This is a genomic window from Bilophila sp. T19-St14 (assembly GCF_059728385.1).
This window is the reverse complement of sequence record NZ_BAAGFT010000001.1, coordinates 1-230,686: the sequence shown is the minus strand read 5'-3', so window position 1 is coordinate 230,686 and position 230,686 is coordinate 1. Positions and strand designations below refer to the sequence as shown.

Here is a 230,686-nt window from a genome sequence, read left to right as displayed (position 1 = left end):
GTGATGGACATTCCCAACCCCGTCCCGGCCACCTTTTTTGAGCCAAAACGATTTTCCCGCGCGTAGGGCTCGAACAGATGGGGGAGGAAATCCGGGGACATCCCTATACCGGTATCCGAAACCACGAATTTGTATTTGTCGGTATTCCTTATCTGGGTGACGGCGATGGAAATGGCATCATCCGCCGAGGTAAACTTGAAGGCGTTGGAAAGCAGATTATTCAGAAGCTGCCCTATGCGCACAGGGTCGGCCATGACCCATGCGTTTTCCAATTCCATGCTCGCCTGTAGGCTCTTGTGCTCCACCTCAGCCTGCACACGATAGGCATCAAGGCAGTCCTGAACGCATTGCCGCAGGTCTATCTTTTGATTGTTCAGGTCGAACCGCCCTTCCTCCATGCGCGACAGGTTCAGAATGTCGTCGATCAGGTTCTTGAGCTGGAAGCTGGAGTAATGGATTTTATCAAGGTATCCGGCGACTTTCTCCTTATCGTCCAGAGCCTGCCTTGCCAGATCGGACATGCCGATGATGGCGTTGAGCGGCGTGCGCATGTCATGCGACATATTGGCGAAAAAGGCTTGCCTAGCCTTTTCGCTCCGCCGGGCGGCTTCCAGCGTATCTTCCAGCAGTTTCCGCTCCTGAAGCTGCCACAGCTTTTCCTGTTCTATTTCACGGAAACAGAGCACCACTTCCTCAGGCGTCAGGGATTCGTCGAACAGGACGCGCACACTGACCCAGCGGTATTCTTCACCAAAAAGGCGGCGAAAATCCCCCCCGAAGTCCCGGACTTTGCGGGAAACAAGCGTGCGGATGCTTTCACAGGAAAAATTCTGCCTGTATTCCTCACGGGCGTCCGGCTCAATGACCTCCAGCATGACCTGCATCAACAGGCTGTATTTCCCGGTCTGCGAGACCCTTTCCCGTACGTAGCCAGACCCCTTGATCATTTCATAGGCATCATTCTCAAAATTTACGCGGTACAGCGCATAATAGGAGTTGCCCAAGACCCGCACGGCCTCGTTGGTGCGCTTCATAAGCGTATTCACCCTGCCGGAACGCCATGAAAGGATCGCAAGTATTGCAAGGAAAATGCAAACGGACAGTATTAAAAATATTAATAACGTATTGGATTCTTTCAAAATACTGTAGTGAGGGATGGTAACGATGGAATACCATCCATTATACATCCTGTCATAGTATATAGCCCTCTTGTTGCCATCCAGATCAATAATATAAGAGTCATATTCTTCAAATTCATTATTCTGTATTTTTCTAACCAGATCGAATACATAATCTTGTAATACGTCATCCGGGACATTCAATCCTGTCTGTGTGTAAAGAAGCGTTCCATTATTGTCACAAAGGAAAAAAGATTCGTAACTTTTCAACTTTTGCGGCAGAAAATTAAAACGGAAATAGTGAGGAAAAATATCAAAAGCCAGTACGGCATTCGCTGTCCGGGATTTCTGTGCTATGGTGACTACAGGCTTGCCCGTGGCGGCGTCTTCATAAACGCCGCTGAATACAGGAACACCGGGGTTCTTCTGGGCCATTTTGAACCAGTCGCGTTCCCTAGGGGTAAAATCGGGCATCTTTTCCTGCAACTGGCGGGCTATATCGACGATCTTTCCATTCAAAACGATGTAGGGCACAACTACATTGTCCCCCAGTACAGTCTGAAGCCGCTCAAAATAGATTCGCATCCACTGGACCGTATCCTCCAGCCCCCCCTCCTGCAGACGTTTGTCCATAGATGCGGTGCCGAAGGCCAGAAGCGTCTCGTACACGGCGAGATTGCTTCTTTCCTCGGCCGCGTAGTTCCGGGCCAGAGCCATGCCCGTGACTTTGGCATTCCGAAGAAGCGTATCGCGAAAAAGGCATACCCCGCCCGCAGCCAGCGCGAGTACGACCAGAAACACGAAGATGTTGAGGGACGCTCCGCGCAAAACAGACCTGAACCCCATCGTTCCCCCTCTCAGCCTCTGAAACTCTTTTGGATAGCCTGAACGGCTGCGTCATATCTGCGTGTCACTTCCGGCACCATGCTTGCGGCTTCTGCCATATCTCCACGGCGCAAAACCTGAACTTGGCGGGCAAGCAGCTCAAACAGCCCCGTGATGGACATATTCCCGCACACCCCCTTGAGCGTGTGCGCGGCATCCAAGGCCGCGGCGCCGTCTCCGGCCTCAAACGCCCCAACAAGTCTGGCATAGGATGTGTCTGCCAAAAACTTTTTCAGCAGCCGTTCCAGCAGGGCCTCGTTCCCCATGCAGCGTTCCAGCATGCTGCCCACGTCTATCCCGCCTTCCGTCAACATGTTCTTAATGGCTGCATCCATAGCTTCTTCCCTCCTCCGAATTGCGGACATACAAACTGGCAACCTCTTCTTCCACTGCAAGGAAACGATTCAGCAGGAACGGATTGAACACCCCGCATTCCCCGCGGCAAATCATCTGCAAGGCATCCGCCCGGCTGAATGCGGCCTTGTAACAGCGCCTGCTCACCAGCGCGTCGTAAACGTCCGCCAGCGACACAATCTGTGCCCCCAGAGATATTTCATCTCCTTTCAAACCATCAGGATAGCCCCTGCCGTCCCACCGTTCATGATGATGGCGGGCTATATCGCAGGCATACTGATAGGATTCATGACAGCGCAACTGCGGGATCCTTTCCAGAAGTTCCGCGCCCTGTGTGGTATGCGTCTTCATGATCTCAAATTCTTCGGGGGTAAGTCTGGCGGGCTTGTTCAGAATGGAATCGGGAATGGCAATTTTGCCTACGTCATGCATGATGGAGGCCAAGGCGATATTTTCTATGGCTTCCTCATTCATCCCCGCTCCCAAATCCGTATGGAGCAGCAGAAGGCGAGTGATGTCATGGATACGGCGAACATGTTCGCCCGATTCTCCATTGCGGAATTCGATGGCCGTGGACAGAGCTTCAATCATTCCCTGATTCAGCTCAATGACTTTCTGCGCCTGAGCAAGCAGTTCCGACTGCTGCTCTTCCACCTTGTTTCCAAGCCTCTTCCGAGCCTGAAACAACTCCACCACAGAGTTTACACGGCGCTGCACTATATAGGGAATTACGGGCTTGCTGATGACATCCATCACGCCCAATTCATAGGCTTCTTTCGTAACGGTATCGCTGGCCTCAGCGGTAATCAGAAAAATGGGGATTTTATCAACCAAGCCCTTGGCTTTCAAATGCCGTAACAATTGTATGCCGTTCATTTCCGGCATCACTACGTCAAGGAGAACCGCGCAGTATTTATCAGGACACGCTAATATTTTTTCGAGGCCTATACTTCCGTTCTCCGCATGCTCCGAAGCATAATAGGGAGCAAACACGTTCTCAAGAATTTCACGATTGATTTCATTGTCATCAACAAGCAGTAGCGTTCCGTTATAAGCCCCTTCGCGCATAGCCGACCTCAACAAGCAAAAATTCCTTCTGTTTTAATATATTATGAGATATGCTATAAAATGAAAAACTGTTTTTTATCAATTAGTTGCTTGTACATATTCATTCTATATATTTATTTAAAATAAAAATCCTTATACATACTCCTTGGTGTCAACGCTATCAGAATTTCCTATATAATTAGCAAATTATCAAATATATTTTTCAGAATATATTGTTTTACCTTTAAAAGGCTTTTTAATAAACACACATGTATTTTATATAATTTACATATACAAACATTACTCAATGCCGGTATCACTCTTTACAATAAATAGTTCCGCCAAAGGAAAATCCCTATGCCCCCTATCAGAAACTGAGTGTGGATAAATAACTTTTGGCAGTATACACGCAGACATATCACAATGTCCAGACTGCTTCACAGGACTCTCCCACCTCTTCAAAAAGCCTTGCAGCACAAAAAGTTACATATTTTTATATTTTTTTGCTTAATTGGATAGGATTGTGCAGTTTTTCTCTTAACCAATATTTTTTTAAGGCTCTGTCATATCATGTGGTTATTTCATATCCACAACTTAAACGGATGGAGGAGAACTGCAATGCCGACTGACGGCATTCGGCATGAAACTAGACATGTAAGGGCGATGTCGGCAGTAGCTTTTTCCTCCGCCATTGTTGCCTATCTTCGCAACAAAAATACGAATATTCTACTTGTGGATACCGATACCGACACATCGGACGTACTCAAGATGCATAAATGCTTTCCCCGTCGAATCTCCCCTGCCGTCTAAACACTCTAGGCCGTGTCGTCATGTTACATATAACTATATGAAATCATTAAAAATAATTTTTTATAACCTAAAAAATAGTTAAATAATTTCAATAAATTATATCTAATTGACGACACACTCTAGACAGCACTGACAAGTGGACTAGCCTGCAGGACACTCGCAGAACTACCAAGGCTATGCCGTAGTCATCAATGCCGCCGCCCGTACCAAGACCAGCATGGCCAGTTACGGCAGCATCATGAAGGAAGCCCTGCGAGAAATACCGCGCGAGCTGACTGTTTTCTAGGTAATCAGACGGCACCGCGATTCCATAGAACTTTTACATTCCTTTCAGGAAAGTGCCTACCGACGTACCTATCCACGTCTGTCGAAATCTGTACTTCGATAAAACGCAGCGTTTTGAGATGTACCATACTTCCAACGCACGGGAACCGGTTGAGAAGAATAGTATAACGCTGGACTTTCCGGCTATCGGCACCTGTGTGGCCGACTCGTTCTATTTCAAACGGATACCCCACCACGGCGCTCGCCCTAAAAATCTACGAAATACGTGTGGAATTGCAGCATTGGCGGATAGTCCGCGCGAAAATGTATGAAGCCGTCACATGAAAAGCATCATGAACATGGCTGATATGTGATCGATCTCGGCAAAGCATACGGGAGGAAGCCGTCTGAAACGGAAGCGGCCCGTCCGCGTAATGTTAGCAACAGATTGAGAATCTTCGGAAAGACAACGCTTCTGATCGCCAATGGCCGCGATGGAACATCAGCACATCTACTGCGAGACATTGCCGGATAAAATCGCCGGAGCGTCCAGGGCCATTATGGACGGTATGGCCCCTGTCGCTGAAAAACTGCCGCAATCCAAACCAAACTCACAGGCAGTGTGGTGAGGTGAAGGAAGCGAAGTCCCCTGCCTCAAAGATTCAATTAACAGGCTGGTACCGATGGGGTTGATTGCCCTGGTTTACCTGCTGGCCTACGGGAGCCTGCTATTCTGGATAGTCTTCCGCACCGACACCGGCAAGGATATTCCTCTGGCGTTGGTGCTGCACCCGCCCTCCGGCTAGTTTATCAGCGGGTAGTATTGAGTACCAGCCTATTTTTCTCCTCGGCAGCAAAGATATTCAACCCCAAAGGAATGGTGGAAAACGGAGTATTGACACTATTTTTATTATGTCAGCCATAATATTTTTATTTCTTTTATTGTGAAACTATGATGCAAGGCATTGGATGCTCTATCGACAACACGATAGAATATTCAATGTCTTCTCATTTTAACAAATTATATAAAATAAGTAAAAGCCAATTACAATCTACTGACAGCCTAGTTTGATATTAATTTATATCCTAAAATAATATATAGTTACATACTAAAACAATATAATATTCAAAAGTAAACCAAAAATAAAAATCAAGTTTTTAATACAGATATAATGTTTTCTAAATTATTACCGGATTTATCTGATATAAGCCAGTCTCTAAAAAAAGCCAGTTAAAAAAATGTGCTAAACTACACGAGGCCGGCCTTCGCCAAATAAGCAAGACTCGTTGTGAAAAACATCATTATTTTTTCATCACTATAGGAGAACACATATATGACTAGCCCTCATCAGTTAAGCCCCTCCATAAGCTCACCTCTTAAACAAGATGACACTCTGTCAGAATACAGCATCGCTAATCTTGATGCGTTTGTCTCAACTGTCTACCTGCCTCATATCCGACTGCGCAAACGAAGCTGGCGCGTGGATGAGCGGATTGCGCGCCAACACCTGTCTTCGACTTTTGGAGACAAACAACTTGCTGAAATAAGACGCCACGAAGTGGAGGACTGGCTGCACGGGCTGGCGTCCAGCGGGCTGGCCCCGGCCACCTGCAACCGTATTCTGGCTGTCTTCAAGACAATCTGCTCGCTGGCCGAGATACGCGGCGTTTTGTCCGCAGGCCAGTCTCCCTGCATGGGCGTATCCCCTTTCAAAATACGCACGCAGCGGGAGCGCTACCTCACGCGGGACGAAGCGCGGCGGCTCATGCGGGCGCTGGAAAAAAGCGGCCACCCAGAGGCCTTTGCCCTCCGGCTGCTTTTGCTGACCGGCGCGCGCAAGAGCGAAATCCTCAAGGCCCGCTGGGAAAATGTCCGCCTTGACCTGCGTCTGCTCGTCGTGCCCTTGTCCAAGTCCGGCAAGCCGCGCCATATCCCCCTCTCAGACGAAGCCATCGCAGTCATTCGCTCCATCCCGCGCCAGCAAGGGCTCCCGTGGCTGTTCCCCGGCCATGCTCCGGGAAAGCCGCTTTCCGATCTCTATCTGTTCTGGAACAGGCTCCGGCGGGAATTGGGGCTTGCCGACGTGCGCATCCACGATTTGCGGCATACCTTCGCCTCATTTCTAGTCAATGCCGGGCACTCGCTCTATGAGGTGCAAAAGCTGCTGGGGCACGGCGATCCCAGAACCACCATGCGATACGCCCATCTGGGGCAGGCGTCGCTTGTGGCGGCAGCCCAGACTGTGAGTGCCTGTCTTGCCAGGCATGACAATGAAAACGCACGCAGGAAAACCACCCCTCCGATACCGCGTAGGGCATAGGCAAAAGGCTGCCTGAACACAGCTGCATTTTGAGGCAGAGAACAAGAGAATAAAAAGAATCAAAAATGACAAAAAGGAGGGGAGAACTGAGCTGTTGGCCGGCCTTGGATAAAAACGGCTTTGTCTTGCCTGTCTTTGGCTCCAAATGAGAGGCTCATCGACAGACACACTGTCAGTGTCTCGTTGAAATTTAAGGAAAAATTGACAGACACACTGTCGATGAAGCCTTGGAAATCAATACATTCTAATGGCTGTTTTGGCAATATCATCCCTCGAAGAAAAAAGTTTTCACTCTGCGCATATCAAAATTCCCTATAAAATTACTCTGTTATTTCCATACCTCCTCATTTTTTCATAGCCAAAATCGACAGTGTGTCTGTCGATTTTGGCAGGGGCATCGATCCTTTATGAATACAGCGGGATTGAAGGCGTGCCTCTTTTTATCCCGCAACAGTTTTCCGGAGAAAGCACAGCGCATGAGTACGGCACAGAAGAAAGATTTTCAGGAAGTGGGATTTGCCGCAGCCGTACTACGACAGGAAGCGCATGCCCTTACCATGATGGCTCGCGGGCTGGACGCAGCGTTTTGCAGCGCTGTGGATTGCCTGTACGGGATAAACGGCAGAATTGCCGTCACCGGCATGGGCAAAAGCGGGCATGTGGCCCGCAAGGTGGCGGCAACGCTGGCTTCCACGGGTTCCCCCGCCTATTTCATCCATCCGGGCGAAGCCAGCCACGGAGACTTGGGGATGCTGGCCTCCGACGATGCCGTTCTGGCCTTTTCCAATTCCGGCAATACGGCGGAGCTTTCGGACATCATCCTGTATGCGGCCCGGCGCGACATCCCCCTGATAGGGGTAACGCGCAACGCGGACAGCCTGCTCGGCAAAAACGCCGCGCACCTCCTTTTGCTGCCGCTTGTGCCGGAAGCCGACCCGCTGGACTGCGCCCCCACCACGTCCACCACCCTGCAAATGGCCCTGGGCGACGCGCTGGCCCTGACGCTGATGCGTCGGCGCGGCTGTTCTCCCGAAGAATTCCACCGCTGGCATCCGGGGGGATCGCTCGGCCGTAAACTGATGACGGTCAAGGAAATCATGCACACGGGCGAGGAACTCCCCCTGCTTCCGGCGTCCTCGCCCATGCCGGAAGTGCTCATGCTGATGACCGGCAAGGGGTTCGGCGTGGCGGGCATCCTCGAAAAAAAACGGCTTGCGGGCATCATTACCGACGGCGACCTGCGCCGCCATATGGGGCCTTCGCTCATGGACAAGAAAGCAAAGCAGGTCATGCATCCCGATCCTATCGTAGTCAATGAAGATACGCTTGCCGTGACCGCGTTGCGGATCATGCAGGAAAACAAAATCACGTCGTTGTTCGTCACCGGCGAAGGGAAGCCGGTCGGCATTCTCAATGTCCATGACTGCCTGCGCGCGGGGGTGGAATGATGCTGCGCCACTGCCTGATTCTCTCCTTCGCCCTCTGTGCCGTGCTTTCCGGCTGCGCCGCGCGCGAATCCGCCGTCCCGGCGGCCTCTGTTCCGGAGGCGGCTCCCGCCGCGTTGCCGTTCGGCGAACAGGTGGCCGCCCTGCCCGAAGGTTCCACGCAATACTTTGCCGAAAGCCCCTTTGGGCAGGCCACGCTTGATGCTGGCCCACTCTACCTTTCCGGCCTGGGCAACGAATGCCGTTTGATCCGCGTCACGCGCGGAACCGCGAGCCACAAGCTCACACTTTGCAAGGAAAACGGCACATGGCGCTTCATCCCCAGCATCTTTGAGGGCATGCCGCAATGAATGCCGGCACCTTTCCCGCGCCGCCAGTTTCCTCCGCCCTGACCGTACAGGGCCGGGTCATTACCGCCCTTATCCTGCGTGAGGTGCATACCCTGTATGGCAATACACGGCTTGGATACCTTTGGGCAATTATACAAACGGCGTTCAACATCGCGGTATTCTGGCTGTTTCGTGAGTTCCTCGGCGCACACGCCCCCCACGGCATGGGGATGGCGGTCTTCCTCCTCTGCGGCTTTATCCCCTGGTATATGTTCAGCGATACCGTTTCCCGCTGCATGAAGGCCGTAAGCGCCAATCAGGCGCTGCTGACCTTCCCGCAGGTGACGGAACTGGATCTGATGATTGCACGGTGCATCGTGGTCTGGGGAACGCAGCTCGTCTGCGCTGTCATTATTCTGTCCATTGCCGCCGCTCTGGGCCAGTCCGTGGAACTGCGCCACGTCGACAGTCTTGCCGCTACCCTGCTTTTTGCCCCCCTGCTGGGATTGGGCATGGGGCTTGTTTTCGCGTCCTTGGCCCGCCTCTGGCCCACGCTGGAACGGCTTGTCCCCATCCTGATGCGCTTCCTGTTCTTTGCGTCCGGAGTATTCTTTCAGGTTTCCGAACTGCCTGCCCGTTTTTCCGATCCCCTGCTGCTGAATCCCGTGGCCCAGCTCATTGAGTGGCAACGCCACGGCTTTTCCGCGTCCTCCTCGGCCCCCTTGTACAGCATAGGCTATGTGGCCGCATGGTGTCTGGGCTCGCTTTGCCTCGGCCTGCTGCTGGAACGCTATGCCCGCGGGAGGGAGATCCGATGATTGAGCTTTCCCGCATCTGCAAGTCCTACAGCCTGCCGCACGGCAAGCGAAAGGACGTCCTGCGCGACGTCAGCATCACCTTCCGGCCCGGCGTGAACATGGGGATCCTCGGCCTGAACGGCCAGGGCAAGTCTACGCTCATCCGCATCATCAGCGGATCGGAACGTCCCGACAGCGGAACGATAACCCGCAAGGGCCGCGTTTCCTGGCCCATCGGTTTTGCCGGAGGCTTCAACGGCAGCCTGACCGGGCGGGAAAACCTGCGCTTCACCAGCCGCATCTACGGTGCCGATATTCAGGAAGTGACGGAATTTGTGGAGGGTTTTACCGAGCTCGGCCCATACATGGACATGCCGGTGAAAACCTATTCATCGGGCATGCGCTCCAAGCTGGCGTTCGGTCTGAGCATGTCCATCGGCTTCGATTTCTATCTCATTGATGAGGCATGGTCCGTGGGGGACGCCTCCTTCCGGGCCAAGGCGGAAAAGCTCTTTGAGGCGCGCAAGGCGCACGCGACGCTGGTTGTGGTGTCGCACAACGTAGCCACCATCCGCAAGAATTGCGACAGCGCGGCCGTACTGCACGATGGCCTGCTGACCGTATACGACAAGCTCAATGACGCCCTGCGCGTCTACACGGGGATTTGCCATGCCGGACGTTGAAAAGCCCACCGCACAAGCCGCATCGGGCACAAAGGCGGCTCCAGCAAAGCAAGAAGCGGACGTAAGGCCCGCTTCTCCCGCCGCATCTCCGAAAGCCAGGGAGCAAGCCGCGGCCCCTTCCAGTACGCAGGGAAAGCCTGCGCCGTCCGCACCTGCCGCCTCAGGCAAGCCGGATCCGGTACCTCCAAAGCCCGCTGCCGCCCCAAAGCCGAATGCCGTGTCTGCACCAAAGCCCCCCGTGCCGGCCGCCCCCGTTGAACGTCCAGCGCCCCAGGCCGTCCCCCATTTGGCCCTGGCCTCGCGCCCCGCTTCTACGGCGCCCGGCAGGATACGTTCCCGGCTTTCCCCGGCCATAAAAGCGGTACTGGCTGCCGTGCTGCTGCCCACCTTATTGTCTTTGCTGTACTTCGGCCTGTGGGCTTCGCCCATGTACATCGCCGAAGCCCGCTTTGCCGTGCGCGGGGCGGAAACCAGCGGCGCGGCCGGCGGCCTTGCCGCCCTGCTGCTGCCTTCCGGCGCTTCCGTGGGCGCGGACGCGCATATCGTTGCCGAGTACATCCAGTCCCCGGACATCATGGAGGCCATTGACGGAGAACTGCACATTTTCCGCCACTTCTCCAGCCGCGAGTACGACCTCATCAGCCGCCTTGCCGCTGACGCCACACGGGATGAACGCCTTTCCTATTGGAATTGGGCGGTGAAACCCTCCTTTGACCCGGAAACCGGCGTCATCGCCCTGAGCGTCAGGGCTTATGCCCCGGTTACGGCCCAAAAACTGGCGGAAGCCGTGCTGACCAAAAGCGAGGCCCTGGTCAACGCCATGAGCCGCCGCGCGCAGGACGACGCCATCGCCCTGGCCATGAGCGAGGTAAAAACGGCGGAACAACGGGTAAGTGCCGCGCAGGACGCCATGCGCGCCTTCCGGGATCGCAGCGGGATGCTGGACCCAGCCAGTACGGCGGGCGGGCTGCAAGGCATCGTCAGCCAACTGGAAGGCGAAGCCGTAAAAGTCCGTGCCGAAATCGCGGAAGCCTCCACCTATATGAGTAAGGACGCCCCGGCATTGGTGGGATTGCGTGCCCGGCTGGCGGCTGTGGAAAAACAGCTTGCCTCGGAAAAGCTGCGCCTGGCCGGGGAAGCCCGGCCCGACAGCCTGACTTCCGTGGCAGGGGAGTATGAGGACTTGCAGACCGAAAGCGAGTTCGCCCGGCAGCAGCTCGTTTCGGCCATGACCTCGCTGGAAACCGCCCGCGTGAAGGCGGAGGCCAAGTCCCGTTATGTGGTGGCCTTCCAGATTCCGGTTCTGCCGGACGAATCCCTGTATCCCCGCCCCTTCTTGTTTACGGCCTACGTTTTTGTCGGCGCCCTGGCGCTGGTAGGGCTCTGCTCCCTGATTATAGCCGCCGTGCGCGAGCACGCCGGGTTTTAGGATAGATGATGAACGCAAGACTGTTGGAAAAGCGGGGCTCCGCCCCGTACCCCGCCGGGGGGAATGATTCCCCCCGAACCCCCTCGATAACGTGGTTCCTTATTGTTCTGTCCCTCGTGTTGTCGGTTCCGGCTTACGCTGCGGAAGAGCCGCGCCAGAACGGTTCTTCCTACGGCGGCAGCCTGGGCAAATCCGGCAACCCCAGCCCCGGCGGAAGCGGAGGCATTCAGGGCACGCCTTCAACCCGCCCCCCGTCCTATCTGCCGGGCGGCTATCAGCGGGAAGCCCATCAGTACGGTCAAAGCTCCGGCTATCAGCAGGAGGAACGCCAGCGCCAGGCCATGCCGGGCCTGCCCGCATGGGCCCAGGATACCTATCGCCCGGATATGGCGATGGGCCTGCAGCCTTTCGGGGCGAACCTGTTCCGGGGCAACTTCGCCTCCACCTACGGCAACGGCATGAACGACGACTACGTGATTCTTCCGGGCGACAGGATCACCGTGCGCGTCTGGGGTGCAAGAAGCTACGACGACGTGCTGTTCGTAGACCAGCAGGGAAACATCTTTCTGCCGGAGGTCGGCCCGGTGCGGGTGGCAGGCCTGACCCAGTCCGCGCTTTCCGGCTCGGTACGGGCGAAGCTGGCCTCGGTCTTTCCTGAAAACGTCAATATTTATGTCAACCTGCAAAGCGCCCAGCCCGTGGCCGTTTATGTGGCCGGGAACGTGCCCAATCCGGGCCGCTATGCCGGCGGCCCGCAGGATTCCGTCATGTCCTACCTTGACCGGGCCGGGGGCATCCTCCCGGAACAGGGCAGCTACCGGAACATCAAAATCCTGCGCGGCCAACAGGTCATCGGACGGGTGGATCTCTACAACTACATGATGCGCGGGGAACTGCCGCATATCCGCCTCAAAGACGGAGACACCATCCTAGTGGAGCCCTTCGGCATGTCCGTGGCCGCCTACGGCCTGCTGCGCCAGCCCGCCCGCTATGAGTTCAGAGGCGCGGCCAGCGGGAAAGACCTGCTGAACTACGCCCTGCCCATGAACGGCGTTTCCCACGTCAGCGTGGGCGGCATGCGCAACGGCGAACCGTTCAACGTCTATGTGACCCTGCATGACTTTCGCAGCCTTCAGCTTGCGGACGGCGACCGCGTGGAGTTTGTGGCCGACACGCGGGGCAGGACCATCATGGTGGCCGCGTCCGGGGCCATCCACGGCGCTTCGCGTTTCCCGGTGCTCAAACAAACCAGGCTGAAGACGCTGCTGGAATATATCGCGGTGGAACCGGAGCTTGCGGACATCAAGTCCATCTACATCCGCCGCAGGAGCGTGGCCGCCGAGCAGAAAGTCATCCTCACGGATGCCCTGCGCCGCCTGGAACAGAGCGCGTTGACCGCCACCTCCGCTTCCGTGGACGAGGCCGGCATCCGGGTGAAGGAAGCCGAGCTGATCCAGAACTTCGTGCAGCGGGCCTCAAAGCTGGAGCCGGACGGCGTGCTGGTCGTGTCCCGCGGCGGCAGGATTTCCGACGTGCTGCTGGAGGAAGGCGACGAGATCATCATCCCCCGGAAAACGGACGTGGTCCACGTCTCCGGCGAAGTGCTCATCCCCACCGCCGTGACCTGGGAAAAGGGCCTCTCCCTGAAAGGCTACCTCAGCGGCGCGGGCGGCCTGTCCGATCGCGCGGATACGGACAATATCCTGATTGTCGGCCTGAACGGGGAAGTCGCCCACGCCAAGGGACAGCCCATCGAACCCGGCGACCGCATCCTGGTCATGCCCAAGTTTGATTCCAAAAACCTGCAGCTGGTCAAGGACGTGACCCAGGTGCTCTACCAGATGGCTGTGGCCGTCAAGGTCGCCGTGGGGCTGTGAGGAAACAGAATATGAAAATTTCCGTCATCGTCCCCATCTACAATATGGAAAACTTTATTGCACGGACAATTTCCTGTCTGAAGGCTCAAGATGAACCGAATTTAGAATTTCTTCTTGTCAATGACGGTTCCACGGATTCCACGCTTTCATTGATGCAGGAAATGTGCGCGGGAGATGCCCGCTTTCATATATTCACCACAGAAAATAGAGGATATGGCCATGCCTGCAACTTCGGAATCAGGCAAGCTGCTGGAGATTTTTTTGCTATTTTTGAGCCGGATGACCATATCACCCATGATTTCTATTCTAACCTTCGCCAAATTGCCGAGCACTACATACAGGCTGATATTATTAGATACAATGGAATATATCGCCATGAAAATGGCACATCCCGCATTCTGTATCACTGGGAACAAGATTTTACAGGAAGGATTCTTGACAAATTCGCCCTGAAAAGATTCTGGCGCTCTCACCCTTCTGTTTTTAATGGCATATACCGAAAAAGTTTTATCTTACAAAAATCTGTATTTTTTTGTGAAACACCAAGCGCATCGTTTCAAGACGCCATGTTCATGGTTTCTCTGTTCTATTCTAACCCTTCAATATATATAATAAATGCTATCAAATACACATATACGATGCATAATATGCAGTCAACAAAATTTGTAAATGATAAAATAGATTTTGTTATTAATGCATGGAATATAGAAGCAGACTGGATATCAAGCAATGGTTTTATAGATTACGATTTCTTTCTATATAAAGTGTTCATTCAAATGAATAGCCTTATAAAAAAAGTATCTTCTGAAAACAAAGATAAACTTATACGGAACTTTAAACGCTTGAACAAAGGAAAAATATATCTCAGCACTAATATCCCGACAATAAAACAAAAAATACAATATGCCTTGGTATGATCTTTCACTTGCACGGATGGAGTAACTTTATGGACATTTTTCAGTTTGTGGACAGATTGTCTCCTGAACCCTGCCTGATAGGTGATGAACTCTACATTGGGGAGGGAAAATGGTTTCGGTGGGATCGAATCCAGTTCTCCCCCTTGGATGTCGCTTTTCTGAAAAAAATTTACGGCGACTGCTTTTCCCTGTCTTTGCATTTTGTCGGCAAACTTTTGATCAAAGCCGGTGTCAGCGCTGAGGGAAAATCCTTTGTCTGGTGCGGAGAAAAAACGGTCGAGGCCCGCAGGCCAAGCAAGAATATATTCGAAATAGACCTGAGCAGAGTTCAGTCCGGCACACTTGAGATCAGCCTGTATGCGCTGGAAGAAAGTGCTGTCTTTGACGGCACTCCTGTTGCCGCCGAAAAAGAAATCCGCCCTGAATATGTACTCTATGATTTTCTGTCCCCCACATATGAATTATGTTGTGAAGAGCCACTATACTACCGGTTTGCCGGAGAACGCGCCTACTATTCCTTCGAGGACAAATGCGTTCATCTGAAGAAAAATTCTTCCGTAGACTTACTGACCTACTTCAATGCCTTCAGCGCCGTAAAGTGGCAAAGCTATACCAATGTAGATCATCTGTCGATGTATCTCGATTTTGCAGGCGAAGCGCGGGCCGAGGTTATCCATATCTGCGAAGCGGGGAAAAGGGTTCTCACTTCATGGAAAGTGAAAGCCGACCGACGGGCCACACTGGAATTGCCGTTCGGCACTTATCCCGATACCGGCATCATCGGCCTGTGCATTCATGCCGAACGGGAGTGCGTCCTGTACGGCGGAGGATACCTGACGGATGCCCCTGAAACCCAGCCCGTGCGCCTTGGCATCGGCATCACCACCTTCCGCCGCGAGGAAGCTGTCAAGGCGTCCGTGGCCCGGCTGGGCAAGGCCATTGCCGCGCATCCCCTCTATCACGACCTCATCGACATAACCGTGGTCGACAACGGGCAAACCCTTGCTCCTGAAGATGTCCCCGCCGCACACTTGATTCCAAACAAAAATCTCGGCGGGACGGGCGGCTTTATGCGCAGCCTTATCCATTATCAGGAGGGAGAGACATACACCCACTGCCTGTTCATGGACGATGACGCCAGCTGCGAAGCGGGCTCGCTCTTTCGCAGCATGTCTTTCATGCGGCATGCCCGAGACCCCAAGACCTCATTAAGCGGCGCGATGTTGTATGAAAATATACAGTTCCTGCAATGGGAAAACGGCGCATGGTTTGATGGGGGATGCCATTCGCTGAACCGCAACCTGGATTTACGTGATCCGCAAAACCTGCTTCTGAATGAAAAGGAGAGTGTAAAACAAATTTACGGCGCATGGTGGTTCTTCTTCTTTCCCATCCATGCGGTGAAACAATACGCATTCCCGTTTTTTGTGCGCGGCGATGATATCGATTTTTCCTATTCAAATGACTTCAGGGTCGTTTCGCTGAATGGCATTTCCTGCTGGCAGCAGGATTTCAAAACCAAGGAAAACGCCATGACGGCGTATCTCTTTTTGCGCAGCCATGTAGTACATCATTTGACCATTCCCTCTCTAAAATGTCCTTTCCGCAAGGTATGGAACATTCTCTGGGGGCATTTCACGGCCTATAACAACTCCTATTTCTACGGCACCGCCGCCTGCGTGAACCTGGCCATTACGCATGTATTGGAGGGACCGTCATTCTGGGAAAAAAACATGGTTCCAGTGGATATCCTCAAAAAAATAAAGGAACTTTCCGCTTGTGAACAGCCTGTCCCCTACACGGAAGAAGAAAAACGGGAACTGGTATTTGCGGACAGGAATATAAAAACGCGAGTATTTCCGGCTTTCCTCCGCAGTATCAGCCTGAACGGCCACCTTCTGCCGGGCGGCATGATACGCCATACACCCAAGGATATGATTTACAAGTGGATGACGCCCAACCGCAACCGCGTATACATGCGTGACCAGATCATCATGCTTGATGAAGTTACCAGAAAAAAAACGGTACTCAAGCGTGACCCGCTCCATTACTTCAGGAATCTTTTTACCTTCCTGCGCCTGAACATCACATTCGCCCTGCGTTACACTACGTTGCGTGAACAGTATGCGCAGGGGGCAAAGCCTCAGTCCACCAGAGAGTTCTGGAAAAAGCATTTTGGAGAATAGACATGGCAAAAAAAACTCTTTTTTTAGGAAACGATGTTGCCGTTAGATATACAGGTAACGGTACAAGATACAATGTTATTGTATTTAGATGTGCAGGAAATCTTCCCCTGATAATGAAGAATGGGCGCGTTATCCCTGCTACATGGCCACACTTTCTTAACTTGGAAGGTTTTTTTGCATCCGATGAGGTTAATGAAATCTATGTGGATGCATTCCATCAACATTTGTATCAGACACCGGAAATGGCAGAGGCCATGAGGGCCATCAAAAGTGTGCTGACCAACTCCTCCGTGAATGTAACGTTTGGCCTATCTATGGGAGCCTTTGGAGCCATTGAATTCTCTAAAGAATTGAATGCGACTTTTATTGCATTGTCGCCTTCAGCGACATATTCTGGGCTACTTCCAATCTCCAGCAGATCTCAGGCATTATTGGATGAATATCATTATGCACCTTCAAATATTGAAAAAGGATTATGTAAAGAATGTAATGGGTATGTGTTCGTTGATTGTAAACATGCTGTAGATAAAATCCATGCTTATTATATAAAAAATCATACAAAATGTCAGATTTTAAACGAGCCCTTTTGGGGGCACTCTAATGCCAATAAGCTTAACGAGATAATTAAACTCAATGATCTTGTATATCAAATTCTTCATAAAACATTTGATATTACTAGTATAAAACAAAAAATGCATAATGCTTACTATAGCAATGCACATCCAAGATATGTTTATTTTCTCATACAAACTTTTTTTGAAAAAAAAATAGATAAAGATTTATATACATTTCTTTCAGAGCATATTGATATAAACAAATTATCACATATACATGCTGCTATAGAAAAATTAAGAGAAATAAATAAATTAGAATATTTAAAACAGTTTACACAAATTGCTTATGAGAAAAATCCAAAAAATACTAAGACAAAACTTTTTATCGATGAACTAAATGCATATGAAAAATTTGTTATTAATATGGATAAAGACTCACAATATTTTTTTGAAAAACTTTATTTAGAAAATAAATGTAGTGAAAATATTTATTTACTCTATTCCATCAATTTAGAATTATTAGGAAATATTTCAAAAGCAATAGATGTATTACATAAAGGAATTTCACGATTCCCAAATAGTTCATCTTTACATTTACAATTAAATTACATGAAAAAACGATCAATGTTTATGGAATATGTTTCAAATTCAAAATCATTATATGGATACTATACAGTAATTGATAAGCAAATATATAAAATTGTAAATCCAAACATGGATAAAATTCAAGATGCTGTGTCCTTCAAAAATATTATAACAGGAAATTATATTAGACATCAATTTGGAAAAATAAAATCTCATCCATTTGAAAATAAAAATCTTTATAAACTTGATTCGACTTTTTTAATATATAAAACAAAAAATAGTAATTTCTGTTTTAAATGTTGTAATATAACATTATCAAATCATTTTATTTTAAGAGATAAATCATTTTACAAAATATCTCCTTTTAATATGGATAGTAAAATTAATTCTATAGAATTTTCCATCTTCAAATATATTTAATGATATAATATACCATTATATAGGAAAAAATAATGACAAATATTCTCGAATATCTTGATAGCTCTGCAAGACTCTTTCCCAATAAGATTTTTCTGAAAACACCTCAAGAAGAAATAACATTTAAGCAGTTTCGTGAAGTCTGTCAAAAAGAAGCCTCGTATATTACCAAATACTATCAGTATGAAAAGAAACCTATTCTGATAAGTAGTACAAGGAGTATACAGACTGTTATCGACATGATAGCCGTCGTGATGAGCGGAAATTACTATATTCCTATCGATTTGACACAACCTAATGATAGAATTCATTCATATATCAATATTTCAGGATCATCATTGGCCATTGCTAATGAATTTGACTTAAAAAAATTTCAATCTATATCTAGTAACATCCAATTTATTTGTAATTCAAAAATAAAAGATACACACATAAATTATTCTATACTTGATAATATAAGACAAAAATCATGCCCTGCCGATCCTCTTTATGGAATATTTACATCAGGATCCACAGGTATTCCAAAATGTGTTTTAGCTTCTCATAATGCTGTTATGACATTTATAAATAACTTTACAGAAATTTTTAATTTTACAAATGATACTATACTAGGAAATCATTCAACATTTGATTTCGATGCTAGTGTTAAAGATATATACTCAGCAATGAAAACTGCATGTACAGTACATATTTTTCCAAAAAATTTTCTTCTATTCCCTATAAAGATGATAGAATATATTAATAAACATAATATTAACACCGCAATATTCTCTGTTCCTGTGCTCAAATTTATAAAAAAATATGATCTTCTTGGTCAAGGTTACATTCCTCACTCCATTAAAAAAATTCTATTTAGTGGAGAAGTTATGCCAAGTTCTCTGCTTAACTATTGGATAAAATATCTTCCAACAGCCGAGTATGTAAATCTATATGGTCCGACGGAGTCTACCTGTAATTGTACGTACTGGATATGCGACAGAGAAATCCCTAACGATCAACCGGTACCCATTGGAAAAAAATTTCCACATCACGATATTATATTGCTTAATGAAGAGAATGAACTAGTTGAAGGTGATGAAATTGGTGAAATTTGTGTCCGGGGACCCGCTCTAGCTCTCGGTTATTTAAATAATAAAGAAAAGACAAATGAAGTCTTCATTCAAAATCCACTTAATAAAGAGTATAATGACATTATTTATCGAACCGGAGATCTTGGAAAATATCACACTGACGGCAATTTGCTCTTTTTAGGCAGAAAAGATACACAAATTAAATATAATGGACATCGTATAGAATTATGTGAAATTGAATTATGTGCTAGACAAATTTTAGAAGTAAAAGATGTTTTTTGTTTTTTTGATCAAGTTAAAGATGAAATAATTCTTGTATACTCGAGCGATATTGAGTGTTCTGAAGATATTATTGCTTACATGCGTAGTAAACTTCCTTCTTGGATGATTCCACGAAAAATACACCATATGAAAGACTTACCAATCAATAGTCGCCTAAAAATAGATAGAATTGCAATAAAAAAAATGTTTTTAAAGGATATATAACATGTTTCATATGAAAAACATTAGCACAATAGATGATTTTATTACCAACAAACAATATAAATCAATTTGTACTGTACCATCTTTAAGCACTTTATATAAAGAAATTAATTTGGGTAATGTATATTATACATATACTCCTAATAATTTTTATATACTTATTGATCGTGGTGATTGGTCAGATTTTTATTTTTACATAAATTCATCTAACGAGACAATTCCTTCAGAAGCACTATTAAAACCACTAATTTCAACGTTTATAAGAAATAATACTTCAAAAAACAGTATTTCCCCAATATGTATAGATTTTTTTAAAAAAAATAATTTTAACAAACGTATTATTTATCAGTATTTTGTCAATACAACACTTGCAGAGGTAGTATGCTCAAATTTCCCTAAAAATATATATTATATTGATAATGCAAATCTTGTAGATTTCACATCAATCAAAGATATTATTTTCCGTTATTTAAAGAGATTAGGGAGATTGATTCCTACAGACGAAGAAATTATTGAACAAATTCAAAATAAAGAAATTTTTGTTGTTCGTACAAAAGGAGATAATGATGTTATCGCCATAAAAATGATTAAATACACTGGAAAAACTGCAGCAGATCATGGTATTGCAGTTGATGAACACCACCGGGGAAATCAGATTGCCAAAGCGCTGACAATTCAATCTTTCCAAAAAATAAAAAAACGGAATTGTATCCGTACTGACGCATGGATTGAGCAAACAAATACTATTTCAATAAAATTGCATTTACAGTGTGGATATATCGCAAATGAGCGATACATGATTAAGTATATACAAAACAACTAAATAGATAAGGTAAATATTATGGAAAAATTATATAGTCTTCTTTCCAACATTAGATCAGATATCGATTTTAAAAATGAAGAAGCCCTAATTGATGATGGTCTACTTGATTCTGTAGATATTTTAACTATTGTTACTGCAATATCTGAAGAATTTAAAATTAATATACCTATTACATATATTATACCAGAAAATTTTAACTCTGCTGATGCGATGTTCAAGATGATTTCATTATTGAAAAAGTAAACTTTTATATTTCTAGATAAATGTGAATAATAATCATTAGAAAAGTATAATGAGGTGAAATATTAAAATATATATTATCGGCGCAGGCATTTGGGGCATTACCCTTGCCGAGCGCATCGCCACGGTGATGAAGCAGCCTGTCACCATCATCGACAAACGCGACCATATCGGCGGCAACTGCCACTCCTCGTTGGATGAAGAGACGGGCATAGAGTGCCATCGCTACGGCTCGCACATCTTCCATACCTCACTTCCGCAGGTGTGGGAGTATATCAACAAGTTCGGGGAGTTCACCAGCTATCAGCACAAGGTGTTCATCACCTATCAGGGCAAGGCCTATACCATGCCCATCAACCTGAGCACCATTAATGCCTTTTATGACAAAAACTTTCGGCCTGCGGAGGCTGCGGCGTTTCTGGAAGCGGAAATAGCCCGCGACCACATTGCAGAGCCAAAGAATCTGGAAGAAAAGGCTATTTCCTTGATCGGCCGCCCTTTATATGAGGCGTTCATCAAGGGCTATACCCACAAACAGTGGGAACATGACCCACGGGAGCTGCCCGCGTCCATCATCAGCCGCCTTCCGTTCCGCACAACCTATAACGCCAACTATTTCAATGATACATGGCAGGGAGTGCCGAAAGACGGCTACTTCAGCATCTTCAAACGCATGTTGGACAATCCGCTCATCACGGTGAAGCTGAACTGCGAGTACGAGAGCATCAAGTCGCAGATTCCCGCCGACTGCACGGTGATTTACACCGGTATGCCGGATCAGCTCTTCCAGTACAAATATGGAGAACTTGAATGGCGCTCCCTGCGCTTTGAATGGGAAACACTGCCTGTGCAGGACTATCAGGGAACTACAGTGATGAACTATGCGGACGTGGAAGTGCCTTTCACTCGTCTGCATGAATTCAAACACTATCACCCGGAGCGCAAGGAGCCTTTTGCGCTGAACAAGACAGTCATCTGCCGCGAATACTCCAAAACCTACAAAAAAGGCGATGAAGCCTATTATCCCGTGAACAACACGCGCAACACGGAGATGTATGCGAAATACGCGGAAGAGGCGGCAAAAACGCCGAATCTCATCCTTGGCGGCCGCCTTGGTGCGTACCGCTACTGGGATATGGACAAGGCTATTGCCGACGCGCTTCATGTATTTGAAACCCGTATCAATCCGATAAAAACGGCCCTATAATTTATTGAGATACCATCTTAAATACAACTGGGAACTCTGCGCAGGCGGAAAGGAAAAGGGAGGAGGCAAGAGTGAGGGTTCGCAAGGTGGTTATTCCCGTGGCGGGATGGGGAACGCGTTCACTTCCAGCAAGCAAAAATATCCCCAAGGAAATGTTGCCTATTTATGACAAGCCCGTCATTCAGCATGTTGTGGAAGAAGCCGTGAGGGCGGGAATACGCGACGTCGTGTTTGTGACCAGCAGAAGCAAGGCCGTCATTGGGGATCATTTCGATTATAATCTTCAGTTGGAAGAAGTACTGGCAAAGGCTGGAAAAACGGCGCTACTCCACAAAGTAAGAGATACGGCGGAGATGATTGATGTCATAGAAGTCCGCCAGAAAAAACAGCTTGGCCTCGGCCATGCCGTTTCGTGTGCCCGTGCGGTCGTGGGGAATGAGCCTTTTGCCGTTATGGTGGGAGACGACTTCATCACGGGGGATGGCGCGGGGCTCGAACAGCTGGTTCAGACGGCTGAAAAATACAACATGCCGGTAGTGGGAGTGATGGAAGTCCCTGCCGATCGGATTAACAGATATGGCATGGTGAAAGGCGATGAGATCGCGGATGGGGTATTTCGGATTTCCGAGATGGTGGAAAAGCCAGCCGTCGGAACGACGGACGCCAGACTTGCCATTGTAGGACGTTACGTATTGCCGCCAGATCTATTCAACTATTTGAGCAACAGCGAACCGGGATATGGAGGGGAACTTCAGCTTACCGATTCTTTGGCGGCGCTGGCTAAAGATCGCGGCATGCTGGCCGTGCGCATGAAAGGAACTCGTTTCGACGCGGGTGACTGGGTGGACTACCTTTGCGCCAATATCTTTTTTGGCCTTCGGGACGAGTCGCTGCGTGCAGCGCTGCGGGAAAAACTTCAGCAACTCTCTCTGATGTAAGGGGAGTACGGACATAACGTAATGCTGAAATTCTTCTCCCGCTCCCTTAAACACAACCAAGCGGTCAGGCCTTTCCTAAAGCAAGAAGCTTCAAGGGGAGAAATGCTGACTGCTGGCTGGGGCCACAAGCCCACAGCGGACAAGGCCCGTCGCTATGCCGCTCAACATAACCTCCCCTACATCGCGCTTGAGGACGGCTTTCTGCGCTCCCTTGACCTTGGCTGCAAGGGGGCACAGCCGCTCTCTCTGGTGGTGGACCATACGGGCATCTATTATGACGCCGGAGAGCCGTCCGATCTGGAAAATCTGCTCAATGCTTCCGGCTGGGAAACGCCGGAGCTGTTGGATTCCGCCCGGCGCGCCATGCGGGACATCATTCGGCATAATCTGAGCAAGTACAACCACGCTCCCGATGCGCCGCAAGGTCTGTGGGAGACAACACCGGCTCCTCGTGTACTGGTTCTCGACCAGACTGTGGGCGATGCCAGCGTCACGTTGGGCGGTGCGGATGAGGCCACGTTTCGGGGCATGCTGGAAGAAGTCCTGACGGCATATCCGCTTTCCCATGTCCGGGTAAAAACGCATCCTGATGTCATTGCCGGGAAAAAGCGCGGCTATCTTTCAGACCATGCCGCCAAGCTCGGCGTGCGGGTCATTGCGGAAGATTATGCGCCGCTCTCCCTGCTGGCCGGGGCGGATGTAGTCTACACGGTCACCTCCCAGATGGGTTTTGAGGCGCTCATGCTCGGCAGGGAAGTCCATTGCTTCGGCATGCCCTTCTATGCCGGATGGGGACTGACCAGGGACAGGCAGACCTGCCCACGCCGCCAGCGGAAACGGAGCCTTGAGGAAATCTTTGCCGCCGCCTACCTGCTGTATGCCCGGTATGTGAATCCTATATGCGGCGAACGCTGCGACATCCATGACGTCATCGGCCTGCTGGCCGAACAGCGAAAGCAGAATGAGCGCAACCGCCGTTTCCATGCCTGCGTGGGGTTTCCGTGGTGGAAACGGCCCTATGCGCGGGCCTACCTGCACTCCACCGGCGGTGAAACGACATTTTTCCGGGACGAAAAACGGGCCGTCCTTTCGGCATGGGCCAACGGCGGGGAAATCGTCGCATGGTCATCCGGTGTGGATGCATCGCTGCAAAAGGAATGTGACGATGCGGGAGTCACGCTGGCACGCATGGAGGACGGATTCATCCGCTCCGTGGGGCTGGGTTCGGATTTCAACTGGCCCTATTCCCTGGTGGTGGACAGAAAGGGCATTTATTACGATCCTTCCCGGCCCAGCGAACTGGAAGACATCCTCAACGCCATGCCGGAACACCCCGACCGTGCCGCGCTGCTGGAACGCGCCGCCGCCCTGCGCGCCCTGATTCTGGAAAAGGGGCTGACCAAATACAATACCGGCTTCCGCGCCGCTCTGCCGCCAAAGTTTCCGGAAGGAAAAAAGATCGTCCTCGTGCCGGGGCAGGTGGAAGACGACGCCTCCGTGCGCTGCGGCGGCTTCGGCATGGCCAATCTGGATTTGCTGCGGGCCGTGCGGGAAGCCAGGCCGGACGCCTTCATCGTCTATAAGCCCCACCCGGATGTGGAGCGGGGCAACCGCCAGGGTGCGATCCCCGAAACGGAAACCCGGCGTTATGCGGACGCCACACTGCGCGGCTATCCTATGGGCCGCCTGCTTTCCTTGATCCATGAGGTGCATACCCTGACTTCACAGACCGGCTTTGAGGCCCTGTTGCGTGGGGTCAAAGTATGCACCTACGGCGGGCCGTTCTACGCGGGATGGGGGCTGACGGAAGACAAACAATCCTTCCCCCGCCGCAAGGCTCGCCTGAATCTGGATGAACTGGTGGCCGGAGCCTTGCTGCTCTACCCTTCTTATTACGACTGGCAGACGGAAAATTTCTGTCGGGCGGAGGATGCCTGCCGCCGTCTGCTCCAGCCGGACGGCCAGATGCGGGGCCGTGTCTGGGCGCGGCTTGCCTCTGCCGCACGCGGCTTCCTGCGGAGGATGGGACGATGAAAACCCATCTCTTTCTCCAGGGGCCGCACGGCCCCTTTTTTCGGCGTCTTGGGCGGGCGCTGGCCCGTCAGGGGGATACGGTCATCCGCGTCAACTGCTGCGGCGGCGACGTGGTGGACTGGCCCCGGCCCCACACCCGGCTGTTCAGGAAAAAGCCCACGGTCTGGAGCGAATGGATTGCCCGGCTCATGGATAAGGAACAGGTGACGGATCTTCATGTATTCGGGGACTGGCGGCCATTGCACCGGGAAGCCGTCCTGCTGGCCAAAGTCCGGGGTATCCGTATTTGGGCCTATGAGGAAGGCTATCTGCGCCCGGACTATATCACAATGGAACAGGGCGGCGTGAACGGCCTTTCCTCCCTGCCGCACACAAGGGAAGACATGGCGGAACTTGCCGCCCGATGCCCGGACGTTCCTGAAGCCCGGAAAGTCGGTAACCCCCAGGCCGTCAAGACATGGCGGGCCATCGCCCATTATGCGGGAACCATCTTTCTCTGGCCGTTTTTCCGGCATTTTCAGACACACCGCCCCCAAAGCGCCAGCCGGGAAGTCTGGGGCTGGTTTCTTCGTGTGTTGAGCCGCCCCGCACGGCGAAAGCACTCTGCGCAGGCCCTTCGGGCCGCGTACCGCTCGCATGCGCCCTACTTCCTCTTTCCCCTCCAGCTCGACGCCGACTCGCAGGTCCGCCGCTATTCGCCCTACAGCGGCATGAAGGAGGCCATCGCCTGCGTGCTGACTTCCTTTGCCCGAAGCGCCCCGGCGGATACCCATATCCTCATCCGCAATCACCCTCTGGACAACGGCCTTATCGACTATGCGGGCTTCATCGCCGCATTCGCCGCGGCCTGCGGCATCAGCGACCGGGTACACTTCATCGAGGGCGGCAAGGCGCACCAGATGATGGACAAAAGCCTTGGTGTGGTGGTTCTGAACTCCACCATAGGGATTTCCGCCCTGCGTCAGGGCAAGCCGGTCTACTGCGTGGGCACATCCATCTACGCCATGCCCGGCCTGGCGGCGAACAGCGCGGAAATGCCGCTGGATGCCTTCTGGAACAATCCTCGTGGCCCGGAAGACGTCGCACTGGCGGACTTTGAACGGGTACTCAAGACGCATGCCCTGGTCAACGGAAGTTTTTATACCCAGGAGGGCATCCGCGTGGCCATCAGCGGTATTCTGCAAAGGCTGGACAGCAATTAAGGGAGTACTTGTTGGGAGGGCTTCTATAAAAGGGCCCTGGATTCCTGCGTCGACAAAAACTGACGCTGGCACGGCGTGTTACAGCGCCCTGCACGGTTGCCACATAGAGATTTTACCCATGCCCCGGCCCACCGCCAGAGGATCGGAACCAACCGTTAATGCTGTTAAACACTAGGTCGTGTCGTCAATTAGATATAATTAACTGTAAAAATATTTTAAATAATTTAAAGTTACTATATGTAAAATGGCGACATAACCTAGAACAGCCTCATAGCCAAGGTGATGGACAGAGCCACAATTAAATGTTTCACAGCAGTACTCTTTTTCTGAGGGAGCTGTCAGAGCATAAGGTTGTCTCATCCCCAAGCATGGTGAAACTACAGCATTTTTATCCATTTTCCCATCGGTGGAATCTATGGCTAAGGTATTTTATTGGTTATTCCTCTGGAACTTCAAGAAAAAAGCACGGTTCTGTCATAGCATATGGTTATTTCTTATCATTAATATACTGAAAATATATACTTTTTTAAATTTCTCCGCTGATAAGCTCCATGGTTGGGGGATTTTATTGCTTATTTCTTTAGGTCGTGTCGTTAATCATATATAACATATTGATATTATTTAACTATTTTAAATTCACAAAAAATATTTCAAATAATTATATGCAAGATGACGACACAACCTAAAATTTCAAGAAATAAAGCATCAACCGTTTTCTATGACACAACCCAAAGCACCAGCCTTCTTCTGTGGCACCGCCTTTCCGAATTTCGCCGCGTCGGTAAAGATAGGCGGGAAATGAAGGTGAGGATGATGAGGAATTTTTTCTAGGGGGGTTCCGCCGTGGGACGTTCGCATAGCTGGTTCTTGCCGATTTTCGGCAGTTATGACCTAGCTTGTGGTACAGAGTGGCACACTTTGCTCTCATGCAGGGCTTTTCAGTCCTTCACGCAACGACTTCAAACAAAAAAGCCGTCACAGCATGTACTGTAACGGCTTAAAATATGGTGCGAAGGGGAGAACAGATTATGAATGTATTTATTTGTTTTTATTGAAGTAAAAAATATAAAAATTTTTCATACCAACGTCCATACCAACAAACTGGAATTATTATCGGAGTTCTGGTCTGAGCCCCCTTGTTCAGAGTCTTGCGCTACAGGGCTTTGTCTCTCTCTTGTCGCCTCAAATTCCGCCTGTTATGATGGGGAACAAGCGCCAGGAAGCTGTAAAAATGTCTTATACTCCCATATTCATAGACCGTGAAGCCCTGACTATTATGGGCGTCCCCTTTCCCTCACTGGAAGCTTGGGAAAGTGCGGCGGCGGCCATCGGTTCAAATATGTTCGAGGGCTATGAGCCAACCAGGCGGGGTATTGAGATCATCAGCGTCTATATGACCGATAAAATCAGCTTTGATACGTTTATTCGAGCGGCAGTGGATAAAGCGTATGCGGAAGAGCATTGAACGAAGCAGCCAGAAACAGGGGTTACCACAGCCTCTCCTTGCTTCGGATGAAATTGGATGAATGATCGGCTTGACGAAATGGATGTTTTTGGGTGAATTTGTGGATATGCTTACGGTGGATACCCTGAACATCACCCCGGAGATGCTCCGGCTTATCGCCCAGATTGACGAATTCAAGGGCGCATGGAAGGCGTTGGGCACTCTGGCTCCGGAACGGCTTACCGCGTTGCGCCGGGTGGCCACCATCGAAAGCGTAGGATCCTCCACGCGTATTGAAGGCAGCAAACTTTCTGACCGCCAGGTGGAAAGCCTGCTGGCGAGGCTCTCCATCCATACCTTTGCCTCGCGCGATGAGCAGGAAGTGGCTGGGTACGCGGAAACCATGGAGCAGATTTTTCAGTCGTGGGAGCATATTCCCTTGACAGAAAATCATATCCACCAACTTCACCGGGACTTGCTCCGCCACAGCGACAAAGACGAGCGCCACCGGGGTCAGTATAAACATGCTCCCAACAGTGTGGCCGCTTTCGATGCTCACGGGCGACAAATAGGCATTGTCTTTGAAACCGCCTCGCCCTTTGACACGCCCCGGCTCATGCAGGAGCTTGTGGAGTGGACAAATGCCGCGTTTGACGCACGGGAGCTTCACCCCTTGCTCATTATCGGCATGTTTGCCGTATGCTTCTTGGCCATTCATCCCTTTCAGGACGGCAACGGCAGACTCTCCCGCATTCTGACCACACTTTTGCTGCTTCGGTGCGGGTATGTCTATACGCCCTACAGTTCATTGGAAAGCGTCATAGAGAACAGCAAAGAGGGCTATTATCTCGCCTTGCGACAAACACAGACGAGCCTCCGAACGGATTCGCCAGACTGGCAGCCTTGGCTGCTTTTCTTCCTCCGGGCCTTGCACCAGCAGATGAAGCGTCTTGAAAGGAAGATGGAGCAGGAGCATATTGTTATGGCCGCCCTGCCGGAACTTTCTTTGAAAATTCTGGACTATGCCCGTGAGCATGGACGTGTGACGGTGAAGGACATGGTCACTCTTACTGGAGTGAGTCGGAATACACTGAAAGAGCATTTTCGCAAGCTGCTGGCCAGTGGACAACTTGCCATGCAAGGGAAGGGTCGTGGAGCGTGGTATGCATATACGCGAATCTAATGCTGGTAGGCAGGTCAAATCCCGCTTTGAGGGAATAACTTCTCATTCTTGCTGTCATGAATGGCGGAAGATTGCCTTTCCTTACTGATGTCATTAAGAGGGGAACATCATGCTGCGCTTCGAAGATATTGCAACCGGACAGATTCTGACGGGAGTGGAACAGGGAAAATGCAGTGAAGTCATAATGCTGCAAATTATCAGCGTAAATTCCGCAACTCTTTTCTATAAAAACGATGACGGGAGCTTACGGGAACGTTTGTTGACGCGGGAAGACGAAGCAAACATCTCCATTGCAGAGTCGGAACGCCCTTGGAACTTTGATGTTTCCGCACAGGATTTCAAACGTGCGGCAGAGGCTTACCGTATCAGCCTTGCATACCTCTTCGATCCGATGATGGCTGTCCATACCTCCAATGTGCAACCTCTCCCCCATCAGATTACTGCGGTCTATGAGTCCATGCTTTCCCGGCAGCCTCTGCGTTTTGTTCTTGCCGATGACCCGGGTTCCGGTAAAACCATCATGGCAGGCCTGCTCATCCGTGAGCTTATCATGCGAGCCGATGCCAGACGCATACTCATTGTTTCCCCCGGCAGCCTGAGCGAGCAGTGGTATGATGAAATGTCGTCGAAGTTCGGCCTTCAGTTCGATCTCTTTGACCGCAGTATGCTGAACCTTTCCCACAGCGGCAATCCTTTTGACGATCACGATCTGCTTATCGCCCGGCTTGACCAGCTTGCCAGAGCCAGGGATCTACAGGAAAAACTTGAGCTGTCCTCCTGGGATATGGTCATTGTGGATGAAGCCCACAAAATGTCGGCTTCTTTTTTCGGCAACAGGATCAATGAGACACAGCGCTTCAAGCTGGGCAAGATGCTGGGCAAACGCACACGGCATCTTCTGCTCATGACGGCCACACCTCACAATGGCAAGGAGGAGGACTTTCAGCTCTTCCTTTCTCTTCTGGATACGGAACGCTTTTATGGAAAGTTTCGTGAAGGAAAAACCGCGAAAGTGGATGTCAGCGACATCATGCGGCGCATGGTCAAGGAAGACCTTGTTAAATTTGACGGCACGCCGCTCTTTCCTGAACGCAAGGCTTACGCTTTGAATTATCATCTGTCGGAGCTGGAGCATAACCTTTATGAGGCGGTCACCCGTTATGTGAAAGAAGAAATGGGAAAAGCCGATCACCTGCAGGGCAGTCACCGCGGACGGGTAGGTTTTGCCCTGACCGGTCTGCAGCGGCGTCTCGCTTCCAGTCCTGAAGCTATCTGCCAGACGTTGTGCCGCCGTAAGAAAAGACTGGAAAACAGACTGGAAGAACTGGCTCACAAGCACGAAACAACGCTGTCATGGAATTTTTCCGAACTCCCGGAAGATGCTTGGGAACTGGAAGAAGCGCTTGACGCCGCAGAGTTCGAACAGGCGGAAGAAAAGCTTGTGGATCAGGCAACGGCGTCACAAACACGCCTGGAGTTGCAGGCGGAAATTGAAGTTCTGAAGGCGCTGGAGGCACAGGCAAAAGAAGTGGTGCTTTCCGGCAAGGACAAAAAATGGGATGAACTCTCTCAACTGCTTCAGCAAAACGAGCTCATGCGCGACAGCGAAGGGTTCCAGCGCAAGCTCATTATTTTTACGGAATACAAGGATACGCTGATCTATCTTGCCGAGCGCATCCGCAATCTTCTGGGGGGGGCGGACGCCGTAGTCACCATTCACGGCGCAGTGAACAGGGAGGAACGCCGTCATGTGCAGGACTTGTTCCGTAACGACAAAGCCGTGAAGGTTCTGGTGGCGACGGATGCCGCTGGTGAAGGCGTCAACCTTCAGAATGCCAATCTTATGGTGAACTATGACCTGCCCTGGAATCCCAATCGTCTGGAACAGCGATTCGGGCGTATCCATCGCATCGGCCAGCAGCAGACATGCCATCTGTGGAACCTCATCGCCTGCGGCACACGGGAAGGTGAAGTCTTCCAGAAGCTCTTTGAAAAACTCGAAGTGGAAAAACAGGCTCTTGGCGGACGTGTCTTTGACATCCTCGGAGAAGTGTTTGAAGAAAAAAGCCTGAAAGACCTGCTCATTGAAGCCATCCGCTATGGGGAACAACCCGAAACGATGGACTATCTCCGCAAACGTGTGGAAGGGGCTCTGGATACGGAGCGACTGCGCTCCATTCTGAGCAGAAATGCCCTTTGCAAGGAAATGATGACGCCCGAACGGCTCTTTGCCGTCAAGGAGGAAATGGACAGAGCCGAAGCGCGAAAGTTGCAGCCCCACTATATGCGCGCGTTTTTCCTTGAAGCCTTCCAGCATTTAAAAGGGACGATACACCACAGGGAAGAGCGGCGCTATGAAATCACCTATGTGCCGGAACTACTCCGTTCCAGAGGCGATGCCCTGCGCCAGAAAAACAGCCGCATTCTCCCGCGGTATCAACGTATCTGCTTTGAAAAGGAGCAGATACAGCTTCCCTTCAGAATATCGGCCCCCATGGCGGAACTCATGCATCCCGGCCATCCTCTCATGAAAGCCGTACTGGATATTGTGCTGGAAAAAGGACGCGCTCAGCTCAAACAGGGAACCATACTTCTTGACCCGGCAGACAACGGACTGACGCCCCGCATCCTTCTTTTTCTCAGCCATGCCATACGGGAAGAAAAAAATCAGAACGCCATCGTTTCCCAGCGTGTTCAGTTCGTGGAACTGTTACAGACAGGAGAAGAAAAAAATCCCGGCTGGGCGCCGTATCTTTCCTATGAACCATTTCCAGAAGCCGACCTTCCGCTCATAAACGATATTCTGACTTCCCCATGGCTCAGTCACGATCTGGAAAAACGCGCCGTCAGCCATGCTTCCGAATACATGGCTCCGCAGCATTTTAAAGAGGTAAGCCGACGCAGAGCCGTTCAGGCAGACAAAATCCGCGACGCTGTGCGTGTTCGTCTGGCCAAGGAAGCCAGCTACCAGCAGGATCTGCTGCTGAAGTATCAGAAAATGGCAAAACAGGGGCGGGATATGCGGCTGAAAATTGACCAGACCCGTAAAATCCTTGAAGACCTGCGGGGAAGGCGTACGCTGAGAGAAGCGGAACTTGATGCCATGAAACATGTCGTCTCCACTTCCCCTGTCGTTGTGGGCGGAGCGCTTGTCATTCCCGCCGGTCTGCTGGAAGCACGCAAGGCAGGCACAGGCGCAGAAGCATTTTCTGCTGATGCTGCCGCGCGAAAGCACATAGAAACACTTGCCATGAGGGCGGTCATTCAGGCAGAACAGGCACAGGGTTGCACATGTGTCGATGTTTCTGCCCAGAACTGCGGCTGGGACATCACGAGCACTCCCCCCGGAAAGGGCGAGGATGCCATGCCGGAAGACAGGCACATAGAGGTGAAAGGTCGAGCCGCCGGGCAGACTACCATCACGGCAAGCCACAACGAAATCTGTGCCGCCCTGAACCAGAAGGACAAGTTCTGGCTGGCGGTCGTGTTTGTGGACGGCGACAGTGTGGACGGGCCGTATTATGCGCATCAGCCCTTTGCCCAGGAACCGGAAATGAGCGTGGCCAGCGTGAATTACAATATCAAAGACCTCCTTGGGATGTGAGCGATGAATATTCAATCCTTGGAAATAAAGAATTTCCGCTGCTTCAAACAAATAAGTTCGACGTTCGAAGAGGATCTCACCGTGTTCGTCGCCAAAAACGGTCAGGGGAAAAGCTCCATTCTGGACGCCACCAAAATCGCTCTGTGGCCTTATGTTTCCGGTTTTGACCTGGGCAAGCAGACCAATCTGCCCACGGGCATTGAAGTAAGCGATGTGTTCCGACTGAAAGCAGAAACGGAAAACATGGAACCCGTCCTCCCTTCTTCTATTAATGCCAGCATCTGCCTGAATGGAGAAACTGTTTTTGATTTGCCGGAACTGATTCAAGGATAACCCATGCCTGCCATCAAAACCCCGAAGAAACTCATTGAAGTAGCCTTGCCGCTGGACGCCATCAATGCCGCGGCAGCGCGTGAAAAGTCCATACGGCATGGTCATCCCAGCACGCTGCATCTGTGGTGGGCGCGTCGTCCGCTTGCCGCGGCGAGGGCTGTCATTTTTGCTCAGATGGTCAATGATCCGGGGTATGAACGTCAGTATCAGCGGGGCATGAACAAGGAAGCCGCATCCAGAGAAAGGGAACGCCTGTTCAAGATTATTGAAGATCTGGTGAAGTGGGAAAACACCACCAACGAAGATGTTCTGGAGCGGGCGCGCGAGGAGATTCGCAAATCCTGGCGGGAAACGTGCAAGCTCAACAAGGATCATCCGCAGGCTGCCGAGCTGTTCAATCCCGACAAGCTCCCAGCCTTTCACGATCCCTTCGCCGGAGGCGGAGCCTTGCCTTTGGAAGCGCAGCGCCTTGGGCTGGAGGCATGGGCTTCTGATCTCAATCCCGTGGCCGTCACCATCAACAAGGCCATGATCGAAATTCCGCCCAAATTTGCGGGACGTGCTCCGGTTGGCCCCATTCCCCCGTCCACAAAGGATGCGCTGCCCCTGAGCGAGTGGAAAGGAGCACAGGGGCTGGCCGAAGATGTGCGTCGTTATGGCCACTGGATGCGGGAGGAAGCGCAGAAACGCATCGGTCATTTGTATCCGCAGATAAAAATCACGGAAGAGATGGCTTCCGAACGCCCCGATTTGCAGGACTATGTCGGCCAGAAACTGACCGTCATTGCCTGGATATGGGCGCGCACCGTCAAAAGTCCCAACCCTGCTTTTTCGCATGTGGATGTGCCGCTGGCCTCTACCTTCGTGCTTTCCAGCAAGGCAGGAAAGGAAGCCTGGGTTCAGCCTGTGGTGGAAGGCGACAGCTACCGCTTTACCGTTCGCATGGGCAAGCCGCCTAAGGAAGCCGCATCAGGAACAACCGCAGGCAAAAGAAAAGCGTTTGTCTGTCTGTTTTCACATACGCCTATTTCCTATCACCATATCCGAAAAGAAGGACAAAACGGTCATATGGGGCAACGGCTCATGGCTATCGTAGCCGAAGGAACAAGGGGACGAGTTTATTTGTCTCCCAGTGAAGAACAGGTGGCTATAGCACAGCTGGCAAAGCCGACATGGAACCCCTCTATACAACTACCAGACAATCCACGAGATTTTAAAACTCCTAATTATGGCTTAACCACCTATGGCGATCTCTTCACGCCTCGTCAGCTTGTGGCGCTGACCACGTTTTCCGATCTGGTGCAGGAAGCCATAACCAAATGCCGCAACGATGCTCTGGCATCCGGCATGTCGGACGACGGACTGGGCCTTGAAGCCGGAGGCACAGGCGCACAGGCCTATGCGGAGGCTGTGGGGGTGTATTTGGCCTTTGCTGTGGATAGACTGGCAGATAGAAGTTCTTCTATTTGTGGATGGGATACAGGGTATACAAAAATTAGAAATACCTTTGGACGACAGGCTATTCCAATGGTATGGGACTATACAGAAGGAAATCCATTTAGTTTTTCAACTGGTAATTTCACTTCTATGGTAGCATGGATATTTGAATCTATTTTATATTTTTCAACTTATAAAAATGGAAATGTTTATCAAATTGAAGCACAAGGTGAAAATATAAGTTTTAATAAAATAATATCAACAGATCCTCCGTATTATGATAATATAGGGTATGCTGATCTGTCAGATTTTTTCTATATATGGCTTCGTCGTTCATTGCGCAAAGTTTTTCCTTCTTTGTATGCTACCATGTCTGTGCCCAAAGCAGAAGAACTGGTAGCTACTCCCTACCGACATGGAGGCAAAGAAGCTGCGGAAATTTTCTTTCTGCACGGCATGACGGAGGCTATCCGTAACTTGGCTGCTCAATCCCATCCTGCCTTCCCTGTGACCATCTATTATGCCTTCAAGCAATCGGAAACAAAAGCTGAAAAAGGCACTTCCAATACCGGTTGGGAAACCTTTCTGGAGGCGGTGCTGAGCGCCGGATTTGCCATTTGTGGTACATGGCCCATGCGCACAGAACTTGGCAATCGTATGATCAGTTCGGGCACCAACGCCCTTGCCTCTTCCATCGTTCTTGTCTGCCGGAAGCGCCCGGAGGATGCTCCCAGCATCAGCCGCAGGGAATTTCTGCGGGAACTGAACGACGTGCTGCCCACGGCCTTTGATGAAATGACGCGAGGCGGCGTGAACTCGCCCGTGGCTCCTGTGGACCTTTCTCAGGCCATCATCGGCCCCGGCATGGCGGTATTCAGCAAATACAAGGCCGTGCTGGAAGCCGACGGCTCCCCCATGAGCGTGAAAAATGCCCTGCGCATCATCAACCGCTTTTTCGGTGGAGAAGACGATTTTGACAACGACACCATGTTCTGCCTGAGCTGGTTTGAAAGCAACGGCTGGGCGGCAGGAAAGTTCGGCGATGCCGACGTGCTGGCCAGAGCCAAGGGCACCAGTGCATCAGGCCTTGCCGAAGCCGGTGTGGTAGCTTCCGGCGGAGGGGAAGTGCGCCTCTTGCGCTGGCAGGATATGCCGGAAGGCTGGGATCCTTTGCAGGATACCAGAAAACCGGTATGGGAATCGTTGCATCAGCTTATCCGCAGCCTGAACCTGCATGGAGAAGGCCCGACAGGAACTCTGCTTGCTCAGTGTGGAACGCAGAGCGGAGCCATCCGCTCCCTTGCCTATCGGCTGTACACGCTCTGTGAACGCAAGGGCTGGGCCGAAGATGCCCGCGCCTATAACGAACTGGTCGTCGCCTGGCCCAACATTGAACAGGCCTCATTGCAGGTTCCTGTCAGGCAGCAGGAACAGACCTCGCTGCTGTAGGAGGGAATATGCTCAGAACATTACATATCGAAAATTTTACGGTTTTCAGAAAGGCCGAGCTTCAGTTCTCTCCCGGTCTCAATGTCGTCATAGGGGAAAACGGTACCGGCAAAAGTCACTTGCTGAAACTGGGCTATACTGTCCTGAAGACGCTGGAATCGTTTGGCGACAAAGCCCCTGCCAAAGATGTGGCAGAGCGCGAGTTCGCCCAGAATCTTGTGGATATCTTCCGCCCTGAAAGCCTGGGCAGGCTCGCTTCCCGTGTTCAGGGCAGCGCAGCCTCCTCTGTTTCCGCAACATGGGACCGCAAAGGCAGTCTTGGTTTTTCCTTTTCCACAAGAAAAACGGAAAAGGTGGATATATGGCCATCTCCACAGTATGAGTCTCTAGGTTCTTCTACGCTGTTTCTTCCTCCCAAAGAAATACTTTCCGTGTTCGAGGGCTTTCAGGGCGCTCTGGAAAAGAGAGAACTTGCCTTCGACGGAACGTACCTCGCTCTGGCCAAAGCCCTGAATCCTGCGCCTCTGAAAGGAAAGCGGCCTGCCGACACAGCAAAGCTTGTTGAGTCGCTGGAAGAAGTGCTGAACGCATCAGTGGTAAAAAAAGACAACAGGTTTTATTTTCTTTCCAAAAGTACCGGCGGGCAGTTTGAAGCCCCTCTTGCGGCGGAAGGGCATCGCAAGCTCGGTATGCTGGCCTATCTGATATTGAACGGGGAACTGCGCAACAAGTCTTCGTTGTTCTGGGATGAGCCGGAAGCCAATCTGAACCCCAAGCTTCTGGTGAAGCTCGCACAAATTCTGGTGAAGCTCAGCAAGGTCATGCAGGTCACTATCGCCACGCACAGTCTTTTCCTTTTGCGAGAGCTGGAAATTCTTCAGGAGGAAAAAAAGCGCTCCAATGCCCGTTACTTCGGTCTGCACTTTACCGGCAACGGCGTTGAAGTCAGGCAGGGCAAGTCTTCCAATGACATTGGAGACATCGCCGCTCTGGATGCCAGTATTGAGCAGGCTACGCGCTATTTGCAAGCTGATGGAGAAATGTAGCATGCATGAAGAAACAGAGCGTGATATCAAATTTTCATTTCCTGAACAATGGCATATCATGCGATATGAACACTCCGAATTTCATGAAAAAAAGATGATGCCTTTGCAACATACCCATGCCTCTGATTTTTTGTGTTGTAATGGTGTAAAAACAATGATTCTTGAAGTAAAACGATATACAGAAAAACCATTTAATGACACAGGAGAAAATTTATCAAATTTTATTGATAAAGTTGGATGGCAATTTCGTGATACTATTTGTGGAATTTCCATTGCAAAAATAAGCAATAACCTAGAATTGGAGCCCTATTATAGCGCAGTATTTTCAGAAGAGTCTGATGCGTCTGTAAAATTGATTCTCTTTCTTGAGCTTGAAAATATAACATCAGGCATGGATAAGCGCGAAGTCATGGCTCATATCCTGAACAGGTTGAAACAACGTTTTACCCCTATGGGCTTTGCCGTTCGTGTTGTTGATTCTCAAACTCTCTCCTCCCATTGCTCGTGGAAAGCTGAGGTGTTGTCATGCAATTAAAGCCCTGGCGCGAACTTGTCACGCCCCATGCCGATGTCCTGCGGGGCGCCTTCCAGCAGTCGGAATTTGCGGCCGATATATCCCGCGTCCATGCCGGAACGGCTACGGAAGAATATCAGAATCCCGCGCTGTTCTTTCAACGTACCTTCATCACCGAAGGCATGAAACACCTGCTTCACTCTGTTCTGGAGCGCCTTTCCGGCAGAGGCGGCGATCCCGTCATTCAGCTCCAGACGGCGTTCGGCGGCGGCAAGACCCATACGCTTCTGGCCGTGTATCACCTGGCTGCCGCCACATGCCCTCCCAGTGATATGCCGGGGGTTCCTGCTCTTCTGGACGATGCCGGTCTTACGGAACTGCCGCGTGCCCGTATCGCCGTTATTGACGGCATAGGCATGTCTCCCAACCAGCCGCTTGTTCACGGAGAGCTGTCCGTCCGTACCATATGGGGAGAACTTGCCTGGCAGCTCGGCGGAGCGGAAGGCTACGCCATGGTGGCCGATTCGGACAGGGCCGGAACTTCGCCGGGAAAGGCTGTTCTGGAAAAGCTACTGAAGAACGCCGCACCGTGCATTATTCTTATGGATGAGCTGGTGGCCTATATCCGTCAGTTCTCCGAAACGCCTTTGACCGGAGGCACCTTTTCTTCCAATCTGAGCTTCATGCAGGCCCTTACGGAAGCCATAAAAGGCGTTTCCAATGCCGTGCTGCTGGCCTCTCTTCCGGAATCCAAGGCTGAAGCCGGTGACAGGAACGGTCAACGCGCCCTGGAAACGCTTTCGCATACCTTTGGACGCATTCAGGCACTCTGGAAACCTGTCGGTGCGGAAGAAGCCTTTGAGGTCGTGAGACGCAGGCTTTTTGCTCCGGTAACAGACAGAAAAAGCGCCGATGACGTATGCAGGGCCTTTGCCGGCTTCTATATTGAAAATGCCTCCGGTTTCCCTCAGGAAACGCAGGAAAGTCACTATCTTGCCCGCTTGAAGGCCGCCTATCCCATACATCCGGAAGTGTTTGATCGCTTGTATGAAGACTGGTCCTCCCTGAATAATTTCCAGCGGACGCGAGGCGTGTTGAAATTTATGGCCAAGGTCATTCATCGTCTGTGGAAAGACAACAGCACCGACCCGCTCATCATGCCCGGCAGCCTGCCGTTCTACGATGGGGGAACACGAGCCGACATTATCTATTATCTTCCTCAGGGATGGGATCCTGTCGTCGATAAGGATATTGACGGAGAAAACGCGCAGCCAACGCAACTGGATATGAGCATGCCGCGTTTCGGCAATATTCAATCCTGCCGTCGTGTGGCGCGTACCATCTTTCTGGGGTCTGCACCGGCAGGCAACTTGGGTGGAAGCAATGTGTACCGGGGCATTGATGAGAAGCGCATCCTCCTAGGAGCGGCTCTCCCGTCTTGCGCTCTGGCCGTTTTCCGGGATTCCCTCCAGCGCCTGCAGGACAAGCTTTATTACCTGAACATGGAAAATGATAAATTCTGGTTCAATGTGCGCCCCAATCTGCGCAGAGAGATGGAAGACCGCAAGGCCAGATACGGCATGGAACAGGCGCTTCCTTTCATGAAGGACCGCCTGCGTCATACTCTGAAACAGGGGATGTTTTCTGCCGTGCATATTTTTGCTCCCGGCAGCGACATTCCCGATGACGAGCAGCTTCGCCTTGTTGTTCTCCCTCCTCGGGAAGCCTACAGCAAAACCTTGGACAACGGCGCGCTATCTGCCGCGCAAGGCATACTGGAAAACAGGGGAGATGTGCCTCGCCAGAACAGGAACCGTCTGGTGTTTCTTGCGCCGGAGCACGATAATATCTCCCGGCTTGTTGATCAGATCAAATCCTTCCTTGCTTGGCAGTCCATTCTTTCCGACAGCGCGGAAGACAAGCTGGTTTTGGATACTCTCCAGATAAAAAATGCCCGTACAGCAGCAGAGAAGACGAGACAGATTGCAGCCCGTTCAGTCGAGGAAGCCTTCAAATGGCTTCTTGTCCCTTACTGCGGGGAAAGAAACCTTACCGAAACAGTATGGGAGAGACTCCCCATTCCCGGCGGAACGACAAACCTCATTTCCGAGATTGAGCGGCAGCTTCGTGAAAATGAAATGGTCATCGAACGCTGGGCTCCCGTTCATCTCAAACATGCGCTGGATCAGTGGTTTTGGAATAACAACGCGCCCTACAGGAAGGCCATGGACGTATGGCAGGCAACATGCCGCTACTTGTATCTGCCCCGCCTAGGCAGCAAGAGCGTATTTACGCAAACCATAAGCGATGGACTGCCCTCTCGTGACTTTTTCGCCATTGCCCAGGGGCTGGAGGAAGAAAAATTTCTCGGCTTTTCCTTCGGCAAGGCAGGGCTGGCTATTCTGGATTCATCTGCCTTGCTGGTTTCCCCTGAAAAGGCAAAGCAATATGAAGAGGCTCTTCTTGCAGCTGAATCCCGTAAGCCTTCTTCAGCAGGACAAACTGGCCAATCGGGAGGCGATACTCTCTCTGGAGGCGGAACGTTGGAACCCCCCGATTCTTCGGGAACAGATGGTTCTGAAAACGTGGTTCACCGCTTTATGGGAAATGTGAAGATTGATCCCATGATGGGCAAGATGGACAGTCAGGCCATTTTTGATGAAGTTATACAGCACCTATATGAATATACAGGAACCAGTATTAAAATTACTCTTGAAATAGAGGCTGTTACCGAAAATCCATCAGGGTTTGATTCCAGCATTCAACGAATAGTTAAGGAAAACAGTAAACAATTAAATTTCACTATCGTAGAATTTGAACAAAACTAATGTGTTATCGAATAATAATACCAAATATGCTGCTGTCAAAGAAGATAGGGTATTAAACTGGCTTTTGGCATGCTCTGAGAGTAAGCCCTTGAAAGGGAAAGGAGCTACTACCAGATCAAGCCAAAACCAGTTCAAACGATGTCTATGAATCACACAGCTCAAGAGCAATGCTCTGGCGGCTCTCGTTTTGATCGGTGCTGGATACGCGGATGTATCCGTACGTTTTTGCCATGACGGTTTCTCCCCTGAGTGTTTTTTCTCACAGTTCATCACCCGGGATGTCAGCAACAATGAAGCTGCCGCGTTGTTCGTGTCTCGGAGGCGGCGGGGGTGTGTCTCTCTTCTTGGTTTTTCGGCTTTCCCGCTGCCGTCTGGCTTCGGTCAGATATTTGGTCAGGGTTTGGGGCTTCACCTCAACCCCTTTCTCATGCAACTTTTCGACAATCTCCAATGTATCGAAGCCGCGCTTCTTCATCCTCTCTAGCGTCGGGGCAAGGGTAAAAATGGCCTGCTTCACGGTCATGGCGCGGTTTCCGTCCAGCGTGACGGTGGCGGGCTTGAGTCTGGCGAACTCCTGTCGGATTTCCTTCAGTTGGCTGACTGTGATGGTCATGGTGTTTTCTCCTGTGGGTGGCGGGGCATGTCCCCGGTTTTGCCTTTTGTCTTTGGCGGTCAAGCGGCACGCTTGCCCACTGGTTTACGCAGTAAACCCTAGTGGGCTATGACTCGCCTTCGAGTCGAGATTCCCGGCGGATGGTCAGCGCATCCTTGAGCGATGGCGCTGCGGCATGGCCTCCGGCTCCTGTCGGATTTGTCGTTCACGCTCGGACTGCTGGCGAGCTTCCTCTTCCTGACGCTCTCGCTCTTGCTGTGCCTCTTCCTCCCGCTGCCGCTGTTTCTCCTTTTCCTGAAGGAATGCGGCATGGAGAGGCTTGATTTCCGGCTGGAGGGTGAACTCCTGATATTCCTCCAGCTCATCCCGAAGCTCCCGCTCCCGTTGCATCAGGCTGCGCATGTTGTGGGCGTTGGCGTCCCGTTCCTGCGCATACTGCGCTTTGAGCAGAGAATGCTGTTTTGAAAGCTCTTGCAGCCGCTTTTGCAGCGTCTCATTTTCGCCCTGTAATTTGTCTCTGGCGGCCGCGATCATGCTTTTTTCGGCAAGGGCTTTTTGCTGCTGCGTCATGATCGTCTGCGCCTGTTTCAGCACGGATTTGTAATTGAGCAAGGACGCCTGTGGGAGTTCCGGCATGTTCGATAAAATGTTTTCCGCCTCACGGGCCTGCTGTTCCATGGATTGCAGACGTTCCTGCAAGACTTCCTCCTGCTTCCGTCTTTCAGCCATTTCTCCGATGAGGAGCAAGGCTTCATGCGCTACGGCATAGGCCTCGCTCCGCAGACCGGCGAGAGCCTCCTTTTGCTGCTTGAACTCCCGCGTATCCAGATGCTTTTTGGCTGCTCCCGGCTTCTGTTCAACGCCACGCTGAATGTCGAAGCCACGGCTTTGCAGATAGATGGGCAAGTCGGTTTGCAGCTTTTTCAGACTGGCACGGGTATAGATGCTGTTGGCGTTGAGCCGCCCGTCCGGCGTCACAGGCACATGAAGGAAGTGCATGTGCGGCGTCTTTTCATCCATATGAACCATGGCCGAGATGACGTTTTCCTTGCCGACAAAATCGGTGAGGTACGTTGCGGCTTCCTCAAAAAAGCGCCTGGTTTCGTCTTTGCCGATGCGGGTAAAGAACGATTTATCCGAACTGACAATCAGACCGCACAGATGCACGGCGTCCTTGCGCACGGCCTTGACCATGAGCAGGTCGTCAATGCGGTTTTGGATGGCCTGCGCGTAGTTGTCTGAGGCGGATTCATGCAGATCGTAGTTTCCCGCGCTTCGGCTGTAATCAATGTCGGGGTTGGAATGGCTCTCGCGTTCGCGCCGGTTGTGCGATTGAATGCCACGAATGGCGTCTTTCTTGAATTTATCCATATGCAAGACAAGGAGTGACATTGTTTTCTCCTTCATTGTTTTTTGGGGGGCAACGTGGGCACAGGGGCGAAGCAAGGGATAACGGGAAGAAAACGCGCCCACTTTTTTCCCCGTGCCCACTTTTGATTTTTTCATGGGTGGGCGTAACAAACAGGCGTCGCATGGGCATTTGCCCACCTGCCCACCATGCCCACGCGTTTTGGATACCGTTATGATGATTCATCATTGCCGCTTTCATCGGGCAAAACGAGGACGTAGGCCCTGACTCTGCCCATGCCGGGCAGTTCACGTTTTGTCGTGTTCTTGTCGTCGCTCAGGTGCAGCCACCCCGCGTTGCGGAGAACCGCCGCCGCGCGTCGAGGCGAGAAACCTTTGATGATCTCGGCCCTGAACGATTCCGGCAATACGATATATTCAGTGACGCCCCGGACGTTGCGTCTAAAGCCCACACGGTTGACGCAGGTGGCCATTTGAGTATCCAAGTCCTGAAAGCGGCTTGCTCCGTGCTGTTCGATGAACAGGCGCACGGCCGCGAGGATGGCGGTATCCTCGGAAGCGCCGATTCCTCCGCGAGCTGTCAGCCAGTCATGGAAACAGCGTTCGGCGCAGCCTGGAGCTTCAAAATCAGGGGGCAGAATTCCCATCTGCACGGCCAGACCTCCGGCCAGTCCGCAGAGCGCGAAGCGTTGGGCCACGCGCCGCACCTGTCCGTCCGCTCCGACAGGCACAAGACGACTGACCGTATTGGCAAGAGCCGGTTGCAGCTCGGACAGAACCGTGGTCATGGTGTCAGGTTCGGTCAATTTGTGCAGGAAGGCGCGGCCCGCGTGGCCGTAATGTAGAGCGGTCAATTCTTTGAGGCGATTCACCACTGCCCCTGCATGAGGGAAACCGTGCAGTTCGATGAGCATGGACGTATCCACAGGCAAGCCCACAAAACGCACCTCTTGGCCGCCTCTGGATTTCAACCCGTTTTCAGCCAGTTTGTCGGCAAGACCAAGTTCGCCGCTGGAGAGAAAGAGCAGACGCCAGGAAAGGGATTTGCGCAGATTGCCCTCGCGGCTGGAGCGTCCCTTGCCCTGACCGTTGGCCAGCATGTAGGCGCATTCGGCCAGAACCTTGCCGTTGACCTGTCCGACTTCATCCAAAATCAGCACATTGTCGTTGTGCAGGACAGCAATGTTCTCAAGGCCGTTGTCCGTGGCGCGCCAGCTTCGGACGTGTTCCGGACCGCCCCAGACGGACGCGGCAATCTGGAGGGCCGTTGTCTTGCCCGATGACGAACCTCCCTCAAAGCTGAATCCGCCACCCTCCAGACCAGCCAGACGCAGCAACGGCCCGGCGAAGGACACGCACAGGGCAAAGCTCAGACGGGAATTGCCGATGGAGAGTGCGGCTATTTCCTTCCAGCCGTCCAGAGTTCCGGCGGTTCGGTACAGATCACCGTGATGTGCGGATTGCAGAACCACGCTTTCGCCGGAGGTATCGCCATACACGGCATCCGGCAGAATGTAGGCGGCCCTGTCCCAGCCGGTGCGGGGCACACAGCGGATACGCCGGGCGGGCCGGACGGTGGCCAGAAAATCCACCAGCTTTTTTCTGGCAACAGGATTGCCGAACCAGCCGCCGGAAGCCAGGGCGCTGTACCAGTCCGTGCCCTGCCGGAAGAGCAGCTCAATGGGCATGGGCCAGGTGTGCTTTTTGCCGTCCGGGTCAGCCCATTCGAGCATGAGACCCCATTCGTTGCCCTCGCTGTCGCGGGTCATACCTTTCACGGCGAGCGGAGGCCCGATGCGGACTTCCTTCAGCTCGCCGTCCGGTTTGGTTTCCAGTTTGTACAGTCCGGCGCGTTTGCCTTCCGGTACCAGAAAGAAGCTCTCCGGCATGGGGCAATCAACATCCTGTTTTCGTGCCGCTTCCACAACAGAACGGACAGCCTCAAGGGAACGCTGCCGATGCAGATCGTTGAAGTCCGTTGCCTTGCCGCCATGGGCCGGACAGACAGCCAACTTGCCGTTTATAGGCCGCGCCGCTCTGGAAGCTGCTTCTTTGCCGGGATTCCACGGCGTTCCATCGGGTTTGACGGTTTCACAGTCGTTGTCCGCACAAAGTACCAGCTCTCTGTCTGGATAGGATTGCCGTGCCATGCGGGCCACGGCTTCCAGATTTCCGGCATTGAAGGCGATCAGCACGGCGTATCCTGTAGCCAGATGCAGACTTGCTCCTGTGGCGTAGCCTTCGGCAATGAGCAACGGGCCGTCCCTGGATTCGTTTTTTGCAGGAATGGAGCAGAATCCGCCGGACGTTTTGCCACCCTTGAGAAAGAATTTGTCCGTCCCCTCGGTGGGCTTGTCCGGCAGGATGAATTGCAGGCTCTGTATCCGACCGAACGGGTTCAGCACGGGAACAATGAGTCGCCCGTCCTCCGTCTGTCGCAGGCCGATGGCCGGAACTTCCTTTCTTTGCAGATAGGGATGGTCGTCCCCGGCGGTTCGGGAACGGTTCCAGATGCTCGCGGCCAGCTTTGCGGCTGCCTTCCAGCGGCGCTCCTGTTCGGCCTTTGTGTCGGCTTTGGCAGCGGCAAGGCGCTCTTGCAGAGCCTTGCGCTGGGCGGCGCTGAATTCCCTTTCCGGCCTGGCCGTCCATGTTCCCTCATCGCCGGTGCGCCAGTTCTTCCACCAGATGGAGGCCGGAGCGTCCAGAAACGCCTTGTACGCGCCGTCCTTGCGATGGGGCCTGTCCGTTGTGCCGCAGCGATGCAGGAGGCCATCGGTCAGAACGGCCTCGACCTCCAGCCCGGCTGCACGCAGACACTCGGCAAAGTTGTGCAGAATGTCGGCGCTCATTTCGGCCTCCAAGTATAGAGATGAAGGCTTGCGCTACCTGACATTGTCTTCACCGTTGCTCAGGCGTTCAATAAGCTCCCTGATGTCCTCAACACGCCAGGCTGTGGTGCGGGGGCCAAGTTTTACAGGCTTGGGATAACGACCGGTTCGGCAGCCTTCCCACCATGCGCTTTCACAAATGGGGATGCAGGCCAGAATCTGGGGTAGACGTACAAAGCCGAATTCGGGGAATGATGTTTTTTGCTGTGCCATAAAAAAATCTCCTGAAGGGTATTGGTCTTCAGGAGAGTCTGGCACGTTTGGAAAAAATCCCGTGAGGGAATTTGGCGGGAAAAAGACGGGAAAACGCGGGAATACGGGAAAATGGAGCTAAAAAATCACCCCTGAATGATGGTGTATGCGTCAGCTTCTTCAAGAAGGCGGTTCATCAGGTTTCGGTACGACTTGGGATCGCCATATTCTTTTTCCGTGAACAGGCGGCCAAGCTGCGTTTTTCTGCCCATCTGGGTTTTGTGTCCTGTTTCGGGCTTGTCGGCACTGCACCAGTAAAACAGTAGGTATCGTGAACATCGATTCTTCAAACAGGGGAGAGTCTGGCGAGTATTGGTCAAAGAAATCTTCTGTTTTAAGATTTTTCAGAGTATGGAACAAAAACTCTCGTTCCTCAGGAAATACGTTGTCAATTTCATCATAGGTTTCTTCCAGAATGTACTTGAGACCCAGTTCCAAGGCATTGGCATGAATATTCCATGAAAGTTTTTTAAAAAAATCCATGATGTCACACCCAAACAAATGGGTGTGGATCCGTTTGTCTGACAGACAGGGTTGCGGTAAAGCAGGACTTTCTATGTTATAGACGGTCTGATTGCTGTCAGCGAAGTCTTTCCAGTACGCTTCATGCGCTCTGCGCCATAATTCCGCAGGAAAAACGGCATGAGGCCACATTGCCTGAATGACGGTTTCGACTTCGTTCGAGGTCAGCCAGTATGCCTGCCGTACCCTGCCGAGGGATATTTTTTGCTGGTCCAACATGGAGGAAAGCGTAGCTCAAACGCCGAATTCGGACAATATGAAAACAGGCGGCGCGGATTTTGTGAGGCATTGCGCAAAAATGCCGACTGCAAAAAAGACCTCCCCCCGGAGGCCTTGCGTAATCAGGTTGTTTTGCGGTCAGCGTTTGCTGATGCAGCAACGCAGATCCTGTACCATAGTTTCAAATCGTCCTTCTTTTTCTCCAAGCCAATGCAAAATTCTGTCGTACAGCCATTGCGGATCCGCATCCAGACGGTATCCGTTGATATCCAGAAAGACATGACAGCTCGCAAAGGCTACCCGTTTGTTGCCGTCAACAAACGGATGGTTGATGAGCAGGCTTTCCATGAGCGCGGCGGCTTCTTCGATGATGTCTGCATAATAGCCGCTTTGCGGCCGAAACAATGCCGCTTCAATGGCTCCGAGGTCGCGCACACCATTGGAGCCGCCATATACTTTGATGGCTTCGGCATGGATGGCCAGAACTTCATGCAGAGTCGGGTAATCCATCATTTCGCCAGTTCCCGGTACAGGCTGTCGTATTGCTCCATGCTGTTCCTGAATGCATCCATCACATGCCTGCGGGGAGTATTGCCGGTTTTGCGCTCAATGTAGTCGCGCAGGGCTTCATCCACCAAGGCTTGAATCTGACGGCCTTCGCTCGCCGCGATGCTTTTCAGGGTTTGCAGCACTGCCGGATCAGCCTGCGTGGCGAATTTGACCTTTGCCGTTTTTTCTATCTGAGCCTGTTGCATGGCGATCTCCTGTATCCAGATGATGGCAAGTCTTCATGAAATGTCAAGATGTATCTTGACGATTATTATATGAAAAGCTGGGAAAAAGAGTAAGCCGCCGAGTTCGGACAACATGAAAACAGGCGGCGCGGATTTTGTGAGGGCATCGCATGGGAATGTCGATGCAAATATTCGTGCCGCCTGCTTGAGCAAAGGGGTATTTTTTCAGCTATACCACGCCCGGATCATGTCCATATCGTCATACCCAGCCAGCCTCATGCGTTCTCTGGTTTCTTCACTCCAGCCGGTATCGGCAACGGTAATCTGGTCATCTTCAGGTATGTTGCCGATGGTGACGAACGTATCCTGTTCCGGGGATTGAGGCGATTTCACGGAATGAATGGTATCGGTCATGGTTGCCTCCATGCTTATCGTTTAGTGGCGCGTAATTCGTCCAGATAATTGGCCCATTTCTGCATAAGCTGCCGACGTTCTTCCATGTATTCCGCGCGGTTGTAGGCAAGGCGCACGGTATCCGGCTCCTTGTGGGCAAGCTGTGCTTCAATGACATCCGCCCGGAAGCCAAGCTCGTTGAGGCGGGTGCTGGCCATTGCCCGGAAGCCGTGCAGGGTCATGGTTTCCTTGCCGTAGCCCATGCGCCGCAACGCGGCCAGGGGAGCGGCATCGCTGATGGGAGTGGTAAGCGCGCGGGCGCTGGGGAACAGCAGTTCACCGTTGCCGGTATAGGTGTGAAGCTCTTTCAGCAAGGCCAGAACCTGTTTTGACAGCGGCACCACATGCTCGCGCCGCATCTTCATGCGCGAAGCCGGGATGAGCCAGATGGCGTTTTTGCAGTCAAACTCGCTCCAGTGCGCCAGTCGCAATTCCGAGGGGCGAGTGAAAACGTAGGGCAGGATTTTCAGGCAATAGACCACAGAGGTATAGCCGACATAGGCATCAATATCCCGCAAGAGCTGGCCGATGTCGTCCGGCAGGGTGACGGCGGCAAAATGCGTTGTCTGCACCGGCGTCAACGCTTCGGTCAATCCCGCAGCCACATCGTATTTCACGCGGCCGGTGATGCGGGCATAGCGCGTCACCTGTCCGCACAGGCGCATGAGCTTGTGGGCTGTTTCGTGATGGCCGAGACGCTCCGATGGCTGAACGAGCTGCAAAAAGTCGGCAGGCTCAAGCTGGGTGACAGGCTTTCCGCCAATGACCGGGAAAATCGTGTTTTCCAGATAGCGGCGCAATTTCTTGGCGTGCTTTTCGGAGAGCGTCGGCTCGTACTTGGCGAACCACTCCCGCGCCACAAATTCAAAGGTGTCCCGTTCTTCCCGCTCTTTGGCGAGTTTTTCTTCTCTGGCCTGCTTTTTTTCCTCACCGGGATCAATCCCTTTGGCAAGCGACTCTCTGGCGTCATCACGCCGATGGCGGGCATCTTTCAGGGAAACCGCCGGATACGCGCCAAAACTCAACAGTTTCTGCTTGCCCTCAAATCTGTAGGCAAGCCGCCACAATTTGCTGCCTGTCGCCGTCACATGAAGGTACAGGCCGCCGCCGTCAGAAAGTTTTTGCACCTTGCCGTTGGCCCTGGCGTTCCGCACAGCGGCATCGGAAAGTTTCATGTTGGTATCCTCCAAAACAGTCCGGAAGTGTGCGGCGAAAACCAGAAAAATCCACCTCCATCCATTTGAATTCAAAGAAGATTTGTAGCTTGCTGGTATTTCGCCGTGCCGAAATGGCGTCGTGGTATTGGTACCTGCGAATCTACCAACGATTTTTGTGGGTGTCCACGTGGGTACTTGGTTTTTACTGGACAAAAAGAGAAGGCCGAAACCACGTTTTTTCTTAGTGATTTCGGCCTTCTATGGACCATTTTGGACTTTTTGATGGTGCCGAAGGGGAGATTTGAACTCCCACGGGGGAACCCCCACTAGACCCTGAACCTAGCGTGTCTACCAATTCCACCACTTCGGCGCGAAGAGAGTTCTAGCGAAAAGCCTCCACTTTGGCAAGCTCTTTTTTTGATTTCTGAGAAAAATTTTTCTCCGAGAAGGAAAAACAACGCTAACAGGGTATTATACCAAGCTTTTCTGGAAAAGAACAGTGTAAACGAGAGCTGCCGTTCCCAGCCTCTTCTTGCAATGCTCATTCCCTACGCCACGTTTCCCTATAGCCCCAGACAGGTTTCAACGTGTTTCCGCTCTTGTGGAACAGATCCGGCAGGAACCTCTTTGTAAAAATATTTTTACCAAAAAAACGGTAGGTTGTTCCGCTTGAATAGGGTATGAGGCATATTTCGTGCCGTGCCGGGGAATGTCTCCCCCCGCCGCTTTCCATCCTTTGGGAACGGCTTCGTGCGGCGACCGGCGAACCCCAACACGTTTGCAATGATTCAGGTGTCTGCCCATGCGACGGATTTTATGGAGCATCATCTCCCTATGCCTTATCCTTCTCAGCCTCGCGCTGCTTCTCCGGTTCCGTGATGATGCCGAACCGCTTCCAGCTCCCCTCGAAAACGTGATTTCCCATGTGGAAGGCATGTTGTCCCTGTCTCCCGAACATGCCATAGATGGATTCGAGCAAGACGAGGGCACGGAAGCGCGCAACGAGGAAACCGGGGAGGAAAACACCGAACAACCTGAAGTCTATGAGGATAATCCGCGCTACACCATCGAACAGAACCCTGAACAGGGGGAAATCCTCCGCAGCGAGATCCAGAAAGGCGACACGGCGGGAAAAATCCTTGGTGACTGGATGGATGCAAACGAGCTTGCCGATCTGCTCGCGGCGGCCAAGCCGGTATATGCCCTGACCAAGGTTCGTTTCGGCCAGCCCTTCACTATTGTCCGTGATCCGCAAACCAAGGCGTTCCGGTGTTTCAAGTACGAAATCAATCAGGAAAGATACCTCGTCGTTGAGAAGAAGGACGACCGTTTTGCCGCCCGGCTTGAAGAGATCGATTACCAGACTTCACTGGCGGTCATCAAAGGTGGGATCAAAAGCACGCTCTCCGAAGCCGTGACCGAACAGGGCGAAAGTGTAGCCTTGGCTATTGCCCTTGCGAAGGTCTTCGCTTCCGAAATCAATTTCATCAGCGATCTGCGGGAAGGCGATACCTTCGAGGTTCTGGTGGAAAAGCGTTTCCGCCATGATGCGTTTGAGGGGTATGGGCGCGTGCTCGGTGCGAAATTCACCAATCAAAACAAACTGTATACGGCCTATCTGTTCCACAACGAGCGCGGCCGGGAAACATACTACAATGCGGAAGGCGACAACCTCCACCGGGAACTGCTCAAAGCCCCGCTCTCGTTCCTGCGCGTGACATCGCGTTACAGCATGGCGCGCCGGCATCCGGTCTTCGGCAACACCCGGCCCCATCAGGGCATTGACTACGGCGCCCCCACCGGAACCCCCATTATGGCCGTAGGCGACGGGGTCATTACCAAGATCGGGCGGGCCGGAGGCTACGGCAAACAGATCATTATCCGCCACGACAACGGGCTGGAGTCGCTCTACGGGCATATGTCCCGTTTTGCCAAAAACATGAAAAACGGCAAACGGGTACGGCAGGGGCAAACCATCGGCTATGTGGGGGCGACGGGAACGGCGACCGGCCCCCATCTCGATTTCCGTATCCGAAAGCAGGGGCAGTTCGTCAATCCTGACAAGCTGATCATCCCCCGCGATCAGGCGCTGGAAAAGCGGCGTATGGCGGACTATAAGCTGATCGTCCATGCCGTGGACGACTACCTGGCGGGTAAGGATACGGCCAGCTACGATCCCGATACATGGTTTAAGGATGAAGACTAGTCGGCCTCTCGCATAGTGGTGCCGTCTGACGGCGAAAGGGCTCCCCTTTGCAGGCTATTCGCGGTTTCCCCCGTGGGCGCTGAACGTATTCCCGTTTCCCCACTCAACCGCTCCAGTCCACAGAGGGCATCACCTTCCCGCTAGGGCCTGTTTACACAAACAAAAAAGTATTTTTTACACATGGTTATATCCACTTTCGCGCGATATTGAATGTTCCTTCCAACCCGTTTCAGTCATTGGAAAAACTCGGCATAGCGTGAACACTCCCTAGGCCGTGTCGTCGTTTAAGATATAATTATATGAAATTATTGAAATAATATATTTGCAACCTGAAAATAGTTAAATAATTTCAATATATTATATAATTAGCGACACGCCCTAACCGCCCGCAAAAAACGCCTTGCCGAAGGACCATCGGCAAGGCGTTTTTTGCGGATACTCCGCACAGGCTGCTATGAAAGCACCATCTTCTTTTCCCCAGCCTGATATACGGCGGAAAGTTCCGCATACAGGCTCTTGATACGCTCAAAACGGGCCGCCGCTTCCGGCGTATCGCACAGGCTCATGATGGGGCGGCTTGTGTAGTAGCTGGAATCCTCCGCCGGGCTGGTGCAGTGAAACAGTTCCCGGATCATCTTCTGATCATGGGGGATATTAAAGTCCTTGCTCGTGTTCTCGTAGCCGAACAGGTAAAACAGTTCGGGGAAGCCGCTCCACGCGATGGCCGACGCACACATGCAGCAAGGCTGATGCGTGGCGATGAAGATGCAGTCCTTGGGGTCGGGATGGCCCTGCAATTCCCAGAACTGTTTGATGGCGTACACTTCGCCGTGCCAGAGCGGGGAAAACGCCTCCATATTGGTTTCGGCAAGGACGAGGGACAGATCATCCTTGCGCAGCACCGCCGCGCCAAAGACCTTGCAGCCGATGGAGACGCGCTTGCGGGTCAACGGGGCTACGTCGTATTCAATGACGTCCATCAGACGGTCAAACAGCTTTTCCTGCATCGTGTTGCTCCTGTATCCCTGCGGATGGCGCGGGATCATGGTGTTGTCGTATTCCCGTCCTCCTAGCAGATCCGCGCCGCCGGGAAAAGGCCATTCGCCCATGCGCGCCCTGAACCGGGGCGCTCGTATCCGGGCTGTGAGGGCTGCCATTCATCTACGGCACCCTGAGCCGGGCCGTTTCAGCAGCTTCCCATGAAACCCTGCCCTATCCTCAGGCGGAACGCCACCCGCTCCGCGCCAAATGCCTCATCTTCAGCCCTGCCCTATCCGTATGCGGCTTATATGAGGAAGATACGAAAGGAGGCCACGATGGGGCCCTACCCTATCATATGCGAACCATATACGGGAAGAAAAGCTCGTCCTGCGGCGGGAAGCCCCCTGCCCTTATCCATATGCGGGCATGCTGCACACGTTTGGGCCACCCCTTTTTGCTTCCCCTTCGGCCTTTTTGATGCGGCGGCATCCCCCAAGCGGGAGACGTTCGCCTTTTCGAGGCTTTTCTAAAAACTTATTTTGAATTTCATATAGTTAAAACATATTGTCCATTGCAAAAGCGAATGCTCCGAAACGGGGCGCACTGGATATTTTCCGCAATCCGGTGTAAGAATCGGTTCCGGCGAATCTGCACAACCATCTTTTTTCCATGGCTGTGTCATATAGTATGTGGTTGTTTCATCTCCACAGCACGGTAAAATACAGCCTTTTTTCCAGTTTTCCCCTTGGTGGAATCTATGGTTAAGGTACTTTGTTGGTTATTCCTTTGGAACTTCAAGGAAAAAAGCACCAACCATTTTCTATGACACAGCCTTTTCCATTGAGAATACGCCGGAACTTCACTCTTAACCCAACGGAACTTCACATGATGCGCCGCCTGATAGTCATCCTTTCCCTGCTCGTCCTTGCCGCCTTCCAGCCCGCACACAGCGCCCCGCTCAAGCTCGGCGTCCTCCCCGCCGCCGACACCATCGTCCTGCACGCCGCTGCGGACGAGGGCCTCTTTGCCAAGCAAGGGCTGGAAGTGGAGCTTATCCCCTTCCAGAGCGCGCTGGAACTCGGCGCAGCCATGCGGGCGGGGGCGCTGGACGGGCATTTCGGGGACATCATCAACGTCCTTATGCAGAATGAAAGCGGCTCGCCGCAGGCCATCATAGCGACGACCTCACACTCCTCGCCGGACAACCGCTGTTTCGGGCTCGTCGTCTCCCCCAAATCCAAGGCGCAAACGCTGGCCGACCTCAAAGGGAAGGACATCGCGGTTTCCAGCGCCACCATCATTGATTTCCTGCTCGTGCAGCTCCTCAAGCAGGAGGGGGCCGCCCCCGACTTCCTGAACCGGCAGGATATCCGCCAGATCCCGGTACGCCTCCAGATGCTCCTGAGCGGCCAGATCGAATCCGCCCTGCTCCCTGAGCCGCTGGTGTCCCTTGTGGAAGCGAAAGGCGCGCGCACCATCCTGAACGACTGCAAGCTGAACACGCCTCTTGCGGTCATTGCCTTGAAACGCAACGTGCTCGACGCCCCCGGCGGCGCTCAGGCCGTGGCGAAATTCCGCGAGGCCCTCAGGGAGGCGGCGAAGCGCATCAACGAAAACCCCGATGCCTACCGCCCGATCATGGAGGCCAAGGGCCTGCTGCCCAAGGGCGCTTCCGCCAATTACACGATGGTGCGTTTCGACATGGCGCACACGCCGACCGGCCTGCCTTCGGAAGCGGACATCAAGGCGTTCTCGGATTGGATGAAGGCTAACCGCATCCTCAAAAAAGACCCCGCCTATGGGGATGTGGTCTTTCAGTGAGCCGCGCGTCCGATGCGGGCATCACCGTCCGTGATCTGAGCAAGGGCTACGGAGAAGGCCCTGTTCTGGACGGCCTTTCCTTTGATCTGCCCTCCGGGGAAACCCTTTCCGTCATCGGCCCATCGGGATGCGGCAAAAGCACCCTGCTCTATCTCCTCGCGGGGCTGGACAAGCCGGACCGGGGCACGGTAAGTACCGGGGAAGCCGGCAGGCGCGACAAAGGAAGGATTTCGTTCATCCTGCAGGATTATGGGCTCTTTCCGTGGAAGACGGCGCAGGAGAACCTTTCCCTGCCGCTGGAGCTTCAGGGAGCCGCACCGTCCACGCGCCGGAAAGCCGTCGCGGACATGCTGGACGAACTGGGGCTGGGCGGCTTGGGGATGCGCTATCCCGCTCAGCTCTCAGGGGGCCAGCGGCAGCGCGTCGCCATAGGCAGGGCCCTGATCACGAACCCGGACATCCTGCTTATGGATGAGCCTTTTTCTTCCCTCGACGCCCTGACCCGCGAACACCTCCAGACGACCGTGCTGTCGCTGTGGCAGCGCCGCCGTCCCACCTGCGTCCTCGTGACGCATAATGTTCCTGAAGCCGTGTTTCTTGGCAAGCACGTCATGGTGATGAACGGCCATCCCGCCCGCAGCGTCATGTGGCTGGAAAACCCCTGTTTCGGCGACGCGGATCCCCGCGGCGGGGAACGGTATTTCTCACTGACGAAAAAGGTGTACGCCGCCTTGTCGGAAACGAAGGATTTTTCATGTCCACGCTGATCATCCTCTTGCTGTGCGGCGCTGCGGGCGGCCTCATTTTTGAATGGTTCGGCCTTCCCGGTGGGGCCATGACCGGCGCCATCGTCGCCGTCATCCTTCTCAAGAGCTTTTCCTCGCTTCCTCAGGCGGCCTTTCCCCGGCCCTTCCAATTCTGCATCTATGCGGGCCTTGGCGTGCTGGTCGGCAACATGTACCGACCGGAAATGCTGCTGGCCGTCCGGGACACATGGCCCGTACTGGTGATCAGCACCCTGCTGGTGCTCATCGCGGGGATGCTCATCGCCATTTTCGTCGTCAAATTCGGCAACCTCGACGTCACCAGCGCCTATCTCGCCACCAGTCCCGGCGGCCTGAACGTGGTGGTCGGCCTCGCCGCCGATATGGGGCCCAACGCCCCCATCGTGCTCGCCTACCAGATGGTCCGGCTTTACGCCATCATCCTCACGGTTCCCCTTGCCGCCCGGATTCTGCACAAATTCCTGAGCTGAGGCGGAAAACGGAAGGGGCGTTTCTCAAAACGCCCCATTTGAAATGCCCGGAACGATTACCCCGCAAGGGCTCCGATGCAGGACGAGCACAGGGAATCGTTTCAGGCACATAGCCTAGGCCGTCGTTATTTTATGGCTCTGTTATATTTATGGTTGTTTCATCTCCACAGTGCGATGAAAATACAGCCTTTTTCTCCGGTTTTCCCCTTGGCGGGATCCACGGATAAGGCATTTTGCCGGTTATCCCTTTGGAACTTCAAGAAAAAGCATCAACCATTTTCTACAACACAGCCTATTTTATATAATCATTTGAAATTATTGAAAACAATCTTTTTGTGGCTTGAAAAATAATTAACTGATTTCAATAGATTATATCTAATCGACGACACGGACTAATATGTCCGGGGGCGTCCGCCTTCCAAGCGTTTGGGGAAGGGCCGCGGGGATAAGGATACGGGAACGTGCCCCCTCCCAGCGGAAGGCTCCGAAGCCTCTTGCAACAGTTATCTCTGGAGAGAGTAGGAAAAATCATGCGTGCCTTCTTCCGTTACCTGCTGGCGCTGGCGGCCTTGTTGGCGATCTGGCAGCTCGGATCGCTGGCGCTCGGCGAATTTCTGTTGCCGCGTCCGCTGGATGTGCTGGCCTATTTCGGGGAAGCGCTCACCACGGGCGCATTCTGGCAGCATGCCGGGGCCAGCGCATGGCGGGTGCTCTCCGCCATGAGCCTCGCATGGCTGGCGGCTTTCCCGCTGGGGCTCATTCTGGGCCATGTCCGGTCTGTGGACAATATGTTGTCCCCAATGGTCTTTTTGACCTACCCTCTGCCCAAGATCGTGCTGCTCCCCCTGTTCCTGACCCTGTTCGGGCTTGGGGATCTGCCCCGCGTCCTGCTCATTGCCCTGACCACGGGCTACCAGATCCTCGTCGTCACGCGGGCCAGCGCGCAGGGGCTCGACAAAAAATATCTCGATTCCTTCCGTTCCCTCGGCGGGACGCCGCTGCAGATGCTGCGGCATGTGCTCATCCCCGCCGCCTTGCCCGACGCCATGACCGCGCTCAAGGTCGCCAGCGGCACGGCGGTGGCGGTGCTGTTCATGGCGGAGTCCTTCGCCACGCGGCGCGGGCTTGGCTTTCTGATCATGGATGCGTGGGGGCGTGGGGATCAGCTTGAGATGTTTACGGGCATCCTCGCCATGAGCCTGCTGGGGGTGGCCCTCTACGAAGTGTGCAATCTGCTCGAAGCGCGCAGTTGCCGCTGGCGGAACTTCCATATGGCGGGGAAGCGTTGATGATGCCTGCGGAAATGCTCTGTGTGGCGGCTGGCGGGGCGCTTGGCGCGCTGTGCCGCCACCGCGTTTCGCTCTGGTGCGCCGATCGCTTCGGCAGGGCCTTCCCCTACGGGACATTGCTCGTCAACGTCTCCGGTTCGCTGCTGATGGGCCTGCTGGCCGGATGCTGGCAGCGCTGGGGGACGTCTTCCGCTGCCGCGCTGTTTGCGGGCGCGGGTTTTCTCGGCGCACTGACCACCTTCTCCACCTTCTCAATGGATACCTTCGCCGCCTTCCATGACGGGCATCCCGCCAAGGCGCTGCTCAACATGGCGCTGCATACGGCCTTGTGCCTCACCGCCACGGCTGCGGCCTATTTTCTCATTGTCGTGTAACAGGAATCACGCCATGATCCTTTCCAGAAATGCCATTGCCGTCATGTTCGGGGGCGGTGCGGGCGCGGTCTGCCGCACCATGCTGGGCTTCGCCATGATGGAAAAGCTGCCGTCAGGCTTTCCGCTGGGCGTATTGTGCGTCAATGTGCTCGGCGGGTTCCTGATGGGCCTGCTTCAGGGCTGGATGCGGCGCACGGGCAACACGTTCGCCTTGGGCTACTGCCTGCTCGGAACGGGCTTTTTGGGGGGCTTTACCACGTTTTCGACCTTCTCGCTTGATACCTTTCTGCTCTGGCGCTCCGGTGACGCGCTCGCGGCGGCGCTGAATATAGCCCTTAACATGATGCTGTGCCCCTGCGCGGTCTGGGGCGGGTTTGCCCTGTCCGCTCCCCGCCCGGAACGCCCCGCCGCGTCCTCTTGAGAAGGTTTCCTATACTCTTCCGGCCTTTTCTGTTAGAAATTCCCCGTGAATCCCGGAATCCTTCCCGGAAAGGAAACGATATGCGTACTCTGCTGATGTTGCCCCTGCTCCTTCTGCCCTTTACGGCGCAGGCCGCCTCCCTGCTTCCGGGCGGCGACTATCCCGCCCCCGACTGCCGTTCCCCACTGCGGCCCCTGCCCGGCGACGGCCCCATGGACTGGAGAATGTACCGCGCCGACATGGAAGCCTATCGCCAGTGCGTAGAGGCGTATCTCGCCACGGCCCGGCAGGACGCGGAACGTATCCGCAAGCGGATGGAAAAAGCCGTGCGCGAATACAATGAGGAGTCAGGGAACCTGTAGCACGGCAGCCCCGCCTCATGCGCATCTGACGTATGGCGGCCCCTCCTGCCTGTGGCGGGCAGCGCCGAAAGGCTTTTCTCCTTTTCTGGAGCGCCAGGCCCACCTTCCAATCTGTCCGTCACCTACTCCGAAGCCTTACGGGCGGTGCTGCGCCATCCCGCCGAGGCCGGAGAGCCGTTCCCGCGCGATGCTTTTCCGAACGGCCCCTTTATGCAGCAAACCGACCCGCCGTTGACGGCGAGGAGTTTTCCATGACACGAGTGCTTGCCTGTTTGGCCATCGGAGCTTGGGTTTTCCTGCTCTGGCCTTTTCCGATCACGACGTTTATGGCCATGTGCATGGCCTGCGTCACCTATCCGGCGTACCGCAAGCTGCACCGGAAAATGTCTCCCTCGTGGGCCATGACGACGTATACCGTGGGCCTCGCGGCCATCACGATCTTGCCGATCGCCACCGTGGTGTCGCTGGTGACGCCGCAAGCCGTCGCAGGGCTCAAAATTCTTGACGGCCTGCGCGATTCCGGCTGGATACACAGCCCGGAAGCGCAGGCATGGTTCGCCTCCGTGGATGCATGGCTCAAAAACCTGCCGGGGCTTGAGGGCGGGCTGGATCAGCTTGCCAGTACCGCGGCGGGGCTTGCCGGGACTGCGGCCCGAACCGTGCTCGCGGGCGGCGTGGGCATTGCGGGCGGCGCCTTCCAAGCCGTGCTGGTGCTGTTCCTCTTCGTCATGATCACGATGATGTGCGTGACCCGCGCGGATCTTATCCACGAGTTCGCCTGCCGCCTGACCCAGTGGCCTGCCGAAGTCATCAACCGCTTCGTTTCAACCATCCGTAAGGCCATCTTCGGCGTCTTGGTGGGGGTTGTGTTCGTCGCGCTCATCCAAGGGTTCCTCTGCGGTGTGGGCTTCGCCATTGCGGAAGTCCCCCAGCCTGCGTTCTGGGGCCTCATTGCCGCGTTCGTGGCTCCCATCCCCTTTGTCGGTACGGCTCTCGTCTGGCTTCCGGTGTGCATTTGGCTGTGGCTCACGGGCTCCACGGTAGCCTGTATCGGCCTTGCCCTCTGGTGTGCGCTGGTCGTAGCCGGGGTGGATAACCTGCTTCGTCCTTTCTTCCTCAAGACCGGGATCGACGCGTCGGTCGTTACGCTGATCCTGTCCATCCTCTGCGGCCTCGCCGCATTTGGGCCGGTAGGCGTCTTTGCGGGGCCTGTGCTCGTCGCCGTCGCCATTCAAGCGGGCAATGAAAGCACCCTCTCCCGCAGGCACTGATCATAATGGTTCCATAAACCCGAAAGGCGGGTATCCCCCGCCTTTTCTTTGGCCGAACGTACAGGTTTATCCAAAACATAAGGCTGTGTCATAGAAAATGGTTGGTGCTTTTTTCCTTGAAGTTCCAAAGGAATAACCAACAAAGTACCTTAACCATAGATTCCACCAAGGGGAAAACTGGAAAAAAGGCTGTATTTTACCGTGCTGTGGAGATGAAACAACCACATACTATGACACAGCCAAACATAAAAAATAAGGCTCTGTCATGGCATGCGGTTGCTTCATCTCCACAGTATGGTGAAAAGAGAGGCTTTTTCCCTCGCTTTCCCGCTGACGGATTCTATGGTTGGGGGATTTTATTGGTTATTCCCTTGGAATTTTTTTGGAAAATAAGGCATCAACCATTTCCTATGACACAGCCCAAATAAATTCTTACATTCTTGGCAATACGAAACCTTCCCTCTAGGCCGTGTCGTCATTTTACATATAATTATTTGAAGTTATTAAAATAATCTTTTTATAACTTTAGAACAATCAAATAACTTCAATATATTATATAATTGGCGACACAACCTAGATACCATCCTCCAGCATCAAAAAGCCCGCTCATTCTTTCATCCCCCGGCAACAAACGGGCTCCGCATGGACGGCTCAAACCGCAGCAAGGCATTCGCACACGTACATTTCGTGGAAACGATCCCCACACTGAGGGCCCAAGCGGTTCAGGGCGTTATCTGTTTTCCACAACTATATACAATGGTTTTACCATCAAGGCATACGTCCACCGCAGCGTCTCCCCATACATCCGGCCCTTCGGAAAAAACGATCTGGAAACAAGCCTCTTTTCAAGGCCGCTTTTCCCCGTATTTCAGCAAACGCAGCTTCCCCATCCAAAGGCGGTACAAATTTTTCATCTTCAATAAGTTCTTCATTTTGCACGGTTCGGCAACGAGTGAGGCCCAAACCGCTCCAATAAGCCCAAAAGTAAAGAACTTTGTACCAAATCAAGGTATTTACAACCTTTTGCCTGTGGCTATTATGGAAGAAGCAGTTTGACCGAGACTGTTCCCACATATGTTATAAAGGAGTTTTTACATGTCGCACAAATACAAGATGCTGCCACTCGCTGCCGTCATGCTCGTCATGTCACTGGTCTTTTCGGCACAGGCCGCACCCGTGGTTCCTGACTTCGTCCCGCTGGTCCAGTCCGCCGGTAAGGCCGTCGTCAATATCAGCACCGAAAAAAAAGTCATGCAGCGGGGGGGCATGCCTTCCGAAATGTTCCGCGGGCTTCCCCCGGAGTTCGAGCGCTTTTTTGAACAGTTTGAAGGCAGAGGCCGCAGCGCCAAGCCCCGTACGCAGCGCTCTCTCGGCACCGGCTTCCTCATTTCCTCCGACGGCTACATCGTGACCAACAACCATGTGGTCGCCGGCGCGGACACCGTCCTCGTCAACCTTCAGGGGAGCACCGGCAAGGAGCATTCCCTCAAGGCCCAGGTCATCGGAACCGATGAAGAAACCGACATCGCCCTCCTCAAGGTAAAGGCCGACGCGCCCCTGCCGTTCCTGAACTTCGGCAACTCCGACAAGATGGAAGTGGGCGAATGGGTTCTCGCCATCGGCAACCCCTTCGGCCTTGGCCATACCGTTACTGCGGGCATCCTGAGCGCCAAGGGCCGCAATATCCAGTCCGGGCCGTTTGACAACTTCCTCCAGACGGACGCCTCCATCAACCCCGGCAACAGCGGCGGCCCCCTGATCAACATGGAAGGCAAAGTCATCGGCATCAACACGGCTATCATCGCCAGCGGTCAGGGCATCGGCTTCGCCATCCCGAGCAGCATGGCCGAGCGCATCGTCAGCCAGCTCAAGCAGGACAAAAAGGTCAGCCGCGGCTGGATCGGCGTCACCATTCAGGACGTGGATGAAAACACCGCCAAGGCCCTCGGCCTGCCCGAAGCCACCGGCGCTCTCATCGGCTCCGTGATGCCCGACGAACCCGCCGCCAAGGGCGGCATGAAGGACGGCGACGTAGTCCTCGAAGTCAACGGCCAGAAGATCGACGATTCCAGCGCCCTGCTCCGCGCCATCGCTACGGAAACGCCCGGCTCCAAGGTCAAAATGGTTGTGTGGCGTGACGGCGAACGCAAGACCATCACCGTCCAGCTCGGCGAACGGAACCTCAAGGCATCTTCCGGCAAGTCCGGCACCATTGAGCGGGATGCCCCGTCCATCGGCCTGTCCGTCCGGCCCCTGACCAAGGAAGAAGCCCGTGCCGCCAACGTCAAGCCCGGCACCGGCCTCCTTATCGTGGACGTCGAACCCGGCAAGCTGGCCGCCGAAGCGGAACTCCGGGAAGGCGACATCATCCTGAGCGCCAACCTGAAGCCCATCAAGTCCGTGGAAGAATTCAGCAAGATCCTCCGTGAGGACGCCAAGAAACGCGGGGTCATCATGCTCCAGCTCCAGCGTCAGGGACAGACCTTCTTCCGCTCCTTGGCTTTGAGCGACACAGCCGACAGCGACAAGAAGTAAACAAACAGCACGCAACCGGATAACCAAGAGGGGGGTGAATCCCCCCTCTTTTGTTTCCAGTCTGAAAGCGAAGATAATGTATTCCACAGAAAAAAATCCGGCATCGCCAAAGAATAGGGCCATACGGTTCAGGAAGGCGCATCGGCCTTGCCTTTTCCTCAGGAATGACTATACTTCATCCTACGCGAATGGGGACTTCGTTGTACGGGGTTCCACGTCTGCCTATCCCTTTGGGGGCGCATTGGTTTCGACGGGGATGTTGAAGCCGAAGTGGCAGGCCGAGGCGCCGCTGGCCTCGTAAAAAGCGGCACAATAGTAATTGGCAACGATTACGAATACGCTTACGCTGCTTAATTAAGCGGCACACCGAACCGGCTCACGCCCGATAAGCCGGCAAGGTGTAAAACTATCGGGCTGGCGTGGCGTTGTGTTTGCCGGGCGACGCGCGAGACTTTACGGTAAACTGGCCGACGGACGCCCTGATTGGGGGCCAAGCCTGAAGCGAGATACGATACCCAACCTAAGCCTGTAGATGCTTCGCGTGAATCTTTCTCGGACGGGGGTTCGACTCCCCCCGCCTCCACCATCAGCTCATCCGGCAAAAGCCATTTGAATCCCGAAAGTCATGCTATTCAGCGGACTTTCGGGATTTCTCTTTCCTGCTTCATCCAGCCAGGGACGAAGCCCAAAAAAATTTTCAGTACCTTTTTTCAGAAAGGCTCTGTCATAGCATGTGGTTGTTTCATCTCCACAGCACGGTAAAAATACAGCCTTTTTATCCGAATCTAGGGCTAAGGTATTTTGCTGATCATTCCTTTGGAACGTTAAGAAAAAAGGCATCAACCATTTTCTAGGACACAGCCTTCAGAAAAAGGTGCTATATATTGGATGAAAGTATCCTCTTACGAGAGTTTGAAAATACAACAAAAACACACTCGTGGAGCTTATCATCAGAAACGCCAAGGGCGTGAAGGGAGAAGTGCAGGGTACTCACTATAGAACCGAGCTGAAAATGTGGATTTCCGTCAATCAGGCAGGCAACACGATGAAAAATAGGGTTTAGGCGATCGCGGTGGACGATATACACACCTATGGTAAACCGAAGACAACCATGCTCGCAGTAGAGAGGGCTGGTATGGGTTGGTAACGAAAGCCTCCTACGGATACCCTTCGACCCCATCAACAGCCGCTTGGGGACGGGACGGCCAGCGCGAAAGCCCCGGCAGCTTGGACTGACCGAGGCTTTCATCGTCTAAGGCAGAGGAGATTATGTATTGGGATTCAGCGAATACTCGGTGACCCAAAAGAAAAACTCTTCTTTTTCTGCCATGAAATATGGCGCGGAAATTTTAAAGGCTGTGTCATAGAAAATGGTTGATGCTTTTTTCCTTGAAGTTCCAAAGGAGTAACCAACAAAGTGCCTTAACCATATTCCGCCAATGGGAAAAACTGGATAAAAATCCGTATGTCCACCGCGTTATGAATATGAAACGAACAAGTACAGTAATAGAACCATTTTAAAAAGTATAAATCATAGACAACGTACATTTGAAATTATTCTTGTTCGCTTCGTAGCCCACACTGTTTTTCCAGAGGGCTTCATCCATATCCAGCCGAATATATCCCAGCTCCCAGTATAAGGAAAGGTTTTCGTAAATCTTGTATGACGAGTCCACATTGACCTCGACCGCATTATCCCCTGTAGTCAGATAAAGCATACTGTATACAGTATCCTGTGGATTGGTGACGGCCTTTTCCCGAACCATTTGCGTATTATTGGTACCTTGATAGTACACTACCCGAACGGTATGCTTGAGATCTTCCAAAAAGGAAATATCGGAAAGCTGCGCCATGACCGCCCATGTGCCGGACAACCCGTACCCCATAGTCTGGGCCGCGCCGCCATAGTAGGTTCCGTCAAAGCCGTAGGAAGTCACATACACATCAGGATCAAGAGACGGCATGCGTTCCGATCCGTTCCACGGGTTGGCGTCGTCCCCGGAAGCATACCAAAACAACAGCCCCGGCGTGACGTTCTCCATCTTGTATTCAGCGAGAAAAGCCGCGTACCAGCCGGAGCGCTTCAGATTGAGCTTCCTTCCGTTTGCGGGTGCGGAGCCGATATCCACACTGCCATAAGCCGCGTCAAAAGCGAATCGGAAGGGATCCAGCACGGTCAGTTCGGAAGCGACGCCGCCAAACCACGCGTCCCCGTGGGCATCGTCAGACAGGGATACGACGGAGGGCGCAGCAAACTGGGGCAGCAGGCCCGCTACCGCCACTTCCAAATCGCCCGCGCTGCCATACAGGGCATCACGGCCGATGATACCGTACATCCCCCAAGGGATGACTTTCATTCCTTCAAACGATAGGGGGAGCGTGATGCCGATGAAATCCATCGCATCATGAGGAGCCCTTTTCCCGGTTTCCTCGGACGCGTTGTCGTTTCCCGGACGGATCCAAAACAATGTGCCTTCCACATTTTCAGAAAAGCGGTTGGAAATGGAGATGCCCGCCCCATCGCCATCAAGGATGGGCGATCCCGTGCCTGTAAACGTCGGGATCGTATACGGCTGAAGCCCCATGCGCACCCTCGCCTCGGTTTTTGGGACGCTCCAATCAACATAGCTCCAGCTTACCTTGACCTGCTTCCCGTCCGTGCCAAGGGATGTGCCATCTTTGGCGACACCCCAGTTCTGGTGTCCGACTTCAAGAAAAACCACGCCCTTGAGGGATTCTGAGACAACCGCTTCAATAGTGGTGCGCAGGCGGCTGGCGGCTTTGAAGTTGTCATCGCCGTTTCCTTTGGCGAAATTGCGGTCAGCCCATGAAAGCCGGTGTTGGGATAGACCCTTGACTTTGAAATCCACGGCTTGCGCTGCCGTCCCGGTGCTCAGGATAAGCCCGGCGGCGAGAAAGAGTGCTAGTCGCTTCATGTTGCTTTCCTTACTGAGCGTTTCTCATGGCCTTGCCACGCCGATAAATGAGCAGGCTTACCATCGCGCCGATGAGGCTAATCGTTGCGAGGAAATAAAAGATGACCGTATAGCCTTCATTGCCGTAGACATCGAGCCAATGCCCGAACAAGGGTGAGAAAATGCCGTCGGGCAGGTAGCCGAGCAGACTGATCACGCTGACCGAGATGCCGGTGTACTGCGGCGGAATGCGGACTTCTTCCATACATGAGAACATGATAGTATATACCACCAGCCCAAAGAAGCTGAAGAGCATAGTGAGCAGGATAATCACCGTGCTGGAGGTGCCTGCGGGCAGACGGAGCAACACGAACAGCATCCCTATGAGGATAAGGAAGCACAGCATAAGGATCTTGGCGGTGGAGCCTATCTTGTCTGAAATATAGCCGCTGAAGGGCCCGGTCAGAATGCGGAGGCCGAAAGCCCGGATAGTGCCGAGTATGGCCCCGAAGGTGATGGATACGCCGAGTACGTTCGTCGTATAAGGCGTCATATAGGCGATGCCGATATACATGCCGTAGCCGCAGAAGATCAAAATGACCATCAGCCATACGGCGGGAAGCTTCATGACCGTAAGCGCGCTCTTGAAGGGATTCTCCTCCGGGACACTGACGTTTTGGTTGTATTCAGTCTTGTCGTCGACAAACATGGCCACGGCGATCAGCGCGAGCACCGCGATGACGGCCTGTCCGTACAGCATATAATGGAAGCCCTGAATCCGATCGTCGACACTGGAATAAAGTGCCGCCCCCGCAAAGCCTATAAGGGAAGAGAAGATGCCGGTAGCCCCATAAAAGGTACCGAACATGCGTCCCTGCTCCTCCTTGCTGCCCGTGTCACGGACGGCCTTGATGAGCGTCGGCCACTGGATCATGTTGGCGGAAACGGCGAGCAGCGCCCAGATGAGCAGTGCCATCGCATACGATGTATGTACGGCGAAAATCGTATTGAGGGCAGCCATCATCGCCAGCGAGGTGATCAGAAGCTTCTTCGGCGATCCGCGGTCGGCCAACACTCCGCCGGGTATGTACAACAGCATCCCCACGCCGGTGAAGATGGTCATAAGCAGGCCGAGCTCATTGTTGGTGGCCTGTGTAGCTTCACGGATGACATCGTAAAATTTAATATGCACATAAGGGAGCGCCATTGATGCGGAAAAGGTGATTCCCAGAGCCAACAGACGCATATATTTGCTAATGTTCGTCATGACAGTCCTTTCGGCCGAGGCCGCCGTTAGAGGGTACCGTAGGCGAGCACATCCCCCACGATAGTGGCCGCTATTTCAATGTCCTTAAGGTGCATGGGATCGACAGCAAGCGGGTTTTCGTCGAGAACGACAAAATCCGCGAATTTACCCGGTTCGATGCTGCCTTTGACTCCCTCTTCAAAACCCTGCCGAGCGGCATTGATGGTGATGCCCTTGAGCGCTTCCAGAACGGGGACGCCCTGCTCGGCCTTGCCGAGATCCCGCCCCCCATAGCTGAGGCGGTTGACGGCTGACCAGACCAGAAGGAGGGGATCGATGGGAGTGACGAAGGTATCGTTATGGAGGGTAAAGGGAAGGCCGCATCGCAGGGCGTCACCCGCCGGGCTCATGCGTACGGCGCGCTCCGGCCCCATAAAGATGGCGTAATGCCGATCCCCCCAGAAGTAGGTATGGGTAATGAAGAATGACGGTATCGCCCCAAGGCGGGACATGCGTTCAATCTGATCGGGCCGTGCCATCTGGCTATGGATGACGATGAACCGGGCATCGTCGCGAGGGAACTGGTGCTGCGCTTCTTCATAGGCGTCAAGGGCCGCATCAATGGCGGCGTCACCGTTGCAGTGAACCGCAATCTGGCGCCCATTGCCGTGCAAGTCGATGATACGCTGCCGAAGCCACTTCAAGTCGTTGGACGGATATCCCACATATCCGGGTTTGCCCTCCGGCGTCTTATAGTAAGGTTGGCTCAAAAAGCCTGTATATGCCTGAATGGAGCCGTCCGCCGACAGCTTTGTGGCACCCATGACGAGCTTGCCGTCCTCGTCCAACGGTGCGCCGGAAGGAACATTCGGAAATACGCGATCATACTCTTCAAGGCTGATGTCCTGCCCGAGCGGGTAGAGGACAAGGCGCAGTTTGAGGGTGCCCCTTTTCAAGGCTTCGCCCATGAGTGGAAACCAGTCTGGATCAGCCACCCACCCCTCTTGTGCCGTAGTGCATCCCTTGGCAAGGTACATATCGGAGCCCGCCGACAAGGCATCGAGAAACTGATCCTGATCCAGCGGAGGCACTGACGCCAGCACGGGGCAGTGGCTGGCCTCGATTACGCCGGTGGGCTCTCCTGAGGCGGAACGCCGGATTACCACATTCTCCGGATCAGGCGTGTCGCGCGTAATCCCTGCCAAGCGCAGCGCCGCTGAATTCGCGGCCGTGACCCAGCCAGAAATATGCTGGATGACGATGGGATGCTTGGTGCTGACGGCATCCAGATCGAACCTTGTCGGATGGCGCATTTCCTTGATCTGGGTGTCGTCATACCCCCAACCGACAATCCATTCCCCTTCGGGGGTTCTCCCCGCACGCTCGCCGAGCAGCCGGAGCATATCTTCAAGGGATTCCACAGAGCCGAGAGGCTTGCTGTTGATATTGACCCATGGAGTCCGGGCCGCGTTGTCGATGAAATGGCTGTGCGCATCAATGAAGCCGGGCAACATAGTCCTGCCGCGCAGATCGACGAAGCGGGATTCCGCACCACACAGCGCCTTCATGTCGGACAGGGTGCCCACACCGATGATGACGCCCCCAGCCACGGCCACGGCTTCAGCCTCAGGCTGTGCGGGATTCATCGTCAGGATGGTTCCATTGCCGTAAACCGTATCCGCAACCTGCGGAACCGCGCCTGTGCCTTCTCGTATTGCCATAACGATCCTCCTTGTGGGAAAGGGTACAGGGGAGTTCTGTCATGGAACCACTCTACGGACGGCAGTTCTCCCGGACAATCCGGCCTGCACCTTAGAAAAGAAGAATAAACACCGTATTGTTTCAGAAAAGATTTCGGCTTATTGAAAAAGGAACCGACGGAGGTGCCCCATGTCCGTATCCATTGTCATCGCGGAGGATCACGCCCTGTTCCGCAGCGGCCTGAAACAGCTTCTTCTGTTGGGGGAGGGGCTGGAAGTCATCGGTGAAGCCGGAGACGGTTTTGAGGCCGTGGACGTGACTGCGGCCTGCCGCCCGGATCTGTTGCTGCTCGATCTGTCCATGCCGGGCAGGGACGGCCTGGAAGTCATCGGGCATGTCCGCAAAGAGTGCCCCGACACCCGCATCCTCATCATTTCCATGCACGCCACTTCCATGCACATCCGTGCGGCTTTCAAGGCTGGCGCGCACGGCTATCTCCTCAAGACGGCAGACCGCCAAGAATTCCTCTTTGCCATCCAGTCCGTACTCCGGGGCAACCGGTATGTCAGCACGGAACTGACCGGCACCATGATCGACTGGTGCGTAGGAGAACAAACGGAAGAGACAGCCTCCCCGTTGGAGCAGCTCACCCAGCGGGAACGCGAGATCCTCAAGCTCGTGGCCGAAGGCTGCTCCAATAAGGAAATCGCCGCCCGTCTGAGCGTCGCCGAGAAAACGGTGGTCACCCACAGGACGAATTTCATGCGCAAGCTGGGGCTGCGCAATGTCCGTGAAATCACGATGTTCGCTTTGGAATGCGGCCTTATCGATATGAAAAGGCGGTGAACGATGCGCAGGATGCTCTGGACGCTGTGCTGCGCCGCATTCCTCTGGGCGTTTTCCTGCCCCGCCTCCGCCGCCGGCATAAAGGAAATCGTCGTCGCCCTCGAATCCACGCCCCCCCATTTCAATCCCGCGCTGTTGTCGGGAAGTACGGTAGCGACCGTGGGAGTCCAGCTCTACGCCGGCCTGACAAGGGTGGACGCGGCGGGAAACGCCGTGCCATACCTCGCGAAATCATGGGAAACCAGCCCGGATGGACTCAGCGTCCGTTTCGAGCTGAGGGAAAACGCATTCTTTCATGATGGCCACCCCATCACGTCGGACGACGTAGCCTATTCCATCCTTATGAGCCGCGAGTACCACCCTTTCCGGCCAATGCTCGAATCCGTGACGCGTGTGGATACGCCGTCCCCGCACACCGTCATAGTCCGGCTCTCCCGCCCGTTTCCCCTGCTGCCGAAAGTGCTCGTGCCGGCGCTGGTGCCCATCCTCCCTCGGCACGTATTCGATGACAGGCACCCTTTCCCCACACATCCCGCCAACAGGGAAGCCGTCGGATCGGGCCCCTTCATGCTGGAATCCTTCACCCCGGATCGCTCCATCCGCCTCGTTCGCAACCCTCTCTTCTTTCTTCCGGACAGGCCGGTTGCGGACAGGCTGACGTTCCGCATTTTCTGGGATCAAGGGGAAATCCCTCTCGCCCTTGCCTCAGGAGAGGTGGACATATACCTCTTCGCCTCGTGCATCCAGCTGCGGCGCTTCCTCGACGACTACAAATTCGTGCCGGTCACCGTCCTGCCGTTAGGCAACCTCCATCCGTACACTGTACTTTCCTACAACCTTCGTCAAAAGCCTTTCTCCGATCACAAGGTACGGCGGGCCTTCGCCCTCGCCATCGACAGAAATTTCCTTGCGGATCGCCTCCTGCACGGCATGGTGAAGCCTTTGTCAGGCCCCTTCCCTCCGGGGGCGCCTTTCCACACGCCGCTCCCCGCGCCGCACGATATTGCGGAAGCCAACCGCCTGCTCGACGAAGCAGGCTACCCACGCGGCAAAGATGGTAAGCGTTTCTCCATTATTGTGGATTATTCGCCGGACTCCCCCCTGCCCCGTGAGCTTCTGCGCCTGCTGCGGTACGAACTCGCCACACGGCTGGGCATCGAAGTCCGCACACGGGACTCGGAAAGCGTTTCCGACTGGATGCGCCATGTCGTGACCGGAGATTATCAGGTGGTGCTGGATGAATTATTCGCTTGGTATGATCCGGTGATTGGGATTCACCGCCTCTACAGCAAGAACAACAGTGGGCGGGGGATCGTATGGACGAATTCCGGGGGATACGCCAACGACACGGTTGAAGTCCTGATGCAACAGGCCAGTGAAGAGGCCACCCCATACAGGCGGCAAGCCTTATACGATCGGCTGCAACGCGAACTGGTGGAAGACAATGCCCTGCTGTGGCTGACGACCAGCCCATACGCGCTGGTTGCGCAGCCGTCCCTGCGCCATCTGGAACAGCTTGGGCTCGGGCTCATGTCCCCTCTCGATGGGATCGAAAAAGTGCCTTCCCTTTTTCAGGGAGGAAATCCATGAACCTGTTCCGCCACCCGCTGGGCCTTGCCAGCATGGCCAGCCTTCCCCTGCTCCTGTTTGCGACGGCGTTCGTACTGCTGGCTGGCGTGCTGCTGTTCGCCTTCCGCGACATCAACGCCATGTTGGAGCAGGCCGCTGAACAAAAAATCCCCGTCCTGACCCAAACGACCGCGCTTGTCCGTGAATGCGAATGGCTCCGCGGCATGATGTTCCGCCTGATGCAGACGGACAGCGAGCTGGTGCGCGAGGCCATCATCATTACCCTGAAGGAACGTATTGATGACGCGGAGGGAATGGCGTCCCGGCTGGAAGCCATCGGGCTGTATGAGGATAAGGTGGAAAGCTTGAAGGAACAGCTTTCGTCGCTTGGCGGGATTGCCGACGACGTGAACACGCTGATTACCAGATGGATCACATTGCGGGAACAGCGCCAGAATCAGGTCAAGAGCCTGCGCTCGCTTTCGGAGGAGCTCATCGCACTGGACGTTTCCGGGGTAGAGCCGCTGGAAGCGTGGAAGCAGGGAGCCTACAGAATCCTCTCGCTGCTTCTCGTGTTGAGCACGGATCTAGACGTCCCCTATGGCCTGCGCGTAACCTCCGAGATGTACGAATGGGTACGCAGCATCCGGGCCGATCTGTCACGTGTCCCGCCTTCCCCACATACCTCTGGGATGGTGGAAACAGCCAACCGCCTGTATGACAAACTCATCCTGTGCGCACAAGGGGAAAACGGCATTATCCCATCATTCAAGCGCCAGCATGTCGTCTCGCAGCAATTCGCCGCCTTGACCATCCGTATGGATGCGCTGTCCGAATCCATCATGATCGTAGCGGGGCAGCTTATGGCACAGGCCAAAACCGACGCCGAGCACGCACGGGACGGCTTTTCCAAACGGGTGTCCGGGCTTTCAGGGCTCCTGTACGGTTTCGTCGTGCTGGTGCTGGCGGTAATCGCGGCGACGTACCTTTACCTCGCACGGAACGTCATCCGGCCCGTCATTCGCCTCAACAACTGTATGCGGCTGCGGACACAAGGGTTTTCCGCCCACATCCCATATGGAGGGGCATGGGAAATCCGCGAGATGGCCCGCTCCGTATTCTATTTCGTGCATGAAATAGAACGCAGAGAACACGAACTGCGAGAATCCCACGCGGGGCTGGAAGAACAGGTCGCGGCCAGGACGGCAGAGCTGAAACGCCTGTCCAACCGTTTGCTTCAGGCGCAAGAGGAGGAACGTTTCAAGCTGGCGGCGGAACTGCACGACGACATTGGGGCGACAATGGGCGTAATCAAATTCGGTATCGAGCGGGCACTGTTGATGCTGGACAGGCCGGACGCCATCAGGGTGCAGGAACCGCTTACCGAGGCCGTCGATCTGGTCAAGGGGCTGGCCCGCCAGCTCCGGCGCATCCAAAATGAACTGCGCCCGGCCCATATCGATGTAGGCCTGCTTACTTCTCTGGAATGGTTCTGCAAAGACTATCAGGGAGCGTATTCACACTTGCGGCTGGAACTCGCCGCCGATGTGGACGAAAACGACATTCCCACGGCGCTGCGTATCGTACTTTTCCGGGTCATTCAGGAAAGCCTGAACAATATTGCCAAACACAGCAGGGCAACATCCGCCAAGATCCGTCTGCAAAAACAAGGGAACACACTGAAAGTCAGCGTTACGGACAACGGCGTAGGCTTCGACATGACGACGGCTATGGGAATACAGGAAACGGGGCGCGGCCTAAAAAGTATGCGGGAACGGGTGGAGTTAAGCGGAGGGACATTTATACTACGGAGCAAGCCCAATAAGGGTACCCAACTTACTGCCTATTGGGAAAGTTAACGAGAGGATCCGGCCAGCGGAATCGGTTCAGTTCGGCCCCACCCCTACGGGGAGGCCCGCAAGCTGACAGCGCATCTCAGGCACCATGCGGACGGCAACGTCCTTGGAAAGCCCGCGCATGGAAGCGGCTCAGGGATCTCCCCCCTGCCCGCTTCCATGTCCGTCAAAATATCCGGGACAAAGCCGGGCAATTCCACGCAAGGCCGCCCCTTGTTCCCTCTCCAGCCATGACAAGCAGGGAAAACCGACGCACAGCCCCACGCCCCCTGTTCCCGTCCCGCTCAAACCCTGTCTGGATCGCCCCCTGTACAAAAACATCTTTTAGTTAAATAAAAATTCATTTATATAAATATATTATAGGAATAATCCAAGACATTCCTATCATACCATCCAAGGCATAACGTCAGTTCCGGGCCTTCCCAAGGCCACAGGGTAACCTACCTTTAACGGACACCGACACGACCTTACACAGGTTGGCAAGCCCCCATGCGAAACCGTACACCTCAGTCTCGTATCCCTTACAGCACGCCGCAACAAAGCCTTCCCGCGTCATGGGACGGCATCCCGTCACACCAACAATGCCAAAAACCACGCCCACAGGCAGGCGTCTCCGCTGTCCAATCCGATGGTCACGCTTCTTGAGGGACAGATGACCAGCGACTCTGCTTAAGATACACCAGACTTCTAGGCCGCCTACACGGCGGATAACAATCTGCTCGGCGGAGAGGTGGAAGTCAGCAACTTCTAAGCCGCCTACACGGCGGATAACTACTACGATTTAATCTTCGGTGAATATCGTAACTTCTAAGCCGCCTACACGGCGGATAACCAGATCGGGACAGACGGATTTTTTGTCCCTGTCTTCTAAGCCGCCTACACGGCGGATAACGAAATGTGGGGACGGGACTTGTCGGGCGGACCTTCTAAGCCGCCTACACGGCGGATAACGCCACGCTGCACCGCAGGGTGCTCCGGGATCACTTCTAAGCCGCCTACACGGCGGATAACTCCGTCCCCTGGATGCTGTACTGCCATTTAACCTTCTAAGCCGCCTACACGGCGGATAACTGGACGAGATCGCCCTTGTCCATACGGCTATCCTTCTAAGCCGCCTACACGGCGGATAACCGCCCAGACGCGCACGGTGATTGCCACCTGGCCTTCTAAGCCGCCTACACGGCGGATAACCCCAAGCTCTAAAAACGTTTAGGTAATCTATACTTCTAAGCCGCCTACACGGCGGATAACACTAAGCTGGGTAGCACGCCCCCATTCTTTGACTTCTAAGCCGCCTACACGGCGGATAACAAGATGCCCGAAATTCAATCGTTCTCTCTATCCTTCTAAGCCGCCTACACGGCGGATAACTGAATATTGCAGTCCCCGTTATACTCTATTTACTTCTAAGCCGCCTACACGGCGGATAACCCACCCTGCCGTCGCTCAGACGGTGGCACAGACTTCTAAGCCGCCTACACGGCGGATAACCGTGTGCTCGTCTGAGCTTACAACATGCATATCTTCTAAGCCGCCTACACGGCGGATAACGTACGCTTCATATTTGCAAGAGGAATTTCAATACTTCTAAGCCGCCTACACGGCGGATAACGGGCTGGTGTCACTCAGCACAGTACATAACAACTTCTAAGCCGCCTACACGGCGGATAACCCAGAGTTCTGAAAGACAACATCCTTATCTTTCAAAGGATTGCATCTTGAGGTTCTCCAATAACTTCGTTTTCTCCGCCTCTTTTTAACTACTTTATTCCAAAAGATTTTTCCGAACAATATTTTTATGAAGCCAAAAGGAAGCATCAAAAAAGACAACACGCTGTTATCCGTACCATATTACCATATTGCGTCCATCTATATAAACGGGTATCTTTTTTCTATGCACGTCATCTTTATCTCCGCATGCCAGAAACGGGCCATCCGCCGCAGCCGCGCCATACTGGACAGTTACGCCTTGCGCGCCGGGGAGCACTGCTGGATATCGCCCATGACGACCGAAGGTTTGCAGGAAGTGCGCGCAGCTTTGGCCCGGAGCGCCACACGGCAGACTTCCGTGGCCTGTTACCAGAACGACGGACGCCGCCGCATGAAATTGCTCTGGATAGTAGGGGCGCGGGGACGTTTTGGGACTGAAGGCCATTTTCCGGTGGGGCATCGCCGGGTTGCCGCCCCCATAAGCGTATCCGAATGGGTTCGCCATGCCGGATTAGCGGCACGTTTAGCGGGCTTGCTGCATGACTTGGGCAAATACTCCCTGAAGTTCCAGAAAAAACTGCGGGGGAAAGCCGACTTGGCTGATGCCGTCCGGCATGAATGGATTTCACTCAAGTTATGGCAGGCGGTGCGATCCGGCATGGGGTGGAAGGCGGCATGGGCGGACGTGTATGAAAAACGTCTCGACATGCTCATAGGAGAACGGAGAATTTGCAACGCTTCGCGCTATGGGCTTGCTTCGGCACAGGAATGCGTGGATGCGCTTGTTTCCACGCATCATGGCCTGTTCTCCTCGCGTCTGCCTTGCCCGGAAGGCAGGCTTGTACGGAAAAGCCCGCCCTGCCCGCCCGATGACGCGCTTTTCACCCCGTGGTCTGAGCCTGAAGACTCCTTTTGGGAGATCGCGCGACGGCTGGACGAACGCCTTTCCTCTGCGACCGCCGACATGGCAGGTGAAGCGTGGCTTCCATACTGGAGAGCCGTTTTCCTGTATGCCCGCGCAGCTCTTGTCTTTGCGGATCACACGGTATCGGCGTTGGAGTGCCCGCCAAGCAAAGAGACTTCCTCCGCCTTTGCCAACACGCATGTCTCACCCGATGGACGCCGTTTGAACCAGCGCCTTGCCGACCATTTGTCCCACGTTTCGGAAAAAGCGGCGGATCTGGTCTGGCGCATGGCGAACCTTGCGGAGCTCCCCGAAGCCTCCCTAACGGGCCTACAGCCCTGCTCACTGGAGGCCGTCTTGCGCCCGGCGGCACCGGAAAGCCGTTTCGCATGGCAAAATACGGCGGCTGATGCGCTGGCCGAGGCACGGGAAAGATACCCCGCAAGCGGCGTCCTTGTGTTCAACATGGCGGGAACCGGCAGCGGCAAGACACGCATGAACGTGCGCGCGGCCTGCGTGCTCTCCCGCAGCGCCGCTCCCCGGCTTTCCATCGCCTTAAACCTGCGCAGCCTTACACTGCAAACGGGGCAGGCCCTGCAGTCCCAACTTGGCCTTTCCGACAGCGATCTCGCTACGGTCATCGGCGATGACGTGACGCGGGCGCTTTTCAATGCCTCCAACCTCAAAGGAAAAGAAACCATTGCCGCCCCGTGGGCAGACGATGACGGCAACCCTGCGGAGCCGGAAGCGCTGACTTCCGGCGGAAACTGGCCGTTGCCCGCATGGCTGGAATCCTTCTTCCCCAAGCCGCAGGAACGGCGCATCGTCGGCGCCCCTCTACTGGTTTCCACCATCGACTACCTGATCGCCGCCGGAGAACCGCACCGTCAGGGACACCACGTCAAAGCCCTGCTGCGCCTCATGAGTGCCGATCTTGTCCTCGACGAAATCGATTCCTATGAACCTGAATCCCTTGTCGCCGTATTGCGCCTTGTCCAATGGAGTGCGTTTTTCGGGCGCAGCGTCATCTGTTCTTCAGCCACATTGTCCCGCCCCGTAGCGCAGGCCGTGGAAGCGGCTTATGCTTCCGGCGCGGAAATGGCGCGCGCATTGCGGCGTGGCAAAAATGGCTGCGTTGACGGGGAAAATCCCCCTTCCGAGACAAGCCAGTTGTATGTACTGGCGTTCATTGATGATGCACTGCCGCCGTCCATAAAAGCCGTACCCCATGCGCCGGGGAAAAACCGGGAGGAAAAGGCCGCGGACTTGCTTGCACTGTACGACAGCCGGGTATCCGCACAATTGGAGGCCATAGCCGCCCTACCCGCATACCGTTGCGCCGAACTGCTCCCAATGGCTGAGGAAAGCGTCAGCGCATGGATGCATGCCGTAACGGCGGGAGTCCAAAAGCTGCATGCCCGCCACGCCCTGACGGATGCCCGCTCCGGTGTGGCATACTCCTTCGGCTTGGTACGCGTGGCGAACATTGCAACAGCCGTGGACGTGGCGCGGCATCTGGCGAAGGAGCTGCCGCAGGCGCGCGTTGCCTGCTATCATGCGAACGACTGGCGCATCGCCCGTTTTTACAAGGAAAAAAGGCTGGACTTTTTGCTTTCCCGTGCCCAAGGCGACGAGCATATTGCAGCCGACCGCGAGATCCGTGCCTTTCTGGATGAAGCCGCGCGCGAAGGGCGCCCGGATGTGCCTTTCATCGTGGTCGCCACGCCGGTGGAAGAAGTGGGGCGGGATCACGACTTCGATTGGGCTGTGCTGGACGTATCCAGCGCCCAGTCGCTGGTACAGGCCGCAGGCAGGGTCAACCGTCACCGCCTGCGCCTTTATGGGGATATGCCCAACATTGCCGTGCCGCAGTTCAACTGGCGGCATTGCCGCAACAGCGACAGAGGCGAACCCAACGCCCCCGCGTTCTGTTGGCCCGGCTATGAAGGGGAAGGCCGGGAACGGTATACGATTCATGATCTGGCCCAAATCCTGCCGTGGCGCGAGGGACGCTTGACCATAACGGCGGACACGCGCCTTGGCGGGGATTGCCGTCTTGCCAAACGCGACGACAAGGCTATCGCCAAGCGGCTGTTTCCGTATTTCGGGCCAGAGAGCGGCGACTACTCTTTTGTTGTGGAGCGTTCGCCGGCCGCCCTGCTTTCCGAATGGATTTACGACGCGACGCCGCTGCGTAATCGTACGGGAAGGACGGAAATGTGGCGCTTGGGGAGCGATGCCGACCGCCTTGGGGATGTCTACGAAACTTTTGTGTATCAAGGGGAACGGCGCGGCACGGGCGGCCAGTGGGTGGAGCGCGACGAACGCTCCTTCCGGGAAATCGATGCCCTGCCCAATGCGTGGCTGTGGCTGGATGCCGAAACCATGCGCGCCCAATGTGGGGCCGTCGGAGTGGACGAAGCGCGGGCGCTCTCCGCTGAACTGACTTCATACAGCGATACGGACAGATGGGAATATGACAAGGGATTCGGCATCGTCCGCCGCCCGGCAGCGGAATGACAAGGAGAGAAGGAATGGATGAACCGAACATGGAGGCGGACGGCGTACAACAGCAACGCCAAGCCAAGAAAGAAAAACCGTGGAAAGCCTATCCACCGGAAACCTATCGCGACACAATCGCGGAACTTGTTCATTTCAGCTCAAAAACGGTCAACTCCAATGCGGCCCTCGTAGGGGTTCGCCTCGCTGCGGATGATGTACTGGACGCCCCTTATGTCTCGGCGCGCACGCTGATGGCAAGGAATGTATCCCTTTCGCTGGATTACGGCAAAGGCGGTGCGGCGGTGGCGGGCATCTGCAAACAGGTAAACGCCGTAGTACGCAACAATTCGTTTGCGGAAGCCGCATCCCCCGAAGAACGTGCGGCTATTGAACATGCCATGACCGAGGCCTGTTCCTCGGCTTTCAGCGTCGGCGTTGGGCATGTGGATCACCGTTTACGGCAAATACTGATCCCAAAAGAAGGGGCTGAAGGCGGGTATGTGTCCATGACGCCCATAACCGCGGGCGGTGTATGCGAACTGTTGTTTGAAAAGGACCATGGGCTTGTGTCCTGCCATAATGCCGCATACGAAAAGGAAAAAAAGTCTGTCGGAAACCCCGAAAACAAGGAAGAAAAGCCTGCCGCCCCCCCAGAAAACGATGAGGGGGCGGGAAACGGCCCCAGCATGAAGATGCGCAAGCTGCGGCAGGCGCAGTTCGGCATCGGCGGCTCCAACCCTCAGAATGTCGGTGGGCTTGTGCGGGCCATGCAGCGTCCGCTCTTTGTGGATGCGCCACGCAGCGCGGATGATTTGAGAACCGCCTTCTCCCTCTATTACAAGGGGATTTCCCTCGATTTTTCCTCGCCCGGCCCCTTGCGGCAAGCCCTGTTCGCCTACGTGGATTTTCGGCGGCGGCATGAGCTGGACAACGAGGAACCGTCCTCCATGACCAAACGAACTGACTTGAAAAGGCGAGATAAAGAAGAGAACCTCATAAAGGACATCGCCGACATTGTCCTACAGCGGGCTGATGAGGCTCGGGAGATGCTGCGGGACTATGCCGGTATGCTCCCCCAAGAACAGAATCCCGAAACAGGAACCGAGGCATTGGTCTCGCCGGAGTTGAAGCCGGCCGCGATGCGCGGCTTGCTTGATCCCGCCTTACGCGACGGTACATGGCCCCGCAACATGGCATGGCTGGTGATCGACGGCATGGGACGGGCCTCCCGCGCCAACGGAAACCGGATGCTGGTTCTGGACGTGACGGCGACCGCGGCGGCTGCGGGGCTTTTGGAGGAGGCGTTTCGATGAACTACCTTGTCTTTCCCCGCGTGCGGGTTCAGGCCGCCAACATGCTTTCCGCATCCTTCCTCATGGGCGGGCCGCCGGTCTTCGCCGCCTACGGCCTCGGAGAGGCGCTCTGCTTCCATCTGGGCGGAGGGGCTAAAGTGACGGGGATGGCCCTGATCCACCATAACCGTGAGGCGTTGGGGCAATCTTTTTATGGCGTCTTTTCGCCGCAACAGCGACGGGCCGCCGCGTTTACATTCGGCAAGTCAGCCAACGGCAGCGACTATTCCTCAAAGAACCCGCACGCCCTTTCCTTGCAGCCCGTGGCCTGCGCCCATCTGCGCGTGAGCATCATCTGGGAGCTGGAACAGGTGGCGGGCGTAATGGAAGCCCGTGAATTCCTGCACCGGGCGCGCCTGTCCGGCGGGCTCGTGACGGGGCATGGCGAAATCGTGCTTGAAGACTCTTTGACGTCCGCCTTTGCTCGCGTCGGGAACGGGTATGCCGTTATGGACAGGCGGGATCTACTCGAAAATAAAAATAATAAAAATCAGGCAAATCTTTTGGTTGAAGCGCTGGGAATGCAGCCTGCGGCTGAAGGAAACGACACATGGCTGTCCGCAGCCTGCCTCGGCTACGCGGCGATCACGCCGTTCGAGCACCGCGGCGGGGTGCGCTGCGGCTATACGCATGCCTTTGCAGAGCCTCTGGTGGGCATGGTGCAATACCGTTCCCTGCGCCAGCGGCGGAAGGAAGCGGATGCGAAAAAAAACCTCCAGTCCCCCGCATGGGAGGAAGAAACCCTCTGGCGCCCCGTATGGCTGGATGATCGGCGGGGCGCATTCGTGCTGCGGCAAGAACAAACGGAACTTGAGGATATGTAAGGAGATACTGGCATGGCAAAAAAAATGAACAAGCTTCCGGGCGTACTGTCGTTTCAGCGCTGCCTTCTGGTGACGGACGGCCTCTTTTACAACGAATTGGGCAACGGGAACCTGAGCCCGCTGTGGGTGGTGAGGCACGGCATCCGCGGGACGCAGAACATCAATAAGTCAAGCAAAGAAGGGCAGGCGGCTTCCGCCAGCGCCAAGCGGGAGGAAGTATCCAACATCCAGACCACAGACAGCGCCAAGCTCGACGCCAATGCGTCGGCCCTGCAAGTGCGTTTCAACCTGCGTGGCATGGACGTGGGAAAAGCGCTGTTCGCCTGCGCCCCCGGACAGAAAGACTCCATGGATGAGTTGAACGCCTTCAAGAAGGATCTGGCGGAGTTCGTCGGCCGGGCCAAGGACAGTGGCGCGCTGGTTCATCTGGCCTGCCGCTATGTGCGCAACATCGCCAACGGACGTTTTTTGTGGCGCAACCGCACTGTGGCAAGTTCCGCCGCCGTTGACGTGCTCTTGCCAGACGGCACGAAGAAAACGTTCGATGCGCTGGCTACCCCCTTCAACCACTTTGAAGAGATAAGCGGTGACGAGCGTGCTGTGGCCGAAGTGCTGGCACGCGGCTGGAAAGGCGACCCGGCAACGGAATTGCGGGTGACAGCTCATGTCGATCCGGGAGTCGGTGGGGCCGTTGAAGTCTTCCCTTCGCAAAACTACCTCGAAAATAAAGCACGCGGTTTTGCCCGCCCCCTGTATTGCGTGGGAGGCGCACCGGACGGACAGGATCAGCACAGCGTACGCATCATGGGACAGGCGGCCTTGCGTGACCAGAAGATCGGCAATGCCCTGCGAACCATCGATACATGGTATCCGGCCTATAAAGAGCGCGGTGTGCCGCTGCCCGTGGAGCCCAACGGCGCAAGCCTCGATGCGCAGGAATTTTTCCGCAACAAGGGCGAAGCTTCCGGCTTCAAGCTGATGCTCCGCGTGGGCGAGCTGGATCCCATGACGCCCGATGGGTTGTTCCTGCTGGCCTGCATCATCCGCGGCGGCGTCTTTTCGGGGAGTGAATGATCATGAGGCCCCAATGGTATTGCGATGCCATGCCGCTGACTCTAGGAGGCGATACGGGCATAAGCGGGCCGATGCTGCGGAGCCGTATGCTGGGCCTGCTGCACGGCGTATTTGCCAAACGCCCCGGGACGTTTGCCGTAGCATTCCCCGGAAGGGAGCAATTGCCCACATTGCCTCTCCCCTTGACGGGGACTCTGCGCGTGTTCGCTTCCTCCCGCGAAGATCTGGACGGGCTGGCGAAAAACGTGATTTCGCAGCCGTGGTTCCGGGATTATGCGCGATTGTCTTATCCGCAGGCCGTCCCCGATGATTTTTGCGGGGATTGGGTGCGTTTCGTCAGGTACAGAGTGCCCTCGCTAGCCTCGGATCGTCATGAGGGAGAGGAGCATGGACTGCTGAGGAAACGACGCATGGAAACCGCCCGTAAGGCCCAAATGACGTACTTCATATTGCGCAGCGCAAGAACGGGACAGCGTTTTTCACTGGTGGTAAATCGCGAACAGGGAGAACCACAAAGCGGGGAATGCGCACCCAACGGTTATGGCTTTTGCGTGACCAGCAGCCCCTTTAGCCTGCCGGAGTTGCCGTGGGCATAAAAAGGCAAACCAACCCCAGACCGCTTCAGCTCTCCAAACGGGCCAACGTCTTTTATCTCGAACATGCCCGCGTGGTGCAGCAGGATGACCGCATCGTCTACCTGACGCAGGACGGGGGTGAGTTCGAGCAGATGTTCAACATTCCCGAACGGAACACGGCGTTCCTGTTGCTGGGCAAAGGCACTTCCATTACGGACGCCGCCATGCGCCGTATGGCGGCATCCAACGTAATGGTGGGCTTTTGCGGAACGGGAGGTTCACCGTTGTTCAGTGTATGCGACATCGCTTTTATGACGCCGCAAAGCGAATACCGCCCAACTGAATATATGCAGGCATGGGCGGAAATGTGGTTTGACCCGGCGCTCCGACTGGAGAAAGCCCGCAACTTCCTCAGGCGGCGCGCGCAGATGACGGCGGAGTGTTGGCGGGAAAACAGCTACCTGCAAAAACTGGGAATAGCCCTGTCCGATGCCGTACTGGAACGTTTCCATTCGGATCTGGAACAGGCCAAGGATGTTCAGGAGCTTTTGCTGGCGGAGGCACGCTGGGCGAAACGTTTATATGCGGATCTGGCACGAGGACATGGATTTTCTTTCGTTCGCGAAGAAGGGGCGCGGCGTTCAACCTCAAAAGCTGATGTCTGCAACGGCTTTCTGGATCATGGCAATTATATCGCATATGGGTATGCCGCTGTGGTGCTTTGCGGTCTTGGGATCAGCTTCGCCATGCCCATCCTGCACGGGAAGACGCGAAGGGGCGCGCTGGTATTTGACCTCGCAGACGTGGTCAAGGATGGTTATGTCATGCCGCTGGCTTTTGAGTGCGCCAAGGAAGGAGAAACGCAAAAAGACTTTCGGCAACGCCTTATCGAGCACTGCCAAGAAAAAGAAGTTTTAGACTTTCTTTTTGACTTCATGAAAGGCTTGTGTGTAAAAAATCTATGATATAAATATGTTGTATTCAGCTTACCAAAACGAAACCTTCTAACGGATTTGAAATCCAAGATACTGAAAAATAAATATATTGGTTTTACAATCTCTGGTTATCCGCCGTGTAGGCGGTTTAGAAGATCAGGGCCACCAGTAATGAAATCTTCAAAACGTTATCCGCCGTGTAGGCGGTTTAGAAGAACCATCCACAATTCCATCCTCAAGGCTATCCGTTATCCGCCGTGTAGGCGGTTTAGAAGATATGGAAGTACGTGGCAATACAATAGCCACGGTTATCCGCCGTGTAGGCGGTTTAGAAGCACATTCCGGCGGCCCATTGCGTCCAGCGGGTGTTATCCGCCGTGTAGGCGGTTTAGAAGAGACTGCGGGGCTGCGCTTCGGGAGCAGAAACGTTATCCGCCGCGTAGGCGGTTTAGAAGAACACCCCCGCCACGCCGGCAGGGGCCTTAATGTTATCCGCCGTGTAGGCGGGTAAGAAAACGACCAAAGCATGGAGTACTGTTTATATTACTCATAGATTTTCCCCATACGGCATGTTCCGGGATATGATTTCGTCGTGCCGCTCATTATCCTTCCCCGATATATACACCTTACGCACGGTCGAAGCCCGGCATCTGGTGGATCGCGGTGGGGGAACGCATCACGGACTCCAATCGTACGCCAAGCCCTGCCCAAGGACGACGGCAGTATGGTGAGTCCTAAACGAGGGCATTTCTTCCTCGCGCACTGGAGTAAGTCGGATGTGTACGCCTACATCCGGCATCATCGACTGAAGGGTTTTCCACACACATGGGGTAGCTCTCAACCACACTCTCACCCAGCCCAACACTATGAATCTTCCCCCACAAACGTGGGAGGGGACTGGACTCGTAAACTCCTGTAAGTCGGGCTGGCTGTTTCCCCCTAACACATATGGGTTAGTTCTCGAAGCGGCATTAACGTCACTGTGGCAGATGTGACAGAAACGGGCATTTCACCATGCGCACCCATCCGAGACATGTTTCGCCGAAACACGACAATACGGCGATATTTCCATACTTGTAGATACTGCCGGGCGTTTTGCCGAGTTGGGCTTCCGACGAGACAATATGGAGATAAGGTATGCATGGGAAGACTGTTCTGATGGAAGAAGTCGGCAAGATCATCAGAAAAGTAGCATAGATTCCACCAGTTCAGCTCAGTCGGGCCACAGAATGCCTGTACTCGGTGCGGAACTGGATGAACTGCCAAGCCTGTACGCCCATCGATGAGCTGCTGAATCTGGACGCCCTGCAACTTGAACGTATCAAGGATACGCCTCACGCCTACCAAATGAAAAACGCTGCAACGTGAAAAGAGGATAATGGAAGCCTTCAAAGGGGAGGGGCAACGGGGCAAGCATCAATTCCATTTCCCCAGCATCGCCGTGACGCCTTCCATTGATGCATTCAACGCGCCATGCGAAAACTTCTATAGAATGTTTGCCAAAGGCTCCGTTATAGTATGCGGTTGTTTCATCACCACAGCGTGGTGAAAATACAGCTTTTTTCTCCAGTTTTCCCTTGTTGGAACCTATGGCTAAAGCCTTTTGCTGGTTATTCCTTTGAAATTTCAAGAAAAAACATCAACCATTCTCTATGACACAGCCTTGCCAAACACTCGGCAGGGTGTCCCGGAATGGCGGATGAAATCGTCAATGCAGCGGAGTTGCTTATGAGCTGGACGCGTTCATCTCATTACCGGAGCGGGCTTTCTGCTCGACAGCGACGCTAGGTCGTGTCGTCAATCAGATAGGCTCTGTTATAGTTTATGGTTGTTTTATCTCAGCAATATAGTGAAAATACTTCCTTTTTCTTATATTTTCCCCTTGGCGGGAGCCACGAATAAGGCATTTTGCCGGTTATCCCTTTGGAGCTTCAGGGAAAAAAGCATCAACCATTTTCTATAACACAACCATCAGATATAATATGTTAAAATTAATTTAACTATTTTTTCAAATCATGAAAAAGATTATTTTAGACAATTTCAAATAGTTATATTAAAAAAAACAACGACACGGCCTAGGGTGCCCATTCCTATGCTCCGCTGAGGCTCGAAGCGTAATCAGGACGACATATCTTCCCACCCCAAACAGCGAATAGGGATTCTATAAGGTCAAAAGCCTTTGAAAGAGGAGGGATGGGGGTTCGGGGGAAGGGAGGGGAAAACTTTCTGTAGAAAGTTTTCCCCTCCCTTCCCCCGCTTGCCTTATCCCCTACCCTTTCAATTACAACGCCAAACCGCGATCCATGCGGGCGAGCGTCTCATCTTTGCCGATGGCAAGCATGAATTCCGGCAAGCTGGGGCCGCCGATCACGCCGGTGATTGCCACACGCACAGGCTGCGCGACCATCTTGAACTTCACGCCGAGGCTTTCCACATACGAATGGATCACATGCTCGATGCTTTCCTTGTCAAAGGAAGGAAGCGCGGCAAGCTGATCACGGATAACCTTCACGTGCTCCTTGCCTTCGTCCGTCATCCACTTGGCAACGCCCGCCTCGTCGTAAGGCAGATCGGCGGACTTGCAGAGCAATTGGGCGAGGCCGTCGGCAAGCTCGATAAGGTTCTTTGCCCGTTCGCGGTACAAGGGAAGCAGCGGCTCAACGGATGCTTCCGTCGCGTCCGTGAAGCCTTTCTGATGGATAAAAGGCAGAACCAGACGGGCCAGCTCGCCAAGCGGCGTCTCACGCAGGTAATGGGCATTAAACCACAGGAGCTTATCGGGATCGAAAGCGGAAGCGGAGCTGTTCAGATTCTTCCCGTCAAAAAGCTCAATGAGTTCCTGCATGGAGAACAGCTCCTGATCGCCGTGCGACCAGCCAAGGCGGACAAGGCAGTTGACCAGCGCGTGCGGCAGGAGGCCGTCATTCTGGTATTCCACCACGGAACGGGCGCCGTGACGCTTGGAAAGCTTCTGGCGATCCTTGCCGAGGATCATGGGCACATGGCCAAACACGGGCAGTTCCCAACCAAGCGCCTGATAGATGAGGATCTGCTTCGGCGTGTTGGAAACATGGTCGTCGCCGCGGATAACGTGGGTGATCCCCATATCGTGGTCATCCACCACCACCGCCATGTTGTAGGTAGGCATCCCATCACTGCGGCGCAGAATCATGTCGTCGAGCTCGGAAACATCCGTGGCGATATGCCCTTTCACCATATCGTCGAACACAACGCGGCCTTCGGTAGGGATCTTCAGGCGGACGACACGTCCGGGCGCGGCGTCAAGATGGCGGTCGCGGCACCGGCCATCATAGCGCGGCTTTTCACCCTTGGCACGGGCGGCCTCACGCATGGCCTCCACTTCTTCGGGCGTGCAGGAGCACCAGTAGGCATGGCCGCTTTCAAGCATCTTGTCGATGACCTCATTGTAGCGGGCCGTGCGCTGCGTCTGATAGGTCAGCTCGCCGTCCCAATCCAGCCCCAGCCAACGCATGGAAGCCAGAATCGCGTCCGTATATTCCTGCTTCGAGCGCTCGGTGTCCGTATCCTCAATACGCAGGCGGAATTCGCCGCCGTAGTGACGGGCAAGAAGCCAGCAGAACAACGCGGTGCGGGCGCCGCCGATATGCAGATGCCCGGTCGGGCTCGGCGCGAACCGGGTAATGATTTTAGACATGAAAAACTCCTGAAAAATCAGCGTTGAGGTTTCTGTTCCGGCTGCCAATGCAGTTCAACGGCCCCCGTCTTGGCATCCTTGCGCGGGGATGCGGGACGGCGGCAGGCGACAAGCGCCCCGGAGGGGATGTCCCCGGCTGCGGGGATGATGGCGAACCCTTCTTCCGTACAGGCATAGCGGGCGTGCCCCATGCCGGGGACGGGGAAGGCATCGGACAGGATGCGGGCGACGACACCGTTGGGGGTCATCGCCGGGAAAAGGGGCGTCCTTACGGAGGGCCCGGCCTCCGATTCAGGCCGAAGCTGCATGAAGGACAAACTCAGCGAATCCTTGGGCAGTTTGGCGTAACGGGCCAGCTCCGCCAGCCATGCCGGGGCCACAGCCAGCTGCGACGCATGGCACCAGCGGCGCTCGCGCGTCTCCAACAGGGGGCACGGGCCAAGATGCGGACAGGGGGCCACGGGCGTCAGCCCCTCTTCCAGCGCCGTTTCCCGGAGCTTCGCCGTAAGCGTACCGCCAAGCCGCGTACCGGGCTCCACAAACAGCGCCGTGCCTTCAGGATGCAGCGCCCGCCCCACGGCGACGGCGAGATCCGCCATGCGTTCATCGACGCTGACGCCCGGCTTGTCCTTCAATTCATTGAGCACATTGCCCGCCATGATCAGATGGGGGGAGCGCAACTCCCGGAACGACTGCATCAGCGGCGAACGCACGAGCCGGATCGTCCAGTTCAGCGGTTCACCGGAGAGCTTCGCCATGTGCTCCAGTATGGAACGCCCCATTTCCATAGGACGGGGAACCGTATCCACACAAACCAGCGTCAGCGGCACGGCCCGCCAATCGGGACGGGACAGCCACAAGGCGATAGGCAGAGTCAGCGGCCCGCTTCCGAGGTCAGCAATGACCACCGGCGTTTCAGCGCCGCAAACGGGGGCGGGCAAATCCAAGCCCGGCAAGAGAGCGGTCAGCCGCACAAGATTCCACGGCAAAAAATAACGCAGATATGCCGACACATACCGGGGCGCGCTCCAATAGGAACGCCCGAGGCCGCTGCGCTCATAGGTGAGCATGGCGGACAGGTCACGGATGGCCTCCGGCAGATCGGCGCGGTGGCTGCGGGACAGCGGCATTACCGCATCCAGCGCCTTGGGGAGCTGCGCCAACGCGCTGCGGCAAAAGGCGTCCAACGGCGAAAACAACGGACGGCACATCGGATGCCCCGCCGCATGCTTGGCCGGATCGGGCATAGGCCTTGCCGGGCCGTCGGCACGCGGCGCATCAGGCTTGCGGAAGCCCGAACGCGCACCGGGGCGGCGCTCTCCAGAACCGTCCTTCGGATTGTTTCCGGAACGCCCCTGCCCTGCATGGCTGTTCGGGGCGGGACGTTCCTGATCGGCGCGGCCGCCCTTCCGGGATGCGGGGCGCTTTTCCGACGGGCCACGGGACGGGGAACGCGGGGCCCCCTTTTCGGAAGTCCCCGCGTTGTTTCTACGTTTAGGGGAGGATGACTGGCTCACGATGCCGCACGCGCCTCAAGAGCGGCCACAGCCGGCAGGGTTTTGCCTTCCAGCACTTCGAGGAACGCGCCGCCAGCCGTGGAAATATAATCCACCTGACTGGCATAGCCGTACTTTTCGAGGGCCGCGATGCTGTCGCCGCCGCCGGTGACCGTATAGGCGGACGTTTCCGCGACGGCCTTGGCGATGGCTTCCGTCCCCTTGCCGAACTGGTCGATTTCAAACGCGCCCACAGGCCCGTTCCAAACCACGGTGCCCGCCTCGGCGATGAGCTGGGCGTACATTGCGGCGGTGGCGGGGCCGATATCAAGGATCATGTCGTCAGGACGCACATCCTCGACCTTGAGCACGGTCGCCGGGGCATGTCCTTCCAGCGCCGGGCCGACAACGACGTCCACGGGCAGCGGGATGGCCGCGCCGCGCCCTTTGGCCTCTTCCATGATCTTGGCGGCGGACTCCACCAGATCCGGCTCATACAGGGACTTGCCCACTTCGTACCCGGCGGCCTTCAGGAAGGTGTTGGCGATGCCGCCGCCCACGATGAGCTTGTCCACGCGCTTGGAAAGGTTGTTCAGGACTTCAAGCTTGGTCGAAACCTTGGAGCCGCCGATGATGGCGAGCAGGGGATGCTTGGGCGCATGGAGGATGCGGGTCACGGCTTCGAGTTCGGCGGCCATGAGCAGGCCCACGCAGGCAACCTTGGCGAAACGGATGGCCCCTTCGGTGGAAGCCTGCGCGCGGTGCGCCGTGGCGAACGCATCCATGACGTACACGTCGCCGAGCGCGGCCAGCTTGCGGGCCACTTCCTCGTTGTTCTTCTTTTCGCCCTTGTTGAAGCGCACGTTCTCGCACAGGACGCATTCGCCGGGCTTTACGCCGACGCCGTCCAGATAGTCCTTCTCAAGCCTGACCGAGACGCCGAGCAGTTCCTCAAGGCGTTTGGCCACAGGAGCCAGCGAAGCTTCTTCGGAATAAACGCCTTCTTCGGGGCGCCCAAGGTGCGAAAGCACGATGATGCCGGCGCCTTTATCCAGCGCGAACTTCAAGGACGGAACAGCCGCCCGGATGCGCTTGTCGCTGGTGATTTTCCCTTCCTTGACCGGGACATTGAGGTCTTCACGAAAGACAACGGTCTTCCCTTGCAGATCAAGGTCGGACATGAGACGTACGTTCATTGTTCTCCTCCTAAAAAAGAGGTTGCGCTACAGGGTATCGAATACGGAGGCAATGCCACAAAACGCGGTTTCTTGCAAACGGACGGCGCTTATCCGAAAACCATATGCCGCATGTACAGGGCCGTAAAATCGGGACGGGCCGCCAGATCCACAAGCATACACCCGGCACTCCAGCGGGCCAGCCTTTCCCGCAGCTCCGGGTGCGCCAACAGAAGCGCCGCCCCGCACAGGGAGGTGTTACCCTTCGCCGCCGTGCGCGCCTGCAAGCCCTGCGGCACAAAGCCCAGCCGTTCCAGTGCGGTTTCGGGCATATGTTCCCCAAGCGCACCGCCGAGGCATACCCGCGCGAGCGCCCTGCTCTCCAGCCCGGACGCCGCCAGCAGGCTTTCCAAGGCCAACGAAAACGCGGCCTTGACCTTGAGGATTTCCTCCACGTCGGCCCCGGCAAGCGCCATGCCGCCGGGCAGCGGCAGGCTCCAACCGGAAGCCCCCCGCTCGACCGTTCCGAGCAGGCGGGCGGCCAGAGGCGAAACCGGGGACGCCGCAAGGCGGCCTGTAGCGTCGAGGAAACCTGTCCGCAGCAAAATATCCAGCAACGACAGGTAGCCCGTGCCGCAAATCCGTTTCGGTTCCGTGTTGCCGATAACCACGGGAGACAGCCCGGACGGGCCGAGCCGGAACCCGGAGACGCTGCCCGCATCCGCCACGCCGCCGTAGCTGAGCCCGATGCCTTCAAGGGACGGCCCAAGCGGTACGCTGGCGATAAAGGCACGCCCCGCATCCACGGCAAGCACGAATTCTCCGTTCGTCCCCAAGTCCGCAAGCAAAAAGGGAAACTCCGGCGTTTCGCCGTACAGGAGCGCCGCCATGCCCGCGCTGATGTCCCCGCCCACAAACGGCGCCGGCTGCGGAGGAATCCATGCCGCAGGCAAACCGGGCAAATCCGCCGTGCGGCCTCCACGTTCCGTCAGCCGGTACGGGGCGGCGCACAATCCCGCCACATCTTTATTCAGGAGGATGGAGGTCATGGCGGTATTGCCCGCGATGCACAGTTCCGCCACCGGGACGCCCGCATCCGAAATGACGCGCCGCAGAAAACGGATCACGAGATGCCGCAGCCGTTCCCGCCCCTCTTGATCACGGGCGGCGGCAAGGCGCGACACCACATCGCTCCCCGCCCCCATCTGCGGGTTAAGGGCCTGACCGGACGCGGCCTCATGCCCCGTACCGTCGAGGAGCCGCCAATGGATGGATGTCGTCCCCAGATCCACGGCCAGCCGGAACGGGCCCGCATCCGGCCTTATGTCCATCCGTTTCCGTTTCTCGGACGGCGGAGGCGGCAACTCCACAGCCATACCCGCAGCGGGCGCATGGCGGCAGGCCAGCCGCCAGCCGCCGCGAACGGCCTCCGCACCGAGGACGGCGCTGTCCGCAGCGCACGGCTCAGGCGTCCTTTCAAGAAACCGCACCCGGCACGCCCCACAGCGTCCGAGCCCCGAACACAGCGCGGGAGGGGGCAGTTCGCCGGACAGCCAAATCGTCTGGGCAAGCGTCCGTCCCGCCTCCACGGGCAGGATGTGGGATACGCCGGACGAATCCATAACGCGCACGCCTTGAGCCGTTGACGAGATCGAGGCCAAGACACGCGCGGGGGAATCCACAGCACGCAAACCTTGAGCCGCGTGGAGGGAGTCCACGGCTACGGCGGCGTCTGAACCCGCGGCATGTATGCCGCCGCCAGCCGCCTCAGGCTTCCGCCCGTCCACATCCAAAGGCACGCCCGCCGTATCCGCGCCATCAGCCATCGGCATTCTCCCGTTTGCGCTTCGCCATATGTATGGCGAGGGCCTGACAACGCATCGCCCGGAGCCGTTTTCCCGACTCCTTGCCCCTGTCCCGCCATTCCGGGGGCAGAGAAATGCCGAGCAGCACCGCAAGGTCGTCGTTGACGGCAGGGCGCAGCGAACGCCCGCTGTCGGCTTCGGCCAGCTTCCAAAACGGCTCGTCCAGACCGGCATTGTGGATCTGCATCAACAGATCGCAGCGGGTTCCGGCCCGCAGCATATCATAAATCCCCGCCTTCATGTGCAGCTGCGACGACAACACGCCGGCAGCGGCGTAACGTGCGGGCAAGGCGAGGCGCTTGGCGACATGCTCGGCGGGTTCGGCCCCGCGCAGCTCGTGCCCGTAATGGTGCGGCAGCAAAGCCGGATCCGTGCCGATCTTGCCGAGATCATGGCACAAGGCCATCCATACGCACAGGGGATCGCCCGCCACCGCATCCATCACATCCATCAGATGCGCCATCACAGAACCCGAATGGTACGCCACGGGGCCCGCCGGAATATCCATCGAAGTTTCCAGCTCCCGGAACCACGGGGAAAGGCAGCCCCCTTCCGCCAGCACGGACAGCCAGCGCGACGGCTTCGGCGAGGCCAGCGCCTTCATGAACTCGCGCCCCACACGTTCGGCGGGAATACGCCCAAGCAGCCCCTCCCCCGCCACGGCGCGCATCTGCGCCACAGCCTCAGGGTGAACCGTGAACGACGGCAATTCGCAAGCCATGCGTGCCAGCCGGAACACCCGCACGGGCTCATCCCGGAAACTCGTCGGCGAAGCGGGCCGCAGGATGCCTTCCCGCAGATCCGAAAGCGCATCGGGATGCCCGAAAAGGTTGCCGTCCCGATCCTCGGCCAGCGCGTTGATGGTCAGATCGCGGCGGCGCATGTCGTCTTCCAGCGTCCCCTCAATCGGCATAAATTCCTGACCGTGCAGCAAAAAAACCGAAACGCTCTTCCCGACCTTGCGGGCATCGGGATTCCGCTGTAGAAACGTGGCTTCATCCGCGTCAAACGCGAAATCATATTCCCGCGGCGTCCGCCCCAACAGGCGGTCCCGAACGGCCCCACCCACCAGATAGACCGGTATCCGGCCCGTTTCCGGCCAATTTTCGATTGCCATGACACACGACTCCACTTTTCGTCTCAACGGCACGGTGCGGCTTCTGCACGAAGGCGCCCTCTCCGAACGCCCTCCGCACGACCGCATCGCCGATCCGTTTCCGGCTGATCACGCGGCAAGCTCCGCCCTCTGGAGCGGGCTTCCCGAAGCGGCATTCACCGCGCCGGGCACAAGCACGGCCTGCCCGTATCTCGAACAATTCTTCACTGCGCCGGTTTCGCGGACGGAAAACGAGCCCGAAACGGCCAGCGTACCGGCGCCAGTGTATCTGTGCGGCCCCGCCACTTCAAGTATGGATGTCGCCCGGGCCCTCGCCGCATACGGGCAGCTTCCCGTCTGGGGGAGCGTGCTCGCCCTGAGCCAGCGCAGCGGCCGGGGGCAGCTCGGACGGAACTGGGTCTCGCCCGAAGGCAACGTCTACGCGGCGCTCCGCCTGCCGCAGCGCCACCCGTTCACGGGCACGGCCGCGGCCCCCGCCGTGGGCGGGCTCATCGCGGAAGCGCTGACCCACATGGGTTTCGACGTCCATATGAAATGGCCCAACGACTTGCTGCGGCGCGAGGAACAAGAGGAAGGCCCCGGCTGGTGCAAGGTCGGCGGCATCCTTCTGGAGGAACGCCCCCTGCCCCGGCATGGGGAAACGCCCGCCGAAAATATGCTGGTCGCCGGGATCGGCCTGAACCTCGTATCCTCCCCCCCTGCCTCCCTCATGCGGGCGCAGCGCGCCGTTCCGGCCGGGCTTCTCTCTTCCGCAACAAAATCCGGCGTCTCCCCCCTTTCCGTTACAGGACTGTGGATGCGACTTGTGAGCCGTATCTTTTTCTGTTATGTCGAAGAGATTGACGCCAAGGGGAAAAACGCGTGGCGTTCACTTGCTGAACGTCACCTCGCCTTCCTTGGGCAAACGGTCCTTCTGACGGACGGCCCAGACGATCAAGAACGCCACACGGGCATTCTTGAAGGGCTGGACGATTTCGGCGGGCTGCGCCTGCGAAATCGCAAGGGAACAACCAGTTTTCTTTCCGGGAGCCTTCGGTTGGATCGCCCTCCCATGCAGCCGTGACGCGAAGCGCCATGCGCGGCGCCGGGAACGGCCTCCCGCAGCGATGCGGAGGCGGATCACAGGTGTCCCCGATGCCGTTTCGGGGTGCTTCCTGAACAGGACCGGCTCTTGCCGGGTCTAAACATTTCTTTATTGAAAAGGTTGAAAGCATGGCCGCCAAGACGTTTGAACAGGTACTGGACGAAGTTCGGGGCAAGCCCATACTCGTAGCCAACCGGGGCATTCCGGCACGTCGAATCTGCCGGGCCATCCGTGAACGCTTCGCCGCAGTTCCCGTAATGACCGCCACCGACATCGACAAGGCCGCGCCGGCCGCTTCGTCCGCGCAGGAACTGCTCCTGCTCGGTTCCGATCCCCGCGCGTACCTTGACCTCGATCTCATCATCGCCAAGGCGAAGCAGCGCGGTATCATCGCCATCCATCCCGGCTGGGGCTTTGCGTCGGAAGACGAGCGTTTCCCCCAGAAATGCGAAGAGGCGGGCATCACCTTCATCGGCTCCAAAGCCGACTCCATGAACCTGCTCGGCAACAAGGTGCAGGTCCGCAAGATCGCCAAGCGGCTCGGCATCCCCGTGGTGCCCGGCTCGGAAGGCGCGGTCGACGTGCCCGCCGCACGCAAGGTCGTCGACGAAATCACCCTCCCCATCATGCTGAAGGCGGAGGGCGGCGGAGGCGGGCGCGGCATTTTCCTTGTTCGTGAGAAAAGCGAACTGGAAGATGCCTTTTTTAAGGCCTCCGCCATGGCGCAGGCCTCTTTCGGCAACCCTCACCTGTATGTGGAAAAGTACCTCGAACAGGTCCGCCACATCGAAATCCAGGTCATCGCCGACCAGCACGGCAATGTGTTCGCCTTTGACGAACGCGACTGCTCCGTGCAGCGCAACCACCAGAAGCTCGTGGAAATCACCCCGTCCCCGTGGGCGGGCATTACCCCCGAACTGCGCGAACGCCTCAAGGAATACTCCCGCATGCTGGTTCGCGAGGTGGGCTATTTCTCCCTCGCCACGGTGGAATTCCTCGTCACCCCGCAGGGCGAGCCCTACCTCATTGAGGTGAACACCCGCCTTCAGGTGGAGCACGGCATTACCGAAAGCCGTTACGGCGTCGACCTTGTCGAAGAGCAGATCGCCGTGGCCTTCGGCGCGAAGCTGCGCCTGACCGAAGAAAACACCAAACCGTCCCACTTTGCCATGCAGGTCCGCATCAACTGCGAAGACCCGCAGAACAACTTTGCCCCGAACTCCGGCCTGATCACCCGCTACGTGTCGCCCGGCGGCCCCGGCGTGCGCATCGACTCCAACCTTTCCGCCGGGTACGAGTTCCCCCCGAACTACGACTCCGCCGGTTCGCTCCTCATCGCCTACGGGAGCGACTGGCAGAAGGTGCTCGGCATCATGGACCGCGCCCTGACCGAATACATGGTCGGCGGCGTAAAGACCACGATCCCCTTCTACCGTCAGGTCCTCAAGCACCCGGCTTTCCGCGCGGGCATGTTCGATACGGGCTTCATCCCGTCCGCGCCCGAACTCATGATATACGCCGACCTCGCGCCGGAAAGCGAACGCCTCGCCAAGCTCATCGCGGAAATCTCCGCCAAGGGCTACAACCCCTTCGTCCAGCTCGGCGAATACCGTTCCCACACCACGCCTCGCCTGCCGCGCCAGGATGTGGTGCTCCCGTCCATCCCCTCCAAGGTACGCAAAGAGCCCTCCCCCTATCCGCACGGCGACCGCGTTGCCCTGCTCGACTACGTCCGCGACAGCGGCTGCATCCACTTTACGGACACGACCACCCGCGACAGCACGCAGTCCAACAGCGGCAACCGATTCCGCCTTGCCGAAGACCGCCTCGTGGGGCCGTATCTGGACAACTGCGGCTTTTTCTCCATTGAGAACGGCGGCGGCGCGCACTTCCACGTCGCCATGATGGCGAACATGACCTACCCCTTCACCGAAGCGAAGGAATGGAACAAGTTCGCCCCCAAAACCCTCAAGCAGATTCTGATCCGCTCGACCAACGTGCTCGGCTACAGCCCGCAGCCCAAGAACCTCATGCGGCTGACCGGAGAAATGATCTGCGACAATTACCAGATCATCCGCTGCTTCGACTTCCTGAACCACATCGACAATATGCGCCCCTTCGCCGAAGTCGCGCTGAGCCGCAGGGATGTGGTCTTTGAGCCCGCCATCTCGATGTCGTGGGCCGAGGGCTTCACTGTGGATCACTACCTCGGCGTAGCTGAGAACGTCCTCGGCGTGTGCGGCGACGTGGCCGGCATGGGCGAAAAGGAAGTCTCCCGCCATATCATCCTTGGCCTCAAGGACATGGCCGGCGTGTGCCCGCCCCGCTTCATGACCGAAGTGGTCACGGCCCTGCGCAAACGGTGGCCCGATCTGGTGCTGCACTACCACCGCCACATGACGGACGGCCTTTTCGTGCCCTCCGTGGGCGCGGCGGCCAAGGCCGGCGTCCAGATCGTGGATACGAACCTCGGCGCGTGCGTTCGCAGCTACGGGCAGGGCGACACCCTCGCCACCGCCGCCTACATGGAAGGCGAACTGGGCCTCAAGACCGCCATGAACAAGGATATGGTCCGCGACGCCAATTTCGTGCTCAAGCAGGTCATCCCTTACTACGACCGTTATTGCGCCCCGTACTTCCAGGGCATCGACAACGACGTGACCGAGCACGCCATGCCCGGCGGCGCGACCTCCTCGTCGCAGGAAGGCGCGCTCAAGCAGGGCTACATCCACCTGCTGCCCTACATGCTCAAGTTCCTTGCCGGAACCCGCAAGATCGTCCGTTACCATGACGTGACGCCCGGCTCCCAGATTACATGGAACACCGCCTTCCTCGCCGTGACCGGCGCATACAAGCGCGGCGGCGAAGAAGAGGTCAAATACCTGCTCGGCGTGCTTGAGCGCGTCAACGGCGTGTCCGATGAAGCCGAACTCAGCGAAGGCACCCGTGCGGCCCGCCTCGCCCTCTATCAGGATTGCAACGATGCGTTCCGCAACCTCCTTTTGGGCAAATTCGGCAAGCTGCCTCTGGGCTTCCCGCCGGATTGGGTGTATGAGAGCGCATTCGGCAATGCGTGGAAGCAGGCCATTGCCGACCGGACTACGCATTCGCCGCTGGAAAAGCTCACCGACATGGACATTGAGGCCGAGCGCAAGGCGTTCCGCGACATCATCAAGCGCGAGCCCACGGAAGAGGAAATGGTCATGTACCTGAACCATCCCGGCGACGCCGTGAAGACGGTTCAGTTCCGTGCCAAGTACGGCGATCCCAACCGGCTGCCGCTGCCCGTCTGGTTTGAGGGCTGCTCCGTGGGCGAGGAAATCAACTTTGTGGATACGTCCGGCAAACCGCACCAGTTCCTGCTGGTGAGCATGTCCCCGGTCAACGATGCCGGCGAATCCATGGTTCGTTTCGTGCTTGACTCGGAAATCTTCAGCCAGCTCGTCAAGGTCGCCCCGCCCAAGAACGGCGGAGCCGGGGGCGTGGTGATGGCCGATCCTGCGGACAAGTATCAGGTCGGCGCGCCGAGCAACGGCGACCTCTGGGTGATGTACGTCCATCCCGGCGACATCGTCGAAGAGGGCGAAGAACTGTTCAACGTGTCCATCATGAAGCAGGAAAAAGCCGTTCTGGCCCCTGTGGCCGGCATCGTCAAGCGTGTGCTCAAGACCGCCGACTACAAGGAAACCAGAAAGATGGAAACCGTTCGCGAAGGCGAGCTCATTGTGGAGCTCGGGCCGGTTCCGCGCATCTGCACCAACGAGGCGTGCAGCCGCCCGCTGCCCATGAATGACATCGAGTTCTGTCCCTACTGCGGGGAACGGCTCAGCCGGATCTAAGGGACATTAACCGATACGAAGAGAGAGCCTGGAGGCAATTCTCATGACGAAAACCCCTTCCGCAACCAAAAACCGACAAGACGAGGTTCCGGTGGAAGATCTCCTCAAGCGCCTGGTTCTGACCGGCGCGGATATCGTGCGCATCGGCGAGGACGCCGAGCTGCTGGTGGGTGGCAAAAACTACAACACGGCGCTGATCAGCCGCGTTGAAGGCGTTCGCATTCCTCAGTTCCGCGCCATTTCGTCCGTGGCGTTCCACATCGTGCTCGACGAATGCAAGGTGTGCGCGGCGCTGATCCGTTCCATGGTCGACGAAGCCTACAGCCGCATCGACTGGACTTCTCCCGAAGTCACCAAGGATCACGAGTTCCTGCCCAAATTCGTGCGTTCCGTCGCCGCCGAGATCCGCAAGGCTTCCGAAGCCGACCCGGAACTGCCGCGTATCCGCCTGCGCACGTTCGTCAACAACGTGGTTGACGGCTTCGCCTCCTCGCAGGAAGGCATCGACCAGCTCCGCAAACGCTCCGTCATGGTGCAGGCCGCCATCCTGTCCTGCCCCCTGCCCGAACGCGTGGACAAGGCCGTCCGTTCCGCCTACCGCGACATCTGCGCCGAAGCGCAGGAGGGCGACGTGCCCGTGGCCGTGCGTTCCTCCGCCGCCGGCGAGGACTCCCGCAAGAAAGCCTTCGCGGGCCTTCAGGATACCTTCCTGAACATGGTCGGCGACGACGCCGTGGCCACCGCCTACCTGTGGGACTGCGCCTCGGCCTACAACCTGCGCTCCATGATTTACCGCCGTGAAGCCATCCTCGATGCGCTGACCCAGTCCGAAACCACGGGTCAGGAAGAGCTCGCGGCGCAGGCGAAAAAGGAATGGTCCATTGAGAACACGTCCCTTTCCGTGTGCATCATGCGCATGATCAACCCGGTGGTGTCCGGTACGGCGTTCAGCGCCGACACCGCCACGGGCTGCCGCGGGACCGTCCGCAAGGATCTCGTGAGCATCGACACCAGCTATGGCCTCGGTGAGGCCGTGGTGGGCGGACGTGTGACGCCCGACAAGCTGTATGTCTACCAGAAGGACGACGGCAGCGAAGTCGTGATCCGCTTCATGGGCAGCAAAACCATGAAGATCGTCTATGACGAAAACGGCGGCACCAAGGAAGTGCCCGTCCCGGAACGTGAGTGCATGCTCTGGGCCCTGACCCCCACGCAGGCCGAACAGGTCGCCAAGGGCGTGCGCGCCGTGAGCAAGGCCTACGACGGCATGATCATGGACACCGAGTTCTGCATCGACTCCAAGGGCATGCTGTGGTTCGTGCAGGCGCGTCCCGAAACCCGCTGGAACGAAGAGCTGGCCCTGCATCCCCACACCATCTTCATGCGCCGCCGCGAAGTGGAGCCCAAGGCCGCCGCTGCCGCCGAAGTCTTGCTGACCGGCAACGGGGCCTCCCGCGGCGCCGGGCAGGGCAAGGTCCGCTTCCTCCGCTCCGCGCTGGAACTGAACCGCGTGGGCAAGGGCGAAATCCTCGCCGCCGAACGCACCGACCCCGACATGGTTCCCGGCATGCGCGTGGCCTCCGCCATCCTTGCCGACGTGGGCGGCGACACCAGCCACGCGGCCATCACCTCCCGCGAACTCGGCATCGCTGCGGTCATCGGCATCCAGAACCCCACGGCCCTTCAGGCTCTGGACGGCCTGGACGTCACCGTGGACGGCACCCGTGGGCGCGTGTACCGCGGCCTGCTCCCGCTGCATGAAGTCGGCGGCGAAATGGACGTGGAAGCCCTGCCCAAGACGAAAACCCACGTCGGGCTCGTGCTCGCGGACATCGGGCAGGCCCTGTTCCTGTCCCGCCTCCGCAACGTGCCGGACTTTGAAGTGGGCCTGCTGCGCGCCGAATTCATGCTCGGCAACGTGGGCGTGCACCCCGCCGCGCTGGAAGCCTTCGACAACGGCGATCTGGAACGCCTCGTCCAGAAGAAGATCGGCGAACTGGACTCCAAGCTGCGCAAGACCATCCGCGAACAGCTCGATGCGGGCCTCGTGTCGCTGGATCTCCGCCTCCGCGAACACGTCGGCAACATCACCGGCTTCGCGGAAGAGCTGGAAAAGCTCGGCAAAAAGGATGACCTCCGCAACCCCGACGAGATCATGGCCGTATATCGGCGTATGCGTGAAGTCGAAAAGCTGCTGGACGAATACACCGAACGCGCCGCGCGCTTCTACACGACGCTGGAAACGTCCGCGGATCTGGCCGAACACGTCCGCATCATCATGGGCTACGAAACCGAACTGCTGGCCCTCTCCGGCGATTCCCCCGAAGTGAAGGCGCGCCGCGCCGCCATCGAAAAGGAAATCAGCAATCAGGTCAGCTACGCCGCGCTCAACCCGGCGGTACAGGAAACCATGCGCCAGATCGCCGCGCTGCGTGAAGATGTGGGTGCCCGCTGCGGCCTCGCCAAGGAAATCGCCGCGCTGCGTTCCATCCCCGGCGAAATCGGCACGCTCATCCGCGCCCGCGGCCACAAGAACGGCCACGACCACTACGTACAGACCCTGTCCCAAGGCTTGGCCCTGTTTGCGATGGCCTTCTACGGCAAGCCCATCGTGTACCGCACCACCGACTTTAAGACCAACGAGTACCGCAACCTGCTCGGCGGCAACCTCTTTGAGGATCACGAAGACAACCCGATGCTCGGCTATCGCGGCGTATCCCGCGACATCCACGACTGGGAAATCGAGTCCTTCAAGCTGGCCCGCTCGGCTTACGGCGCGCAAAACCTCCAGCTCATGCTGCCCTTCGTGCGCACGCTGGAACAGGCCCGCGCCATGCGCGGCTACCTCGACACCGTGCACAATCTGCGCAGCGGCGAGGACGGCCTCAAAATCATCCTCATGTCCGAACTGCCTTCCAACGCCATTCTGGCGCGGCAGTTCATCCAGGAGTTCGACGGCTTCTCCATCGGCTCCAACGACATGACCCAGATGGTGCTGGCCACCGACCGCGACAACAGCTCGCTCTCGCACATCTACGACGAGGAAGACCCCGCCGTGGTCTGGGCGATTCTGGTAACCATCTTCTCCGGGCAGAAGTTCGGCAAGAAGGTCGGCTTCTGCGGCCAAGGCGTGGCAAACAGCGAAGTGCTGCGCGGCCTCGTGGCCATCAGCGGCATCACCTCCGCCTCCGTCGTGCCCGATACCTACTACCGCACGAAGCGGGACTTCGCCGCCGTCGAAGCCCTGAACATCCCGGCTTCCGGCCTCGGCAAGTGGCTTGGCGAACAGCATCAGGCCAAGCTGGTCAAGCTGCTTGAAGCCGCCGGAAAGGCCGATGTCGCCAAGCTCGCCTCCGATCCGGCCAAGATCCGTGCGTGGTACGATGCGGAAACCGCCCGTCTGCACGGCGAACTCCGCGACAGCCTCGGCGGAAGCCGCGAAAATGCCGCCCGCAAGGCGCTCAAGGCCTTCCGCGCCACGTTCCACAAGCCGGTCATCTATGCCGCATGGAACTGGGACGAGACCGTCGAGGACGCCCTGCATCAGGCCGGTTTCGCCACCTTTGAAGAACAGGCCGCGGCTCTGGTGGAACAGCGCAAGAAGCTGGCATAACATGAATACGCGCAGGGCGCAGCCCTGCACCTGCTGAGGCGCTGCCTCAGGCTCCGCCGGGCTGCCGCCCGGACCTGCCCGGGGGGAGAGCCTCCCCCCGGACCCCGGCAGTTTCGGAAAAACGACCGTCGGGGGATGTTCCTCAGACGGATCATCCCCCGACGTTTTCTGTTTGGATGGCATTGCTATGGCTGTGCCATAGGAAACGGTTGATGTTTTATTCCTTGAAGCTCCAAAGAAATAACCAATAAAGGGCCTTAGCCTTGGATCCCGCCAAGGGGAAAGCTGAAAAAAAGGCCGTATTTTCACCGCACTGCAAAAAAGAAACAACCACATACTATGACAGAGCCGCTGCTGGCAACAACACCAAACTAGTTTATCATTATCCAATAGCCCACTCTCTTGATATTCCCCTCCGGCTGGAACGAACTCCTTTCGCGCAGCCTCCCCACCAGTCAACATTTTTGCGGGTGGGGGTCTGGGGGAGGGAGCTTTTTATAAAAAGCTCCCTCCCCCAGATTCCTCCCCAAAGGACAGCATATGGAACTCCCCCGCAAACAGACACGGCAACTGAAGCTCGGCCCCGTCCGCATCGGCGGCGGTGCACCCATCGTCGTCCAGAGCATGACAAATACCGACACGCGGGACGTGGAGGTCACCCTCAGCCAAATCAAACGCCTGCACAACGCGGGCTGCGAAATCGTGCGCGTCGCGGTACCCGATGAAACAGCGGCCAAGGCCCTGCGCGCCATCCATGACGCCAGCCCCATCCCGGTCATTGCGGACATCCACTTTGATTACCGGCTGGCCCTCACCGCACTGGAGGCGGGGCTGGAAGGCTTGCGCATCAACCCCGGCAACATCGGCGAACGCAAAAACGTCGAAATGGTGGTCGATGCCGCCAAAGCGCGGGGCGCGGTGATCCGCGTGGGCGTCAACAGCGGCTCTGTGGAAAAGCGGCTGCTGGATCAGTACGGGGGCCCTACCCCACAGGCAATGGTCGAAAGCGCACTTGGGCATGTGCACATCCTTGAGGAGCACGGCTTTTACGATACGAAAATTTCCATCAAATCGTCTTCGGTTCTCAATACCATTGAATGTTACCGCCTATTATCAGAACGCTGCGATTACCCGCTGCACCTTGGCGTCACCGAGGCGGGCGGCGTGCTGCGCGGAGCCATCAAATCCTCGGTCGGCATGGGCATCCTCCTCAGCGAAGGCATAGGCGACACCCTGCGCGTCTCTTTGACGGCCGCCCCGGAAGAAGAAATGACCGTTGCGTGGGAACTGCTCCGTGCCCTCGGCTTGCGCCGGCGTGGGCCGGAAATCATCTCCTGCCCTACCTGCGGGCGCACGGAAATCGATCTCATCGGCCTCGCTCAGGAAGTGGAGCGCCGCCTGAGCACGGAAACCGCGCCCATCAAGGTCGCGGTCATGGGCTGTGTGGTGAACGGCCCCGGTGAGGCGCGGGAGGCCGATCTCGGCATGGCGGGAGGCCGCGACAAAGGCATCATCTTCCGTAAAGGCGAAGTCATCCGCTCCGTGCGCGGGCAGGAAGCCCTGCTTGCCGCATTCATGGAAGAACTGGATAAACTGCTCGCCGAGCGGCAAGGCTTATAGCCGCCCGGTGACGACAAAAGGGAGGTTTGACGCCTCCCTTTTGTTGCTCTTTCCAGCATCTGGGCTGTGGCAGGAAGCGCTTTTTCCTGTGTTGTCCGATCAGGAAACGCCGCCCGCTGCCTGCCGTTTTCCCGTTCAGCGGCTTAAAGAGGAGGCTCTGCCTGTTTCTCCACCGTACCGGGCGCAAAAGGCGCTCGTCGGCACTCCCTAGGTCGTGTCGTTATTTTATATAACTATTTTGAATTATTGAAATAATCTTTTTTATGAAGCTGTGTCATAGAAAACGGTTGATGCTTTATTTCCTTGAAGTTCCAAAGAAATAACCAATAAAATCCCCCAATCACAGAGCCCACCAGCGGAAAATTTTAAGAAAAAGCATATATTTTCAGTGTATTGCCGAAACAAAACAACCATGTACTATGACAGAGCCTTTTATGACTTGAAAAAGAGTTAAAGAGTTTCAATAGACTATATCTAATCGACGACACGCCCTAAAGGATCGCGTGACTCGATACCGCGGCAACAATGACCATGCCATGCACGGCGCGAGTCAATGCCCCCGACAGGCCGGAACTGACGATGCCCGCCTCGATTATCCCGACGATGGCGATGCCGATCTGCGTGCCGTACAGTCTCCCGGCGCCTCCGAATACGCTGGTTCCGCCAATGAATACGGCGGCGAACACCAGCAGCATGTACCCGTCTCCCTGTATGGGCCACCACGCCCCCATTTCCATACAAACGGATCCATGATTTTCCAGCAGCAGCGCAACCAGTAAAACGAGAGGCCGGATCAATCCCACAGCTATAGGAGGCCCTTTTTCCTCGGTGAGCACGGTACAAATCCCTTTTTCTCATGCGGCATTCCGCAAAAACCCGGCCCCGCCGGATCCCTTTTTCAAAGGCTATTGGAACCGGGCACGTTGCGGGTGAATGGCCTTCCTCCGTAAATCCCAAGGTTCCGCCACAGCAACCGCTTGATATTGCATCTCTTGATGTTCCAAGCAGATAACCGACAAAATGCTTCAGCTATGGAGCCAGCAGACGGAAAAACTGAAGAAAAAGACTGTATTTCCACCACGCTGTGGCGATACACCAATTACATTCGATAGCAGAGGCCCCCAAAACACGCCATCAGGTCTGCCGTTGCCCCGCCTGCCCGCTTGGAGCCCGCCCTGTGCAGGACGAGAGGGGCCAAACATTGGCGGGACTATGGCAACCGCCCGTTGAACTTTCAACCGGCCCTACCCCGCCCCTTCCCCACGAGTTTACCCAAAGGGGAACGCCCTTCCTTGCCGGACATCAAAACCATCCGTTTCCGACCAAGCCATTTCTTAGAAATCGTTCTTAATAAAAAGGATTCAGTATCCGCCGCAAAAGACTGCTCTCTTTTTATGGAACAAGAATACGTTTTCCGGACAAAAACTTTTTTTGATTTTTCCTCACGCTAGGAGGTTCCTTGAGGCAACTTTGTGTTTTCAAAAACATTTTCCTTCATTTCTTTTGGATACAATTTTTTTGACCCTTTTTTCGTGTTGCTGTTCCGTAACCTCAATCCTGTCTTTTCACAAAATATCCGCCGTTTCGGGGCTTGATTACCCTAAAAAAAACAAGTGTCCTTTCAAGCTATTATCCTTGCTTTTGGTATGGGAAACAAGAAGAGGCGATAGCCTGTACGCCCCTAATACGGCATCATTCCCCTCTTTCACGGTTTTTCCTTAAGGCCGGAAAAACCGGGCTGTTCCTTTTAGGACAATGCCCGGCATGGGAATGGGGTAATGCCCGTTCCAGACGGAACGGCTTTACAGAACGTGATTTCGCGGTATGCTTCTTCCCAAAAGTAGCTTCACACCCAGTGGGGGACTGTATGGAAGATCAGAAACGGTATGATTGGGAACCTTCTGTCAGAAAGATCGGGGAAACGGCGATGCTGCCCGAAACGGCATGGCAGGAGGAATGGCAGGTTTCTCCGGACTGCGAATCGTTCGCGGCGGTTTCTGCCCTCGAAGACGGCACTTTTACCGTACGCTTGAACGATGCGTTGTGGGAAACGCGCACCGACAAGATGTATAACTGCCAGTTCGCCCCCGACGGGCGGCTGACGGCCCTGTCCCAGAGCGACGGCGAGTGGGCCATTGTGGTCGACGACGCGGAAAGCGAAGAACACGCCGACTATCTGTGGGGAACCCGGTTCAACCACTCCGGGGCCATCGCCGTGCCCATGCAGACCGGTATGGAATACGGCATGCTGGTCAACGGCACGCCGTGGGAACGGCTCTACACCGCCGCCACCGATTTCGTCCTTTCGGAAACCGGAAAAACCGCCGCAATCGTCCAGACCGCCGGGCTCGGACAGGCCGATCTGGAAGGCTTCAGCAAGGGCATCTATACGGTTGCCGTCGACGGCGAGGTATGGGAAGAGTGCTACCTGAACGCGTGGTCGCCCTGTTTTGACCGGGAAGGCCACCGCGTCGCCAGCACCGTGCGCGTCACGCCGTACGAATATACCATTTCCATCAACGGCCAGCGCTGGAGCGAAACCTACCCCTGCGCGTGGGAACCCGTTTTTGAGCCCAAGTCCGGCGACGTCATCGCGCCCATCCGCAAGGAAGGCAAGTGGGGGCTCGCCCGCAACGGCTCCCTCTTCTGGAAGCCCGTGTTCGCACAGTGCTGGTCGCCTCAGGCCGCCGCCGTCGACGGCGAGCACATCTGGGCCATCGCCGCGCCCTCCTACGGCGCCTTCACCGTAGCCTGCAACGCCGCCCCGTGGAGCTGCCGCTTCCCGTCCGTCACGGATCTCGTCCTGTCCTCGGACGGCAAGCACGCCGCCGCCCTCGGCAGCCAGAACAACAGCCGCTTCCAGATCGCCGTGGACGGCAAGGTGTGGGACGGGGCCTTCGATATGGCGTGGCCCGTCGTGTTCTCGCCCGCCGGGGATCGCGCCGCAGCCAAAGTCCGCCGCAATGGGAAGTTTGCCCTGTACGTCGACGGCAGTGCCGTGATCGAAAACCTCGACGGCGTGTGGAACCCCACGTTCAGCCCGGACGGTACCGTCCTGCTGTTCTGTTCCCTCAAGGACGGCGTGTTCTCCCGCCACACCGTGCGGCTCTAGGCATCCAACTGCAACAAGGAACCCATCATGAATGCCCTGTACAATTTTGCGGTAGGCCCGCTGGCATGGATCGCCTTCACGGTGTGCATCGGCGGGATGATCTGGCGGCTGTGGTCGCTCGGACGCCTCGCCCGCCAGCGCGACGCCTCGGCCCTCGCCTACATGAACTGGAAAGACTCGCTGACGTCGATCATCCGCTGGACGCTGCCCTTCTCCACCTGCGGCTGGCGCGAGAACCCGCTGCTGACCGTGGCGAACTTCGTGCTGCACATCGGCATCCTGCTCGCCGTGCTGTTCTACTCGGCCCACAACGTCATGTGGGACTACAATTTCGGTTTTTCCCTTCCTTCCCTGCCCGACGGCTTCATGGACGCCGTCACCCTAGCTACCATTCTGGCCTGCCTGATCCTCGGCTGGCGTCGGCTGGCAGTCCCGGCGTCGAGCTATGTGACCCGGCAGGCCGATTGGTTCTCCCTGCTGCTCGTCACCGGCGTCATGGTGACCGGCTTTGCCTCCGCGCATGGGTTCGGAAGCGAAAGCTTCATGGCTCTGCTCCACGTACTGTTCGGCGAGGCGATCCTTGTCTGCCTGCCCTTTACGCGCCTGAGCCACGCCATTCTGATTCCCTTCACCCGCGCCTACATGGGTTCCGAATCCATCGGCGTCCGTCGTACCTGCGACTGGTAATTTTGGAGGCACACGATGGGTATTGAAAAACGCTTGATCGAAGACGCCAACCTGACGCGCGGCATGCAGCTCGCCACGCCGGAGCGCATCACCAAAGTGATCCGCGATGTCCTGAAGGGCGAGGTGGGCGCGCGAGTCAAGGTATACGAACAGACCTGCATGCGCTGCGGCGCCTGCGCCAAGGCCTGCCACTTCAGCCTTTCCCACCCGGACGACGCGTCCTATACGCCCGTCGCCAAGCTCGACAAGACCATCTTCAAGATGGTCCGCGAGAGCGGGAAGCTCAACGCCGAACAGATGCGGGGCATCGCGCAGATCGCGTTCACCGAATGCAACATGTGCCGCCGCTGCATCCATTACTGTCCCGTGGGCGTGGACATCGCCTACCTGATGAGCCTCGTGCGGCGCATCTGCAACAAGCTCGGCATCACCCCGACCTTCATTCAGGACACCGCCAACAGCCATTCCGCCACGTTCAACCAGATGTGGGTGCGCGAGGACGAATGGATCGACAGCCTCATCTGGCAGGAAGAGGAAGCCCGCGAGGAATTCCCCGGCATCCGCATCCCGCTCGATAAGGAAGGCGCCGACTTCATGTACTCGGTCATCGCGCCCGAACCGAAGTTCCGCACGCAGCTCATCTATCAGGCCGCCGCGATCTTCCATCAGGCGGGCTGCGACTGGACGATGCCCTCCCGCCCCGGCTGGGACAACAGCGACATGTGCATGTTCACGGGCGACTACGAAATGATGGGCCGCATCAAGCGCGCCCACTTCGAGCTGGCCCAAAAGCTGCGCGTCAAGCGCATCGTCATGGGCGAATGCGGGCATGCCTTCCGCTCCGTGTACGATCAGGGCAACCGCTGGATCGGCTGGAAGGATTCCCCGGTCCCGGTGGTCCATGCCATCGAGTTCTATTGGGAACTCATCAACGAAGGCAAGATCAGGATCACGCATCAGTTCGAGGATCCGGTCACCATCCATGACCCCTGCAACACCGTCCGCGGCCGCGGCCTTGCCGACAAGCTGCGCGACGTGGTGCACTTCCTCTGCGCCAATGTGGTCGAAATGACGCCCAACCGCGAGCACAACTTCTGCTGCAGCGCGGGCGGCGGGATCATCAACTGCGGCCCGCCCTTCAAGAGCGTGCGCATGGAAGGCAACCGGGTGAAGGCCGATCAGCTCCGCAATACAGGAGTCCATACCGTGGTCGCCCCCTGCCACAACTGCCACGGCGGGCTGGAAGACATCATCAAGCATTACAAGCTCGGCATGCACACCAAGTTCATCGGCGACCTCATCTATGAACTGATGGAAAAGCCCGAAGTATAGTCAGCCCGCGGGGACAGCCTTCCCGGAAACGGGAGGGCTCCCCGCAGCGCCCCGCACACCGCTTTTGGAGGCGCCGCCTCCGTGAATCACTGGAGTGAACTATGCCCCTGCACGCCCTTGCCCGTGCCGGCCTCGCCGTCACGCTGCTGCTTGGCCTCGTCGGGACGGCCCATGCGCTGACCCTGAAATCCGAAGAGTTCAAGACCCACCGCCGCCCCGCCGTCACCTTCGATCACGACAACCATAACGAGCGCGCCAAAATCGAAGACTGTATCGTCTGCCACCACGGCGGCGAGAACGGCGTCATCGACCCAGAACTGGGCTCGGAAGATCAGCCCTGTTCCGAATGCCACAAGGCCAGCATGCCCAGCGGGCGCACGCCGCTCATGCGTGCCTACCACAAGAACTGCATCGAATGCCACAAGGCCCAGAACAAGGGGCCGACCACTTGCGGCGCCTGCCACAAGTAGGGCCGGCTCATGGACGCCATCCGGCTGCATGCTGACGGGACGCTTTCGTCCGAAGCCCCATTCGCGGGGCTTCTCCGGATGAGGCTCGAACTCGACGGGGACGTTACGCTGCGCTCGTTTTTCCGGCTGCTCAAACGGAATCCGCTGGCGCGGGAACTGGTTCCCGGCCTCGGCGATGCCCTCGTCGAAGCCGAAGCCTGCCCCGCCTCCGGCTGCCGCTATCCCGGCCTTGAAGCCCTGCGCCTCGGCAAGCGCGTGGAGTTGACGGGATTTCCCGGCACGCCCCGCGTGGAAGTCTACCTTGCCGTCGAGGGGGTCGGCGACGGATTGCCGGAACTGCGTTTTTTCCGCCTGCGGGACATGCTGGACGCCCCATTGAAAATGGGGACGGCCCGGCATGTCCTGCTCGGCGAAACCGCGGCCGTGTTGGATGCGGCAACCAGCTTTACAGTCTTTGATCTGTTGGAAGGCATAGGCTGGGAACTGGGGTTCCAAGGCGGCTCACTCACCTGTAATCTCAAGGAGTAGCGAGATGTTGTTCAAAAACATCCTGTTTGCGAGTTCGGGAACGGCCGGCAGCGACAACGCCGCGAAACTGGCTTTTGGGTTGGCGGAAAAACAGCAGGCGGAACTGACGCTCTACCATTGCTGCGGCGTCCCCTCACGGGGGTTCGCCACCAACGTCACCGATACCCGCAGCGGCAGCCTCGAACAGCCGGATGAGGCGTATCAGGAAATGGTGCGCGAAGAGCTCAATACGGCCTATGCCTATCAGATCGAAGCCTGTACCCGCCCCTTCCGCATGGAGTTGAGCGTGGGTATGCCCTCCACCGAAATTTTGCGCTACGCCCGCCAGATCAAGCCCGATCTCATCGTCATGGGCGCAAGCAGCGCCGCCAGCGATCCCAATGCCGCCCGCATGCGCTCCATCGTGGGGAACACGGTGCGCGCCGTGGCGAAAAAAGCCCCCTGCCCGGTGCTCATCGTCAACCGCCCCTGCACCACCTGCTGGCACCTGTTCTCGAACATCGTCTTCTGTACCGACTTCAGCGAAGCCGCCAGCCATGCGTTCCGCTTCGCCCTGAATACGGCCCGCCAACTGAACGCCAAACTGTACATCACGCACGCCGTCGACATCACGTCCATACAGGGCATGACGATGGATCAATCCGAAATCGAGCGCCATGCCGCGAAGATGCGTGGGAAGATCGACAAGCTGTACCTGTCCAGGCTCGACGGCTTCGCCAACGTCGAGGTCATTGTGCGCGAAGGCATCCCCTATGTCGAAATCCTCAAGGCCGCCCGTGAGAATGAGGCCGATCTCATCGTCATGGCCCACCATTCCTCGGATCTGCCCGATGACGACGCGGACATCGGCTCCACGGTGGAACAGGTTGTCCTGCGTTCCGCCTGTCCCGTCGCCAGCGTGACCCGGCCAGAGGCCCGGTGACATGGGCGGAAGGCGTGCCCTCGTCATTGATGACGAAGTCCATTTCCGGTATTTTCTTAGAGTGCTCCTCGAAAAGGCCGGGTTCACCGTAAAGATGGCCCGCAACGGGATTGAGGCGCTGGACGTGCTCCGCTTATGGAGGCCGGACGTCATCACGCTGGACGTCATGATGCCCGAACAGAGCGGCCTGGCCTTTTACGGGGCCGTCTCCAGCGACGAGGACTGGAAGCGGATTCCCGTGGTCATGCTGTCCGCCGTGCCGATCCCCGTCCGGGAACATGCCTTCGCCACGCTCGGCCTAGCGCAGGGCCCGCTTCCCGCTCCCGCGGCCTGCCTTGAAAAACCGTGTACGCCGGAAGCCCTGCTTGAGGTCGTCAACCGGCTCGTTCCCGAACCAACCACAGCCTGATCCGAACGCAAGGAGAAGCCCCATGCCCAAGAAAATCCTGACCATCGACGACGACCCGTACATCGTCAAGTACATCACCGAAGTCCTCTCCGACAACGGCTACGCGACCTGTTCCGCGTCCAGCGTCGAGGAAGCGCTTTCCGTCCTCGAAGCGGAAAAGCCCGATCTCGTCACGCTGGACATGGAAATGCCCGACGAGTGGGGCCCCCGCTTCTACCGCAAGATGACCATGAATCCCGCATTCCGGGATATGCCCGTCATCGTGATCAGCGGCCTTCAGGGTATCCACCTCGCCATCCGCAACGCCGTGGCCACACTCCAGAAGCCCTTTGATCCCGAAGAGCTGATCTCCATCGTCAACCGGGTGCTCGAATCCAAAGATGCCGCCCGCAAGGCCATGGATGGGGAATAACCGTTTCCGTTCCGGCGGTTCCCCGCGAACCGCCGGAAACCGGGGTTGACGATGCATAGCCGATTCGGAGCCTACCGCCTCATGGCCAAGACCATCACCATGACGGCGCTGTTGTTCCTCGCCGGGGTGGGGGCCGTCCTGTGGCTGATGCCCCATGAATGGCTCCGGGTTGCCCTGCCCGCCGTTACCCTGCTCCTCTGCGCCGTCTCGGTGGCCCTTTATTGGTATGAAGTGCGCCTGCCCATCGGCCGCATGATCGCCAGCATGCAGGCCATGCGCGAAGGGCAGGCCGTCACCCTCGACGACGCCCGCCGCGACGACGAATTCGGCCAGCTCGCGCGGGCCATCGTTGAATTCAGCATCCGCAATCAGCACCACCTCGAAGAAATGCGCCGCCGGAAGGACGACTTCCAGCGGCTCTTCGACATGGTCCCCTGCGGCATTTCCGTGCAGGATCGCGAATACCGCCTCCTGCGCTGGAACCGCAGCTTCGCCGTCCGGTACGATCCGCAGCCGGGCAGCACCTGCTACGAGGTCTATAAAGGCCGCACTGCGCCCTGCCCCGAATGTTCGGTACAGCGCACATGGGAAGAGGGGGCCGTCCTGTGCAATCAGGAAAGCCGCGTCAACCCCGATGGGACGCGGGACTACTGGTTCGTGCAGACCGTGCCCCTGTTCGACAAGGACGGCAACGTGTCCTCGGTTATGGAAATGAGCATCGACATGACGCTCATCCATACCCTCCAGCACCAACTGCAGGCGTCCGAGCGCACCCACAAGGCCATTTTCGACAGCATCCCCAATGCCGTCTTCCTGCTGGACGCCGCCGGGCTCACCATCCTCGACTGCAATCCCGCTTCCGTCAAAATGTACGGGCGCCAGCGCGAGAACGAGCTGACCGGGCGCAGCATCCTCGATCTGTTCCTGCCCGAAGAGCGCGAGCAGTACGCTTCCCAACTGCGGGCCTTCACCGTCTTTTCCGGCGTGACGAACATCAAGGCCGACGGTACCCCCCTGCGCGTGGACATCCGTTCCGCCTCGGCCATGATCGAAAACCGCCGCGTCCGCATCCTCTGCGCCACCGACGTCACCGAACGCATCGAGATGGAACAGAAATTCATTCAGGCCGGAAAGATGGCGACGCTCGGAGAAATGGCGACCGGGGTGGCCCATGAACTGAACCAGCCGCTCACCGTCATCAAGGGCGCGGCAAGCTATTTTCTGCGCAAGACCCGCCGCAGCGAACCCATCGCGCCGGAAACGCTCTCCGAGCTGTCCGTGGAAATCAGCGGGCAGGTCGACCGCGCCAGCGACATCATCAACCACATGCGCGCCTTCGGCCGCAAATCCGATCTTACGCTGCTGGATACGGACATCAACGGCGTCGTGGGGCAGGCCTGCGAGCTGTTCGGCCGCCAGCTCGTGGTGCACGGCATCACGCTGGAAACCTCGCTCGCCCCGGCCCTGCCGCCCATCCTCGCCATCCCCAACCGCCTGGAGCAGGTGATCGTCAACCTCATCCTCAACGCCCGGGACGCCGTGGAGGAACGGGTCAAAAACACGCCCGAACCGCCCGCCGTCATCGGCGTTTCCACGGCTATGGACGGCAACACGGTGCTGCTGTCCGTCTGGGATACCGGGACAGGCATTCCCGCACATCTGTTGAACAAAATTTTCGAGCCGTTCTTCACCACCAAGCCAGTCGGCAAGGGGACCGGCCTCGGCCTTTCCATCATTTACGGGCTGGTCAAGGATTTCGGCGGTTCCATCTCCGCCCGGAACCGCGGCGAAGGCGGGGCGCTCTTTGAAATCCGTTTCCCCATTACCCGGCGCGGGGAGCCCGCCTCAAGCGCGCCCACCGATGGGGACAGGGCCGGGGGCGTTTCCGCCCCACAACCGGAACAGCTTTCTTGACGCAAGGATATGTATGGACGCTCCCATTCACGTTTTGCTCGTCGATGACGAACCCGGCATCCGCCATGTCCTTGGGGCCCTGATCAAGGATTTCGGCTATGACGCCCACACCGCCGAGAGCGCCCGCGAAGCGCTGGAAGCGTTCGCCGCCCACCCTTTCCCCATCGTGGTCACCGACATCCGCATGCCGGGCATGGACGGGCTGGCCCTGCTCGAACGGGTACGGAAGCAGGCTCCCGACACGCAGGTGATCATGATCACCGGGCACGGCGACATGGATAACGCCGTCGAATGCCTGCGCCTCGGCGCGGCGGACTTCATCGCCAAACCCGTCAACGAAGATCTGCTGGAACATGCGCTGAAACGCGCCGCCGAACAATACTCCCTGCGCGAACAGATCCGCCGCCACACCGAACATCTGGAGGAGCTCGCCGCCTCGCGCACGCGGGAACTGCTGGAAGCCCACCGGGTCGCCGTCGTGGGCGAAACCGTGGCCTGCATGGCCCACACCATCAAAAACCTCGCGGCGGCGCTCGAAGGGAGCCTCTTCGTCCTCAAACAGGGGATGGAATCCGGGAACCGGGAATACCTCGACGACGGCTGGGCCATGTTGGAGGAGGACATTTCGCGGGTGCGCGACAAGCTCCTGCACCTGCTGCGTATCGGGCAGCAGACGGAACTGCGTGAATGCCCGGTGGACCCGGTGCAGCCCGTGCGCCATGTGGCCAAGCGCTTGGAAGGCAGGGCCGCCAGTCTGGGCATAGCGATCCAGCTTCAGGATGCCGCCGGTTCAGGCCCCATCGCTCTGGACGCCGAACGCCTTGAAGGCTGCCTGTTCAATCTGGTGGGCAACGCGCTGGAGGCATTCCCCGCGCCGGGGCTGCGCGCCCGCCCCGCCGAAGTCCGGGTCGGGATCGCCCGCACGCCCGACGCCCTCATCTACGATGTCCGGGATAACGGCACGGGGCTGAGCGCGGAAGCCGCCGAACGTCTCCGGGACGGTTTGTTTACGACCAAAAAAGATGGTACAGGGTTTGGACTGCTCGGAACGCGCAAGGCGCTTTTGGAAATGGGCGGGCGGCTCCTGTGGGAGAACCTGCCCGACGGCGGGGCGCTGTTCCGCATCGTGCTGCCGCTGCGCAGGGGACGCCCCACTGACGCCGAGGCGCATCACTTCAGGGAGGGCTCATGAAAGAAACCATTCTCCTCGTCGACGACGAACAGGGCATCCGTACCGTCATGGGTCTTTCGCTCCGCGACGCCGGGTATAACGTCATCACTGTGGCCTCAGGGGAGGAGGCGCTGCAACTTTTTGCGGAACGGCCCATCCCCATCGTAATCACCGACATCAGGATGCCCGGCATGAACGGGCTGGAGCTCCTGAAGCACATCAAAATCCTCGCGCCGGAAACCGAAGTCATCCTCATATCAGGACATGCGGATCTGGAAATGGCGATTCAAGGGCTCAAGCTGGAAGCGTCCGACTTCATCACCAAGCCCATCGACGACGATCTGCTGCATATTTCCCTGAAGCGCGCCCTTGAGCGCATCGGCATGCGCAACAAGCTCAAGGAATATACGTCGAACCTCGAAAAGATGATCAACGAGAAGTCCGCGCAGCTCGTGGAGGCGGAGCGCCAGCTCGCCGCCCGGCAGGTCGTGGACGGCTTCGCCTTCGGGCTGCACACCCTCGGCTCGTCCATGAGCGGGGAACAGCAGGCCTTCAACGAGCTGCCCTGCTTCATCGCCATGCACGACCGATTTATGGAAATCCTCGCCGTCAACGATCTCTACCGCGAACGCCTCGGCAACCTCGTGGGGCATCCGAGCTGGGAACCCTATGTCCTGCACAGCAACGAGGCCATGTTCCCCGTGGAGCGGGCCATTGTGGAGGGCCGCGGCGCGCGCAGCGAGCAGATCCTGCGCGACAAGAACGGCAAGGAAATCCCCGTGCTGGTGCATACGGCGCCGATCCTCAATAATGAAGGCGAAGTGGAACTCGTGCTCGAACTGAGCGTGGACGAGCAGGAAAGCCGCCGCCTGCGCGAGGAGCTGCGCGTCACCCGCGAACGCTTCCGCCAGTTGTTTGAGGAAAGCCCCTGCTACGTCTCCGTGGTGAGCCGCGATTTGCAGGTGCTTGAAGCCAACCGCGCCTTCCGCCACACCTTCGGCATGCAGAGCGGCAAGCGCTGTTACGAGCTGTTCGCCGGTTCGTCCGTTCCCTGCGACGAGTGCCCGGTGCAGCGCTCCTTTCAGGACGGCAAGCCCTGCCATACGGAAAAGGTGGTCATCGACCACGAAGGCCGCCCGGTCAACGTGCTCGTCTGGACCGCGCCTTTGCGCGACACATCGGGCAACATCACCGAATGCATCGAAATGGCCACGGACATCACGGAACTGCGCCAACTGCAGGATCGGCTGGCCTCCCTCGGCCTGCTCATGGGCTCCACCGCCCACGGCATCAAGGGCATGCTCACCGCGCTGGACGGCAGCGTCTACCGCCTCGGCTCCGGCATCGACAAGGGCGACGAGGCCCGAACCCGCGATTCCCTCAAGGACATGCGCCAGCTTGTGGCCCGCCTGCGCAAAATGGTGCTCGACATCCTCTATTTCGCCAAGGAACGCAAGCTCGACTGGAACATTCTGGTCGCGGAGGAGTTCATGCGTTCCGTTGTTTCCACAGTTTCGGACAAGGCCGCCGAAGCGGGCGTCGCCATGACGCTGGAGGCCGACGGCGATCCCGGCACCTTCGAGGCCGACGCCTCCGCCCTCAGCGCCGCGCTGGTCAACCTGCTTGAAAACGCCGTGGACGCCTGCCGCACCGACGGTTCCAAAAAGGAACACTCCGTGCGTGTCAGCGTCAAGGGGCTTCCCGACGCCGTGGAAATACACATCGAAGACAACGGCATCGGCATGACCGAGGAAACCCGTGCCAAGCTGTTCACCCTGTTCTTCTCCTCAAAGGGCAAGGGCGGTACGGGCATCGGCCTGTATGTCGCCCGCCAAGTGGTCATGCAGCACGGCGGCAGGATTGAAGTGGCCTCCGCCAAGGGCGAAGGCAGCACCTTCACCGTCACCATGCCGCGCATTCTGGCGAAGTAACCCGTGTTCCCAAACGGACGCGCCGGATAAAAGCCGGATCGTCTGAAACCCCATTGGAGGATACCGTGAAAAGACTCATTCTCTGTGCGCTGGCCGCCGCCGGCCTCTGCATCCCGGCCTTGGCTGCCGATCCCACGCCCGAACAGAAGGCGCAGATCGAAAAGCCCATAACCATGAACAATTCGGGCAACGAGAAGAAACAGGTTGTCTTCACCCACAGCGCCCACGCCAAGACGGACTGCGCATTCTGTCACCATAAGGCCGCGGACGGCAACATCTATGTCGGCTGTGCCGTCAAGGGCTGCCACGACAGCATGGACAAAAAGGACAAGAGCGAGCACGGCTATTACTTCATGATCCACAACAAGAAGTCCGAAAAGTCCTGTATGGGCTGCCATCAGAAGGCCGTGGCGGAAAACCCCGCGCTGAAGGAAAAGTTCAAGGGCTGTAACCCGTGCCATGCGAAAAAGTAGCGGCATAAGAGGGGAAGGATAGGAGAAATCCATAGTGGCGGAGGAAGGGCACCCTTCCGATGGAGGGGTGCCCTTCCTCCCCAGCCAATACCCCCTTTCCTGACGCCGGCAATCGGTTGCCGGTGATTCTTGAAGGCCCCGTCAAGGAATAACCAGTAACATGTCCCAAGTATGGAGCCCATCGACGGGAAAACTGGAGAAAACGTCTGTATTTTCGCCATACTGTGGAGATGAAACAACCATATGCCATGACAGCGCCAAAACAAAACGCCGGGAAGTTTCCCGACGTTTTTTCCATGGAGCGGCCCATCCCCGAATCAAACGGTTCAAAGCCCCTTTCAAAGCCATCGGCTTCAGCCTCCCGGCTGAACGGCTCGGCGTGCTTTCAGCATGTTCCCAAAGCGTTCCTGATCGGCTGCCATCCAGATATAAAAAGGCTCTGTTAGAGTATGTGGTTGTTTCATCTCCACAGTGCGTTGAAAAATAGAGCTTTTTTCCAGTTTTCCCCTTGGCGGGATCCACGGTTAAGGCATTTTTCCGGTTATCCCTTTGGAGTTTCAAGGAAAAAAGCATCAACCATTTTCCATAACACAGCCATATAAAAAGGCTTCTTAGCCGCCAAGACGAAAGGGGGCACCCCAGCTCAAAGGGCTTCCTGATTCTTAGGACAAAAGGGTACGCCCCAGCTCACGGGCCTCATCAAGAAGTTTTTTGTTGGCGAGGATCGCGCCGGGCTCAAGGGCGGTTCCGTATACCTGCCCTTTCAGTTCCATGCCCGTATAGCGGCAGATATCCTGAAAGCAGCGAATGGCGTTGATACAGCCGGAATCAAAGGGATCTTCGCCTTCATAGGCCATCGTCACCGCCAGCTTCTTGCCGCGCAAGCCGCGTTTGCCGCCCCCGACGTCCACGGCGGCGCAGCGGTCGATAAACGTCTTAAGCTGCCCGGACATATTGAAATAATAGATAGGGGTAGCCATCACCAGCACATCGGCGGAAGCGATCAGAGGGTACAGATCCGTCATGCCGTCGTGCTGCACGCATCCCCTATCGGAACGGGTACAGGCGAAACAGCCGTGGCAGGGATTGATGTTCCGCTCCACAAGCCGGATGACTTCGGCCCTGCCGCCGTGTTCGGCGGCACCTTCGAGCACGGCCTCGGCCAGCAGCCCCGAATTGCTGTTTTGCCGCGGGCTGCTCAGGATACACAGGATATTCTTTTCCATAAATACGCTCCTTGCTGTCCGTTTCACCAAACAGGCATTACGCCCTCTTGTTCCCAGAAGGAGACGCCTTTCGGCTATCCCCAGCGTGAGGAGAAAAGCGCCTCTTCCATGCCGTCAAACATGGCCTCCGCAGCCACATCGAATGGCAGGCGGCCCGTTCCCGTACCCATGCCCGGAAAAGCCACGGACGCAAATGATTGTCCCAGCCCCGCCCGCATTGCAGCACGTGCCGAACGCATCACGGAATCGCCGTCATGAAGCACGGAAGGCCTGCGCATGGTCGGCGCGGAGATCAGCCACGGGATGCCCGCATGTCCGGTGGGCACGATGAGGGCTTCCCCGACCGGCAATTCCTTCGCGGGAAGCGTACGGATGATTGCCCGCAGCCGGCTTTCCACGCCTTCCCCGAACACGCGGGTATAGACGCCGTCCACCCCGCCGCGCATAAACCCGAACGAGTTCGCCGGGGACACGACCGCGTCCGCCTGCAAGCCCGTAATGCTTCCCGCCGCAACCGAACACAGCGCCGCCAGCCGGGGCCGCCGCTCCAGTTCCTTTTCCCACGCATCACGCATAGCCGGGTTGATGTCGCATAACAGACATTTCATACCTTTCTCCTTGTCTGAAGGAAACCGGCTCGAACCCGGCGGCGATGGCGGGGCGCTTCCAGCCGTTCTCCTTATCCGAAGGGAACCGGCCTCCTTCCTCCTTCACGCACACAGCCCCTTGCGCATTCGGAAACGGCCGCCTGTCGCCCCCCTTAAAAAAACCTTCCTTTGTCCGGGATGCCGTTGAAGCCGCCTTCAACAGAGTGCCATAAAACAGGAAACGGCTGCAACCAAGGCGCCGCCTTCGCTGCAAGCGTATACCAACCTTGCGCAGTCAACAATAAAACGTGCCCGTCCGTCCCCTACTTGGCAAACCTCTTAGGCCGTGTCGTCATTTAACATATAATTATTTGAAATTATTGAAATAATATTTTTGCAACCTAAAAATATCCTAATAATTTCAATATATTATATAATTAAAGACATAGCCTAGAAAAAGGGGGGCTTTTCCGCCCCCCCTCCACAAGTGCCTCTTTGCAAGCCCAAAACGTATCCGCCCTAGGGCCTGTTCACGCAAACAGAGAATAAACATCATTTTTACACATGGTTACCCTCATTTCAGCGGTGCTGCATTTTTCTTCACCCCTCTTCAATCATGGGGAAAATCCAGCATGGCGTGAACACGCCCTAGAGCACCTTTAACCCGTTCAACAGGATAATGACGATAAGAACCGGAGTGACATAGCGGCACAGGAACAGGATGGCCTTGGCGCAGGCGAGGTTGTGCAGCGTCCCGCCGTTGGTCAGGGCATCCAGCGCGTCGCTGCGGTTCCAGACATACCCGACGAACAAGCTCAGGAGCAGGCCGTCCAGCGGCAGCATCAGGTTTGAAGACAGGAAATCGTACAGATCGAACAGGGACATCCCGAATACGGTAAAGCCCGACAGCACGCTGGTGGACAGGGTCGCGGGCGCGCCGAGCAGGATCAGCGCAAGGGTCATGAGCACGGTCGCCCGAGGCCGGGAAATGCGGAACGTCTCGGACAGCCATGCTACCGACACTTCAAGCAGGGACAGCATCGCGCCCATCGAGGCCACGGCGGAGAGGATAAAAAACAATGCGGTGAAAAGCTGCCCGCCGGGCATGGATGCGAATACGGCGGGGATGGTCAGGAACAGCAGGCTTGTCCCGGCCGTGGGTTCAAAGCCAAAGCTGAACACGGCGGGGAATACGGCGATGCCTGCCAGAATGGACACCAGCAGATCACAGATCATCACGCGGACGGCAAGGAACGGCACATGCGTATCCGAACGGAAGTAGCTCCCGTATGTGATCATGCAGCCGAACCCGATGGACATTTTGAAGAAAGCCAGCCCCATCGCCATGAGCACCACAGAGCCGTCGATACGCGAGAAATCCGGCATGAACAGGAACTTCAGGCCCTCCATCGCATTGGGCAAGGTCAGGCTGCGTATGCAGACCACCACAAGCAGGATGAACAAAAGCGGGATCAGGATACGGGTGGCTTTTTCAATGCCGCCGGACGCCCCCCGCAGGATGACCGAAGCCGTCAGGCCAAGCACCAGCCACTGCCAGAACAGCGACTTCCACGGGCAGGCAAGCAGGGAAGAAAAAGCTTCCTTGGCCACGGCGGGATCCTGCGTGTGCACGCTCCCGGTAATGCCCTTGGGGATATAGGCGAACACCCAGCCCGCCACATCCGAATAAAAACTCAGGATCGTCACCGCACCGGCAATGCCCAGCCCGCCGATGATCCACCAAAACCGGTTTGAGGACAGCGCCTTGAAAGCCTGATACGCATTGGAGCGCGTCGAACGGCCGATGAGCAGTTCCGCAATCATGAGCGGAAGCCCCACAACCAGTGTGGACAGGATATACACGAGGAGAAACGAAGCGCCGCCGTGCTCGCCCGTCAAAGCGGGGAATTTCCAGATATTGCCCAGCCCGACCGACGATCCGAGCGTGGCCGCCAGCATGCCAAGGCGTGAAGCAAACAGATCGCGAGAGGTTTCCGCCATAATCAGCTCCGATAAAATAAAGGCGTGCCCCGGAAAGGCAGCCGTGAAAAGAAGGCCCGTGAATATCACGCCGATGGGATTGAGGCAAGAAACAGGGCCATTTCATCCTTTTTTCAGCCCGGTAGGGCCTGTTTCCCCCATTGCGCGGGGCCGGGGGGACGGTTCGCCGTGCTCCGCCCTCTCTAGTGCCGTACGCTTTTATGGCGTAGTATGCTATGGAAAAACACAAAACCAGCCGTCTTATACAAATGCGGCAAAGGAGTCCCCATGCTTCCAGCCATATCCCCACAAGAAGCCTTCGAGCGTTTTTCCAAAGGCGAAGTCAGGCTTGTCGACATCCGCGAAACCAACGAGTATGCTCAAGAGTTCGTGCCGGGTTCCCGGCTGATCCCGCTCTCGATCATCGCCAGGCATCCCCTGAAGGACGCCGACGCCCCGGACAAGCCCATCGTCTTCTTCTGCCATTCGGGCAACCGTACCGCCAACGCTTCCGATCTGCTGGAACGCCTCGCCGGGGGCGTGCAAGCCTACCTCCTTGATGGCGGCATCTCCGGCTGGGGGAAGGCGGGGCTTCCCGTGGAGCATATCTCCTCAACCATCCCGCTATTCCGCCAGATTCAGATCGCGGCCGGTTCCTTGGTGCTCATCGGCGTCATCGGCAGCGCCTTCTGGCATCCGTTTTTCTGGCTGTCCGCCTTTGTCGGTGCGGGGCTCATCTTCGCCGGAGTTTCCGGGTTCTGCGGCCTCGGCGTGCTGCTTTCGCGCATGCCGTGGAACCGGCGTTGAGCCGGGCCGTCTGAAAGCAACGGCCCTGATACAACAGTAAGCAGTTGTTTTTTTCTTTCTTGAGGTTCCAAGTAAACGGCCAGCAAAATGCTTCCGGCATGGAACCCGTCAATGAAAAGCTGGAAAGGCTCTGTCATGGCATGTGGTTGCTTCATCTCCACAGCACCTTGAAAAGACAGCCTTTTTCTCCAATTTTCCCCTTGGCGGGATCTATGGCTGACGCATTTGGTTGGTTATTCCTTTGGAACTTCAAGGAAAAAAGCATCAACCAATTTCTAGGCCGTGTCGTCATTTTATGTATAATCATTTGAAATAATTTAAATAATAGTTTTTGCGACTTTAAAAAATAGTTCATAATTTCAATAGATTATATCTAACTGACGACACGACCTAGGACACAGCCAAAGGAAATGGTGCATGTCTTCGCCATCGGGGGCTTTTCCGACGAGCTGCGCCTCAAGGATGGCTTGCGTGGAATGGGCCATTTTTTCTCGACTTCGCGGATCCGGCCCAACAAGTTGGCCCGCCGCCTAACCGTGGCACAGGTCTTCCGGCGGTGTTCGGCGTCAAGGATGGCCACATTGTCCTCGACCCGCCTCTGCTCCTCGCCGACCGCCTTAACCGACGGGCGATATGCACTTCGTAGCCATCGTTCCCGAATACCGTATTTTCCCGGCCATCTTCCCAACAAATGCCCCTTGCCCAGCCACCCACTCGATCTTGCGGATAGCCGGATCGGACATGCCGGGCTCCAGCTCGAAAACCATGCCGTTGCTCACAACGACATGCCATGTCCGTGCACGGCGATAATGTCCACACTGATGTTTTCCCTTTCCATAGCAGAACCTTACCCGGATCTCCGCCGGGCATTGTTCCTTGCAGCAGTAACGGCCGCGCATTGCCAAGCGTTACGGCATGGAAGACCTTGATCCTTCCTGAAAAGCCGCTTTTCGGGGCCTGCCGTCAGGGTTCCGCTTTCATCAAAAAAATGGGGCAGGCTCTTTTTTTAGGATTTCCCCACGGCTTTTTCTTGACACGGCCTTTTTCTGAGTTATGCTCATTTGAACATTATTCGGAGATGCACATGGCAAGGCCCAAAAATTGTCGCTACGTCGAACGCAAGCCCCACGTGACGTATTTTAAGCCGCGCGGGATACCCATGACCGAACTCACGGAAACGCTGTTGACCGTGGAAGGCCTGGAAGCCTTGCGCCTTGCCGATCTGGAAGGGCTCACCACAGGGGAAGGCGCCGAACGGATGCGTATTTCACGCCACACCTTCGGCCGTACGCTGGCCGAAGCCCGCCGAGCCGTAGCCGATGCGCTCGTCAACGGACGGGCCCTGTGCATTGAAGGCGGGACTTACGCCGTCCTGCCGACACAAGCCGAGGCGGATACGCCTCACAAGGAGTTTCACATGCAGAAAGTTGCCGTTTCCAGCGAAGGCCCTTCGCTCGACGATATGGTGGACCCGCGTTTCGGACGCGCGGGCGGCTTCGTCATCGTGGTTCCCGAAACGATGGAAACCTCTTACCTCGACAACGGGGCCTCCCAGACTATGGCGCAGGGCGCGGGCATTGAAACCGCCGAACGCATGTCCGCCGCGGGCGTGGATGTGGTCCTCAGCGGCTACGTCGGCCCCAAGGCTTTTGAGGCGCTCAAGGCCGCCGGAATCAAGGTCTGTCAGGATCTGGACGGCATGACCGTCCGTGAGGCCGTGGAAAAATTCAAGAGCGGGGACGCGCCCTTTGCCGACGCGCCCAACAAGTAGGTCCGCCATGCGTATCGCCATCGCCAGCGGCAAGGGCGGCGCGGGCAAAACCACGGTTACGGCCTCGCTCGCGTCGGTATGGGCCCGCCCCTTCGTCGCCGTGGACACGGACGTGGAGGCCCCGAACCTGCACCTGTTCCTGCCCCCCGCCGTGGAAAAATCGGAGACCGTGGGGCTGGAAGTCCCCGACCTCGATCCCGAACGCTGTACCCTGTGCGGGGCCTGCCGCACCATCTGCCGCTACAAGGCCATCGCCCAGTTCGCCTCGCGCCTCACGATCTTTACGGATATGTGCCACGGCTGCGGCGGCTGTTTCGCCGTTTGCCCCTCCCAAGCCCTTACGCCGGGCAGCCGTGAACTCGGCGCGCTGGAACAGGGGACTGTGCTGGAAGGCCGGGGACGCTTCCTCATGGGCCGCTCCCGCATCGGGGAAGCCATGACCCCGCCGCTCCTGCGCGCCCTACGTAAAAAACTGGATCTGATGCTTACGGCGATCCCCGCCGACGCCCTCATCGATTCGCCCCCCGGCGTAAGCTGTCCCGCCATGACCGTGGGCCTCGACGCCGATGCCGTCCTGCTGGTGGCCGAGCCGACGCCGTTCGGGTTCCACGATTTCCGGCTGGCGCATCAGGCTTTCCGGCAAATCGGCAAGCCCGTGGCCGTGATCATGAACCGGGCCGCCATGCCGGGCAATGCCGAGGGGGACGGCGCGCTGCGCGCGTATTGCGCGGAACGGGGCCTGCCTTTGCTCGGCGAGCTGCCCTTTGATCGCGCCGCCGCCGAAACGTATGCGAAGGGACGCCTCATTGCGGCAGCCTCGCCGGAATGGCGGGCGCGGTTTGAATCCCTGCGCGATGCCGTGCTGACGTTCGCCGAAGGAGCCTGCCATGCGTGAGATCGTCGTCATCAGCGGCAAGGGCGGCACGGGCAAAACGTCCGTCTGCGCAAGCCTTGCCCATCTGTCCCAAAACAAGGTCGTCTGCGATCTCGACGTGGACGCCCCCGACATGCACATCCTGCTTGATCCGCAGATCCACACCCGTGAGGCGTTCGTCTCCGGCAACGAAGCCGTCATCGACAGGAATGCCTGCCGCCGCTGCGGGATCTGCTTCAAACACTGCCGCTTTGATGCGGTGAAAAAGGACAGCGACGCCTACGGCATCGATCCCCTGCGCTGTGAGGGGTGCGGCGTGTGCGTGGCGCTGTGCCCGGCCAAGGCCATCGCCTTCCCCGAAAAGGAGTGCGGCGAGTGGTATGTCAGCGACACGCGCTTCGGCCCGTTCGTCCACGCGCAGCTCTACCCTGGACAGGAAAATTCCGGGCGGCTCGTGACCCTTCTCAAGCAGCAGGCCCGTGAGCTCGCCAAACGGCAAGGGCTTGATCTCGTCATCTGCGACGGCTCGCCGGGCGTGGGATGCCCGGTCATCAGCTCGCTCTCCGGGGCGAACCTTGCCGTGGCTGTGGTGGAGCCCACGCCTTCGGGCCGTCACGACTTCGAGCGCGTCGCGGCCCTGTGCGACCACTTCCGCATCCCGGTCGCGGTCCTCATCAACAAAGCGGATCTCAACCATGAGGAAATGCAGGCCATCACCCGGCTTGCCGACGACAGGGGCTACACCGTCGTGGGGGCCCTGCCCTTTGATCCGGCGGTAACGGGAGCCATGATCCGGCGCAAGGCGCTGACCGAGACGGATTCGCCGCTCGCGTCCACGCTCTCCGCCATCTGGGGCCGTATCCGCGAACTGGCTTACGCACCTCGAAAGCGCGGCTGATCCGCCCTGCGGCAGCGGCGTTTGCCAATACTTTAACCAACAGGAGTCAATCCAATGAGCACGTCTACCCTCGCCATCCCTTCCGCACTTCCCGGCGGCCTTGAAGCCGGCATGGGCATGCATTTCGGCCACTGCGACATCTACACCATCGTGCAGATCGAGGACGGCGCGATCAAATCCGTGGGCACCCTGCCCAACGTGCCCCACCAGCAGGGCGGCTGCCTCGCCCCCGTGCAGCACCTCGCCTCCCACGGCGTAACCGCGCTCCTCGCCGGCGGCATGGGCATGCGTCCGCTCATGGGCTTCCAGCAGGCTGGCGTTTCCGTCTACTATGCGGGCAACTATCCCACCGTCGGTTTGGCGGTGCAGGCCTTCCTCGAAGGCAAGCTCCCCGCCTTCTCCACTGAATTCACCTGCGGCGGTGGGAATCACTAGGCTGTGTCATTGCTTTATATATAACCATTTGAAATTATTTAAAATAATCTTTTCGTAATTTGAAAGATAGTTAAATAATTTCAATAAATTATATCTAAGTAACGATACAACCTAGGGAATGTTCACACTATGCTGCATTTTTCCCGTGATTGAAGAGTGCTGAAGAAAAATGCAGCATCGCTCAAATACGAGGATAACGATTTGTAAAAATGATGTTTATCCCCTGTTCGCGTGAACAGTCCCTAAGGCATTGGGAATTGGAGGGGACGGGAAAACCTTTCTGGAAAAAGCTTCTCCCGCCCTCTCCAAACTGCCGGAGCGTCTCGCTCCTCACCCACCTTCTCCAAAGGCTTTCGCGCCTACCGAATCCCTGTCCGCAGTTTTCTTGAAAATTGAAGAAAAGACGCCCTCTTACCATTTTATTGCATGAGGAAACATTATGGAACTGCTGCTCGTCACGCCTCGCCCCGAAGCCTGGAACGAATGCCTGCCGGTATTTCAGCGCGGGGGCAATACGCTTCAACAGGCCGCATCGCTGGAAGACGCCGCGCCGATCATCCGCGACACGCCGCCCGTCCTCGCCATCCTCGATCTTGGGCTTGAAGGGAAGGCCCTCCGTCAGGCCGTCATCGACATCATGATGATCAACGCCAGCGTCCATACCGCCGTCGTCAGCGACATGGACCCCGACGAATTCCACGAAGCCACGGAAGGGCTCGGCATCCTCATGCCCCTGCCCACTTCCCCCAAGGCCGGCGATGCCGAACGCCTCCTCAAGGCCCTTGCCGGGGTCATGTAGGGTTGCCGCACCGCACAGCCTGCGGCGAAACGCCTTGTAAAGGACATGTGCCTTCGGCCCGTTGGGGCGGAGGGCGCTTCTCCGTTTGGGGAACGTACGGACGCCAGCGCATTGCCGTTCCCGTTCCGATCAGACGGGACATCTTTGACCCCGAATTCATATCCGCCTTGAATACCAAAGGGATGGACAGCACGCCCGCGTGCTGGTAACCAAAGGGGAAACTCCGTATCCGGGCGGGAGGGCACATGCGTTCCATCGTATTCAGCACGGTTTCCCATCTAGATATGTACACCGGCGAAGATCGGAAAGACCGCTGGCGCCCCCTGCTGGAGCTGCTGCGTATCCACGGCTTCAAGGTGGACAAGCTGTATTTTTTCATCAGCCACCTGTACCGGCACATCGTCCCCACGCTGGTCAAGGACATGAACAACGTCTGCCCGGAGACCGAGATTGTCCCTGTGATCACCGACCTCAACGGCGTGCTCACCTATGAGGACATCGCCCCGGCCACGCTGTTCGCGCCGGGCGTGTTGCAAAGCAGGATGCCGCGCCGGAGCACGGCGGGGATGTCGATCATGTCCAGCCCGGTGCTGAGCTTGACGATCAGCTTGAGGTTGGACAGCTTTTCCAGCAGCCCGTCGGTGATGGCCAGGCTGTTGCCGGTGACGGCGATGTCGGCGGCAAGCGCTTCAACGAAGCCGGGCGCGTCCACGCGCTTTCCGCGCCAGTCCAGCACTTCCAGACGTTCGTCATCAAGCAGGCGGCGCATCTCGGCGTCGGAAAAGTTGGCGAACGGCGGGGCTTCCACAAATCACAGTATGCTTGCTCATGTCCACTCCGCCTAAACAAAGGTGTATAAGGGAAATTCAAAGGAAACGGCCTGCTGCGGCAACTGATGCGGCCAAAACAGCGTACCCTGCCTCAAAGCAAGGAACTAAGCCCCAAAAACAAGCTGCCTCCTCAAGAAATGCCGTAAGGAAGATCTGCCGTGCGAGGCTCCCCTCTTCGGGCGGCTTTCTCCACTACGTCCCCCAATCCTCACTCATACCGCAGGACGCTCATCCCCTGAAGCCGCGAAAGAATCAGGTTTTCGCGGCGGACGTTGGGAAGCTCGGCTCCGGGCTGGAGGGAAGTGACCACGGCCCGCCCGATGATGTGGCGGCCTTCGCCGCTCCCGTCATTGGTACGGAGGCCCCAGATGTTGTGGAACATGACGGGTTCGCCCTTGTACGTCCCTATATATAAGGTAATGTGCCCGCGCAGCCAGAGCAGCGTAGCAAACGGCACCCCTTCATCCTTGATGATGCCTTCCTTACCCGCGGGAGACGCCTTCACAAAGCTGATGTACTGCCAAGCCTTGGCCTGCGCCGATGAGTTGCGTGGCAGCCATACCCCAAAAGGGACGAAAAGATCCCTCATCGCCAGCGAACAGTCCCGATTGAACAGATATCCGCCCCAGCCGTAGGGCTGCCCCATCATGCGGTTGCCGATCTCGGCCGCCGCCTTTGCCGTCAGGGGGATGGGCTTGCGCACCGCGTCGGAGGGGGACACCCGCACGGGCACGGCTACGGCACGGCCCTGCGGATCACGGACAGGAACCAGCAGCCTCAGCGAGGAGCCCGATCCGCCGGACAGGGGCAGCATGGTTCCGAGGCTCCCCGTGGTGACATAACGGCCCAGCTCATCCACCAGCGGGACGCCGTCACGGACGATGACCGCATACGTCCCGTTCTCGTAGCGCGAGCGGAACGGCGCATCCGTCACAGCCGTATCCTCCGTGGGAACCCAGCCGGATACCAGCCCCGTCTCCACGAATACCCACGCGCCATCGGCGGAGGCATGCACAACAAGAAGCGGCATCCCCACCGGAAGCGTGGAGTACATGAACATATCGAAGGGATACCCCTCCCCGGCCTCGGCAGGGTTCCCGAACCGGGGCTTATGGGTGGGCGCTTCACGCAGTACCGTGGGCCGCACGGTAATCGCCTTGTCGAACCGGGACGGGTACGCATCCCGTGCGGCGTTCGCCGTCAGCTTGTCCCAGTTCTCTTGCGTCCACGGCAACAGGTTTTCCGCCCATCCCCGCGCCTTGCCCCGCTTCTTTTGCCCGCCGAAAATGGCGAACGCCTCAGACGCGGAAACGGAGGGGCGCACGGCATCCCACGGGCCAAAGAACAGGCGGTTGAACCGGGCATCCTGCCGGGCCTGCTCCGCAGCCGACATGAGGGGCTTGTCCGGGCTGCCCTGCCGGGCATAGACCAGCAGATCCTGCGGCAACCGGCGCAGATCCGCAATGCTCCCCTTCGGGCCTTCAAAGCTGCCGGACTCTGCCGCAGGCAGGCTCCCGCCCTTACGCCCGCCGCCGCAGCCGCCAAGCGCAAGGGCGCAGCACAGCAATAGGCCGAGCGCAATCAGGCGGAGGCTTCTCCCCTTCACCGCTTCGGGGGCAGGGACAACGCCCCGCCCCCCGATCCTTTCATACGGCGGCACACCCCAACATCCCTTGCGGGTACCAGAAATCATCATGCACGTCCCCCCTCCGTCTGCGAGCCGACGGCTTCCGGGGCCGCCCCCAGACGTCGGGCCAGCCACGTATACCGCTTCTGCATCCGGTTGTTTTTAACGGCCATCGCCAAAGCGCGGGGCTCTCCCACCAACACGACGAGGCGCTTGCCCCGCGTCACCCCCGTATAGATGAGGTTCCGCTGCAGCAGCATATAGTGCTGCGCCATCAGCGGAATGACGACGGCAGGATATTCCGAACCCTGTGATTTGTGAATGGAAATCGCGTAGGCCGCCACTATTTCGTCGAGCTCTTCCCAGTCGTACCCGACATAACGGTCGTCATACCGGACAACAAGGCATTTTTCCTGCACGTCCACGCTGGAAATCCGCCCGATGTCGCCGTTGTAGACATCTTTTTCGTAGTTGTTGCGGATCTGCATGACCTTGTCCCCAAGCCGATAGAGCCGCTCTCCACGCTGGAGGGCCTCCCCTTCGGGGTTGAGCGCCTGCTGAAGCCGCAAGTTGAGGTTCGCCGCGCCCACGGTGCCCTTGTGCATGGGCGAAAGCACCTGGATTTCGTCGAAAGGATCAAGCTGGAAACGACGGGGGATGTGGTTCTTGACCAAATCCACGATGATGTCCGCCGCGCGATCGGGATCGTCCTGCCGCATGAAATAGAAATCGGAGAGGCGATCCTTTGAGGATTCAAGGCGCGGAAGCTCGCCCCGGTTGATCAGGTGGGCGTTGCACACGATTTCGCTTTCCGCCGCCTGCCGGAAGACCTCCACCAGCTCGACCACGGGCATGGCCCCGGAAGCGATGAGATCCCCAAGCACGTTGCCCGGCCCCACGGACGGGAGCTGATGCACGTCGCCCACGAATACGATGGTTGCGCCGAGCGGGGCCGCCTTGAGCAGATGGTACGCCAGCATGGTGTCCATCATGGACGCCTCGTCCACCACAAGCAGCCCGCAGGCCAGCGGGTTATCCTCGTTGCGGGCGAACCCGTCGTCCTTGGGCGTGTATTCGAGCAGGCGGTGGATGGTGCGGGCTTCCCGGCCGATGGCCTCGGACATGCGCTTCGCCGCCCGGCCCGTGGGCGCGGCCAACAAAATCTTGGCCTTGTTTTCCGCGAAAACCTGAATGATCGCGTTCAGGATGGTGGTCTTGCCCGTACCGGGGCCGCCGGTCAGCACCATGACCTTGGACGTCGCCGCCGTGCGCACGGCCTCAAGCTGTTCCTCGGCCAACGTAATGCCGAGCCGGGACACGACTTTCTCCACCACCTCGTCGGCCTTGGGGAACCGCACCGACTTCGGCGAGGCGAGGATGCGCCGCAGGTAATAGGCAATCTTCGATTCGTAATGATGGAACCGGGTCAGGTACACGCCGATCTCGTCGTCGAGTTCCTCCAACACCACCCGTTCCTCACGGGCGAGGCAGTCCACGGCCTCCTCGACGAACTCTTCCGCAATGCCGAGCTGGGAGCAGGTCTGTTCCACCAAGGCCCGGCGGGGGTAATAGACGTGCCCGTCGTCGATCTGCTTCATCAGCGTATACAGCGTGCCCGCCTGAATCCGCAAAGGGTGCTCGCTTCCGAAGCCCAGCTTGGCCGCCAGCGCATCCGCCGTCAGGAAACCGATGCCCCGGATGTCCATCGCCAGCCGGTAGGGGTTTTCCTGCACGATGGACAGCGCCTGCGGGCCGTAATGCTTGTAGATGCGCACGGCGAAGGATGCGCCGATGTCGTGCGGCTGGAGGAACTGCACCAGGTTGCGCACGCCCTGATGCTCGGTCCAGCACTCGACGATGGTTGCCAGCTTCTTCTGGGTAATGCCGGAAATTTCCAGCAGGCGCTGCGGTTCCTCGTCGAAAATCCTGAGCGTGTCCTCACCGAACGCCTTGACGATGCGCGCCGCGATGCTCTTGCCGATGCCCTTGATCAGCCCGGAGGCCAGATACAGCTTGATGCCCTCGGCGGTGGCGGGGAGCAGGCTTTCAAAGGAGTCCATCTGCACCTGCCTGCCGAAGCGGGCGTTGTTCACCCACCGACCCTTGATGCGCAGGGATGCGCCCGCCTGCGGGCTGCCCATATGCCCGACCACGGTGACGAGATCCACCTCATCCTTGCCTTCCGGCCTGACCCGGAACACCGTGTAGCCGTTTTCCTCATTATGGAAGACCACGCGCTCCAGCGTACCCTGCAACTCCACCGTCTCGCTGAGGGATGAAAGAGAAAGCTGCGTCATGCCCTACCCCATCCGCCGTTGCAGCAGCAGGGCGTCGGCCACGGTCAGGGCGGCCATCGCCTCAAGCACGGGGTTGACGCGCGGGATGGCGCAGATGTCGTGCCGCCCGCCCACACGCAAGGATACGGGGCTGCCTTCGGCGTTCACGCTCTGCTGTTCCTTGGCGATGGAGGGGATGGGCTTGATCGCCACGGTCATCACCAGCGGCTGGCCGGTCGAAATGCCGCCGAGGATGCCGCCGCAATGGTTGGTGGCGGGATTGCCCGGCGTCGATCCGGCCTCGGCCGGGCGGTAGGCGTCGTTGTTGAAGCTCCCCCGGCTGCGGGCCGCGGCGAAACCGTCGCCGATCTCCACGCCCTTGACCGCACCTACGCTCATAAGCGCCTGCGCCAGCACGGCATCCAGCTTATCGAACACGGGTTCGCCCAGACCGGCGGGCACGCCGAGCACCTCCACCCGGACGATGCCGCCGAGCGTGTCGCCCTCGCCGCGCACGGTGCGAACCAACGCTTCCCAAGGCTCCACGGCGGCCTCACACGGGGCACAGTACGGACGGGAAGCCGCGCCCGCCATGTCTTCCGGCGTAAACGCCGGGGCGGGCATGCCGCCGATTTCCAGCGTGCAGGAGCGCACCGAAATCCCCTGCGCCGCGAGCAGCGCGCGGGCAATGGCCCCGCCGGCCACGCGGGCGGCGGTTTCGCGGGCCGAAGAACGCCCCCCGCCCCGGAAGTCGCGCACGCCGTACTTGGCGTCATAGGTCATATCCGCGTGCCCCGGACGCCAGACCGCCGCCAGCGGCCCGTAATCGCCGGAACGCTGGTTGGTGTTCCCGATTTGGAATCCGATGGGCGTCCCCGTGGTCACGCCTTCAAAAACGCCGGACAGCAGCCGGACGGCGTCCGGCTCCTTGCGCGTAGTCCCGGCCGTGCCGCCGCCGGGACGCCGCCGGTCGAGTTCCTTCTGGAGAAGTTCCTCCGAGAGGGCGATGCCCGCCGGGCAACCGTCCACCACGCCGCCAAGCGCCGGGCCGTGGGATTCGCCGTAGGTGGTCAGACGAAAAAGGCGTCCGAAAGTATTTCCGCTCAATGTTCTTTCCTCCGTGTGACTCCCGCCATCAAAACACGATTCGTTTTCGGCGTCCAGAGACGAACCCCCAAGCGGAGCATGACTTTTTTATCTTCATCCCACAGCCGAGACATTCGCTTCTGCAATGAAAGACGCATTTCAGTTAGTTGAAATTCAAAATGAATTTTTAAAAAATCATCGAAAAGGCGGATGCCTCCCACAGCCCCTCCCTTTACAGACGGCGGCGTTCCCTACTATAGATACGGCCTTACGCTACGGACAGATACTTCCGTCCCTTCCGCGAGTACTTCAGCCCAAAGGACATCTGTTGATGAATACGACCCTGAATATAGGACTGGCCGGACTCGGAACCGTCGGCGGCGGCCTTGTGCGCCTGCTGTCCGAAAATGCCGAAGAAATCCGGGCCCGATCCGGCTGCGGCTTCAACCTGAAAGCCGTCGCCGTCCGCAATCCGAACCGTAAACGCGATCTCCCGGAAGGCGTACGCCTGACCACCGATCCTATGGCCCTTGCCGACGATCCCGACATTGACGTGGTCATCGAGCTGATGGGCGGCATCGACACGGCCAAGGAACTCATCACGCGCAGCCTTGCAAACGGCAAACAGGTCGTCACCGCCAACAAGGCCCTGCTCGCGGAAGAAGGCGAGAGCCTGTTCCGGCTGGCCGACGAAAAGGGCGCCACCCTGCTCTATGAAGCCAGCGTTGCAGGCGGCATCCCCATCGTCCAGACGCTGAAGGAAAGCCTCACCGGGAACCGTATCACTTCGCTCGAAGGCATCCTGAACGGCACCGGCAACTATATCCTTTCGGAAATGACCAGCAAGGGCGTCAGCTTCGCCCCGGCCCTCGCCGAAGCGCAGGAAAAGGGCTACGCCGAGGCCGATCCCACGCTGGACATCGACGGGTTCGATACCGCGCATAAGCTCGTGCTGCTTATCCGCCTTGCATGGGGCGTGGACTACCCCTATACGAAAATGCCCATCGAAGGCATCCGCAACCTCGACAAGATGGACATCGATTTTGCCCGCGAGTTCGGCTACCGCATCAAGCTGCTCGGTCGCGCCCGGATGCGTGACGGCAAGCTCGAAGCGGGCGTCTTCCCGACGCTGGTGAACCACACCTATCTCCTTGCCCGCGTGGGCGGCGCGTACAACGCCGTGCGCGTGGAAGGCAACGCGGTGGGTTCCCTCTTCCTGCACGGGCTCGGCGCGGGCAGCCTGCCCACGGCCAGCGCGGTGCTTGGGGATCTCATTTCCATCGCCCGCCGGAACAACAGGCTGAACTCCGGCTTCGTCAAACAGGTGCTCCCGCAAGCCGACATCCTGCCCCCGGAAGAAGCCTCCAGCACCTATTACATGCGTTTCATGGTCAAGGACGATCCCGGCGTCCTGCGCGACCTTTCCGGCGCGCTCTCCGATCAGGGCGTCAGCATCGCGCAGGCGATCCAGAAGGGGCAGAGCGAAGCGGGCGTGCCCCTCGTCTTCATGACCCACGAAGCCCCGGTTTCCGCCATCCGCAAGGCTATCGAAACCATGCGCAAGAGCGATTTCCTCCTTGCCCCGGCTATCTGCTATCGGGTCATGGGGTAAAAAGCTGTTGGGGAGGGAGAGGGGAACCTTTCTGGAGAAAGGTTCCCCTCTCCCTCCCCAAGCCCCACCCTCTCCCCTCCCAAGACTTTCGCCTTTATCGAATCCCTCATGACGATTTTATCCGGTGTGGACAGTATTGCCATTGGAAAAGGCTTTGTCAGAGTACATGGTTGTTTTGTTTCATCAATATACTGAAAATATATGCTTTTTCTCCAATTTTTCCGTTGGCGGGCTCCATGATTGGGGGATTTTATTGGTTATTTCTTTGGAATTTCAAGAAATAAAGCATCAACCGTTTTCTATGACACAGCCTTGGAATCATGACCGCCCCTTCAAGGGGCGGTTTGATTTGGCCCTATAAGGGCCCGGTACTTGTCTGCCCGCTTAAGCAGGCATGTCCTGACTTCTGCCATTGTTCCTGGCTACCCATAAATGGGTTTTCATGCTCTATCAGGCTATGTTGATCGGCTATTTTGTCGCGCGTTTCCTGTTCACGGATATACTTGATTATTGTAGTCTCATTCACACCTGCCGTACTGACAAAATAGCCTTTGCACCAGAAATGACAATTCCCAAACCTATGCTTAAGATTAGAGAACTGCTCGAATATCACCAAACTGCTTTTTCCTTTCAAGTAGCCCATGATTTGGGAAACACTATATTGGGGAGGAATTTTGATATACATATGTATATGATCAACACACGTATTCGCTTTCAATATCCCAATCCGTTTATATTCGCACAATTTTCGTAAAATCGAACCAATCTCTTTCGGTACTTCCTATAAACAATATCACTCCTGAACTTTGGAGCACCTACGGTATAATATTTGCAATTCCAAAGAGTATGCTCTAAACTCTGCTCTTCCATTGTTGCTCTCCTTTGCTTATTCATGAGAAGTCAAAATTACTTCTTTCTAAGCAAAGGAGAGCTTTTTTGAGGATAGGTGTAAGCATCGCCTTTTTGGAACTCCCCACTTAGCGGGGAGTTTTCGTTCACGAAAAAAGAAGAGCATCCGCGCGCGGATGCTCTTCTTTGAAGAATAGGCATGTCAGGGATGTGGTTGTTTCATCTTCACAGATAGGGAGAACCCCTGTTTTTCTCTGCCGTTTCCGGTGGTGAACCCTATAAAATATTTTAGTTAGCTATTTGAAATTTTAAGAAATAAACAATCATTTGCCGTGGCATAGCCTTTTCCTCACATCCCTACCCTTTCCGAAAGGCCGTCGCAAAGAAAATGCCGCCAAGGATGGCTGCGGAACTGAGGGCCACGCGCAGCGTAATAGGCTCGTTGACGAACAATACGCCGCCGATGGCGGTAATCACGGGGACGCTCAACTGGACGACAGCCGCAACGGTAACCGTAAACCGAACCACGACCATATACCAAATCACATAGCCGCCCGCGGAAGCCAGCGCACCGGCCGCCAGAGCGTACCACATACCGGGATTATCGAAACTCACCTGCGAAGGCAGGCAAAGCATCATGAGCAAAGTGAAGGGGACGGCCTTCATGAAATTGCCCGCGGTTGACGCGGCGGGATCGCTCACGCCTTTGCCGCACAAGCAATAAACGCCCCATGACGCACCGGATATGAAAATAATCAGGGAACTGAAAAGCGGCGGTGCGGTCAATCCCGGCAACAGCAAAAAGACAAGGCCGACCAGCGCGATGCCGATGCCGATGCCCTGCTGGGTACTAGGGCGTTCTCCAGAGAAAAATCCGAAACCGATCATCGTGGTCTGCACCGCCACAGCGATGATCAGCGTCCCCACGGCGGTGGGCAGCTCAACATAAGCCCACGAAAAGCACGCCATATAGGTAAACAAGGACAGCGCGCCGGGCCACGTCCCGGATTTGAAAATATTCTTGTGGCGCACGGCCATGATCAGCCACAGCATCAACGCGCCGGAAATGAGACGAACCGCCGTATAGGTCACGGGCTCCATTTTGTACTCAAGCAGCGCCAAACGGCACAGCACAGAGTTGCCGGCGAAAAGCGTCATGGAAAGCAACGTCAACAACGCCGTACACATAGTACTATTCATGAACCCCCACCTTATAAAAAAACGTGGCCGGAAGGAGGCCGGAAAGGAACACGCCGTAAAAAATCCGCGCGTAAGCGCGGCCCGGTCCCTATAACATCAGCCCCGCAAGATGACAATATACCATCCCCCCCGCTTCGCAGGGAAACCGGTTGACCGGAACTCCGTTCTTGGTACATCTTCTTGAAGGCGAAACGAACTTCTACAGGCAGGTCAGCAATGGATACCACGGAGATACTTTCAGGGCAGAAACCGCCCTTTGTCCTCGTGCCCGGCTCATGGTGCGGGGCATGGTGCTGGAAGCCGGTAGCGGACAGGCTCCGCCATGCCGGACATACGGTTTTCCCCATGAGCCTCACCGGGCTTGCCGAGCGCTCCCATCTCCTTTCCGACCGGATCTCGCTGGAAACGCACGTCATGGATGTGGTCAATTTGATCAAATACAATGACCTGCGCGACGTTGTGCTTGTGGGGCATAGCTACGCGGGCATTGTCCTGACGGTGGTAGCCGAACGCATCCCGCAATGCCTGCGCCACATCGTCTATCTTGATGCAATGGTTCCCAAGCCCGGCGAATGCGCGATGGATCTGATCCCGAATGAGGAAGCCGAACAGCGCATCCTCCGGGCGCGGCATGACGGTGGGATCAGCATCCCCGCCCCGGCTCCGGGGCACTTCGCCACCGATGCCATGCGCGAATGGTTCAAGGATCACATGACCCCGCAACCCATCAAGCCCTATTTTGATCGCATCGACGTCCGTGTCCCCCAGGGCAACGGCGTTCCCGTAACCTATGTTTCCTGTACGCCCGTCAAACTTCATCCCATCGCCCTCTCTGTGGAACGTGCCCGCAGGCTCCCCCTCTGGCGCGTCGTTGAAATCGCCTCAGGGCACAACGTCCATCTGCACCGCCCCGATGATACCGCAAAAATCTTGCTGGAATGTGCCGGGAGAGCATGATGCCCTATTGGGACGGCTACCCCTTTCACGAAACCACACCGGGAAACCGTATTCGCTTGAAAAAGGCATTGGAAGAAGGGAAGTCCTTTTCAGGAAAGCTGTGCCATATAATCATGTGCCATAGTAATCAGCTGGTGCTGTATTTCTTGGCATTCACAAAGGCTGTGTCATAGAAAATGGTTGATGTTTTTTTCTTGAAGTTCCAAAGGGATAACCGGAAAAACGCATTATCCGTGGCTCCCGCCAAGGGGAAAACCGGATAAAAAGGCCGTATTTTCACCGCACTGTGAAGATAAAACAACCACAAACTATAACAAAGCCTTCACAAAACAACAGCCGCCAGCCGGCGGGTGGTTTACTGTTTCAGCCGCTTTGCGCCCTCAACAGGCTAGAATACATAATAATTAACTGTTATAGTTTAGTTTTTATCTTTACAGCACGGTAAAAATACGGCCTTTTTCTCCAGCTTTCCCATTGACGGAATCCATGACTACGGCATTTTGTTGGTTATTCCTTTGGAACTTCAAGGAAAAAACATCAACCATTTTCTATGCCACAGCCATCATAACAATACCTTTCCATTGGCTGTGTTTAAGTTTACGGTTGCTGATTTTTTCAATGAAAATCATGAATAGATAAAAGCTCGTTTCACGTCTAGTGATGTGGACCTCTCTCATTTTTTGTTCATTACATGAAATCCAGTCTTGAAGAATTGTTGCGAGACCTCCAGATAATCTCCAAAGAGCTCTTCCTTTCCAGTTGGAATCTTGTATCAACCACAAACTTAAACACAGCCTTTCCATTTATGGTACGATGGGCTTGAACAACTTCATCGTACCGAAAAGGTGTTTTTTGTGTAACTGTTGTCTCCACCCGCATAGCGGCTGCTTTCTTGTTTCGGACACTTCGCGTCCTCAACGGGCTGAATCCATACAAAAAGGCCGCCCTTCCGGACGGCCTTTTCATCCATTCACTTTTCTGACGCCACTTCGCCTTTTCTGAAAGGCCCCTTCCCAGAGAATCCCCTGACAGCAAAAGCGGGAACGTGCGGAACCGCCTGAAAGGCACATCACATATAGAGTTCGAGCAATCCTTCGGGCGGGGTAATGCGGATAACCTCAGTATCGAGATCGATGTCCGCGACAAATTCGGGTACGGCGGGAAGCAGAATTTCCTTGCCTTCCGGCGTGAGGATGGCCCAAATTTCCTGTTCGCCGTGGAAAAGGACGTGATCCAGCACGCCAAGCTTTTGCCCCGTTGCGTCAAGCACCACGGAAAGGCCGAGCATATCGTGCAGATAGACCTCATCCTCATCAAGCTCCGGCAAGGCGGATTCCGGGATAAGGAGCGTCTGGCCGCGCAGAAATTCGGCGGCCGTACGATCGGGGGCCTCGACGAACCGGATCAGCGGCATCCCCTGATGCATGCGGACGGTATCGATCTCCATCTTTCTGGGAGGCTTGTTCCCGGCCTGAAGATACACCACGTCCCCGCGCAGAAGCTCCAGCGAATCGGCATAGTAATTGACGCGGATTTCCCCACGGATGCCGTGGGGACGGGCGAGCGTGCCTATTTCGACCAGATCGGCCGGGATGTTGCGCTGTTCCGCCACGGACTACTCCACGATTTCCAGCATGACGCGGCGGTGGGCCTTGGAAGAGGCCGCGCCGAGCAGGGTACGGAGCGCACGGGCGGTTCTGCCCTGCTTGCCGATCACTTTGCCGAGATCTTCTTTGGCAACGCGCAGTTCAAGGACGGCCCCCTGCTCCCCTTCCACCTCGACGACCTGCACGTCTTCGGGCTTGTCCACAAGCCCTTTGGCGACAAATTCCACAAAATCTTTCATAGCGTACCTGCCCTGTTCGGTGAGGGAAAACATCTCTCAGCGGCAGAGTTTTTTGGGAAAACGGTATTCACCAAACATGCCGCCGGAATTGTGACGCGGAGCCTCTCCGCCCGGCAGCACATGCGGGCAAAGAGAAGATGGGGCTTCCCGCCCTTTTCACATCAACGGAGAAAAACAAACGACCCGATCCGACCCGCAGAGGCCGACCGGGTCGCTGAAAAGCCGGACAACCGAAAGGCGGACTAGGCGTCGGCCTTCTTCGCGTACTGCTTCATGAGCGAGCGCACGGTGTCGCTCATCTCGGCGCCGAGATCCATCCACTTCTGCACCTTGTCGGTGTCGATCTTGATGTCGGCGGGGCTGACCTGCGGATTGTAGTAGCCGAGGAACTCCAGCGGACGACCGTCACGGCGGCTGGCGCTGTTGGCGGCCACGATGCGGAAGAAGGAACGCTTCTTGTTGCCCATGCGGGTAAGTCTCAGTTTAACGGACATTGGAACTCTCCTATTGGTATCGTATAAAGTTGTTGCTCAAGGACAAGGGGAAATGCCTTGCGACCTGTACGACTGGGCCGGAAACTCGCCACCAGCCTTTCGGCCGGGGAATAACCGACCGGGTGCCGACGCGGCCCGCAAACGGAAGAGGCTCAACGCTTTTTCTTGCGCTTCTGCCTTTCCGCCTTTTTCTTTTTCGTGGCGGACTTACCGCTGCCCGGAGCTCCGGGCAAGCCGGGCATCCCGCCCATACCGGGGAGTCCGCCCATGCCGGGCAAACCACCCATCCCGGAAAGGCCGCCCATACCGGGGAGCCCTCCCATACCGGGCAAACCGCCCATTCCCCCCATCCCCTTGGGCAACGGAGGCATCTTCGGCCTGCCGCCCTTGGCTTTGGGGTTCATCACCTGCTGCATCATCTGACGCATCTGGGTGAACTGGCGCAAAACCTGATTGACCTGCGCCACGGTCGTGCCGGAACCGGCGGCGATGCGCTGCCGGCGGCTGCCGTTGATAAGATCCGGGTTCCGGCGCTCTTTCATGGTCATGGAATTGATGATGGCTTCAGTGCGCGCCATTTCCTGTTCCGGGACCTTCAGATCGCCGAGCTTGGCGGTCAGGCCGCCAAGTCCGGGGATAAGCTTGAGAATGCTTTCCAGAGACCCAATCTTCTTCATGCGGCGCATCTGGGTGCGGAAATCCTCAAAATCGAACGTGGCCTTTTGCAGCTTCTTGGCCATGGCTTCGGCTTCTTCCGCCTCGAAAGAGCTCTGCGCCTTTTCGATGAGCGTGAGCATGTCGCCCATGCCAAGGATACGCCCCGCCACGCGTTCGGGATGAAACACCTCAAGATCGGAAAGCTTTTCGCCGACGCCGACGTATTTGACCGAAGCGCCCGTCACCGACTTGATGGACAGGGCCGCGCCGCCGCGGGCATCGCCGTCCATTTTGGTCAGAACCACGCCGGTCAGGGCCAAATCCTTGTTGAAGGCTTCGGCCACGGTCACGGCATCCTGACCGGTCATGGCGTCGGCCACAAACAAAATTTCCTGCGGCTGTACGGCGGACTTGATGTCCACCAGTTCCTGCATGAGCGGGGCGTCGATGTGCAGGCGGCCCGCCGTGTCGAGGATGACCACGGTGCACTGCTTCTCTTTGGCGTCTTCGAGCGCGGCGCGGACAATGTCCACGGGCTTCATGTCCGACGAAGAAGCGAAGCAGGGGATGTCGAGCTGCCGGGCAAGCGTGCGGAGCTGATCGATGGCGGCGGGACGGTAGACGTCCACGGGAACGAGGTAAGGCCGCATTTTCTGCTTGCGCAGCAGGTTGGCGAGCTTGCCCGCCGATGTGGTCTTACCGGAACCCTGAAGGCCCACCATCATGATGACGCCGGGCTGCGCGCCGCGCAGGTTCAGTTCGGTGGTTTCGCCGCCGAGCAGGGTAACGAGTTCGTCATGCACAGCCTTAACGAGCTGCTGCGTGGGGGTCAGGCTTTTTTCGACTTCCTGACCGAGCACGCGTTCGCGCACACGCTCCACGAACTCCTTGACGACCTTGAAGTTGACGTCGGCTTCCAACAGGGCGAGACGCACCTCACGCAGGCCATCGCGGATATTTTCCTCGGTGAGCTGCGCCCGGCCGCTCAGGGAGCGGAACGCGCTGGACAACCTGTCAGACAAACTTTCGAACATGAACTTCTCCGTGATGCAGGGACTTCACAATTTGCAAGCCCCAGAGCGTTACCCATCTTTATCCCAAAAGTCAAGCTTCCGGCAAAGATTCCGCCGCGCCGGGCAAATCCTTTCCGTCCCCGGAGGGCGGCGGTGCGGCAAGCGTGATGCCCTTCTCCAAGGCGTATTTTCCCGACCATGCGCACAAGCCCCGCAGCACTGGGGCAAGCTCCATCCCCCTCTCCGTCAGCGAATATTCCACATGGGGCGGGATGACCGGATAAACCGTCCGGGTAAGCAGCCCGGCCGCCTCCAGTTCGCGGAGCTGGAGGGTCAGCATCTTCTGGGTGACGTCCCCCAACTTGCGCTTGAGTTCACTGAACCGCTTGGCCCCGCCCAGCAGTTGCCACAAAAGGACGAGCTTCCATTTGCCGCCCACCAGTTCCATCGCCAGCTCCAGCGAGCAGTCATAGTGCGGTTTGATCTGCTTCATGCCACAGGCCGCCCCTTCAGTATCTTTTTAGTGACTATAGGATAAAAATGTGCGTACTTGCAATAAGGAATCATCCCCCTATAGTACAGGCAAACGACTTTGGAGGTTTACCATGAATGATTTCCTTTCCCTTGCCCAGAAAAGATACGCCGTCCGCTCCTATCTCCCCAAGCCCGTTGAGGCGGAAAAGCTTGAGCGCATCCTTGAGGCGGGGCGCGCAGCCCCCACGGCAAAAAACAACCAGCCGCACAAGTTTCTCGTCGTACAGCAAGCCGAAGGGTTGGAGAAGCTCTCCAAATGCACCAACGTGCAAGGCTACCCTCTGGCGATCATCGTCTGCGGCGTCCCTTCCGAAGCGTGGGTACGCCCCTACGACGGCAAGGGCATGGTCGACACCGACACCGCAATCGTGGCGACGCATATGCTTCTGGAGGCGGCCGATCTGGGTTTGGGAAGCTGCTGGATGACCCGTTTCGATCCCTCGGTTATCCGCGAGCTTTTCCGCATCCCCGAAGGCATCGAGCCTGAGCACATCCTCTCCATCGGCTACGCGGCGGAAAATGCGCACCCGTCCGAGCGGCACACGAGCCGCAAGCCGCTGGCGGATCTTGTTGTTGAAGAATCTTTTTAGAGGGAATTGGAGGGGGAGGGGCCCCTTTCTGGAGAAAGGGGCCCCTCCCCCTCCAAGCCTCCCCCTCTCCCCCAAAGACTTTTATCCGGGTCAATGACAAAACGAGAAGCGCGTCATTCCGTTTCGGAGGCGTCCGTCTCCCGGTTGTACATAAAAAAAGACGAGGAGCTCTCGTCTTTCTCATTACAGGCAAATACCATGAAAAAATTCGGCCCTATCATAGTATGTGGTTGTTTCATCTCCCAAAAGCGGTGAAAATACAGCCTTTTTCTCCAGTTTTGCCCTTGTTGGAATCCATAGCTGAGGCATTTTGCTGGTTATTCCTTTGGAACCCCAAGGGAAAAAGCATCAACCATTTTCTAGGTTGTGTCGTCATGATACATATAACTATTTGAAATTATTTAAAATAATATTTTGCAACCTTAAAAACAGTTAAATAGTCTCAATAGATTATATTAATTGACAACACAACCTAGGACACAACCCAAAATTGAACAGGAAAAGGCTATGTTATAACCTTTTCTTTTTTATTTCTTCAAATTCAAAGAATAGAATATGTATTTAAAGGCTCTGTCATGGAGTATGATTGTTTCACCTCCACAATATAATGAAAATACAGTTTTTTTCTCCAGCTTTTCCGTTGACGGACTCCATGACTGAAACATCTTGTTGGTTATTCCTTTGAAACTTCAAAAAATGAAGCATCGAACATTTCATGACACAGCCATTTTAAAAGACTATACTGCCAGCAAACAGTTGATGTTTTCTTTCTTGAAGTTCCCAAAAAATAACCAATAAAAGACTTCAGCTATAAGGCTCACCAGCGAAAGACTAAAAAACTAGATTCTATTATATAGTGTGTGGTTGTTTTATCTCCACAGGACAGTAAAAATACAGCCTTTTTACCCATTTTTTCCTCAGCGAATCCATGACTAAGGCATTTTGCTGGTTATTCCTTTGGAACCTCAAGAAAAAAAGTATCAACCACTTTTTATGACACAGCCCAAAACTGTATTTTCATATATCGTGCATATAAAAATCACATCCCATGGCAGAAGCATAAAAACTCAATTATGGCACTCGTGCCACCAATTTTAACAATCTCTATTTTCAACATATTATCTAAATAAATAGGCTGTGTCCTAGAAAATGGTTGATGCTTTTTTCCTTGAAGTTCCAAAGGATTAACTGAGAAAATGCCCTAAACCTGTATTCCGTCAAGAGGAAAACCGGAGAAAAAGGCTGTATTTTCACCTCACTATGGAGATGAAACAACTTCATACCATGACAGAGCCAATAAACAATCATACTCCATGGCAGAGCCACCCCCAAAACACATCCAACAAACAACGCCCTTCCCTTCTTGAATCCCCCGACCACGAATAGGGATTCGATAAGGGGGAAAGTCTTGGGAGAAGGAGGGGTGGGGCGTGGGGAGGGGAGGAAGAACCTTTCTCCAGAAAGGTTCTTCCTCCCCTCCCCACATCTGCATCCCTACCCTTTCATCCTGATAATAACCTCGCCGCCGGGAACCATGCCCTTGAGCGCACCGAGCATCCCCTTGATGCCGCCGGAAAGCATCTGTGCAGTAAAGGGGTTAAGCCCCACGGACTGGCCATTGACGGTGACTTCTATGCTCCCGCGCGCGGCTACGCAATCGCCGGGCGCCTTCTCCCCAGCCACGATGCGCTGCGTCATGGCGGTGCAGTCCGCTTCCCCACAGGCCCCGCAATCCAGAGCGGGCAGCAAAAACCCCTTCTCAAGAATCAGATCCACCAGCGCATCCAGCTCTTCGGCCGTGAATGACGGCAGACCGGGAAGCTCATTGTCGCCATACGTGGCAAGCGCCAGCTCAGGATGCAGGGCCTTGCAGCCTTCAGGAAGCGCCGTCAGGAGTTCGGGCGTAGTCCGCAAACACAGGATACGCGGCAGCCAGCCGATGTTTTTCCCCCCTTCCACCAGCAGGATGTCCGCATCCAGCAGGGGAACCAAATCCCGGAGGAAACACGGATGCCCCCAATGGATCATGGCTTCACCCCCGCCGTCCTTCGTATTGCTCAGCCCTACAATAGTCCGTTTCGGACTCATCAAAAGCGCGGTATCCGTGTCCGGCTTGTCCAGTTCGTGGTGGGTATGTTTGGCAATGGCGACTTTGAGGCCCCGGGCTTCCAGACACTCGGAAAGCCGGGAAATGAGCGTCGTTTTGCCGGAATTGCTGAACCCTATGATACTGATGGCTTGCATACGGATCTCCTGTGGTAAAATTTTTTGGTTCCCATGTACCGGATAGCAAGGGATTGTCCGGGCGGGTACAAATTATGGCACCCCACCATGAGGGAACGTCTTTTTGACCTTCCCGTAATACCCTACAACCCTTGTCAAAAACAGAAAAAGCGTTTTTTACAAGATATTGGCACGCACATTGCTATGAATAGAGTAATTCCTTTCTTCTTTCTTCATCACTTTCTTCCTCCCATAACGGCCCGCTTTACGCGGGCTGTTCTGGTTTCAGAGGCCGGGCTTGACTCCGAGGACGCGAAACCGTAACCAGTCCCCACATCACTACACGCAGGCCGCACGCCTGTCTTATCCCGGAGGAATTCCCATGTCCCTGTGTCCCTGCGGCTCTGGCCGCCCCTACGAAGAATGCTGCGAAACCTATATCGAAGGCCGCGAAACCGCCCCCACCGCCGAAGCGCTCATGCGTTCGCGCTACACCGCCCATACCCTCGGCAAATATGATTACCTCAACGAAACGGTGCATCCGAGCATCCGTGACGAGGCTGATCATGAAGACATGAAGAAATGGTCGGAAGCCGTGGAATGGGAAGGCCTTGAAATCTTCACCACCAAGGACGGCGCCGAAACCGACGAAACTGGTGAAGTATCCTTTGAAGCACGCTATTCTGTCAACGGCATGCCCCAGTCCCTGCGCGAGGACGCTTTCTTCCGCCGTGAAGACGGCCGCTGGTACTACGTGGACGGCAATGTCCACGGCCAAGACCCGTACCGCCGCGAAACGCCCAAAATCGGGCGCAACGAGCCCTGTCCCTGCGGCAGCGGAAAGAAGTACAAGAAATGTTGCGGCAAGTAGCCTCAACCGTCAACGTATGATTATGAAAAAAGGGAACTTCGGTTCCCTTTTCATTGCACCCTTTCCGGCGCTACCAAATCGAAGGCTGCAAGGCCTCTAGCCCTGCATTGCCCACTTCCGGCGAATGCCCCGCCAGCGGTTCGGCTCCTGACGCCTCCGTCTTTGGGGCCACCCGCCAGCGGACTTCATGCACGTCGCCGGGCTGGAACAACTGGCGCGGCGCTTCCCGCTCCGCTTGGGCCTCCTGGGGAGGAACCGGCTGCTGCGGGTTCCCTTGAATTACGGGGGCATCCTTGCCCCCCTCAGGCAGGGCATCTTGGCGCAAGGCCGCAAGATATTCGGAAACCGTCACAAATTGGCAGCCGTCCGCGCTCAGGCGATCAAGGATTTCGGGCAGGGCTTCTATGGTCTGCTCATGGGTATCATGGAACAGGAAAACGCCGCGCAGCTTCTGCCCGCTGATGAGCGTCTTCATATTCTCGATGCTCGCCCGCTTCGACCAGTCCATGCTGTCGATGGACCACAGCATGATGTCCGCCCCTTCGGCCTTGGCTATCGCCACAGTATTGGCATCAAAATTTCCGTACGGAGGCCGGATGTAGCGCGAATGCACGCCGAGTTTCCGCAACGCTTCCTGAACGCTCAGGATTTCACTCCGCTGCACATCGGCGGCAAGATGGCGGAGCGACTTATGCGAATAGGTATGGTTGCCGATTTCATGTCCTTCCTGCTGGAGGCGCACGATGAGCTCAGGGTGGTATTTGACCTGCCTGCCCACGACAAAGAACGTGGCGTGGATGCCCCGCTCCCGCAGGATCTCCATCAGGCGCCCGGTATGCCTGCTGGGGCCGTCGTCAAACGTCAACGCGCAAAGATTGCTCCCCTTGCTCATTTTCAGGATGGCGCGCCCGTCCACCACCGTCCCCGCGCCATTGGCGGAAGCGTTTTCAGGGAACAGCAAGGCCCCTGCGCACAGCAGCGCGGACGCATAGACACGGAACAATCGGACGAGAATCATGACGCGGCCTCTGAAAAGCGGCAAGCACTGCTTGTCAAAAAAGTTATACGCAAGATGCGGGGCAAGCTCTAGCACGGAGGGGCCTCCCCCGCAAGGCTTCATCATACAGGCTTCGGAAGAAAAACACAGTCCCTGATTTCAACCGGGCAGAAGAATGGGCCCGGCCTTTATCCTCGCGCCAAACATGCCGTTTCCACAAAACAGGGTTGCGCCTCCCGGCCCCCTGCCCCACCCGGCCCCTTCCCGCCGGACGCCCTGCGGCTCCCCCTGCCCCAAGTTTTCAGCAAAGGGGGCTAGGCCGTGTCGTTCTTTTTCATACAACTATTTGAAATTAATGAAACAATCTTTTTGCAACATGAAAATAGTTTAATAATTTCAATATACTACATCTAATTGACGATACGACCTAGGGCCTTCCCCAAAAGAGCGGAGGCCGCGCAAACGGAATACCGCCGCGCAGCCTCCTTTCAGGGCTATGCCGTTAAAAGCTCCATAAACGGAGCATCCCTTTCCTTTATTGTTTGCCTTCGATCTTCGCCCACGAGTCCTTGAGCGTCACCGTCCTGTTGAAGACAGGCGCACCGGGCTTGCTGTCCGGATCGACACAGAAATACCCAAGGCGCTCAAACTGCACGCGGGCCCCGGCAGGGAATTCCGCCAGAGCGGGTTCGACCTGCGCGGTCACGACACGCATCGAGCCGGGATTCAGCAGATCCGTGAACTCCACGCCTTCGGGCGTATTGCCGGGCGTGGGGGACGTGAACAAGTGCTCGTACAGGCGCACTTCGGCGGGCACGGCGTGAGGCACGGAAACCCAATGGATGGTGCCCTTGATCTTGCGTCCGTCGGGCGTAGACCCGCCCTTCGATTCGGGATCGTACGTACAACGCAGCTCCACGATGTTGCCGTCCGCATCTTTGATCACGTCCTTGCACGTAACATAGTAGGCATAACGCAGGCGGACTTCCGAGCCGGGGAAAAGGCGATGGAACTTCTTCGGCGGATCTTCGCGGAAGTCGTCCCGCTCAATGTAAAGCTCACGGCTGAACGGCACCTTGCGGCTGCCTTCCACGCTGCCGTCCTGGCTAAACGGCATGTCGAACCATTCCACCTGCCCTTCAGGATAGTTCTCGATGACGACCTTGATCGGATCGAGCACGGCCATCGTGCGCGGGGCAACCGCATTCAGGTGTTCGCGCACGCAGAACTCAAGCAGGCTGTATTCCACCAGGTTTTCCGCGCGGGCCACGCCGATGCGGGAGCAGAAGTCCCGGATGGCTTCCGGGGTATACCCCCGGCGCCGCATCCCGCAAATGGTGGGCATGCGGGGATCGTCCCAGCCGCGCACGAATCCGCCCTTCACGAGCTGGATGAGCTTGCGCTTGGACAGCACGGTATAGGTCAGCCCAAGGCGGGCGAACTCAATCTGCTGCGGGTGGTACACGCCCAGCGCGTCGAGCACCCAATCGTACAGCTCACGGTTGTTGACGAACTCCAGCGTACAGATGGAATGCGTAATGCCTTCCAGCGAGTCGGACAGGCAGTGCGTGAAGTCGTACATGGGATAGACGCACCACTTGTTGCCCGTCCGGTGGTGTTCCGCATGACGGATGCGGTACAGCGTGGGGTCGCGCATGACCACATTGGGGGAAGCCATGTCGATCTTGGCGCGGAGCACATGCTCCCCGTCAGCGAACTCGCCGTCGCGCATCCGGTGGAACAGATCAAGGTTTTCCTCGACGGAACGGTTCCGGTACGGGCTTTCCGTACCCGGCTGCGTGAGCGTGCCCCGGCTGGCGCGGATTTCCTCGGCGCTCTGGCTGTCCACGTATGCCTTGCCGTCACGGATGAGCTGCTCGGCGAACGCATACAATTGATCGAAATAGTTGGAAGCGTAATACTCCCGATCGTCCCATTCGCCGCCGAGCCAATGCACGTCTTCACGGATGGAATCCACGTATTCGGTATCTTCCTTCACCGGATTGGTATCGTCGAAGCGCAGGTTGCACAGCCCGCCGTACTCTTGCGCCAGCCCGAAGTTGATGCAGATGGACTTGGCATGGCCGATGTGCAGATAGCCGTTCGGCTCAGGAGGGAACCGGGTATGGACTTTCTTGCCGAAGCGCCCGGAGGCGTTGTCCTGATTGATGCGGACGTGCAGGAAATCCAGCCCGACGTTGTTTTCCGGTGTGGAGGAAGCATCCATGTTCATGAACAATCCTTTGCTGCCGCCTTCAGAGGGCGGCTGGCTTTTGTGAAACCGTGGGTTTCCGTTTGAGGGCTAATTTTTCGGGGGCACGATGCCGGGGGCTGCGCCCTGCTGCGCGGGGGGCTGGATCATGTGCATGCCGCCCTTTCCGGCTCCGGCGGGAGGCATGGTTTTGCCGCCCATGCCCGCAGGCATACCCATCCCGGCGGGAGGCATCCCCTTCTGGCCGCCCATATGGGATTTCATGAAGCTGTCCCATTCGCCGCGGGAGATTCCGCCGCTCTTGTCGGCGTCGATCGTATCGAAGGCGGGGCGCTTCATGCCGGGGACGGCGGCCTGAAACTCTTCCCAGTCCACCTGTCCGTTGCCGTCCTTGTCCATCTGTCCAAAGCGGTCGGGCGCGGCATACGCAGGCGCGGCACACAGGGTCAGCGCCGCCAGAAAAAGCAATTTTTTCATAGTTGTCTCCTCAGGATTCTCTCCTGACGGGTTAATGGCATGTTTCCACAGTGTAACCACTCTCCCCCTGACGCGCAAGCGCGGGAGCGGAAGAAGGTTGGAAGGAATCGGGGGAGGGGAGAGGGAAACTTTCTGGAGAAAGTTTCCCTCTCCCCTCCCCCGTACCCCCTCCCCTCTCCTTTCAAAGACTTTCAACCTTATCGAATCCCTCTTGTTTGTTTTCCCGGTATATCCACGGAAGAAGAAAGAAAAGTATAGGCTTCCAGAAATCCCCCGCATAACGGGTGGATTACCATTTCGGCCGGTTCGCGCCTTCAATGGACTAAGCCCTTAAAACAAGGCTGTGTTATAGAAAATGGTTGATGCTTTTTTCCTTGAAGCTCCAAAGGGATAACAGGAAAAATACCTTAGCCGTGGATCCCGCCAAGGGGAAAACCGGAGAAAAAGGCTGTATTTTCACCTCACTGTGGAGATGAAACAACCACATACTATAACAGAGCTTAAAACAAAGAAGGGCTTCGCATGTGAAGTCCTTCTTCCGAAAAGTCGACAGGCTGCTGTCTAGGTCATGTCGTCATTTTACATATGACTATTTGAAATTATTTAAAACAATCTTTTTATAACTTAACGTAGTTAAATTATTTCAACATATTATATACAACTGACGACACGGCCTAATGAAGTGCCCTCAAATCAAGGGAGCACAAACACGGTGAGTGCCATACGATTCCGCTGTCTACTGGAGTGTTCTTTCCCCACTCGGTATTCCTAAAAAGGCCCTGTCATAATATATGGTTGTTTTATTTCCGTAGTACGATGAAATATATAGCTTTTATCTGATTTTTCCGCTGATGGACTCCATGATTGGGGCATTTTATTGGTTGTTCCTTTGGAACTTCAAGAAATAACACATCAACCGTTTCCTATGACGCAGCCTCCTAAAAACTCGGAGCGGGGATTCGATAGGCGTGAAAGCCTTTGAAGAGGGAGGGTGTTGGGGAAGGGAGGGAAAGGCGTGGAGGGCTTCCCCCTTCTTCAGAAAAGTTTTCCCTCCCTTCCCCAACGTTTCTCTATGGTTTCAGGATAACTCTTCGCTAGCTTTTTGCGTAGGCTTTGGGCCCTTCCATATAATAGTCACCGCCCTCGACATCGCCCACGACGATGGCGGGAAAGTCCACGACCTCCATCGCCGCCAGTGCTTCCGGGCCAAGCTCGGCATAGGCCAGCACCGTATACGAGCGGATACAGCGGGACAGCAGCGCCCCGGCGCCGCCGGTGGCCGCGAAATAGACCGTCCCGTAACGCTGCATGGCGTCCTTGACCGCCTGTGAACGGTTGCCTTTGCCGATCATGCCGGAAAGCCCCTTTTCCATCAGGCGCGGCGCGTAGGCGTCCATGCGCCCGGAGGTCGTCGGCCCGGCGGAGCCGATGGCCTGCCCCGGTTTGGCCGGAGAGGGCCCCACATAATAAACAATCTGATCGCGCAGATCCACGGGCAGGGGCTCTCCCCTGTCCAGCGTCTCCACCATGCGCTTGTGGGCAGCGTCGCGGGCCGCGTAAATGGTTCCCGAAATGAGGACTCTGTCACCGATATGCAGTGAACGCACCTTGTCTTGAGTGAGGGGCGTCGTCAAACGGATGGGTTCGGACACGGAAATCTCCTGTTTGCCCCGCGCCTGAGGCTGGGGCTGGAAGTGATTACAGTTCCGCCTCGGCGTGGCGCGCAGCGTGGCAGTTGATGTTCACCGCCACCGGGAGGCTGGCGATGTGCGTGGCGCAGAACTCCACGTTGACCTTGAAGGCCGTAGTCGTCCCGCCGAGCCCCTGCGGGCCTGTCCCAAGATCGTTCAGGAGGCCGAGGAGCTCTTCCTCAAAGGCCGCATACCGGGGATCGGGGTTGCGGGTGTCCACGTCGCGCATGGCGGCGCGCTTGGCGCACAGGCCCGCCAGCTCAAGCGTGCCGCCGATGCCCACCCCGACCACCATCGGGGGACAGGGGCTCGAACCGGCGGCCTTCACCGTATCCACCACAAATTTCTTCACGCCTTCAATCCCGTCGGCGGGGACGAGCATCTTGAGGGCGCTCTTGTTTTCACTGCCCGCCCCTTTGGGCGCCAGCTTCAGGCGGATACGATCGCCGGGGACGATCCGCACATGCAGCACGGCGGGCGTGTTGTCCCCGGTGTTCTTGCGCTCGAACAACGGTTCGGCCACGGAGGATTTCCGCAGGTAGCCTTCCGTATACCCTTTGGCGACCCCGGCATTGACCGCCTCCTCAAACGAACCGCCCACAATATGCACATCCTGCCCGACTTCGGCGAACACGACGGCAAGGCCGGTATCCTGACAAATAGGCGTATTCTCCGAAGCCGCGATGTCGGCGTTCAGCAAAAGCTGGCGCAGCACGTCCTTGCCGGAAGGCGACGCCTCCCGTTCCACGGACGACTCGATGGCCCGGTACATCACATCCGGCAGGCGGCAACAGGCGGCAACGGCCAGCTCCGCGACGGTATCCGTTATGGCTGAAACATGAATTTCACGCACGGCACTATCCTCAAGCATAAAGACGCAACAAACGAACAGCCTCAGACACCACAAGGCGGAACCCCCGCCTTGTTTCTTCTCACTGTTATCATGCGGCTGTACGGCGCACAAGCGCCGCCGGAAGAATAAAGATCAACCATCCTCCCCGGAACGGAGTGTTTTGCGATCTTGCCGTATGCTGGCTAAACGGGTATGATTCTTCGCTTGAGACAAAAACGGCGCCCAAGAAAGCGCTGACAGCAACCATAACCATCAGGATAGGCCCCATGAGCAACCATTTTGAAGGACTTGGCAAAACCTGGCTGACCCTTTTGAACGATCCCGAGAAGGAAGTTCCCGCCGTCGTCATGCAGGTGATGAAGGAAGGAAAAACCCGCGATTGTTGGCAGCGCAAGGACTCCAAGGAAGAGACCATGGTGCTGGCTTGGCCGGTGGAAACGGCGTTCCGCGCGGGCGTCACCATCCACGGGAAAGCGGGCGAACAGCTCCGCCCCGTGTCGACCTATCCCCTGTTGGAAGGCGCGCCCAACGATATGACCGTGAACGAAACGTATTTCTGGCAAAATGAAACCGAAGGCGAAGTGTCCGCCACGTGCAACGAAGGCGCCAACCCGCTCTGGTTCTATTCGCCGTTTCTGTTCCGCGACCGTGAAAACCTTACCCCCGGCGTCCGCCACACCTTCCTTATCGCCGGGCTCGCCTACGGCCTGCGCCGCGCCCTCCTCGACGAAATGACCATTACCGAAGGTGTGGAATACGAGCGTTACGTTGCGGAATGGCTGGCCCATAATCCGGGCAAGACCCGCCTCGACGTGCCGCAGCTCACCGTGGATCTCAAAGGCGCCCGCATCGTCGTCCCCGGCGAGGTCGCCAGCGAATACCAGATCCGCGTCCCGGTCACGTCTGTGGAAGAGATGCACATCCAGAATGAAAAAGTGTACATGCTGATTGTGGAATTCGGCCTCAATACCCCGAACCCGCTCCGCTTCCCCCTGTACGCTCCCGAACGCGTCTGCAAGATCGTCCCCCAAGCCGGGGATGAAATCGACGCCATCATCTGGCTGCAGGGCCGCATCATCGACTAGATCCGCGGTTGCCTGAGGCGGGCATCCCCAGCCTTGGGCAACGCCCTCTCCTCTGGGGCAGAGCGGAAAGGAGCCCGCCGTGGCCATGCACGAAATCGAAGACTGCATTGAGGAAGCCATACGGGTCGTGTCGCGTTCCGATATGCCCGTTTCCGAAAAGCGGAACATGGTTTATTCGCTGCTCAGGCTGGAGGAGTACGGCGATTGCGGGTTCACCAACCTGCGGACGCTGAAAGAGATGATGGACTGCCAATACACCTTCGTCTTCGACAAGACGGAGATGTATGACTATGAGGCGAACCGGGGCTACTACGACGGGCTTTCCAAGAAAGGCGGCTGTTCACAGGGCGCTCCCTATACGCTCGTCGCCCGTGATGCCGTGACCGACGAATGGGTGAGGCACGACGACAAGGTTTGCGTCGACAGCGGTTCCGAAGCGTGGCGGGGCATGGTGGCTGCCGGGGCCATTGCCGGCGAGGGCGCGGCCCCCGTGGAACGGCTGGAAGATCTGGACGTGCTGCGAACGGTAAAGAAGCTCTGGGGCCCGATGGACGACTACTTCATGCAGGCGCACGGCGGCCTCTTCCTTCTTTCCGGAGCCATTGCCGGCTTGCCGGAAGAGGAGTTCCCCGAACACTTCGGCATGACCAAACAGGATTTTGAGGACGAGTACGGCGACTAGCCGTTCCCCGTTTTCAGGACGGGCCGCCACCGGACGGCCCAGTACAGCGACTTTTTGAAAGGAAACAGACAATGCGCAGCCAAAAAATGACGTTCGGCCTTGAAAAGGCCCCCCATCGCTCCCTGCTCTACGCACTCGGCCTGACCCGCGAAGAGGTGAAGCGCCCCCTCATCGGCGTGGTGAACGCCGCCAACGAAGTGGTTCCCGGCCACCTGCATCTCGGCAAAATCGCCGAGGCCGTCAAGGCGGGCATCCGCATGGCGGGCGGCACGCCTATGGAATTCCCGGCCATCGCCGTGTGCGACGGACTGGCCATGAACCATGAAGGCATGCGCTTCTCCCTGACCTCGCGTGAAGTCATCGCCGACTCCATTGAAATCATGGCTACGGCCCATCCTTTCGACGCGCTGGTGTTCATCCCCAACTGCGACAAGATCGTCCCCGGTATGCTCATGGCCATGATGCGCCTGAACCTGCCCTCCATCATCATGAGCGGCGGCCCCATGCTGGCGGGACGGAACAACACCGATCTCATCAGCGTCTTTGAAGGCGTCGGCGCGGTCCGTAACGGCACCATGACCGAGGAGGAGCTGGAAGACCTGACCGAAAACGCCTGTCCCGGCTGCGGTTCCTGTTCCGGCATGTACACCGCCAACACCATGAACTGCCTTTGCGAGGCCATGGGCGTGGCCTTGCCCGGAAACGGCACGACGCCCGCCGTGTCCGCCGCCCGTATCCGCCTTGCCAAGCAAGCGGGCATGCAGGTCATGGAACTCCTCGAAAAGAATATCCGTCCCCGCGACATCGTGACCGAACAATCCGTCCACAATGCTGTGGCGGCGGATATGGCCCTCGGCGGCTCCACCAACACGACACTTCATCTGCCCGCCGTGTTCGGGGAGGCCGAATTGAACCTGTCGCTGGACATCTTCGACGAGATCAGCCGCAAGACGCCCAATATCTGTAAGCTTTCCCCTGCCGGGACGCAGCACATCGAAGACCTGCACCGTGCGGGCGGCATTCCCGCCGTCATGGGCGCCCTGCTCGGCAAGGGGCTCGTGTACGGCGACGCGCTCACCGTCACCGGCAAAACGGTGGCTGAGAATATCAAAGATCTCAAGGCCCACATCATTGATCCCGACGTCATCCGCATCGACAAGCCCTACGCCGAGGAAGGCGGCATCGCCATCCTGCGCGGCAACCTTGCGCCCGACGGCGCTGTGGTGAAGCAGTCCGCCGTGGCTCCCGAAATGATGATCCGTGACGTGACCGCCCGCGTGTTCAACAGCGAAGAGGAAGGCGTGGAAGCCATCCTCGGCGGCAAGATCAAAAAGGGCGACGTGGTGGTCATCCGGTACGAAGGCCCCCGCGGAGGCCCTGGCATGCGCGAAATGCTGACCCCGACGTCAGCCATCGTGGGCATGGGCCTCGGCGCGGATGTGGCGCTCATCACGGACGGCCGTTTCAGCGGCGGCAGCCGGGGTGCGGCCATCGGCCACGTATCCCCCGAAGCGGCGGACGGCGGGCTCATCGGGCTCGTGCAGGACGGCGACACCATCCATATCGACATCCCCGGCCGCAAGCTGGAACTGCTTGTCCCCGAAACGGAAATCGAAGAACGCCGCAAGCATTTCGTCCCTGTGGAAAAGGATGTAAAATCCCCGTTCCTGCGCCGTTATGCCAAGCTGGTGACCTCCGCATCCACCGGCGGTGCCTATAAGAAAATCTGACGCTGCCTCCGAGCCGCGAGCATTGAAAGGCATGCCCCCAGCCTCCTTCGTTCGGAAAGCTGGGGGCATTTTTTGGCTTTACATTCTTCCGCCTAGATCGTGTCGTCGTTTTACATATAATTATTTGAAATTATTTAAAACAACATTTTACAACTTAAAAATAATAAACAGTTTCAATGGATTATATTTAATTGACGACATGGCCTAGTACATTACATGAAGCGTTGCCACACCCAAGGAACACTTCAACCCCTTTTTTTGTCCTCTGCGCTTTTTCCCTAGGGCGTGTCGTCATTACACATGTAACTATTTAAAATTATTGTAAATAATCTTTTTACAACTCAAATAGCTAATAATTTTAATAAATTATATAATTGACGACACGACCTAGAACCCACCTCGCACCACTTGAAGGGGAAAATAAGGGATTGGCCAACTCACACGATGACCGTTTTGTGCCATTCACTCCCCATTCAGATGAATGGAGGCAATGAATGGGAGCGTTAAAGGCCAAACTTTTCCCCTTTTTAAAGGGATTTTATTAAATTTTTATAAAATAAAAACAGTATATTAAATATACATTTCAACTTTTTTTCGATTTTTCCCTTTTTCTTGTTGACAGCGGCGGGTGTTTTTTATAAATAGTTCTGGCTGTGCAGCTGCGGCGAGCAGAAAAAAGCACAGTAAACGTCCCCATCGTCTAGCCGGCCCAGGACAGCGGCCTTTCACGCCGTCAACAGCGGTTCAAATCCGCTTGGGGACGCCAAATGAAATTAAAGGGTTACATGAAAATGTAACCCTTTTTTCGTATGTGGGGCAAATTTGCCCCACGCTCTGCCCCACAGATTTTCAAAAATTTATGGGTCTACAGGGTCTACTGCCAGATTTCATGTGGCGATATGAGAACGGAAGTCAGACAGGATTGCCGCAGCAAGCCGATTTGATGCTGTCAGCATTTCGTCTTGTGTCGTTGACTGCATCCCATGTGCTATGCAAGATTCAATATCCAAGACAAACCCGGAAGCCAGTTGAGAAACCTCGGCAGAACCATTCAACTCCAGAAGGGCAAGTGTGGCTTTAAATTCCATGGGGTTGATGGGAATTCGAGACGATTGCGCGATCACGGCAAGGTAATTCTGGTAGGCCTGTCGTTTCAGCTCAAAACTGCGCTCTTCCTTCCTCCGTTCCTCTTGGCGTTCCCAATCCTCTCTGGCCTTCTGTTGCTCATGAGCAAATTTGCCGTCTTGCAATTTCTTTTGGAAATACAAGGTGACACCGCTCCCCAAAAGCGTCATCAATCCGCCTATGGCCGCTGCTCCAAGCGTTTCCCACGGCACTGTCATTTCTCCGGGGTCAAAAAGTAGATGGGTGTTAATGGCAGTTGCTGCCATGCCTGATCGCTCAGATGAGGAATATTGTCCGTCCAGAGTTGCACCAGCTTGGCACTATCCACAAGCATGATGCGTTTGCTTTCCTGACTGCGGGCATAGGTCTCGGCATCCTTGGTGAACCCCCCTGTGCAGAAAAAAATGCCGCTATCATGCTGGCCAATATTTGCCATAAAGGACTTCAGGTCAGGCTCTGTGACGGCCTTTTGCTGTTGCTTGACTTGCACCTTGATGCGCGGCCCCTGCGTCCCAAGGGGATCAGTATATGCCAGAATATCCACTCCGCCGTCCTTGCCGGGCGGAGCAATCCAAGTCACATGATAGCCGATAGCCTTGAGCAGGTCTGCCACAAGCTTCTGAAAATCGTAGGCGTCCATTGCGTGCAGAAAGGCATCAATTTTTTCCTGGGACTGCTCCTTAGCTTCCTCGTAGTAAACGCTGATGCTTTTTTCGCTTTCGTCCTCCACATCTGCCACATCCTGCACAGCCGATACCTGTGCACCGGACTGAAGCATTTTGTGATGCTTTAGCCATTGTTGGTAAAGCTGAGCTGCCTTTTTATGGAATTCCAGCGGGTCGTTATACAGCTCCAGCGCTTTTGCCCCCTCTTCGGTCAGCGTCCATATTCCGCTTTCCTTGATGAGCCAGCCCGCCCTGACTGTGTCCACCGTGGCCCAACGTACTATTTTTTCAAAACGCCGCCCGCTTTCATAGCTGCCCGCTTCATACTCTGTAAGCGTGACGGCATCAGCCAAGGCTATTAACGCCTCTTTAGCTTTCATACCGTCAGGATGCTTTTCAAGAATACGGAAAAGAGCCTGTATCAGCTCCCCAAGGCGCTTATTGGTAATTTTAGCCATGAGCTATTCCTTGTAAAAGATAGTATGCTTCCCTATGGCAAGAGGGGTAGACCCAGCTCTTTCAAAAACGCATTGTGTTTTTCCGTGGCTGCTTTGATTTGCGCATCCACCGCCATCATTTTTTATGAACATCGGCAAGGTCAATTTCCTTTTCCGGCATTGTGGTGCTGACGTATCTGGAAATATTCAGATTGTAGCCGTTTTCGGAAATTTCTTCCATACCGACACATCTGGAATACCGCTTTTCTTCTGTGCGAAATTGATAGGTATCTACAATTTTTTTTATGTGTTCCGTGGACAGTCTGTTTTGCCGTTTACCCTTTTCAAAATACTCAGAGGCATTGATGAAGAGCACGTCATCAGACTTTTTACACTTTTTGAGCACAAGAACACACACGGGAATGCCCGTGGAGTAAAAAAGGTTAGCGGGCAAGCCGATAATGGTGTCTATGTTGCCGTCTTCAAGCAGTTTACGGCGGATGCGTTCCTCCGCACCGCCACGGAACAGCACGCCATGCGGCAGGATAATGGCCATAGTGCCTTCCCGCTTCAGGTAGTGGAAGCCGTGCAGCAAAAAGGCGAAGTCCGCAGCCGATTTCGGGGCCAACCCATAATTTTTGAAACGCACATCTTCGCCCAACGCCTCACTGGGATTCCAACGGTAGCTGAAAGGGGGATTGGCCACCACGGCATCGAAATAGGGCTTTTTCGCGGGATTGGTTTCGCGCAGCATATCCCAGTCGTTGGTCAGAGTGTCGCCGTGGAATATCTCAAATTCCGAGTCTTTCACACCATGCAGCAACATGTTCATGCGCGCCAGGTTATAGGTGGTGACGTTCTTTTCCTGACCGTAGATTTTGCCTATGCCTTGCGATCCCATGCGCCCCCGCACATTAAGCAAAAGCGAGCCGGAGCCACAGGCGAAATCAAGCACACTGGCAAGATGCTTTTTGGGGCCGGTGCTGGGATCCTGGCTATCCAGTGTCACTATCCGTGATAAAATGCTGGATATTTCATGTGGTGTGTAGAATTCGCCAGCTTTTTTGCCGGAGCCTGCCGCGAATTTGTCGATCAGATATTCATAGGCATCGCCCAGCGTATCGCCCTCACTGGAAAAGCTGGATAAACCTTCGGCAATTTTTTTAATAATATCGCAAAGTTTCTCATTGCGTTCGACATAGCGCTTGCCAAGCTTTTCAGAAGTGAGATTGATTTCTGAAAACAGCCCCTGAAAGGTGCTGTCGAAGGATTCATTTTCAATATATTTGAAGCCGTCCTGAAGGGTGTTCAGCAATTCCCCATCCTGCGTGCGCGCCATTTCTGCAATACTGCCCCAGAGATGTTCCGGCTTGATGACATAATGCACACGCCGGCGCATGAGCTTTTCAAACTCCGGCACGTCATCCTGATTGGCTGCATACCAGATGCGCAAAGGCGTCACGCCAGGCTGTTTGCTGATATCGGGGTACTCGTTTCCTAATTCCTTTTTGGCAGCGACTTCATAATTGTCAGACAGATAGCGCAAAAAGAGAAAGGCAAGCATATAGTCGCGGAAGTCATCCGCGTCCATGGCTCCGCGCAAGGTATCGGCAATGCTCCAAAGAACAGCACCCAGTTGTTTTTGATTTTGTTCGGTCATGGCTTGTCCGAGGGGTTAAAGGGGGATGGAGTTTTTTGGGTGAGTTGGGGAATTTCAAATTGATAACGGCTAAGAAATGCCATGAAAATACTTTTAAAAAGCTCTTTGGTATCATCCATCATCTCTCGCGGGGTATAGATGGAGTATTTACCGTGGCTCAAAAGATTGAGGGCGCGCGTATACAACACTTCGTCGTCAACGCCATGAATGCACGCTGAAAAATCTTTGTAGCCAAAGAAGACGGCTGTTTTTTCCATAATGCTACGCAACGCATTGAAATGATGCGTGTAGATTTGGTTGTTCTCTACAGCATGGTGCAACTCGCTGAGCATGGCCACATGATGGAAGAAGGGCGCTTCATCCGTTCTTTGCAGGGAGTACTTTTCACCTTGCGCCGTGCGGTAAAAGAAATAAGTGTTATATTTTGTACGTGAGCGCTTGAACTCATTCCACAGGACATTAAAAAACAATCCATGATGGGAAGAAATGATGCACTTTATGGTACTCTCTGTTTTTTTTAGTGTATTGATGAGGTCTGTGGCCACGGCAATGGCATTATTATCATCAAGAGATGATATTGGGTCATCAATATAAATATATTTCACCCATCCATAGGACTCATGGCCTTCAATGACAAGGGTGCAAATAGCAAGGAAAATACACCAGATAAAGATATTCTCTTCGCCACGAGAAATCTTGATATTTTCTTCTTTCCTACGCGAGAACGAAATCAACCATTGTTCGTAGTCAATCTTGAAGTCAAAATCCGCATAGCGTTCGAGGTACGAAAAAATTTTTTCTTCCAGCGCCAGCTCTTTGAAGCCGGAAAAAACCTAGAGGCGGTGTTAAGACGTAAATAACGCTCTGTGTCGTTTTCAAGATCATTGTCCCAGGCAAAGAGGTCTTCGGTGTAGGCATTGAAATAGAGCGTGTCGCTGGAACCGTCTCTTTTTCCGGCATTCTTGAATTCCATGGAAAGGCGGGTTTTGCCTGTACCGTTGTATGCAAACAGCAAAACATAATTGGCGTTATTCAGGTCATCCCGAAGGCGCGTCACCAGTTTGGGCAGGGATTGAAATTCCCAGATTTTTCGTGAATCACTCATGCCAGAACCTCGTCAATGCGCGGGAAAAGCTGCTGCATAAGCCCTTTCTTGTGGTCTTTGAGCAGATCGATTTTTTGGGTCTGGGCGGTGATAAGCTCGTCAAGAGAGGATAGGCAGTCTGCGATGCGTTGTTGTTCATAACTTGTAGGAATCACTGCGGAAATATTTTCTAATACTGTTTTGTTTACAGATGGAACAGCTCCCCCACAGTATTCACTTAAATCTATCAGTTGTGATAGTGTATACAGAAAATAATCAGTTGATTTTTTTGATTTTGCTTTAATCCCTACTGCATTATTATCAATGAGACATTCAACTGTAGTAATGGCTCGTCTATTAAGTCGAAGTGCCTCTCCGATCTTTGCAAATACGGTAGTCCCAACAGGAAGCGGCTTCGCTTTCAATATCGAAAGCTCATCATCGCCTACATAATTTAGAGCTCTATCCAATAACCCGCCATGCTCGCTTACTGCTTTAGATATGTCACTAACTTTACAAAATGGATAGAGTCCATGTATCTTACCTTGCAAACATTCAGGAAACGTATATCCAGGAATGATATCGCAAATATCACCTAATGCTATTTTTTGCCATTTCCCAGAGTTTCCAAACTCAGGAAACCGCAACTTTGGCAGCGTTTCGCCCTCTGCCGGGAAAAGCTGTTTGAGCAGCCCCTTTTTATGCTCTTTGAGCCTATCGAGCTTACTAGTCTCGGCGGCGATGCGCTCCTCAAGGGAGGTAAGGCAGTCGGCGATACGTTGTTGCTCTGCTGGCGAGGGAAAGGGTAAAAGAACTTCAGAGAATTGTTTATAGGTGATCATCTTTCCATCACGTAAGCCTTCAATATTTACATTAAGCCTAGATATGAGATGCTCACTTTTAAAGAAAAATTTGAAGAAAACATCATTCAAAATTACTTTCTTCCTAAGAATGATGTATGCAGGACTACATAATCCACAAAAATGAGAATACTCGATACCCCCTTGAAATGACCTTAAACTAATTATAAAATCTCCAATATTTACAATCTTGTAATTTTCTATACTTTTCTTAGTAACAGATACGTTATATTCGATAGTACTACGTGGAATAGCACCATGTTCTTGTGTTATAGCAAGAATAGGCAAATCGAAATTTTGATTTTTATTGATAATATTGTCAAATAAGTCATTGCCATAGCGCATTTCCCACTTCCCCGCGTCTCGAAACTCAGGAAAGCGCAAACGCGGCACCAGAGCGCCCTTCTTTTTGTCTCTTGCCATCATTTCCATCTTACTCATAGGCTCCCAGCCCCGAAATGTCGCGCCCCTTGGCAAGCTTGTGCAGCAGGGGGATAAGGTCTTCCATCAGGGCCAGTTCTTTTTGTGTACGGGCCTTCCAGCCCAAGCCCAGAGGGACGAGCAGCTCGCCGAGCTGCTCGCCGTCAAAGATCATGCGCTGCATGACGCTGTCCACAAAAGCTTGCAGAGAGTCCGCTTCAAGACCGTGTTTTGCGGCGATTTCCGCCAGCTCGCGAGCATTTTTTTCGACCTTGAACTGCTTGTATCCTTCACGGATAGCGGCCTCGCTCATCCCCTTATCAGGGCTCAACGTCTTGATATAGGCGGCAATGTCGTCGCGCTCGTCCACAAATTTGGCATCGGCCTGGATGAGGCCGATGAGTTCGTCGCGGGTCATGGACTGCTTGCCCGGAACCGCCTGGGTATATCCGGCAATGAGCTTCATGATATAATCATAGTCGATCACCGCGGAGGAAAAAAGCACAAACTCAAATTCCAGTTGCTGAACCGCATCATCTGCAGAGTTGGCCTTGCCGTCCTTCTTTTCCTGCTGGACTTTCAGGCGCTGGGCAGTTTCTAGGTACACCCCCTGCAAGCCCTGCAACTGATCGGCAGGAATAATCTTTTCTATGGTTTCAGCGTTTTCCGGGGTGAGATCCGTATATTGGTCAAGCTGGGTTTTCAGGCGCTTGACCTCTTTGAACAGATTGATGAACTGGCAGCGGGCTTCGTCACCCTTCAGATTGTTCACGTCTTCCGGGGCGCATGTCAGGCCCTGGGAGTGCATAAAGGCATCCAGCTGTGTGACTGCGCTTTCCAATTTGGCAATGACAGCAGGGGCGGGATCAACAAGCCAAATCTCTCTGGCGGTGTCGGATTGTTCGCCGGAAAACATGGCTATGGCCGTATCAACGGCCTTTTTCTGCTGGCGGAAGTCCAAAATTTTGCCATAGGGCTTGGTGTCGTTCAGCACGCGATTAGTACGCGAAAATGCCTGAATCAGGCCATGATGCTTGAGATTTTTGTCCACATACAAAGTGTTGAGAAATTTGGAATCAAAACCGGTGAGCAGCATATCCACCACAATGGTGACGTCGATCTTTTGCGCGTGAGGCAAGTCCTCATTGGGATATTGCTGATCCTTGATGCGCTTTTGTATGTCCTGATAGTACAGATCAAATTCATTGATGCTGTGATTTGTGTTGTAGCTGGCATTATAGTCGGCAATAATAGTTTTGAGCGCAGCCTTTTTTTCTTCGGGAGCTTCGGCATTATCGTGCTTTTCCTGTGGCAGGTCTTCCTGAATCTGCTGCACATCCTTGTTGCCTTCTGCAGGTGGGGAAAACACGCAGGCGATGTTCAACGGCTCATAATGGCTGTCCGCCGCCGTGCGCTCTGCCTGAATCTCTTTGAAAAGTTGATAATATCTATCGCGTGAATGATGCCCGATGTGGCAAACAGCGCATTGAACTTGCGCTGTGCGGTTGAGGCATTGTGTTTATCCAGTATAGCTTCCACAATAGCACGCTTGCGCATCGACTCGTTGAGCCTGGAGGCGCCTTTGTCCTCTGGTTTGTAGTATTCAACAAGAAAACGCAGCACGTTGCGATCTTCAATGGCATGAGTGATAGTATAGGCGTGTAGCTCACGCTGAAAAATATCCGCTGTAGTTTTATAGTAACCTTGCTCCCCTGTGATTTGCGTATAGGAAGCGTTTTCTTTAAAAATAGGTGTTCCAGTGAAGCCGAACAATTGAGCATTTGGGAAAAAGTCTTTGATAGCTTTGTGGTTATCACCAAACTGAGAACGGTGACACTCGTCAAAAATGAACACCATGCGCTTGTTACGCAGCGGTTTCAGACGCTCCTTGTAGTTGCCGGGATTGCCGGCATCGAGGGCAAGCCCCAGTTTCTGAATGGTGGTGACGATGACCTTGTCGGCGTAATCATCGGAAAGCAGCCGCTGCACCAGCGCAGCAGTGTTGGTGTTAGCCTCGACACAGCCTTCCTGAAAGCGATTGAACTCTTCCCGCGTCTGACGGTCAAGGTCTTTGCGGTCAACCACAAACAGACATTTTTCTATGTCCGAATTGTCTTTGAGCAGCGTGGACGCCTTAAAGGAAGTCAGCGTCTTGCCGCTGCCTGTGGTGTGCCAGATGTAGCCGTTGCCACAGTTTTGGTGAATGCAATCCACAATGGCCTGGACGGCATATATCTGATAAGGGCGCATAACCATGAGTTTTTGTTCGCTGGCCACCAGCACCATATAGCGGCTGATCATCTCTGCCAGCGTACATTTGGCTAGAAAATGCTCGGCAAAGCGGTCGAGCTGGGTGATTTTTTTGTTGTCGTCTCCGGCAAACTGATAGAGCGGCAAAAAGCGTTCATCCGCATCAAAGCTGAAATGGCGGTTGTTATTGTTGGCAAAATACCATGTGTCGCTCATGTTGCTGACAATGAATAATTGCAAAAAACAGAGCAGGGTTTTGCCGTAGCCGTTGCCGGGATCATTTTTGTAGTCAACAATTTGCTGCATTGCCCGGCGCGGACTGATGACCAGCATTTTCAACTCAATCTGCACTACAGGGACGCCATTGATGAGCAATATGACGTCATAGCGGTGGTGACTGTAATCCGTATTTATGCGGAGTTGGTTGACAACTTCAAAGGTGTTCTTGCACCAGTCCCTGATATTGACCAGTGTGTAGAAGAGCGGTGTGCCGTCGTCGCGTTCAAAGCTGTTGCGTTCGCGCAAAAGCCGGGCGGCGCTGAACACGTCTGGGGTAACAATTTGTTCCAGCAGGCGTGAAAATTCGCCGTCTGTCAGGCGTACCCGGTTCAAAGCTTCAAATTTCTCCCGGAAGTTGGCCTCCAACGAAGCGCGATCGTGAATATCCTGCCGATAGATATATTTAAGATCAGTCAAGTGCTTTATCAGCTCTTGTTCGATTTGTTGCTCTGTCATGAACTGCTTGACCCTATTGGAAGGTTAGGCTGTGTTGTGTAACAAGGCTTTCCCATTCACTGGGGTGCCCCAGTGGGTGGAGTACGAGGCTCTACCAAGAAGAAAATTGATGTGCCCGGATACTATACGAAAAGGCTTGTTCGCACAATGTGACCTCTTGGGCCGAACAGGGGCCAAAGGCTCTCTTACCTCCCCATGCCAGGACTACGGGAACGGGATAACGTTGCCGCGCCCGTAACCTGTCTACTTACGGGGCAATAGCGCGTTCAATTTTCGTCAACAATCTATTTAATCTAATGTATTTTTTGATGATATTTTATTTTTTGGGATAACAAAAAGTACTTTGTCAATCTCCATTGGACGACATTTCTGTCTTCTGCCCCTCCTTCACCTTACCTCATTCTCATGCCACGGGTGGAGTGCGCCTGCCGACGCTCCCTGTCCCGCGCTTCCTGCTCCTGCCGCTGCCGTTCCTCTTCCTGCTGACGTTGGAGCTGTTCGGCGCGCTTGCGCTCCACGAACTCGATATGGAGCGGCCGGATTTCCGGCAGAAGCAGAAATTCCCGATAGCCTGCCATGATTCTCTTCATTTTCTTCAACTGCTTCTCCAGCTCCTCTTTTTCCTCATGGCTTTGTTTTCTGTGGGCCGTGTATCCCGCTTCAAGCCGCGTCAGTTTTCCGCGAAGGGTATCCACTTCCCGTTGCAGGATTTCCTTCTCCGTCTGGACAAGGTGTTTGACGGCAAGCGCCTTTTTCAGTTCTTCAATGAGGGAAGAGGCTTTTTTCAGCACGGACGGATAATTGAGAAAAGAGGCTTTCGGTAGATCGGTCTCCTCCCGAAGTACCTTTTCCGCTTCCTCAGCCTGCCACTCATACTCTTCAATGCTCTTTCTCAACTCTTCCTCACGCTGTTCCAATGCGCTGATAAGCTGCCGTGAATTTCGGGAAGTCTCTTCGGATTCCTGAATCAGTTTTTCCAATGCTTCCTGTTGCTGCTTGAACTCGCGGGTATCCAGATGCCTTTTCGCGGAACCGGGTGTCTGTTCCACGCCGCGTTCAATGACGAAGCCACGGCTTTGCAGATGGGCGGGAAGCCCGGATTGCAGTTTCCGCAGACTCTGACGGGTATAGATTTTGTTGGCGTTGAGCCTCCCGTCCGGCGTCACCGGCACATGAAGGAAGTGCATGTGCGGCGTCTTTTCATCCATGTGAACCATTGCGGAAATGACATTCTCCGCGCCCACAAACTCCGTGAGAAAGGCTTTGCTCTCCTCAAAGAAACGCCTTGTTTCCTCCGGCGTGAGGCCATCAAAAAACGCCTTGTCCGAGGTGACGATAAGTCCGCACATGCGCACGGCGTCCTTTCTCACGGCCTTGACCAGCAGAAGCTCGTCAATGCGATTCTGAATGGCTTCGGCATAGTTTGATGAGGCGGCTTCGTGCAGCTCGTAGTTCGCCGCGCTCCTGTCGTAGTCAATATCGGGGTTGCTGTGGCTCTCCCGCTCCCGCCGGTTGTGGCTCTGGATGCCGCGTACGGCCTCCTTCTTGAATTTGTCCATATGAAGGACGATGTAGGACATGGCTTTTTCCCTTTGTTCATTTTCAGTGGTGACAACGGTGACAGTGGTGACAATCGAGCAATGGCAATGCTTTTCGGCTGTCACCACTCAAATATGCAATGGTGACAGTGGTGACAGGCGTAACCCCTTGCGGCTGTAGGTTTGTCACCATTGTCACCACTGTCACCGCTCAATCAGGCAAGGCAGGAGCAGGTTCTTCATCCGGGTCATCAGGCAAACAAACAACGTAGACACGCACGCGCCCTAGACCGGGAAGCCTTTCCTGATGCTTCAGTTGTAGGAAATAAGAAAAACGGTGGAAAGCACCCCGGCTCTGTCCTCCTTGGAGATATTGCCAAGTATGGTTCTCATGCTGCCTGTAAAGGCGATTCCCCACGCGATACCCGCTCCCACAGTCGCCAGCAGAAAAAAAGATACGGAACTCAATTTCAGCGAAGCGATGATGCCAGCCATGCACAGGGTAAAAGCGACCATCCCCATACGCTGTGCGCCGACAGGTTTCATGCGCCCGGCAAGCGATCCGCCGATAAGATACGGCGTCATCATGCAGGCAAAGACGGCAGCCGCGACAAAAGTATTATCCGTGTGCAACTGTTCCGCCGCCATAGATGCGCTGAACGGCAGATAAAAACCGCCGATACTCCATGTGCCCACAAAGGTGGCGCAAGCTGCCGGAAGAAGAGGACGAATGGAAAGCGGAATTCGTATCTGCGGTTTCAGGGAGCGGAAGCCACCTTGGGAGCGAAGAACAGTTTCAGGACTGAAGGCCAGCATCACGAAGCATACCATGAGCATTGCCATAATCACGACAAATATTATCGAAAGTGAACCGGAACCGTATTGCCGCAATGCGCCGGATGCCAAAGACCCTCCGGCAAGGCCAAGCATCGGAGCTGCGCCCGTGACCACAGAGCCAAGCCATGCGGGTGACAACGGCGCATTATCCACCACATACGTGGCAACTGCGCTGGATGCCAGTCCACAAGTAAATCCCTGAATGAAACGTCCCGCAAGGAGCATGGCCGAACTGGCAAGGTCAAGAAAAATCAGACAGCCGAACATGGCCAGGAGCAGATTGATAAAAATGACAATACGTCGTCCGAAATGGTCCGAGATTCTGGCGAGCATCAACAGTGCCGTCACTGCTCCGGCAAAATAGGCTACGGCCGCGTAGGAAAGATCACTATGCGTCAGGTCGAGTGTTTGCCGATAGATGGCGAAAAGTGGAACAGGCGCGGCGGAAGCCATGTAAATAACGGCAAAAGAGAATGTTGCAGTCGCAAATCCTATGAGGGTTCCCTGTTGTGGCTTTTTCATTTCTGGTGATACGGATTTTATTTTCTCATTCATTGTAAAGCTCCAAAGCCATTCTTGTATGGAAGCATCGTTTTCCCTATGATGGTCATCAATATTACGGACACAGATTTCTAAAAATTGCCCTTTGCATCCATGTCTGGGACGAAAAATTCAGGAGTTTCAGATAAAACAAGGGCGGGGAGGAAGCGCCCGCCCTTGCCAAAAGATTATTCTTTGCGCGTCATTACTCATTTAGAAGTTCAAAAGTCACGTTCGTATCGCCGGTACGAGCGAACAGGTCCACACCGGAATGGATACGCCCTATCTTTTGCAGGTTGCCGATGATTTCCCCGTTCTGTTCGTAGAAAATCACGAAGCTGTGCCGGGGCGTCCAGTAAGCGATGTCGCCCACGTCATAGCCGCTGCGCCGGGCCTCATCGGCGGGAAGAGCTTCGGGGAAGCGGTAGCACATTTCACGGTCATAGAGATCCATCATGGGGATGGTCAGCGGAAAACGGGCCACGAGTGCTCTGCTTGTCGCATTATCAAAAAACGTCGCCCCCAAGACCTGATTGCCCACCGTGATTTTTACCGGTATGCCTTGAGCCATCTCGTTATCCTCCCGCACCCATGCGCTGTTGCATCCCAACATCGTTACAATGCAAACCAGTGCCAAAAGAACTTGTCGCACATACACTATGTTATTCTTACGGGGAATATCATTGCTTTGTGGCGGGCGTGGATATGCCGAGCGAAAGCTATATCACTATTGCGTCTGACGAAGAGCCATTTTTGGCACTTTCTCTTGATTTGGACAGGAGTCTCGTGGCACAGCTTGCGGCGGAAATACCATCTCCGGCCCATACAGAACAGGGAGCTGGAAAGAGTGTTGCCGTCATGGAAGCCAGCGCCAAAGTCATGGCAGCTTTTCTTCGGCTGACGGAGCTGCTCGACGAACCGGAAGAAATTCCGATTATGGCCCCCATGCTGATCCGGGAAATCCACCATCGACTGCTGCTGGGGCCGCAAGGCGCATGGCTGCGAACCATCTGTTCCCTCGGTACGGCCAGCAATCAGGTGGCACAGGCAGTTACCTGGCTACGAGAAAATTACAAGGCCCCGCTCCAGGTGGAAGAACTGGCCCGGAAAGTCGGCATGAGTTCTTCCAGTTTCTTCCGCAACTTCAAACAGATGACGACGCTCAGCCCGCTCCAGTTTCAAAAAACGCTGCGCCTGTATGAAGCGCAGCGCCTTATGCTGACCAGCGAGTATGATGTCGCCAACGCCGCCTATGCCGTCGGTTATGAAAGCTCAACGCAGTTTATCCGCGAGTACAAACGGATGTTTGGTGATCCGCCGCATAGGGATGTCAGCCGGAAACGGGCTGCTTTTCGGTAACGGAGCTATCTTTTTTCGTAAGAATTTAAAATACACCCAAATCCATCCTCCCCAATTTTGCTTTTTGAGACAGATAGTAATCATTGAGACAATTCACTGACGTTAATCGGTGGATTGTTCAATATTTAACAGCTTGTGCTTTATATTTTTTTACGATATACTATAACATTATATGTATTTAACCCTGCTAATTTTTTTGCGTAATCATTCAAAGTGAATCCACATTTTTCAACAGTGTATTTTTATACCCAAATTGAGCTATAATGTTTCATGTCTTTAATCAGTTAGGATAAGATTTATATGCAATCTTATGATTTAAAAATAAATACTTTATTTGATTCTTTAGTGGAATCGGTAACAAAAGAATATATAAACGACAAACAAAATTATCCTTGGATAATTGGGTTTTCTGGTGGAAAAGACAGTTCTCTTGTGGCACATATTGTTTTTCAAGTTATTCTAAATATAAGACCAAGCAAGAGGATCAGAGATATTTATATTGTATCAAATGATACTCTTGTAGAAAGTCCACTTGTTGTGGAACATATAACTAAACAGTTATCATTAATAGATGAAGCAGCAAAAAATTTTAATCTACCAATCAAAACTCACATTACACGTCCAAGGGTTGAGCATACATTTTGGACACTCCTAATTGGTAAAGGTTATCCAAGCCCTAATCAAAGAATGCGTTGGTGTACTGACAGATTAAAAATACAGCCAACTTCAAAATTTATTTTGAATAATATTTCAGAACATGGTGCTGCAATTATAGTTCTTGGTGTTAGAAAAGATGAAAGTAGTAGTAGAAAATCTGTTATCGATAAATATAAAAATATAGAGAATTCAAAGCTCTCTCCGCATAGCGAACTTCAAGGCGCTTACATATATAGACCGATATCCGATGTTTCCACGTTAGATGTATGGAATTTGCTATCATACAATGACCCGCCCTGGGGAGGGACGCACGAACACCTGATACAACTTTACAGAGATGCAAAAGGGGGCGAGTGTCCGATGGTTCTTAGCAAGGACGAAGCTCCTGGATGTGGAACCCCATCTAGCAGATTTGGCTGTTGGGTTTGTACTGTTGTCGAAAAAGATAGGAGTTTACAGGGATTCGTTGATGCAGGGCAGAAAAAATATCAAATACTAATTGATTTTAGAGATTGGCTAAAAAGTATTCGCAATGACCCTGAACATCGCCAAATTCGTAGAAGAAATGGTAATTTGACTTTTGAAGCATCAGGTAAACATATCCCAGGTCCTTTTACTATTTCTTCCCGGAAATTAATTTTAGAAAAACTCTTAGCAGCACAACGAGAGTATGGACAAGATTTGATCTCAAAAGAAGAGTTAGATTTGATTGCATCAATATGGGCTGAGGAGTTGGTAAGAAAAAATAAAAGCACGGGTGATATCGTATGGCGTTAGATACCTATCTTGGAGACCTTCCCCTTTGGGGAGATGAAGAAGCTAAAGGGATTCTAGAATCTTTATGTACAGAATTTCAAGTTGATATTGATGTGTTTGAAGAACTTGTCCAAATGCAACGCGAGTATCAAGACAAGGAACGTGCCGCAGGTTCATACGAAAGAATTTCTGAAATTTTGGATAGACTAGAGTAGGTGGCTATATGTGGATATCACGTGTAGAACTTGTAAATTTTAAGTCTTATCAACACCAAATTTTTGAATTTCCCGCACCAAATAAATCAAAAAATATCGTTTTGATTGGGGGAATGAATGGTTATGGAAAAACCTCTATCCTTGAAGCTCTTTACTTAGGTTTATTTGGAAAAGACGCCGTTCCTCATTTGTCTCGTGCCGGTCTGAAAAATACTGGTTATCGTTCTTTCCTTGAGAACGCCCTGCATGGAAATGCTTTAAAAAATAACCGAGACATGATGAGTGTCGCCGTACAAATTAATACTGGAGACTATGAAGGGTTTATCATTACGCGCAAATGGTATTTCAATAAAATTGGGCATTACGTTGAAGAAGATGCATTAATATATACTGTTGAAATGGGTGTTCCCAAAAAGCCAATACCAAATGAGCGGGCTAATGAAATCTTAGAGCAGTACTTTATTCCTGCCCATCTCGCTCCATTTTTCTTTTTTGACGGTGAAGAAGTAAAATCTCTTGCTTCACAAAATCGTATCGAGCAAATAAAAATGGGAATGGAGGGTTTGCTTGGTGTAGTTATTTTACGAGAGTTAAAAAAACGCCTCCAGCAATTTCAAATTCATAAGAGACAAGGTGTTGCTAATATAGATGAAGAAAAGCATCGTAATTTATTTGATGAATTAACGATGAAAGAAGCAGAATTAGAAAAGATTATTGATAAAAAATTGAGTTGTGAAAAAGAAATAAAATCTCTTCAGATACAACAGAATGACCTTACAAATAGGATATTATCCCTCGGTGGTGGCGGTGGCGATATTGCTAGCCTTCGAGACATTATAATGCAACAACGAGACACCCAGCAGGAGCTTGATGAGTGCCAAGAAAAATTAGATCAAATTTTATCTGAAAAGCTTCCATTTCATCTCATATCTCCTGATTTACTTTCTGTATTTCGAGAACAATTATCTCGTGAAATAAATAAACTAAAATGGGACACAGAATGTAGTTCATTAAAGCCCAAAAAAGATATCTTACTTAATAGTTTTTGGGGTGTAAAAGAGCCAATAATGACCCCAGCACTGTCTTCTGAACAAAAAAAACAAATTACAGAACGACTTGAGAACGCTTGGGCACGCCTTTTTTATCCCCCGCCTGTTGATTGTGCAGAAACAATCATACATAGCTATTTGTCTGAAAGCGAACATGCAAAAGTTTTTGAGCTTATAAATGCTACGATGGTTGGTGCTGACGAAATTCGGAATTTGATTCGCGAAAAGGGCAGGTTATCGCTTCTGCTTAAGGATCTAATAAGCAAACAGGCAAGAATTGAAGGCATTGATCGAGATGGAACCTTGACTAATTTGACAGCAACTATGGCTGGAATATCGGCCCAGCTAGAACAAAAACAAAAAGAATTAGGAGGTATTGAACGTGAGGTTACCGCCCTTGATCAAATGGTAAAAGACCTACGTGCTACGTATGAACGCGAACATGAAAAGTTTATCTTTGCAAACCCCGTCAATTCCCTCATCGGCAAAGCAGAGAGAGTTCAAAAGCTTATACAGGCCCTTATCCCACGGTTATATACACTCAAGACAAAGCATCTTGCAGAAGCAATGAGTCGCGTCTTTAAACATCTGGCGCATAAAACCCATATTGATTCTATTGAAATCAATGAAGATGGTTCATCACGGCTGCTTAGTGCTTCAGGAAGTGAAATTAAGTTTGACAAATCTGCTGGAGAAGATCAGCTCTTTGCTACTTCCTTAATAGCAGCATTGGCACAAGTATCAGGCATAAAAGCCCCATTAGTTGTGGACACTCCTCTGGGACGTTTAGATAGTCGTCACCGAAGTAATATTTTGGATTTCTGGGTTTCTGATACAAATCGTCAAGTTATCTTACTGAGTCAGGATAAGGAAATCGATAATGCTCTTTATAAAAAAATAAAGAAGCATGTCCTCAAAACATATATGCTCTCCCATCAGGAATTAAGCAATGGTGTCGGGAAGACCATAGCAACTGAAAATAGCTATTTCGAGAACTAATATGACCAGAGAACTTTCAATTACAGAGATTTTACTTGCTAATTTTCAGGCAAATAAAGAAGGTTCTATTCTTTCGGAGGAGATGAGAAGACTCCTTGGACTTTCTACCCATTACAAAATCGGGAGATTAGCTCTGGGACGTTCTATGGGCGAACCAACTTATCCAGACCTAACAAACGATACACCAGGACGCCCCCTAAAAGGCAATCTTCTTTTTGGTGAAGCAGAAGTCAGCTTGTGGGTCGGATTGCTAATAACAAATATTTTGCACTATAACCCCGAAACGAAAATTGATCTTCAAATTCTACAAAATGCAGTAAAGCGACATTGGTCGCGCGGCGTCAGGCTTCTTAAAGATGATTGGATTTCTGTTGACGAAGACTACGAAAAGTTTATCGAGATGCTTATTACGCGAAGAGCCGTTTTACCCGATAGTGTAAAAGTCAAGTCTATTATCCCTGGTACCCCCCATCCATCTCTTGGTGGTTATCCTTGTCCGGTTACAATTAAGGTTGGAGAAGAGTTGGATTCAGGTGAAGTATTTACTCATTTAGTGAACGGTGTTGGTTATTCTCCACATATGGCGATCATGGGGCAAGTTGGTTCAGGTAAGACAAGGACAATGCTCGAAATCCTTCGCCAAATTAGAGAACAAACTAATGCACCTGTGATCTTGCTTGACTTGGGGAAAGGCGAACTTGCTAAAGATCTGGCCTTGCAAAATGTTCTCAATGCGACAGTACTAGAGGTTCCGGACAAACCGATTCCTCTAGACATGTTTTACGGGTCAGATGAAAATATGAATACAGCTTCTGATGCCGTCTTAGGATTTAGAGATTCTTTTTGTAATGTAATGCAAAGTAGACCGGGGGCAAAGCAACTTCAAAACATATCGGAATCCTTAAAACCTCTATTTTCTTGTAAAAAAGAAATTTCATTACGTGATATAAAAATACAAATTGACGAATTTTATCAAACAAATGGATTAAATAGAGATATCGTAACATCTACTATTTATGATTTGAACGAACGTGAAATATTTTCACCGGACTTTTCTCCTAAAGATTTTTTTTCAAAAAGCTGGATTATAACTTTCGCTAATGCAAGGGAAACAAGTAAAAATTTTGCTACAGCACTCTTACTCGATGCACTTAATAATTTTTTAAAAAGCAGCGAAGAAGCTCCTAAGGATAATGCAGGCTACAGAGCGATAACTATCACACTTGCCATTGATGAGGCTAGAGATTTACTTGCCCTCAAACACAAGGCACTTTCTGAAAACATACGTTTGCATCGTTCAAAAGGTCTTGTGACTATGCTCTCATCTCAAAGTCCTGATGATTATGATGGTAAGGTAGATGATTACCTTGAAAATATTGGGCTACCTATTTGCTTTACCACAAACGCTACTAGCAATCAGGTACTTCAAAATATGTTCAAAGGAAAGCCCAACTTTGCTTCATTACAACCTGGAATTTGCATGACTCTTAGAAAAAATAAAATGGTTAAGGTTAAGGTGTTTTAGTGACAGTCAGATACCTTTGTTTAGCCATAAAGAGGCTTAAAGATATATTTGGTGGCATCAAGAATTTAAAAACGTTAAGAGACAGTTATATTTTAAAGTGCAATTTATGCTCAAACTTCCTCAGCAAAGCCAGTTTCTCATTTACCAGACTGAAGACGGTCGGGTGAAAATCGATGTCCGATTTGAGGATGAATCTGTCTGGCTGACCCAGCAGAGAATGGCAGAGTTGTTCCAAACGAGCCAGCAGAACATAAGTTTGCATATTACCAATAGTTACGAGGAAGGTGAACTCCAGCCCGAGGCAACTCACAAGGAATACTTGTCAGTTCATCAGGAAGGCTCCCGGCAGGTTCAGAGACGTCTCACCCACTATACCTCGACATGATCATCTCCGTTGCCTACCGGGTCAAAAGCCATGTTGCCGCTCATTTCCGCATATGGGCCACACGGCAACTTCGGGAATTCATCGTCAAAGGCTTAGTGCTCGACGACGAGCGGCTGAAGAACCCGGACCAGCCTTTTGACTATTTTGAAGAGCTTCTCCGTCGCATCCAGGACATCCGAATCTCGGAGCGACGTTTCTACCAAAAATTACCGACAATTACGCCACCAGTATTGATTATGATCCCACGACCGAGGAAAGCATCACCTTTTTCAAGACAGTTCAAAACAAACTGCACTGGGCTATACGGTATGACGGCGGCGGAACTCATTCATAGTCGAGCAGACAGTGGTAAGCCATACATGGGGCTAACCTCATGGCGAGGGGCAAAGGTTCGCAAGCAACATGTTGGTATTGCCAAAAATTATCTGAGTGAAAAAGAGCTCCTCGCGCTTAACAATCTGGTGGAGCAATATCTGCTCTTTGCCGAAAGGCAGGCCCGCTTACGCAGGCCCATGCACATGACCGACTGGATTGCCAACAAGCTGGACGCCTTTCTTAGGCTCAACGAAGGCAACATTCTCACGCATGCCGGAAGTATTTCTCATGAGTTGCCTATTGCCCATGCGGAATAGGAATATGATAAGTTTCACCGGCAGCAGCAACTTGAGGTCAGAGAAAAAGAAAGTGACTTTGATAAAGCCGTAAGGGTGTTAACTGAATGAAAAAATGAAATAAACAGATAATTGTCCAGGCATGTTCCAAAAAGAATTTTAAGAAACTTTAATTTTTGAGGTATTTTTGTAGGTGTTAGATACGGGTTTGACATAAAAATCAATTAATTCAAATTGTTATTACTAAATTTTTATCCGCTTGGGGACGCCAACGAAATTATGCCCTTACGAGAAATCGTAAGGGCTTTTTCGTTGTGGAACGGAATATGCCCACTATCTACATACAAATTAAAAAAATCAACTATATAATCCTAATATGGCTATACAAACAAGGTCATATACACTTGCAAAAAACGAATGACTAAACAACGCCCCATCCATACTCTTTAATTCCTCAGCTTGATTGCCGCTTTCGTATCAGCGTACTATAAAGACTGCGCACAAACATGATCGCTAACATATATTCATGCACAACCTGACGGCCTTCCTCCAGCTCTGCCGGGTATCCTGCCCTAGCGCAGCAGGTATGCCACATGCAGATCGGCATGGTTTGGCGTACACAGGCGTGCCCGCTACGGAGCATCCGGTCTGGCTCAGCCATCCCGGATACTGTGCAGATCACGAAATACATCAAAATCCTTTTGCCAGCCGTGCGAGTAGTTGAAAGCCCGCCGCTGGAAAGCTTCACACGCGGAACAACCAAATGCAGCCCATGATGTCCGACATGACTGTGGCATACCCGGAGAATAGTCCACGGCTCTTCCCTTAGTCTGGCAAAGGCTTACGGCCTCAAAGTCATCTATGGCGCACTGCTCCTATTCCGGCATCACCGTGCCGTCGGGATGTAAGAAGAGCCCCCAGCCGTAAAACACCATATCGTGTCCAGCGAATTAGTCAGCGTCTAAGTTCGCTTCACATCTACGCGCAAGACTTTCGATGGGTGCGTGTCCCGGTCAGGATACTAGACAGCGCGCAGGCGTACCGCCGTTGCCCCGCCCATACGGAAAAACTTTTATATATGATGAGGCTTCGGGAGAGGCAGGGCTTCTGTATTCATCACCCGTTCAAAGCTGAACAGCGCCTTCAAAATCTCCATAGATTAGCACAGCTTTTCCACATGTTGGCTAGTGAGAAACTGATTGAGATTAACTCCGTCCGATGCGCACAACTGCCGAATATGTTCCTTCTTCTGCGGCATTTGCCGTAGGCGATATCCAACACCTGTTACAGCAGAAAGCCCGTAACAGTTAATCCCTGAGCGGCGGCCTTGGGTAATGACCTTTTTCTCCCTCCAGTGTGAAGCCGAACTTAATCCATGCGTTGCGCCGTAGCGTCAACGTACTCTCATGCCTTTCCTACCTTTGGCCTTCAAAGAGGGCGAGGAGCGGCACGCTTCCGCCAGCCCCGGTAAAAGACACCGCGTCAGCGTATGCCCAGTCAGCATGTATACCCATAACGAGTAGGTTGGCTCTGCACCCTACCGTCTTTTCTGCAATCTTACCATCATGTTGAAGGCAATGATATGCGAAGGATGCAAAAGAAGAAGGCAACAGGTACGTTTCAGAGACGGCGGCTCCTGCCATCAGCGCACAATATTTCAAGGCCTTCATAGTATCTGGTTGTTTTATCTCAACAATATGCTGAAAAATATATTTTTCTCCAATTTTTCCGCTGATGGGATCCGTGATTGGGGCATTTTACTGGTTATTCCTTTGAAATTTCAAGAAATAAAGCATCAGCCGTTTCCTATGACATAACCTTTCAAAAAGTATGGCGAATCATCTGGCTGGACATATGATGCCCCTGACTCACTGATCAAGGTTCTTTTCGTGAAGCCATTTGGACAACAGGTCAGCAATTTCGAGGTTATTCAAGTCTGAGAAGGGGAAATGCGTATTACCCTTAATACCGATTTCCGGCAGATGCACCACTGTGACGTCGCCCCCCTTACCATTGACGGCAGCAGCCCACAGCCTAGCCATCTGGAGCCGGGTGCGCCAATGATCCGGGCCGGGAAACTCACTTTGAGTTTCTGGAATAAAATCACCATAGTAAATGATGATGGGAATCCGAGTTAACTTCATGAAGTCTTCAAGCGGAACAGGGACACCTTCCAGCGTATCAATCCCGCTCGGCAGAGCCGGAGGCATTTCGCCTTCGGGGAAAGGAAAATTGCTGCCCGGTTCATATGATACTATAGCTCGGACATTTTCACTTTTGATTGCGGTAAACCAGCCTCCCCCACCCCCTTGGGAATGGGTAACCATAATTCCCGGCCCTACCCTGTCGAACAATGCAGCCACGGCATCAGACACTACCTGAACGTCGAACGGGCCGGTATTGGGAGTCATCTGCCGGAAGTATTGGTTCAAAGATTCCGCATCACGCGGGAACTGTACGCCTTCAAAAAAGTCGGGCCAGTTCCCCACGCGGAAGTTGCCGAACCAAAGCTGATCGTCTGTTGCCGCCGAGACGGTTGTTTCCTGCGTGCTGCGCCCGGCATCTCCACGTCGAGGCTGGTCTACCAAATAAACTCCAAATCCTCGGCGCAAAAAAATATTCTGAAATCCTTCACGTCCGTCCGGCGTGCTTTCCCATGTTTTGGAGAACTGTCCGGCCCCATGCAGGAAGACCAGAGGCAGTTTGTGGGCGTTCACCGGAATCTGATAAAAGACGTAGGCATGATCTCCATGCAATGTTTGCCCCGCGGGATTTGTCGGGGTACGGGGGTCAAACGTACCGGGTGTTGTGATAATTTTTCCCCCTGCCGCGAAACTCCCTTGCTCCTGAATCATCAAGGGGGGCAACTTGTCCTTGGCCGTGGCGTCTCCCGCTGGTAAGCAGAGTCCGACGGAAAGCGCCAGTACGGTTACGAAATACTTTATGTGCATCGTTGTATCCTTATATTATAAGCTGTTACCGGGCGTTATACTGCTCATCGCTGACCTGTTCCATCCACGTCACACTTTTGCCGTCCAGCCGTTCGCCTATGGCGAGATGCGTCATGGCGGCATCCGGGGCCGCGCCGTGCCAGTGCTTGACGTTGGGCGGACACAGCACCACGTCCCCTTGCCGGATGAACTGTACCGGGCCTCCCCATTCCTGGGTCAGCCCGACGCCGGACGTAACGAGCAAGGTTTGGCCCAACGGGTGGGTGTGCCAGTTGGTGCGCGCACCCGGCTCAAAGGTGACGTAGGAACCGTAGACGCGCTGTGGTGCCTGTGTTTCAAATGCCGGATCAACGCGGACATTGCCTGTAAAATTCTGTCCGGGTGCCGTGGACGAAGGGCGGGAACCTGCCGGAATCACGAGTTGCCCCTGAGCTTCAGCATGAGTTGGGGGCACGGTCATAACCCCGGAAAACAGCAGGCAAAGGACGAAAAGGGAAAGGCGTTTCATGGCATTCTCCGTGAAAAGTTCGGCGATAGGGGAGGGCGTTAACGTCCTCCCCCATGAGTCGTGTTATCGGCGATAAGCTATTTCAGATTCTTGCCGTAGAAGTCCGTGAGCTTGGCAACGGCCTGATCCACATATTCGGGTACAAAGTAGGTCTGGATATGCGTGGCTCCGGGAATCTTGAAGAGTTCCTTGTCCCTGGTTCCCGTCGCCTTCTCAAAGGCTTCCTCGGACATGTACAGCGTATCGGCCTTTTCCCCGGCCATCATGAGCAGCGGCACATTGATAAGTTCGATGTTGTCGGTGGCGTCCCAGCTCATCAAATCCATGAGGCTGCTGGTCGTATAACGGAAGGTGGAATTGGGATGCCGATGCGTCTTTCCGTAATATACCATGCCTTCGCGGTAGAGATCCGTGGGAATCTTGCTGATGCTTTCATCCGTCAGTGCATCAAAATCAACGTTGCCCAAATAGCCGATTTCCCCTGTGGCGGCTTCCCTGGCGCGGGCGTCGGAAGCTTCCTTCAGGCGCGTCTGGATGGAATCAAGCTGCGTGTTCATGAAGCCATTACGCCTCACCTGCCCGGAATTGAACATACTCAGCGTGGCTACTGCCTTGAACCGTTTGTCGGACTTGGCGGCGTTCAGCGTATAGCCGCCACCGCCGCAGATGCCCAGAGCGCCGATGCGATTGGCGTCTACGCCGGGATAGGCGCTGATGTAGTCGGCCATGCCGTGGATGTCCTCCGTGCGGAACTGAGGCTTGTCCACATTGCGGGGAGTCCCCTCACTGGCTCCCTGATAGGAAGCGTCCGCCGCGATGGTGATATAGCCTTTTTCCGCCAGCCGTTGGGCATAAAGTCCGGCCACCTGTTCTTTGACGCCTCCGTTGGGATGGGCCACCACGACGGCGGGATATTTTTTCGTGGCCTCATATCCGGCGGGAGTGTAGACGTTGGCCGTAATTTTCAGGCCGTTCAGAGTATAGGTGACGGGATGGATGTTCACTTTTCCTTTGACGTTTTCCATGATGGCTCCTTTATAGACAAGACCAAACGGATTGTTTTCAGACGCATTCGCAACACATGCAAAAGCAAGAGATGATGCCACTGCCAGAGTTGTCAGAAGTGTTTTTTTCATGACTGTCTCCTGTTCCATAAATGTTATAGTGTTATTTGGATTGCATCCTGTTTTGCAAGACGGTGTTCAGGGCCTTTTCCGCCAGTTCCGCTTCCGTCTTGCCTACTTTCGTTTCAAGGACGGCGACAAAGGCTTTCATCTGATCTTCGCTCCATCCGACCACCAGACAGCAGTTCAAATGAGAGCGCAGTTGGGCTTCTGCCGGGAGACTGGCCAACGCGGAAACCGTGGCCAGCTCTCTCTCCTGGAAACTGAGGACATCACGGCTGAAGATGTCGCCGAAAAGATGTTCCTTCAAAAAGGTGTCGATGGCGGGCGCAAATTCATAGACCCGTCTGCTGGCGGGCCTGCCGATGACAGTGGTCTGATTCGCCGTACCGAGTTCGCGAATGTCTGCATTGTCGGGCAGCGGGGAGGCATCCCTGCCCATTTCATCCTCGATCCCCTGCGCCTTTCGTTCGTCAAGCAGGGCGATGAAGGTGTTCAGACCCGTCAGGCTGCGGGGGAAGCCCGTGTAGGCGTACATCTGAACAAGGACTTCTCTGATTTCGTTGACCGTCATGCCGTGTTGCAAGCCTTCCGCAAGAGCGCCCTTCAGTTTTTCCGTATCGCCTTTTGCGGTAAAAGCCGCTATAGGGATGATGCTTTGTTGTTTGCCGCTCAATGCCGATACGGAGTGCGTACTTTCGGCGTGTGCCATCGCCGGCAATCCCATTGCTACAGTACAGCATACGCCCAGAAGGGCCGTAATTATCTTGGAAAACACTGGAACCTCCTTGCTGATGTGTATCAAGGCATTTTTCTTTTGTTGATGACAAAGTAAAATTTCCTCGGTCGCGAAACTATACATAATCTGAGCTATTCTTTGCCTATTTCGCTCGGAACTGCTTGTTTTTTGAAAAGGCCATGCCACGACAAGCGATTGATGCTTTCCTTTTTGAAATTCCAAAAGAATAACCGACAAAATACCTCAGCCATAGAGCCATTCAACAGAAAAACGAAATAAAAAGGCTGTATCTTCATTCTACTGTGAAAACAAAACAATCATATTCTATGACAGAACCTTAAAAAGCTAAAAAAGATGGCTGTGTCCTAGAAAACGGTTGATGTTTTATTTCTTTGAAATTCCAAAGAAATAACCAATAAAATTCCCCAATCACAGAGCCCACCAACGGAAATTTTTGAGAAAAAGCATATATTTTCAGTCTATTGGTGAAACAAAACAACCATGTGCTATGACAGAGCCAAAAAGATAAGCGGGAAGCCCGCCAAGTGGTTCTTCCCGCTTATCTTTATGAAATGAGTCAATAGGTTATGAACGTTTTTTAGCTACATCCTTACGGGGAGGAGCTCCGAATTGACGCTTGTACTCTCTATTGAACTGTGAGCCGCTTTCATAACCAACCATAAGCGCCGCAGTACCGGCATCTTTTCCTTCAAGCAACATAAGCCGTTCGGCCTCATAAAGCCTTAGCCGTTTTTGGAATTGAAGAGGGCTGAGGCTGGTTACTTCCTTAAAATGCCGGTTGAATGTTGAGGGAGCCATATTGACATACCGGGCCAATTCTTCCATGCGAATCGGTGACGTGTAATTTTCTCTTAGCCACGAAATAGCTTGGGCGATCTGGTTTGCCTGTGTTCCGCTTGTGTTGAAAAGCCGCAGACATTTCCCCTGACTGCCGCAGAGCAGATAGTAATGGATTTCCCGAATAATCATGGGAGCCAAAACCGGGATTCGTGATGGTGTATCCAACAGCTCAACAAGGCGGGAAAAGGCCTGCAAAAGCTCCTTATTTACCTCATCTACTACGACAGGAGTCACTTCTCCTTCTTGGGCGGCAACTAAGGAAGGGGCTTCCGTAATCAACTGCGTGATAATGCGTCTGTCCAACTTTACGGAGAGCGAAAGGAACGGCGCCTGAGGCGAAGCATTCGTAATATGGAAGACGCCGGGCATATCAATACCGACAGTTACGCAGTGGAGCTCGCCATAATTTGCTTCATGGTCGCCAATCATGGAACGTTTGAACCCTTGGGCGACCAATGCAATCATAGGTGTATAAAAACATCTTATTGCAGAAGTGTTTTCATCATGACGGGTTAAGGCCAAACCTGAAATCGGGGTTTCCAGCCTGGATTGCTCAGGGAGCCATTTTAACAATTTTTCTTTGAGAGAACCGTTTAGTTCATGTAGCTGTGCCGATTCACTCATATTGCTTACTCCATTTAGGTCAAACGGTGATCAATCCACAGGAGCCGTGTCCATACCAAAATAGCTTTTCGTTCTATGTTTAAAATGGTTATAGCATGACTGCGTGGAAACTTGTATGCCTCATTCGCCAGTAAGATTGCCTCATTCGCTCGGCAAGTACATTGAGGGAGCCTCAACCGACCAGACTTCATAGAGTCCCGTCAAAACAATGTCCCCCGGTATCCATGCACTGGACAATAAATACATGGGGGCTGTAAGAAGCCGTTTGCGTCATCTCCGGTTAGCCCCGGCAAAATCCCGTACCGCATTTACCCCGCAAAAGAGCCCTATTGTGAGGCACAGCCCGCTGATAAGCCAGAGGGCATGTGCAGGCTTACCGCCAGAAGAATATCCCTGCCTGTGGCGATACGAATATCTGTCCAAAGCATCAGGTATCCGTAGGCCAGTAGGCAAATGAGGGAAAACAGCTATATTGGCACCAGATTGGCGTATTGAATTTTGGCGGCAAGGTATTGCGCTTCCTTCACCACGCCATCTATGAACCGTGCTTGAGCGGCGGCAGTTTCCTTTTCAGCGGCAACGACCATACCGTCTATGATGGTTCTGGACGCTCCGGTGATTTATAAAGGTTCTGTCATAGTACATGGTCGTTTCATCTCCACAGCACGGTGAACATACAGCCTGTTCTCCAGTTTTCCCCTTGGCGGGCTTCATGGCTGAGGTGTTTTGTTGGTTATTCCCTTGGAACGCCATAGAAAAAGGCATCAACCTTTTTCTATGACACAGCCTTTATAGTACGTTGATACTCCATCGCGGCCAGCAACGGCCAGAGGGCACCGTCCTCCCTGAGATTCAATCTGTTGCCGAACTCACGCAGAAGGGCCGCTTCAAGGGGCTTGACCAAATGCCCGCTTCCGGCACCCATACGGACGTGACGGACAACGCCCCCCAAAAAATGATACTTTTCCCCTCCATTTCAGCAGAGGGCTTTTCCAAGAGTACGGCAATATCCGATAACCTCCACGCCGTTGTACGCGAGGCAAGAGTGGCTGTTTTCGATAACAGCCACTCCTGCCTGCCACCATACGCTGCGACTGACGGGAACGGGAGCAAGTACATGGGCAAACAAAACGAAGCATTATTGGGGATATGTTACGCGGGATACATCATCCGCTGCCCATGAGTCTTCAGATGCATAATGATGAACTTGTATATAACCACACTCTTTGGAAGTATTTTACCTCCAATGACGGCAAAACCTCATGGGGAGCTGTAGCAGACGGCTTGAAAAAAATAGGCAATAAATTTGGAAAATCGTTCATTTCCCCCTCCAGAATTTCTGCCTATATGGAATCCATAACGACACTGATTTCGTGGAGGGAAAAATGAACGCCAAAAAGGATTCCATGACACTCGGACGCCGCCAGTTTCTTGCCGGAGGGCTGGCACTTGGAGCCGCCGCTCTTCTGTCCCATTCCATGAATGGCATGGCCTATGCCGCAGATACAAACGCAGCGCCCGATACCCAAGGGTTACGGCAGGACAAACAAATGGAACATCGGAAGCTCGGCTCGCTGGAGGTTTCCGCCATCGGCCTCGGCTGCCTGCCTATGGTGGGATACTACGGCGGTAACTATGAAAAAAAGGACATGGTCGCCCTGATCCGCCGGGCCTTTGAACGCGGCGTGACGTTCTTCGACACCGCCGAAGTTTACGGCCCCTATACCAGTGAGGAATGGGTTGGGGAAGCCCTTGCCCCCGTCCGCAATCAGGTCAAAATCGCCACCAAGTTTGGCTTTGGCGTTGAGGAAAAACAGCCTACGGCTTTGAACAGCAGACCCGGCCACATCCGCCGGGCGGTGGAAGGCTCCCTGAAGCGTCTGCGTACCGACCATATCGACCTTTTATACCAGCACCGCGTCGATCCGCAGGTTCCGATGGAAGATGTTGCCGGGACGGTGAAAGACCTGATTCAGGAAGGGAAGGTACTGCACTTCGGATTGTCCGAGGCAAGCGCCAACTCCATTCGCAGGGCGCACGCCGTGCAGCCTGTGAGCGCCGTTCAGAGCGAATACTCCCTGTTGTGGCGGGAGCCGGAAACCAAAATTTTTCCCACCCTGCGGGAACTCGGCATCGGCCTTGTGCCGTACTGCCCTCTGGGACGCGGATTCCTTACCGGGGCCATCAATGAAAACAGCCGGTTCACCACGGGGCGGCTTTCCACCCTGCCCCAGTTCACGCCGGAAGCCCTGAAACACAACATGCCTCTGCCGAACCTGATTCGCGAATGGGCTGCGCGCAAAAACTGCACCATGTCCCAGTTCGCCCTCGCATGGCTGCTGGCCCAGGCTCCCTGGATCGCTCCCATACCCGGTACGACAAACCCGGCGCATCTTGATGATTTTCTCGGAGCCACCTCCGTCAGCCTGTCGCCTGCGGAACTGCGTGAATTCGAGTCCGCCTATTCCAAAATCAAGCTCATGGGGCATCGCGCAGATCCATTCACGGAAAGCCAGATCGACAAATAACTATTTCCTCACTGCATTGTCCGATGCCGTAAGAACATTACCGTTTGTATTTCTCTATAGTAAAAAATAGAAATAACAAAAGGCACTTCATATAAAGTGAAGTGCCTTTTGTTATGACGCATATGTTATGCAAGAATCAGGCAACTTTTTGCGAAAATTGTATCTTCATTCGTGCCACCGCCTCATCTATCCTGCAACTCAGGACAGGTATTCCCCATCTTCCACTGTATTCCTTACGCCATAAATGGGAAAGGATAACGAAAATGAGCATACCGACAAAACTCTTGACGGACATCCTCATGGCCGTCCTGTTTCTCCTGCTCATGGCCGACCGCCATACAGGCAACGCCATCCATGAATGGCTAGGCGTCACGCTTGCGGGAGCTTTCCTGCTGCACACATGGCTGAATCGAATCTGGTACAAAACCTTAAGAAGGGGCCGTTATGATTTTTCCCGCGTCGTCAGGCTCATCCTGAATATGCTTCTGCTTCTGGCAATCCTTGGCACATTGGCAAGCTCCGTGCTCATTTCCCGGACAGTATTCCCATTTCCGGGGCTCAGGGGGGAACTCTTTGCCAGAACCCTGCATGTCTTTTGTGCCCACTGGACTTTCCTTCTCGCGGCGGTGCATCTCGGAATCTATGGGAAAAGACTCCAGACGGCGCACGGGCGGCGTGTCCGTTTCACGCTCCCGCACTGGTGCAGTCGGGCGTCACCCGCCCTGTGCGTCGTGCTTGCTGCCTATGGGGCATACGCCTTCCTGTATAGGGAGCTGATTTATCCATTGACCATGAACAGCGCCTTCATGCCGTGGAACGGAAACGAGCATGTACTCTTTTTCCTTCTGGACTACGGTGTAATCTTCTTTCTGTGCGCAGGAGCGGCCCATATGCTTTCTCGCCTGATGCGCAAGAGGAACGCTCCTGTTTTACGCCCGGCAGAGGCTTGGGATTGAATGCCCCATACGAAGCGGACGACACCACAATGCAAGGAGCAATTCATGAAAATACTTACAGCCGCCATCATCTGTCTGGCTCTGGCGCTGTCGGCGGTGCAGACTCAGGCTGCGGATGCATTCGTCCTCATCCGGGGCGGAACCTTCGACATGGGCAGCCCGTTTTCTGAACACCGCCGGGAAAAGGATGAAAGGCGGCACAGCGTCACCCTTAATCCTTTTTATATGGGCGTCCACGAAGTTACCCAGAAGGAATACCGGGAACTCATGGGAAATGATCCCAGCCAGTTCAAGGGCGACGATCTCCCGGTGGAAAACGTCAGTTGGTACGATGCCGTGGCCTACTGCAACGCCAGAAGCGCCGCCGAAGGGCTGGCCCCGGCTTATGTGATAAGCGGAAGCGGGGATGAGCGCAGCGTTGTCTGGAACCGCGACGCGGACGGATACCGTCTCCCCACGGAAGCGGAATGGGAATTTGCCTGCCGTGCGGGAACAACAACTCCGTTTTCCACGGGAGAGAACGTCACTGTCGATCAGGCGAACTATTACGGCACCTATCCCTATGACGGCTATCCCAGCGGACAATACCGTTCGCGGACGGTTCCCGTCGGCAGTTTCGCCCCAAACCGGTGGGGGCTGTACGACATGCACGGCAACGTCTGGGAATGGTGCTGGGACTGGTACGGCCCCTATGCCGACGGCGCGGCCGCCGATCCTACGGGGGCCGCTTCCGGCACCTACCGCGTCAACCGGGGAGGCGGGTGGAACGACTTCGGGCGTCATTTGCGTTCGGCCTACCGCGCCGCATACCCTCCGGCCAATAAGACCTTCAATCTCGGATTCAGGCTTGCCCGCAATGCCCAGCGGCCATCATAGGCCATCTTCTCTTGATGGCTGCCCATCATCCCATCAAAACAATGCACATACCGCCCGGAGGTACGCTTATGCTTCATCCTTTTTCCCGCCGCCATTTTTTGAAAGGAACGGCTCTGGCGCTCGGCGCATTCGCCCTGAACGGCTTTTACGGTACAGCCCACGCCGTTCCGGGAAATGTACTCGTGGCCTACTTTTCGTGGTCGGGCAACACGCGGGGCATCGCGCGGCTGCTCCATCAGAAAATCGGTGGAGAACTTGTTGAAATCGAACCGGTCACGCCGTACTCCGAAGACTACAACACCTGCCTCGAACAAGCCAAGCGCGATCAGGAAAGGGCCGCCCGGCCGGAACTCAAGACACACATCGCCGACATGCCCCGCTATGACGTGGTGTTTCTGGGGTATCCCAACTGGTGGGCCACCATCCCCATGCCTATAGCGTCGTTTTTGGAACAGTATGATTTTTCCGGTAAAACCATTGTGCCCTTCGTCAGCCACGGCGGCGGACGCTTGGGCCAGAGCGTCACCGACATCGCCAAACTGTGCCCTTCCTCCAAAATCATGGAAGCCCTTTCCGTGCGCTACAGCGGCGGCCCCTCGCTGTCAGGCGACATGGATGGATGGCTTGACCGGATCGGCATGAAAGTTTGAACCTGCTGCAATACCTGATGAAAACGAGAGGCCCTGCGCTGTTGCGGGGCCTCTTCACGTTATTGTAGGAACGTCTGGCGCTGGAGTTTGTCCCGATAGGGCGGTTCACCGAAGAGCCTTTTATATTCACGGTTGAACTGCGTATCGCTTTCGTAGCCGACAAGCAGGGAAACGCTGGACGCTTTCCGGTTTTCAAGCACCATCAGGCGCTGGGCCTCGTGCAGCCGCAACTGCTTATGGAACTGCAACGGGCTGAGTCCGGTAATTTCCTTGAAATGCCTATGGAAGGTTGACGACGACATATTCGCCCGGCGCGCCAGCTCATCCACATGGAGCGGTTCCTTATAGTTGTCTTTCAGCCATGAAATGGCCTGGGCTATCATGTTGCTCTGCGTACCCAGCGTATTAAGCTGGCGAAGGCTTTCCCCTTGCGGCCCGGCAAGCAAAAGATAATGGATTTCCCGGATGACCATCGGAGCACGGATGCGAATCTGCTCCGGCTTGTCCAGAAGTTCCACCAGGCGCAAAAAGCATTGCAGCAAATCCGCATCCAGTTCGCCGATGGAAAGCCCGCCGCCCCTTCCGCCTTGCTTTTCAGAAGCGGGAGGCATTTCCATTGCCAGCCGGGAAATGAGCTGGCTGTCCAGATCAAGAATGACCGACAGGAACGGCTTTTCCTCACTGGGGTGAAGGATATAGAACGCGCTCGGCAAATCAACGCCGGTGATGCAGAACTGCCCTTCCTTATAACGGTATTCCCTGTCTCCGATAAGGGCGCATTTGCCCCCTTGGACAATCGCCGCCACGGAGGGCGTGCCGAAACAGTTATCCGCCTTGTTGATCTCCTGACGCCGTGACAGCGTGAGCCCCTTGACGGCGGTGGCCTGTTTCCCCGGAACGGGCAGATGCCGCAGAATACGCCGCTTCAGTTCCCCATTGATCCGCCTCAGTTCATCATCGACGGGATGTATCATGCTGGCCTCCTGAGAGAACGGACGTCGTCCGCCGTTTTGGAAAGCCTATCATCATTTCGCCCTTCGGAAAGCCCCTTGGCAGATTTAGGCAACAAATTGCAAAAAACGTATCAGTTTTCCCTCTCACTCCCGCCGTAGATTCCTTCCATCAACTGCCCGTCTTACCTATCAGGGGCCGAACGGGAAGCATTCCCCACAGTCATGGAGGCCGTGACGGAAAATTTGCGCCGACGGTTGATGTCCCGGTGCGGAGGCTCCCCGAACATGCGTTTATATTCCCGATTGAATTGCGTCACGCTTTCATAGCCTACGGACAACGCCGCATTGGCCGCACGTTCATTCTCCATCAGCATCAGACGCTGCGCTTCGTACAGGCGCAACTGCTTGTGGTACTGCAACGGGCTGAACCCGGTAAGGCTTTTAAAGTGGCGGTGCAGGCTCGATACCGACATGCTGACCTGCCGCGCCAGGGCGTCCATACGCAGGGGGACAGCAATATTCTGCTTCATAAGCGCAATGGCCTGAATGATCTGATTGTTCTGCGAGCCGCGCGTATACAGCCCTTGCAGGGCCCCTCCCTGCGGGCCGATAAGGAGCAGGTAATGCAGTTCCCGCATGACGATCGGCGCACGGATGGCAATCTGCTTCGGCTTGTCCAGAAGTTCAGCAAGCCGCAGCATCGCTTCCAGAAACTCCGGATCCGCATCGGCAACGGATACGCCCTGCCCCTCCACGGATGAGGGCCTTGCCTCCGGTTCCATTTCCATAACCAGATCGCTCAGTATCTGCCTGTCCAGATAAAAGAAAAGGGACAGGAACGGTTTTTCCGGCGTGGGGTCGGCAACGTAAGACGTGCTCGGCATATCCACTCCGGAAACAAGGCATTGGTTTTCGTGGATATGGTATTCCTGCGCGCCTATGATGGAATGTTTGCCGCCTTGGACAATGACCGAAGCCAACGGCTTCTCAAAGCAGCGTTCCGAACTGTTGGCCTCCTCCCTGCGCACCAGCGTCAACCCACTGACGGCGGAGGGGCGGACACCCGGCCCCTCCATATGCCGCAGCAGTATTTCCTTCAGCCTGGCATTGATTTCTTTAACTCTTTCCTGATTGCCGCCAGCCATAGACAGCGCCTCCCGCCTTCTGAAAAAATCTTGCCCACGCATCTGTGGAAGCGCCTCTTTTCTAGCATGGCCCTTCCCTTTTGAACAGGCTTTGACAAAATAAGGCAATTTTTTGGCAAAACAAGCTCTTTCACGAGATGGGCTCAAGGCATACACAGAAAACAGAGGCTGTGCCATAGAAAATGGCTGATGCTTTTTTCCTTGAAGTTCCAAAGGAATAACCGGCAAAATGCCTTGGCTATGGATTCCGCCAAGGGGAAGCTGGAGAAAAAGGCTGTGTTTTCATCGCGCTGTGGAGATGAAACAACCGCATGCCATGACAGAGCCAAAACAGAAACCTGGATGTTCCATCAATCATGCAGCAGCCATGAACAAGGAGGAAACATGGGAAGAGTACGCGTGGCCGCCGTGGCGTGCTGCCTCCTTATTTCGGGGATCGCCGCCTTTGCCGGGGCCGCCGAAGGGACAAAACGCATTCTGGTATTCGGCGACTCCAACACGTTTGGCCATGTTGAGGATGCCCAGGGGACAGTAAGCCGTTTGCCGCTGCATACGGCCTGGCCGGGCAAAATGGCCGAGCTGCTTGGCGCTGGCTATGAGGTGGTGGTTGAGGGGCTGAGCGGCCGCACGACCACTATGGACAGCCCGGAGCGTTCCGGCACCGGCATCATTCCCGGCGCGGGCATGAACGGAGCCGCATACCTCCCGGCGGCGCTTTCTTCGCACATGCCGTTGGACATGGTCATCATCATGCTGGGGACGAACGACCTCCGCAAGGACAGAAACCGCAATGCCTCGGATATTGCATCAGGCATCATGCGGCTCGTATCCATCGTCAAAAAAGGCGAATGGCAGCAGCGCACGCCTTTTCCCATCCCCCAAGTGCTGGTCATCTGCCCTCCAAAGCTGGATCTTCAACGAAGCCCCTATAAAGACGCTTTCAAAGGGGCCCTCGCCAAAAGCGAAGCCCTCCCCGGAATCCTTCGTCCGTTAGTGGAATCTTCCGAAGCGCTCTTCTTTGACGCGGCGACGGTGGTGCCCTTTGCACAGGGAGCGGACGAAATACACCTTACGGCGGAAAATCACGCGGCGTTGGCCCAAGCCGTAACCAGGGAAGTCAGGAAGGCATTCGGCGATCCCAACAAAAACACCGCAACAGACAAGGAGAAAGTTATGAACGACATCACGGAAGTGTTCCCGCGCGGCGAGGCGAATACGGCGTATGCCCGGTACTTCGTGGGCAACAGCTATCTGAACATGCTTTCCACCGAGGGGGTGGCCATCGGCAACGTAACTTTTGAGCCGGGATGCCGGAACAACTGGCACATCCACCACGCCGCCAAAGGCGGAGGGCAGATACTGCTCTGCACCGCCGGGCGCGGCTGGTATCAGGAATGGGGCAAGCCCGCCCGCGAACTGCGTCCCGGCGACGTGGTGAACATCCCCGCCGGGGCCAAGCACTGGCACGGCGCGGCCAAAGACAGTTGGTTCGTCCATCTCGCCGTGGAAGTTCCGGGGGAAAACGCCCGTAACGAGTGGCTCGAACCCGTCAGCGAAACGGACTATGACCGGCTCCCCTGAACCTGCCCCTGCCCGGCACTCCATAGGGGCACAAGGACTATTGCTATGGACAGCACGAAAGAAACCCCGCCGGCCCCATCCCTGCACGGACGGGGATCCCCGAAGTTTTCTGGAAAAAACGCCGCAGGGGGCATGACGCGCCGCCATCTGCTGAAAGTGGTTGGGGGAACGCTCGCCTTCAGCCTCCTGCCCCCATCCGCTTCTTCCGCCGATGTCCTGACGGACAATGGAGAAAATCCCATGAAAATCGTTGTTCTCACCGGCAGCCCCCACCGTCAGGGGACATCCGCTCTGCTGGCTGATGAATTCATCGCCGGAGCGGTTTCCAAAGGGCACGCTATCGTCCGCTTTGATACGGCCTTTGAAAAAGTCGGCCCCTGCCGGGCCTGCTATTACTGCGACAGGCATGACGGGGAATGTATCCAAAAAGACGCCATGCGGAAGATTTTGCCGGAAATCCTGTCGGCGGACATGATCGTGCTGGTCACGCCGCTGTATTACTTCAATATGACCGCCCAACTGAAAACCGTTCTGGATCGCCTGATGCCGCAGCGCGCGGCCCTGCGGAAGCACCCCATGAAATCCGCGATGCTCGTCACCTGCGGCAGCAACACGGACTGGAACATGGACGCCATCATGGCCCACTACGAAGTCCTTCAGCAATATCTCCCCTGGGAGGATCAGGGCGTGGTGCTCGCCAAAAACGTCTTTGCCCGCAAGGACATTGAAGGCACGGACTATCCTCCGGCTGCGAAGGCTCTGGGCGAACGTCTGTAGCCCGCCAACATCACGGCAAGGAGGAACACCATTCCCACCGGGAACGCCCTCCCTGAGCACGGCCAGAAAGGGCGGCTGGTTTCCGAATTTGCCGACCCCGCCGTACGGATCATAACCCTGTAGAATGAAACATATTGCTCCTTCCTCAAGGAAAACGATCCGGGCACGGTGGGAGTGGGCGGCGTCCTGCCTTCCGAAAGGCGGCGGATGCCCTCCGAATGAGTCGGCGCCGCCTGCGAAGGGTGCCCGCCTTCAACATGCTGAAGAATCAAAACAGCGCGGGAGGACATCCCCGCACAAAAAGGATAACCTGATGCTTCTACGCCATCTCATGTATTCCACTGCATTGGCGGCCCTCTTTGCGTTCACTGGATTGGGAACGGCCCATGCCGCCGATACGACATCCGTCCGCATAGCCCACCTGCAAATCAAGCCTGAATTTCTAGAAGCGTTCACTGCCGCCGTAAAGGAGGAAATGGAGGCGGCCCTGCGTGTGGAACCCGGCGTATTGGCCATCTATGCCGTGGCGGACAAAAACGATCCAACCAAGCTGACGTTCATTGAAATGTACGCGGACGAGGACGCCTATCAGGTTCACCGTGATACGCCCCATTTCCAGAAATACTTCCATACCACCAAGAATATGATTGCGGAGCGCGTACTGCTGGAAGCCGTACCCGTCGAACTGCGCGACAAGCACAATACGCCCGCCGCCGACTAGCGGCTCCCGCCCCATCCCCTCCGTACAGAGAAGGTTCACAGATGGACGGGATGGGGTCTTCCGTTGATACGATGGCAATGAGACATTCACGTTTCCAATGAAACGTGTATCCAATTGGCTTTGTTCTAGAAAAGGGTTTATTTTATAATATATTGAAATAAATATATATTTTGATATTTGAAGTTATATTTCCTACTAAAATCAACCGCCCAAACCATATAGAAACCCTCTCTTAAAACATAGCCATTCAATTATCTGAAATTCAAAACAATTTTTTAGAGAGTCATCAAAATGGTGAATGTCTCCCACGATACCGATGGGGTTCCTTACGGCATCTATCCTGCCATCTCCATTCCCGTTGCTTGCGGCCCGTGAATATATTACCGCCATGCGGAAGACTCTATTGGCATCCCAGCCCTATTTAATTGATCTGGAGGCACTTGCTGTTCTTCCTACAAGCGGTGTCTTGCAATATACAATATACTAAAACTTCAAGCATACTATTGAAATCTGAAATCCGCTTCACTGAATCATCCGGCAACAGGCAACCTATAGGGCTATGATGAGCGTACCGACGGCGATGAATGCCCCACCAAGGGCTACTTTCAGCGTGAGCTGTTCATGCAGAAAAACAATCGCCATGATGATGGTAAAGATGATGCTCGTTTTGTCGATAGGAGCCACTTTTGAAACATCGCCTAGTTGCAGCGCCTTGAAATAGCAGAGCCATGATGCGCCTGTGGCAAGCCCGGAAAGCACAAGAAAAACCCACGTCCTTATACTTATTTCTGTCAGGTCTACCTTGACTTCGGTGATGCAGACCATGCCGCAGGCCATAAAGAAAACCACCAGCGTGCGTATGGCGGTGGCGAGATTGGAATCCACGCCTTCAATGCCCACTTTGGCAAGGATGGACGTGAGCGCCGCAAAAACAGCGGACAGAAGCGCAAGAATGAGCCACATCTTTTTTGTATCCTTTTGCATGATAATACCGCAAAGAGGCCGGGAATACCCCGTCCTGTCCGATGGGTTGAATGCCGTCAATGGGCTGGCGCATGACGCGGGCGGTTCAGGCTTGCCCTGACAGTTTTTTCCGTTTTGAAGTCCTTGCCTGTCTAATAAATGAAGCCGTCCGCCTCTTTCCTCCCATAATTTTTTTCCGTCAAGAAGTCTTTGCATGGGAGACATTCACCTTTTCGATGATCTTCCAAGGCTCTGTGTCATGGCATGTGGTTGTTTCATCTCCACAGCACGGTGAAAAGACGGCCTTTTTCTCCAGTTTTCCCCTTGGCGGGCTTCATGGATGAGGCATTTTGTTGGTTATTCCCTTGGAATTTCAAGAAAGAAAGCGCCAACCATTTTTTAGGGCGTGTCGTCGTGTTAAATGTAACTATCTTCAATTATTGAAACCAATCTTTTTATGAATGGCTGTGTCATAGAAAACGGTTGATGCTTTTTTCCTTGAAATTCCAAAGGAATAACCAATAAAATCCCCCAATCACAGAGCCCACCAGCGGAAAATCTGAAAAAAACATATATTTTCAGTATATTACTGAAACAAAAACATCCATGTACTATGACAGAGCCTTATGAATTAAAAGCAATTAAATAATTTCAATAAATTATATTAAATTGACAACACGGCCTAGGATACAGCCAAAGGGAAACCCAATATCGACAGCCGGAGGCCCCTCACTGAGAGAATCAGGCAATAAAAAGCAAAAAACGTATCTACCATACGTTTCTTTTTCCGCTTATTGTCCGAAAAAATCTATCGGATGGAGAAGGCCCGCCCATGAATCGAAGAACATTTCTCAAGGCTCTGACTGCGGCCGCATTGCTCGGAGGATGCGCTGCCGGAGGGACATGGGCCTTTCTCCGGCAGGTGAAGTTCGGCGCGCTCCCGGCAGGCGAAGCGCTGCAACGTATTCTGGCCTCGCCCCACTATGCGGATGGAACCTTCCACAACATGGTTCCCAGAGCGATTTTAAGCGACGACAGCAGTTTCATCCTCGCGCTTCTCCGCTCCCTTGTCGCCAAAAGGGTCAACCCCGTTCCTCCCGAACCTGTTCCCTCACAATACACCCCCCTTCGCGCACTGGAACGCACGCAGGATACTGTTCTGTGGCTTGGGCATTCCTCCTTTTTCATCCAGCTCGGCGGCCGCCGCATACTCATTGACCCGGTATTCAGCCCCTATGCCGCGCCGGTATCCTTCAGCACACAAGCCTTTGCCGGAGCCACCCCGTACTCCGTTCATGACATGCCGGATATCGACTGCCTGCTGATTTCGCATGACCACTGGGATCATCTGGACTACCCCACCGTTATGGGGCTCAAGCCCAAAATCAGGAATATTCTCTGCGGGCTTGGCGTTGGCGCGCATTTCCGGCGCTGGGGGTTTCCCAACAGCCTCATCCATGAGGCGGACTGGGGCGACACGCTGCCCCTGGACGCGGCGGTACGTATCCATGTGACCACCGCAAGCCATTATTCAGGGCGTTCCCTGACCCGCAATAAAACCTTGTGGGCCGGATTTCTGCTGGAATCGGCCTCAAGAAAGATCTTTTTCAGCGGCGACAGCGGATACGGGCCGCATTTCGCTGAATTGGGAAAACGCTTCGGCGGCGTTGACCTCGCCCTTCTGGACTGCGGCCAGTATAACGAACGCTGGCGCCATATCCATATGACGCCGGAAGAAACGGCTCAGGCGGCGGAAGACCTTGGGGCCCTACACCTGCTCCCCGCGCATGTCGGCAAATTCGCGCTGGCCTACCATCCGTGGGACGAACCATTCAAGCGGATTGCCGCCGCCAGCCAGGGCAAAGCCTTTCATCTGATTACCCCTGTTATAGGGGAAGCCGTGAACATGACAGGCCGTATCCCTGATTTCCCCTATTGGTGGGAACAGCTCAATACGGACTGATGATCCCATAGCCGTTTTACGGCGTAAAAGGCATTGTTCATGAATGCGTGTATGAATAACAAAATAAAAGAGATATTGCTGCATAAAATATCCGCCTCAGGAAAATATATTACACCAATACCGGGATTGACGCTGTTATGCGGCAAAAAAGGAATAAAATCACTCAGTGCGAACAATATACTTTCTATTGTCCTTGTTATTCAGGGAAACGGCTTTGCCATATGCAAAGATAAAAGCATCATATATCATGAAAATGATTATTTCTTTGCAATTCCGCAGGCAGCGGGCAAGCATTGCTGCATAACAAGCTGCAAATCAAAATATTTTTTGGCACTTTCTCTCAAAATAAGCAGGCATGTCCTCTCGCTTTTGGGCACGGGAAGTTCCCATGTATGCCTTCAACATTCAGGGACGAGCGACGACGCTTACGAGGAAGACATCAAGATTGATCTGTTCAACTGTTTTCAGCGCCTTATAATGCTTATGGATAAACCGGAGCAAATTGATGTCCGTGCTCCGATAATTATCTGTGAAATCCATTATCTGGTTTTGATAAGCAGAAAGTGGAGAGAGCGCGAACCATCAGCACCTGATGATTTGAGTGATGCCCATACGTGCTGATGTACCCCGGAGCAATGGGGCAGTTACATTGATGGGATGCCAGCCCTCCCCGTTTTTTGCTTCATCAGCTCTTTACCATTCTTGACAAAGTGAACCGGCATGATATTTTGCTTAACTATAAAAGCAGTAATATGCCTTACTTTTAATCACAACGAATCTATTATTTTCTTTTACAGCATTTACTCCATATCAACACTGAACCCCACCTGCTTCTTTTCCACCATGCCATCCAAACCGAGGTGAAGGAACATGTCTGACCATTTACAACGGATAGCCCAACTGAATGACGAACTCAAGCAAAAGCTCTTGCGGTACATGGAAACTCCCTGCATCTACCCCACAGCCATCGAAGGGTTTAACCTTGTTCGCCGTGAAGATGCCGGAATGTCCGAAAAGTGCTTTGAAAAGCCGCTGGTAGGGCTTGTCATACAGGGCACCAAACACTCTCTCATGGGTGGGCAGGAGTACGTCTATACGGAAAACCAGAGCGTCGTAGCCGGTGTGGACATGCCCATATCCTCCTATGTCATAAACCCGACGCACGAAAAGCCTTTTCTTTTTCTTTACCTCTATCTCGACAAACAACTGCTTTCATCGTTGGCGCTGGATATGAAGCAGAGCTTCACTGAGGATATGGAGACGAACACAAGCATTTCGGTTGCCGATACCGATACGGATATTTTAGAAATGTTCCTCCGTCTTCTTGAACTTCATGAAAAGCCCGAACAAATACCGCTTCGCGCCCCCATGATGCTTCGCGAACTGCATTATCTTCTGCTCATAAGCCCACATGGAAAAATCCTGCGGCAACTGAATACGCCAGGCACACAGAACAACCAGGTTGTTCAGGCGATCAACTGGATACGGGAGAACTATAAAATCCCCATGCGGGTGGAGTCGCTGGCCCGGCAGGTCAATATGTCTACGGCGAACCTGCACCGCCATTTCAAGCTGCTTACCGGGCTCAGCCCGTTGCAGTATCAGAAGCAGCTGCGCCTCCATGAGGCCCAGCGCCTTATGCTGGTGGAAAACGAAAGGGCTTCCAGCGCCGCTTTAAGCGTTGGATATGAAAGCATAACCCAGTTCAACAGGGAATATAAGCGGGTATTCGGCGAACCGCCTCTCAGAGATATGAATCGTCGCCGCTCCCTTGAGGCGTAAGGGGCCGTGTCTGAAATAATGTGCGGAAATGCGTATGGCCCCCTCTGACAGGGGCCATACATCATAAAAATCACGCCCCCAAATGCCTCCCCATTTCCCTGGCTCGATCCGGAAAGTCCGTCTTCTCCACATCCGAGCGGCAGCCGCATCCCGTCGCCAGCAGCATCCCGGCGTCATGCCAGTTCATATACCGCACAATGGTGCGGTAATGCCCAACAAGGTCACGCATAGTCCAGTCGTTGTCATCATAGGCGGCGGCAAGGAGAAGCGTCCGCTTTCCCCGCCCCCGCAACGCCGCGTTCCGCGCATAAAAACGGTCTACAACGCTTTTCAACTGCGCAGACATTCCAAAATAGTAGAGCGGTGTCACGAAAACGACCATTTCCGCCTGCTCCAGGACAGGAAGCAGTTCCTGCATCCCATCGTCATGGATACAGCGCCCCTTTGCCCTGCAATGCTCACAGGCCAGACAGGGGGATATTTTTTCTTTTGCCGCATCAAAACGAAAAATGTCGTGTCCCGCCTCCCTCGCCCCTTCGATAAAAGCATCGGCCAGGGCAGCCGTTGTTCCGTTCCTGTGCGGGCTTCCGGTAATGACGACTATATGCACGTCAGGCTCCTTTTATACATCTTTTAGTTGGTTCCGTTATCGCCATATAGTGAGAACGCCCATCAAGGGCGTTCCTATTTTTTTCAGGTTCACTCGTTTCACTTCATCTGTTCGCAGAAAAGCTTTTCCAGTTGGCTCTGTCATAGCGTGTGGTTGTTTCATCTCCACAGCACGGTGAAAAGACAGCCTTTTTCTCCAGTTTTCCCCTTGGCTGAATCCATAGCTGAGGCGTTTTTCTGGTTATTCCTTTGGAATTTCAAGGAAAAAAGCATCAACCATTTTCTGGGACACAACCTTCCAGTTTATCAAGATGCGGGTACTCCTGCCTGTCTTAGAGATCCACATGAGATGTTCCGGTGTTTGTGGGCTGCAACATCTTCATCCCGCTCTCATAGAAAGCCATGCGATGTTCCGGGTATGATGTTCAGGGCCTTGGGCCCGGCGGCCAGATCATAGGCATCTTCGCTGAAGCATCGGGATGCGGCCCCTTCCCCGGCAATGGACAAGAGCAGACTATGGGGTCACATAAATGAAAAATAAACATATTTTTACAAATGGTTATACGCTTTTTCGAGCTATGCCGCCTTTTTCTTCAATCCTCTTCAAGCATGGGAAAATTCAGCATAGTGCGAACAACACCCTAGGCCGTCTCGTCAATCAGATATAATCTATTGAAAACATTTAACTATTTTTCAAGTCACAAAAATATTGTTTAAATAATTTCAAATAATTATATGTAAAATAACGACACAGCCTAGGAGGTGCGATCTTCATCTGGATAAAAGGGCAGAAGTCCATCAATGGCCTGCTGCCGGTGAAAGGCGGGCCGACGCATTCCCGGACTAGTTCCTCGCCGGGAAACCGAGGCCGTCCAACCACGCGTCCACATCCTTCTGCGCGCTGGAAACCCGTGAGCCGCGCACTTCAAACCCTTTCAGCATATGCGCCTGCGGGCAGAGCTTCCTGAGGTCGCTTTCGCTGCGGCCCAAACGGCTTCCTTCATGGGTGCAGAACGGAATGACGTTTTTGTCCCCCATGTTGTGCTTTTCCAAAAACGTGAAGAAAGGCATAGGCATAGTCCCCCACCAGTTGGGGAAGCCGATGAATACGGTATGATACTCGTCCCAATTGGGGATTTCGGTGGCAATCTGCGGGCGGGCATTGCTCTGCTGTTCCTTCTGAGCCATATCCACCACGGCGTCATAATCCTGCGGATAAGGCACGACGGTCTTGAGTTCGACCATATCCCCTCCCACGCGTCCATGAATCTGCCCGGCGAGCCGCCGCGTATTGCCGGAATGGGAAAAATAAAGAATCAGCACCTTGTTCCCTCCTGCTTCCGCAGCATAAGCGGACGCCCTGGACAGTACCGGAGCGGCGATTACGGCGGCGGCGCCAAGCGCGATGCCTTTCAAAAAGCCTCGCCTCGACCGGATCATGTTTTCCTGATGCACAACGGCAGTGTGGGGCTGCAAAAAGATCCTGCTGGTCTTGCTCATGGCATATTCTCCTGTAATGCTTTAAAAATGTTTATTTTGCCTGCTTGGGCTCAGGGATGACGGCATTGACGCAGGCCAAGGCATTCAGCGTCCTTGGAAAACCGATGTAGGGAAGGCTCTGCGCCAGCGCGTCAATCAGGTTTTCCTTGAAATTCCCTACCGCCGCATTTCCCTGCACATGGGAACGAACTTGGCTGTCGCAGCCTCCGAGGGCGGAAATGATGGAAAACGTCAGAATTTCTCTGGTCTGCAAATCCAGCCCCTTTCTGGTGTAGACATCGCCGAAGCAAAATGCGGAAAGATAGTTTTGGACAAGAGGCAACTGATTGGCAGGAGCCGTCTGGTGCATCTTGTCTATTCCATCGCCAAAAATGGATTTTTGTACTTTCAACCCGTCCGCATACCGGGAAGCTTCCGTTACAGTGCTTTGGCTTTCCACCGGAAGGGGAATATTCTTCGCCCTGAACGCCCCATTCACTCTTTTCAGCGCGGCTTCCGTTTTTGGGAAACCGATGTACGGAGCGCACTGGTACATCGCCTCCTTGATCTCCACAGGCGTTACGCCGACGCGCAAGGCCGCATCCACATGTGTTTCCAAATCCTCCAGGGTTTGCCCGGAAGTCAGCACGACCAGCGTGATGAGCGCACGCTGCTTGTCGTTCAGTGTGCCGTGGTCTGCGATTTCACCATAGATGAGCCTGTCCCGCATGGCGGCAAAGTCAGGATCGGTGGAAGAAAATGAGGATTCCGTATTCCCCAAAAATTTTTGCATGTTCCTTTCCGCCGCCGCAGCCCGTCCTGCGGTGGCATCCCCTCTGGCCTGCGGCGCGGCAAAGGCCATCGTCGAGGCCAGCAGCACCCCGCATACAGCGGACAGGATTCCCAAATGCAGCTTGGCATTTTGAACTTTTCGCATAACGGTCCCCTTAAAATAAGTTACCTTTAAAATTTTACGATGTTGACGTGTAAGACACACTCACTCCGACATTGAACAGCACAAATGCATTGTGCTTATGCCTTGCAGCGACCGCCTGCTTCCCACAGCCAAATGCCTTTTCAACGTGAAAACGCTCTCGTTTTGCATGGCTCAGGCGGGAAGCCCGCATGTCAGAATTCCCGGTTCCCTTTATGGGAAGAATACTCCGGCGCCTAAAAGTTGCCAGATATGATTGTTGCAACTTCTTGCCTGATTCTGTACGGGGGACGCCGCCACACAAAAACGGCCTTTTCCGATCCACTGCTTCATCGCCTTCCTGTACTGCCTTCATCCATACAAAATCCCGGCAACCGCATAAAAATGCACATTGCCGGGCTACGCTGATGGAACCTGTAATTCAGAAGGTTCCTCCGCAATATGTGGCTGTTTCATTTCCACAGTATGGTGAACATGCAGCCTTTTTGTCCGGCTTTCCCGCCGGCGGACTCCAAGGCTAAGGTACGCTCTTGGTTATCCCTTTGGAACTTCAAGGAAAAAGCATCAACCGCCTCTATGACGCAACCATTCAGAAAAAACTACTGCGCTTTTACCGTACCCAGCCGCTCAATATCCTTATCCGTTCTATTGCCGTGGAGGGTGATTTTGCCCAGTTCCCGCTCAAGGGAGTCAAATTCCTCATGCGTCAGCGAAACTTCGGCTGCGCCAAGGTTTTCAATTATCCGTTCTTCCCGGCGCATTCCCGGAATCGGGACGATGAAGTCCTTTTTATGCAGCATCCACGCCAATGAAATCTGCGCCGGAGTCGCCTTTTTTTCTTGTGCGTAACGATGCAGCAAATCAAGCAGGGGCTGGTTGGCTTCCACGTTTTCCCTTGCAAAACGCGTGATGACACGCCGCACGTCGTCACCGGAATATGTGGTTTCCTTATTATATTTTCCGCTCAAAAAACCGCTGGCAAGGGGCGAAAAAGGCACAAAACCGATCCCCAGCTCCTCGCAGGCGGGAATGACGTCCTTTTCAAACATCCTTTCCATCATCGAATACTCGCTCTGGACGGCCGTGAGGGGAGTGACGCCATGCGCCCGCCGTATCTGCCCTTCCGAAGGCTGGGACTGCCCCCATCCCCTGATTTTCCCCTCACGGATCAGTTCTCCCATCCATAAGGCCACTTCCTCCACATTGCTGCCTTCGGGCACCCTGTGCTGATAATACAGGTCGACATAATCCGTTCCCAGCCGCCGGAGGGAGTCTTCGAGGGCTTTTCGGATGCCCTTTCTGCTCAGTTTTCCTTCGGGCAGCTCCTGCCCGGCAAGCGCGATGGGAGAAAACTTCGTAGCCAGAACAATCTTGTCCCGGAAGGGCGCGACCGCTTTGCCGACCAGCTCTTCGTTGACATAAGGGCCGTAGCCCTCGGCCGTATCAAAAAAAGTGCAGCCAAGTTCATACGCTTTGCGTATCAGCCGGATGGATTCCCCTTCAGCGGGCGTCGCGCCGTAGCCGTGGCTGAACCCCATGCACCCCATGCCGACGGCAGAAACTGCCATGCCGCTTTTTCCCAACATCCTTGTTCTCATATCCTGCCCTCAACTTTTAGGGTATGTGCCCCGTATCGCTTATGCCCCTGCCGCCCGGTTGCTTCATCTCCACAGCATGGTGAAAATGCAGCCTTTTTATCCAGTTTTCCCGCTGGCGGAATCAATAGCTGAGACATTTTATTGGCTGCCCTTTTGGAGCCTCAAAAAAAGCATCGGCCATTTCCTGCTACACGGCCTTGCTTATATGGCGATCCTTTCGTCACGAGACCCCATAGATGGGCCTGATGACCGCCCGCCACAAGGATTTCAGCTCTGGAATGTTCATCGTCACGGATGATTTCATCAACAGAGGGAACCACAATGCGCCCCGAACGGGGATTCTTGATGCTGTCCACGGGCGTCGTGATGACGGCATCCACATCTGACTTTTCAAAACAAAGATCGGAATCGACCACTTCACAGTCAATCAGCTTCAGCGCGCTGCAGTAACAAAGCGGCTGGGAACTGAGTATTCTGCAATGTTCAAGAGTGAGGTTGTCGGAATACCAGCCGAGGAATTCTCCGCGAAGCACGCTGTTTCTGACGGTAACATTATGCGCGTGCCAGAAGGCGTCCCTGCTGGTAATATCGCAATGGTCAAAAACGGCATCATGCAGGTATTGCAGCGCATATTTTCCTCTGAACCGCACATCGCGGAATGCCAGGCTTCCGGCGTGCAACATGAAATAGTCGCTTTCCACAGTACAGCCTTCCATCGTGAAATCACGGGAAAACCAGCCGAATTCATTCGATTTGATGTCGCAGTTACGGACAGCCACATCCCGGCACTCGCGAAACGCCTTGATTCCATGCAGTTCGCTCCCCGTGACGGCAACATGATCCGAATACCAGAGGGCCGCGCGGCACCCTTCGGACATGCGGCACTCCCGGATGTCCAGCCGATGCACATGCCAGAACGGGTAACGCAGGTCGAAAAAGCAATGTTCGGCAACAACATCCGAAGCTTCCTTGACGGCGCTTTCTCCATCGGCCGGACCGGCAAAGGTACAGTCCAAGAGATGGATATTGCTGATGCCGTATAAGGCGCGTTCCTCGTCATAGGTTTGATTTGCTATCGTTTTCATCAGTCCAATCCGTTTTTCGTATACAGGGGTATCCGATCCTTCATTCGCAGTTGCATCGAAACCGGAAAACAAGGCTCTGTCGGAATATCTGGCTGTCTCATCTCCACAGCACGGTGAAAATACAGCCTTTTCCTTCAGGCTTCCCATTGGCGGAATCCATAGCCAAGGCATTTTGCTGGTTATCCCTTTGGAACTTCAAGGAAAAAACATCAACCATTTTCCAGGTCGTGCCGTTGATTAGATATAATCTAGTGAAACTATTTAACTATTTTTCAAGTCACAAAATATTATTTCAATAATTTCAAATGGTTAAATACAAGACAACAACACAACCCAGGATACAGCCAAAACAAAAGGCGCTCTCTAATTTCACTATGAATTCATTTGTTAGCTTGTGTCGTCATGTTACATGCAATTATTTGAAATTTTTGGAAACAATATTTTATAACTTGGAAAAATAATTAATAATTTAAATATATTATATCTAATTAACGACACAACCTAAGCATCCTCCGTTTTTTCTGAGGAGGCATTTACCGTCAGGCATTACGGCCTGATGACGGTCTTCAAAACGGACTCAGCAGGGGAAATCTGCTTCTCAAAAGCGTGCTGAAGCTGCTCCAAGGGCAGAATGTCGGTCACGTACTTTTCAACGTCGATGAAGCCGTTGGCAATGAGGTCAATCGTTTCTTCAAATTCCTTTCGGGTGCAGGATACACTGCCGGTCAGACGAACCTCATGCAGAACGGCGCGATTCAGCTCAAAGGAAACCGCAGGCGTCATCGAGTTGCCGATCATGACGATTTCACCGCCGGGCTTCACGCCGTCCAGACAGGCGGCAAGCGATTCCCCCGTGCCGACAGCTTCAAAGACGACATCGAATCCGCCTTCGGAAACAGCCTGCATCTTCGCGGCCCGGTTGGGATCATTCCCGTCAAAATAGACGTCAAAATCGCCTATTTCCCGTGCCTTGCCCGTCTGCCGTTCATCAACTTTGGACATGGCCAGACAGGAAGCCCCCGCCCTCTTGGCCAGCCCGCCGATAAGCTGCGCGATAATGCCGCTGCCGACCACCAGCACCTTGTCGTGCAGTTTCAGGCTGGACTGCCTGACCGCATGGTACGCGACCATCAAGGGATCAATCAGCCCGGCGGCGACGTCCGACACCGTATCCGGCAGCCTGTAGGCGTTCCCCGCCTTGCCGACAAAATATTCCGCATAACCGCCGTTGCAGACGAAGCCGATATAATTGGTGCCATGCGCCTCCCGGCAAAGATGTTCCCTGCCCGCCCGGCACATGTCGCATTCGCCGCAATACAGGTTGGCCCAGAAAGTCACACGGTCGCCGATGCGAAAATCGCTGTCGCCGGGGTCGACAACCTCACCGCAAAATTCATGCCCCATATGAAAATCGGCGATGGGTTCCGTGCTCCAGCCCTTTCCGGCCTTCCACATGTGGATGTCGCTGCCGCATACGCCGCAAGCGGAAACACGTATCTTCAGCATACCGGGAGCCATTTCCGGAACGGGTACCTGCCTGATTTCAACCCGCTGCGGCCCGGTCAGGACACCGGCCCTCATCATTTCCTGTTTCATATCTGTTTCCATTTTTAGGCTGTGTTATAGAAAATGGTTGATGCTTTTTTCCTTGAAACTCCAAAGGGATAACCGGAAAAATGCCTTAGCCGTAGATCCCGCAAGGGGAAAACTGGAAAAAAGGCTCTATTTTTCACTGCACTGTGGAGATGAAACAACTACATACTATAACAGAGCCTTTTTATGGCTCTAATCCGCCTGCCGGCGCGCCTTATAAGCACGCATCTCATCCATCCGAACGGGATTTATCAACGTTTCGATAAAAGCTGTCTTCACTCTGAAGGGAAAAGGATACCCTCTTATTGCCGTATTCCGTTGTACTGCTCGTCAGTCACCTTTTCCATCCACTCGACAACCTTGCCGAGTTCTTTTTCCTCGCAAATGGAAATATGCGACATGGAACTGTTCGGAGCGGCCCCGTGCCAGTGCTTGACGCCCACAGGACAAATAACGACGTCACCCGGCCGGACTTCCTGAACAGGTTTGCCCCATTCCTGCGTCCGGCCCACGCCGGAAGTGATGATCAAAACCTGCCCCACAGGATGGATATGCCAGTTGGAGCGAGCGCCAGGCTCAAAGGTCACACTGCCGCCGCTGGAACGCATCTCATTGTTGGCAGGGTACAAAGGGTCAATACGCACATTGCCGGTAAAAAACTGCTCAGACCCCTTGCTGGAAGCCTGCTCACCGTTACGGATAATCGTCTGCGCCTTGCCCATTTCCGCGGCAAAAACCTGCCCGGCAGAAAGCCCGGTTGCTGCCGTCAAAGCCAAGGCCATGCACATCATAGCGTTTTTCATACTATCGTCTCCCATTGATCTAAAGTGTATGGCCGCATAATAGATGCCCGGCTTCCCTTGAACCAGCTACAATCCTCGCATCTTTTTGCCTATTTCTACACCTCACGTTTCGACGGAACTTGTTTCCGATTCGCTCAACAAAAACAAAAAAGCTCTGTCTAAAGGGCAAGGCAACACTTGGGTAAAAAGATGTGAGCATCGTAACTAGTTGTTTATAGGGTATTACAGGTGTGTATTCTCTAACACTTTTTCTTTGAAGACGCGGATGATGCGAAGAGGAGAGAGGAGGCCCTGAAGCCGTAAAGGGAAGAACTCCGGGTGGGAGGGAAGCCGAGGAGGAGGAGGAGGGAGGGCAAGGCTGAGGAGAAAAACGGGGAGGGGGGAGGATTACGTGATTGGGAATTGCGGAGGGGGATGCAGGATTGCCTGCAAGACAAAAAAACAACGGGCCGTCTTACGAAGACGGCCCGTTGGAAATAAAGTCTTGGCGTTGTTCTACTTTCCCACGTAAGAATGCGCAGTATCATCGACGATGGAGAGCTTAACTGCCGAGTTCGGAATGGGATCGGGTGTACCCTCTCCTCCATGAACGCCAAGACAAATCTCTATTGATATGAATTGATAGGGGGATAGGAAGGGGAAAGTTTTTGACAAATAAGCCGCTCGGGCTATTAGTACTGGTCAGCTGAGCGCGTCGCCGCGCTTACACCTCCAGCCTATCGACCGGGTAGTCTACCCGGGCCCTTCAGCTCTTTCGAGGGGAGAACTTATCTTGAGGCAGGCTTCCCGCTTAGATGCTTTCAGCGGTTATCCCTTCCGCACATAGCTACCCTGCTGTGCCGCTGGCGCGACAACAGGATCACCAGGGGTGCGTCCATCCCGGTCCTCTCGTACTAGGGACAGGCCCTCTCAATTCTCCTTCGCCCACAGAAGATAGGGACCAAACTGTCTCACGACGTTTTAAACCCAGCTCGCGTACCACTTTAAACGGCGAACAGCCGTACCCTTGGGACCTGCTTCAGCCCCAGGATGTGATGAGCCGACATCGAGGTGCCAAACCGCATCGTCGATGTGAACTCTTGGATGCGATCAGCCTGTTATCCCCGGCGTACCTTTTATCCAATGAGCGATGGCCCTTCCATTCGGGACCACCGGATCACTAACGCCAACTTTCGTTCCTGTTCGAGATGTCTCTCTTACAGTCAAGCTCCCTTATGCGTTTGCACTCAGCGCCTGGTTTCCGATCAGGCTGAGGGAACCTTTGCATGCCTCCGTTACACTTTAGGAGGCGACCGCCCCAGTCAAACTACCCGCCAGACACTGTCTTTCTCCGGGATGACCGGAAGAAGTTAGGATCTTAAACATGCAAGGGTGGTATTTCAACGATGGCTCCCCCCATACTGGCGTACAAGGTTCACAGCCTCCCACCTATCCTACACATGCAGGCCCAAAATCCAATGTCAAGCTATAGTAAAGGTGCACAGGGTCTTTCCGTCTTTCTGCGGGTACACGGAATTTTCACCGCGACTGCAATTTCACCGAGTCTCTGGCCGAGACAGTGTGGAGATCGTTACGCCATTCGTGCAGGTCGGAACTTACCCGACAAGGAATTTCGCTACCTTAGGACCGTTATAGTTACGGCCGCCGTTTACTGGGGCTTCAATTCGGAGCTTTGCTTGCGCTGACTCCTCCTTTTAACCTTCCAGCACCGGGCAGGCGTCAGTCCGTATACGTCGTCTTTAGGACTTCGCACAGACCTATGTTTTTAGTAAACAGTCGCCACCACCAATTCACTGCGGCTCTCCGGGGCTTCATATGTTAAACATGTCACCCTAGAGAGCACCCCTTCTTCCGAAGTTACGGGGTTATTTTGCCGAGTTCCTTGGCCAGAGTTCTCTCGAGCGCCTTGGATTGTTCATCCCACCCACCTGAGTTGGTTTGCGGTACGGATTGCTGCGGATATACTTAGGAGCTTTTCTAGGCAGCATAGACTCAACGGCTTCAGGGCTTGCGCCCACGGACTCGCGTCTCAGATTCGTCCGGCGGATTTGCCTGCCGGATATTCCTACACGCTTGCACCGGGATATCCAACACCCGGCCCGCCTATCTTCCTGCGTCCCTCCATCGCGCTACACAACAAGTACAGGAATATTAACCTGTTTTCCATCGGTTACGGCTTTCACCCTCACCTTAGGATCCGACTAACCCTGGGAAGATTACCTTTACCCAGGAAACCTCGGGTTTTCGGCGAATATGTTTTTCACATATTTTATCGTTACTCATGTCAGCATAATCACTTCACTGCAGTCCAGCATGCCTTCCGGCACACCTTCAGCCCGCAGCGAACGCTCCCCTACCCAATCTCCAAAGGAGATTGCCAAAGCTTCGGTACCATGCTTAGCCCCGTTACATTTTCGGCGCAGAGCCATTAGACCAGTGAGCTATTACGCTTTCTTTAAACGATGGCTGCTTCTAAGCCAACGTCCTGGCTGTCTAAACGGTTCCACTACCTTCACCACTGAGCATGGATTTGGAGACCTTAGCTGTTGGTCTGGGCTGTTTCCCTTTTGACGACGAACCTTCGCACCCGCCGTCTGACTCCCGGGATACAATTAAGCGGCATTCTGAGTTTGATAGAGTTTGGTAATCTGGTAGGACCCCTAGCTCTGTCAGTGCTTTACCTCCGCTAATCAATTCCCGAGGCTATACCTCAATATATTTCGGGGAGAACCAGCTATCACCGGGTTTGATTGACCTTTCACCCCTATCCACAAGTCATCCGGAACGTTTTCAGCCGTTGACGGTTCGGTCCTCCACAAGGCTTTACCCTTGCTTCAACCTGCTCATGGATAGATCACCCGGTTTCGGGTCTACTCCAACGTACTAGTCGGCCTATTAAGCCTCGCTTTCACTACGGCTACGCTTTCGCTTAACCTCGCACGGTAGAGTAACTCGCTGACTCATTATACAAAAGGCACGCGATCACTGCAAAAAGCAGCTCTCGCAGCTTGTAGGCAACAGGTTTCAGATTCTATTTCACTCCCCTAACAGGGGTTCTTTTCACCTTTCCCTCACGGTACTAGTTCACTATCGGTCGCTGAGGAGTACTTAGCCTTAGAGGATGGTCCCCCTAGATTCCCACGAGGTTTCACGTGCCTCGCAGTACTCAGGTACCGGCTGCGTCCTTTTCGGTTTCGGGTACGGGGCTATCACCCGCTGTGGCGGAGCTTTCCAGCTCGCTTCCCCTGCCTACTCCAGAATCGCGTATGCCGGCCCTACAACCCCGAATGGTCGAAACCACTCGGTTTGGGCTCTTCCCATTTCGCTCGCCGCTACTTTGGGAGTCTCGTTTGATTTCTCTTCCTCCGGGTACTGAGATGTTTCACTTCCCCGGGTTGGCTTCTCTGGGCCTATGTATTCAGCCCAGGATGATGGGACATGACTCCCATCGGGTTTCCCCATTCAGAAATCACCGGATCATAGGATGTTTAGCTCCTCCCCGATGCTTATCGCAGCTTACCGCGTCTTTCATCGCCTCTCAGCGCCAAGGCATTCACCTGTTGCCCTTGATATCTTATTTCTCAAGAACTTTACTATTCCCTTCCCATTCCCCTATTCAATTGTAAATGAGCAGCAACCGCCGGTGTTTCCGGCCGGTGCGGCCAGGCCATGCCTGGATGACTGCCGCGAACCCTTCGCGCCAATGACCAATCATGGACTGTACGTCAGCAAGCTTGTGGTGGAGGTAGGCGGAATCGAACCGTCGACCCTCTGCGTGCAAAGCAGATGCTCTCCCAGCTGAGCTATACCCCCGATAAGTGGTGGGCCTGGAAAGACTTGAACTTTCGACCTCACGCTTATCAGGCGTGCGCTCTAGCCACCTGAGCTACAGGCCCCTGACGTTAACTTCTCAAAGAGCATGGCATCAAGCCCTTGTTCCTTGCAAGTGAAGAGCGAGTTGGGAATTTTTCCTATAAAGGAGGTGATCCAGCCGCAGGTTCCCCTACGGCTACCTTGTTACGACTTCACCCCAATCATCGGCCCTACCGTAGACGGCTGCTCCTCTTGCGAGTTGGCCCACCGGCTTCGGGTAAAACCGACTTTCGTGGTGTGACGGGCGGTGTGTACAAGGCCCGGGAACGCATTCACCCGAGCATGCTGATCTCGAATTACTAGCGATTCCGACTTCATGGAGTCGAGTTGCAGACTCCAATCCGGACTGGGACGCGTTTTTTGGGATTGGCTCCACCTCACGGTCTCGCTGCCCTTTGTGCGCGCCATTGTAGTACGTGTGTAGCCCCAGGCGTAAGGGCCATGATGACTTGACGTCGTCCCCACCTTCCTCCCCGTTGACCGGGGCGGTCTCTCCAGAGTGCCCAGCTTTACCTGATGGCAACTGAAGATAGGGGTTGCGCTCGTTGCGGGACTTAACCCAACACCTCACGGCACGAGCTGACGACAGCCATGCAGCACCTGTCTTAGGGCTCCCCGAAGGGCACCCCTTCATTTCCGAAGGGTTCCCTAGATGTCAAGCCTGGGTAAGGTTCTTCGCGTTGCATCGAATTAAACCACATACTCCACCGCTTGTGCGGGCCCCCGTCAATTTCTTTGAGTTTCAGCCTTGCGACCGTACTCCCCAGGCGGGGTGCTTATCGCGTTGGCTACGGCACCGAGACATACATCCCAGCACCCAGCACCCATCGTTTACGGCGTGGACTACCAGGGTATCTAATCCTGTTTGCTACCCACGCTTTCGCACCTCAGCGTCAGTTACCGTCCAGGTGGCCGCCTTCGCCACCGGTGTTCCTCCAGATATCTACGGATTTCACTCCTACACCTGGAATTCCGCCACCCTCTCCGGTACTCAAGCCCGGCAGTATCAAGGGCAGTTCCACAGTTGGGCTGTGGGATTTCACCCCTGACTTACCGGGCCGCCTACGTGCGCTTTACGCCCAGTGATTCCGATTAACGCTTGCACCCTCCGTATTACCGCGGCTGCTGGCACGGAGTTAGCCGGTGCTTCCTTTGGGGGTACCGTCAAGCCCTCGCATTATTCACACGAGGGGGTTTCTTCCCCCCTGACAGAGGTTTACGATCCGAGAACCTTCATCCCTCACGCGGCGTCGCTGCGTCAGGCTTTCGCCCATTGCGCAATATTCCCCACTGCTGCCTCCCGTAGGAGTCTGGACCGTGTTCCAGTTCCAGTGTGGCCGGTCATCCTCTCAGACCGGCTACCCATCGTCGCCTTGGTGGGCCGTTACCCCGCCAACTAGCTAATGGGACGCGGACTCATCCTTAAGCGATAGCTTGCAAGCAGAGGCCATCTTTCCCCCCAACGATAAAATCGGGAGCGTATTCGGTATTAGCGACCGTTTCCAGCCGTTATCCCCATCTTAAGGGTAGATTATCCACGCGTTACTCACCCGTGCGCCACTTTACTCATCCCGAAGGACTTTCACGTTCGACTTGCATGTGTTAAGCACGCCGCCAGCGTTCAATCTGAGCCAGAATCAAACTCTCCAGTTGATTGAAAACAACTAGCTTGCTCATATCTCTATGAGCTAAAACTCAAAGTATCTTTTCCCAACTCGCTCTTCACTTGTCAAAGAACCGGAGGCCGTTGCCTCAGCCGCGTCAGTTTCCGTCAGCGGCGAAGCGGGAACTTACCCCGCCCGGTCCAGCTTGTCAACAACTTTTTTTTCAAACCCCGAAGTTTTTTTTCGAGGCGCGCCCTGAGGATTTCTCCCCGGCGCAGAAGCGGGAACTTATCCCCATACCTTCTCGCTGTCAACAACTTTTTCCGTTTTTTCAAAAAACTTTTGCCCCGCCGTGCCCGGCCTCCCGGCCCTGCCCGGCTCAACGGGACGCTTTGTCCCGCAGCGGCGAGAACGGGTTATGCACCTCTGCGCGACTCCTGTCAACGACTTTTTATTTTTTTCCTGATTTTTTTTGACGGACACCCCCGTTTCTCCTGTGTTTTCGCTCAGGTCGGGATGTAAAATTTTTTCTAGTGCGCCTCCCGGACACGTGGGAGGGGCAAGGCTTGCTCCCATATAAAAAACTAATTGCCCCACAAAAGCTATCTACAAGGCCAGTTGCGAGGCTTTCCCCCATCACTTTCTATCAGACAGCAGCCCCTAAAGTATAGGGGAAGGCCGTAAGCTCCCCGCTGTTGGCCATCCATCCAAACTTGGAAGAATAAAAGTATTACAGGGCCAGCGCGTCACGCTTCGCGATGGCTTCCGCCAATTCCTCTTTGGCCTCGCTCAACTTGCGCTGCAACTTGGCTCTTTTCTTTTCTCCCTTGCCTTCTGCGACAGCCTTATCGAGATCCGCCTGCCGCTCCTGCACTTTATCTTGCTTTTCCAAAACCTTGAGTTCTGCCTTGGCGCGCAGGCTGCCATCCGAACACCATCGGCGGACTTGGCTGAGCGCTTCTTCCAGTCCACGGAGCTGCTCCTGATTCCCGTGTTTTCTGGCATATTCCATCTTTGTCTCGATAGCCTGCTCCTTACGCTTGCACCCACCGGCAAAATCGTCGGAAGCGGAGCCCATACCGGGAAAAGAGATCAAGGCAACACCAAGTGCCGCAAATAAAACTGATGTTTTCAAAGGCTATTCTCCCATTTGTTCATTGGATTCAGAACATCTCTTATATGGTTGAAAAGAGTTTTCCGTCAATTGAAATGCTTCCGGCAACAGTACGGATTGCAGCCCCACACTGCACCATACCGGATTATCGGGGCTTGCTCGTCAGATGCTGGGGTCAGGAATATCCGCCCTCTCTAATGAGACAAAAAGCATGGGCGGAACACAACGTACCGGAGGCTATACCGCAGCAAGGCGCAGCCCATTCGGGAGGAACGCCCCCTTGCAGGGGTACGCCTTGAACTTAGGCCCTCCCTCACGCCAGCGCCTGCCGCTCACAAGTTTTTATCCCTTTTCGGATATGCCGCAGACTCCGTTTAGGCGGCAGATGCCCCCACAGAGGGACAACGGCCCCCCATTGGGGCCGCACTCGGCCGTACTCTCCCAAAAGAGTTTATTTTTACCCATAGATAGACTATAATGTCTTTCTAAGGGCGAGGACGGTACATTCTACCGTAAAAGACGGTTGCATGGGCATCCTCCCCCTGCTATGTTGAAGGACGTGTTTGTATGAGGACTTGGCTTCCGGCGAAACGGAAGCGACTCCTTTGCGCTTTCATATCGACACTCTATCCCTGAAAGAGATTTTCATGGCAACGCTTCACGATAATGACAACACGCTCCTGGCTCTTATAAGAACCACCTTCGACGCACACAGCGCCGTCCTCTTTTTGCCGGATCAGTCCGGCAACTATACGGTCGCGCTCTCTTCCACAGACAGCGAGCCGAACGTGCAGGAGGTCAGCATTGCGCCGGGGAAGGGGCTTGTCGGGTGGATTTTGCGGCATAAGCAGCCCGTCATCGTGAACAACCTTGATATGCGGCATACCTTCCTCGGTTATTATGATGAAAACGACGAAGGCGCCATTTCCGCTTTCATGGGCTGCCATATCCCAGAGGGCGGGGCCCTGTGCGTGGACAGCGTACGCCCCCGTGCCTACACTGAAGAAGATCAGCTCCTCCTCCATCGTTTCGCCCGGCACCTCGCCCGCCAAGTCCATTCCGCCGGGCTGGCATGCGACGCCGAAGACCTGCGCCGCTATTTCACCCGGCTGGAGCAGCTTTCCGAACTCAGTGCGCAGCCCCCGCATTGGCGGGAGTACCTTGGGGCCTTCCTGCGCCTGATGGCCGAGAGCACGGAGTTTGAATACGTCGCGTTCGCCACCGCGCAGGAAGGCGGATCCACATATACGGTGGAAGGCGAAAACACGCCTCTGCTCATTACGGAAGACGGCATGCCCGAACTGCCCCTCACGAGCGGCGGCCTCGTCAGCTGGGTTTTCCGCAACGAAGTGCCCGTACATGCGGAAGGGGGCGATGGCTCCCCCAGTACGCCGCTCTTCGGCAAGCTGCCGGGAGTGCCCAACTTCCAATCCGTCATGTGCCTGCCCGTGCATCTTAATAAGGTCACTTGCGGCGTCCTGTGTTTCGCCGGGCTGAATCCCCGTTCCCTGTCCCAGAACTTGCGGACGTTCACCAAGATTGCCGTAACCTATCTGGCTCAGTACCTTGAGATGCTGTATCTCCGCCATCGGCTCAAAAGCCTGTTGCCGCGCGCAAAAGTACACCGTGACGGCGCAATGGCCTATGATCCGGACTCTGCGCCGTCGGCCCCGATGAATGAGGAAGATTGATCCATGCTCCGCAAGCATATAGCGATCGATCTGGGGACTGCGAACACGCTGGTCTTTGTCCAGTCTCAAGGCATCGTCATCAATGAGCCTTCCGTTGTCGCTGCGGATACCGTCAGCGAACGGTTCATTGCCGTGGGCAAGGAAGCCAAAGGCTATATAGGGAAGACCCCACAGCGCATTTCCACCATCCGCCCCCTCCGGGACGGCGTCATCGCTGATTTTGACGCGGCGCAGGCGCTCATCGCCACATTTCTGAAAAAAGCCATCGGCAACTGGCCGATAAAACCGGATGTGGTCATCTGCGTGCCGACAAACATCACGGATGTGGAGCGCCGTGCCGTAGCCGAAGCTGCTGCGATGGCCGGGGCCCGCAACGTGAAGCTCATTGAAGAGCCCGTCGCCGCAGCAGTGGGGGCGGGGTTGCCCGTGCTCGAACCCGTGGGCAGCATGGTGATGGACATCGGCGGCGGGACGACCGACATCGCAGTCATCACGCTCGGCAGCATGGCCTGTTCCACCTCGCTCAAGCTTGCGGGCGATGCCCTGACCGCGGCAGTCCAGCGTTTCGTCCAAGAACAATACCAGATCGTCGTGGGCGAAAATATGGCCGAACGTATCAAAATCGCCCTCGGTTCCGTCGCCCCCCTTCCCGCGCCGTTGTCATTTGAAGTTTCGGGCAAGGATCTCACAACCGCGAGCCCCCGGACTCTTACCCTCTCCGATGCGGATATTCGTGAAGCCTTCCAACCCACCATCGAAAAGCTCGTCGGCGCGATTATGGGGATGCTGGAAGCCACCCCGCCCGAACTGGGGGCCGACATCATGCGGCAAGGCATCTTGCTGACGGGGGGAGGGGCGTTGCTGAGAGGCTTCGCCGACCGCATCACCAAGGCGGCGCACATCCCCGTGCATGTGGATTCCGATCCGCTGACCACGGTGCTGCGCGGCGCGGGCATCACTCTGGACGATCCCGAAAAGTACAGGGATTTATTGATCGAATGCTGAAGCTGGATCACCGGCGCTTCCAAAGGCACCCTGTCCCGATTGCCCAAAGCAATACCGGGCTGAACAAATCGGGAAATGTTTCCGCCATCCCCACAAGCTCTTCACGATCCAGAAAATGCCCCTCCCGCAATGAGTCCGGGGGCAGGATCCCCGGAAGTTCGGCAAGGAACAGCGTGAGGGAGACATTCCCCCCGGCGGGCTTGAAGGCTGCGGGAACCGCTTCCCCGAAGGGCACATTGGACAGGCCCAGCGTCTCGCGTACGGCGCGCCCTACGGCCTCTTCCCTCGCCTCACCGGAGCGGACGTATGTTTCAGCGGAAATGTCCCACGTTTCCACGCCCCTTTCGGATGCCCGCCTCCGTACGAATGCCCTGCCCCGCCTGTCGCACAGGAAGGCTCCAACCGCCTTCCTGCGCAGGGGGAAGGCCTCTGAGGGAGGGGCAATCAGCAGGGGGCGATCGTGTTCGTCCGCATATTCGATCAACGGTTCTTCACTTTCACATGGTTCGGGAACGATCGTATGACGCATGATTCTCCTAAACAGGCCGTCCGTTGCGTACGGCTGGCTATTGAAGATGCTCCCGCCCTCTCCTCTTTGGAGAGCCGCTGTTTCGCCCTTCCGTGGACGGAGCAGAGCTTTGCCGAAGCGTTCGCGGGAAAAACCTTTCGTGCATTCGGCATCCGGGAAACGGCTTCGCCGCTCCCCGCAAGGGAACTTGCAGGGTACATCGCGGTGTACCACACGCCGGACGAAGTTGAAATCCTCAATATTGCGGTACGGGAAGACAGACGCCGCCGCGGATACGGCAGCCTGCTCATGGCTACAGCCTTGCAGGATGCCAAAGAAACGGGCATACTACGGGGAGTGCTTGAAGTGCGGATCAGCAACGCGCCCGCCATCCATCTGTATGAGTCCTTCGGATTCCGGCAAGTGGGCAAGCGGCGCGGGTATTACCAAGATACCGGAGAAGACGCGCTCATTTATACTTTGGATATGGGACAGACTCGGACGAATCCATAAATTACGCTCGTGGGAGTATTCTATGCGCACCATTATCGCCGCCAACTGGAAGATGAACAAAACCCGCACGGAAGCCAAAGCCACCGCGCACGAACTCGCCTCTATCCTTGGCGGCGCCCCGGACGATAGGGATGTCATCGTGTTCGCACCGTTCACCGCTCTGGAAGCCGCAAAGGAAGGTCTCGACGGCGCCCCCGGCATCTTCATCGGCGCACAAAATATGTACCCCGCCGAATCCGGTGCTTTCACCGGCGAGATTTCCCCGGCCATGCTCCGCGAAGCAGGCTGCACATGGGTGCTCACGGGCCATTCCGAACGCCGCCATGTGCTTGGGGAAAGCCCGGACTTCGTGGGCAAGAAGACGGCATTTGCGCTGGAACAAGGCTTTTCCGTCATCCTTTGCATCGGTGAAACCCTCGCCGAACGCAAAGCCGGGAAACTCAACAGCATCCTTTGGCTCCAGCTCGAAAGGGGGCTTGCCGGGCTCGGCCCCAATGCGGACTATTCCCGCCTTGCCGTGGCTTACGAACCCGTGTGGGCCATCGGCACGGGCCAGACCGCTTCCGACGAAGACATCCGCATGGTGCACACGCTGATACGCGAACTTTTGAGCAGCCTGCTGGGTTCCAACGGCATCGGCATCCAGATCTTATATGGCGGAAGCGTAAAGCCGGACAACGCCAAGGCCATTCTCTCTCTTGACAACGTTGACGGTCTTCTGGTAGGTGGCGCTTCTTTACAGGCGCAAAGTTTTGCCGACATCGTCCGTGCCGATCTTGCCTAGAAGAACGGCAGGCGCGCAGGATTCCGCCTTCCGTTCCCGGAACGCCGATACCAATCCTGTTCTACCGTGGAACACCGTGTTCCCGCCCGGCAGGAAGTCGGCGTATCTTCGGCCAACGTATCGGCCCATACATTTACTGGCACAGCCGGTTCAGCGCAGGCATTGTCCAGCCTGCTGAGGAGTTCCCACCGTGCAGACCCTGATTCTTTCCTTGCATGTCATCGTATGTGTAACCCTCGTTATCCTTGTCCTGCTCCAAGCGGGCAAGGAAGGAATGGGCGTCATTTTCGGCGGCGGCAACGCCTCCGTATTCGGCAGCTCCGGTGCGGGCGGCCTGCTGGCCAAGATGACCGCATTCATGGCGGTGCTGTTCATCATTACATCCTTGAGCTACAACTACGTGTCCAGCTCCCACAAGGCGCAGGAATCCACCATTCTTGACGTCCGGCTGGAAGATGCGCCCAAGCCCGCCGCCCCCGCTGCCGCGGTTCCCGCCGCCCCTGCTGAAAAGCCGGCTGAGGCTCCCGCTGCCGACAAGCCCGCCAACTAAGCACTATCCCAAATTGATGCGAGGCCATGAAGCAATTCATGGCCTTGTTTTTTATCCAAGTAACAAGCTGTAAAACTTGTCCGTCCGTTCTCCGCAATCTCCTGAAAAAGAAAAAAGGCATACCGGATCTCATCACAGTTTTCCTTCCCCCTGCTCCTGTCCATTCCCTCAGGGATATTCTCTGGATGCATGGGAAAGCCTCCTTACTTCCTCACAGTATTTTATGAATTTCCACTCCAATCGCCTCCCCTTCAAAAAAAGCCACTCGCTATGCCGATAGGTTCCTTTTTTGTTTGGCTGTGTTATAGAAAATGGTTGATGCTTTTTTCCTTGAAGCTCCAAAGGGATACCCCCAAAAATACCTTAGCCGTGGATCCCCCAAGGGGAAAACTGGAAAAAAGGCTCTATTTTTCACCGCACTGTGGAGATGAAACAACCACATACGATAACAGAGCCTTTTGTTTCGGCCACTTCACATCCTCAATACAGTAAAATCCATAATAAAAGCCCGGAAAATGTTCCGGGCCTTCTTCTTGCTTAGCCAGATAAAACGCTGCTGTATACTTTGGAAATCTCAATAAGCCCCTTTGCGCCCAAGGACAACGGGAAACGTCTTTGCCAAAATCAAAATATCGAGCCATGTTGACCAGTTGCAGATATAAAAACGATCAAGGTGAACACGCTGGCTGTATGAAAGATCGTTTCGCCCGGAAACCTGCCAGAGTCCGGTCATACCTGGCCGTACACGCGTATAGGAAGCGAAAGCCGAACCGTACTTCACGATCTCATCATCGACGATGGGACGCGGCCCTACCAAGCTCATTTCTCCTTGTATAACATTCCAGAGCTGAGGCAATTCGTCTAGGCTTGTCTTGCGCAGCCAAGCCCCGACCTTTGTAATACGGGGATCATTACGCAGCTTTTGATCCGCTTTCCACTCTTCACGCAGCTCAGGGTTTTCCCGCAAATACGTCTGAAGGACTTCCTCTGCATTATGCACCATCGTTCGGAACTTTAAGATGCGGATGGTCTGCCCTCCCCGGCCTATACGATTCTGCCTAAAAAAAACCGGGCCGCGCGATTCCAATTTAATGGCAAGGGCAATGAGGACAAGAAAAGGGGAAATGGCAATGCCGCCTACGACCGAGAGAAACAAATCCACGGCACGTTTCAGAGTTAATCTCTTGGGATCAAGCAGATTCTGCCGTACCTTGAAGCAAAGGACGTCCCCAATTTCCACGGGGCGTACCCAGAAAGGAATTTCCCCTTCCGAAAAGTCTTCAGGAACAATAATGACCGAACTAAACAACAAGCTTGCTAAATCAATTAAATCTTGGCGGCATGCAAGCGGAGCGTCTCTTTCCATGACGACAATGGCGCACGTTCTCGGATAAAGGCGGATGAACGTATCCAAGTCCGAACGGCTGTACAACGGCTCAAGACCGCTGCAGGTACATTGAGACGTATTCTCCCGTTCCTTTTCCCCTTCCATGCATGCCTGACCGACGAAATGGGCTTTCAAAAGCAATCCCGCTTCTGCATGCTTATTGAGGTACTCCTTTACGCGAGGAACAAGCTCTCCCGCACCGAACACAACTGTGGGCACTCTCCACCATGTTTCCCGGGAGAAACGGGAACGCAATGCACAACGAACCAGGGGAACCGTCCCAAGGCTCAAGAACCAAGACCAGACATAAACAGTACGTGAAGGGAGATCGCCACGGCCAAGAAAAAGAAAAATAGCAATACTGAAGTAGGCGATGGATGTTGATATCCCAAGCAGACGCATTTCTTCCGGCAATGCCGGAGGAACCTCACTATACAATCCTTCAAAAGCGTTGACGATGGGAGCAAGCAACAGAAACAATGCTAAGGGAACATGCTGTGAAAGTGAGATTTCACCACCCAATAGAATCCGAATGACGCCTATTAAAAACATAGTCCCAAAAAGTGCTATACAATCCGCAGCCAGCAATGCGATGGAACGCTTGGAACACACTATCTGAGATCTTCTAAAGGAGGAGCCGGAAAAAAATGCACAAGACATAGGATACCCGAACGGTTGGAGGAGAACAGGTAGGTATGTTAACCCACCGGCGCAGTATCTGTAAACCGTGATTTTCTTCCGTGTTATAATTATAAAAAGAGGTTGTCACACTCCCTCTGTCACGTTAGATATAGGTGCATATACCTCTATTATCCCGTCTAGCCGAAACGTCCAGCGGCGTTTTCTGGAGCCGTCATGCCGCCAGTTGCGATCCATACTGTCCTTGGCCCCCTTCCCCTGCTTCGCGGGCTCTTCCGCTGGAGCTTGGCAATCCTCTTTGCCGTGGGAGCGTGGCATCTTTACCTCTGGTCGCCATTACCCGGCCTTGTAGCCATCGGCATTACCCCCGTCCTCGCCATCTTCTTTTTCTTCCGTGGGCTCAACCTCGTCAGCCGTACCCTCCCCTACTGGAAAACGCGCCGCCTCATCCACAAGCTCGGCATGTATCCCACATGGTGGGACACCGGAGCGGGCTATCTGCTCATCGACGAGCGGCAAGGTTCATGGATCATCAACGGTTCCGCCGGGATGATTGTCGACATCAAACGCCTTCACGGATATAGCGACTGGCAGATGCATCGCCTTGACCTCTACGCCGCGGACACGGCAGAACCAACGGCGAGCTATGGCTTCGGCAGCGCCGAGGAGCTCCATGAAGCCGCGGAAGTTTTTCAAAATGCCTATGCGTCACAGGGAAGGGGAAGCCTTTCCGCCGCCTTTACGGACTTACGGGAAAAAGAAGACAAGCTCTCCAAAGCGTAAAAAATAAATCCTTTCCTATGGAGACAAGAAGCCCTTTGTAGGTGTGCGTCTTGATCTTCTTGCATTTTCATACTAAAGGGACATCTGATAAAAAAAGTTTTCCCAAGGAGCTGACCTGAGATGAAACGACTGTTTGCCATGTTTATGGCACTGGCGCTGACGGCGCTGGTACCCCTGTCTGCCCAGGCTTCCGGCGGTCACGACCTCAACGGAGCGGAATTGTCCATCCTTTGGGTGGTTCCCTTTGTCTGCATGTTGCTGTCCATCGCCATCGGCCCTCTCGCCGTGCCGCATTTCTGGCATCACCATTTCGGCAAGGTGGCTGTCTTCTGGGGCCTCGCCTTCCTCGTGCCCTGCGCCATGGTCTTCGGACTCCAGCTGGCTGTCTATCAGTTCGTCCATGTCCTCTTCATGGAATACGTGCCGTTCATCATCCTGCTGTTCGCACTGTTCACCATCGCGGGTGGTGTCCGCCTCAAAGGTCAGCTCGTGGGTACGCCTGCGGTGAACGTCGGCCTGCTCGCCCTCGGAACCATCCTCGCCAGCTGGATGGGAACCACCGGTGCGGCCATGCTGCTCATCCGCCCCCTGCTCCGGGCCAATGAGCACCGCAAGTACCGCATGCACATCGTCATCTTCTTCATTTTCCTTGTCGCCAACATCGGCGGTTCCCTGACCCCCCTCGGCGACCCGCCGCTGTTCCTCGGCTTCCTCAAGGGCGTGTCCTTCTTCTGGACGACCGTGCATCTGTTCTGCAAGACCGCGCTGCTTTCCTTGATCCTGCTCGGCATCTTCTTCCTTCTGGATACGGTTCTGTTCAGCAAGGAAGGCAAGCCGAAGCCTGCCACCCAGTCCAATGAAAAGCTCGGCCTTGACGGTAAGGTCAATCTCCTGCTTCTGGTCGGCGTTGTCATCTCGGTGCTCATGTCCGGCATTTGGAAGCCCGAATCCAGCTTTGAAATCTACGGCACGCACATTGAGCTGCAGAACGCCGCCCGCGACGTCATCCTGCTTGCCCTCGCCGGCGCTTCCCTTGCCCTGACCACGAAGGAATGCCGCAAGCTGAACAACTTTACGTGGGAGCCCATCCTTGAAGTCGCCAAGCTGTTCATCGGCATCTTCATCAGCATGATCCCGGCCATCGCCATTCTGCGCGCCGGTACCGACGGCGCCCTCGCCGGGGTCATCAACATGGTCTTCCACGAAGGCCAGCCCGTGAACGCCATGTTCTTCTGGCTGACCGGCCTCCTCTCCTCGTTCCTCGACAACGCCCCGACCTATCTGGTGTTCTTCAACACCGCCGGCGGCGACGCCGCGCATCTGATGACCGACTGGACCGAAACCCTTTCCGCCATCTCCGCCGGTGCCGTGTTCATGGGCGCCGTGACCTACATCGGGAACGCCCCGAACTTCATGGTTCGTTCCATCGCCGAAGATCAGGGCGTGAAGATGCCCAGCTTCTTCGGTTACATGCTGTGGTCCGTGGGGATCCTGTTCCCCTGCTTCGCCCTCATCACCTACCTGTTCTTCATGTAAGAGCGGCCCAAGCGTAACGAAAGCCCCTGAATGCATCCGCCTTCAGGGGCTTTTCCGTTCCCAAAAAATATGTCCGGCTCAGGCCGCGCCTCCGGCTTGTCGGAACAATGCGAAGAATCCACAAGGGGCCACCCAAGTGGGGACAGGGGCGGGGCTTCTCATAGGCTCTCATCCAAGCATGAGCCGGAGTATCGGAGGCTGAAAAGCTTTTATCCAAGCGTAAGCCAAAGTACGATGAGGCCCACCACAAGGGAAAAGAGCCCCATCCGGCGCAGGCCGGAAGCCCCCTCCTCGCCAAGGGTTTGCAGAACCTGCCGCATTCGTTCGGGAAAGAGTGTATAAGGAAGGGCTTCCAGAATGAAGGCCAGCCCAAGTGCACTGAAAAAAAGCTTGCTGTTGAACTCCATGCGCTCCTCGCTGCAAGAGATGGACGAAACGAAGTTCCCTTGTAGGAAAAGCCGTGGAAGCTGTAAAGCTACTTGCACATCAACCGGCTAACAGCTATGTAGAACGGATTCGCGGCGGGGCCGTACCCTCAGCCGCTAACCCTATCCTCATCTGCCCATGATCACACTCCGCACCTTTATCGAACAGGAACAACCCAGCATCAATGCGGCGTTGGCCGAGGCTGCCGCCGAACTCCCCGCCTCCATCATGCCCATCGCCCAATACGCGATGGGGAACGGGGGAAAACGGCTGCGGCCCTTGCTGACCGTACTCGTGGCCCGTCTGCTCGGCTATGCCGACAACGACATCTATTCCCTCGCCGCGGCAATGGAGATGTTCCATGTGGCGACCCTGCTCCATGACGACGTTATGGACAACGCGGAAATGCGCCGGGGCAGCACGGCCACGCACAAGGTCTTCGGCGTTACCGAGACCATTCTCGCCGGGGACGCGCTGCTCGCAAAGGGAAACCAGATCGTGGCCGGGTTCGGTGATCCGAGGCTGACCGCCGCCACGTCCGACGCCATCGCCCAGACCGCCAACGGCGAAATCCTCGAAATCGCCAACCAAGGGAAGAGGGCTCCCAATCTGCTGGTTTACAATCAGATCATTGCCGGCAAGACGGCGTGGATGATCCGGACCGCCTGCAACATCGGCGCGATCAGGGCCAACGGCACCCCGGAACAGATTGCCGGGGCGACCGACTATGGGTTTAATCTGGGCATGGCCTTCCAGATCGTCGACGACGCGCTTGATTTCGCCCCTTCCAGCCTGACCGGGAAACCTGAAGGCGGGGATGTCCGCGAAGGCAAACTGACGCCGCCCATCTTCTTCTATGCCGACTCGCTGGCTCCGGCCGAGCGTGACGCCTTTTTCGCCCGTTTCGCGGAACAGTCCTTTACCGACGAAGACGTCCGGCACGTCATTGATGCCGTCCGCGCCCAAGGCTTTGACGACAAGACACGCGGCATTGCCGATTCCTATCTGCATAAGGCGCAGGAAAACCTCGACGCCCTCACCGCCGGGCTCCCTGCCTCGCCGTACGGGGAAATCCTCACGAGCTTTATCGGCTACGTCCGCAACCGCGACGCCTGATTTTTGTCCACGCAACCTTTTCCACGGTCACTCAAACAGCCTTTTCAGGAGACAGACATGCTCTACCGCATTGAAGCCGGCCTTTTCCCCCACCTTGACGACACGATCGGCCGTAAAACGGCGGCCAGCATCCGTGAGGCCCTCGGCATCCCCGTCAAGTCCGTGCGCACGATCAAGGTGTTCACGCTGGAGGGGCTCGACGCGCAACAGGTGAATACGCTCATGGCGAAAAGCGTGCTGCACGATCCGGTGTTGCAGGCCGTATCCTTGTCTCCCCTGCCCCTGCCCGAAGAAGGCACGTCGTGGATCATTGAAGTCGGTTACCGCCCCGGCGTCACGGACAATGAAGGCCGCACCGCCCGCGACACCGCCGCGCTCGTGCTCGGCATCGAAGACCGCAGCAGCCTCGCCGTGTACACGTCCGTCCAGTACCGTCTCCACGGCCCGCTGACGGAAGAACAGGCCACCCGCATCGCCCGCGACCTCCTCGCCAACGAGCTCATCCAGCGATTTGAAATCAAGAGCCGCGCCCAGTGGGACGCCGAACCCGGCTTCGCCCCCAAGGCCGCCCGCGTGACCGGCGCGTCCTGCGATGAAGTGAACATCGTCCCGCTCTCCTCCATGAACGACGCCCAGCTCTTGGAAGTGAGCCAGAAAAACACGCTGGCCCTCAGCCTTGAGGAAATGACCAAGATCAGGGACTGGTTCTCCAGCCCCGAAGTCGCAGCGCAGCGCAAGGAGCTCGGCCTGCCCGCCGATCCCACCGACGCCGAGCTTGAAGTGCTCGCCCAGACGTGGTCGGAACACTGCAAGCACAAGATTTTCGCGTCCAAGATTTCCTATACGGACAAGGACGCCGGGACCAGCGAGACGATCAACAGCCTCTACAAGACCTGCATCATGAACACGACCAAGCGGATCCGCGAGAGCCTCGGAGACAAGGACTTCTGCCGTTCCGTGTTCAAGGACAACGCGGGCGTCATCGCCTTTACGCCCGAATACGACGCCTGCATCAAGGTGGAAACGCACAACAGCCCCTCGGCCCTCGACCCCTACGGCGGGGCGCTGACCGGCATCGTGGGCGTGAACCGCGACCCGATGGGCACCGGCCTCGGCGCGGAGCTCATCTGCAACACCGACGTGTTCTGCTTCGCGTCCCCCTTCCATGACGAAGCCTTGCCCCCCCGCCTGCTCCATCCCCGCCGCGTCTTTGAAGGCGTGCGCGAAGGCGTGGAACACGGCGGCAACAAGTCCGGCATCCCCACCGTCAACGGCTCCATCGTGTTCGACGAGCGTTACCTCGGCAAGCCGCTGGTCTACTGCGGCACCATCGGCCTGATCCCCGCCGAAGTGCCCGCCAGCAAGTCCTCCACGGACGGCAAGCCGCGCAAGGGCTATGAAAAGAAGGCGCAGGTAGGCGACATCATCGTTATGACCGGCGGGCGTATCGGCAAGGACGGCATCCACGGCGCGACCTTCTCTTCGGAAGAGCTGCACGAAGGTTCCCCCGCCACCGCCGTGCAGATCGGCGACCCGATCACCCAGCGCAAGATGTACGATTTCATTATGCGCGCCCGCGATCTCGGCCTGTACAACGCCATTACCGACAACGGCGCGGGCGGCCTGTCCTCCTCCATCGGCGAAATGGCGGAAGACACCAACGGCTGCCGCATCGATCTGGCCCGTGCGCCCCTCAAATACGACGGCCTGCGCCCGTGGGAAATCCTGCTTTCCGAAGCGCAGGAGCGCATGACCCTCGCCGTGCCTCCGGCGGCGCTCGACGAATTTCTTGCCCTTGCCAAGCGCATGGATGTGGAAGCCACCCCGCTCGGTGAATTCACTGATGACGGCGTATTCCATGTGACCTACAACGGCAAGCTTGTGGCCCATCTCGACATGGAATTCATGCACGACGGCGTGCCGCAGTACCAGCTCAACGCCGTATGGGAAGCGCCCGTGCACCCCGACGCCCGCATCGAAGACGGCGGCGTGGATCAGGCGGAACTCCTCAAGGCCATGCTTGGCCGCCTGAACATTTGCAGCAAGGAATACCTGATCCGCCAGTACGACCATGAAGTGAAGGGCGGCAGCGTGGTGAAGCCCCTCACCGGCGTGAAGCGCGACGGCCCGTCCGACGCGGGCGTCATCCGGCCCATCCTCGAATCCGAGGCCGGTCTGGTCATCAGCCACGGCATTTGCCCCAAATACAGCGATTACGACGCCTACTGGATGATGGCGAACGCGATGGACGAGGGCATCCGCAACGCCGTGGCCGTGGGCGCCGACCCCGACCGCATGGCTGGCGTGGACAACTTCTGCTGGTGCGACCCGGTGCAGTCCGAAAAGACCCCGGACGGTGAATACAAGCTCGCCCAGCTTGTACGCGCCTGCAAGGCCCTCTCCGAGCTTTGCGTGGCCTACGGCGTGCCCTGCATTTCCGGCAAGGACTCCATGAAGAACGACTACACCGGCGGCGGCAAGAAGATCTCCATTCCGCCGACCGTCCTCTTCTCCGTCCTCGGCATCATGGACGATGTGAAGAAGGCCGTGACCTCCGACTTCAAGAAGCCGGGCGACCGCCTCTACATCATCGGCAGCACGGCCCGCGAACTGGCGGGCAGCGAAATCGCCGACCAGCTCGGCATTGCCTGCAACACGGTGCCCCGCGTGGATGCCAAGTCCGCCCTCGCCAGCTACCGGAAGCTCCATCAGGCCATCAACAGCCGCCTCATCTCGGCCTGCCACGACCTCTCCGACGGCGGCCTTGCCGTGTCGCTGGCGGAAATGTGCATCGGCGGACGCCTTGGCGCGCATCTGGCCCTGAACCGCGTTCCGGTCATCGGCGCGCTCACGCTCACGGAAACCCTGTACAGCGAATCCGCCAGCCGTCTGCTGGTAGCCGTGGCCCCCGACAAGGCCGCCGAGTTTGAAGCCCTCTTTGGGGCCTCCGCGGCCTTCATCGGCGAAGTCACTTCCGATGCCCGCCTTACCGTGGCCTCTGCCGACAGCGCGTTGTTCTCCGTCCCCGTCGAAGCGCTGGCCCATGCTTTCAAGGCGACGCTGGATTGGTAAAATTGGTAAAAGATATTGGGGAGGGGAAGGGAAACTTTCTCAAGAAAGTTTCCCTTCCCCTCCCCAAACCCCACCCCTTCCCTTCAAAGAGTTTCGTCTTTATCGAATCCCTCATAAAGGTTTCGGGGAAAAAGGTGGACACGTCTTTGTATTATGAAAAGGCTTCTGTCATAAGATGTGGTTGCTTTGTCTCCACATATGGTGAAGGTGAAAATAGGGACGCTTTCTCCAGTTTTTCCGTCGATGGACTCCATGCTGGGGCAAATTAACTTGGCTCTGTCATAGTACATGGTTGTTTTGTTTCAGTAATATACTAAAAATATATGCTTTTTATCCGAATTTTCCGCTGATGGACTCTGTGATTGGGGGATTTTATTGGTTATTTCTTTGGAATTTCAAGGAAATAAAACATCAACCGTTTTCTATGACATAGCCATTAACTTTAAAAATTTACAATGTTAAAGTGTAAGACACGCTCGCTCCGGCATTAAACAGCGTAAAGACATTGTGGGTATACCTTCGCAGCGGCTGTCTGTTTCCTGAAGAACATTTTCAACCTGAAAGCGCTCTAGGGGCACTTTATTGGTTGTTTCCCTGAACCTCCAAAGGGATAGCAAAATGCCTTAGCCGTGGAGCCTGCCAAGGGGAAAACTGGAAAAAGCTGTATTTTTCACGTACTGTGGAGATGAAACAACCACATACTATAAAACAGAGCCTAGGAAAAAAGCCCTTCTGGATGATTTCAGAAGGGCTTTTGCTTATATCAATAGGGCTTTTTTGCGAGGCATTCGCCTTTTCGATGATGTTCTGAAAAATTCATTTTGAATTTCAGATACCTGAAATGCGGCTTTCATTGCAAAAGTGAATGCCTCTTTTTTGCTTATGCCGATACGGAAGTGATTCTCTTTTAGAGCAAGACCGGGGGACGGCGGGAAATCCGCCGCCATCCGAACCACGGCAGCCATCATCTGCCCTTACAAAATGTGAAGGAAGGGAGGCGGCTTTATTAGGTTGTGTCATCAATTATATATAATACATTGAAATCATTTAACTATCTTTTTAGGCCACAAAAACACTATTTTCAATAATTTCAAATAATTACATTTAAAATGACGACACAACCTAGGGAGAGGAAGGAGGAAAGGCCCTTTTTGAAAGGCTCTGTTATAGTATGTGGTTGTTTCATCTCCACAGTGCGGTGAAAATACAGTCTTTTTCTCCGGTTTTCCTCTTGGCGGAATACAGGGCTAAGGCATTTTGTCGGCTATCCCTGTGGAACTTCAAGGAAAAAGCATCAACCATTTTCTATAACACAGCCTTTTGAAAAGGCGTTTCCCTCCCCAAGGAGAATTCTTCTAAATAATCGACTTTCTGGGATACCGTGTACCGGAAACGTAGAAGGTATTTTCCACAATAAAGAGGGCCTTGTCGTCGATGGCAAAAACAAGGTTCTCCAAGCGCCGCAACATGATGTTGTTGGTTACGGTAAGGATGATCTCGCGGTCGCCGCCGCTGTACGCGCCCTTGCCCTTGAGCACGGTCGCGCCGCCGTAGCCTTCGGCAATGATCGCCTCGCACAGCGCCTCGCCCCGATCAGTGACGACATAGACCATTTTCCTCTGGCTGCCCATGCGGAGCACGTATTCGATGGTCGCGGAGGCCACGAAAACCTGAATGAACGACACAATGACCATATCAAGGGAAATGGTCGTCATGGAGGCGAGGAACATCACCGCGTTGAAGCTGAAGTTGAACCGCCCGATGCCGATGTTCCAGCGCTTGTTCAGGATAACGCCGATGAGATCCAAGCCCCCGCCGGATCCGAGCGTCCGCAGCATGAGCCCGGTGCCTGTGCCGCAGAGCACGCCCGCCGTGATTGCCGCGTAGAAATGATCCTGAATCGGCACCTGAAAGGTGATGAACTCACTGATGACCGTGGTCGCAAGGCTCCCGTAGAGGCTATAAAAAAAGAATTGCCGCCCGATCTGGAACCACGATACGAAAAACAGCGGAATATTGATCAGCAGGTACCAGATAGCGGGCGTGAACAGGCCCGTGGCGTACCAGCCGAGCAGGCCGGCACCAAAAATCCCCCCGGTAAGGAATCCGTGATGCGAGGCCACGGCCTGCGCGCCGAGAGAAAAGAACACAGCGCCGACAGTCAGCACAAACAGGTTCCACAGCATGGACTGGCCAAGCTTATGTCTTTGAGGCAATGTCAGTTTCATGAATACTCCGTATGTCTTCAGGCGAGGGAGGCCGTGCTGACGAGGCGGCGCCCGGCTTCGCGGACGGACGGGCAGCCTGTCAGCACCATGCTGCGCACAAGCTGGTTGTAAAAATGATCCGCCGTCAGCCTTACGCCTTCTGAACCGCCTCCCACGGCAGCGAGGCAGAAGGGGCGGCCAATCAACACGGCGTCCGCGCCGAAGGCCAACGCCTTGAGCACGTCGAGCCCGTCACGGATGCCCCCATCCATCAAAACGGCCATGCGGCCCTTGACCTGAGCGGCGATGGCGGGAAGGACCTCAATGGTTCCCGGCGTATGATCCAGGGCCCGCCCGCCGTGGTTGGAAACCACGATGCCGTCGCATCCGGCGCGCTCGGCGGCGATGGCATCCTCGACCGTCATGATGCCCTTGAGCACGAATTTCATGCCGAGCCCGTGTGAGCGATCCGCAATGGCCTTCAGTTCGGCACAAGTTTTCGGGGACACGGGCCGCCCCATGCGGGCCAGGGCAATCAGCCCCGCCGCGTCGATGTCCATGCCGAGCACACGTGTTCCTGTGGCGGCGGCCCTGCACATCTTGCGTTCCAGCTCCTCGCCTTCCCACGGCTTGATGAACGGAATCCCCCAGCCGCCTTCGGCGGTGATGGCGGCATTCCCCGCCTCGTGCAGCTCGTCCGGCGCGCCGTCGCCGACACAGCCGACAATGCCCGCCTCACGGCAGCCGGATACGATGGCCCGCGCATATTCCGCCTCGGAAAGGGCCCCGCCCATGTTGAAGGAGGTTCCCCCTATGGGTGCGGCCAGCACGGGCAGGCGCAGCTTGAAGCCGAGCACTTCCGTTTCCGTGACTGGCTCCTTGACCTCATGAATCAGGCGCATGTTCAGGCGGACGCCGGCAAGCGCGGCCACATTGTTCTTGAAAGCGCTCCCAGTTCCGATGCCGCCCATACCGGGCGTTTCTCCCGCGCAGGCGCGCCCATCGCACACGGGGCAAACACGGCAAAAGCCCTTCATGCGATCCTTGGCGTGGGCGCGGATTTCCTTAATATCCATAATAGGGGACTCCCAAATGAAATGATAGAGAGAGGTGGATACCCGAACGGGCTTCGCCTTGCAATATTGTGAAAGGTTTCCATATCGTAAAAGAAGGAAGCGAAAAGGGGGAAAGCGGACGGAACAGCCTCTTTTCTGAGTACGTGAACCGACATATATCGTCAACAGGCTGAGAAATATCGTTCTCCGCATGAGAGACGGCGGCCCCTTTGCCGGCTTGCCTGCGGGCCATTCTTTTTCTATGCTTCCTGTTCGCTCTCTTTTTCCCGTGTAACGGCGGCATGCCGTGCCGCTTCAAGGACGTTTCCCCATGACTCAATCCGTACATTCCCATACCGGGCCCGCCGCGCTCATCAAGCTCGCGCAGGACGTTTTGAATACTGAAATCGCCGGGCTCGCCGCCGTGCGGGACAGGCTCAGCGCCCAGACGCCGGAAAAAGCCCCCCTCGTCCTTGCGCTGGGGTTGCTGGCGGCATGCACCGGGCGTGTCGTCGTGACCGGCATCGGCAAATCCGGCTTGGTCGGCCGCAAGCTCGCCGCCACATTTTCCTCGACCGGCACCCCGGCCTTCTTCCTCCATCCCGTGGAAGGGGCCCACGGCGATCTGGGGAGCCTCCGCAAGGACGACGTCATCATTGCCATTTCCAATTCCGGCGAAACGGCGGAGCTGAACGCCATCCTGCCCGCGCTGAAATCGCTCGGCACCAGCCTGATCGCCATGACGGGGAGGGAGGACTCCACCCTTGGGCGCCTTGCCGACGTGACGCTGCATTCGGGCGTCCCCCGCGAAGCCTGCCCGCACGGGCTCGCCCCTACAGCCTCGACCACTGCTGTCCTCGCCCTCGGCGATGCGCTGGCCGTTTGCCTGATGCAGCTAAAATCATTTACGGAAAAAGATTTCCTGCGCTACCATCCCGGAGGCAGCCTGGGGCAGCGCCTGAAGCTCAACGTCAAAGAAGTGATGCGGACTGAAGGGCTTCCCCAGCTTTCCGAAACAAGCCTCTTGTCGGAAGCCCTGCGCCAACTGGATCAAGGCAAGCTTGGGGCCGTGCTCCTGCTCGATGGCGAACGCCGGATCAGCGGCATCCTGACCGACGGCGACGTCAGGCGGGCCGTCTGCCGCGGGACGCTCGATCCGCAGGCCCCTGTCAGCACCGTCATGACGCCTTCCCCCCGCTGCGGAACCCTAGGGGATACGGTCGCCACGCTTCTTGAACTCATGGAAAGCAAAGCTATCACGGTATTGCCCATTGCCGATGAGGAACGCCGCCTGCTCGGCATGGTTCACATGCACGATCTGCTTGGTCAGGGCAGCATTGCCTTTTCACAGCATTGATGCCCGCAATGGTGCTTGTTTGCTGAGGCTGCCCCATAAGAAACGGTTGACGCTTTATTTTTTGAAATTCCAAGGGAATAACCAATAAAAGGCCCAAGCATGGGGGCGCCTGCGGAAATTCGGATAAAAAGTCTGTATTTTCATCATATTGTAGTGATAAAAACAACCCAAATGCTATGACGGCGCCTTTGCTGAAAAGCCGTATCCCCGACGCCGCCCACGCCCCTTCCCTTGGGGCCGAATCGTTGGCCGGATCTGGGGAACGGCTTGCACAAGGGCAGTCCGGGCTTATTTTCCTGTTGAATGCGGCACATGCGCCCGGTATAAAATACTTCAGCCCCGCCTCAGCATGAAAAGGCGGAAGGCGGCAGTGAGTCCAGCACACGGTACCGTGATACGCCGCATCACTTGGCAAAGCACAGGGGAAGAGGGCTTTTCGCGGAAAAAGCGCTTCCCCTTCTTTTTTGCAAGGGAAGGAACGCTATGGAACCGATCACACATGCCTTGAGCGGAGCCGTCATCGGCTGCGCCCTGCCGGGAAAACGCAACTGGTGGCTTCCGACATGGGCGGCGCTGGTGGCGGCTTCGCCCGATATGGATGTCTTCTTTATCCACACTCCGCTGCAATACATTGAATACCACCGGGGGATCACCCATTCCTTCATCGGAGGCTTGGGGCTCGCTTTTCTCCTTGCCCTCATCCCCCGGCTGATGAACCGCTGGCGCGTCCCCAAAGCCCCCGACGGCTCTCCGCCGTTCAACTGGCCGCTGCCGCGGGCGTGGCTCGTGGCCTATCTGCTCATTCTGCACCATATTTTTTTGGACTGCATGAACTCGTACGGCACGCAGGTCTTTCTGCCGTTCAGCGACTACAGGGTGCGTTTGAATGCGCTGTTCATCGTAGACCCGCTGCTTCTCCTGCCGTTGGCCTTTGGGATCATATTCTGGCGGAAACGGCGCGCCGTCATGATCGGCCTCCTGCTCTGGACTATTCTCTACCCGCTCGGCTCGCTGGCCACGCGTGTGGGCCTTGAGGCGCATCTTAAGGACAGCCACTACACGCCCGACGTTTTCACCCAACAGCTTCTTAGTGAGGATTTGGCTCCCGGCCAGAGTGGAAAGGGACTCTGGGATGATGTGCGCGCCGTGCATCTCGTACCCGACGCCTTCACGCCTTTCCACTGGAAGCTTATTCTGGATCGCGGGGACGTTTGGGACGTGGCTGGCTATACGGTATTCACGGAGGAGCCTCAGACGTTCATGGCCTATGCCAAGCCGCCGCAGCCGCTCTGGGCCGAGCTTGCCGAAAAGGATCGCATGTTCCGGGCGTATGAACGCTTTGCCCTCTACCCCGCCCTTGAAGCTGAAATCCCGCTTGAGGGCCCACTCAAAGGGTACACGGAATATGTATTCAGCGATCTGCGCTTCGGCTCGACCATCGGCTGGGTCGACGATATTCAGGTGCGGCGGCAGGGCAAGCCCACGGCCTTCCGCATCATGGCCCGCGTAGCCCCGGATGGCGCGGTTTCCGCAGTCCGTTTCATCACCACGACTGGAGCGGGCGGCGACAGCGGCTGGAATCCGCCTGTGGAATGAAAAAAGAGAAAGAGGAAAATCGGGGGAAGGGGGAGGAAACCCTTCTGGAGAAGGGCTTTCCTCCCCCTCCCCCGAACCCCCTCCCCTCTCCTTCCTAAGACTTTTACGAAGTGGGGAGGCAAGGCTGAAGGGAGTCCCTTCGGTTGTCAGGCAGCAGCCACTCGAAAAGGCGTGGTTCGATGTTTCAATCAGTTTACGCTCTCTCAATCGGCCAATAGATGAAGTTCTCTCATGGAGTATAACTGGTTATTTTCACCATAATATAAAGAGAGAGAGAGAGAGAGAGAGAGAGAGAGAGAGAGAAAGAAAGAAAGAAAGAAAGAAAGAAAACTTTTTCTCCAGTTTTCCCGTTGGTAGGCTTCATAGCCAAACATTTTGTTGGCCATCTCTTTGAATTTTTAAGGAATAAAACAGCACTCGCTTGCTATGGCAGAACCTTTAAGAAAGGCTCTGCCATAGCAAAAAACTGCCTCTTAGCTTCATACAATTCAGGATAGATACTGAGGAAAGTGTTTTCATCATGGGCTCACCACAAAACACTTTCAAAAAATCAATAAAATCAATCTAAAATTGCAGCAACCAAGCGTTATGACAGAACCTTAAGAAATAGATTACTGCGGCAGGACACACATAACAAAAGGCTCTGTTATAGTTTGTGGTTGTTTCATCACCACAGTGCGGTGAAAATACAGCCTTTTTATCCGATTTTCCCCTTGGCGGGATCCACGGCTAAGGCATCTTGCCGGTTATCCCTTTGGAACTTCATGGAAAAAACATCAACCATTTTCTATAACACAGCAAAATATTTTTCAAAAAAATCAATAAAATATACCAATCTAAAATTGCAGTAATCAATCGTTATGACAGAACCTTAAGAAATAGATTACTGTGGCAGAACACACATAACAAAAAAGGGCATTCGGTTGGGTGCCCTTTCCTGTTAAAAAAAGCTGTGTCATGGAAAATGGTTGATGCTTCTTCTTGAAATTCCAAAGGAATAATCAATAAAATGCCCCAAGCATGAAGTCCATCGCCGGGAAAAATGGAAAAAACGTCTGTATTTTCATCATACTGTGGAGATAAAACAACCACAGACTATGATAGAGCCTTAAAAAATATTCACATCCCCCGCAATGAAGGATTCAGTAATACTTAAAGCCATTGGAAAGGAGGCCGGATAAGGGAGAAAACATAAAGGACATCCCATCCTTTCCTCTCCTCAAAAAGATTTCCCTTCTCCGTTTTTAATGGATCAGTCATACTTTTGGTTGTTTTATCCACACAACACAGTGAAAATACATCCTTTTTATCCTGTTTTTCCCATTGGCGGAATCCACGGCTAAGGCGTTTTGCTGGTTATTCCTTTGGAGCTTTAAGAAAAAACATCAACCATTCTCTATGAGAGAGCCTTTCCAATAGGCTGTGTCATAGGAAACGATTGATGTCTTATTTCTTGAAATTCCAAGGGAATAGCCAATAAAATACCACAATTATGGAGTCCATCAACTAAAAATTCGAGAAAAATTCTGTATTTTCACCATACTGTGGAGATAAAACAACCATATACTATGACAGAGCCCAAGAAAAAAGCATCAACCATCCTCTATGATGGAACCTTCCAATAAAGCCTAACGCCGTTCCAACAAAGCCAGCGTACCGGCAATCTGCCGCCCAAGGGGAGACTCGCGGCGCAGCTCGCGCTCAACTGAAGCGATGCCCTTAAGCACAGTGGAATGGCGGCGGGAAAATTTATCGCCGATGTCCTGCAAGGACAGCTCGGTATGCTTGCGGGCGAGATAGAAAATCGTGTTGCGGGCCACCACCAGATTCTGCTTCCGGCTGCGGGAGGCCAACTGCTCAGGCGAAAGGCCGAACCCTTCGCACACCTTGCGGATAATGGAGTCCACATCCACAAAAGGATCGTCAAGGCTGTACTGCGCCAGAATCTCCTGCGCCATTTCCACGGAAATGGTACAGCCAAGCAGCTTAGCCTTGAGCAGCAGGTTATGCACACAGCTTTCCAACTGCCGGATATCCCCGGTGAGGCGCTCGGTCAGCACGTCCACCACCGAATCGGGCAGCAGCGCGTTGTTCTGGCGGGCCTTCTCCTGAAGGATACGGCGGCGCGTGCTGGCGTCGGGCTTTTCAATACCGGCAAGGAACCCCGAACAGAAACGCGACACAAGGCTGTTGTCCACGTTCCGCAGCTCGCAGGGCGCAAAGGAACTCGTCAGGACGACGCGGCTCCCCTTTTCCTGTAGGGATTTGATGGTGGAAAGCACCTCATCCTGCATCTTTTCCTTGCCTTGGAGGAAGTGTACGTCCTCAAGGAGCAGCAAATCCACATCGCGGAAACGCCCCTTGAAGCGCTCCACTGTCCTCGACTGGAGGGCCTGCACGAAACAGCTCGAAAACTCTTCGGCGGTCAGATACTCGACCTTGGGATTGGAACGGTTGCTGGCTTCGCATAGAGCCTGCCCCACGGCCTGCGTAAGGTGCGTCTTGCCGAGCCCCGGCCCGGAGCTGAGGAACAAGGTGTCCACGGTGGCGCCGGAGCGCACCATGTTGCGCGCAGCAGCATACGCCATGTCATTGGTGGGGCCGACCACAAAGCTGTCGAACGCATACCGCCAGTGGCGCGGGACGGACTGGTTCACGGGCATGGTAATAGGCAGGGAAAGCTGTTCTGCAGCGGAAGAAAGCAGGGGCGGGGCGGCCGCCGGACGGGGCGCGGGGGCCGTGCGGGGGCGGCGGGCAGGAGAGGGCTCACCTTCCACGGAGACGGCGGGGCGCACCGGAATGGAACGGCTCGTTTTGGCGGGGGGATTGCCCGCGACCACGCTGATCTCCATCGGCCGCCCGAAAATGGCCGAAGCCGCATCGGAAATGTCGTTCAGCAGACGATCGCGTACCCACGTCGCCACAAATCCATTGGGGGCGGACAGACGGATCTTCCCCTCCCCTTCAAGGTCGGCGGTGAGAGGCGCAACCCAAACCTTATAGGTGCCGGGGTTGAGCCTGTTTTGCAGATCTTCACAGATTTTGAGCCACTGAGTTTTCATATCCGATTCTTCTAGCGTTTGACTTGTCCTGTGACAAAGCAGATTCGCGGAGTTTCTGCCCGTCGGGGCGCAAAAGGCTTCCCACAAAGGAGGATAAAAA

General features: G+C 55.0%; 184 protein-coding genes, 4 tRNA genes, 3 rRNA genes, 1 other RNA gene, 2 pseudogenes and 2 CRISPR repeat arrays (1 of these 196 cut by a window edge). Of the genes and pseudogenes, 105 read left to right on the top strand and 89 right to left on the bottom strand.

Going from position 1 to position 230,686, the window contains the following annotated elements:
• The 3 genes in view from AC6I1V_RS00970 to AC6I1V_RS00960 are tightly spaced (at most 11 nt apart) and all read right to left on the bottom strand, a layout consistent with a single transcriptional unit that may run on beyond the window.
• Positions 1 to 1,964, bottom strand: partial view of an ATP-binding protein gene (locus AC6I1V_RS00970; RefSeq protein ID WP_486853803.1) — the 5' portion only. It extends 544 nt beyond the left edge of the window; only the first 1,964 of its 2,508 coding nucleotides appear in the window; its start codon is at positions 1,962 to 1,964; the stop codon falls past the left edge of the window.
• Between the two features lie 11 nt (positions 1,965 to 1,975).
• Positions 1,976 to 2,338, bottom strand: a complete 363-nt coding sequence (locus AC6I1V_RS00965) for an Hpt domain-containing protein (protein WP_302553111.1) — start codon at positions 2,336 to 2,338, stop codon at positions 1,976 to 1,978.
• Entirely contained in the window at positions 2,322 to 3,425 is a 1,104-nt protein-coding gene (locus tag AC6I1V_RS00960; RefSeq protein WP_486853804.1) for an HD domain-containing phosphohydrolase, read from the bottom strand. The genes AC6I1V_RS00965 and AC6I1V_RS00960 overlap by 17 nt, the downstream gene beginning before the upstream one ends.
• Before the next feature lie 1,736 nt (positions 3,426 to 5,161).
• On the opposite strand from AC6I1V_RS00960, the gene AC6I1V_RS00955 reads away from it, so the two are divergent.
• The 26 genes from AC6I1V_RS00955 to AC6I1V_RS00830 all read left to right on the top strand — a co-directional run bounded on the left by AC6I1V_RS00955 (position 5,162) and on the right by AC6I1V_RS00830 (position 39,853).
• Positions 5,162 to 5,284 (top strand): hypothetical protein, encoded by a 123-nt coding sequence (locus tag AC6I1V_RS00955; RefSeq protein WP_497736775.1) that lies wholly within the window; start codon positions 5,162 to 5,164, stop codon positions 5,282 to 5,284.
• A gap of 528 nt (positions 5,285 to 5,812) precedes the next feature.
• The gene (locus tag AC6I1V_RS00950; RefSeq protein WP_497736774.1) at positions 5,813 to 6,799 is read left to right on the top strand and encodes a tyrosine-type recombinase/integrase; all 987 of its coding nucleotides are present in this window, start codon (positions 5,813 to 5,815) and stop codon (positions 6,797 to 6,799) included.
• Between the two features lie 476 nt (positions 6,800 to 7,275).
• Positions 7,276 to 8,247, top strand: coding sequence for a KpsF/GutQ family sugar-phosphate isomerase (locus tag AC6I1V_RS00945; protein ID WP_497736772.1), 972 nt, complete (start codon positions 7,276 to 7,278; stop codon positions 8,245 to 8,247).
• A complete protein-coding gene (locus AC6I1V_RS00940) occupies positions 8,244 to 8,594 on the top strand; it encodes an RT0821/Lpp0805 family surface protein (RefSeq protein ID WP_497736771.1) in 351 nt (116 codons plus the stop codon). Before AC6I1V_RS00945 ends, AC6I1V_RS00940 begins: the two co-directional genes overlap by 4 nt.
• Entirely contained in the window at positions 8,591 to 9,391 is an 801-nt protein-coding gene (locus AC6I1V_RS00935) for an ABC transporter permease (RefSeq protein ID WP_497736770.1), read from the top strand. The genes AC6I1V_RS00940 and AC6I1V_RS00935 overlap by 4 nt, the downstream gene beginning before the upstream one ends.
• Positions 9,388 to 10,053: an ABC transporter ATP-binding protein gene (locus AC6I1V_RS00930; RefSeq protein ID WP_497736768.1), complete on the top strand. Its 666-nt coding sequence runs from the start codon at positions 9,388 to 9,390 to the stop codon at positions 10,051 to 10,053. Before AC6I1V_RS00935 ends, AC6I1V_RS00930 begins: the two co-directional genes overlap by 4 nt.
• Entirely contained in the window at positions 10,040 to 11,482 is a 1,443-nt protein-coding gene (locus AC6I1V_RS00925; protein ID WP_497736766.1) for a KpsE/RkpR family capsule polysaccharide export protein, read from the top strand. Before AC6I1V_RS00930 ends, AC6I1V_RS00925 begins: the two co-directional genes overlap by 14 nt.
• An 8-nt stretch (positions 11,483 to 11,490) precedes the next feature.
• Complete coding sequence (locus AC6I1V_RS00920; RefSeq protein WP_497736765.1) at positions 11,491 to 13,359, top strand: polysaccharide biosynthesis/export family protein; 1,869 nt, start codon at positions 11,491 to 11,493, stop codon at positions 13,357 to 13,359.
• 11 nt (positions 13,360 to 13,370) lie between these two features.
• Entirely contained in the window at positions 13,371 to 14,276 is a 906-nt protein-coding gene (locus tag AC6I1V_RS00915) for a glycosyltransferase family 2 protein (RefSeq protein ID WP_497736763.1), read from the top strand.
• A 29-nt stretch (positions 14,277 to 14,305) separates the two neighbouring features.
• Positions 14,306 to 16,462 (top strand): hypothetical protein, encoded by a 2,157-nt coding sequence (locus AC6I1V_RS00910; protein WP_497736762.1) that lies wholly within the window; start codon positions 14,306 to 14,308, stop codon positions 16,460 to 16,462.
• Between the two features lie 2 nt (positions 16,463 to 16,464).
• Positions 16,465 to 18,021: a hypothetical protein gene (locus tag AC6I1V_RS00905; protein ID WP_497736760.1), complete on the top strand. Its 1,557-nt coding sequence runs from the start codon at positions 16,465 to 16,467 to the stop codon at positions 18,019 to 18,021.
• 32 nt (positions 18,022 to 18,053) lie between these two features.
• Positions 18,054 to 19,574 (top strand): AMP-binding protein, encoded by a 1,521-nt coding sequence (locus tag AC6I1V_RS00900; protein WP_497736759.1) that lies wholly within the window; start codon positions 18,054 to 18,056, stop codon positions 19,572 to 19,574.
• 1 nt (position 19,575) lies between these two features.
• Entirely contained in the window at positions 19,576 to 20,394 is an 819-nt protein-coding gene (locus tag AC6I1V_RS00895; protein ID WP_497736757.1) for a GNAT family N-acetyltransferase, read from the top strand.
• An 18-nt stretch (positions 20,395 to 20,412) separates the two neighbouring features.
• Complete coding sequence (locus tag AC6I1V_RS00890) at positions 20,413 to 20,637, top strand: hypothetical protein (protein WP_497736756.1); 225 nt, start codon at positions 20,413 to 20,415, stop codon at positions 20,635 to 20,637.
• Between the two features lie 61 nt (positions 20,638 to 20,698).
• Positions 20,699 to 21,841 carry a UDP-galactopyranose mutase gene (gene glf / locus AC6I1V_RS00885; RefSeq protein ID WP_497737099.1) on the top strand — a complete coding sequence of 381 codons (1,143 nt, stop codon included), beginning with the start codon at positions 20,699 to 20,701 and terminating at the stop codon, positions 21,839 to 21,841.
• Positions 21,842 to 21,912: 71 nt separating this feature from the next.
• Complete coding sequence (locus AC6I1V_RS00880) at positions 21,913 to 22,779, top strand: UTP--glucose-1-phosphate uridylyltransferase (RefSeq protein ID WP_479859997.1); 867 nt, start codon at positions 21,913 to 21,915, stop codon at positions 22,777 to 22,779.
• Between the two features lie 102 nt (positions 22,780 to 22,881).
• On the top strand, positions 22,882 to 24,813 hold the full coding sequence (locus tag AC6I1V_RS00875; protein ID WP_497736755.1) for a capsule polysaccharide biogenesis protein: 1,932 nt from the start codon (positions 22,882 to 22,884) through the stop codon (positions 24,811 to 24,813).
• Entirely contained in the window at positions 24,810 to 26,015 is a 1,206-nt protein-coding gene (locus AC6I1V_RS00870) for a capsule polysaccharide biogenesis protein (RefSeq protein WP_497736753.1), read from the top strand. The genes AC6I1V_RS00875 and AC6I1V_RS00870 overlap by 4 nt, the downstream gene beginning before the upstream one ends.
• 1,231 nt (positions 26,016 to 27,246) lie before the next feature.
• Positions 27,247 to 27,480 carry an antitoxin VbhA family protein gene (locus tag AC6I1V_RS00865; RefSeq protein WP_178640898.1) on the top strand — a complete coding sequence of 78 codons (234 nt, stop codon included), beginning with the start codon at positions 27,247 to 27,249 and terminating at the stop codon, positions 27,478 to 27,480.
• Between the two features lie 61 nt (positions 27,481 to 27,541).
• Positions 27,542 to 28,642: a Fic family protein gene (locus AC6I1V_RS00860; RefSeq protein ID WP_497736751.1), complete on the top strand. Its 1,101-nt coding sequence runs from the start codon at positions 27,542 to 27,544 to the stop codon at positions 28,640 to 28,642.
• A gap of 109 nt (positions 28,643 to 28,751) precedes the next feature.
• Positions 28,752 to 32,246, top strand: coding sequence for a helicase-related protein (locus AC6I1V_RS00855; protein WP_497736749.1), 3,495 nt, complete (start codon positions 28,752 to 28,754; stop codon positions 32,244 to 32,246).
• Positions 32,247 to 32,249: 3 nt separating this feature from the next.
• Positions 32,250 to 32,579, top strand: coding sequence for an AAA family ATPase (locus tag AC6I1V_RS00850; protein ID WP_178640904.1), 330 nt, complete (start codon positions 32,250 to 32,252; stop codon positions 32,577 to 32,579).
• Between the two features lie 3 nt (positions 32,580 to 32,582).
• Entirely contained in the window at positions 32,583 to 35,465 is a 2,883-nt protein-coding gene (locus tag AC6I1V_RS00845) for a DUF8807 domain-containing protein (protein WP_178640907.1), read from the top strand.
• An 8-nt stretch (positions 35,466 to 35,473) separates the two neighbouring features.
• Positions 35,474 to 36,511 carry an AAA family ATPase gene (locus AC6I1V_RS00840; protein ID WP_178640910.1) on the top strand — a complete coding sequence of 346 codons (1,038 nt, stop codon included), beginning with the start codon at positions 35,474 to 35,476 and terminating at the stop codon, positions 36,509 to 36,511.
• A gap of 1 nt (position 36,512) precedes the next feature.
• Entirely contained in the window at positions 36,513 to 37,046 is a 534-nt protein-coding gene (locus AC6I1V_RS00835; RefSeq protein ID WP_178640913.1) for a hypothetical protein, read from the top strand.
• Entirely contained in the window at positions 37,037 to 39,853 is a 2,817-nt protein-coding gene (locus AC6I1V_RS00830) for an ATP-binding protein (RefSeq protein WP_497736747.1), read from the top strand. Before AC6I1V_RS00835 ends, AC6I1V_RS00830 begins: the two co-directional genes overlap by 10 nt.
• A gap of 259 nt (positions 39,854 to 40,112) precedes the next feature.
• Here the strand turns inward: AC6I1V_RS00830 and AC6I1V_RS00825 are convergent, their stop codons facing one another.
• The 10 genes from AC6I1V_RS00825 to AC6I1V_RS00780 all read right to left on the bottom strand — a co-directional run bounded on the left by AC6I1V_RS00825 (position 40,113) and on the right by AC6I1V_RS00780 (position 48,429).
• Positions 40,113 to 40,466 (bottom strand): protein MobC, encoded by a 354-nt coding sequence (locus AC6I1V_RS00825; RefSeq protein WP_178640919.1) that lies wholly within the window; start codon positions 40,464 to 40,466, stop codon positions 40,113 to 40,115.
• Between the two features lie 144 nt (positions 40,467 to 40,610).
• Entirely contained in the window at positions 40,611 to 41,858 is a 1,248-nt protein-coding gene (gene mobV / locus AC6I1V_RS00820) for a MobV family relaxase (protein WP_178639879.1), read from the bottom strand.
• Positions 41,859 to 42,046: 188 nt separating this feature from the next.
• Complete coding sequence (locus tag AC6I1V_RS00815) at positions 42,047 to 44,683, bottom strand: DUF927 domain-containing protein (protein ID WP_178639880.1); 2,637 nt, start codon at positions 44,681 to 44,683, stop codon at positions 42,047 to 42,049.
• A 33-nt stretch (positions 44,684 to 44,716) separates the two neighbouring features.
• The gene (locus AC6I1V_RS00810; RefSeq protein WP_178639881.1) at positions 44,717 to 44,935 is read right to left on the bottom strand and encodes a helix-turn-helix transcriptional regulator; all 219 of its coding nucleotides are present in this window, start codon (positions 44,933 to 44,935) and stop codon (positions 44,717 to 44,719) included.
• Positions 44,936 to 45,094: 159 nt separating this feature from the next.
• Positions 45,095 to 45,715 carry a hypothetical protein gene (locus AC6I1V_RS00805; protein WP_497736745.1) on the bottom strand — a complete coding sequence of 207 codons (621 nt, stop codon included), beginning with the start codon at positions 45,713 to 45,715 and terminating at the stop codon, positions 45,095 to 45,097.
• A gap of 138 nt (positions 45,716 to 45,853) precedes the next feature.
• Positions 45,854 to 46,228 carry a type II toxin-antitoxin system death-on-curing family toxin gene (locus AC6I1V_RS00800; protein WP_178639883.1) on the bottom strand — a complete coding sequence of 125 codons (375 nt, stop codon included), beginning with the start codon at positions 46,226 to 46,228 and terminating at the stop codon, positions 45,854 to 45,856.
• The gene (locus AC6I1V_RS00795; protein ID WP_178639884.1) at positions 46,225 to 46,470 is read right to left on the bottom strand and encodes a hypothetical protein; all 246 of its coding nucleotides are present in this window, start codon (positions 46,468 to 46,470) and stop codon (positions 46,225 to 46,227) included. Before AC6I1V_RS00795 ends, AC6I1V_RS00800 begins: the two co-directional genes overlap by 4 nt.
• Positions 46,471 to 46,674: 204 nt before the next feature.
• A complete protein-coding gene (locus AC6I1V_RS00790) occupies positions 46,675 to 46,863 on the bottom strand; it encodes a hypothetical protein (protein WP_178639885.1) in 189 nt (62 codons plus the stop codon).
• A gap of 14 nt (positions 46,864 to 46,877) precedes the next feature.
• Positions 46,878 to 48,077 (bottom strand): integrase arm-type DNA-binding domain-containing protein, encoded by a 1,200-nt coding sequence (locus tag AC6I1V_RS00785; RefSeq protein ID WP_178639886.1) that lies wholly within the window; start codon positions 48,075 to 48,077, stop codon positions 46,878 to 46,880.
• Between the two features lie 265 nt (positions 48,078 to 48,342).
• A tRNA-Leu gene (locus AC6I1V_RS00780) sits at positions 48,343 to 48,429 on the bottom strand.
• 432 nt (positions 48,430 to 48,861) lie between these two features.
• Between AC6I1V_RS00780 and AC6I1V_RS00775 the strand changes: the two genes are divergently transcribed.
• Positions 48,862 to 50,265 (top strand): M23 family metallopeptidase, encoded by a 1,404-nt coding sequence (locus AC6I1V_RS00775; protein WP_497736743.1) that lies wholly within the window; start codon positions 48,862 to 48,864, stop codon positions 50,263 to 50,265.
• Between the two features lie 452 nt (positions 50,266 to 50,717).
• On the opposite strand, the gene AC6I1V_RS00770 is transcribed toward AC6I1V_RS00775, so the two are convergent.
• Positions 50,718 to 51,422, bottom strand: a complete 705-nt coding sequence (locus tag AC6I1V_RS00770) for a nucleoside deaminase (protein WP_486854957.1) — start codon at positions 51,420 to 51,422, stop codon at positions 50,718 to 50,720.
• A 709-nt stretch (positions 51,423 to 52,131) separates the two neighbouring features.
• On the opposite strand from AC6I1V_RS00770, the gene AC6I1V_RS00765 reads away from it, so the two are divergent.
• The 11 genes from AC6I1V_RS00765 to ssrA all read left to right on the top strand — a co-directional run bounded on the left by AC6I1V_RS00765 (position 52,132) and on the right by ssrA (position 61,160).
• Entirely contained in the window at positions 52,132 to 53,067 is a 936-nt protein-coding gene (locus AC6I1V_RS00765; RefSeq protein ID WP_486855062.1) for an ABC transporter substrate-binding protein, read from the top strand.
• Positions 53,064 to 53,834, top strand: a complete 771-nt coding sequence (locus tag AC6I1V_RS00760) for an ABC transporter ATP-binding protein (RefSeq protein WP_486850716.1) — start codon at positions 53,064 to 53,066, stop codon at positions 53,832 to 53,834. The genes AC6I1V_RS00765 and AC6I1V_RS00760 overlap by 4 nt, the downstream gene beginning before the upstream one ends.
• Entirely contained in the window at positions 53,822 to 54,322 is a 501-nt protein-coding gene (locus tag AC6I1V_RS00755) for an AbrB family transcriptional regulator (RefSeq protein ID WP_308771038.1), read from the top strand. Before AC6I1V_RS00760 ends, AC6I1V_RS00755 begins: the two co-directional genes overlap by 13 nt.
• Positions 54,323 to 54,852: 530 nt before the next feature.
• Positions 54,853 to 55,611 carry an ABC transporter permease gene (locus AC6I1V_RS00750; protein WP_308771039.1) on the top strand — a complete coding sequence of 253 codons (759 nt, stop codon included), beginning with the start codon at positions 54,853 to 54,855 and terminating at the stop codon, positions 55,609 to 55,611.
• Entirely contained in the window at positions 55,611 to 55,985 is a 375-nt protein-coding gene (crcB, locus tag AC6I1V_RS00745; protein WP_482333723.1) for a fluoride efflux transporter CrcB, read from the top strand. Before AC6I1V_RS00750 ends, crcB (AC6I1V_RS00745) begins: the two co-directional genes overlap by 1 nt.
• A gap of 13 nt (positions 55,986 to 55,998) precedes the next feature.
• Positions 55,999 to 56,406 carry a fluoride efflux transporter CrcB gene (gene crcB / locus AC6I1V_RS00740; protein ID WP_302552376.1) on the top strand — a complete coding sequence of 136 codons (408 nt, stop codon included), beginning with the start codon at positions 55,999 to 56,001 and terminating at the stop codon, positions 56,404 to 56,406.
• An 80-nt stretch (positions 56,407 to 56,486) separates the two neighbouring features.
• The gene (locus AC6I1V_RS00735) at positions 56,487 to 56,768 is read left to right on the top strand and encodes a UBX domain-containing protein 8 (protein ID WP_302552377.1); all 282 of its coding nucleotides are present in this window, start codon (positions 56,487 to 56,489) and stop codon (positions 56,766 to 56,768) included.
• Between the two features lie 251 nt (positions 56,769 to 57,019).
• On the top strand, positions 57,020 to 58,039 hold the full coding sequence (locus AC6I1V_RS00730) for an AI-2E family transporter (protein ID WP_302552378.1): 1,020 nt from the start codon (positions 57,020 to 57,022) through the stop codon (positions 58,037 to 58,039).
• Positions 58,040 to 58,681: 642 nt separating this feature from the next.
• On the top strand, positions 58,682 to 59,095 hold the full coding sequence (locus AC6I1V_RS00725; protein ID WP_486854711.1) for a hypothetical protein: 414 nt from the start codon (positions 58,682 to 58,684) through the stop codon (positions 59,093 to 59,095).
• A gap of 39 nt (positions 59,096 to 59,134) precedes the next feature.
• Positions 59,135 to 60,574, top strand: coding sequence for a DegQ family serine endoprotease (locus AC6I1V_RS00720; protein ID WP_486854712.1), 1,440 nt, complete (start codon positions 59,135 to 59,137; stop codon positions 60,572 to 60,574).
• A gap of 232 nt (positions 60,575 to 60,806) precedes the next feature.
• Positions 60,807 to 61,160: a transfer-messenger RNA gene (ssrA, locus tag AC6I1V_RS00715) on the top strand.
• A gap of 5 nt (positions 61,161 to 61,165) precedes the next feature.
• Here the strand turns inward: ssrA and AC6I1V_RS00710 are convergent.
• The 4 genes from AC6I1V_RS00710 to AC6I1V_RS00695 form a co-directional block, all read right to left on the bottom strand.
• Positions 61,166 to 61,414 carry a hypothetical protein gene (locus tag AC6I1V_RS00710; RefSeq protein WP_486854713.1) on the bottom strand — a complete coding sequence of 83 codons (249 nt, stop codon included), beginning with the start codon at positions 61,412 to 61,414 and terminating at the stop codon, positions 61,166 to 61,168.
• A 677-nt stretch (positions 61,415 to 62,091) separates the two neighbouring features.
• On the bottom strand, positions 62,092 to 63,510 hold the full coding sequence (locus tag AC6I1V_RS00705; RefSeq protein ID WP_482333483.1) for an outer membrane homotrimeric porin: 1,419 nt from the start codon (positions 63,508 to 63,510) through the stop codon (positions 62,092 to 62,094).
• Between the two features lie 10 nt (positions 63,511 to 63,520).
• The gene (locus AC6I1V_RS00700; RefSeq protein ID WP_486854714.1) at positions 63,521 to 64,756 is read right to left on the bottom strand and encodes an MFS transporter; all 1,236 of its coding nucleotides are present in this window, start codon (positions 64,754 to 64,756) and stop codon (positions 63,521 to 63,523) included.
• A 26-nt stretch (positions 64,757 to 64,782) separates the two neighbouring features.
• The gene (locus AC6I1V_RS00695) at positions 64,783 to 66,456 is read right to left on the bottom strand and encodes an amidohydrolase (protein WP_486854715.1); all 1,674 of its coding nucleotides are present in this window, start codon (positions 66,454 to 66,456) and stop codon (positions 64,783 to 64,785) included.
• A 169-nt stretch (positions 66,457 to 66,625) separates the two neighbouring features.
• On the opposite strand from AC6I1V_RS00695, the gene AC6I1V_RS00690 reads away from it, so the two are divergent.
• The 3 genes from AC6I1V_RS00690 to AC6I1V_RS00680 are packed head-to-tail and all read left to right on the top strand — an operon-like array spanning position 66,626 to position 70,710.
• Entirely contained in the window at positions 66,626 to 67,282 is a 657-nt protein-coding gene (locus AC6I1V_RS00690; protein ID WP_302552385.1) for a response regulator, read from the top strand.
• A gap of 3 nt (positions 67,283 to 67,285) precedes the next feature.
• Positions 67,286 to 68,872: an ABC transporter substrate-binding protein gene (locus AC6I1V_RS00685; protein ID WP_497736742.1), complete on the top strand. Its 1,587-nt coding sequence runs from the start codon at positions 67,286 to 67,288 to the stop codon at positions 68,870 to 68,872.
• Positions 68,869 to 70,710 (top strand): ATP-binding protein, encoded by a 1,842-nt coding sequence (locus AC6I1V_RS00680; protein WP_486849555.1) that lies wholly within the window; start codon positions 68,869 to 68,871, stop codon positions 70,708 to 70,710. Before AC6I1V_RS00685 ends, AC6I1V_RS00680 begins: the two co-directional genes overlap by 4 nt.
• A 403-nt stretch (positions 70,711 to 71,113) precedes the next feature.
• On the opposite strand, the gene AC6I1V_RS00675 is transcribed toward AC6I1V_RS00680, so the two are convergent.
• Positions 71,114 to 71,308: a hypothetical protein gene (locus AC6I1V_RS00675; protein WP_486854925.1), complete on the bottom strand. Its 195-nt coding sequence runs from the start codon at positions 71,306 to 71,308 to the stop codon at positions 71,114 to 71,116.
• An 83-nt stretch (positions 71,309 to 71,391) separates the two neighbouring features.
• A CRISPR array of direct repeats spans positions 71,392 to 72,379; the repeat unit is 28 nt; unit sequence CTTCTAAGCCGCCTACACGGCGGATAAC.
• 222 nt (positions 72,380 to 72,601) lie between these two features.
• Between AC6I1V_RS00675 and cas3f the strand changes: the two genes are divergently transcribed.
• Genes cas3f through cas1f form a run of 6 tightly spaced genes read left to right on the top strand, consistent with a single transcriptional unit; the run spans position 72,602 to position 80,613 of the window.
• On the top strand, positions 72,602 to 75,841 hold the full coding sequence (gene cas3f, locus AC6I1V_RS00670; protein ID WP_497736740.1) for a type I-F CRISPR-associated helicase Cas3f: 3,240 nt from the start codon (positions 72,602 to 72,604) through the stop codon (positions 75,839 to 75,841).
• A gap of 14 nt (positions 75,842 to 75,855) precedes the next feature.
• Positions 75,856 to 77,136 (top strand): hypothetical protein, encoded by a 1,281-nt coding sequence (locus AC6I1V_RS00665; protein WP_486854755.1) that lies wholly within the window; start codon positions 75,856 to 75,858, stop codon positions 77,134 to 77,136.
• Positions 77,133 to 77,999, top strand: coding sequence for a type I-F CRISPR-associated protein Csy2 (locus AC6I1V_RS00660; RefSeq protein WP_486854756.1), 867 nt, complete (start codon positions 77,133 to 77,135; stop codon positions 77,997 to 77,999). The genes AC6I1V_RS00665 and AC6I1V_RS00660 overlap by 4 nt, the downstream gene beginning before the upstream one ends.
• A 12-nt stretch (positions 78,000 to 78,011) precedes the next feature.
• On the top strand, positions 78,012 to 79,073 hold the full coding sequence (gene csy3 / locus AC6I1V_RS00655; RefSeq protein WP_486854757.1) for a type I-F CRISPR-associated protein Csy3: 1,062 nt from the start codon (positions 78,012 to 78,014) through the stop codon (positions 79,071 to 79,073).
• Positions 79,070 to 79,669, top strand: coding sequence for a type I-F CRISPR-associated endoribonuclease Cas6/Csy4 (cas6f, locus tag AC6I1V_RS00650; protein WP_486854758.1), 600 nt, complete (start codon positions 79,070 to 79,072; stop codon positions 79,667 to 79,669). The genes csy3 and cas6f overlap by 4 nt, the downstream gene beginning before the upstream one ends.
• Positions 79,660 to 80,613, top strand: a complete 954-nt coding sequence (gene cas1f, locus AC6I1V_RS00645) for a type I-F CRISPR-associated endonuclease Cas1f (protein WP_486854759.1) — start codon at positions 79,660 to 79,662, stop codon at positions 80,611 to 80,613. The genes cas6f and cas1f overlap by 10 nt, the downstream gene beginning before the upstream one ends.
• A gap of 97 nt (positions 80,614 to 80,710) precedes the next feature.
• Positions 80,711 to 81,098: direct repeats of the CRISPR family, unit length 28 nt; unit sequence GTTATCCGCCGTGTAGGCGGTTTAGAAG.
• 806 nt (positions 81,099 to 81,904) lie between these two features.
• Here the strand turns inward: cas1f and AC6I1V_RS00640 are convergent.
• From AC6I1V_RS00640 to AC6I1V_RS00615, 6 genes are all read right to left on the bottom strand, one after another.
• A complete protein-coding gene (locus AC6I1V_RS00640) occupies positions 81,905 to 82,213 on the bottom strand; it encodes a hypothetical protein (protein ID WP_486854760.1) in 309 nt (102 codons plus the stop codon).
• A 651-nt stretch (positions 82,214 to 82,864) separates the two neighbouring features.
• On the bottom strand, positions 82,865 to 84,259 hold the full coding sequence (gene gltX / locus AC6I1V_RS00635) for a glutamate--tRNA ligase (RefSeq protein ID WP_497736739.1): 1,395 nt from the start codon (positions 84,257 to 84,259) through the stop codon (positions 82,865 to 82,867).
• Between the two features lie 17 nt (positions 84,260 to 84,276).
• A complete protein-coding gene (locus tag AC6I1V_RS00630; RefSeq protein WP_497736738.1) occupies positions 84,277 to 85,776 on the bottom strand; it encodes a small ribosomal subunit Rsm22 family protein in 1,500 nt (499 codons plus the stop codon).
• Entirely contained in the window at positions 85,773 to 86,951 is a 1,179-nt protein-coding gene (locus AC6I1V_RS00625) for a phosphoglycerate kinase (RefSeq protein ID WP_486854510.1), read from the bottom strand. Before AC6I1V_RS00625 ends, AC6I1V_RS00630 begins: the two co-directional genes overlap by 4 nt.
• Before the next feature lie 89 nt (positions 86,952 to 87,040).
• Positions 87,041 to 88,756 carry an ASKHA domain-containing protein gene (locus AC6I1V_RS00620; RefSeq protein WP_486854511.1) on the bottom strand — a complete coding sequence of 572 codons (1,716 nt, stop codon included), beginning with the start codon at positions 88,754 to 88,756 and terminating at the stop codon, positions 87,041 to 87,043.
• A complete protein-coding gene (locus AC6I1V_RS00615; RefSeq protein ID WP_337430809.1) occupies positions 88,749 to 89,912 on the bottom strand; it encodes a tRNA nucleotidyltransferase/poly(A) polymerase-related protein in 1,164 nt (387 codons plus the stop codon). The genes AC6I1V_RS00620 and AC6I1V_RS00615 overlap by 8 nt, the downstream gene beginning before the upstream one ends.
• Between AC6I1V_RS00615 and AC6I1V_RS00610 the strand changes: the two genes are divergently transcribed.
• The 4 genes from AC6I1V_RS00610 (at position 89,911) to ispG (ending at position 100,068) form a co-directional block, all read left to right on the top strand.
• Complete coding sequence (locus tag AC6I1V_RS00610) at positions 89,911 to 90,975, top strand: biotin--[acetyl-CoA-carboxylase] ligase (protein WP_483971726.1); 1,065 nt, start codon at positions 89,911 to 89,913, stop codon at positions 90,973 to 90,975. The genes AC6I1V_RS00615 and AC6I1V_RS00610 overlap by 2 nt on opposite strands.
• A gap of 149 nt (positions 90,976 to 91,124) precedes the next feature.
• Positions 91,125 to 94,835, top strand: a complete 3,711-nt coding sequence (locus AC6I1V_RS00605; protein WP_486854512.1) for a pyruvate carboxylase — start codon at positions 91,125 to 91,127, stop codon at positions 94,833 to 94,835.
• 43 nt (positions 94,836 to 94,878) lie between these two features.
• Positions 94,879 to 98,448, top strand: a complete 3,570-nt coding sequence (locus AC6I1V_RS00600; RefSeq protein WP_486854513.1) for a PEP/pyruvate-binding domain-containing protein — start codon at positions 94,879 to 94,881, stop codon at positions 98,446 to 98,448.
• 540 nt (positions 98,449 to 98,988) lie between these two features.
• Entirely contained in the window at positions 98,989 to 100,068 is a 1,080-nt protein-coding gene (ispG, locus tag AC6I1V_RS00595) for a flavodoxin-dependent (E)-4-hydroxy-3-methylbut-2-enyl-diphosphate synthase (protein ID WP_497736736.1), read from the top strand.
• 491 nt (positions 100,069 to 100,559) lie between these two features.
• Here the strand turns inward: ispG and AC6I1V_RS00590 are convergent, their stop codons facing one another.
• Entirely contained in the window at positions 100,560 to 100,904 is a 345-nt protein-coding gene (locus AC6I1V_RS00590; protein WP_497736735.1) for a hypothetical protein, read from the bottom strand.
• 1,031 nt (positions 100,905 to 101,935) lie between these two features.
• Between AC6I1V_RS00590 and tmcD the strand changes: the two genes are divergently transcribed.
• The 12 genes from tmcD (at position 101,936) to AC6I1V_RS00530 (ending at position 113,429) form a co-directional block, all read left to right on the top strand.
• The gene (gene tmcD, locus AC6I1V_RS00585) at positions 101,936 to 103,180 is read left to right on the top strand and encodes an electron transfer complex subunit TmcD (protein WP_486854768.1); all 1,245 of its coding nucleotides are present in this window, start codon (positions 101,936 to 101,938) and stop codon (positions 103,178 to 103,180) included.
• Between the two features lie 27 nt (positions 103,181 to 103,207).
• Positions 103,208 to 103,867: a TmcC family electron transfer complex membrane anchor subunit gene (tmcC, locus tag AC6I1V_RS00580; protein WP_302552626.1), complete on the top strand. Its 660-nt coding sequence runs from the start codon at positions 103,208 to 103,210 to the stop codon at positions 103,865 to 103,867.
• A 15-nt stretch (positions 103,868 to 103,882) separates the two neighbouring features.
• Positions 103,883 to 105,199: an electron transfer complex ferredoxin TmcB gene (gene tmcB, locus AC6I1V_RS00575; RefSeq protein WP_308771155.1), complete on the top strand. Its 1,317-nt coding sequence runs from the start codon at positions 103,883 to 103,885 to the stop codon at positions 105,197 to 105,199.
• Positions 105,200 to 105,300: 101 nt separating this feature from the next.
• On the top strand, positions 105,301 to 105,669 hold the full coding sequence (gene tmcA / locus AC6I1V_RS00570; RefSeq protein WP_302552624.1) for an acidic tetraheme cytochrome c3 TmcA: 369 nt from the start codon (positions 105,301 to 105,303) through the stop codon (positions 105,667 to 105,669).
• A 9-nt stretch (positions 105,670 to 105,678) separates the two neighbouring features.
• Positions 105,679 to 106,197, top strand: coding sequence for a hypothetical protein (locus AC6I1V_RS00565; RefSeq protein WP_479858397.1), 519 nt, complete (start codon positions 105,679 to 105,681; stop codon positions 106,195 to 106,197).
• A 4-nt stretch (positions 106,198 to 106,201) separates the two neighbouring features.
• Positions 106,202 to 107,119, top strand: a complete 918-nt coding sequence (locus AC6I1V_RS00560) for a universal stress protein (protein WP_486854767.1) — start codon at positions 106,202 to 106,204, stop codon at positions 107,117 to 107,119.
• Position 107,120: 1 nt separating this feature from the next.
• Entirely contained in the window at positions 107,121 to 107,528 is a 408-nt protein-coding gene (locus AC6I1V_RS00555) for a response regulator (RefSeq protein WP_302552621.1), read from the top strand.
• Between the two features lie 22 nt (positions 107,529 to 107,550).
• The gene (gene divK, locus AC6I1V_RS00550) at positions 107,551 to 107,940 is read left to right on the top strand and encodes a DVU0259 family response regulator domain-containing protein (protein WP_302552620.1); all 390 of its coding nucleotides are present in this window, start codon (positions 107,551 to 107,553) and stop codon (positions 107,938 to 107,940) included.
• A gap of 51 nt (positions 107,941 to 107,991) precedes the next feature.
• The gene (locus tag AC6I1V_RS00545) at positions 107,992 to 109,854 is read left to right on the top strand and encodes an ATP-binding protein (protein WP_486854998.1); all 1,863 of its coding nucleotides are present in this window, start codon (positions 107,992 to 107,994) and stop codon (positions 109,852 to 109,854) included.
• A gap of 13 nt (positions 109,855 to 109,867) precedes the next feature.
• Positions 109,868 to 111,046, top strand: coding sequence for a response regulator (locus AC6I1V_RS00540; RefSeq protein WP_482331463.1), 1,179 nt, complete (start codon positions 109,868 to 109,870; stop codon positions 111,044 to 111,046).
• Entirely contained in the window at positions 111,043 to 112,956 is a 1,914-nt protein-coding gene (locus tag AC6I1V_RS00535) for a hybrid sensor histidine kinase/response regulator (protein ID WP_497736734.1), read from the top strand. The genes AC6I1V_RS00540 and AC6I1V_RS00535 overlap by 4 nt, the downstream gene beginning before the upstream one ends.
• 65 nt (positions 112,957 to 113,021) lie before the next feature.
• On the top strand, positions 113,022 to 113,429 hold the full coding sequence (locus AC6I1V_RS00530; protein ID WP_302552616.1) for a cytochrome c3 family protein: 408 nt from the start codon (positions 113,022 to 113,024) through the stop codon (positions 113,427 to 113,429).
• A 141-nt stretch (positions 113,430 to 113,570) separates the two neighbouring features.
• Here the strand turns inward: AC6I1V_RS00530 and AC6I1V_RS00525 are convergent, their stop codons facing one another.
• From AC6I1V_RS00525 to AC6I1V_RS00510, 4 genes are all read right to left on the bottom strand, one after another.
• Positions 113,571 to 114,002, bottom strand: coding sequence for a hypothetical protein (locus AC6I1V_RS00525; protein WP_486854568.1), 432 nt, complete (start codon positions 114,000 to 114,002; stop codon positions 113,571 to 113,573).
• A gap of 89 nt (positions 114,003 to 114,091) precedes the next feature.
• Complete coding sequence (locus tag AC6I1V_RS00520) at positions 114,092 to 114,655, bottom strand: flavodoxin family protein (protein ID WP_486854567.1); 564 nt, start codon at positions 114,653 to 114,655, stop codon at positions 114,092 to 114,094.
• A gap of 74 nt (positions 114,656 to 114,729) precedes the next feature.
• A complete protein-coding gene (locus AC6I1V_RS00515) occupies positions 114,730 to 115,263 on the bottom strand; it encodes a macro domain-containing protein (RefSeq protein ID WP_486854566.1) in 534 nt (177 codons plus the stop codon).
• A 627-nt stretch (positions 115,264 to 115,890) separates the two neighbouring features.
• Positions 115,891 to 117,243, bottom strand: coding sequence for a sodium-dependent transporter (locus AC6I1V_RS00510; protein ID WP_337431029.1), 1,353 nt, complete (start codon positions 117,241 to 117,243; stop codon positions 115,891 to 115,893).
• A gap of 267 nt (positions 117,244 to 117,510) precedes the next feature.
• Between AC6I1V_RS00510 and AC6I1V_RS00505 the strand changes: the two genes are divergently transcribed.
• Positions 117,511 to 118,029: a rhodanese-like domain-containing protein gene (locus AC6I1V_RS00505; RefSeq protein ID WP_482331451.1), complete on the top strand. Its 519-nt coding sequence runs from the start codon at positions 117,511 to 117,513 to the stop codon at positions 118,027 to 118,029.
• Positions 118,030 to 118,646: 617 nt separating this feature from the next.
• Here the strand turns inward: AC6I1V_RS00505 and AC6I1V_RS00500 are convergent.
• Complete coding sequence (locus AC6I1V_RS00500; protein WP_497736733.1) at positions 118,647 to 118,796, bottom strand: hypothetical protein; 150 nt, start codon at positions 118,794 to 118,796, stop codon at positions 118,647 to 118,649.
• A gap of 317 nt (positions 118,797 to 119,113) precedes the next feature.
• Between AC6I1V_RS00500 and AC6I1V_RS00495 the strand changes: the two genes are divergently transcribed.
• The 6 genes and pseudogenes from AC6I1V_RS00495 to AC6I1V_RS00470 form a co-directional block, all read left to right on the top strand.
• Positions 119,114 to 119,800 carry a DUF134 domain-containing protein gene (locus AC6I1V_RS00495; RefSeq protein WP_302554073.1) on the top strand — a complete coding sequence of 229 codons (687 nt, stop codon included), beginning with the start codon at positions 119,114 to 119,116 and terminating at the stop codon, positions 119,798 to 119,800.
• A 7-nt stretch (positions 119,801 to 119,807) separates the two neighbouring features.
• Positions 119,808 to 120,695, top strand: a complete 888-nt coding sequence (locus AC6I1V_RS00490) for a nucleotide-binding protein (protein WP_486849531.1) — start codon at positions 119,808 to 119,810, stop codon at positions 120,693 to 120,695.
• On the top strand, positions 120,688 to 121,572 hold the full coding sequence (locus AC6I1V_RS00485; protein WP_486854563.1) for an ATP-binding protein: 885 nt from the start codon (positions 120,688 to 120,690) through the stop codon (positions 121,570 to 121,572). Before AC6I1V_RS00490 ends, AC6I1V_RS00485 begins: the two co-directional genes overlap by 8 nt.
• A gap of 54 nt (positions 121,573 to 121,626) precedes the next feature.
• Entirely contained in the window at positions 121,627 to 122,007 is a 381-nt protein-coding gene (locus tag AC6I1V_RS00480; RefSeq protein ID WP_302554076.1) for a NifB/NifX family molybdenum-iron cluster-binding protein, read from the top strand.
• Positions 122,008 to 122,446: 439 nt separating this feature from the next.
• A complete protein-coding gene (locus tag AC6I1V_RS00475; RefSeq protein ID WP_308770906.1) occupies positions 122,447 to 122,806 on the top strand; it encodes a hypothetical protein in 360 nt (119 codons plus the stop codon).
• A gap of 245 nt (positions 122,807 to 123,051) precedes the next feature.
• Positions 123,052 to 123,240: pseudogene (locus AC6I1V_RS00470) on the top strand (RNA repair transcriptional activator RtcR family protein); the annotation flags it as partial.
• A gap of 53 nt (positions 123,241 to 123,293) precedes the next feature.
• Here the strand turns inward: AC6I1V_RS00470 and AC6I1V_RS00465 are convergent.
• The 5 genes from AC6I1V_RS00465 to AC6I1V_RS00445 all read right to left on the bottom strand — a co-directional run bounded on the left by AC6I1V_RS00465 (position 123,294) and on the right by AC6I1V_RS00445 (position 128,846).
• Entirely contained in the window at positions 123,294 to 123,614 is a 321-nt protein-coding gene (locus AC6I1V_RS00465) for a hypothetical protein (RefSeq protein ID WP_486854562.1), read from the bottom strand.
• A gap of 230 nt (positions 123,615 to 123,844) precedes the next feature.
• The gene (locus AC6I1V_RS00460) at positions 123,845 to 125,332 is read right to left on the bottom strand and encodes an NlpC/P60 family N-terminal domain-containing protein (protein ID WP_486854561.1); all 1,488 of its coding nucleotides are present in this window, start codon (positions 125,330 to 125,332) and stop codon (positions 123,845 to 123,847) included.
• Entirely contained in the window at positions 125,329 to 127,560 is a 2,232-nt protein-coding gene (recD2, locus tag AC6I1V_RS00455) for an SF1B family DNA helicase RecD2 (RefSeq protein WP_302554080.1), read from the bottom strand. The genes AC6I1V_RS00460 and recD2 overlap by 4 nt, the downstream gene beginning before the upstream one ends.
• Before the next feature lie 3 nt (positions 127,561 to 127,563).
• Positions 127,564 to 128,646: a chorismate synthase gene (gene aroC / locus AC6I1V_RS00450; RefSeq protein ID WP_486854975.1), complete on the bottom strand. Its 1,083-nt coding sequence runs from the start codon at positions 128,644 to 128,646 to the stop codon at positions 127,564 to 127,566.
• On the bottom strand, positions 128,643 to 128,846 hold the full coding sequence (locus AC6I1V_RS00445; protein WP_486854976.1) for a hypothetical protein: 204 nt from the start codon (positions 128,844 to 128,846) through the stop codon (positions 128,643 to 128,645). The genes aroC and AC6I1V_RS00445 overlap by 4 nt, the downstream gene beginning before the upstream one ends.
• Positions 128,847 to 128,956: 110 nt before the next feature.
• On the opposite strand from AC6I1V_RS00445, the gene AC6I1V_RS00440 reads away from it, so the two are divergent.
• Positions 128,957 to 130,237 carry a homoserine dehydrogenase gene (locus AC6I1V_RS00440; RefSeq protein ID WP_486854977.1) on the top strand — a complete coding sequence of 427 codons (1,281 nt, stop codon included), beginning with the start codon at positions 128,957 to 128,959 and terminating at the stop codon, positions 130,235 to 130,237.
• A 355-nt stretch (positions 130,238 to 130,592) separates the two neighbouring features.
• Here AC6I1V_RS00440 and tnpA read toward each other — a convergent pair.
• Positions 130,593 to 131,107: pseudogene (gene tnpA / locus AC6I1V_RS00435) on the bottom strand (IS200/IS605 family transposase).
• A gap of 336 nt (positions 131,108 to 131,443) precedes the next feature.
• Positions 131,444 to 132,286 carry a DMT family transporter gene (locus tag AC6I1V_RS00430; RefSeq protein ID WP_302554792.1) on the bottom strand — a complete coding sequence of 281 codons (843 nt, stop codon included), beginning with the start codon at positions 132,284 to 132,286 and terminating at the stop codon, positions 131,444 to 131,446.
• A 216-nt stretch (positions 132,287 to 132,502) separates the two neighbouring features.
• Here AC6I1V_RS00430 and AC6I1V_RS00425 point away from each other — a divergent pair, with 216 nt between their 5' ends.
• The gene (locus AC6I1V_RS00425; RefSeq protein ID WP_497736732.1) at positions 132,503 to 133,243 is read left to right on the top strand and encodes an alpha/beta fold hydrolase; all 741 of its coding nucleotides are present in this window, start codon (positions 132,503 to 132,505) and stop codon (positions 133,241 to 133,243) included.
• A 1,069-nt stretch (positions 133,244 to 134,312) separates the two neighbouring features.
• Here AC6I1V_RS00425 and rimM read toward each other — a convergent pair.
• The 5 genes from rimM to AC6I1V_RS00400 form a co-directional block, all read right to left on the bottom strand.
• Positions 134,313 to 134,837, bottom strand: a complete 525-nt coding sequence (gene rimM, locus AC6I1V_RS00420; protein ID WP_302554125.1) for a ribosome maturation factor RimM — start codon at positions 134,835 to 134,837, stop codon at positions 134,313 to 134,315.
• Positions 134,838 to 134,858: 21 nt separating this feature from the next.
• Positions 134,859 to 135,089: a KH domain-containing protein gene (locus AC6I1V_RS00415; protein ID WP_005026147.1), complete on the bottom strand. Its 231-nt coding sequence runs from the start codon at positions 135,087 to 135,089 to the stop codon at positions 134,859 to 134,861.
• A 242-nt stretch (positions 135,090 to 135,331) separates the two neighbouring features.
• Positions 135,332 to 135,583: a 30S ribosomal protein S16 gene (gene rpsP, locus AC6I1V_RS00410; protein WP_302554124.1), complete on the bottom strand. Its 252-nt coding sequence runs from the start codon at positions 135,581 to 135,583 to the stop codon at positions 135,332 to 135,334.
• A 152-nt stretch (positions 135,584 to 135,735) separates the two neighbouring features.
• Positions 135,736 to 137,274: a signal recognition particle protein gene (ffh, locus tag AC6I1V_RS00405; protein ID WP_479859927.1), complete on the bottom strand. Its 1,539-nt coding sequence runs from the start codon at positions 137,272 to 137,274 to the stop codon at positions 135,736 to 135,738.
• A 70-nt stretch (positions 137,275 to 137,344) separates the two neighbouring features.
• Positions 137,345 to 137,746: a winged helix-turn-helix transcriptional regulator gene (locus AC6I1V_RS00400; protein WP_302554122.1), complete on the bottom strand. Its 402-nt coding sequence runs from the start codon at positions 137,744 to 137,746 to the stop codon at positions 137,345 to 137,347.
• Positions 137,747 to 137,858: 112 nt separating this feature from the next.
• Between AC6I1V_RS00400 and AC6I1V_RS00395 the strand changes: the two genes are divergently transcribed.
• A complete protein-coding gene (locus tag AC6I1V_RS00395) occupies positions 137,859 to 138,377 on the top strand; it encodes a nitroreductase family protein (RefSeq protein ID WP_497736731.1) in 519 nt (172 codons plus the stop codon).
• Between the two features lie 1,494 nt (positions 138,378 to 139,871).
• Here the strand turns inward: AC6I1V_RS00395 and AC6I1V_RS00390 are convergent.
• Positions 139,872 to 140,621 (bottom strand): molybdopterin-guanine dinucleotide biosynthesis protein MobB, encoded by a 750-nt coding sequence (locus AC6I1V_RS00390; protein ID WP_302554120.1) that lies wholly within the window; start codon positions 140,619 to 140,621, stop codon positions 139,872 to 139,874.
• 361 nt (positions 140,622 to 140,982) lie between these two features.
• Between AC6I1V_RS00390 and AC6I1V_RS00385 the strand changes: the two genes are divergently transcribed.
• Positions 140,983 to 141,471: a YchJ family protein gene (locus tag AC6I1V_RS00385; RefSeq protein WP_302554119.1), complete on the top strand. Its 489-nt coding sequence runs from the start codon at positions 140,983 to 140,985 to the stop codon at positions 141,469 to 141,471.
• A gap of 70 nt (positions 141,472 to 141,541) precedes the next feature.
• Here AC6I1V_RS00385 and AC6I1V_RS00380 read toward each other — a convergent pair whose 3' ends face one another.
• The 5 genes from AC6I1V_RS00380 to AC6I1V_RS00360 all read right to left on the bottom strand — a co-directional run bounded on the left by AC6I1V_RS00380 (position 141,542) and on the right by AC6I1V_RS00360 (position 147,701).
• On the bottom strand, positions 141,542 to 142,489 hold the full coding sequence (locus tag AC6I1V_RS00380; RefSeq protein ID WP_497736730.1) for a polysaccharide deacetylase family protein: 948 nt from the start codon (positions 142,487 to 142,489) through the stop codon (positions 141,542 to 141,544).
• 514 nt (positions 142,490 to 143,003) lie between these two features.
• Positions 143,004 to 144,701, bottom strand: coding sequence for a glutamine--tRNA ligase/YqeY domain fusion protein (locus tag AC6I1V_RS00375; RefSeq protein ID WP_482334534.1), 1,698 nt, complete (start codon positions 144,699 to 144,701; stop codon positions 143,004 to 143,006).
• A 69-nt stretch (positions 144,702 to 144,770) separates the two neighbouring features.
• On the bottom strand, positions 144,771 to 145,157 hold the full coding sequence (locus AC6I1V_RS00370) for an EF-hand domain-containing protein (protein WP_486855059.1): 387 nt from the start codon (positions 145,155 to 145,157) through the stop codon (positions 144,771 to 144,773).
• A gap of 1,094 nt (positions 145,158 to 146,251) precedes the next feature.
• Positions 146,252 to 146,884 (bottom strand): Fe-S-containing hydro-lyase, encoded by a 633-nt coding sequence (locus AC6I1V_RS00365; RefSeq protein WP_497737098.1) that lies wholly within the window; start codon positions 146,882 to 146,884, stop codon positions 146,252 to 146,254.
• Positions 146,856 to 147,701 carry a fumarate hydratase gene (locus AC6I1V_RS00360; protein ID WP_302553609.1) on the bottom strand — a complete coding sequence of 282 codons (846 nt, stop codon included), beginning with the start codon at positions 147,699 to 147,701 and terminating at the stop codon, positions 146,856 to 146,858. The genes AC6I1V_RS00365 and AC6I1V_RS00360 overlap by 29 nt, the downstream gene beginning before the upstream one ends.
• A 266-nt stretch (positions 147,702 to 147,967) precedes the next feature.
• Here AC6I1V_RS00360 and AC6I1V_RS00355 point away from each other — a divergent pair, with 266 nt between their 5' ends.
• The 4 genes from AC6I1V_RS00355 (at position 147,968) to AC6I1V_RS00340 (ending at position 151,964) form a co-directional block, all read left to right on the top strand.
• A complete protein-coding gene (locus AC6I1V_RS00355; protein WP_486854853.1) occupies positions 147,968 to 148,786 on the top strand; it encodes a hypothetical protein in 819 nt (272 codons plus the stop codon).
• Positions 148,787 to 148,871: 85 nt separating this feature from the next.
• Complete coding sequence (locus AC6I1V_RS00350; RefSeq protein WP_486854854.1) at positions 148,872 to 149,468, top strand: ketohexokinase; 597 nt, start codon at positions 148,872 to 148,874, stop codon at positions 149,466 to 149,468.
• Between the two features lie 71 nt (positions 149,469 to 149,539).
• Entirely contained in the window at positions 149,540 to 151,198 is a 1,659-nt protein-coding gene (gene ilvD, locus AC6I1V_RS00345; protein WP_486854852.1) for a dihydroxy-acid dehydratase, read from the top strand.
• Positions 151,199 to 151,887: 689 nt separating this feature from the next.
• Positions 151,888 to 151,964, top strand: a tRNA-Glu gene (locus AC6I1V_RS00340).
• A gap of 121 nt (positions 151,965 to 152,085) precedes the next feature.
• Here AC6I1V_RS00340 and AC6I1V_RS00335 read toward each other — a convergent pair.
• The 11 genes from AC6I1V_RS00335 to AC6I1V_RS00285 all read right to left on the bottom strand — a co-directional run bounded on the left by AC6I1V_RS00335 (position 152,086) and on the right by AC6I1V_RS00285 (position 163,920).
• A complete protein-coding gene (locus AC6I1V_RS00335) occupies positions 152,086 to 152,589 on the bottom strand; it encodes a hypothetical protein (protein ID WP_486854851.1) in 504 nt (167 codons plus the stop codon).
• Positions 152,538 to 153,446, bottom strand: coding sequence for a restriction endonuclease (locus AC6I1V_RS00330; protein WP_486854850.1), 909 nt, complete (start codon positions 153,444 to 153,446; stop codon positions 152,538 to 152,540). The genes AC6I1V_RS00335 and AC6I1V_RS00330 overlap by 52 nt, the downstream gene beginning before the upstream one ends.
• Positions 153,447 to 153,561: 115 nt before the next feature.
• Positions 153,562 to 155,085 (bottom strand): type I restriction-modification system subunit M, encoded by a 1,524-nt coding sequence (locus AC6I1V_RS00325; protein WP_497736728.1) that lies wholly within the window; start codon positions 155,083 to 155,085, stop codon positions 153,562 to 153,564.
• Positions 155,082 to 155,819, bottom strand: a complete 738-nt coding sequence (locus AC6I1V_RS00320) for an AAA family ATPase (protein WP_497736727.1) — start codon at positions 155,817 to 155,819, stop codon at positions 155,082 to 155,084. The genes AC6I1V_RS00325 and AC6I1V_RS00320 overlap by 4 nt, the downstream gene beginning before the upstream one ends.
• Positions 155,816 to 156,190, bottom strand: coding sequence for a hypothetical protein (locus AC6I1V_RS00315; protein WP_497736725.1), 375 nt, complete (start codon positions 156,188 to 156,190; stop codon positions 155,816 to 155,818). The genes AC6I1V_RS00320 and AC6I1V_RS00315 overlap by 4 nt, the downstream gene beginning before the upstream one ends.
• A complete protein-coding gene (locus tag AC6I1V_RS00310; protein WP_497736724.1) occupies positions 156,187 to 157,470 on the bottom strand; it encodes a restriction endonuclease subunit S in 1,284 nt (427 codons plus the stop codon). Before AC6I1V_RS00310 ends, AC6I1V_RS00315 begins: the two co-directional genes overlap by 4 nt.
• Positions 157,463 to 158,875, bottom strand: coding sequence for a type I restriction endonuclease subunit R, EcoR124 family (locus AC6I1V_RS00305; protein ID WP_497737097.1), 1,413 nt, complete (start codon positions 158,873 to 158,875; stop codon positions 157,463 to 157,465). Before AC6I1V_RS00305 ends, AC6I1V_RS00310 begins: the two co-directional genes overlap by 8 nt.
• Entirely contained in the window at positions 158,830 to 160,434 is a 1,605-nt protein-coding gene (locus tag AC6I1V_RS00300) for a type I restriction endonuclease subunit R (RefSeq protein ID WP_497736722.1), read from the bottom strand. Before AC6I1V_RS00300 ends, AC6I1V_RS00305 begins: the two co-directional genes overlap by 46 nt.
• Before the next feature lie 392 nt (positions 160,435 to 160,826).
• Positions 160,827 to 162,014 carry a MobV family relaxase gene (gene mobV, locus AC6I1V_RS00295; RefSeq protein WP_486854790.1) on the bottom strand — a complete coding sequence of 396 codons (1,188 nt, stop codon included), beginning with the start codon at positions 162,012 to 162,014 and terminating at the stop codon, positions 160,827 to 160,829.
• A gap of 270 nt (positions 162,015 to 162,284) precedes the next feature.
• Positions 162,285 to 163,364 (bottom strand): MFS transporter, encoded by a 1,080-nt coding sequence (locus AC6I1V_RS00290; protein WP_497736721.1) that lies wholly within the window; start codon positions 163,362 to 163,364, stop codon positions 162,285 to 162,287.
• Positions 163,365 to 163,554: 190 nt separating this feature from the next.
• Positions 163,555 to 163,920 (bottom strand): cyclophilin-like fold protein, encoded by a 366-nt coding sequence (locus AC6I1V_RS00285; RefSeq protein WP_497736719.1) that lies wholly within the window; start codon positions 163,918 to 163,920, stop codon positions 163,555 to 163,557.
• A gap of 20 nt (positions 163,921 to 163,940) precedes the next feature.
• Here AC6I1V_RS00285 and AC6I1V_RS00280 point away from each other — a divergent pair, with 20 nt between their 5' ends.
• The 6 genes from AC6I1V_RS00280 to rhuM all read left to right on the top strand — a co-directional run bounded on the left by AC6I1V_RS00280 (position 163,941) and on the right by rhuM (position 170,926).
• The gene (locus AC6I1V_RS00280) at positions 163,941 to 164,708 is read left to right on the top strand and encodes an AraC family transcriptional regulator (RefSeq protein WP_497736716.1); all 768 of its coding nucleotides are present in this window, start codon (positions 163,941 to 163,943) and stop codon (positions 164,706 to 164,708) included.
• 300 nt (positions 164,709 to 165,008) lie between these two features.
• Entirely contained in the window at positions 165,009 to 166,142 is a 1,134-nt protein-coding gene (dndC, locus tag AC6I1V_RS00275; protein WP_497736715.1) for a DNA phosphorothioation system sulfurtransferase DndC, read from the top strand.
• Positions 166,133 to 166,336 carry a DNA modification system-associated small protein gene (locus AC6I1V_RS00270; protein WP_497736714.1) on the top strand — a complete coding sequence of 68 codons (204 nt, stop codon included), beginning with the start codon at positions 166,133 to 166,135 and terminating at the stop codon, positions 166,334 to 166,336. Before dndC ends, AC6I1V_RS00270 begins: the two co-directional genes overlap by 10 nt.
• 8 nt (positions 166,337 to 166,344) lie before the next feature.
• Complete coding sequence (gene dndD, locus AC6I1V_RS00265) at positions 166,345 to 168,384, top strand: DNA sulfur modification protein DndD (protein ID WP_497736713.1); 2,040 nt, start codon at positions 166,345 to 166,347, stop codon at positions 168,382 to 168,384.
• A 1-nt stretch (position 168,385) separates the two neighbouring features.
• Entirely contained in the window at positions 168,386 to 169,909 is a 1,524-nt protein-coding gene (locus tag AC6I1V_RS00260; RefSeq protein ID WP_497736711.1) for a helicase HerA domain-containing protein, read from the top strand.
• Positions 169,910 to 170,290: 381 nt separating this feature from the next.
• Complete coding sequence (gene rhuM / locus AC6I1V_RS00255; RefSeq protein WP_486854128.1) at positions 170,291 to 170,926, top strand: RhuM family protein; 636 nt, start codon at positions 170,291 to 170,293, stop codon at positions 170,924 to 170,926.
• A gap of 1,847 nt (positions 170,927 to 172,773) precedes the next feature.
• Here rhuM and AC6I1V_RS00250 read toward each other — a convergent pair.
• The 5 genes from AC6I1V_RS00250 to AC6I1V_RS00230 form a co-directional block, all read right to left on the bottom strand.
• Positions 172,774 to 173,856, bottom strand: a complete 1,083-nt coding sequence (locus AC6I1V_RS00250) for an alpha/beta hydrolase (protein ID WP_486854129.1) — start codon at positions 173,854 to 173,856, stop codon at positions 172,774 to 172,776.
• Between the two features lie 25 nt (positions 173,857 to 173,881).
• Positions 173,882 to 174,364 carry a (R)-mandelonitrile lyase gene (locus tag AC6I1V_RS00245; protein WP_486854130.1) on the bottom strand — a complete coding sequence of 161 codons (483 nt, stop codon included), beginning with the start codon at positions 174,362 to 174,364 and terminating at the stop codon, positions 173,882 to 173,884.
• 77 nt (positions 174,365 to 174,441) lie between these two features.
• A complete protein-coding gene (locus AC6I1V_RS00240; protein WP_486854131.1) occupies positions 174,442 to 175,389 on the bottom strand; it encodes an alpha/beta hydrolase in 948 nt (315 codons plus the stop codon).
• Between the two features lie 142 nt (positions 175,390 to 175,531).
• Entirely contained in the window at positions 175,532 to 176,464 is a 933-nt protein-coding gene (locus AC6I1V_RS00235) for a carboxymuconolactone decarboxylase family protein (RefSeq protein WP_486854132.1), read from the bottom strand.
• Positions 176,465 to 176,812: 348 nt separating this feature from the next.
• Positions 176,813 to 177,712 carry an AraC family transcriptional regulator gene (locus AC6I1V_RS00230; RefSeq protein ID WP_486854133.1) on the bottom strand — a complete coding sequence of 300 codons (900 nt, stop codon included), beginning with the start codon at positions 177,710 to 177,712 and terminating at the stop codon, positions 176,813 to 176,815.
• A 1,385-nt stretch (positions 177,713 to 179,097) separates the two neighbouring features.
• On the opposite strand from AC6I1V_RS00230, the gene AC6I1V_RS00225 reads away from it, so the two are divergent.
• From AC6I1V_RS00225 to AC6I1V_RS00210, 4 genes are all read left to right on the top strand, one after another.
• Complete coding sequence (locus AC6I1V_RS00225) at positions 179,098 to 180,240, top strand: aldo/keto reductase (RefSeq protein ID WP_486854134.1); 1,143 nt, start codon at positions 179,098 to 179,100, stop codon at positions 180,238 to 180,240.
• Between the two features lie 263 nt (positions 180,241 to 180,503).
• Positions 180,504 to 181,196, top strand: a complete 693-nt coding sequence (locus AC6I1V_RS00220) for a hypothetical protein (RefSeq protein ID WP_486854135.1) — start codon at positions 180,504 to 180,506, stop codon at positions 181,194 to 181,196.
• Positions 181,197 to 181,241: 45 nt separating this feature from the next.
• Positions 181,242 to 182,072 (top strand): formylglycine-generating enzyme family protein, encoded by an 831-nt coding sequence (locus tag AC6I1V_RS00215; RefSeq protein WP_486854136.1) that lies wholly within the window; start codon positions 181,242 to 181,244, stop codon positions 182,070 to 182,072.
• A 68-nt stretch (positions 182,073 to 182,140) separates the two neighbouring features.
• Entirely contained in the window at positions 182,141 to 182,722 is a 582-nt protein-coding gene (locus tag AC6I1V_RS00210; protein ID WP_486854137.1) for a flavodoxin, read from the top strand.
• 59 nt (positions 182,723 to 182,781) lie between these two features.
• Here AC6I1V_RS00210 and AC6I1V_RS00205 read toward each other — a convergent pair whose 3' ends face one another.
• Both AC6I1V_RS00205 and AC6I1V_RS00200 read right to left on the bottom strand, forming a co-directional pair.
• Positions 182,782 to 183,696: an AraC family transcriptional regulator gene (locus AC6I1V_RS00205; protein ID WP_486854138.1), complete on the bottom strand. Its 915-nt coding sequence runs from the start codon at positions 183,694 to 183,696 to the stop codon at positions 182,782 to 182,784.
• 161 nt (positions 183,697 to 183,857) lie between these two features.
• Positions 183,858 to 184,820 carry an AraC family transcriptional regulator gene (locus tag AC6I1V_RS00200; protein ID WP_302551733.1) on the bottom strand — a complete coding sequence of 321 codons (963 nt, stop codon included), beginning with the start codon at positions 184,818 to 184,820 and terminating at the stop codon, positions 183,858 to 183,860.
• A gap of 384 nt (positions 184,821 to 185,204) precedes the next feature.
• Here AC6I1V_RS00200 and AC6I1V_RS00195 point away from each other — a divergent pair, with 384 nt between their 5' ends.
• The 3 genes from AC6I1V_RS00195 to AC6I1V_RS00185 all read left to right on the top strand — a co-directional run bounded on the left by AC6I1V_RS00195 (position 185,205) and on the right by AC6I1V_RS00185 (position 187,899).
• Positions 185,205 to 186,401 carry a GDSL-type esterase/lipase family protein gene (locus AC6I1V_RS00195; RefSeq protein WP_486854139.1) on the top strand — a complete coding sequence of 399 codons (1,197 nt, stop codon included), beginning with the start codon at positions 185,205 to 185,207 and terminating at the stop codon, positions 186,399 to 186,401.
• A gap of 45 nt (positions 186,402 to 186,446) precedes the next feature.
• Entirely contained in the window at positions 186,447 to 187,178 is a 732-nt protein-coding gene (locus AC6I1V_RS00190; protein ID WP_497736708.1) for a flavodoxin family protein, read from the top strand.
• A 313-nt stretch (positions 187,179 to 187,491) separates the two neighbouring features.
• A complete protein-coding gene (locus tag AC6I1V_RS00185; RefSeq protein WP_482330626.1) occupies positions 187,492 to 187,899 on the top strand; it encodes a putative quinol monooxygenase in 408 nt (135 codons plus the stop codon).
• Positions 187,900 to 188,448: 549 nt separating this feature from the next.
• Here the strand turns inward: AC6I1V_RS00185 and AC6I1V_RS00180 are convergent.
• Positions 188,449 to 188,862 carry an EamA family transporter gene (locus tag AC6I1V_RS00180; protein WP_486854141.1) on the bottom strand — a complete coding sequence of 138 codons (414 nt, stop codon included), beginning with the start codon at positions 188,860 to 188,862 and terminating at the stop codon, positions 188,449 to 188,451.
• 832 nt (positions 188,863 to 189,694) lie between these two features.
• Between AC6I1V_RS00180 and AC6I1V_RS00175 the strand changes: the two genes are divergently transcribed.
• The 3 genes from AC6I1V_RS00175 (at position 189,695) to AC6I1V_RS00165 (ending at position 192,607) form a co-directional block, all read left to right on the top strand.
• On the top strand, positions 189,695 to 190,825 hold the full coding sequence (locus tag AC6I1V_RS00175) for an MBL fold metallo-hydrolase (protein ID WP_486854142.1): 1,131 nt from the start codon (positions 189,695 to 189,697) through the stop codon (positions 190,823 to 190,825).
• 51 nt (positions 190,826 to 190,876) lie between these two features.
• Entirely contained in the window at positions 190,877 to 191,446 is a 570-nt protein-coding gene (locus AC6I1V_RS00170) for an AraC family transcriptional regulator N-terminal domain-containing protein (RefSeq protein WP_486854143.1), read from the top strand.
• Positions 191,447 to 191,695: 249 nt separating this feature from the next.
• On the top strand, positions 191,696 to 192,607 hold the full coding sequence (locus tag AC6I1V_RS00165) for an AraC family transcriptional regulator (RefSeq protein ID WP_482330630.1): 912 nt from the start codon (positions 191,696 to 191,698) through the stop codon (positions 192,605 to 192,607).
• Positions 192,608 to 192,677: 70 nt separating this feature from the next.
• Here the strand turns inward: AC6I1V_RS00165 and AC6I1V_RS00160 are convergent, their stop codons facing one another.
• The 13 genes from AC6I1V_RS00160 to AC6I1V_RS00100 form a co-directional block, all read right to left on the bottom strand.
• Positions 192,678 to 193,217, bottom strand: coding sequence for a flavodoxin family protein (locus AC6I1V_RS00160; protein WP_486854144.1), 540 nt, complete (start codon positions 193,215 to 193,217; stop codon positions 192,678 to 192,680).
• Positions 193,218 to 194,059: 842 nt separating this feature from the next.
• Positions 194,060 to 194,716, bottom strand: coding sequence for a flavodoxin (locus tag AC6I1V_RS00155; protein ID WP_308771911.1), 657 nt, complete (start codon positions 194,714 to 194,716; stop codon positions 194,060 to 194,062).
• A gap of 31 nt (positions 194,717 to 194,747) precedes the next feature.
• Positions 194,748 to 195,632 (bottom strand): carboxymuconolactone decarboxylase family protein, encoded by an 885-nt coding sequence (locus AC6I1V_RS00150; RefSeq protein WP_486854830.1) that lies wholly within the window; start codon positions 195,630 to 195,632, stop codon positions 194,748 to 194,750.
• A gap of 596 nt (positions 195,633 to 196,228) precedes the next feature.
• Positions 196,229 to 197,197, bottom strand: a complete 969-nt coding sequence (locus AC6I1V_RS00145; RefSeq protein WP_486854831.1) for an aldo/keto reductase — start codon at positions 197,195 to 197,197, stop codon at positions 196,229 to 196,231.
• 191 nt (positions 197,198 to 197,388) lie between these two features.
• Complete coding sequence (locus tag AC6I1V_RS00140; RefSeq protein WP_497736704.1) at positions 197,389 to 198,312, bottom strand: DUF3737 family protein; 924 nt, start codon at positions 198,310 to 198,312, stop codon at positions 197,389 to 197,391.
• A 546-nt stretch (positions 198,313 to 198,858) separates the two neighbouring features.
• A complete protein-coding gene (locus tag AC6I1V_RS00135; protein ID WP_486854833.1) occupies positions 198,859 to 199,908 on the bottom strand; it encodes a zinc-dependent alcohol dehydrogenase in 1,050 nt (349 codons plus the stop codon).
• A 299-nt stretch (positions 199,909 to 200,207) separates the two neighbouring features.
• The gene (locus AC6I1V_RS00130; protein WP_486854834.1) at positions 200,208 to 200,627 is read right to left on the bottom strand and encodes a (R)-mandelonitrile lyase; all 420 of its coding nucleotides are present in this window, start codon (positions 200,625 to 200,627) and stop codon (positions 200,208 to 200,210) included.
• 563 nt (positions 200,628 to 201,190) lie between these two features.
• Positions 201,191 to 201,305 (bottom strand): 5S ribosomal RNA (gene rrf / locus AC6I1V_RS00125).
• Positions 201,306 to 201,358: 53 nt separating this feature from the next.
• Positions 201,359 to 204,288, bottom strand: a 23S ribosomal RNA gene (locus AC6I1V_RS00120).
• Between the two features lie 157 nt (positions 204,289 to 204,445).
• Positions 204,446 to 204,521: transfer RNA gene (locus tag AC6I1V_RS00115), tRNA-Ala, on the bottom strand.
• A 6-nt stretch (positions 204,522 to 204,527) separates the two neighbouring features.
• A tRNA-Ile gene (locus AC6I1V_RS00110) sits at positions 204,528 to 204,604 on the bottom strand.
• A 79-nt stretch (positions 204,605 to 204,683) separates the two neighbouring features.
• Positions 204,684 to 206,234 (bottom strand): 16S ribosomal RNA (locus AC6I1V_RS00105).
• The 16S, 23S and 5S rRNA genes sit together here with 2 tRNA genes alongside, the layout of an rRNA operon.
• Before the next feature lie 681 nt (positions 206,235 to 206,915).
• Positions 206,916 to 207,320 carry a DUF1090 domain-containing protein gene (locus tag AC6I1V_RS00100; protein WP_337430393.1) on the bottom strand — a complete coding sequence of 135 codons (405 nt, stop codon included), beginning with the start codon at positions 207,318 to 207,320 and terminating at the stop codon, positions 206,916 to 206,918.
• A gap of 626 nt (positions 207,321 to 207,946) precedes the next feature.
• Here AC6I1V_RS00100 and AC6I1V_RS00095 point away from each other — a divergent pair.
• Both AC6I1V_RS00095 and AC6I1V_RS00090 read left to right on the top strand, forming a co-directional pair.
• Entirely contained in the window at positions 207,947 to 208,990 is a 1,044-nt protein-coding gene (locus tag AC6I1V_RS00095) for a GAF domain-containing protein (protein WP_486854481.1), read from the top strand.
• A 3-nt stretch (positions 208,991 to 208,993) separates the two neighbouring features.
• Positions 208,994 to 209,995 (top strand): rod shape-determining protein, encoded by a 1,002-nt coding sequence (locus tag AC6I1V_RS00090; RefSeq protein ID WP_479859489.1) that lies wholly within the window; start codon positions 208,994 to 208,996, stop codon positions 209,993 to 209,995.
• A gap of 7 nt (positions 209,996 to 210,002) precedes the next feature.
• Here AC6I1V_RS00090 and AC6I1V_RS00085 read toward each other — a convergent pair whose 3' ends face one another.
• Positions 210,003 to 210,524, bottom strand: a complete 522-nt coding sequence (locus AC6I1V_RS00085; protein WP_486854482.1) for an NUDIX domain-containing protein — start codon at positions 210,522 to 210,524, stop codon at positions 210,003 to 210,005.
• On the opposite strand from AC6I1V_RS00085, the gene rimI reads away from it, so the two are divergent.
• The 3 genes from rimI (at position 210,516) to secG (ending at position 212,350) form a co-directional block, all read left to right on the top strand.
• Positions 210,516 to 211,016 carry a ribosomal protein S18-alanine N-acetyltransferase gene (rimI, locus tag AC6I1V_RS00080; protein WP_308770874.1) on the top strand — a complete coding sequence of 167 codons (501 nt, stop codon included), beginning with the start codon at positions 210,516 to 210,518 and terminating at the stop codon, positions 211,014 to 211,016. The two genes, AC6I1V_RS00085 and rimI, sit on opposite strands and share 9 nt — an antisense overlap.
• Before the next feature lie 22 nt (positions 211,017 to 211,038).
• Positions 211,039 to 211,800: a triose-phosphate isomerase gene (tpiA, locus tag AC6I1V_RS00075; RefSeq protein WP_302553120.1), complete on the top strand. Its 762-nt coding sequence runs from the start codon at positions 211,039 to 211,041 to the stop codon at positions 211,798 to 211,800.
• A gap of 190 nt (positions 211,801 to 211,990) precedes the next feature.
• Entirely contained in the window at positions 211,991 to 212,350 is a 360-nt protein-coding gene (gene secG / locus AC6I1V_RS00070) for a preprotein translocase subunit SecG (protein WP_486849799.1), read from the top strand.
• On the opposite strand, the gene AC6I1V_RS00065 is transcribed toward secG, so the two are convergent.
• Positions 212,347 to 212,541: a hypothetical protein gene (locus AC6I1V_RS00065; protein WP_497736701.1), complete on the bottom strand. Its 195-nt coding sequence runs from the start codon at positions 212,539 to 212,541 to the stop codon at positions 212,347 to 212,349. The two genes, secG and AC6I1V_RS00065, sit on opposite strands and share 4 nt — an antisense overlap.
• A gap of 383 nt (positions 212,542 to 212,924) precedes the next feature.
• Positions 212,925 to 214,397, bottom strand: a complete 1,473-nt coding sequence (gene wbaP / locus AC6I1V_RS00060; protein WP_486854483.1) for an undecaprenyl-phosphate galactose phosphotransferase WbaP — start codon at positions 214,395 to 214,397, stop codon at positions 212,925 to 212,927.
• A 195-nt stretch (positions 214,398 to 214,592) separates the two neighbouring features.
• Here wbaP and AC6I1V_RS00055 point away from each other — a divergent pair, with 195 nt between their 5' ends.
• Together AC6I1V_RS00055 and AC6I1V_RS00050 are read left to right on the top strand one after the other, a co-directional pair.
• Positions 214,593 to 215,159, top strand: a complete 567-nt coding sequence (locus tag AC6I1V_RS00055) for a hypothetical protein (RefSeq protein WP_486854484.1) — start codon at positions 214,593 to 214,595, stop codon at positions 215,157 to 215,159.
• Between the two features lie 120 nt (positions 215,160 to 215,279).
• On the top strand, positions 215,280 to 216,695 hold the full coding sequence (locus tag AC6I1V_RS00050) for a sodium:proton antiporter (protein ID WP_486854485.1): 1,416 nt from the start codon (positions 215,280 to 215,282) through the stop codon (positions 216,693 to 216,695).
• Between the two features lie 209 nt (positions 216,696 to 216,904).
• Here AC6I1V_RS00050 and AC6I1V_RS00045 read toward each other — a convergent pair whose 3' ends face one another.
• Positions 216,905 to 217,102, bottom strand: coding sequence for a DUF2065 domain-containing protein (locus tag AC6I1V_RS00045; protein WP_302553127.1), 198 nt, complete (start codon positions 217,100 to 217,102; stop codon positions 216,905 to 216,907).
• A gap of 157 nt (positions 217,103 to 217,259) precedes the next feature.
• On the opposite strand from AC6I1V_RS00045, the gene AC6I1V_RS00040 reads away from it, so the two are divergent.
• Together AC6I1V_RS00040 and AC6I1V_RS00035 are read left to right on the top strand one after the other, a co-directional pair.
• Positions 217,260 to 218,237 (top strand): polyprenyl synthetase family protein, encoded by a 978-nt coding sequence (locus AC6I1V_RS00040; RefSeq protein ID WP_302553128.1) that lies wholly within the window; start codon positions 217,260 to 217,262, stop codon positions 218,235 to 218,237.
• A gap of 57 nt (positions 218,238 to 218,294) precedes the next feature.
• The gene (locus AC6I1V_RS00035; protein ID WP_486854486.1) at positions 218,295 to 221,309 is read left to right on the top strand and encodes an AIR synthase-related protein; all 3,015 of its coding nucleotides are present in this window, start codon (positions 218,295 to 218,297) and stop codon (positions 221,307 to 221,309) included.
• 758 nt (positions 221,310 to 222,067) lie between these two features.
• Here AC6I1V_RS00035 and AC6I1V_RS00030 read toward each other — a convergent pair.
• The 3 genes from AC6I1V_RS00030 to AC6I1V_RS00020 all read right to left on the bottom strand — a co-directional run bounded on the left by AC6I1V_RS00030 (position 222,068) and on the right by AC6I1V_RS00020 (position 224,592).
• Positions 222,068 to 222,277, bottom strand: coding sequence for a hypothetical protein (locus tag AC6I1V_RS00030; RefSeq protein WP_486854907.1), 210 nt, complete (start codon positions 222,275 to 222,277; stop codon positions 222,068 to 222,070).
• A gap of 387 nt (positions 222,278 to 222,664) precedes the next feature.
• On the bottom strand, positions 222,665 to 223,537 hold the full coding sequence (locus AC6I1V_RS00025; protein ID WP_302553134.1) for a YitT family protein: 873 nt from the start codon (positions 223,535 to 223,537) through the stop codon (positions 222,665 to 222,667).
• A gap of 17 nt (positions 223,538 to 223,554) precedes the next feature.
• Positions 223,555 to 224,592: an alpha-hydroxy-acid oxidizing protein gene (locus AC6I1V_RS00020; RefSeq protein ID WP_486854906.1), complete on the bottom strand. Its 1,038-nt coding sequence runs from the start codon at positions 224,590 to 224,592 to the stop codon at positions 223,555 to 223,557.
• A 310-nt stretch (positions 224,593 to 224,902) separates the two neighbouring features.
• Between AC6I1V_RS00020 and AC6I1V_RS00015 the strand changes: the two genes are divergently transcribed.
• Both AC6I1V_RS00015 and AC6I1V_RS00010 read left to right on the top strand, forming a co-directional pair.
• Entirely contained in the window at positions 224,903 to 225,928 is a 1,026-nt protein-coding gene (locus AC6I1V_RS00015; protein WP_486854905.1) for a KpsF/GutQ family sugar-phosphate isomerase, read from the top strand.
• 483 nt (positions 225,929 to 226,411) lie between these two features.
• A complete protein-coding gene (locus tag AC6I1V_RS00010; protein ID WP_486854904.1) occupies positions 226,412 to 227,524 on the top strand; it encodes a metal-dependent hydrolase in 1,113 nt (370 codons plus the stop codon).
• Positions 227,525 to 229,152: 1,628 nt separating this feature from the next.
• Here AC6I1V_RS00010 and dnaA read toward each other — a convergent pair.
• Positions 229,153 to 230,586 carry a chromosomal replication initiator protein DnaA gene (gene dnaA, locus AC6I1V_RS00005; protein WP_302554260.1) on the bottom strand — a complete coding sequence of 478 codons (1,434 nt, stop codon included), beginning with the start codon at positions 230,584 to 230,586 and terminating at the stop codon, positions 229,153 to 229,155.
• Positions 230,587 to 230,686 lie beyond the last annotated feature (100 nt).

Coding starts and splice junctions, on each gene's coding strand:
- AC6I1V_RS00610 (WP_483971726.1), top strand. CDS start 89,911: ATGACACACGACTCCACTTTTCGTCTCAACGGCACGGTGCGGCTTCTG.
- AC6I1V_RS00460 (WP_486854561.1), bottom strand. CDS start 125,332: ATGATGATTTCTGGTACCCGCAAGGGATGTTGGGGTGTGCCGCCGTAT.
- AC6I1V_RS00900 (WP_497736759.1), top strand. CDS start 18,054: ATGACAAATATTCTCGAATATCTTGATAGCTCTGCAAGACTCTTTCCC.
- AC6I1V_RS00925 (WP_497736766.1), top strand. CDS start 10,040: ATGCCGGACGTTGAAAAGCCCACCGCACAAGCCGCATCGGGCACAAAG.
- dnaA (WP_302554260.1), bottom strand. CDS start 230,586: ATGAAAACTCAGTGGCTCAAAATCTGTGAAGATCTGCAAAACAGGCTC.
- AC6I1V_RS00810 (WP_178639881.1), bottom strand. CDS start 44,935: ATGGCACAGCAAAAAACATCATTCCCCGAATTCGGCTTTGTACGTCTA.
- AC6I1V_RS00505 (WP_482331451.1), top strand. CDS start 117,511: ATGCTTCCAGCCATATCCCCACAAGAAGCCTTCGAGCGTTTTTCCAAA.
- AC6I1V_RS00150 (WP_486854830.1), bottom strand. CDS start 195,632: ATGCGAAAAGTTCAAAATGCCAAGCTGCATTTGGGAATCCTGTCCGCT.
- AC6I1V_RS00665 (WP_486854755.1), top strand. CDS start 75,856: ATGGATGAACCGAACATGGAGGCGGACGGCGTACAACAGCAACGCCAA.
- AC6I1V_RS00875 (WP_497736755.1), top strand. CDS start 22,882: ATGCTGACTGCTGGCTGGGGCCACAAGCCCACAGCGGACAAGGCCCGT.
- cas6f (WP_486854758.1), top strand. CDS start 79,070: ATGATCATGAGGCCCCAATGGTATTGCGATGCCATGCCGCTGACTCTA.
- AC6I1V_RS00355 (WP_486854853.1), top strand. CDS start 147,968: ATGAGCAACCATTTTGAAGGACTTGGCAAAACCTGGCTGACCCTTTTG.
- AC6I1V_RS00695 (WP_486854715.1), bottom strand. CDS start 66,456: ATGGCAATACGAGAAGGCACAGGCGCGGTTCCGCAGGTTGCGGATACG.
- AC6I1V_RS00020 (WP_486854906.1), bottom strand. CDS start 224,592: ATGGATATTAAGGAAATCCGCGCCCACGCCAAGGATCGCATGAAGGGC.
- AC6I1V_RS00390 (WP_302554120.1), bottom strand. CDS start 140,621: ATGCAAGCCATCAGTATCATAGGGTTCAGCAATTCCGGCAAAACGACG.
- AC6I1V_RS00325 (WP_497736728.1), bottom strand. CDS start 155,085: ATGACCGAACAAAATCAAAAACAACTGGGTGCTGTTCTTTGGAGCATT.
- AC6I1V_RS00035 (WP_486854486.1), top strand. CDS start 218,295: ATGCTCTACCGCATTGAAGCCGGCCTTTTCCCCCACCTTGACGACACG.
- crcB (WP_302552376.1), top strand. CDS start 55,999: ATGATCCTTTCCAGAAATGCCATTGCCGTCATGTTCGGGGGCGGTGCG.
- AC6I1V_RS00095 (WP_486854481.1), top strand. CDS start 207,947: ATGGCAACGCTTCACGATAATGACAACACGCTCCTGGCTCTTATAAGA.
- AC6I1V_RS00190 (WP_497736708.1), top strand. CDS start 186,447: ATGGACAGCACGAAAGAAACCCCGCCGGCCCCATCCCTGCACGGACGG.
- AC6I1V_RS00480 (WP_302554076.1), top strand. CDS start 121,627: ATGAGCACGTCTACCCTCGCCATCCCTTCCGCACTTCCCGGCGGCCTT.
- AC6I1V_RS00555 (WP_302552621.1), top strand. CDS start 107,121: ATGGGCGGAAGGCGTGCCCTCGTCATTGATGACGAAGTCCATTTCCGG.
- rimI (WP_308770874.1), top strand. CDS start 210,516: ATGACGCATGATTCTCCTAAACAGGCCGTCCGTTGCGTACGGCTGGCT.
- AC6I1V_RS00815 (WP_178639880.1), bottom strand. CDS start 44,683: ATGAGCGCCGACATTCTGCACAACTTTGCCGAGTGTCTGCGTGCAGCC.
- AC6I1V_RS00910 (WP_497736762.1), top strand. CDS start 14,306: ATGGACATTTTTCAGTTTGTGGACAGATTGTCTCCTGAACCCTGCCTG.
- AC6I1V_RS00775 (WP_497736743.1), top strand. CDS start 48,862: ATGCGACGGATTTTATGGAGCATCATCTCCCTATGCCTTATCCTTCTC.
- recD2 (WP_302554080.1), bottom strand. CDS start 127,560: ATGACGCAGCTTTCTCTTTCATCCCTCAGCGAGACGGTGGAGTTGCAG.
- AC6I1V_RS00370 (WP_486855059.1), bottom strand. CDS start 145,157: ATGAAAAAATTGCTTTTTCTGGCGGCGCTGACCCTGTGTGCCGCGCCT.
- AC6I1V_RS00705 (WP_482333483.1), bottom strand. CDS start 63,510: ATGAAGCGACTAGCACTCTTTCTCGCCGCCGGGCTTATCCTGAGCACC.
- AC6I1V_RS00270 (WP_497736714.1), top strand. CDS start 166,133: ATGGCGTTAGATACCTATCTTGGAGACCTTCCCCTTTGGGGAGATGAA.
- tmcA (WP_302552624.1), top strand. CDS start 105,301: ATGCCCCTGCACGCCCTTGCCCGTGCCGGCCTCGCCGTCACGCTGCTG.
- AC6I1V_RS00140 (WP_497736704.1), bottom strand. CDS start 198,312: ATGAAAACGATAGCAAATCAAACCTATGACGAGGAACGCGCCTTATAC.
- AC6I1V_RS00260 (WP_497736711.1), top strand. CDS start 168,386: ATGACCAGAGAACTTTCAATTACAGAGATTTTACTTGCTAATTTTCAG.
- AC6I1V_RS00850 (WP_178640904.1), top strand. CDS start 32,250: ATGAATATTCAATCCTTGGAAATAAAGAATTTCCGCTGCTTCAAACAA.
- AC6I1V_RS00515 (WP_486854566.1), bottom strand. CDS start 115,263: ATGAAATGTCTGTTATGCGACATCAACCCGGCTATGCGTGATGCGTGG.
- AC6I1V_RS00010 (WP_486854904.1), top strand. CDS start 226,412: ATGGAACCGATCACACATGCCTTGAGCGGAGCCGTCATCGGCTGCGCC.
- cas3f (WP_497736740.1), top strand. CDS start 72,602: ATGCACGTCATCTTTATCTCCGCATGCCAGAAACGGGCCATCCGCCGC.
- AC6I1V_RS00825 (WP_178640919.1), bottom strand. CDS start 40,466: ATGACCATCACAGTCAGCCAACTGAAGGAAATCCGACAGGAGTTCGCC.
- AC6I1V_RS00220 (WP_486854135.1), top strand. CDS start 180,504: ATGAGCATACCGACAAAACTCTTGACGGACATCCTCATGGCCGTCCTG.
- AC6I1V_RS00175 (WP_486854142.1), top strand. CDS start 189,695: ATGAATCGAAGAACATTTCTCAAGGCTCTGACTGCGGCCGCATTGCTC.
- AC6I1V_RS00730 (WP_302552378.1), top strand. CDS start 57,020: ATGACACGAGTGCTTGCCTGTTTGGCCATCGGAGCTTGGGTTTTCCTG.
- AC6I1V_RS00940 (WP_497736771.1), top strand. CDS start 8,244: ATGATGCTGCGCCACTGCCTGATTCTCTCCTTCGCCCTCTGTGCCGTG.
- AC6I1V_RS00710 (WP_486854713.1), bottom strand. CDS start 61,414: ATGCCTTTTTTCTTAACGTTCCAAAGGAATGATCAGCAAAATACCTTA.
- AC6I1V_RS00620 (WP_486854511.1), bottom strand. CDS start 88,756: ATGGCTGATGGCGCGGATACGGCGGGCGTGCCTTTGGATGTGGACGGG.
- AC6I1V_RS00680 (WP_486849555.1), top strand. CDS start 68,869: ATGAACCTGTTCCGCCACCCGCTGGGCCTTGCCAGCATGGCCAGCCTT.
- AC6I1V_RS00965 (WP_302553111.1), bottom strand. CDS start 2,338: ATGGATGCAGCCATTAAGAACATGTTGACGGAAGGCGGGATAGACGTG.
- AC6I1V_RS00535 (WP_497736734.1), top strand. CDS start 111,043: ATGAAAGAAACCATTCTCCTCGTCGACGACGAACAGGGCATCCGTACC.
- AC6I1V_RS00955 (WP_497736775.1), top strand. CDS start 5,162: ATGGGGTTGATTGCCCTGGTTTACCTGCTGGCCTACGGGAGCCTGCTA.
- AC6I1V_RS00315 (WP_497736725.1), bottom strand. CDS start 156,190: ATGAGTGATTCACGAAAAATCTGGGAATTTCAATCCCTGCCCAAACTG.
- AC6I1V_RS00735 (WP_302552377.1), top strand. CDS start 56,487: ATGCGTACTCTGCTGATGTTGCCCCTGCTCCTTCTGCCCTTTACGGCG.
- AC6I1V_RS00540 (WP_482331463.1), top strand. CDS start 109,868: ATGGACGCTCCCATTCACGTTTTGCTCGTCGATGACGAACCCGGCATC.
- AC6I1V_RS00495 (WP_302554073.1), top strand. CDS start 119,114: ATGGCAAGGCCCAAAAATTGTCGCTACGTCGAACGCAAGCCCCACGTG.
- AC6I1V_RS00840 (WP_178640910.1), top strand. CDS start 35,474: ATGCTCAGAACATTACATATCGAAAATTTTACGGTTTTCAGAAAGGCC.
- AC6I1V_RS00200 (WP_302551733.1), bottom strand. CDS start 184,820: ATGGCTGGCGGCAATCAGGAAAGAGTTAAAGAAATCAATGCCAGGCTG.
- AC6I1V_RS00155 (WP_308771911.1), bottom strand. CDS start 194,716: ATGAGCAAGACCAGCAGGATCTTTTTGCAGCCCCACACTGCCGTTGTG.
- AC6I1V_RS00215 (WP_486854136.1), top strand. CDS start 181,242: ATGAAAATACTTACAGCCGCCATCATCTGTCTGGCTCTGGCGCTGTCG.
- AC6I1V_RS00545 (WP_486854998.1), top strand. CDS start 107,992: ATGCATAGCCGATTCGGAGCCTACCGCCTCATGGCCAAGACCATCACC.
- AC6I1V_RS00055 (WP_486854484.1), top strand. CDS start 214,593: ATGCCGCCAGTTGCGATCCATACTGTCCTTGGCCCCCTTCCCCTGCTT.
- mobV (WP_486854790.1), bottom strand. CDS start 162,014: ATGTCCTACATCGTCCTTCATATGGACAAATTCAAGAAGGAGGCCGTA.
- AC6I1V_RS00165 (WP_482330630.1), top strand. CDS start 191,696: ATGTCTGACCATTTACAACGGATAGCCCAACTGAATGACGAACTCAAG.
- AC6I1V_RS00385 (WP_302554119.1), top strand. CDS start 140,983: ATGTCCCTGTGTCCCTGCGGCTCTGGCCGCCCCTACGAAGAATGCTGC.
- AC6I1V_RS00145 (WP_486854831.1), bottom strand. CDS start 197,197: ATGGCAGTTTCTGCCGTCGGCATGGGGTGCATGGGGTTCAGCCACGGC.
- AC6I1V_RS00430 (WP_302554792.1), bottom strand. CDS start 132,286: ATGAATAGTACTATGTGTACGGCGTTGTTGACGTTGCTTTCCATGACG.
- gltX (WP_497736739.1), bottom strand. CDS start 84,259: ATGTCTAAAATCATTACCCGGTTCGCGCCGAGCCCGACCGGGCATCTG.
- AC6I1V_RS00755 (WP_308771038.1), top strand. CDS start 53,822: ATGTCCACGCTGATCATCCTCTTGCTGTGCGGCGCTGCGGGCGGCCTC.
- AC6I1V_RS00565 (WP_479858397.1), top strand. CDS start 105,679: ATGGACGCCATCCGGCTGCATGCTGACGGGACGCTTTCGTCCGAAGCC.
- wbaP (WP_486854483.1), bottom strand. CDS start 214,397: ATGTCTTGTGCATTTTTTTCCGGCTCCTCCTTTAGAAGATCTCAGATA.
- AC6I1V_RS00615 (WP_337430809.1), bottom strand. CDS start 89,912: ATGGCAATCGAAAATTGGCCGGAAACGGGCCGGATACCGGTCTATCTG.
- AC6I1V_RS00845 (WP_178640907.1), top strand. CDS start 32,583: ATGCCTGCCATCAAAACCCCGAAGAAACTCATTGAAGTAGCCTTGCCG.
- AC6I1V_RS00860 (WP_497736751.1), top strand. CDS start 27,542: ATGATCGGCTTGACGAAATGGATGTTTTTGGGTGAATTTGTGGATATG.
- AC6I1V_RS00425 (WP_497736732.1), top strand. CDS start 132,503: ATGGATACCACGGAGATACTTTCAGGGCAGAAACCGCCCTTTGTCCTC.
- AC6I1V_RS00350 (WP_486854854.1), top strand. CDS start 148,872: ATGCACGAAATCGAAGACTGCATTGAGGAAGCCATACGGGTCGTGTCG.
- AC6I1V_RS00750 (WP_308771039.1), top strand. CDS start 54,853: ATGCGTGCCTTCTTCCGTTACCTGCTGGCGCTGGCGGCCTTGTTGGCG.
- AC6I1V_RS00415 (WP_005026147.1), bottom strand. CDS start 135,089: ATGAAAGATTTTGTGGAATTTGTCGCCAAAGGGCTTGTGGACAAGCCC.
- AC6I1V_RS00865 (WP_178640898.1), top strand. CDS start 27,247: ATGTCTTATACTCCCATATTCATAGACCGTGAAGCCCTGACTATTATG.
- AC6I1V_RS00245 (WP_486854130.1), bottom strand. CDS start 174,364: ATGAAACGCCTTTCCCTTTTCGTCCTTTGCCTGCTGTTTTCCGGGGTT.
- ispG (WP_497736736.1), top strand. CDS start 98,989: ATGGAACTCCCCCGCAAACAGACACGGCAACTGAAGCTCGGCCCCGTC.
- AC6I1V_RS00870 (WP_497736753.1), top strand. CDS start 24,810: ATGAAAACCCATCTCTTTCTCCAGGGGCCGCACGGCCCCTTTTTTCGG.
- AC6I1V_RS00135 (WP_486854833.1), bottom strand. CDS start 199,908: ATGAAACAGGAAATGATGAGGGCCGGTGTCCTGACCGGGCCGCAGCGG.
- AC6I1V_RS00690 (WP_302552385.1), top strand. CDS start 66,626: ATGTCCGTATCCATTGTCATCGCGGAGGATCACGCCCTGTTCCGCAGC.
- rpsP (WP_302554124.1), bottom strand. CDS start 135,583: ATGTCCGTTAAACTGAGACTTACCCGCATGGGCAACAAGAAGCGTTCC.
- tmcC (WP_302552626.1), top strand. CDS start 103,208: ATGAATGCCCTGTACAATTTTGCGGTAGGCCCGCTGGCATGGATCGCC.
- tpiA (WP_302553120.1), top strand. CDS start 211,039: ATGCGCACCATTATCGCCGCCAACTGGAAGATGAACAAAACCCGCACG.
- AC6I1V_RS00960 (WP_486853804.1), bottom strand. CDS start 3,425: ATGCGCGAAGGGGCTTATAACGGAACGCTACTGCTTGTTGATGACAAT.
- AC6I1V_RS00485 (WP_486854563.1), top strand. CDS start 120,688: ATGCGTGAGATCGTCGTCATCAGCGGCAAGGGCGGCACGGGCAAAACG.
- ilvD (WP_486854852.1), top strand. CDS start 149,540: ATGCGCAGCCAAAAAATGACGTTCGGCCTTGAAAAGGCCCCCCATCGC.
- AC6I1V_RS00905 (WP_497736760.1), top strand. CDS start 16,465: ATGGCAAAAAAAACTCTTTTTTTAGGAAACGATGTTGCCGTTAGATAT.
- AC6I1V_RS00130 (WP_486854834.1), bottom strand. CDS start 200,627: ATGGGCAAGGCGCAGACGATTATCCGTAACGGTGAGCAGGCTTCCAGC.
- AC6I1V_RS00030 (WP_486854907.1), bottom strand. CDS start 222,277: ATGATGGCTGCCGTGGTTCGGATGGCGGCGGATTTCCCGCCGTCCCCC.
- AC6I1V_RS00015 (WP_486854905.1), top strand. CDS start 224,903: ATGACTCAATCCGTACATTCCCATACCGGGCCCGCCGCGCTCATCAAG.
- dndC (WP_497736715.1), top strand. CDS start 165,009: ATGCAATCTTATGATTTAAAAATAAATACTTTATTTGATTCTTTAGTG.
- AC6I1V_RS00660 (WP_486854756.1), top strand. CDS start 77,133: ATGAACTACCTTGTCTTTCCCCGCGTGCGGGTTCAGGCCGCCAACATG.
- mobV (WP_178639879.1), bottom strand. CDS start 41,858: ATGTCACTCCTTGTCTTGCATATGGATAAATTCAAGAAAGACGCCATT.
- AC6I1V_RS00770 (WP_486854957.1), bottom strand. CDS start 51,422: ATGGCAGCCCTCACAGCCCGGATACGAGCGCCCCGGTTCAGGGCGCGC.
- AC6I1V_RS00510 (WP_337431029.1), bottom strand. CDS start 117,243: ATGGCGGAAACCTCTCGCGATCTGTTTGCTTCACGCCTTGGCATGCTG.
- AC6I1V_RS00065 (WP_497736701.1), bottom strand. CDS start 212,541: ATGCATCCAGAGAATATCCCTGAGGGAATGGACAGGAGCAGGGGGAAG.
- AC6I1V_RS00285 (WP_497736719.1), bottom strand. CDS start 163,920: ATGGCTCAAGGCATACCGGTAAAAATCACGGTGGGCAATCAGGTCTTG.
- AC6I1V_RS00205 (WP_486854138.1), bottom strand. CDS start 183,696: ATGATACATCCCGTCGATGATGAACTGAGGCGGATCAATGGGGAACTG.
- AC6I1V_RS00440 (WP_486854977.1), top strand. CDS start 128,957: ATGAATACGACCCTGAATATAGGACTGGCCGGACTCGGAACCGTCGGC.
- AC6I1V_RS00895 (WP_497736757.1), top strand. CDS start 19,576: ATGTTTCATATGAAAAACATTAGCACAATAGATGATTTTATTACCAAC.
- AC6I1V_RS00605 (WP_486854512.1), top strand. CDS start 91,125: ATGGCCGCCAAGACGTTTGAACAGGTACTGGACGAAGTTCGGGGCAAG.
- AC6I1V_RS00085 (WP_486854482.1), bottom strand. CDS start 210,524: ATGCGTCATACGATCGTTCCCGAACCATGTGAAAGTGAAGAACCGTTG.
- AC6I1V_RS00725 (WP_486854711.1), top strand. CDS start 58,682: ATGGACGGCTCAAACCGCAGCAAGGCATTCGCACACGTACATTTCGTG.
- AC6I1V_RS00280 (WP_497736716.1), top strand. CDS start 163,941: ATGCGCTGTTGCATCCCAACATCGTTACAATGCAAACCAGTGCCAAAA.
- AC6I1V_RS00250 (WP_486854129.1), bottom strand. CDS start 173,856: ATGCACATAAAGTATTTCGTAACCGTACTGGCGCTTTCCGTCGGACTC.
- AC6I1V_RS00395 (WP_497736731.1), top strand. CDS start 137,859: ATGAATGATTTCCTTTCCCTTGCCCAGAAAAGATACGCCGTCCGCTCC.
- tmcD (WP_486854768.1), top strand. CDS start 101,936: ATGGAAGATCAGAAACGGTATGATTGGGAACCTTCTGTCAGAAAGATC.
- AC6I1V_RS00805 (WP_497736745.1), bottom strand. CDS start 45,715: ATGTTGGACCAGCAAAAAATATCCCTCGGCAGGGTACGGCAGGCATAC.
- AC6I1V_RS00790 (WP_178639885.1), bottom strand. CDS start 46,863: ATGACCGATACCATTCATTCCGTGAAATCGCCTCAATCCCCGGAACAG.
- AC6I1V_RS00685 (WP_497736742.1), top strand. CDS start 67,286: ATGCGCAGGATGCTCTGGACGCTGTGCTGCGCCGCATTCCTCTGGGCG.
- AC6I1V_RS00930 (WP_497736768.1), top strand. CDS start 9,388: ATGATTGAGCTTTCCCGCATCTGCAAGTCCTACAGCCTGCCGCACGGC.
- AC6I1V_RS00920 (WP_497736765.1), top strand. CDS start 11,491: ATGAACGCAAGACTGTTGGAAAAGCGGGGCTCCGCCCCGTACCCCGCC.
- AC6I1V_RS00170 (WP_486854143.1), top strand. CDS start 190,877: ATGAATAACAAAATAAAAGAGATATTGCTGCATAAAATATCCGCCTCA.
- AC6I1V_RS00500 (WP_497736733.1), bottom strand. CDS start 118,796: ATGGTTTTCGAGCTGGAGCCCGGCATGTCCGATCCGGCTATCCGCAAG.
- AC6I1V_RS00855 (WP_497736749.1), top strand. CDS start 28,752: ATGCTGCGCTTCGAAGATATTGCAACCGGACAGATTCTGACGGGAGTG.
- AC6I1V_RS00310 (WP_497736724.1), bottom strand. CDS start 157,470: ATGAGTAAGATGGAAATGATGGCAAGAGACAAAAAGAAGGGCGCTCTG.
- divK (WP_302552620.1), top strand. CDS start 107,551: ATGCCCAAGAAAATCCTGACCATCGACGACGACCCGTACATCGTCAAG.
- AC6I1V_RS00935 (WP_497736770.1), top strand. CDS start 8,591: ATGAATGCCGGCACCTTTCCCGCGCCGCCAGTTTCCTCCGCCCTGACC.
- AC6I1V_RS00945 (WP_497736772.1), top strand. CDS start 7,276: ATGAGTACGGCACAGAAGAAAGATTTTCAGGAAGTGGGATTTGCCGCA.
- AC6I1V_RS00195 (WP_486854139.1), top strand. CDS start 185,205: ATGGGAAGAGTACGCGTGGCCGCCGTGGCGTGCTGCCTCCTTATTTCG.
- AC6I1V_RS00795 (WP_178639884.1), bottom strand. CDS start 46,470: ATGCAACAGGCTCAGATAGAAAAAACGGCAAAGGTCAAATTCGCCACG.
- AC6I1V_RS00520 (WP_486854567.1), bottom strand. CDS start 114,655: ATGGAAAAGAATATCCTGTGTATCCTGAGCAGCCCGCGGCAAAACAGC.
- AC6I1V_RS00475 (WP_308770906.1), top strand. CDS start 122,447: ATGGAACTGCTGCTCGTCACGCCTCGCCCCGAAGCCTGGAACGAATGC.
- AC6I1V_RS00830 (WP_497736747.1), top strand. CDS start 37,037: ATGCAATTAAAGCCCTGGCGCGAACTTGTCACGCCCCATGCCGATGTC.
- AC6I1V_RS00700 (WP_486854714.1), bottom strand. CDS start 64,756: ATGACGAACATTAGCAAATATATGCGTCTGTTGGCTCTGGGAATCACC.
- AC6I1V_RS00180 (WP_486854141.1), bottom strand. CDS start 188,862: ATGTGGCTCATTCTTGCGCTTCTGTCCGCTGTTTTTGCGGCGCTCACG.
- ffh (WP_479859927.1), bottom strand. CDS start 137,274: ATGTTCGAAAGTTTGTCTGACAGGTTGTCCAGCGCGTTCCGCTCCCTG.
- AC6I1V_RS00720 (WP_486854712.1), top strand. CDS start 59,135: ATGTCGCACAAATACAAGATGCTGCCACTCGCTGCCGTCATGCTCGTC.
- AC6I1V_RS00950 (WP_497736774.1), top strand. CDS start 5,813: ATGACTAGCCCTCATCAGTTAAGCCCCTCCATAAGCTCACCTCTTAAA.
- dndD (WP_497736713.1), top strand. CDS start 166,345: ATGTGGATATCACGTGTAGAACTTGTAAATTTTAAGTCTTATCAACAC.
- AC6I1V_RS00625 (WP_486854510.1), bottom strand. CDS start 86,951: ATGAACGTACGTCTCATGTCCGACCTTGATCTGCAAGGGAAGACCGTT.
- AC6I1V_RS00490 (WP_486849531.1), top strand. CDS start 119,808: ATGCGTATCGCCATCGCCAGCGGCAAGGGCGGCGCGGGCAAAACCACG.
- AC6I1V_RS00240 (WP_486854131.1), bottom strand. CDS start 175,389: ATGGAAAACGTCAAAGGAAAAGTGAACATCCATCCCGTCACCTATACT.
- AC6I1V_RS00400 (WP_302554122.1), bottom strand. CDS start 137,746: ATGAAGCAGATCAAACCGCACTATGACTGCTCGCTGGAGCTGGCGATG.
- AC6I1V_RS00290 (WP_497736721.1), bottom strand. CDS start 163,364: ATGAATGAGAAAATAAAATCCGTATCACCAGAAATGAAAAAGCCACAA.
- AC6I1V_RS00375 (WP_482334534.1), bottom strand. CDS start 144,701: ATGAACATGGATGCTTCCTCCACACCGGAAAACAACGTCGGGCTGGAT.
- AC6I1V_RS00835 (WP_178640913.1), top strand. CDS start 36,513: ATGCATGAAGAAACAGAGCGTGATATCAAATTTTCATTTCCTGAACAA.
- AC6I1V_RS00765 (WP_486855062.1), top strand. CDS start 52,132: ATGATGCGCCGCCTGATAGTCATCCTTTCCCTGCTCGTCCTTGCCGCC.
- AC6I1V_RS00210 (WP_486854137.1), top strand. CDS start 182,141: ATGCTTCATCCTTTTTCCCGCCGCCATTTTTTGAAAGGAACGGCTCTG.
- crcB (WP_482333723.1), top strand. CDS start 55,611: ATGATGCCTGCGGAAATGCTCTGTGTGGCGGCTGGCGGGGCGCTTGGC.
- AC6I1V_RS00335 (WP_486854851.1), bottom strand. CDS start 152,589: ATGGCAGCAACTGCCATTAACACCCATCTACTTTTTGACCCCGGAGAA.
- AC6I1V_RS00525 (WP_486854568.1), bottom strand. CDS start 114,002: ATGCTTTTTTCCTTGAAACTCCAAAGGGATAACCGGAAAAATGCCTTA.
- AC6I1V_RS00560 (WP_486854767.1), top strand. CDS start 106,202: ATGTTGTTCAAAAACATCCTGTTTGCGAGTTCGGGAACGGCCGGCAGC.
- AC6I1V_RS00330 (WP_486854850.1), bottom strand. CDS start 153,446: ATGGCTAAAATTACCAATAAGCGCCTTGGGGAGCTGATACAGGCTCTT.
- AC6I1V_RS00915 (WP_497736763.1), top strand. CDS start 13,371: ATGAAAATTTCCGTCATCGTCCCCATCTACAATATGGAAAACTTTATT.
- AC6I1V_RS00600 (WP_486854513.1), top strand. CDS start 94,879: ATGACGAAAACCCCTTCCGCAACCAAAAACCGACAAGACGAGGTTCCG.
- AC6I1V_RS00800 (WP_178639883.1), bottom strand. CDS start 46,228: ATGATGGATTACCCGACTCTGCATGAAGTTCTGGCCATCCATGCCGAA.
- AC6I1V_RS00225 (WP_486854134.1), top strand. CDS start 179,098: ATGAACGCCAAAAAGGATTCCATGACACTCGGACGCCGCCAGTTTCTT.
- AC6I1V_RS00230 (WP_486854133.1), bottom strand. CDS start 177,712: ATGAGTGAATCGGCACAGCTACATGAACTAAACGGTTCTCTCAAAGAA.
- AC6I1V_RS00890 (WP_497736756.1), top strand. CDS start 20,413: ATGGAAAAATTATATAGTCTTCTTTCCAACATTAGATCAGATATCGAT.
- AC6I1V_RS00785 (WP_178639886.1), bottom strand. CDS start 48,077: ATGAAACTTTCCGATGCCGCTGTGCGGAACGCCAGGGCCAACGGCAAG.
- AC6I1V_RS00380 (WP_497736730.1), bottom strand. CDS start 142,489: ATGATTCTCGTCCGATTGTTCCGTGTCTATGCGTCCGCGCTGCTGTGC.
- rhuM (WP_486854128.1), top strand. CDS start 170,291: ATGATCATCTCCGTTGCCTACCGGGTCAAAAGCCATGTTGCCGCTCAT.
- AC6I1V_RS00025 (WP_302553134.1), bottom strand. CDS start 223,537: ATGAAACTGACATTGCCTCAAAGACATAAGCTTGGCCAGTCCATGCTG.
- AC6I1V_RS00040 (WP_302553128.1), top strand. CDS start 217,260: ATGATCACACTCCGCACCTTTATCGAACAGGAACAACCCAGCATCAAT.
- AC6I1V_RS00045 (WP_302553127.1), bottom strand. CDS start 217,102: ATGGAGTTCAACAGCAAGCTTTTTTTCAGTGCACTTGGGCTGGCCTTC.
- AC6I1V_RS00050 (WP_486854485.1), top strand. CDS start 215,280: ATGAAACGACTGTTTGCCATGTTTATGGCACTGGCGCTGACGGCGCTG.
- tmcB (WP_308771155.1), top strand. CDS start 103,883: ATGGGTATTGAAAAACGCTTGATCGAAGACGCCAACCTGACGCGCGGC.
- csy3 (WP_486854757.1), top strand. CDS start 78,012: ATGGCAAAAAAAATGAACAAGCTTCCGGGCGTACTGTCGTTTCAGCGC.
- AC6I1V_RS00185 (WP_482330626.1), top strand. CDS start 187,492: ATGCTTCTACGCCATCTCATGTATTCCACTGCATTGGCGGCCCTCTTT.
- AC6I1V_RS00300 (WP_497736722.1), bottom strand. CDS start 160,434: ATGACAGAGCAACAAATCGAACAAGAGCTGATAAAGCACTTGACTGAT.
- AC6I1V_RS00090 (WP_479859489.1), top strand. CDS start 208,994: ATGCTCCGCAAGCATATAGCGATCGATCTGGGGACTGCGAACACGCTG.